Raw genomic sequence first — 172,014 nt, 5'->3', positions numbered from 1 at the left:
CGCCATCACGCGCAGGCTGCCTAACCTCTCACCCCAGATGGACCAGAGCCTCCGCTCCTGAACACCGCTGAATGTCCCAAATCATCTGACGACGGACACCGACACGTCCGCAGGATTCCCGCCTCGCCGTCATGGCGGAAGCGCGCGACGACGAGGCGGGCAGCTACCGGCTCCTCATCGTCAAGGCCGAGGGGGGCGCCGCCGTCGATGCGGCCCTCGGCCTGATCAAGGCCGCTCTCGGCAAGGCCTGAGACCGTCCAGCGCACAGGCCTGTGGACGAAAACCCGGGTTGTTAACCTTGGACCTTCTCTCGACTCCAGCCGCGGCAGCGACGCGGACAGGGTCTTCTCGACGGCCGCGCTGGGCGGCCTGCTGACGAGGCCCAAGATGCCGAAGAGAAATAGAGAGCCCGAGCTCACGACCGAACAGCTACAGGACCTGCTCAACCTGGCACGGAAGACGCGCGAATCCATGTCTACAATGGACGGGCCCAACCAAGCGCTCATGCTCCTGCGCACATTCAACATGGCGGACCGCGTCTACGGTCTCTGGCCGGACTCGTCACGTCCGTGCGGATACGCCTACAAGATCATGAAGGGCGAACTCGGCAGTGCTGCCATGCGGCGGGTCGCAAGGAATGCCGAGATCTCCGTCGCGGGAGTCTTCCAGGAGAGTGAGGACCACGCCGACCTTACGCGCGAGATCTATGTCGGGCTCGAAACGAGTGGCGAGGCCTACCCCGAGACGTACGCGCAGGCCTTCAATTTCTGGATGGACATCGTGCCCGCCCATTTCGAGGACACGAAGGCGCGCATCCGAGTTCTCCTCGGCTGACGTCACGTCCGAGCGATAGAAGGCAGAGTGCCCCGGAGATGGTCCGGGGCCCTCTCGCTTTCAGGCGTCCTCGCCGTCGTCCTCCGCCTGCCCGAGCCGACGCTCCTCGGGCAGGTCGGGGGTCGCTGCGAGACGCTCCCGAATCTGCCCCAGGGTGACCGGGGCATACGACCAGCGGTCGACGCCGACGTCGCAGGACTGCGAGGTGTCCGGCAGCATGCCGTGCGTGTGCCCGAAAAGCTGGATGCTCCCTCGCCACGCGCCGGGCCAAGCCCGCATCGGGTAATGGCACATGATGACCCGGGTGCCGTCGACCTTGCGGCTAACGAGATCGTGCTGCTCGTGCCACGCCAGGCTCGTCACCCGCGGCTTGTCGTGGTTGCCCCGGACGAGGAACTTGCGACCCCGGAGCCGGCGGAACAGGTCGGCACACCGCTCAGGGGACGACCCCATCGCGAAGTCACCGAGGTGCCAGACCTCGTCGCGGGGGCCGACGACCGCGTTCCAGGCGGCCACGAGCATCTCATCATGCTCGGAGATGGTGTCGAACGGGCGCCGACTCATCCGCAAGACGCCGGCGTGGCCGAAGTGCGAGTCGGCGGTGAAAAACGTGGTCATCAGGGCAGCCTCCTTGGCGGGGGCTGCGCACGCGCGTCACGCCCCGGGGGTGGGTCTCGTCGGGCGGGGTAGCGCTATTCGTTTCACGGCGGCCTCGGTCGGCTGGTGAGGTGAATGGTCTAGTACGGTCACCTTAAGGAATCCCTGGACCCTTGAATCCTGTGACGCGGTGCGGAGACCGCCCGTTCCGGAGGTCCTCGTAGGCCGCCCGGCACCAGGGGACGTACTGGCTCGGCCCGCGCTTCTCCCACGGCTTCGGGCGCGGGCACGTCCGGGCGATCCACCGCAGGACGGTGTCGAGGTCGGCCCCCGGCCCAAGGCGGGCGGCCATCCTCTCGACGCAGTAGTCCCCACGCCTCCGGGGGCACCATGCGCACGTCACGCGCACCCGCCGGTAGGGGAAATCGGCGAGGCTCCGAGGTTCGCGCATTCGATCTTCGCACCCATTCCCCACCTCAAGCGTTCCCTATTTGTTCTCAAGAACGGAGGGATCAATGCTTAGCTTTCAGGACGTCGCGGACGCTGGGCCCGAGGAGCGCGACGCGATCATGCGGGCGCTCGCCGAGGACCTGATGGAGGCCTCGGGGCAGCGGCGCGGCGGAAGGGGATTCGTGCGGGCTGAGCGCCCGGCCGACGTCGCCCGGGCGCTAGGACGGGACCGCCGCGCTCAGACCGGGCCGGTCGTGCCTTCTGGTCTGCGCCGCTGCCGTTGCCGGGTCGTCCGCCCCTCGGCGTAGGCCCTGGCGGAGGCTGCGCGCCGGCGTGCTTGCTCCGCCGCGGCGTCCTTGATCCCGCGCTGGCGCTGATGCTCAGCGACGAGTTGAGCCTTGAGTTCGGTGCTGTCGGGAAGTTCGACGTCAATCCGGGCTAGCCGAAGCGCCTCGACCCACGCCTCCATCGGCTTGGCCTTCAGGGCTAGCATCTCGTCCCGCGTGTACCGGCGGGTCATGCCGTTGTTGTCGGTGACGTGGAGCAGGTCGCTCTTGGCGTGGTCCATGACGAGGCCCACCAGGTTGGACGAGATCCCGGCCTCTTCCTGAAGGTAGGAGGCAAAGGCCCGCCGGACATCATGGGGCGTTGCCCGGCAGCCGGGCATCGCGGCGACGTCGTGGGTCAGCGTATCTTCGTGGAGGTGCCAGTCAGTCCGGCCCCCAACGCGGCGAGCCCGAACCATCGGGAACATCCAAGGGGACCGCAGCTTGCCTGCTGTCAGAGCGTCCTCGGTGGTGCGCTCAATGTAAGCCTGCGCCCGGCGCCATGCGACCGGGGGCAGGGGGATAGCATGGCTACCGGCGAACGGGTCCCGCGCTGTCGGTGAACCCCTTCCGACCTTCCGATGCCCCTCCCACCAGATCCCCCAGCCCTCGCGCTCGGTCCAGGGCAGGAACTCCTCAACCCGCGCCTTGCAGATCGATAGGCGGCGCTGTGCCGTGAACACGAGGAGCTCGACTGCGAATCCGACGCTATCCACGAGGATGCCGGTCTGGGCGATGGACAGCATGATCGCGACCTCGCTCACGAACGGGAAGTGCTGCCTCGATTTCGTATCCCCGAGCTTCGGTGCCTTGAGTTCCTCCATGGCCTTCCGGGCAGCGCCGCTGAGGCGGACCTGCCCGGGCTCCGCCATCCAGGCCCAGAACCGCTTCGAAACGCGGACGACATCCCGGGCCTGGGACCGCTTTCCCTCTCTCACGAGGCCGGCCACCGCCTCAGCAACATCGGGTGCCTGGATGCGGGAGACGAACCGGTCGTCGAGGGCCCGCATTGCAGGGCAGCCGACGACAGACCTGTAGTTCCGCACGGTGTCAGGCCGGTAGACCTGCGCTGGGCTCTCGGCCTCCGCCTTGAGGTGCGCGACCCAGGCGTCCCGGGCCTGCCTGTATGTCCAGGTCTCAGGGGTGCGGTTCTTCGGCATGTGCGCCGGCACGACCACGGCCTCGCCCTTGGCCGCCTTCGCCACGAGCGCTGCCCTCTTGAGCGCGATCCAGGCTGGGTCTGGGACGCCAGCGCCTTCCTCGACATGGGCACGGACCGCAGCCCCAACGGAGCGAACCTGCACCGGCGTCCAATCGTCCGCGTCGCCCAGGCGGATGCGCAGAGGCTCACCCTCGTGCCGGAACCGCATCGAGTAGACCGCCGCCGTTGGTGTCAGCCGGAGCGTGGCTCCCTCGCACCCGCCGATGCTGACGTCACGCGCCGCCGCCCGGGTCGCACGGGCATCCTTGATCAGGTCCTCTATCTGCTTGCCAGTGAGAACGGCGACGGCTTTCCTGGGCATGCATGGCTCCGAGGTAGGCGTCTGCTCTACCGCGTAGCGCACCCGTAGCAAACGCGATCCGCGCTTCCGGGGTTTTGGATCCCCAGGTTGGGGACCGGCCAGGGTTAATCGAACCTTCCGAAATGCCCCGAAAAGAGGGCTTCTATAGAGGGGAAACGCGTTGTGACAGAGTCTCTTGATGACAGGTGGCGGGGGGCCTGCTACCACGATTTTGGCGCATGACTCCGTAGCTCAGCTGGATAGAGCAGCCGCCTTCTAAGCGGCAGGTCGTTGGTTCGAGCCCAACCGGGGTCGCCAGGTTCTTCTCAGAAAATCAAGATGGCAACTCGCGGGGGCGCCTTCATCTGGCGCCTCGCGGCGAGAACATTTGCGACCTATCGCCGGCCATTCTCCGGGTCTCCCGTCAAGTTCTCCCACGCCAAGTCCCACGCAGTCCCACCAAAAGCCGGAGCAGAGCCGAGGGCTCGCCGGACATGGAGACCCCATGCCCCCACGCGACACCAGCTTCCCCAAGGGCAACGACTGCCGATAGCCACACGCACTGCTTCGTCTGCAGCAGTTCGCGGTGGTATCGGTCAACGGGGGTTCCAAGGGGGCCGCCAGGAACCTCAAGGCCGAATACCTTTGGCTCGACCGGTTCGAGGAGATCATCCTCTGGTTCGACAACGACGAGTTTGGCCAGACCGCCCTCGAGACATGCGTCAAGATGGTCAAGGTCCGCGTGGCCAACGCACCGGCTGGCATCAAGGATGCCAAAATCCGGCTGAATCTCAAGCGCCCCGGCGACATCATGACCTGACCGGCTGGCTTTGGACCGGGCTGATTAAAAGGATCAGCCAGGACCGAACCAGCTGGACATGCGGCGAGGTTATCTACGATCAGGCCCCAGCGGTTCTCCATCAGGGTGTGACCGATGAAGCAGAGCTTGGCTTCCATTTCCGAACTTTTACGGTAGAGGCGGGCTTCTCGGTCCGTGGTGCTCGCGTGGGTCTCGTTCGAGCGCGTCTGACCCCTGAAGTCGACCTCGACGTTGCGCCCGCCGGCGGACGGCGGCGGATCTTTCCCTTGATCGTTGCCGCCCTGATCCTTGGGCTTGAAGCATATGAATCGACGCCCAGGCCTCGATCAGCGTCCCGTCGACGCTGAAGTGATCGCTGGACGGAAGCCGCCTGACCCGGGGCTGGGCCAGCACGGCGGCCAGGAACTGGGCCGCGATCCCACCGGCCAGGAGCCGGTCCCGGTTCCGGGTGAAGCTCGAATGGTCCCAGGCCTGATCGGCGATGCCCAGCCCGACGAACCAGCGGAACAACGGGTCGAACGCGAGCCGCCCCATCAGTTGCCGCTCAGAGCGGATCGAGTAGAACATCTGCAGGAGCATGGCCCGCAGCAGCATCTCGGGCGGGATCGACGAATGACCCATCCGGGCCGCATAGAGCGCCGAGAACTACCCGCTCAGGGCCGCCAGCGCCTCGTCCGTCAGTGTCGGATGGCTCGCAGAGGATGATCGGACCGGACCCAAGCCCCAAGGGCCACATACGAGAACAACGCTCCCGAACGCCGATCCGAGCCCCGCATCTGCCTCCCCCGCTTACTGCCAGGGAGCAGTGAATCATGCCAACTCCTGGCACGCCACGGACTTCCTCAACACCCTGCTAGACCATCCTCCTGCACGCCCGCCGGACCTTCCTGGTGGCCGATCACACCAAGTTCACGCGCCGGCCGATGGTCCAGGTGGGACGCCTTGCGCAGATCGACACGCTCTTCACGGACCGGCCGCCGCCAGAAATCGTCGCCCTGATGGAACGGCACGGGGTGAAGCTCGCATTGACCGGATCGGGAGGCGTCTCGCGAAGCCCTGATTTTCGCTTGCGACTATTCCTCGACAAAGGGAAATCCTCCTGGCGTCGGCATACGACGAGACCTGGAGGAGACTCATGACGTCAGGAGGGATCCGTCGGGCCGAGGGAGCCCCCTACGATCTGCTCGTCATCGGCGGAGGCATCAACGGCACGGGGATCGCTCGCGACGCGGCCGGACGAGGCCTCTCGGTCCTGCTCTGCGAGCGTGGGGACCTGGCCGAATTCACCTCGTCATCGAGCACGAAGCTGATCCATGGCGGCCTGCGCTACCTGGAATATTACGAGTTCCGCCTGGTGCGCGAGGCGCTCGCCGAGCGGGAACGCCTGCTGCGTCTGGCACCGCACATCATCTGGCCGCTCCGCTTCGTGCTCCCGTACGACGATGGACTCCGCCCGGCCTGGATGCTGCGGATCGGCCTCTTCCTCTACGATCATCTCGCGCGCCTGCGCACGCTCCCGCGCTCGGAGATGGTTCGCTTGCGAGCATCGCCGATGGGCGCGCCTCTACAGGGTCGGCTCTCGAAGGGCTTCGTCTATTCGGATTGCTGGGTGGAGGACAGTCGGCTCGTCGTCCTCAACGCGATGGATGCCAGGTCGCGGGGCGCCGAAATCCGAACACGGACCGGCGTCGAATCGGCCCGCCGCATCGATGGGTCCTGGACCGCAACCCTCCGCGACGTCGGCACCGGGCAGTCCGAGACCGTTCGCGCGAAGGCCGTCATCAATGCGGCCGGACCTTGGGTGAGCGAGACGCTGGGCACCACCCTCGGGATCAACAGCCGCGCGGCAGTCCGCCTGATCAAGGGCAGCCACATCGTCGTGCCAAGGCTCTACGAAGGCGACCAAGCCTATATCCTCCAGCAGCCCGACAAGCGCATCATCTTCGCGATTCCGTACGAGCACGACTTCACCCTGATCGGTACCACCGACGTACCTTACGAGAACGAGCCCGGCCCGGCGACGATCTCGGCGGAGGAGACGCGCTATCTCTGCGATTGCATCAACCGCTCCTTCGCCCGGTCGATCGACCCGAAGGATGTGGTCTGGAGCTACTCCGGGGTGCGCCCGCTCTACGATGACGCGGCAGCCGACGCCTCGGCGGTCACCCGAGACTACGTGCTCGACCTCGAGGATGGCGGTGGGCGGGCTCCAGCGCTCTCGGTCTTCGGCGGCAAGATCACGACCTACCGTCGCCTCGCCGAGCACGCGATGGAGAAGATCGCGCCACATTTCCCGGGGCTCAAGAAAGCCTGGACCGGCACTGCAGTCCTGCCCGGCGGCGCGATGCCGGCGGCGAATTTCGAAACATTTCTGGAGCAGTTCCGCCGAGAGGCTCCTTTCCTCCCGTCCGAGACCGCGCGGCGCCTCGCCCGAGCCTATGGGACCGAAGCGCGGACCATCGTGAAGGGCGCCCGCAGTCTCGCGGATCTCGGCGACGCCTTCGACGGCGGCCTGACGGCTGTCGAGGTCGACTATCTCGTTCGCGCCGAATGGGTGCGGACCGCCGAGGACATCCTTTGGCGCCGCTCGAAGCTCGGCCTGCGCACGAGTCCGAAAAGTGCCGCGCGCCTCGCCGCCTATATCGCGCGGAAGGCCGAAGCCGCCTGACGCCAACGCCTTCCGAAACGCCAAAGCCGGCGCGAAGACCGGCCCGGACATCTTCGACGCCGCTCCCAAGGGAGGAAGACGACCATGTCTCAGTATGTCGGCGCCATCGACCAGGGCACCACCAGCAGCCGCTTCATCGTCTTCGATCGCGAAGGGCACATCACCGCCTGCAGGCAGCGGGAACATGCGCAGATCTATCCGCGGCCCGGCCACGTCGAGCACGATCCGATAGAGATCTGGCGCAATACGCAGGCCGTCATGCAGGATGCCCTCGACGGGGCCGGACTGACGCCGAAGGACCTGCTCTCGATCGGCATCACGAACCAGCGTGAGACTACGCTGATCTGGGACCGGCGCACGGGTACTCCGCTTCACAATGCGCTGGTCTGGCAGGATACCCGCAACGATCGCCTCGTGACCGAGTTTGCTCGCCACGGCGGCCGCGATCGCTTCCGGGCGCTCACAGGCCTGCCCCTGGCGAGCTACTTCTCGGGCTTGAAACTGCGCTGGCTCCTCGACCATGTCGACGGCGCGCGAGAGAAGGCGGAAGCTGGCGACGTCCTATTCGGAAACATCGACAGCTGGCTCGTCTGGAATCTCACCGGCGGCCCGGACGGCGGCCTCCACGTCACCGACGTGACCAATGCCAGCCGCACCCAACTCATGTCCCTCGAGACCCTGGCCTGGGACGATGGCATGCTTACCATGTTCGGAATTCCCCGCGCGATGCTGCCGGGGATCGTCTCGTCGTCCCAAGTCTACGGAGAGACACGCCTGCCCTTCGCCGGGGTGCCGATCGCCGGGATCCTCGGAGACCAGCAGGCCGCCCTGTTCGGCCAGACCTGCTTTCGGCCGGGCGAAGCGAAGAACACCTACGGCACCGGCTGTTTCGCCTTGATGAACACCGGCGAGACGCCGGTGCCCTCGACCTGTGGCCTCGTGACGACGCTGGGCTACAAGCTCGACAGCGCGCCCGCGGTCTACGCGCTGGAAGGTTCCATCGCCATCACGGGCGCGCTGGTGCAGTGGCTGCGCGACAACCTGCACATGATCCAGGACAGCGCCGAGGTCGAGCGCCTGGCCACCACCGTGGAGGACAATGGCGGTGTCTACTTCGTGCCCGCCTTCTCTGGGCTCTACGCGCCGCACTGGAACGAGGGTGCCCGCGGCCTGATCATCGGCCTGACCCGCTATGCCAATCGCGGCCACATCGCCCGGGCCTGCTTGGAGGCTACGGCGTTCCAGACCCACGAGGTCCTGGAGGCGATGGAGAAGGATTCCGGCATCCCGGTGCGGGAGTTGCGCTCGGACGGCGGCATGGTCGCCAACGTGACCCTCATGCAGTTCCAGGCCGATATCCTCGACGTTCCAGTCGTGCGGCCGAAGGTGACGGAGACCACAGCGCTGGGAGCCGCCTACGCTGCGGGCCTCGCGACCGGATACTGGAAGAGCACGGACGACCTCGTGCGCAACTGGGGAATCGACCGGCGCTGGGAGCCAAATATGGACGCGACGCAGCGCCGGCGCATCACCGCGGCCTGGGGCCGGGCGGTGAAGCGCGCCTTCGACTGGGACAGGCAGGACGACTGACGTTCACCCCGACATCGACCACCTCGGAAACACAAGACGACGTCGGCGGACTTGCCATGACGTCGCCACTCCCGGGGGAGCTTCTCGGCACGATGGTGCTGATCATCCTCGGCAGAGGGGTTGTGGCTGGGGCCCTCTTGCGCGGCTCGGAGGCGGAAGGCGCGGGCTGAATCGCGACCACCGCTGGCTGTGCCTTCGCCGTCCTGGCTGGGCCTTCGCCGTCCTAGCCGGGATCTTCGTCGCCGCTGCGACGGGCAAACCCGACGCGCACATCAACCCCGCGGTCACGATCGCGGCGGCGATCGCCTCCGGGTGCTCACGAACGTCCGTAATGGGGCCGCCTGCGTCGTCACGGCCCTGAGCGGGGTGGACCCTGTCATCTTCGAAGCACGGGGTCGGCGGCTCGATGCAGCGGTCGCCACCGATTTACCGCGCGTCATCCGTTCGGATTTCTCCCTCGACTTGCCGGGGCACGCAGGGCCTGCGGACATGGCCGTCGGACAAAACCGATCGACGCTTGCCGGCAACGATCGTCACGGCTGGATGCGGTGGATCGATCTCCGATCAACCCTCTCGGCCGTCGAATGAGAGCTTGGCCGATCCGCAACAAGCTCAGGCGGTGTGGCGCTGGCCGACGACGAGGCGCAAGCCGGCCGGGCCGACGGACGCCTCGGCGAGGATGGCGGTGGCCTTGCGCGCCAGTTCTCCGCGCTGGAACGGCTTCTGGACGATGCGCTCGGCTCCGACCTCGCCCGCCTGCATCAGCGCCGCGGTGTCGGCGTATCCGGTGACAAACATCACGGGAAGATGCGGCCACCGAAGGCGGATCTGGCACGCGGCCTCGGCCCCGTTCATGCCTGGCATGGCGAAGTCCAGAACGATCAGGTCGACACAGGCGTCGGATTCGAGAGCGGAGAGAGCGGCAAGGCCAGAGCCCGCCTCGCGGATGCGATAGCCGTTCTCGGACAGGATCGAGGTGGTGATCTCGCGCACCGCACTATCGTCGTCCACCACGAGGACCACCGGCCGATCGCCCGCCCGACGCTGCTCGGCGCAGTCGATAACAGGCCGGAATGCCTCGCGGGCCGGGGAGGTGGCCTCCGCCCGCGGAAGGTAGATCCGCACCGAGGTGCCTTCGCCCACGCAGGTGTCGATGCGAACACCGCCGCCGGACTGCTTCACGAAGCCATAGACTTGTGCGAGGCCGAGGCCAGACCCCTTATCGACCGCCTTCGTGGTGAAGAACGGCTCGAACACACGGGCCAGGACCTCGGGCGCAATCCCGGTACCGGTGTCGCTCACCGCGAGCATCACGTACTCGCCGGGCACCGGCTCTTCCGCACGGGCAGGGGTCCGCGTCAGGGTGACGTTCGCGGTCTCGATGGTGAGGCAACCCCCCACGGCCATGGCGTCGCGCGCGTTGATCGCGAGGTTCAGGATCACGAGCTCGATCTGCGTCGCATCGACAAGGGCTGACCAGAGATCGGATTGCAGCGTCATCTCGATGCGCACCGCACCGCCGATCGAGCTCTGCAGGAGATCGCGCATGGACGAGACGGTCTGGTTCAGCTCCACCGGCGTCGGCTCCAGGCGCTGACGACGGGAGAAGGCGAGGAGTTGCGCCGTCAGGCGTGCTCCGCGGTCGGCGGCACCACGCATCATCTGAAGGCGGCGCTGCGACCGCTCGTCGGGGATGGCACGCTCCAAGAACTCGATGTTGCCGGAGATCACCGTCAGCAGATTGTTGAAATCATGGGCGACGCCGCTGGTGAGTTGGCCCACGGCTTCCAGGCGCTGAGCCTGGCGGAGAGCCTGCTCGACCCGCTCGCGCTCGGCAATCTGGCGGTGCAGCTCGGCATTGGCGGCAGCGAGGTCGCTCGTGCGCGTTTTCACACGGGCCTCTAGGGTCGCGTTGAGGTCCCGCAGATCCTGGACTGCGCGCTCGCGCTCGGCATGGGCGCGCGCCTCGGCGAGGGCGCGCAGGATGGTCCGGGGCAGGCGGTCGAGGCGCTGCTTGGTCACGTAGTCGGTGGCACCCCGCTTCAGGGCTTCCACCGCGACATCCTCACCGAGGGTGCCCGAGACGAAGACGAAGGGCGTACCCGGACAATGGGTGCGAGCGATCGCCAGGGCGCTGAGGCCGTCGAAGGTCGGCAGAACGTAGTCGGCGAGGATGAGGTGATGCCCGCAGGACGCAGCTGCAGCGGTGAAGTCCGGCGCGGTCATCACCCGGTCGATCGTATACGGACGCCCGAGATCATCGAGCACCGCACCGAGGAGTTCCGTATCGAGGTCGCTGTCTTCGAGAAGGAGGATTCTCAGGAGTGCCGGACCGACATCATCCTGCGTCGCCTGATCGGGCTGAGTCACGTGTTCGATGGCCAACCTCCTCCCCGATGCGGGGGCGGCTCGTTCAGGACCGCCCAGAACACGCCGAGATCCTGGATCGCCTCGAAGAATTCCGTGAACCCAACGGGCTTGACCACGAAAGCGTTCACGCCGAGGTCGTAGGACCGCACGAGGTCGGTCTCCTCCCGCGAGGAGGTCAGCATCACGACCGGAATCGCGCGGGTCCGGACATCGCCCTTGACCTGCGCGAGGACCTCCAGGCCGTCGACCTTGGGCAGCTTGAGGTCGAGGAGGACGACGGCTGGGTCGCGCGTATCCCGGCCCGCGAAGTCGCCGCGGCGATAGAGGAAGTCGAGTGCCTCCGCACCGTCGCGACAAATCACGATCTCATTGGCGAGTTGGCTCTTCTCCAGGGCGGCAAGGGTGAGTTCGATGTCGTTCGGATTGTCCTCGACGAGGAGGATCGGCTTCAGATCGGGCATGGATCAGCGCGCTTCCCTGGGGTTCCGCGACGATCGGGCTCGGTTCGCGGCATTCGGATTGGGCACCGCCCTCGGTGTCGGCAGCGTGAAGTAGAAGGTCGCGCCGTGTCCCACGGCTCCTTCGGCCCAGGTGCGACCGCCATGGCGCTCGACGATGCGCCGCACATTCGCAAGTCCGATGCCGGTTCCCTCGAATTCCTCCACCCGGTGCAGGCGCTGGAACACCCCGAACAGCTTGTCGACATAGGCCATGTCGAACCCGACGCCGTTGTCGCGCACGAAGAAGACGGCCTGCTCCGCTCCGTCGTCCTCCTGTCCGGTGTCGGGGCTCCGACCATCGAGACGACCGATCTCGATCGCCGCATCCGGCCGACCACGGGTGTACTTGACGGCGTTCGAGAGCAGATTTTCGATGACGAGGCGCAGCATCACCGGATCGGCGTTGACCCGTCCGAGCTGTCCGATGGTCCAGTGGATCGTCCGCTCCGAGGAGACGTCACGAAGCACAGAGCGACGGACCTCCTCGACCAGCGCGTTGAGATCGCCGGCGACCGGGTTCAGGGCGTTGCGGCCCATCTGCGAGAAGCGCAGCAGGTTGTCGACCAGAGTACCCGCCGAGAAGGCCGCCTCGATGATCGTGTTGATGTAGTGCCGCCCCTTCTCGGATAAGAGGCTGCCTTCGCGCGATCGCAACAGCTCCGAGTACCCGACGATATGCCGGAAGGGCGCGCGGAGGTCGTGGCTGACCGAGTAGGAGAAGGCTTCCAGTTCCTTGTTGGAGCGCTGCAATTCCTCGCTCAGGGAGGCGAGCTCCTCGGCCCGCCGCAGAACGATCCCGAGCACGGAGGCCCTAAGGTCCTTCACCGATTCGATCTCAGCCCGCATCCAGGGGAGGGCGCGGTTCTGCAGTGTCTCCTTCCAGATGGCGAAGGATTGCCGAGGGTGCAATCGTTCGAGGCCGCCGGCCGGATCGGGCACGGCGGCCTTGGTCGGGTCGCCGCCCCACTTCACCGTGCGCACCACCTCGGGTCGGAACCAGAGCACGTAGCTGGCATATTTCTGCGAGATCGAGATTGCCAAGAGGCCGCTCGCCCGTTCGGCGAAGGCGCGTGCCGGCGGATAGACTTCACTCAGCGCATCCGTGGCGACGAGGTCGGCACCGCCGGGTCCGCTGGAGAGCCATTGGTAGATTGCCCGCACTTCGGATTCCCGCGGCGTCGCGCCGAGGAGCCGGCAGGTGTCCGAGGTGATCACGGCCGCGCCTGATGCTCCGGCGAGGGCCAGGACGTCGTCGGAATGCTTCAGCAAGCCGTCGAGGAAGTTTTCCTCTTCCGCCATGAAGCCGAGGAGCCGCGACTGGATCGCCCCCAGGCGCAGGCGCTGTTCGGTCTCCGCGCCACGCTCCTTGGCCGCGAGCTGAAGCGCGAAGATGCGGGTGAGGAAGTCGCAGGCGTTGCGGGCCTGGAGCGGCACGCGGCGGGGCTCGGCATTGTGGCAGGAAATCAGGCCCCAGAGGACGCCGTCGACCAGGATCGACACCGACATCGACGCCATCGTGCCCATGTTGCGCATGTACTCGACATGCACCGGCGAAACGCTGCGCAGAATCGACTGGCTGAGGTCGAGGGGCTCCGCGTCCTCGCCGGCCTCCCGCAGGATGGGGACCGGCCGGTACCCGGCATCGGGGATGATCCGCAGGCGGTTGCGCCGGTAAAGCTCCCGGGCCTGGGCGGGGATGTCGGACGCGGGAAAGCGGAGGTCGAGGTAGGAGGGCAAGGCGCCGTTGCCATCCTCGGCGATGACGGTGCCGTGCCAGTCCCGGTCGAACCGATAGACGAGGGTACGGTCGAAGCCGGTGATGTGGCGGATGTCGACGGCCACGAGGTGACACAGCGCGGCGACGGAGGCGGCGTCGTGCAGACCCTCCACGAAGCGGCTCAGGCGCGGGTAGAGCGCGTCGAGGCTGTGATCGGATGCGAAGACGCTCGCGACCGCCTCGAATTCCAGAATGATGAGCCCGGCCGAGCGATGGATCGCGAGGTCGTAGGCGAGGGGCCCCTCGGGGGTGGCCAGGGTCACGGTGCGCAGGTATTGGGCGCCGTCGCGCTCGGATTCCGCCGCTCCCTCCAGCAGGAGGCCGGCGAGTTCCGGAAAGACCGCATCGCAGGGTTGGCCGAGGCAGGCCTCGACACCCCCGGGGACGTTGGCACTTGCCTGGACGATCCGGCCGTCCGTCGCCCGGAGGGCGAGGAGGAAGCCGTGCGGCTGGAGCGTCCCGAGGCGGTGGATCGGCTCACGGTCGCAGACGGTCAGAGCTTCGGCGGGCGGCAAGCCCATGTCCAACCCCCGCGAATCCACCGTCAAAGCCTCCGCTCCCCCCGACCGTCCTCGTCATGCGCGTCCTCTCGCGGTTGGTTACGCGGATCGCGCGGGCGGCGCAACGCGACCCGGCGCGCGGCAGCCACAACAGACCGCGAGAACTCCCGTACCCCGTCGCGCCCGCCAGCCCCGCAATCTCCGGTCGACATCCCTGCGGGCCGCTCTAGCTTCCGCAGAGGATCGACTCCGTCCAACGCGGCGGGATCGACGACAAGGGGGGACGCTATGGCGAAGCGCGAGCGCATGGAACCGACGCCGCCAGAGCTCCTGAGCCCCTGGCGGACCGAGGCGCGGGCCAGGCTGCAGGCCGAGGCACGCGATTTCGCCCGGGACGTCGTGATGCCGCTCGCCGACGCGCTCGATCCGCAGAAGGCGGAGATGCCGCGAAGCCTCATCGATCAAATGGCCGCCAAGGGCTGGTTCGGCATCACGATCCCGGCCGAGCAGGGCGGCCTCGGCCACGGCGTGTTCGAGTACTGCCTCGTCTCCGAGGAACTCGCCCGGGCCTGGCTCTCGGTGGGCAGCATCCTGGCGCGGGGCCAGGGTCTCGGCACCCAGACCCTCGATCCAGAGCGGCGAAAGGCCCTTCTCGAGAAGTCGGCGAAGGGACAGTGGATCGGCGGCATCGCCCTCTCGGAGCCCACCGCCGGCTCGGACCTCGCCGGCGTGCAGACCCGGGCGGTACGCGAGGGCGACACCTGGGTGTTGACCGGAACCAAGCGCTGGGCGGGCTTCGCCAAGGCCGCGGACTTCGTCGAGGTCTTGGCCCGGACCCGCGATCCCGAGCCCGGCGAGCCACGCTCGGCGGGGCTCGAACCCTTCCTCGTCGTGAAGGAGCCCGGTACCTTTCCGCCCGGCATGACCGGCCGGGTCATCGACAAGATCGGCTATCACGGCTTCCTCACCTTCGAACTGGACCTCGACGGCGTGCGGGTGCCGGAGACCGATCGCCTCACCGGGCTCTACGGCGACCAGGGCGCCGACGCGGATTCCGGGGGCTTCGCTTCGGTCCAGCGGGGGCTCAACATCGCACGGGTGCACACGGCGGCCCGCGCGGTCGGCGTGGCCCGGGCGGCCCTGGAGGATTGCCAGGCCTATCTGCAGGAGCGCGAGCAGTTCGGGCACCCGATCGGCGACTTCCAGGCCCTGCGCTTCGCCCTGGCCGACATGGCGGCCGACGTCGCCCAGGCCCGCGCCTTCTGGAACCAGGTGGCGCACCTGCTCGACGCCGGCGAACCGGCCGAGAGCGAGTCGGCCATGGTCAAGCTCGTCGCCACCGAAATGGCGGTGCGGGTCACCAACCAGGCGATGCAGCTCCATGGCGGGAACGGCTACACCACCGAACGCCGGGTGGAGCGCTACTGGCGCGACGCGCGTCTGACGACGATCTTCGAGGGAACGAGCGAGATCCAGCGCCGGATCATCAGCGACCGGATGCTGCCGAAGCCCTGACGCACCGGTACCGACGTCAGCGTCCGACCATCACCAGACGCAGCTTGTCGGCGAGATCCTCGCGCCGGTAGGGCTTGCTGAGGAGCGGCAGGTCGACGGGAACGCCCTGCTCGCCGAGGGCCGAGCCGGTATAGCCCGAGGCGAGCAGCACCCGCAGACCGGGACGCAGGGCCCGGGCGTGGGTCGCGAGCTCGACGCCGTTCATCCCGCCGGGCATGACCACGTCGGAGAACAGGATGTCGATGCGCTCCGGTCCCTTCAGGCGTTCCAGCGCCTCGGCCGCATGGGTGGCGGTGAGGGTCCGGTAGCCGAGTTCCGACAGGCTCTCCACCGCCATCTCCAGCACGGCGGCCTCGTCCTCGACCACCAGGACGACCTCGCCCTCCGCGGCCCGACGCAGCGGCAGGAGCCCGTCCGTCCGGGCGGCTTGCACGACCGGCTCGGCCGAACGCGGCAGGTCGATGGTGAGGGTCGTGCCCTGGCCCGGCACGCTCGCGACCCGGACCTGCCCGCCGCCCTGGCGCGCGAAGCCGTAGACTTGGCTGAGACCGAGGCCGGTGCCCTTGCCCACATCCTTGGTGGTGAAGAACGGCTCGAAGGCCCGGGCGGCCGTGGCCGCATCCATGCCGAGCCCGGTATCGGTGACCGTGACGCGGACGTAATCGCCGGGGGACAGATCGGGCCAGGCCGCCCGGCGCTCCGGGGTGAGGGACAGGTTCTCGGTCCGGATCGTCAGGGTGCCGCCACTCGGCATGGCGTCGCGGGCATTCACTGCGAGGTTCAGGATGGCGCTCTCGAATTGCCCGGGATCGAGGCGGACGGGATCGAGGGCCGCGTCGAGGTCGAGGACGATGTCGACGGTCTCGCCAACCGCGCGCTGCAGCAGGCCCTGGAAGTCCTTGATGAGGTGGTTGGGATTGACGGTCTCGGGTCGCAGGACCTGCCGGCGCGAGCACGAGAGGAGCTTCTCGGTGACCTCGGCTCCGCGCCGGGCCGCCGTCATCGCCGAGGTCGCCAGCCGCTCGACCCGCTGGGCGTTGTCGGGCCGGCGCACGATCATGTCGAGGTTTCCGACGATGACCGTGAGGAGGTTGTTGAAGTCGTGGGCGACGCCTCCCGTGAGCTGACCGATCGCCTCCATCTTCTGCGCCTGGCTGAGGCGCTGCTCGGCCTCGTGCCGATCGGTGGTGTCGATGACCACGCCGGCCATGCTGGCGGGGGTTCCATCCGGGTCCCGATAGAGCCGGCCGCGCACGTCGATCCAGCGCTCGGCACCGTCCCCGGCCCGGGTGATGCGACACTGGAAACAGAGGGTGTTCTCCACCTGCGCCCGCGCCATGGCGGCTTCCGCCAGCGCCCGGTCGTCAACGACTACATGCCCCAGGAAGTCGGCGAGGCCCCAGCGCGGAAGCAGGCTGTCGTAGCCGAAGATGCGGTCGTGCCGCAGCGTGCGAACGGAGGCCCCGGTCCGGAGGTCGAGGGTCCAGTTGCCCATATCCGCAGCCTCGAGGGCGATCGCGACGTTGTCGCGGGCAATCTCGAGCTCGGCCCGCTGGCGCTCGCTCTGGACGGCGGCCGCCTTCGCGGCGCCGTAGAGGACGTCGACCTCGCGCAGGTAGACGGCCAGGACGACGATGCCGGCAGCCAGGGCCTCCAGCCGCCCGGCGAACCAGCCCACCGTACCCCGGGCGGCGCCCGGCAGGGTGATGAGGTTGTCGAAGACGAGGAGCAGCAGCGAAACCGCGAGCCAGAGCTGCAGCACGGTGCGCAGGCGCGTGCGCCAGCACAGGGTCGCAAGGGCCGCCACCGTGACGAGCACCACGGCCGGACCGACTCCCGACGTGGTCAGCAGCCGGTAGTTGTCGCCCTCGACGCTGCGGGGCAGATAGTCGACGTAGGCGACGACGATCCAGCTCAGCCCACCGGCGGCGGCTGCGACGGCCAGGGCGGTGAGGCCGCCGACGGCCCCGACCCGGGCGCGCGGCACGAGGCGCGGGCGCCGGTCGCCTTCCATGATCGCGTAGGGCAGGGCGAAGAGCGGCTGCCCCACATGCCACAGGGTCCAGAGCCAGGTCGTGGTGCCCGGCCCCGAGCCGATGATCCGTCCCGGTCCGAACAGGCCCGGGAAGCTGAGGAGTTGAACCGCGACGATGAATGTCGTGAACAGGCTGCCGGCGGCAAGAACCAGCAGCGGCACCGACCGGGTGCGCCGGTATTGCGCGAAGAAAAGGCAGGTTGTGACCGCGTAGACCGTGATCAGCGCGGCTTGGTAGCTCGGGACGAATCCCGGCATCGCGCCCATCGGCTCCGCCACGATGGGCAGGAGGGCGAGCGTCAGAAGCCCGAAGGCGGCGGCGACCGCAACCGCGAATCGCCTTTGCGAGGGGGTCGTCCCCGCATCCGCCAAGGTCGAGAGGCCTGGAGGGCCAGCGCAGTCCGGCACGATGTGGCTCCCGGCCGCGCGCCGACGGCGGATCGCCCGGCCGACAGGACCTGCTTCGGTCTAGCACCATCCTCGCCGGGGCGACATCGTTCGTCCGCCATCGGACGTTCCTGCCTCGTCCGTATGGTTCGCGCCGTTGCCGGGGAGCGACATCGGTCCTTCCCGGTCCCCATGCGACGCCCGGAACCGGATCAGGCGGGAACGCGGCGTCCATCCCAGGCAAAGACCCCGCCCGTATCCTCCGGCCCGAGTCCCTCGATGACCCGCAGCAGGTGCGCCGCGCTCGTCTCGGGGGTGAACAGACCGGGGGTGTTGGGGTCCGGTCGGAAGGGTTCGGACAGGGCCGTGGTCACGGTGCCGGGATGCAGGCCCGCTACGATCGCATCGGGATGGGTGCGGCGTGCCTCGATCGCAAGGGTGCGCAGGATCTGATTCAGGGCCGCCTTCGACGCGCGGTAGGCGTACCAGCCACCGAGACGATTGTCGGAGATCGAGCCGACCCGCGCCGACAGCGCGGCGAAGACGCTGCGCCCGGCGCGCGGCATCTGGGGCAGGAAGTGCTTGGCCGCCAGGGCCGGACCGATAGCGTTCACCGCGAAGACCGCGGCCATGGCCGCCGGATCCAGGGTCCGGATCGCCTTCTCGGGCGCGACGCCGGACCCGTGCAGGAGCCCCGCAGCGACGACGACGAGACCCACCGGACCGTGACGCCCGACGCGCTCGGCCGCGATACGGACGGACGCCTCATCGGTCAGGTCGATCGGTCCCACCGCCACGGGCCCAGCCTCGACGGTCCCCGACCGCGAGAGGGCGAAGATCGATCCGTAGGTCCCCCGCGCCACGAGGCCGGCGACGAGGGCCCGGCCGATCCCGCCGGAGGCGCCGATCACCACGGCGCTGGGCGGCGAGGCAGACATGGATGGGTTCCGTTCCCGTCACGCGAAACGGCCGCGCGATGGGGATCGCGCGGCCGTTCCGAAGGTTCCCGAGACTTACGAGCAGCCGGTCGTCGAGCCGCAGGTGTCGCACTTCAGGCAGGTGCCGTTCCGGACGAGCGTGAAGTTCGCGCATTCCGGGCAGGCTTCGCCGACGTAGCCCTTCATCTTCGCCTCGGCGCGGCGATCGGAGACCGTGCGCTCGGGCTTGATCGGGTCGGGCTTGGCGAAGGGCAAGGGATTGACCAGGGCCTCGGCCTGGCCGGCCTGGACCGGCTCGGCCTTCAAAGCCGTGGCACCGCGCAGCGCATGGACCACGCCGCCGGCGGGGGTGGTCTGGCCGGAGGTCGCCGCGCCGACACCGACGGTGCCGCCGGCCGGTCCGCCCTGGATCAGGGTGAGCCGGTCGGCCGAGCCACGCAGGAGGCCGCGGGAGACGACGCTGGAGGCGGTGGCTTCCGTCCGGCCGGGCTCGCGGGTGGTGTCTGTCTCGCCGCCGCCGATCACCGTGCCTCCGATCTCGGACGGGTTGACGTGGGCCAGATCCGCGCGGCCGAGGTAGGACACGGCGAGCTCGCGGAAGACGTAGTCGAGGAGCGAAGTCGCGTTCTTGATCGCGTCGTTGCCTTGCACGAAGCCCGCGGGTTCGAAGCGGGTGAAAGTGAAGGCCTCGACGTATTCCTCCAGCGGCACGCCGTACTGGAGCCCAAGCGAGATCGCGATGGCGAAGTTGTTCATCAGGCTGCGGAAGGTGGCGCCTTCCTTGTGCATGTCGATGAAGATCTCGCCGAGGCGACCGTCATCGTACTCGCCGGTCCGCAGGTAGACCTTGTGCCCGCCCACGACCGCCTTCTGGGTGTAGCCCTTGCGACGATGGGGCATCTTCTCGCGGGAGCGGATGCGCTCGACGCGCTCGATCACCCGCTCGACGATCTTCTCCGCGACCTGCGCGGCCTTGGCGGCGGCCGGGGCCGCGATCAGCGCCTCGACCAAGTCCTCGGCGTCGTCGTCCTCGTCGGCGATCAGGGCCGAGTTCAGGGGCTGCGAGAGCTTCGAGCCGTCGCGGTAGAGGGCGTTGGCCTTGAGGGCCAGGGTCCAGGACAGCTTGTAGGCGTTCTTGCAATCCTCGACCGTCGCGTCGTTGGGCATGTTGATGGTCTTGGAGATGGCGCCCGAGATGAAGGGCTGCGCCGCCGCCATCATGCGGATGTGGCTCTCCACCGAGAGGTAGCGCTTGCCGATGCGGCCGCACGGGTTGGCGCAATCGAACACCGCGTAGTGTTCCGGCTTGAGGAAGGGGGCACCCTCCAGGGTCATCGCACCGCAGATGTGGGTGTTGGCCGCTTCGATGTCCTTCTTCGAATAGCCCAGGAAGGGCAGGATCTCGAAGGTCGGATCGGCAAGCTTCTCGGCCGGAACCTTGAGCACGTCCTTCAGGAAGTCGTCGCCCAGGGTCCAGCGGTTGAACACGAACTTGATGTCGAAGGCCGACTTCAGGCCCGCCTCCACCGCCGCGAGCTTGTCGTCGGTGAAGCCCTTGGCGCGGAGCGACCCGGGGTTGATCGCCGGCGCCTGGCCCATCGAGCCGTGGCCGACCGCGTAGGCCTCGATCTCGGCGATCTCGGATTCCCGGTAGCCGAGGGTGCGCAGGGCATCCGGCACCGCGCGGTTGATGATCTTGAAGTAGCCGCCGCCAGCGAGCTTCTTGAACTTCACCAGGGCGAAGTCCGGCTCGATGCCGGTGGTGTCGCAATCCATCACGAGGCCGATCGTGCCGGTGGGCGCGATGACGGTCGCCTGGGCGTTGCGGTAGCCGTGCTCCTCGCCCAGCGCCAGGGCGCGGTCCCAGGCGTGCTTCGCCCGCTCGGCGATGTCGGCCTGGGGGACGTTGGCCAGATCGAGGGGCACCGGGGCGATCGAAAGGAACTCGTAGCCCTCCGCCTCGCCGTGGGCGGCGCGACGGTGGTTGCGGATCACCTTAAGCATGGCATCCGCGTTCTCCTCGTAGGCCGGGAAGGCCCCGAGTTCGCCGGCCATCTCGGCGGAGGTGGCGTAGGCCACGCCGGTCATGATCGCCGTGAGGGCGCCGGCCAGCGCACGACCCTTCTCGGAGTCGTAGGGCAGGCCCATGCTCATCAGCAGGCCGCCGATATTGGCGTAGCCCAGACCGAGGGTGCGGTAGCGGTACGAGAGCTCTGCGATCTCCTTCGAGGGGAACTGCGCCATCATCACCGAGATCTCGAGCACGACCGTCCAGAGGCGGTTAAGATGCTCGAAGGTGGCAACGTCGAAGTGGTTCGTGGCGCGGTCGTACATCGTCAGCAGGTTGGCCGAGGCCAGGTTGCAGGCGGTGTCGTCGAGAAACATGTATTCGGAGCACGGATTCGACGCCCGGATCCGGCCGCCCGCCGGGCAGGTGTGCCAGTCGTTCATCGTCGTGTTGAAGTGCAGGCCCGGATCGGCCGAGGCCCAGGCGGCCTCACCGATCTTTTCCCAAAGGTCGCGGGCCTTCACGGTCTTCGTGGTCTTGCCGGTGGTGCGGGCGGTGAGGTTCCAGTCGGCATCGGACTCGACCGCGCGCAGGAAGTCGTCGGTGAGGGAGACCGAGTTGTTGGAGTTCTGGCCGGCGACGGTGAGGTAGGCTTCCGAATCCCAGTCGGTGTCGTAGACGGGGAAGTCGATCTTGGTGAAGCCCTGGCGGGCGAACTGGATCACGCGCTTCGTGTAGGAATCCGGTACCGCGTCCTTGCGGGCGGCCTTGACGGCCTTCTTCAGGACGGGATTGCGCTCGGGGTCGAAGCAGGCATCGCCCTCGGCCTCGCACTGGGTGCAGGCCTTCATCACCGCGCTCAGGTGCTTGGAGACGATCTTGGAGCCTGTGACGAGGGCAGCGACCTTCTGCTCCTCCTTCACCTTCCAGTCGATGTACTGCTCGATATCCGGATGGTCGATGTCGACGATGACCATCTTGGCCGCGCGCCGGGTGGTGCCACCCGACTTGATCGCGCCCGCGGCCCGGTCGCCGATCTTGAGGAAGGACATCAGGCCGGAGGACTTGCCGCCGCCGCCGAGCTTCTCGTTCTCGCCGCGCAGCAGCGAGAAGTTCGAGCCGGTGCCCGAGCCGTACTTGAACAGGCGCGCCTCGCGGACCCAGAGGTCCATGATGCCGCCCTCGTTGACGAGGTCGTCCTGCACGCCCTGGATGAAGCAGGCATGCGGCTGCGGGTGCTCGTAGGACGAGGCGGACTTCGTCAGTTCACCGGTGCGGTAATCGACGTAGTAGTGCCCCTGCGCCGGGCCATCGATGCCGTAGGCCCAGTGGAGGCCGGTATTGAACCATTGCGGCGAGTTCGGCGCCACCATCTGGCGGGCGAGCATGAAGCGCAGCTCGTCGAGGAAGGCCGAGGCGTCCGCCTCGGACGTGAAATAGCCGCCCTTCCAGCCCCAGTAGGTCCAGCAGCCGGCGAGACGGTCGAAGACCTGCGTCGACGAGATCTCGGAGACGTAGCGCTCGGCCTCGGGCAGCTGGGCCAGCGCGACAAGATCCGGCTCCGAACGCCACAGGAACGACGGCACGTCGTTCTCCTCGACCTTCTTCAGGGCCGCCGGTACGCCGGCCTTGCGGAAGTACTTCTGTGCGAGGACGTCGCTGGCCACCTGGGACCAGCTCTCCGGCACCTCGATCCCGTCGAGGCGGAAGACCGTGGAACCGTCCGGGTTGCGGATCTCGCTCAGGGTCTTGCGAAAGGGAATCGTCGCGTAAGGGGATTGTCCGGCCGTGGTATGGCGCCGTTCGAACCGCATGGAACCTGTCTCCCGAGCCGCCTGAAGAAGTGCGACGCCGTGTCGAAGAATGATGAAGCCAAGCGTCCGCGAACGCCGCGAAGCGCCGGAATGGGTAACGAAAATTCGGTGATCCGCCGGTGACGCGACAGCCTCGGCGACGATCCGAAGGTATGCCAGCCCGGGGCCTCACGTCAATAACTAGTGTGCCGGCTGCCTGTTCCGGGCTACATGTAGTGGGTGGCGTCTTATTCCTGTGGATATCGCGACCCGATCCGTAAGTGCCCTTTTCGCTTGATGGATTCGGAGGCGAAAAATTTTCCACCCACAGGTGGTGCCACCCTCGCCGGTGGTGCCCGCAGGGTTAACGGCGCCGGGTGTGAGATTTCCGCCGCATCGGGCTCAGTCCCTTCGCCTCGCGGGCGCCGACGCGAGACTGGACTTCACGCATGCGCCTCACCATAGTCCGCGCCGGAACACGATGGCGGGGCGCAGGTGCCCCATTCAGGCGAACGCGATGGCTCTCAAGGACACGCTCCTGCGGATCTTCACCTGGTGGAACGGGCAGACGATGTCGCTCGCGCTCTACACGGCGCGCAGCGGGCAGCGCGTCGGCGCGGACGATCTCGGCAACGTCTACTACCGGGCACAGGGGCCGCTGATCGACCGTTCCGTCGGCACCGAGCGGCGCTGGGTGGTCTATAACGGATATGCCGACGCCTCGAAGGTGCCCCCGGGCTGGCGCGCCTGGCTCTGTCACAACGGCGACGTACCCCCGAGCGAACAGGATTACACGCCGCGGGCCTGGCAGAAGCCCTACGTGGAGAACCTGACCGGCACCAGCGGCGCCTACCGCCCGCGCGGCTCGCAGTTGAATGTCGGCCAGCGCCCGGCCGCCACCGGCGACTACGTGCCCTGGAGCCCGGGCAACTGAGGGCAGGCCCTCCGGTCAGGGGCCGGCCCTTTTTCCACCAATCTTCGCGCGCTTAAGAAGACCTCGCATCGTCGCGCCCGCCCGGAGCGCCAGCGAGGAGGGTCGTCCGTGAGCCGCAGCACAGCAGGATCGTCTCGCTCCGTGGTCAAGCGCCTCCTCCTCGCGTCGGTCGCGATCGGCCTCTCCGGCCTCCCGGCCGCCGCCGACAAGATCAAGAACCCCACCGCGGTGTTCTCGGGCCTCGACAAGATCACCGGGCGCATCGTTTCCTTCGAAGTGGCGGTGGACGAGACCGTGCAGTTCGGCGCCCTGCAGCTGACGCCGCGGGTCTGCTACAGCCGCCCGCCGACCGAGAGTCCGAAGACCACGGGCTTCCTCGAGGTCGATGAGGTTACCCTCGACAACAAGTATCGCCGCATCTTCACCGGCTGGATGTTCGCGTCGAGCCCCGGCCTGCACGCCATCGAGCATCCGATCTACGATGTCTGGCTCGTCGATTGTAAGGGCGGCTCCGAGGTGATCGCCGAGGCGCGCGAGCAGGAAGATGTGCCCGCCATGGCCTCGAAGCCGGAGAAGACCCGGCGTCCGAAGAGCGGCCAGGACGCCACCCGGACCGCCCAGCAGGTGAATCCGAACGGCCAAGTGGATGTGGAAGCGCCGCGCGGGGTGCCGGTTCAGCCCAGGCAGAAGCCCTCGCGCAAGTTCTTCCCGTCGAACGAGGGGCCGGCCCCGGCGCCGCCGCCGCAGCAGCCGCAGTCGCTGTTCGACGCCCTGTTCCGTTAGGATGCGCCGACGCGCGTCAGCCGAGGGCTAACGCGTCCAAAACCTGTTGCCCGCGCACCGATCCGTCCCCTGGCCAGACGGTCCAGTCTGCCCGCTGGTCGATCGCCTCGGCCAAGCGCCGCTTGTAGATGTGGCGCGGGAGTTCCTCCGCGCCGAACTGCATCAAGTGATCGGTCACGAACTGCGTGTCGGCGAGGCGGTAGCCGCCCGCGCGCAGACGGGCCACGAGATGCACCAGGGCGACCTTCGAGGCGTCGCGGACGGTGTGGAACATGCTCTCCCCGAAGAAGGCGGCTCCGAGGGAGACGCCGTAGAGGCCGCCGACCCGCTGGCCGTCGAGGAACACCTCCACCGTGTGGGCATGCCCGGCCTCGAAAAGGGCACCGTAGAGCTCGCGGATCCGGCCATTGATCCAGGTTCGCTGGGCATCACCTCGCGGCGCGGCGCAGCCGGCGATGACCGCATCGAAATCCTGATCGGTTCGGACCTCGAACACGTCCGACCGCACGGTTCGCGCGAGACGCTTGGCGACATGGAAGGCGTCGAGGGGCAGGACGCCGCGCGCCCGTGGTTCAACCCAGTAGATGGCCGGATCGTCGGCATCCTCCGCCATGGGAAAGATGCCGGCCGCATACGCCTTCAACAGGATCTCGGGCGTGATCTCGACGCGGTCGCCATCATACATGAGCGGAGTTTGAAGCGGTGCCACGTGGAAGGCCAGAGGGAGGCGCGCCGCACGGGGTGCCCGATTCACGAAAAAGGGCGGAACCTCCCGGTTCCGCCCTCGCATGCCAGACGGCGGGGATGCTCAGAAGTTCGGGCCGCCCGAGGTGGTGCCAAGATTCGGCACGATCCGATTCGGCTGTTCGGCGTTCCCGCCCTTCGCGGAATCCTCGAAGATCGCCTCGCGGTTGGTGGTGTAGGGCGTCTCGACCACCGAACCGGTCACGTCCATGTCGACGCGGCCATCGGCGTTGCGGTAGGCGCCGTAGGCCGACGGATTGTCGATCGGGCCACGGGTGGTGTTGCCGGCCTGCGGAACGGCCCGCTCGGGCTGGCCGACATTGCCGGACGGAGACTGCGCCAGGGCGGCAGAGGCGATCAGGGAGGCGACGAAGAAGGTCAGGCTGAAGGTGCGCATCGGAATCTTTCGGGAAGTCGGTCGTTAGGAATTCGGTCTCCGGCGGAGCAGGTCGCTTCGGGGCTCGAAAGGCCCGCTCCGGCTCCGCCTGACTGATCTGGTGGAGGAAGTCGTGACGGATCAAAGCGTTCCGGCACTTCCTTCGCTGGCAATCGGTCGCAGGCGACGGGCCTGGAAAGTGTTGAGATCATTCCCAAGGAACGAGCGAACGTCGTCGCAACGGCTCAGATTGGGCCCATCCGCGAACGGAGCTCAGCGTGAAAGAGATGATCCGGATCAGCTTGAATCTCGTTCACGCGCAATTTGGTTGTGCGTGAACGCACATGGGTGGTCGATGACTCGCCAGGGGACCGGACCGGCAGGAAAAAGCCGGCCCGTTTCGGGGCCGGCTCGGGATCGAACAATCAGGGCAGACCCGCCGCGACGGGTTGTCCGATCAGCGGGCGGGGCCGCCGGACGTCGTACCTGTGTTCGGTACGCCGCGGTTGGTGTCGTTGGCATTGCCGCCCTTGGCCGAATCGACCGCGCCCGCGCCGGCGCTCATGCCGCGTTCGCCGGCCGGGGCCGTCGCTGCGCCCGGGACCGGCGCCATGTCGCGGGTCGAGGGGTTGTCGATCGGTCCGCGGGTGGTTCCACCAGCCTGCGGTACCGCCCGCTCGGGCTGGCCGACATTGCCGGAGGGCGATTGGGCGAGGGCGGGACCGGCGAGAAGGAGGCCGGCGAGAAGCGGGATGGTCAGGCGCACGCGGTGGGTATTCCTTGAAGGGCGGCCCGGCGGCAAGTCCCGCGATCGAGCCTGGGCAGATGCTGGAGAACGAATCTGCGCCGGCGCTGTTCCCCCCGGCTTACGGCGCCGACGGTTCGTCGAGGCCGCCATCGGCCAGGAACCCCTCGAGCCAATGGATGTCGTACTCTCCGTTCTGGACATCCGCATTGCGCACCAGGGTCCGGAACAGCGGCAGGGTGGTGTCGACACCGTCGACCACGAACTCGTCGAGGGCGCGGCGCAGGCGCATGAGGCACTCGTTGCGCGTGCGTCCGTGCACGATCAGCTTGCCGATCAGCGAGTCGTAGTTCGGCGGAATGCGATAGCCCTGGAACACGGCCGAATCCACGCGCACGCCGAGCCCGCCGGGCGGATGGAAATAGGTGATGAGCCCCGGCGAGGGACGGAAGGTCGCCGGATGCTCGGCATTGATGCGGCACTCGATGGCGTGCCCCTCGACCTTGATCTCGTCCTGCGTCATCGACAGAGGCAGACCGGCGGCGACGCGGATCTGCTCGTTCACCAAGTCGATGCCGGTGATCATCTCGGTGACGGGATGCTCGACCTGAATGCGGGTGTTCATCTCGATGAAGTAGAACTTTCCGTCCTCGTAGAGGAACTCCACCGTCCCGGCGCCGAGATATTGCAGGTCCTGCATCGCGCGGGCGCAGATGCCGCCGATCTCGGCGCGCATGTCGGCGTTGAGAGCCGGCGAGCCGCCTTCCTCCCAGACCTTCTGGTGCCGGCGCTGCAGGGAGCAGTCACGCTCGGCGAGGTGAACCGCGTTGCCGCGCCCGTCGCCAAGCACCTGAACCTCGATGTGTCGCGGCTTCTCCAGGTATTTCTCCAGGTAGACCGCATCGTCGCCGAAGGCCGCCTTGGCCTCGGTGCGGGCCATGCCGAGAGCCTGCTCCAAGTCGGCCTCGGACCTCGCGACCTTCATACCGCGGCCACCGCCGCCGGAAGCCGCCTTGACCAGGACCGGATAGCCGATCTCGGCGGCGATCCGCTTGGCTTCCTCGGGATCCTCCACGCCGCCCTCGGAGCCGGGCACGCAAGGGATTCCCAGGCGCTTGGCGGTCCGCTTGGCCTCGATCTTGTCGCCCATGATGCGGATGTGCTCCGCCTTGGGGCCGATGAAGCCGATGTTGTGGTGGGCCAGCACCTCGGCGAAGCGCGCATTCTCGGAGAGGAAGCCGTAGCCCGGGTGGACGGCGTCGGCCCCGGTGATCTCGCAAGCCGCGATGATCGAGGGAATGTTCAAGTAGCTGTCGCGGGCCGCCGGCGGCCCGATGCAGACGCTCTCGTCGGCGAGGCGCACATGCATCGCATCCGCGTCGGCGGTGGAGTGGACCGCCACGGTGGCGATCCCGAGTTCCTTAGCCGCACGCAGGATGCGCAGGGCGATCTCGCCCCGGTTGGCAATCAGGATCTTGTCGAACATGGGTGCGGCCCTGCTCACTCGATGACGAGGAGGGGTTCGCCGAACTCGACGGGCTGGCCGTCCTCGACGAAGACGGCGGTGACGGTGCCGGCGCGGGGCGCAACGATCTCGTTGAAGGTCTTCATCGCCTCGATGAGCAGGAGCTTGTCGCCCGCCTCGACCTTCGAGCCGACATCGACGAACAGCTTCGCCTCGGGCGAGGGCCGGCGATAGGCGGTACCCACCATGGGGGAGGGGACCGAGCCGGGATGGCCGGCACCGGCCTTGCGGTCGAGGCCGCCCCCGGGACCGGGGACCGGAAGCGGCGCGGCGACGGCGGCCATCGCGGGCACCGGGGCCGGCGCGGGAGCCGCGACCTGCACCTGAACCGCCTCGATGCGGCGGGCGACGCGGATGCGCAGATCCCCCTTCTCGACCTCGATCTCGCTGAGATCGGTCTCGTTGATGAGCTTGGCGAGCTCGCGGACGAGCTCCGGATCGAAGGGGTCGTTCTTGGACATCGGCTCCTTGGGCATCGGCTCGGTCGTCTTCAGGTCAGGCGGAGGGTGCGGCTAGGGTCGCTGGCGGATGCCATGGCCGGGCGGAACATGCCCGGCAGCGACGACTCGGGTCTGAACGTCGAGGGCTCAGCAGCTGGCGTGGCCGCACTGGCGCACATCGCTGATGGTCTTGCGGATCGGCTCGAGGCCGACCGCGCCGGGAATGATCTCGTCGCCGATGACGAAGGCGGGCGTGCCCGACAGGCCGAGCTTGTCGCCGAGGCCGACATTCTCGGACAGGGCGGCCTTCACCTCGGGGCCCTGTGCGTCCTTCATCAGGCGGGTGACGTCGAGGCCCATCTCCTTCGCCACGGCCACGGCGCGCTCGCCGTTCACCCGACCCTTCGATTCCAGGAGCTTGGTATGGAATTCGAAGATCTTGTCGCCCTTGAGCTGCTGCTTGGCCGCGAGCGCGATCTTGCTGGCCTCCAGGGATTCGGCGCCGAGCACGGGGAAGTCCTTCAGGACGACGCGCAGCTTCGGGTCCCCCTTGATCAGGGCCTGGATGTCCGAGAGCGCCTTGCGGCAATACCCGCAATTGTAGTCGAAGAACTCGACCAGCGTGACGTCACCCGTGGGATTGCCCGCCACGACGCCGTGGGGCGAGTTGACCAGAGCCTCGCGGGATTCCTTCAGGGCCGCCGACTGGGCCAGCTTCTGGGTCTCCTGCTGCCGGCGCTCGCCCTCGGCGATCGCCTCCTGCAGAACCTCGGGGTTCTTGACGAGGTAATCCTTGATGATCCCCTCGATCGCCTGGCGCTGCGCATCCGTGAAGGCGGCGGCCGGGGCGGGCGGGCTCGGAGTGGTCTGAGCCACCGCGGCGCCGAGGGCGCCGGCCAGGATCGTGGCGGAGAGCAGGGAGCGGAAGAGGGGCATACGTCCTCGCGGGGCGGGACCGGTCAGACGTAGGCCGGCCATCGGGGGTCGTGTCGTCGATGCGACATGCGGTTAGCGGCCGGGTTAGGCGTTTTCGCGGCGGGCGGTCAATCACCGAATGACAGGTTTGGCCCTCGCGCGGCGCAGCCGCTATGACGGAGCCGATGAGCCAGCCCCTGATCCTCTCAGCGAACCTGCCCTCCGAACGCGCGGCCCGCGTCGCCCCGTTCCTCGCCATGGACGTGATGTCGGCCGCCGCCGCCCGCGAGGCGCGCGGGGAGGCCGTCGTGCACATGGAGGTCGGGCAGCCCTCGGCACCGGCCCCGCGCGCGGTGATCGCGGCTGCACAGGCGGCTCTCGCGACCGGCGCACTGCCCTACACCCAGGCGCTCGGCCTCCCAGCCCTGCGCGAGCGCATCGCACGCCACTACGCCGAAACCTATGGGGTCGCGGTCCCACCGAGCCGGATCGTCGTGACGACCGGCTCTTCGGCCGGTTTCGTGCTGGCCTTCCTCGGCCTGTTCGATGCCGGCGCCCGCATCGCGGTTCCGCAACCGGGCTACCCGGCCTATCGCAGCCTCCTCAACGCCCTCGACCTCGTCCCGGCCCCCCTGGTGCTGCAGGAAGCGGACCGTTTCGCCCCCACCGGCGCCGCCCTCAAGGCGCTACACGAACGAGAGCCCCTGTCCGGCATCCTCGTGATGAGCCCGGCCAACCCCTCCGGCACCGTGATCGAGCCGGCGCGCCTCGCCGACCTCTGTGCCACGGCCCGGGCGCTGGGGCTGCGCTTCATCTCCGACGAGATCTATCACGGACTCGCCTACGGCGTGCCGACCGAGACGGCCCTGCGCTACGACGACGAAGCGATCGTCATCAACTCGTTCTCGAAGACCTGGTGCATGACGGGCTGGCGCATCGGCTGGATGGTGGTGCCGGACTGGCTCGCCCGGCCCGTCGAGCGACTGGCGCAGAACCTCTACATCTCGGCGCCCTATCTCTCGCAGGTCGCGGCGCTGGCGGCCTTCGACGCCGTGGGCGAGGTCGAGGCGGTGCGCGCGGGCTACGCCGCCAACCGCGCCCTTCTCCTCGACGCCTTCCCGGGCCTTGGCCTGGGGCGGACGCACCCGGCCGACGGGGCCTTCTACCTCTACGCCGACGTCTCGAACCTCACCGACGATTCGGTGGCATTCTGCCGGCGGATGCTGGACGAAGCCGGGGTCGCCGCGACTCCGGGACTCGATTTCGACGGCCAGGATGGCGGCCACCACGTCCGCTTCTCGTTCGCCGGCTCGCACGCCGATTGCGTCGATGCGGTGCGGCGCCTCAAGGCTTGGCTTCGCTGAAACGCAGAACGGGGCGGGCTCGACGCCCACCCCGCTCGTTGTGGCTAATAACGGACGATCACTCGCCGGTCAGGGCCGCCTTGGTCCGGGACCACCAGCCGGCCCGCTTCGGACGATCCGGATCGGACGGGGGCGTGAGCACCACCGCCACCGGCTCGGGCGCCGGCTTGGACGCAAGCACCGGCTCCGTCGTTTGGGGCGCTTCGGCCTCCGGCTCGACCGCCACTGGCGCTTCCAGGGCGACCGGCGCGGCCGTCTCGGAGGCCGCGGGTGCCACCGCCTCGGACACCGCCGCGGCGCTCACCGGCTCCTCGCCGCCCAGGAAAGCGGACGGCGCGTCGGTCGCACCTTCGTCGCCCTCCACCGAAGCGACCGGCCGATCGCCGAAGGCCTGCTCGTCACCGGTCCGGTGAGCGGAGTCCTGAGTTTCGGACTCGTCGCGCCCGGCTTCCTGGCCGACGGCTTCGCCATCGCGCCCGCGACCGTCACGGTCGCGCCCGCGGCCGCCGCGGCGACCCCGGCGGCGACGGCGGCCGCTGCCATCATCCTCGCCGGACGCAGGCGTCTCGGCCGACGCGACCGTCTCGTCGCCCTCGGCCTGCGCGGCGATGTCCTCGGACTCCTCGCCCTCGCCATCCTCGTCGCTCTCGGAGGCCGACTCGCCACCGATCTGCTCGCCCGCTTCGTTGCGACCGCCCCGCCGACGGCGACGGCGGCGACGTCCACCGCGGCCCTCACCACCGTCGGCGGCCTTCTCACGGGTCTCTTCGGCCGGGGCGCCGGCCTCGGTCTCCTCGGTCTCGGCCTCGGCGACCTCCTCCTCGATCTCCGGATCGAAATCCTCCTCGGGCTCGAGGGCGGAGCTGATCGCCACGGCACGCACACCGGTCACCGGCCCCTCGGCACGGACCGCGGGCTCCCCGCGTTCGAGCTGGAAGGCGGAGGTGGCGGCGAGGCGCTCATCAGCCGCGATGGTGAGGGAGACGCCGAAACGGACCTCCAGCTCGCGCAGGTGCGCCCGCTTCTGATTCAGGATGTAGAGCGCCACCTCGGTGCGGGTGCGCAGGACGAGGTTGTGCGTCGTGCTCTTGAGAAGCGATTCCTCGATCGCCCGCAGGATCTGCAGCGCCACCGACGAGGTCGCGCGGACGTAGCCCGAGCCGCCGCAATGGGTGCAGGGCAGGGACGAGCTCTCCAGCATCCCGGTGCGGATGCGCTGGCGGCTCATCTCCAGGAGGCCGAAGGGCGAGATCCGGCCGACCTGGATGCGGGCGCGGTCGTTCTTCAGGCACTCGTTGAGCTTCTTCTCCACGGCGCGGTTGTTGCGCTTCTCCTCCATGTCGATGAAGTCGATCACGACGAGGCCGGCGAGATCGCGCAGGCGCAGCTGGCGGGCGACCTCCTCGGCCGCCTCCAGGTTGGTGCGCAGGGCGGTGTCCTCGATGTCGTGCTCGCGGGTGGAGCGACCCGAGTTCACGTCGATGGAGACGAGGGCTTCCGTCGGGTTGATGACGAGGTAGCCGCCCGACTTCAGGGTGACGTGGGTGGAGAACATCGCGTCGAGCTGCTGCTCGACCCCGTAGCGCGCGAAGATCGGCGTCGCGTCCCGGTAGGGCTGCACGACCTTCGACTGACCGGGCATCAGCATGCGCATGAAGTCGCGCGCCTCCCGATAGGCCTCGTCGCCCGCCACCAGGATGTCGTCGATGTCCTTGTTATAAAGGTCGCGAATGGCGCGCTTGATGAGTGAGCCTTCCTCGTAGACCAGCGCCGGAGCGGAGGACGACAGCGTCAGCTCGCGGACGCTCTCCCACAGGCGCATCAGGTACTCGAAGTCGCGCTTGATCTCGGGCTTGGTGCGCGAGGCGCCGGCCGTGCGCAGGATGACGCCCATCCCTTCCGGCACCTCCAGGTCCTGGGCGACTTCCTTGAGGCGCTTGCGGTCGGCGGCCGAGGTGATCTTGCGGGAGATGCCACCGCCACGTCCGGTATTCGGCATGAGCACCGAGTAGCGCCCGGCCAGGGACAGGTAGGTGGTCAGCGCCGCGCCCTTGGTACCGCGCTCTTCCTTGACGACCTGCACCAGGATGATCTGGCGGCGCTTGATGACCTCCTGGATCTTGTAGTGGCGACGATAGGTGCGCGGGCGCTCGGGGATCTCGGCCAGGGCATCGCCGCCGACCTGAGCGATCTTCTGCCGGCGCTCGCCGTCCTCGCCCTCGCTTTCCTCGTCGTCCTCGTCGTCGTCCTCATCGGAATCGTCGTCGTCATCCTCGGACTCGTCGTCCGAATCGTCGTCCTCCGAATCCTCGTCGCTCTCGTCCGCATCGTCCTCGTCGGGCTCCTCCTCGGACGTGGTCCCGGCGGCGGGCGCCGCGATGTCTGAGTCGGCCTCGCCCATGGGTGCGGCTTCGAGCGCCAACTCGGCCGCCGGCTCGACCGGCGCCTCGGCGGTGGCACCAGCAGACCCTGAGTCGTCGGAGAACGGGACGTCCGACGCCGCCGGCTCGTCGCCCTCGGAGCTCTCGCCGCTGGCGAGGGCCGCTTGCGGCAGGTCGGCGGATTCATCGCTGCCGGGCAGGATCGGCGGCGGCGCGTCGCCGAGGCCGCCCTCGAGCAGCGCGTCGGCGACGCCGATCGCCGGATCGCTGGCCGAAGTCTCGTCGAAGGAGGTCTCGTCGAAGGAGATCGGGTTGCCGTTGGCCTCGCCGGCAATCGGTGCGCCGACGTCCTCGGACGTCACCGTCTCGGAGGTGCGCGCCTTCTTGGCGGAGGTGCCGTCGCGACGGCCGCGCGAGCGGCGGCGGGGCTTGCGCTCCTCGCGCTCCCGGTGCTCCTCGGCTTCGCGGGCCTCGTCCTCGAGCAGGGCCTGCCGGTCCGCGAGGGGGATCTGGTAGTAGTCCGGGTGGATCTCGCTGAAAGCGAGGAAGCCGTGGCGGTTGCCGCCGTACTCGATGAAGGCGGCCTGGAGCGAGGGCTCCACGCGCGTCACCTTGGCGAGGTAGATATTGCCGCGAAGCTGGCGCCTGTTGGCGGCCTCGAAGTCGAATTCCTCGACCCTAGACCCGTGAACCGTGACGACCCGGGTCTCCTCCGGGTGCATCGCGTCGATGAGCATCTTGTTGTTGTTGGCCATGACGAACTTTCGACATGGCGGTCGACGTCGTTCTCCTCGAACCGCGCGGTCCCGATGAGGCGCCGACCGGTCCGGGCGCGACGGCCCGGCGGATCGGTGCCCGTGACGACCCGGGGAAGGGGGTCGCGGAAGCTGTGGGGAAGGGATTGCCGCCAACCGCCGCTGGGCGCCGGATCTCGGCGCGCGTGGGGTTGATCCTGGCCAGGGGCGACGAGAAGGCGGCGCCACGCGAAACGCGCAGGCGTTGAACACGAGCAACGGCAACCGATGCTGTGTGTCCGCTCATTCTCTCCCTGACCTCGCGAAGACTGTATGGGCCCATCCGAGGACAAGCCGGCATGTGCAGAACGGTGCGGCGGCCGAAAAGGCCACCGAATGAACCGACTCCCACCCGGCCTTGCTGTGCCGCCATGTCTGACGCGGGGAACCGACTGCGAAGGCGATTCGACGCAATGCCGAACCGCGCCCGCGGGCCGCGGAGCAAACCGCACGGCACCGGGAAGGGGACCGTATCATTACAGAGCGTCGCGACGTTTTGGCAAGGTCCTTAATCTTTGATCTGCCGCTCTGACCTGACATCTCCGTGCCGAACCTCGGCAGGGGGATCGCCGCGGCCCGCGTCGTGGCGGGGGCTGTCGCCCCCGGGACACAAGGGGCGCCGAAGTGGAGCGCGGCCCTTGAGGAACGGTTAACCATCCCGTCGGTATCCCGTAGTGGCTGGCTTACGCCATAGCCCGCTCGCGAGCCCGCTCCTCCGGGGCGTGCCCGTCCTCACGGGGATGATTGTCGGAACGATGCCGAGACGCGCCCGCCTTCTCCGCTCCGTCCTCCTCGCCCTGGCCTGCGCCGGAGCGAGCCCGTTCGCCGGGACCGGTGCACGGGCACAGGACACCGACAAGGCTCATGGGACCGCCTCGCCGGCGGCCGTCGCCATCGCGGCGGACCTCGCCACGAGCAACGGTACCACGAAGCTGACCCTGACCCTTTCAAAGGCCATCGAGGCGAAGGCCTTCGTGATGGAGCGTCCGGATCGGGCGGTGATCGATCTGGCGGAGGTGAACTTCCAGCTCGGGCCGGAGACGGGCCGGAAGCGCGACGGGGTGGTGGCCTCCTTCCGCTACGGGCTCTTCGCGCCGGGACGGTCGCGCATCGTCGTCGACCTCGCCCAACCGGCGACGGTGGGGCGGATCGAGACCATGACGCGCCCGCGCGACGGCGCCGTGCTGCTCAGCATCGAGTTCCAGCGCAGCGATCGCGAGGGCTTCCGACGCGCTTCGGTGGCGAGCGATCCGGCACCGGCCCAGCGCAAGGTCGCGACCATCCCGGAATCGACGGACGCCCGCCCTCTGATCATGGTCGATGCCGGCCACGGCGGGACCGATCCCGGCGCCATCGCGGCCACCGGCGCCTTCGAAAAGGACATCGTGTTCGGCTTCGCCCAGGCCCTGGTGTCCCAGCTCGAAGCCGGCGGCCGGTACCGGGTGCGGATGACGCGGGACCGCGACGTCTTCGTGCCCCTCTCCGAGCGCGTCCGCCTCGCTCGCGAGGCGAAGGCCGACCTCTTCGTCTCGATCCATGCGGATTCGATCTCGTCGGCCCCGCAGGTGCGCGGCGCCACCATCTACACCGGCTCCGAGAAGGCCACCGACGCCGAATCGGCCAAGCTCGCCGAGCGCGAGAACCGCGCCGACGCGGCCGCCGGCACCGAATCGAACGAGGGTCCCGGCCATGTCGCCGACATCCTCCAGGAACTGACCCTGCGCGAGACCCGCACCTTCTCGTCGGGGTTCGCCAAGAGGCTGATGACTCATCTCGGGCCGGTCATGGAGATGAGCGCCAAGCCGCACCGCGAGGCCGGCTTCCAGGTTCTGCGCTCGCCCGACGTCCCCTCGGTGCTGGTGGAACTCGGCTACCTGTCCAGCAAGCACGACCTCGACCTGCTGCAGTCGGAGGGTTGGCGCGCCGAGGTGACCGGCGGCATGGCCAAAGCGATCGATGCGTTCTTCGGCAGCCGGACGTCGCTGACCCGTCCGCAGCCGCCCCGTCGCTCGGCCGCAATCGCCCCAGTTTCACCATAGAATGCGTGTGAAACCGGGGCTCACAGCGCTCCGGTCACACCGATGCCGATGGTCTCGGTCGGATTGATCGCGGCGCGCTTGAGCGAACGCCGCCGATAGCGTGGGCTCGACCGCATTTAACGCGGCGGGACTCTTGCATTTCGGAATGGGACACGGTCCGAGGAGGTACGCGCCATCGTGGCGGGTGCTCTCGCGGCCGTCCGGCGGCGATGGATCATCGACGGACGGGACCCGGATGCGCTTCATCCTTCGTTTCTTCGGCTTCCTGTTCAGCGTCGGCGCGATGGTCTTCGTGATCGCCGCCGCGGCGGCCGCGTTCTTCTACTGGAAATTCAGCCAGGACCTGCCGGATCACGCCGCGCTCGCCAATTACGAGCCGCCGGTGATGAGCCGCGTCCATGCGGCGGACGGCTCGCTGCTGGCCGAGTACGCCAGTGAGCGGCGGCTCTACCTCCCGATCCAGGCGATGCCCAAGATCGTCGTCGCGGCCTTCCTCTCGGCCGAGGACAAGAACTTCTACAAGCATGGCGGCGTCGACCCCGAGGGTCTCGTGCGCGCCGCGCTGACGAACTTCAAGAGCGGCAAGAAGCAGGGCGCCTCGACGATCACCCAGCAGGTCGCCAAGAACTTCCTCCTGTCCCCGGAGCAGACCTTCGAGCGCAAGGCCAAGGAGGCGCTGATCGCCTTCCGGATCGAGGCCGCCTACTCGAAGGACAAGATCCTCGAGCTCTACCTGAACGAGATCTTCCTCGGCACGATCGTGCCCGGGCGCAACCTGCACGGCGTCGCCGCAGCGGCACTCGATTACTTCGGCAAGTCGGTTCACGAACTGACGATCAACGAAGCGGCCTACCTCGCCGCCCTGCCGAAGGGGCCGAACAACTACCACCCCTACCGCCAGACCCAGAAGGCGCTCGATCGGCGCAACGAGATCATCGGCCTGATGGCCCAGAACGGGTACATCACCAAGGAAGAGGCCGAAGCGGCCCGCAAGATGCCCCTCGGCGTCAATCCGCGCGTCGCCTTCGCCAACGCCGCCAACGCCAACTACTTCACCGAAGAGGTCCGGCGCGAGATCGCCGAGCGCTACGGCGAGAAGAAGCTCTACGAGGGCGGCCTCTCCGTGCGCGCCACCCTGGACCCGAAGATGCAGTCCTGGGCCCGCAAGGCCCTGGTGGACGGTCTTGTTCGCTACGACCAGTCGCACGGCTGGCGCGGCGCGCAAGCCAAGGTCGACCTCGTCGGCCGCGACTGGGGCCTCGCCGTGGCCGAAGTGCCCGGTCTCGGCGACGTCGCGCCGTGGCGCCTCGCCGTGGTCCTGAACACCACCGGCGGCTCCGCCCAGATCGGGCTGCAGCCGCGCCGCGAAGCCTCCGGCCAGGTTTCGAAGGAGCGCGAGACCGGCACGATCACCGCCGAGGGCACCCGCTGGACCGGGCGGTCGCCCGCCGCGGCGCTGAACGCCGGCGACGTCGTCTACGTCGAGGCGACGGATACGAGCCGCAACCAGTACCGCCTGCGCCAGCGGCCCGAGGTCTCGGGCGCCATCGTGGCGATGGACCCCTATACCGGTCGCGTGCACGCAATGGTCGGCGGCTTCTCCTACGACGAGAGCCAATTCAACCGCGCCACCCAGGCGATGCGCCAGCCCGGCTCCTCCTTCAAGCCGATCGTCTACTCGGCGGCCCTGGACAACGGCTACACGCCTTCCTCCATCGTGCAGGATTCGCCGATCACCATCGAGGCGGGCCCCGGCCAGGAGGCCTGGACGCCCTCGAACTACGACGGCAAGTCCGGCGGTCCGCACACCCTGCGCTACGGCATCGAGCATTCGAAGAACCTGATGACGGTGCGGCTCGCGAAGGACGTCGGCATGCCGCTGATCGCGGAATATGCCCGCCGCTTCGGCGTCTACGACGACATGCTGCCGGTGCTGCCGATGTCGCTCGGCGCCGGCGAGACCACGGTGATGCGCATGGTCACCGCCTATTCGATGCTGGCCAATGGCGGCCGGCGCATCCGCCCGACCCTGATCGACCGCATCCAGGATCGCGTCGGCGAGACCATCTACAAGCACGACAACCGCAAGTGCCTCGGCTGCGACGCGGACAAGTGGTCGGGCCAGGACGAGCCCAAGCTCGTGGACGATTCCGAGCAGGTCCTCGACCCGCTGACCGCCTACCAGATGGTCTCGATCATGGAAGGCGTGGTCCAGCGCGGCACCGCCACAATCCTGAAGCAGGTCGGCAAGCCCCTCGCCGGCAAGACCGGGACGACGAACGACGCCAAGGACGCCTGGTTCGTCGGCTTCTCGCCGGACCTCGCGGTGGGCGTCTATATCGGCTTCGACAAGCCGCGCTCCCTGGGGGACCGGGCCACCGGCGGCGGTCTCGCAGCCCCCATCGCCCTGGACTTCCTGAAGCAGGCCCTCAAGGACAAGCCGCCGACGCCGTTCCGCGTGCCCCCGGGCATCAAGCTGATCCGCGTCTCGGCCGCCTCCGGCATGCGCGCCGGCTCGGGCGAGGGTGGTGGTACCATCCTCGAGGCCTTCAAGCCCGGCACCGCCCCGCCCGACGCCTACGTCGCCGCCCCGGCACAATCCTCCAGCGCCCCGGCCGCGGTTCCGCCGGACGCAGATCGCGCCGCCCAGGCCGGCGGGCTCTACTAGGCCCGCACACCCATCGCGGACCGCCATCGATCGACATCGCGCCCCGGAGACATCTCCGGGGCGTTCGTCGTTTCAGCCTGTCCTACGCGCCAAGGCGAGATCCGCGAGCTTCTCGATGTTGAAGCCGGTCTGGGGCAGCTCGATCATGAAGCGCTCGGCGATCTCCGACACCACGAAATCCGGCTTCACCCGGGCGACGTAGCCCCAGTCGATGCTCGTCGACCACAGGACGTGAACCTCACGGAAGGTCTCGGCGAGGAGCGGCGTCAGGCTCCCCGTATGGGGGGTCGACGTATGGTGGCCGTAGGAATCGGCGAACAGGACCAGCCGGCGCGGGTCGGCCTCGCGCGAGTCGTTCCGGTAGACCACGTGGGCGCCGATATGCGCCGCCTGACCCCGGCCCTCCGCCTCGAAGGCCTTGACGAGCCTGTTGGCGTGGATGCGCCGCGCCGAGGTCTCGAACAGGCAGGACTCCACCGTCTCCCTGCGGATCGGATCGAACTTCAGGCCGAGATCGCCGGCATAGGGTGCGGGTGAGCCGATGCGGCGCCGGAGGATATCCTGGCGCGGAGCAAGACCGAGATGGCGGCAGATCTCGCCATAGGCGAGGAGATATCCGGCGAAGGTCCAGTGGCTGTCCGTCCGGCAATAGAGCGGCGCCTCGGCGGCACGCGCGCGAAACGGCCGTACGAGATCGATCCAGTGGCGCCGGGCCGGCGAGAGGCGGAGCCAGCGCTCCAGGCGCAGGACCGGCGCGCGCTCGGGGTCGAAGGCGAGCGCATCGGACGCCTGCGGATAGACCGTGAGCTTCTCCGGCGCCACCACGTGGGCGTAGCGGGTGCCGAGGCCCGCGCAACGCCGCACCCGCGCTTCCAGGATGCGGCGCCAGCGCCAGAGGATGGCGCGTGGAATCCCCGGATCGCGATACTGCCTCAGCACGGAATTGGTGCCGCCGATCAGGAACAGCCAGCCATCCGGGCCGACATGCACGTCCGGGTGATGGTCCGGCGCCGGAACACTGGGGGCGCGCGCGATGGTGAAACCCTCATTCATGGCGCGCTTCTAGCGGGCGGCCGCGAAAGGCGCACCCTCACCCGGCGGCCCGCTCCCGCCCGATCAGAAACCGGCGCGGATGCCGCCGAAGATGCTGCGGCCGACGCCCGGGTAAAAGGCCACCGGGCCGCCCGCGACGGTCCGGGCATCGGTGACGACGGAGATGTCCGACACGTAGCGGGCATCGGTCAGGTTTCGGGCATCGACGAAGACCGAGACGCCGTTCTGGAAGTCGTACCCGGCCTGGACGTTGAGGAGGGCGTAGCCCGGCACCCTCAGGCTGTTGGCATGGTCGGCGAAGGCACCCTGGGGCACCCAGTCGACGGAGGGACTGACGTGGAAACCCTCGCGGTTGCGATAGGTCAGGACCGTGCGCAGCACATCGCGCGGGATGCCGGCGATCTGGTTGTCGCCGAAGACCGGGTCGGCGAGGAAGTGGAAGTCGTTGTGGGTCCAGATCTGCGAAACCACGACCGCGTCGCCGGTGCCGATCAGGTCGCGGGCAAGATCGAGGGCGATTGCGGCCTCGACGCCCTGGTGGCGGGTCCGGGGCGCGTTGAAGGTCGCGGCCGGAATGTTGAGGCCCGGGTTGATCGAGAAGTTGATGAGCTCGTCGCGGATCTCCGAGCGATAGAGGGTGACGTCCCAGGACAGTCGATCGATCCGCCCGCGCGTGCCGGCCTCGTAGGTCACGGCGCGCTGCGCCCGCAGCAGCACGAACGTGGTGTTCAGCGTATTCTGCTGCACGAGGTCGGAGAAATCCGGCACGTCACGCGACCCTGTGATGTCGCCGAAGACCTGCAGGTCGGGCAGCGGCTGCCAGAGGAGGCCGACCTTGGGATTGATACCCGCATAGGTCTCGTTGGCCGAGGCGGGGAACGCGTTGGCGCCGGAGAAGCCGCCCTTGTTGCTGTAGGTCCGGTTGGAGGAAAACGCCTTGGCGCCGGCCATCAGGGCCACGTCCGGCAGGAACCAGAAGCGGTTCTCGCCATAGGCTTCGTAGTTCGAGGCGCTCTGCACCGCGCGCAGCGTCTGCGCGCCGCGCTGGCCGGCGACGTTGACGAACTGGAAGGCCGAATTCTGGCCCGCGAAGGCGCGCAGGCCGAGGATCAGGTCGTTGCGATAGCCGGCGACCTCGAAGGTCCCGGCCCAGTGCGGGGCGATCCCGTAGGTCCAGCCGTCCTGATCGATGACCTGGAAAATCGGGTGGTAGAGCGACTTGTGAATCGCCCAGGTGTCGATGTCGAGCTTGCCGACATCGAGCGGAAACGAGGTGCGGTTGGCGATCCGCTCGGTCTCGACCTTGCGCGACTGGTTGCCGGCGATCGCCGACGGATTGGCGAGCGTCGGATTGTTCAGGGCATTGAAGAGGCTCAGCGTGCCGGGGAGCTTCTGGTCGGTCAGGTAGACTCCGGCATAGAAGCGCGTCTCGACGCCCGGCGCGAGCTGGTAGCCGAGATTGGCGTTGAAGTTCTGCGTCCGCTGGGTCTCGTGGTCCCGGTAGCCGTCGGAATTGGTGATCGTGCCGTTGACGAGAAAATCGACCGGGCCGGAGATGCGCGAGACCTGAACGTTCTCCCGGATCGTGTTGAAGGCGCCGCCGTCGATGCGCAGGATGTTGGGCGCGAAGGCCGTCTGGGCGGTGGGGGTGACGACGTTGATGGCCCCGCCGAGGGTCGTCGCTCCGAAGGTGAGGGCGTTGCCGCCCTTGTAGACCTCGATCGAGCGCAGCCCCAGGGGATCGACCTGGTAGAAGTCACCGCTGCCGTCGGCGAGGTTCAGCGGAATGCCGTCCTGCAGCAGTTCGAGCCCGCGCAGGTGGAAGCCACGCGAGATGCCCGAGCCGCGCACCGACAGGCGGAGTTCCTGGCCGTAGCGTTCCTGCACGTAGACACCGGGCACGTCCTTCAGCGTGTCGCGCAGGGTATTGGCGTAGCGGTCCTGGAAGTCCTTGGCGTCGACGAAGGCGACGGAACCGACGGTGGCGTTCACCGCAGCGCGCTGGGCCGCGACGCTCGGCACCGTGAGGGAGCTGGCCGCGGCGCCCTCGATGCTGAGCTCGGACAACGTCGCGGCAGCCGTTCCCTCGGCGCAGGACGGCGTCGCGGCGATGACGAGGGTCAGGAGCGAGGCACCCCCCAGGAGGGCGAGGGCAGCGGCCTTGGGGCAGGGGGAGAGAAGGGCGGACTCATTTCGGGGAGGGGAGACATTCCGAGGCGCGGACATGGGACGGGCTCCGGACCATGGGCCCGCGCTTCGCGACGGCGCGAAGGGGCCGGCATGATCCCGGTGGGAGAGGGGCGGGGTGGCGGACGCCGCGCGGGGATGCGCGCGGCGGAGCGATGGGTCGGGCCAGTTGGAAGACAAACACCGCCAGGCGTCGAGCCGGCCGGTCACGGTAGGATCCGGCCGGCCTTCGGTCCCCGGGATCCGGGGACGCGCGGCGTCAGTGCTCGTGGTGGCCCGGTGCCGTCGCGGCGGCGGCTGGCGCACCCGGCTTCATCGCGCCGATGGGCGCGACGCTGAAGGTGACGGGCACGGTGCCGGCGCGCTCGAAGCGCAGCGTGCCCTCGACCGTCTCGCCGGCCTTGGGTCCACTCGCGAGATCCTCGAACATGAGGTGCAGCCCGCCGGGCTTCAGCTCCACCGTCTCGCCCGGCTTGATCACCAGGCCACCCTCGACCGGGGCCATCTTCATCACGCCGCCCTCCATGGTCATGGAGTGGATTGACGTGCGTCCCGCCAGGGGGATCGAAGCTCCGACGAGGCGGTCGGCCTGGCTGCCGGTGTTGGTGACGCGGACGTAGCCGCCCGCCACCTTGGCGCCGCCGGGCGTCGCGCGCATCCAGGGGGTCTCGATGCTCAGGTCGCCGGCCTTGACGCTCGACGCCGCGGCGCGGGCCGGGCCGGAGGCGGCGGCCACGATGCGGACGCCGGGGGCGGGGGATTTCAGGGCATGGGCCTCCTGCCCCGCGGCCGGGATCTCGCCCCAGCGGTACTGCCCCGCGGCGCAATCCTGCTCGACGGGGAAGTAGACCGTGCTGCCGGGCGCGAAGGCGTCGCTGATCCGCGCCAGGAAGGTGAATTCGTCGACCTGATCGTCGGGCAGGCTACCCCCGGTCCAGGTGATGGTCCTCGCCCCCTCGCGAATGTCCCCGTGATAGTACGGATAGGCGCGGGCATAGGCGCCCTTCTCGGTCGTCACGGTCCAGCCGGGCTTCGGCATCGGTTTGGCACCGATCACGCCCTCGGGGATGGTGACGCTGACGCGGTTGGTCGGCTGGCCGTCGCAGCCATGGGTGATCTGCACGACGCCGCGGTAGGCGGCATTCGGGCTCGCCTCCTTGCGCTCCAGGGTGGCGTGGGCGAGGGCGGCGGTAGCGGACAGGGAGAGGAGAAGGCCTGCGAAGAGCTCGGCCCGGGGGATGCGGTTCATCGGATGGTCCGTGTCTGATGGGATCGGGAATCGGCGATCGGATCAGACGGCGGGCGGACCTCTGGGATGGGGGATCGTGCCCGGCGGTCCACGAGCGGAGACGGACGCCTCGCGTCGCCAGGTCACCCGGCTCGTCGCGGGCGCCGGCCAGACGATGGTGCGAGCCGACACCTCCGGCATCGCCGCGTGCAGCATCGGCCCGGCCACGGTGCAACAGGGCTGATGATGGGCGTGGGTCGAATCGGGTGCAGCGGGGCCGGCCTCTTCGATCTGCCCGAGGCAGAGGATGCCGTGCGCGGAGGAGTCCGGCAGGGGCACGAGACCGCTGAGGACGGCATGGAGAACGAACGCGTAGAGGGCGACCACCGCAGTGATCGCACGCAGCGGGGCCCACCTTCCGTGGCCAGCCTGTTTCGCCGGAAGCGTCATCGTCCTTCGACTTACGCCATCGGTCCTCGTTTCGCCATGCCGATCGCACGGTGGGACACCGTGCTGTGGCACACGGGCCGCAGTCGAGAGAACGTGTCCGGGGATCGCGGGGATAAGCCGCGCCGTGCCACAATGTGGCCGGGTCCCCATGAGTTCTTAACCGTACCCCGACACGGTCGTGACAGGGGGTGTTGCGAGACCTCGGCGCGCGCTGCCGGGACCGACGACACCGCGTGTCGCTTCGTAAATCAGATCAGAGTTCACGTCCGATGCTGAATCAGGCTTTCCACACCCGCGCGCTCGGCTTCGCGCTGCTCGCATCGGCGGCCGTCATCGGCCAGGCGGCGACGGCGCGTGAGGCCGGCGGCTTCGCCCAGGCCGAATGGGCGCAGGACTATGCCTCGCCCGCCGCCATGCAGGTGCAGCGCTCCTCGACGCCGATCCTGTCTCCGCAGACCGTAGCGGCCACGGAGCAGATGATCGAGCGCTACCGGGACATCGTCAATCGCGGCGGATGGAAGCCGGTCTCCGGCGCCGATCGCCTGCGCGTCGGCGCCAAGGGGCCGGCCGTGGCCGCCCTGCGCCAGCGCCTGATCGTCACGGGCGACCTCGACCCGGCCTCCGGCGGCTCGGGCGTATACGATTCCTACGTCGCGGCCGGCGTGAAGCGTTTCCAGGCGCGGCATGGCCTAAGCCAGACCGGCGCCATGAGCCAGACCACCCAGGCGGCCATGAACGTGCCGGCCGATGTCCGCCTGCACCAGCTCGAAATCAACGTGGTGCGCCTGCGCTCCTATGCCGGCAACCTAGGCAATCGGTTCGTCATCACCAACATCCCCGCCGCCCTGGTGCAGACGGTGGAGAACGGCCAGGTCGTGACCCTTCACGCCGCCGGCGTCGGCAAGATCGACCGCCAGTCGCCGATCATGAACACCAAGGCGACGCAGATCAATTTCAACCCGTTCTGGACGGTCCCGGCTTCCATCGTGAAGAAGGACCTGATCCCCAAGATGCAGAAGGATCCGACCTACCTCACCGAGAACAAGATCCGTATCTTCGCCGGCGAAAACGAAATCTCCCCGGCTTCGGTGAACTGGAACTCGGACGAAGGCACCCGCTACCGCTACCGCCAGGATTCGGGGGCCGACTTCAACTCGATGGGCATCGTGCGCATCAACATTCCGAACCCCTACGGCGTGTTCATGCACGACACGAACTCGAAGGGCGTCTACGGCGACGATTTCCGCTTCATCTCCTCGGGCTGCGTCCGCGTGCAGAACGTGCGCGAGTACATCACCTGGCTTCTCAAGGACACGCCCGGCTGGGGCCGCGAGCAGGTCGAGCAGGCCATCGAAAGCGGCAAGCGGGTCGACGCCACGCTGTCGACCCCGGTTCCGGTCTACTGGACCTACATCACGGCCTGGTCGACCCCGGACGGCCTCGTCCAGTTCCGCGACGACATCTACAAGCGTGACGGCGTGAACGTGCCCTCGACCCTCTCGGCCCCGACCCCGGTCGCCAGCGCCGAGCCGGTTCAGAGCTTCGAGCCGGGCGACGAGGAGAACTGAGCCCGCTCACCGGCGATCAAACCGCACGATTGTCGTGGCCCGCGCCCCAAGGCGCGGGCCTTTTGCATGGTGGATGCGACGCCACGACACGGGTTGTTGCCGTCTCGACTCTGAGCAACGCGCTCTGAGCTGAATTTTTTTGATCCCACGCAAAAAAATGCCTGTGCTTGGCCTTGGAACCGGTCGCGTGTAGTAATCCAGCCTTCGAACGCCCGCCCGCCCAACGCCAGCGGATTACGGGTGCGTCCGCCCGTTCAACAATCGAGGCTTTCCATGAGCGCCGGTACTGCTGCCGACAAGCACTTCTCCAACACCTTCTTCGCTGCTCCCCTCGCGGACGCGGATCCGGAGATCGCGCAGGCGGTGGCCCAGGAACTCGGCCGCCAGCAGCACGAGATCGAGCTGATCGCCTCCGAGAACATCGTCTCGCGCGCGGTTCTCGAAGCGCAGGGATCGGTGCTGACGAACAAGTACGCCGAGGGCTATCCGGGCCGCCGCTACTATGGCGGCTGCCAGTTCGTCGACATCGCCGAGAACCTGGCCATCGATCGCGCCAAGCGTCTGTTCAACTGCGGCTTCGCCAACGTGCAGCCGAACTCCGGCAGCCAGGCGAACCAGGGCGTGTTCCTGGCCCTGATGCAGCCGGGCGACACCTTCCTCGGCCTCGACCTCGCGGCCGGCGGCCACCTCACCCACGGCGCCCCCCCGAACGTCTCGGGCAAGTGGTTCAAGCCCGTCTCCTACACCGTGCGCCGCGACGACCAGCTCATCGACATGGAGCAGGTCGAGGCCCTTGCGCACGAGCACAAGCCCAAGGTGATCATCGCCGGCGGCTCGGGCTACCCGCGCCACTGGGACTTCGCCAAGTTCCGTGAGATCGCCGATGCCGTCGGCGCCTATTTCTTCGTGGACGCGGCGCATTTCGCGGGCCTGATCGCGGCCGGCGTGCATCCGTCGCCGTTCCCGCACGCCCACGTCGTCACCACGACGACCCACAAGACCCTGCGCGGCCCGCGCGGCGGCATGATCCTGACGAACGACGAGGCGCTGGCCAAGAAGTTCAATTCGGCGATCTTCCCCGGCATCCAGGGCGGCCCGCTCATGCACGTCATCGCCGGCAAGGCCGTGGCCTTCGGCGAGGCCCTGAAGCCCGAGTTCAAGATCTACGCCAAGCAGGTGATCGAGAACGCCAAGGCGCTGGCCGACACCCTGATGTCGAGCGGCTACAACATCACCTCGGGCGGCACCGACAACCACCTCATGCTGGTCGACCTGACCAGCAAGGGCCTCACTGGCAAGGCGGCGGAAGCGGCCCTCAGCCGCGCCGACATCACCTGCAACAAGAACGGCGTGCCGTTCGACACGCAGAAGCCCACCATCACCTCGGGCATCCGCCTTGGCACCCCGGCCGGCACCTCGCGCGGCTTCGGCGTCGCCGAGTTCAAGCAGATCGGCGGACTCATCGTCGAAGTCCTCGATGGCCTGGTGGCCAAGGGTGAAGAGGGCGATGCCGCGGTCGAGGCGAGCGTGAAGCAGCGGGTGCACGCCCTCACCGACCGCTTCCCGATCTACGGCTGAGGCGCAACGCCCCGCCAGCGGGCGCTTGAACCGGCGCCCCTCACCATGCCATGCAACGGCCGCGGACCCTCGGGTCCGCGGCCGTTGTCGTTTCCGGCGCGCCTTCCCCTCAGCGCTCCTCCCTCCCAGGTGTCCGTCCGATGCGGTGTCCCTATTGCGGCGGTCCCGACACCCAGGTGAAGGATTCGCGCCCGAGCGACGACGCGGCGGCGATCCGCCGGCGCCGGGTCTGCCCGGATTGCGGCGGTCGCTTCACCACCTTCGAACGGGTGCAGTTGCGCGAACTCACCGTGCTCAAGCGCTCGGGCAAGCGCGTGCCCTTCGACCGCGACAAGCTCCAGCGCTCAATCGGGGTCGCCCTGCGCAAGCGCCCGGTGGACCCCGAGCGCATCGAACGCCTCGTCAGCGGCATCACGCGTCAGCTCGAGAGCAGCGGCGAGGCCGAGATCGGCAGCGAGGCCATCGGCGAACTCGTGATGGAGGGCCTGAAGGGGCTCGACGACGTCGCCTACGTGCGCTTCGCCTCGGTCTACAAGAATTTCCGCGAGGCCAGCGACTTCAAGGCGTTGCTCGGGACCCTCTCCGATCCGGCTGCCCTCCCGGCCGATACGGGCTCGGAGGAGCCGCGCGGGGCGGGCGGAACCGCGACTGGGGACCGACTTCCGGATCTCTCCGCGACGGTCACGCCCCTCCGGCCGAAGCGCCAGCCGAAGTCCCGGGCGTGAGGAGCGCCGGAATGGAGACCGCCGGAACGGAGACCGCGGGCCCGGGCGAGACCGACCGCCGCTACATGCGTCTCGCCCTCGCCCTCGGGCATCGCAACCTCGGACGCACCTGGCCGAACCCCTCCGTCGGCGCGGTGGTGGTGGCGGGTCCGCCCGGTGCGGAGCGGATCGTCGGCCAGGGCGTGACCGCCCCCGGCGGCCGCCCGCACGCGGAGCCGATCGCTCTCGCCATGGCGGGGGAGGCGGCCCGCGGCGCCACGCTCTACGTCAGCCTGGAGCCGTGCTCCCATCACGGACGGACCCCACCCTGCACCGACGCCATCGTCGCAGCCGGCATCGCCCGCGTCGTCACGGCCCTGGAGGACCCCGATCCGCGGGTCGCCGGGCGCGGCCATAATCTCCTCGCCGCCGCCGGGATCGCGGTGACCACGGGCCTCCTGGCGGAGGAGGCCGCCCGCGATCATCGCGGCCACGTCACCCGCGTGACGCGGGGGCGGCCGAGCCTGCACCTCAAGCTCGCCCAGACCCAGGATGGTTTCGCCGGTGCGCCCGCCGAGCGCCTGCGGATCACCGGCGCCATCGCCGATGGAGCGGTCCATCTCTGGCGAGCGCACGCGGATGCGATCCTCGTCGGCATCGGCACCGCGCGCGCCGACGATCCGTCCCTCACGGTCCGGCTGCCGGGGCTGTCCGACCGTTCGCCCCTGCGCGTCGTGCTCGATTCGAACCTTCGCCTGCTGCCCTCCACCACCCTGGTGCGGAGCGCCTGCGACGTTCCGACCCTGATCCTCAGCACCCGCCGGGCTCCGGTGCACGCCAAGCGCATGCTGGCCTCCTTCGGTGTGGAGGTGATCGGCGTCGATGCCGACGGCGCGGGACGGGTCGACCTGCACGCCGCCTTGCGGGCCCTGGCCGAGCGGGGCGTGACGCGCCTCTGCTGCGAAGGCGGCCCGCACCTCGCCGATGCCCTGGCGGGCGCCGACCTCGTCGACGTCTTCACGCTCATCACCGGCCCAGGACGACTCGGCGACACCGGCGGCCTGCCGGCTATCGGCCCTGTGCTTCGGAAGCGGCTCGACGAACACCACCTCCGGGTCGTCGAAACCCGGATTCTCGGTCCCGACCGGGCCGTCACCTACGAGCGGAGCGCCTGAGATGTTCACCGGTCTCGTCACGGATGTCGGAGAGGTCGTGTCGGTCGCCGGCGACGACCGCCTGCGCCGCATTCGCATCCGCTCGCACTACGATCCCGCCACCATCGCGCTGGGTGCCTCCATCGCCTGCTCGGGCCCTTGCCTCACGGCGGTCGCGATCGAGCCGGCGGAGGACGGCTGCATCTTCGCCGTCGATGCCGCGGCCGAGACGCTGGCCCGCACCCATGTGAGCACGTGGCGCGAGGGCCGACGCCTGAATCTCGAGCGCTCCCTGAAGATCGGCGACGAGCTTGGCGGCCATCTCGTCACCGGCCACGTGGACGGCCTGGCCGAACTCGTGGCCCGAGACCCCGTCACGGGCGGTGCGGGGGATCCGCAATGGGCCCCCTCGGACCGCTTCACCCTGCGCGCCCCGGCCCAGCTCGCACGCTTCATCGCCGAGAAGGGCTCGGTCTGCCTCGACGGCACTTCGCTGACCGTGAACACGGTGGACGGCGACCTGTTCTCGGTGCTGCTCATCCCGCACACCCTGGCGGTGACCACCTGGGGCGAGCGGCGGGCCGGGGATCGGCTCAACCTCGAGGTCGACCTCATCGCCCGCTACGCCGCCCGACTGTCCGAGAGCCGCGCCGCCGCAGGGACCTGAGCGCGCGGACCAGCACCCGCAGACCCGGATTGGCGGCGCTCGCGCTTGTCGCCACGGCGCCTAGGGTCTATCGCTCGCGCCTGCGGGCGCAGGACAGGTCCGGCCGGTCGAGTCTTGCGCACCGACGGATCCCCGAGGGTCGCGGCAAGCGCGCCCGGTCCCGGCTGCTGTGCCGTCCGCCGACCGTGTCCCGTGAAAGCCTCTCGATGGTATCGCTCGCCTACGCTTCCCGCACCGCTCCCGCCAACGTCAAGGGCGCGCGCGTCCTCGTGGTCGAAGCCCGCTACTACGAGGATCTCGCCGACGAGCTCCTGGCCGGCGCGGAAGGCGCCCTTGCCGCGGCCGAAGCGGTGGCCACGGTGGTGACCGTGCCCGGCGCCCTGGAGATCCCGGCCGCCATCGCGATCCTGGTCGAGGCCGCGGCCCGTGCCGGCCAGCCCTACGATGCCGTGGTGGCGCTCGGTTGCGTCATCCGCGGCGAGACCGGGCATTACGACATCGTCGCGGGCGAGAGCGCGCGGGCCCTGATGGACCTGTCCGTCACCCTGCGCCTGCCGCTGGGTAACGGCATCCTCACGGTGGAGACGGAAGCCCAGGCCCAGGCCCGTGCCCGGGTTGCCGAACTGAACAAGGGCGGCGGTGCCGCCGAGGCCGCGCTCGCGGTGCTGTCGCTGAAGCGCGACGCATCGGCGGCGTCGGTCGGAGAGGATTGAGGATCATGGCCAACGACTCCGGGATGAAGACCGCCGAACGCAGCGGCGCACGCCTGTCCGTCGTGCAGGCGCTCTACGACATGGAAATCTCGGGCAAGGGCGTGATCGAGGCGCTCACCGAGTTCGAGACCTTCTGGATCGGGCGCGAGGTCGACGGCATCGAGCATCCGGCCGCGGAGATCGCCTTCTTCCGCGACCTCCTGCGCGGCGTCGTCGAAGAGCAGCGGGCCATCGATCCGATCCTCGACGGGGCACTGGCCTCGGGCTGGCCCCTCAAGCGCATCGAGGCGGTGCTGCGCGCCATCCTGCGGGCGGGCGCCTACGAGCTCATGTCCCGCCGCGACGTACCGGCGCGGGTCGTCATCTCCGAATACGTCGATGTCGCCCATAGCTTCTTCGGCGGCGACGAGCCCGGCATGGTCAACGGCGTCCTCGACAAGGTGGCCCGGGACGTGCGCGGCAACGAATTCGCCGGCCTGCCGGCCTCCGGCCGGGCCTGACCCCGGTGGCCCGGCCCGACGAGGACGGGCTGATCGCGCGCTACTTCGCGCCCCTGGCGGGACCCGGAGCGGATGGCCTGCGCGACGACGCCGCCACCCTGTCGCCCAGTCCCGGCTGCGACCTCGTTCTCACGGCCGACGCCATCGTGGCCGGGGTGCATTATTTTCCCGACGATCCACCGGGTTCGATCGCCCGCAAGGCCCTCGGCGTGAACGTCTCGGACCTCGCCGCCAAGGGCGCCCGCCCGCGCGGAATCCTGCTGACGCTCGCGCTGCCCGATGACTGGACCGAGGACTGGCTCGCTGGCTTCGCGGCCGGCCTCGCCGATGGTCTCTCGGAGTTCGGCCTCGACCTCCTCGGCGGCGATACCGTGCGGGCGGCCGGCCCGGCGCTGATCGGCGTCACCGCGATCGGCGAAGTCCCGGCGGGGGGAATCGTCCGGCGTGGGACCGCGCAGGTCGGCGACCGGATCTGCGTCAGCGGCACGATCGGGGATGCGGCCCTGGGCTTGCTCCTGCGCCGCCCCAACGGGCCGGGCTGGGCGGGCGCGCTGGACGCGGCGGATCGCGACGCCCTCATCGATCGCTACTGGCATCCCCGCCCGCGCATCGGCCTCGCTCCGGTCCTGCGCCGCTACGCCCGGGCCGCGATGGACGTCTCGGACGGCCTCGCCGGGGATCTGGCCAAGATGCTGAAGGGGGAGGGGCGCTCCGCGGAGATCGATCTCGCCCGGCTCCCGCTCTCGCCCGCCGCCGCGAGAGCCTTGGCCCAGGAGCCGGCCCTCCTGACCCCGATCGCGACGGGCGGCGACGATTACGAGATCCTCTGCGCCGTGGCCCCCGAGAACCTGAACGCCTGCCTGGCGGCGGCGGGCGCCACCGGCACGCCCCTGACCTGCATCGGCACGGTCACGGCCGGTTCCGCGTCGCCCTCCTTCCGGGAGGCCGACGGCACGCGGCGGGTGCTGGGGACAGGGTCCTTCAGCCACTTCTGAGACGCCGGCCGCTTCGCGCGGCGCCGTCCCCGAACGCTGAGATCAGGCTCGCGCCCGCGCGAACACTTCCACCGAGCCCGACCTGTTTTGCGATGCAAAAATATTCGCGGCTGAAAAAGCTCGGCAGCATTTGCCAGCGCCGGTGAAGTTTGGCACTCAGAGCAGGCATTCCTTGGGAGGAGATGCACAACAACAGAAACGCGGCGCGCGGCGGAGACGCTCGCGCGAACGATGACCTTCGCACGCCAGAAACGCTGCGCACACCCGGAAACCACGGCCACGAAGTCCAGCAACGCCACGACAGACCCGCACGGGCATCGCCAATCAAGGACGGTCGAATGACAGCTTTGTTGCTTATCATCCTGGGCGGGCTGTGCGCCGTCGCCTATGGCATCCTCACGATCAACGACGTGATGAAGCGCGACGCCGGCACCCAGCGCATGCAGGAGATCGCGGGGGCGATCGCCGAGGGGGCGCAGGCCTATCTCCGGCGCCAATACGCCACGATCGCGATCGTCGGGCTCGTGCTGTTCGTCGCCCTCACATATTTCCTCGGGTTGAAGGTGGGTATCGGCTTCCTGATCGGCGCCGTGCTGTCGGGGGCGGCCGGCTTCATCGGCATGAACGTCTCGGTGCGTGCCAACGTCCGCACCGCGCAGGCAGCCTCCACGTCGCTCGGCGGCGGCCTCGACGTCGCCTTCAAATCGGGGGCCGTCACCGGCATGTTCGTGGCCGGCCTCGCGCTCCTCGGCGTGGCGCTCTACTACGGCTACCTCACCCGCATCGCCGGCCTGTCGCCGGCCAGCCGCGACGTCATCGACGCCCTGGTGGCCCTGGGCTTCGGCGCGTCGCTGATCTCGATCTTCGCCCGTCTCGGCGGCGGCATCTTCACCAAGGGCGCGGATGTCGGCGGCGACCTCGTCGGCAAGGTCGAGGCCGGGATCCCGGAGGACGATCCGCGCAACCCTGCCACCATCGCGGACAATGTCGGCGACAACGTCGGCGACTGCGCCGGCATGGCGGCCGACCTGTTCGAGACCTACGCGGTGACCGTGGTCGCCACCATGGTGCTCGCGGCGATCTTCTTCTCCGGCCAGACCGAGGTCGGGGGGCGCAACGTCCTCGAGGCGATGCTGCTCTATCCCCTGGCCATCGGCTCGGCCTGCATCCTGACCTCGATCGCCGGCACCTACGCGGTGCGGCTCGGGGCCAACCAGTCGATCATGGGCGCGCTCTACAAGGGCCTGATCACCGCCGGGGCCCTCTCGATCGTCGCCATCGCGGGCGTGAACTACGCCCTGTTCGGCGGCTTCGGCACGGCCTTCACCACCAACGCGGGCGTGACCTTCACCTCCGGGGGCCTTCTCGGCTGCGCGGTGATCGGCCTCGTCATCACGGCGCTGATCGTCGTCATCACCGAGTACTACACCGGCACCAACTTCCGGCCGGTGAAGTCCATCGCGGACGCGTCCGTGACGGGCCACGGCACCAACGTGATCCAGGGCCTGGCGATCTCGCTCGAATCCACCGCTCTGCCCGCGCTCGTCATCGTCGCGGGCATCATCAGCACCTACTCGCTGGCCGGGCTGTTCGGCATCGCCATCGCGGTCACCGCCATGCTGGCGCTCGCCGGCTTCATCGTGGCCCTCGATGCCTTCGGTCCGGTCACCGACAATGCCGGCGGCATCGCCGAGATGGCCGGCCTGCCGCCGGACGTGCGCAAGTCCACCGATGCCCTCGACGCGGTCGGCAACACCACCAAGGCGGTGACCAAGGGCTACGCCATCGGCTCGGCCGGCCTCGGCGCCCTGGTGCTGTTCGCCGCCTACACCTCCGACCTGAACTACTTCATCGCCCATGCGAGCCCGACCCAGTACCGCTTCTTCCAGGGCGTGACCGTCGATTTCTCGCTCTCCAACCCCTACGTGGTTGTCGGCCTGCTGCTGGGCGGCCTGATCCCGTTCCTGTTCGGCGGCATGGCGATGACCGCGGTGGGCCGCGCTGCCGGCGCCGTGGTGGAGGAGGTGCGTCGGCAGTTCCGTGAGAAGCCCGGCATCATGGAGGGGACCGACCGGCCGGATTACGGCCGCGCCGTCGACATGCTCACCCGGGCGGCGATCAAGGAGATGATCGTTCCCTCGCTGCTGCCGGTGCTGTCGCCGATCGTGCTGTTCTTCGTGATCCAGCCGATCGGCGGAAAGAGCCAGGCCTTCGCCACGGTGGGAGCGATGCTCCTCGGCGTGATCATCACGGGGCTCTACGTTGCGATCTCGATGACCTCGGGCGGCGGTGCCTGGGATAACGCCAAGAAGTACATCGAGGACGGGCACCACGGCGGCAAGGGCTCGGACGCCCACAAGGCGGCCGTGACCGGCGATACCGTCGGCGATCCCTACAAGGACACAGCCGGCCCCGCCGTGAATCCGGCGATCAAGATCACGAACATCATCGCCCTGCTGCTGCTGGCGGTGCTGGCACACAGCTGAACGCGAACGACCCCCGGCGGCCTGAAGGCCATCGGGGGTCGCGCGACGTCCTGCGGGCCGCGGCAGGATCCCTGCCGCGGCCTTCGCGCAATCGGTCTCAAGCAGCGTCCGGCATTTGGCCGAGGAGCTTGTCGAGGGTGATCGGGTAGCTCCGCACCCGCACGCCGGTGGCGTTGTAGACCGCGTTGGCCACCGCCGCGCCCACACCGCAGATGCCGAGTTCGCCCACACCCTTCGCCTTCATCGGCGAAGATTGCGGATCGACCTCGTCGAGGAAGATCACCTCCTGGTGCGGAATGTCCGCGTGCACCGGCACCTCGTAGCCGGCGAGATCGTGGTTCACGAAGAAGCCGCGCTTGGTGTCGACCGCGAGTTCCTCCATCAGCGCTCCGCCGACGCCCATCGTCATACCGCCGATGACCTGGCTGCGGGCCGATTTCGGGTTGAGGATGCGCCCGGCGGCACAGACCGCCAGCATGCGCCGCACCCGGATCTCCGCCGTGTCGACGTCGACGCCGACCTCGACGAAGTGGCCCGCGAAGGTCGATTGCTGCTGCTTCTTGGCGAGGTCGCCGTACTCGATCGAATCCTCCGCCACCAGTTCACCCTCGCTGGCCGCCTTGGCCAGGGTCTCGGTGCGATTTCCGGAGCGGACCTGCCCGTCCGCGAACACCGCATCGGCCGAGTTGAAGCCGAGCCGCTGCGCCACCGCCTCGCGGAGCTGGACGCAGGCCGCGTAGACACCGGCGGTCGAGTTGTTCGCACCGAACTGGCCACCCGAGCCGGCCGAGACCGGGTAGGACGAATCGCCGAGGCGCACCACCACCTTGTCGAGGCCCACGCCCATCATCTCGGCGGCGGTCTGCGCGATGATGGTGTAGGAGCCGGTCCCGATATCGGTCATGTCGGTCTCGACCGTGACGATGCCGTCGCGCCCGAGGCGGACCCGGGCGCCCGACTTCATCAGCAGGTTGTTGCGGAAACCCGCCGCCATGCCGATGCCCACGAGCCAGCGCCCGTCGCGAACCTGGCCGGGCTTCGGGTTGCGGGCCGACCAGTTGAACGTCTCCGCGCCGAGCTTCAGGCAGCCCACGAGGTTGCGGTGGGAGAACGGACGCTCGGGATGCCCCGGATCGACCTGGGTGTCGTTGCGGACGCGGAAGGCGACCGGGTCCATGCCCAGCTTCTCGGCCATCTCGTCCATGGCGATCTCGAGGGCCATCAGGCCCGGCGCCTCGCCCGGCGCCCGCATCGAATTGCCCTCGGGCAGGTCGAGATGGGCGAGCTTCATCGCCGTCAGGCGATTGGCCCCGGCATAGAGCAGCTTGGTCTGATCCACCGCCGTCTCCGGCTTGCCCTTGGGCAGGTTGCCGGAGGTGCTCTCGTGCGCAATGGCGGTGATCGTCCCGTCCGGTGTCGCACCGATGCGGATTCGCTGGATCGTGGCCGGCCGGTGGGTCGTGTTGTTGGCGACCAGCGGCCGGGTCAGCGCGACCTTGACCGGTCGGCCGGCGGCCTTGGCGGCCAGCGCCGCCACCACGGCGTCGGAGCGCACGAACAGCTTTCCCCCGAAGCCGCCGCCGATATAGGGCGAGTCGACGCGGATCGACGCCTCCGGGATGTCGAGGATCTTGGCGATGCTGCCCTTGGTCCAGGCGATCATCTGGTTGGAGGTCCAGAGGGTGAGCTTGTCGCCCTCCCAGGCGGCGATGGTCGCGTGCGGCTCCATCATCGCGTGGCTCTCGTCGGGGGTCGTGTAGGTCTCGTCGAACTGGACGGGCGCCGAGGCGAAGGCGCCCTCGAAGTCGCCGGTTCGATCCTCGCCGCCGCCGCCGCTGCCCTCGCCGCTGTCGCCGGGAACCGGCTTGGCGGACGAGGCCACGGCCGCGAGGTCGAACTGGCCGGCCTCGCGGGCATAGTCGACCTTGACGAGGAACGCCGCGGCTCGGGCCTGCTCGAAGGTCTCGGCCACCACGACCGCGATGGCCTGGTGGTAGTGCTGGACCTGGGGACCGCCGAAGAGGTTGGCGGCGTTCATCCGGCCGAGGCCGAGAGCCGGCATGTCCAGGGTGGTGACGATGGCGACGACGCCGGGCGACGCCTTGGCGGCCGCCGTGTCGATGGCGCGGATGCGGCCCTTGGCGATGCCGGCGCCGAGCACGTAGCCGTAGGCCTGATTCGCCACCACGTCGTGGCGCTCATAGGCATAGGGCGCCGTCCCGGTGGTCTTGAACTTGCCGTCGATGCGGTCCGTGGCCTTGCCGACGACTTTGAGCTGGTCGATCGGGTTCTGGCCCGCGGGGGTGTCGAACTTCATGGCTCAGGCCCTCGCTTCGTTCAGCGCCGCGCTGAGCGTGCGCTCGGCCAGCGTCAGCTTGTAGGCATTGTCGTGGGTCGGCTTGGCGCCGGCGAAGGCCTGCGCGGTCACCGCCTTGGCGCCCCGGGCCATCTCCCCCTCCGCCGCTTCCACCCGCCAGGGCTTGTGCGCCACGCCGCCGAAGGCCGCCCGGCCGCTGCCGTCCGGCTGAACCACCGCCGCCACCGAGACCAGGGCGTAGGCGTAGGACGCGCGATCCCGGACCTTGCGGTAGATGTGCGCGCCACCCAGCGGCTTCGGCAGCGTCACCGCCGTGATGAGCTCGCCGGGCGCGAGCGTGGTGTCTACCTCCGGCCGGTCACCCGGCAGGCGGTGGAATTCGGCCATCGGGATCTTCCGCTTGGTCCCCTTGGCGTCGACGGTCTCGACCGCGGCGTCGAGCACCCGCATGGCGACCGCCATGTCGCCCGGATGCGTGGCGATGCAGGCCTCGCTGGCACCGATCACGGCGAGCTGGCGCGAGACGCCGTCGAGGGCCGAGCACCCGGAGCCCGGCTGACGCTTATTGCAGGCCTGCGCGGTATCGTAGAAGTACGGACAGCGGGTGCGCTGCAGGAGATTGCCGGCGGTGGTCGCCTTGTTGCGCAGCTGTCCGGAGGCACCGGCGAGCAGGGCCCGCGAGAGCACGGCGTAATCCTTGCGCACGCGGGCATCGGCCGCGAGGTCGGTGTTGCGCACGAGAGCTCCGACGCGCAGACCGCCCTCTGGCATCGCCTCGATCTTGTCGAGCCCGAGGCCGTTGACGTCCACGAGGTGGGTCGGGGTCTCGATCTGCAGCTTCATTAGATCGAGGAGATTCGTGCCACCGGCAATGAACTTGGCGTTCGGATTACGGGACACGGCGGCGGCGGCTTCCGCGGGCGAATTCGGGCGCTCGTAGGTGAAAGACTTCATGCGGGCCTCCCGGCGACCTCGGTCATCGCCTCGACGATGTTGGAATAGGCGCCGCAGCGGCAGATATTGCCGCTCATGCGCTCGCGGATCTCGGCGTCCGTGACCTGCATCGGCGCATTCAGATCCGCCGTGACGTGGCTGGGGATGCCAGCCTTGATCTCGGCGAGCACCGCGACGCCGGAGCAGATCTGGCCGGGCGTGCAGTAGCCGCACTGGTAGCCGTCATGCTTGATAAAGGCGGCCTGCATCGGGTGCAGGGCGTCGGGCTGGCCGAGCCCCTCGATGGTGGTGATCTCCGACCCCTGGTGCATCACCGCCAGGGTCAGGCAGGAATTGATGCGCCGGCCGTCGACGATCATCGTACAGGCGCCGCACTGGCCGTGGTCGCAGCCCTTCTTCGAGCCGGTCAGGTGCAGGTGCTCGCGCGCGGCGTCGAGCAGGCTGGTGCGGGTGTCGATTTCGAGTTCGCGGCGCTGGCCGTTCACCGTCAGCGACACCTTCGCCAGCACCGGCTGATCCGGACCGGCGGAGTCAGGCCGACCCTCGGCCCGCGCGGGGACCGCCGCCAGGGCCGCACAGGCCGTCGCGCCGGCCATAACGTCACGTCGACTCAATTCGTTCTCTCCGAAACTTGGCATGGCGTTCTCTGAACCTGTAGCGGGAGGAGGCTGCCAGCGGACGGGTGCCCGGTAACGTCGCGGGCCGGGAGACCGCCCGATCGGGCGATCTTGGTCCCGGGCGTGACACGGAACCGCGCGGGCTCCGTCCAGACGTGCGCCTGCCTACTGCGAAGTGTATCCAGCGAGAACGCAGAACTCGGCGCGTCGGTCCCTGGAATTTCTCCAGACTGCGAAACCTCGCGCCTTCGTGTGCGGCCGAGCACCTCACGGGGTCGCATCGCCCGACACCCTGGTCGAAGGCCGCACCGTCGAACCCAGGACCAACGCTCCACCCGGCACGAAGGAGAAGCCCACGCGCACCGCGCGGGTCATCGCACAGGTCCGTGCTCCCATCGTCCCGGTCAGCGGCGCCGGAAAACCCGACGATCGCATCGGCCGCTTGAACGCCCTGAAAACCCTCGCCGGCATCCGCACGCGGTCGCCGGTGCCGATGGCGCGCGACGGCCTCGCCGCGGGCGTCCCGATGCCCTAGCTGTTTCAACAGATCTTCCGATCCGGTCGTCAGTCCTCGAAGCCGGTCGTCGAAGCCGGTCGTCTTGGCAAAAGGTGCGCGATGCAAAAGGGATTTCGCTGGTTCGGCCGGGTGGCTCTGCCCGTCCTGGCGCTGGTCGCGAGCGCGGGTGCTGCCGGCGCCGACTGCATCCGGCACGTCTATAACCGCTCACCCCTGACGCTGGTGGGCGCGCAGGAGGGCGGCCCGTCCTTCGTGGTGAGACCCGGCACCGCGCGCGCGATCCGGCTCTCGGGCCCCGGCAGCCTCGAGCTGTCCGGCTACTGCGATGCGTACGGGAGCCGCGGCAATGACGGGATCGGAGGTGCCGCGGTGCAGGCGTCGCTGCGATACACCGCCGTCCTCGATCGCTGCTACATGGAGATCGGCCACGACTTCTTCGACCGCGAACTCGGACGCGGGTTTCTTCCCCGGGACAGCCTCGCGCCGTTCACCGTGAACAATCCGAAACAGGGCGACGTGGTGCTCTACACGGATCGCACGATCTGCCGGCCCCGCTAGGGACGCCTTCGGTCAGATGGGGTGCGGGACCTCGGGCTTCAGCTTGAGGGGCCGCGCCAGTTTCTTCGAAAGGCGCCCCGCCGCCTCCACCGCCGCGCCCTCCGCGCTCGCGGCCGCCACGATGGCCAGAGCCTCGTCCTGGGCGGATGTCAGCACCGCGTAGACGCGCAACGCCTCTCGGCGCTGCTTCACCGCGACGAGAAAGACCTGGCTCTTGGCCCGCTTGCCCTTGTCGGCGGGAGCAGCCTCGGAGGACGGACGACGACGGCTCAAGGACGGACCGGCATCCGTTGGAGACCGACGGCCGGAACGGCGCAGGCCCTCTCGCTTGCGAAGATCGCGATCTCGTCCTTCCTCCGTCGTTTCACGGTCCCGACGACGTCCCGGACCGGGGAGAGGGCGACGCGCGTGCGTGTTCCCAAACGCCCGACCGGCGGCACGGGATCCGATCGCAAAGAACGCGTTTCACGAGCTTCGGCGCGCAATCCTATCCCACCCCGACATCCCAGCGCGGTCGTGCCGCGAATTTCGCCGTTCATCATGCATGCTCAGCCAGATTCGGGAAGATCATCGACCGTGATCACCCCGGGATGCCTCCGAAGTTTCTGTGCGATGTCTTCCACGGAGCGGCGCGACAGCCGCACGAAGGTGATCAACGTCTCGTCGAATTCAGGCGCGGAACCGCGCCGAGTCACGAATTGCCGGACACGGGAGGGGCGCACACCGGACACGGCCTGCACCACCTCCAGGCTGATGCAGCCGGGCTTGGCCACCACGCGGAGGGGCCGGATGTGCATCCGGTCGTGGTAGCGCTCCTGCAAGGGTTTCATCCCGGCGAGGATCCCCAGCAGGATCGCCGTGGTGGCGATGCCCGCCACGTAGAGGCCGCCGCCGACCGCGAGACCGACGGCCGCGACGGCCCAGAGGCTCGCCGCGGTGGTGAGCCCCTTCACCACCTCGCCCCGCAGGAGAATCGTTCCCGCCCCGAGAAACCCGATGCCGGAGACGACCTGGGCGGCCATGCGCGAGGGATCGAGGGCGACGTTCCGGGTCCCGAGCACATCGGCGAAGCCGAAGGCCGAGACGATCATGATCAGGCAGGCGCCGACGCCGACCAGCATGTGCGTTCGCAGGCCCGCGGCCCAGAGCAGGCGCTCGCGTTCGATGCCGATCAGCCCGCTCAGGATCGCGGCCAGGAGCAGGCGCCAGACGATCTCGACGTTGCCTAGCATTCCCGGGTCTCCTCCCAATCCGATGTCGCGCGCCGGCCGAAGCGGACCTCAGCCGATGAAAGCCGTCACGGCGTAGCAGGCCGCGGCGATCAGGGCGGCAGCCGGCAGGGTCAGCACCCAGGCGACCACGATGTTGCCGGCGACGCCCCAGCGAACCGCCGAGGTCCGCCGTGCAGCCCCGACGCCGATGATCGCGCCCGTGATGGTGTGGGTGGTCGAGACCGGTACGCCGAGCCAGGTCGCGGCGAACAGGGTGATCGCGCCGCCCGTCTCGGCGCAGAACCCCTGCATCGGGTTCAGACGCGTGATCCTGGAGCCCATCGTGTGCACGATGCGCCAGCCCCCAAGCAGCGTGCCCAGCGCCATGGCGGACTGGCAGGAGATCACCACCCAGAGGGGAACGTGAAAGGAGGCGCCCAGGTGGCCCTGCGAGTAGAGCAGCACCGCGATGATCCCCATGGTCTTCTGCGCGTCGTTGCCGCCGTGGCCCAGGGAGTAGAGCGAGGCCGAGACGAACTGCAGGGCGCGGAAGCGCCGGTCGACCGCGAACGGCGTCGCCCGCACGCAGAGCCAGGAGACCATCAGCACCAGGAGGAGCGCGAGCAGAAAGCCCAGGAGCGGCGAGAGGACGATGGCGGCGGCGGTCTTCGTCAGACCGCTCCAGACCACCGCGCTGAACCCGGCCTTGGCGACGCCCGCTCCGATGAGGCCGCCCACGAGGGCGTGCGAGCTGCTTGACGGGATGCCGAAGACCCAGGTGACGATGTTCCAGGTGATGGCGCCCATCAGCGCGCTGAAGATCACCCGGGGATCGATGATCCCCGCATCGACGATTCCGGTCCCGAGGGTCTGGGCCACGTGCAGGCCGAAGAACAGAAAGGCAATGAAGTTGAAGAACGCCGCCCAGAGCACCGCGTATTGGGGCCGCAGCACCCGCGTCGACACGATGGTGGCGATGGAGTTGGCCGCATCGTGCAGGCCGTTGAGGAAGTCGAAGAACAGCGCGACGGCGATCAGGCCGGCGAGGGCGGGCAGGGCGAGCGCGGTGGCCTCGGTCATCGGGTCGCCTACACGTTCTCGATCACGATGCCGCTGATCTCGTTGGCGACGTCCTCGAAGCGGTCGACCACGTCCTCGAGGTGGCCGTAGATCTCCGCACCGATGAGGTAGGCCATCGTGTCGCCGTCGCCGCCATCCTTGCGGTGGGCCTCGTAGAGCGCCTTGAGGCCGCGCTCCTGCAGCTCGTCCGAGCGTCCCTCGACCCGGGTGATCTGCTCGGTCAGGGTGTTGATGCGCCCCGCATGGGTTCCGACGGCCGTGAGGAGGGGGATCGTCTCGGCGGTGAGCCGCGCCGCCTCGATCACGGTGCCGCCCATCTCCTGCATCAGCGGTTCGAAGCGGCGAACCTCGTAGAGGGCGATCGTCTTCACCGTCTTGTTCATCTGGTCGATGGCGTCGTCCATCGACTGGATCAGGTCCTTGATGTCGCCTCGGTCGAAGGGCGTGATGAAGCTCCGGCGCACGGCGAGGAGGACTTCGGCGGTGATCGCGTCCGCCTCATGCTCGCGCTCCACCACCTGCTGGCAGTAGCGCGGAACGGCGTCCCCGCCCTGAAGTACGCCCTGCAGCGCTTCGGCGCCGGCCACCAGGGTGCGCGAGTGCCGCTCGAAGAGGTCGAAGAACCGATCCTCGCGCGGCATCAACGCCTTGAACCAACCCAGCATCCCCGACTCCGGACCCACCCCGCTTGATTAGCCAACTAGGGTTTTCGCGCGCAGGAGACCAGGGCCTTCGCGAGCTTTGCCCTGGTGCGCCGCCCAGGCAATCATCGGCCGATGACGCTGCGGATGGTGAAGCTCGACTGGATACGGGCGACTCCGGGCAGCTTCGAGAGCACCGACCGGTGCAGCCGCTCGTATTCCGCCATGTCGGCGACGCGGATCTTCAGGAGATAATCGGAATCGCCCGTCATCAGGTAGCAATCCTGGATGTCTGGGCAGCGCCGCACGGCCGCCTCGAACCGGTTGAGGCAATCCTCGGTCTGCCGCTCCAGGGCGATCCGGGTCATCACCACCAGGCCGGCGGAGACGGGCCCGTCGAGAAGCACGGTGTAGCCGCGGATCGTGCCGTTGCGCTCCAGCATCCGCAAGCGCCGCAGGCAGGCGGAGGCCGAGAGGCCGACGCGCTGCGCCAGGGCAGCGTTCGGGATCCGCGCATCCTCGCGGAGGACCCGAATGATCGCGCGATCGATCTCGTCGGGCGGCATCACTATCCTCGGCCGGCATAGGCAACGATCGTGCATCGTATCGCAGGATCGTGCGTCGGGCACCCTTTGCGAGGCGGAACCTGCACCATCTTCGCTGCACCGCTCGCAGGATCGAGTGTCTCTAGTCCGACGAGACCGGAGCGCTCGGGGCCGGGAGCGGCATGGCCCCGCCTGTGCTTGGGATTCCGGGCCTCAGGGGAGACGTGCGATGCGGGTCCTGGTTCTCGGAAGCGGCGTGGTCGGCGTCAGCACGGCCTATTACCTCGCCAAGGCCGGTCATGCCGTCACGGTGATCGACCGCCAGCCCGCCGCCGGCCTGGAGACGAGCTTCGCCAATGCGGGCCAGGTCTCGCCGGGCTACTCGGCCCCCTGGGCGGCCCCGGGCATTCCCATCAAGGCGATGAAGTGGCTGATGATGCGCCACCGGCCCCTGGTGCTGTGGCCGACCGTCGAGCCGCGCTTCTATGGCTGGCTCGCGCGCATGCTCGCGAACTGCACCGAGGACGCGTATATCCGCAACAAGGGCCGCATGGTTCGTCTCGCCGAGTACAGCCGGGACGTCCTGCGCGACCTGCGCACCGAGACCGGCATCACCTACGACCACCGGACCCGCGGCACCCTCCAGCTCTTCCGCACGCGAAAGCAGCTCGACCATGTCGGCGACGACACCCGCGTCCTCGATACCTATGGGGTCGCCTACACGGTGCTGGACCCGGCCGGATGCATCGCGGCCGAGCCCGCGCTGGCCGGCGTCCGCAACACGATCGTCGGGGGCCTTCACCTGAGCGGCGACGAGACGGGCGATGCCCACCTGTTCACGCAGCGCCTGGCGGAGCTGTGCGCGCGGATGGGCGTCCGTTTCCGCTACGGGACGCGCATCGACGGCCTCGAGACCGCGGGCGACGCGGTGACGGGCGTGGTCTGCGGCTCCGAGACCCTGCGGGCCGATGCCTACGTCGCCGCCATGGGCTCCTTCACCCCAGGCCTCCTCCGTCCCCTCGGGCTTCGGCTGCCGATCTATCCCGTCAAGGGATACTCGCTCACCCTGCCGGTCACCGACCCCGCCCAGGCGCCGGTCTCCACCGTCATGGACGAGACCTTCAAGGTCGCGCTCACGCGCCTCGGGGACCGGATCCGCGTGGGCGGCACGGCCGAGCTCGCGGGCTTCAGCGATGTCCTCAGGGCCCCGCGCCGGGCGACCCTGGAGCGCTGCGTCCGGGACCTGTTCCCGAACGGGGGCGACCTCGCGGCCGCCACGTTCTGGACCGGCCTGCGCCCGATGACGCCGGACGGCACGCCGATCGTCGGTGCCACGCGCTATGCCAACCTCTACACCAACACCGGCCACGGCACCCTGGGCTGGACGATGGCCTGCGGCTCCGGTCGGATGCTGGCCGACCTGATGTCCGGCCGCGCGCCCGACATCGACCATGCCGACCTGGCGCTCGCCCGCTACGCCGCCTGACGCCGTCAGGCGGTGAACCCCTCCAGGATGAGCATCACCAGGGGGATGGCGAGCCCGGCGAGCACCGTCTGCAGGGCGAGGATGCCGGCCATCAGCGGCGCGTCGCCCCCGAGCTGCCGGGCCATGATGTAGGACGAGGACGCCGTCGGCAGCGACTGGAACAGCAGGGCGGTGGCGGCGGCCGGCCCGTGCAGGCCGGCGGCGAGGCAGGCCAGGATCGTCACCGTCGGCATCAGCACGAACTTGGCGACCGACGCGATGACGACCGGACGCAGCCAGGTCCGGACGGTACGGGGATCGAGGGCGGCGCCGACGCAGAGGAGACCGAGCGGGAGGGAGGCCTGCCCCAGGGCCTTCAGGGTGGGCTCCAGTCCCGGCGGCAACCCGAAGCCCGTCGCCTGCAGGGCGATCCCGATGCCGCAGGCGACCACCAGGGGATTGAGAAGGATCTGGCGGAGGATCGCCCGCGGCGCCAGCCGCCCGCCCGAGCCGAAGCGCGCGAAGACCAGGACGCACAGGATGTTGACCGTGGGCACGATGGCCGCGTTGGCGACCGCCGCGAGGGCGATTCCCTGCAGGCCGAACAACCCCGCCGCCGCCGAGACCCCGACGTAATTGTTGAAGCGCACTCCGCCCTGAAACACCGAGGTGAAGGCCGCTCCGTCGAGGTCGAGCCGCGGCCGGATCGCGAGCAGCATGAGCGCCACCGCGAGGGTCGAGGCCACGAGGACGCCCGCCAGGGCGAGGACGGGCACGCCGTCCAGGCGCGCGGTGGCCAGCCCGTGGATGAACAGCGCCGGCAGCAGCACGTAGTAGCCGAGGCGCTCGGCCTGGGCCCAGAACGACTCGGCCACGAGGCCGTTGCGGCGCAGCAGCACGCCGAGGCCGATCAGCAGCGCGATCGGCACCAGGGCGAGGATGACCGTCGCGCTCACGCGGCGGGCCGGAGGACGCTGGAACCGGCGGTGATCGATAAGCGCATGGATCGCAACTCGGGTGAGACGACGGCCAGCTGTACGTGACGTGGGTTGCGGAAGAGTACCGGGGCGGGTGCGTTCCTGGGGGCGCGGGGCATGGCCATCCCCAGGCATCGCGGGGAACGGGCCTGCCACACCCGTCGCCATGGCCCCCGATTTGCATCATTTTGATGCATCGTCCCGGCTCGAATCGCCGGGACTGCGGATTGTCTGATGGCGCTCGAACAGCCCTCGCCGGCCGGACTCGACGAGACCTATCGCCGGATCACCTGGCGGCTGCTGCCGTTCCTGATGTTCCTCTGGGTCCTCTCCTGGATCGACCGGGTGAACATCGGCTTTGCCAAACTGCAGATGCTCGCCGACCTGAAGTTCAGCGAGACCGTCTACGGCATCGGCGCCGGGATCTTCTTCATCGGCTACTTCCTCTGCGAGGTCCCGAGCAACCTCCTCCTCGAGCATATCGGCGCCCGCAAGACCATCGCGCGCATCACCCTGCTGTGGGGTCTCTGCTGCGTGGCGATGATGTTCGTCACCACCCCCGGCCTGTTCTACGTCCTGCGTTTCCTCCTGGGGGTGTTCGAAGCGGGCTTCTATCCGGGCGTGATCCTGTTCCTGACCTACTGGTACCCCACCGAGCGGCGCGCCAAGGTCTTCGGGCTGTTCATGTCGGCCTCCGCCATCGCGGGGGTGATCGGCGGACCGCTGGCCGGCACGATCATGACCGGACTCGACGGCGTGAACGGCTGGTCAGGCTGGCAGTGGGTCTTCCTCCTCGAGGGCATCCCGTCGATCCTGGCCGGCCTCGTCACGCTGTTCTATTTGACCGATCGGCCGGAGAAGGCCGGCTGGCTGACCCCGGAGCAGCGCGCCCTGGTCGCGGCCGACCTCGCCCGCGACGCGGCGGCCCTCGGCCCGCGGGAGCATCGCATCCTGGCCTCGTTGCGGGATGTCCGGGTCTGGCAATGCATCGCGATCTTCTTCTGCATCATCACCGCCAACTCGGCCCTGACCTTCTTCGGGCCGAGCGTGGTCCGCGAGGCGGGCTACACCGACCCGCTCACCATCGGCTGGATCATGTCCGGCGCCTATCTCTGCGGCGCAGCCGGGATGATCCTCAATGGCCGCCACTCCGACCGCTCCGGCGAGGCGCGCCTCCATTGCGGCCTCCCGGCGCTGATCGGCGCCGTGGCGATCGCCCTCCTCGGGTGGCTCGTCCCGATCAGCCCGGCGCTGTCGATCCTCGCCCTCACGGTGGCGATCGTCGGCACCATGAGCGCCATTCCGGTCTTCTGGCAGATCCCAGGCCGGTTCCTCGCCGGTTCGGCCGCGGCGGCCGGCATCGCGCTGATCAACGCGGTGGCGAACCTTGCCGGGTTCGGCGCGCCGGCGGTGATGGGCGCCCTGCACGAACAGACCGGCTCTGCCGCCACCGGCCTCTGGATCGTCGCGGGCTTCGAGGTCGCGACGCTCCTCCTCATCCTCGCCTTCGTCCCGCCGGAACCCGGAGCCCTGGTCCGGCGGGCCGCGGCACGCGCCGCCCACGAACCCGCCTGAACCCGAACCCCGCACTCGTCGAGAAGGACACGCCATGGATCGACCGGCCCTCACGCGCCGAAGCCTCGTCGGCGCCGGTCTCGGCGCCGTCGCCGCCACCGGCGCTCTGGCGCAGGCCGCGCCCGCCCCGCCGAGGGCCCTGGCGACGGCGCCGAACTCCCAGGCCGGCCTCGGCCCGCGCCTGACCCTGCACGCCATCGACAACTTCCACGGCACGCCCGGCGCCGGCATGGTCTGCGACCTAGCGATCCGAGAGGGCGACGCCTATCGGACGCTCAAGACCGTGACCACCGCCGCCAATGGCCGTCCGGCCGAACCGCTCCTGGTCGACGAAGCCCTGAAGGTCGGCCAGTACGAGTTGCTGATGCATTTCGAGGCGTATTTCGCCAAGGCCGGCGTAGCGCTGCCGCAGCCGAATTTCCTCAGCCTCGTTCCGGTGCGCTTCGTGATCCGCGATGCGGGGCAGCGCTACCACCTGCCGGTGCTGTTCACCCCCTGGGGCTACTCCTACTATCGCGGCAGCTGACGCGCCCGCGGCACCCCTTCAGCGAGATTTCCTTCCGGAGCCCGATCGACATGGCCGGCATCACCACACACGTCCTCGACGCGGATCGCGGCCGCCCGGCGCCGGGGGTGCGCATCGACTTCTCCGTGAGGGAGGGCGACGCGTGGCGCCTCGTGAAGAGCGTCGTCACCAATACCGACGGGCGCACCGACGCACCGATCCTGCCAGCCGCCGAGGCCAAGGTCGGTCAGTACCAGCTGGAATTCCACATCGACGCCTACCTGAAGACCAAGCCCGGCGTGACCGAGGCCGACATCTTCGTCGACAATCCGGTGGTGCGCTTCGCGGTCTTCGATGCCGGGCAGCACTACCACGTGCCGATGCTGTGCGCGCCGGGCACCTGCGCCACCTACCGAGGCAGCTGACGGCGATGGTCGATTCCGGAAAGCCCGATCTCGCCGCCATCAATCGGCTCGATGGGGCCGGCTTCGTCGTCCGGTTCGGAGGGGTGTTCGAGCATGCGGCCTGGGTCGCGGAGCGCGCCCACGCGCACGGGCCCTTCGCCAGCCTCGACGACCTGCACGCGGCCATGATGCGGGCCGTGCGCGCCGCACCGACCGAAACCCGCATCGCCTTCCTGAACGGCCATCCGGAGCTCGCCGGGCCCGAGGCGCGGGCCCGCAGCATGACGGCGGATTCGGCGAGCGAGCAGGGCAGCGCCGGGCTCGACCACATGCCCGCCGCCGACGCGGAAGCCTTCGACCGCCTGAACGCCGCCTATCGCCGCCGCTTCGGCTTTCCCTTCATCATCGCGGTCCGCGGCCGGGCGCGGGCCGAGATCCTGGCGATCTTCGCGGAGCGCCTGCAGCGCACCCCCGCGGAGGAAGAGCAGGCCGCCCTCGACGAGATCGCACTGATCACCCGGATGCGGCTCGACCGCCTCGTCGCCGCATCCGGGTGAGGCAGTTCACTTCAGGCGGGCGGCGGCCCAGGCGATGTGGTCGGCCATGAAGGTGGAGATGAAGTAGTACGAGTGGTCGTACCCCTCGCGCATGTTGAGGGTCAGGGGAATGCCGGCGGTCTTGCAGGCCTCTTCCAGGAGCCAGGGACGCAGGCCGTCGTCGAGGAAGCTGTCGGCGGTGCCCTGGTCGACCAGGAACTCCGGGAAGCGCTTGCCGTCCTCGATCAGCGCCGTGGCGTCGTGGGCGCGCCACGCGGCGGTGTCGGTGCCGAGATACTTTTCGAAGGCAGGCTTCGACCAGCCGGCCGTGGAGGGCTGGGCGATCGGCGCGAAGGCCGAGCAGGACTTGAAGCGGTCGGGATAGGTGAGGGCGATGGTCAGTGCACCGTGGCCGCCCATGGAATGGCCGAAGATGCCCTGGCGGGACATGTCGGCCGGGAACTCCTGAGCGATGAGGGCGGGCAGTTCCTCGGTCACGTAGCTCCACATCCGGTAGTTCGCGGCGTAGGGCGCCTGGGTGGCGTCGAGGTAGAAGCCGGCGCCGGAGCCGAACTGCCAGTTGCCCTCTTCGTCGGGAATGCCGGGGCCGCGCGGGCTGGTGTCGGGCGCCACGATGATGACGCCGTGCTCGGCCGCCGCCTTGCGGTACTCGCCCTTGTCCATGACGTTGGCGTGCGTGCAGGTCAGGCCCGAGAGGTACCACAGCACCGGCACCGGGCCGGCCTCGGCCTGCGGCGGCACGAACACCGCGAAGGTCATCGGGCAGCCCGTGGTCCGGGCATCGTGCTTGTAGACGCCCTGCGTGCCGCCGTGGGCGCGGGCCTTCGAGAGGGTTTCCATGTGTACTCTCCTGCTTAGGGCTCAGAGTCCCGTTCCGGGGCTGGGAAAGGGTGCGATGTCGGGCCCCTGATAGAATGGTCGGTCCGCGCCCGTCCCTCTGCCTCTGCGGGAGAGGGCGGCCCGCGTCAGCGGGTCGGGTGAGGGGAGCACCGGTCCCGGAGAGGTCGCCCCCTCTCCCGCCTGCTCCGCAGGCACCCTCCCCCGCGAAGGGGGGAGGGACCGGACACGATCTGTCCCGATCGGATCAGTAAACCACCACCGACCGGATCGACTTGCCCTCGTGCATGAGGTCGAAGCCGTGGTTGATGTCCTCGAGCGGCATGGTGTGGGTGATCAGGTCGTCGATGTTGATCTTGCCCTCCATGTACCAGTCGACGATCTTCGGCACGTCGGTGCGGCCGCGGGCGCCGCCGAAGGCCGAGCCCTTCCAGACGCGGCCGGTGACGAGCTGGAATGGACGGGTCGCGATCTCCTTGCCGGCCTCGGCCACGCCGATGACGATCGACTCGCCCCAGCCGCGGTGGCAGCACTCGAGGGCCTGGCGCATCACGTTGACGTTGCCGGTGCAGTCGAAGGAGAAATCAGCGCCGCCGCCGGTCACGTCGAGGATCGCCTGGACCACGTGATCGTTGCCGACCTCCTTCGGGTTGATGAAGTGGGTCATCCCGAACTTGCGGGCCATCTCCTGCTTGTCCGGATTGATGTCGACGCCGATGATCTTGTCGGCCCCGACCATCCGGGCGGCCTGGAGCACGTTGAGGCCGATGCCGCCGAGGCCGAACACCACGACGTTGGCGCCGGGCCAGACCTTGGCGGTGTAGATCACCGCGCCGATGCCGGTGGTGACGCCGCAGCCGATGTAGCAGATCTTGTCGAAGGGGGCGTCTTCGCGGATCTTGGCCAGCGCGATCGCCGGCAGGACCGTGAAGTTCGAGAAGGTCGAGCAGCCCATGTAGTGGAACAGGGTGTTGGACCCGCCCGGGCTGCCGCCGGTGGAGACGCAGGAGAAGCGGCTGGTGCCGTCGGGCATCACGCCCTGGCCCTGCGTGGAGCGGATCGCGGTGCACAGGTTGGTGCGCTGCGACAGGCAGGACTTACAGTTGCGGCATTCCGGGGTGTAGAGCGGGATGACGTGGTCGCCGGGCTTCAGCGCGGTGACGCCGGCGCCGACCTCGCGGACGATGCCCGCGCCCTCGTGGCCGAGGATCGCCGGGAACTTGCCCTCGGAATCGAGGCCCGACAGGGTGTAGGCGTCGGTGTGGCAGATGCCGGTGGCCATCAGCTCGACGAGAACCTCGCCGGCCTTGGGTCCTTCGATGTCGATGGTCTCGATCGTGAGAGGCTTCTTGGCCTCCCACGCGACCGCGGCGCGCGTCTTCATAGCAGTGTCCTTAGAGCTGTGATGATCACGGACGGCGGCGATGGATGCCGGCGCTTCGTCTCGCGGCACCCGAAAGGTGGCAAGGCGAACGGCCCGAAAATCTGAATGGTGTTTGATGCCTCCGGCGTCGAGATGCAACAGGCGTGCTCCGTCGTTTGCGCCAGGGTTGCGAATTTGGAATGACGGTCGCCGCGACGCGGCCGGAACGGAGGGACGATGAAGGACTGGGATAGGGGGCGTGAGGCGCTCATCGCGTCGGCGGCGGCGCGCAATCGTGCGGCGATCCTCGCCGTCCTGCGGGACGTCCTGCCCGAGACCGGCACGATCCTAGAGATCGCCAGTGGATCGGGTGAGCACGCGGTCCATTTCGCCGCCGCCCTGCCGGCGCTCTCGTGGCAGCCCAGCGACCCCGAGCCGGCCTATCGCCGCAGCATCGCGGCGCATGCGGAGGCCGCAGGTCTCGCCAACCTGCGGCCTCCCCTCGATCTCGACGCCGCCGCGGCCGCCTGGCCGATCGCGCGCGCCGACGCCATCCTGTGTATCAACATGGTCCACATCGCGCCGTGGTCGGCCACGGAAGGGCTGATGGACGGAGCCGCCCGCACGCTTGCCCCGGGCGGCGTCCTGTTCCTCTACGGCGCCTTTCGCGAGGGCGGCCGCCACACCGCCGAGAGCAACGCCGCCTTCGACCAGGACCTGCGTGCGCGGGATCCGCGCTGGGGCGTCCGCGATCTCGAGACCGTCGCGGACACGGCCGCGCGGCGCGGCCTGCGGCACGAAGCCCGCATCGGCCTGCCGGCAAACAACCTGGCGCTGGTCTTCCGTCGCCCTGCGTCGACGGCCTCGGCCTGATGCCCGCTGAGTCCCAGGCCCCGCACTCGCGGGACCGCATCGAAACCCTGCGCGACGCCCTCGAAGGCCGCCAGATCGAACTCTCCCTTGCGGCCGTCGCCGCAGGGGCCGTCACGGCCCTGACCGTGCCGGGAACGGCGGCGTTGGAAGGAGGGATCAACCCGGCCCTGGCGCTGATGCTGTTCGTCACCTTCCTGCAGGTGCCCCTGCGGGCGCTGGCTCACGCCTCCACCCGCGGACGCTTCCTGGCGGCGCTGATGGTCGTCAATTTCCTCGCGATCCCCCTGTTGGTCGCCGGGCTCACCCTCTTCCTTCCCGCCGACCCGATGCTGCGTCTCGGCGTGCTGATGGTGCTGCTCACGCCGTGCATCGACTACGTGGTGACCTTCGCCCATCTCGGGGGCGCCGATGCCCGGGTCCTGCTGGCCTCGACCCCGGCCCTTCTCCTCGCCCAGATGGCGCTGTTGCCGATCTACCTGACGCTCTTTCTCGGCGCGGACGCGGGACGGTTCGTGCAGGTCGGCCCCTTCCTCCACGCCTTCGTCTGGCTCATCGCGCTGCCCTTGGCCGCGGCCGGTGCCGTCCAGGTCTGGAGCGGACGGAGCCGCCTCGGGCGACGGGCCGCGGCCGGGCTTAGTGTGCTGCCGGTCCCCGCGACGGCCCTCGTCCTCTTTGTCGTGGTCGCGGCGGTCCTGCCGCAGCTCGGCGCGAGCCGGGACGCGGCCGCACGGACGGTCCCGGTCTACCTGGCCTTCGCCGCATTGGCTCCGCTCATCGGCTGGGGAGCCGGGCGCGTTTTCCGGCTCGACGCGCCCACCGGGCGGACCCTGGCCTTCAGCGCCGCGACCCGGAACTCGCTGGTCGTCCTGCCCCTGGCCTTCGCGGTTCCGGGCGGGGTGCCCCTGCTGCCGGCCGTCATCGTCACGCAGACGCTGATCGAACTCATGAGCGAGCTGGCCTACGTCCGGATAATCCCGCTTCTCGGACGTCCGTCGATCCGATCCGCGTCCGCGCCCTAAAAACCCCTTCGCCGCGCGGTCCGGAACGGGCGGCGCGCGGCGACGTCCCTGGGATCGCGGACGGGACTCACCCAGGGTCACGGCCAGGGGCGATCGAAACCGGATCTGCGATCGGCCGTCGAAATCGGGATCGAACACCTGACAGGGTAAGCAAATCGTTCGGCGCCTGCCGCGAACGCCGTCGCCCTACGTTTCCCGCCATGCTTTAATCCAGAAAAACCGCTGCATTGCAGCGTATAGGGAGAGAAATGCCTGGAATGGACGTTCGCGTTTCAGACGCGTCCTTGTCGGACGCACGCACGCCCGGGTGGCTGTCCCGCGAAGCGATCGTCGCCAAGCCCGGCTTCAACCGATGGCTGGTCCCGCCGGCGGCCCTGGCCATCCATCTCTGCATCGGCATGTCCTACGGTCTGTCGGTGTTCTGGCTCCCCCTGTCGAGGGCGCTGAGTGTCGGCCAGCCCGCGCCGGCGGCCTGCCCGGACATGAGCATCGCCACCGCCCTGGTCACCACCACCTGCGACTGGCGCGTCAGCGACCTCGTCATCGTCTTCTCCATCGGTATCGTGATGCTCGGGCTGTCGGCGGCGGTGTTCGGCGGCTGGCTGGAGCGGGCGGGGCCCCGCAAGGCCGGCCTCGCGGCGGCCCTGTGCTGGGGCGGCGGATTCCTGATCGGCGCCCTCGGCGTCTACGTGCATCAGCTCTGGCTGATCTGGCTCGGCATGGGCCTCGTCGGCGGGATCGGCCTCGGCCTCGGCTACATCTCGCCGGTCTCGACCCTGGTGAAGTGGTTCCCCGACCGCCGGGGCATGGCCACCGGCATGGCCATCATGGGCTTCGGCGGCGGCGCCATGATCGGCTCGCCGCTGGCCACCCTGCTCATCAACACCTTCAAGACCCCGGATTCCGCTGGCGTCTGGCAGACGCTGGCGGTGATGGGCGGGCTCTACGGCGCGGCGATGCTCTGCGGCGCCTTCGGCTACCGCGTGCCCCCGGCCGGCTGGCAGCCGGAAGGCTGGACCGCGCCGGCGGCCAAGAGCGCGATGATCACCTCGGGTCACGTCCACCTGGACCGGGCCCACAAGACCCCGCAGTTCTCGGTGCTCTGCCTCAACGTCTCGGCTGGCATCGGCGTGCTCGCCCTGGCGTCGCCGATGCTGCAGGAGATCTTCGGCGGCGCCCTGATCGGTCAGCCGGGTGCCGGCTTCGGCCAGCTCGATGCCGGCCAGAAGGCCCAGATCGCGGCGGTCGCGGCCGGCTTCGTCGGCCTCCTGTCCCTGTTCAACATCCTCGGACGCTTCTTCTGGGCCTCGATGTCCGACAAGATCGGCCGCAAGGTGACCTACGCCACCTTCTTCGCCCTCGGATGCCTGCTCTACGCGGGCGCACACTGGGCGGCGTCGATCGGCTCGAAAGCGCTGTTCGTGACGTTCTTCTGCGTGATCCTGTCGATGTACGGCGGCGGCTTCGCCACGATCCCCGCCTACCTCGCCGACATCTTCGGCACGCAGTTCGTCGGTGCCATCCACGGGCGGCTCCTCACTGCCTGGTCGACGGCCGGCGTGGTCGGTCCCTTCGTGGTGACGGCGATCCGGCAGGCGCAGGTCGATGCCGGCATCCAGGGGGCGGCGCTCTACACCCGGACGATGTATATCCTGGCGGCCTTCCTGGCAGCCGGCTTCGTCGCCAACCTCCTGGTCCGGCCGCTGGCGGCGCGCTGGTTCATGAGCGACGCCGCGCTCGCCGCCAGCGCGAAGGGCGGGAACGCCACGGCAGCGGGGCGGACGAGCGCTCGCGGCATCGGCCGGGGCGGCGTCACGCCCCTCGCGATCCTCGCCTGGATCGCCGTCGGCGTCCCGATCGCCTGGGGGATCTGGAGCACGGTCTCGAAGGCGATGATCCTGTTCGGGTAAGGGCCGCACCGTCCACCCCCGGCGAAACGCCGAAGGTCCCGACCCGGCGACCGGTCGGGTGATCCGCCGCCCCCCGACGTGAGACCCTTGTCCGAAGGCGCAGCCCGGCCGGCGGGGAAGTCGGCGTCGTCCGCCCGCTCGATGCCCTCCGCCGGCTCCGACGCGGCGGACTCGTCGGCCGGCGGCGGACTGGTCCGGACGACACCTCGGCGGATCGGGCCAGCAGCGGACGAGGCCGCGTCCATCGGGGCCTCCCCGGTCTCGTCGTCGGGAGCGAGGCGACGATGCGCAGACCTAGATCAGTGCCGCGGCGCTCGGAGCAAAGCCCTCCACGAGGCCGGCGGCGCTGGCGACGGCATTGATCCGGATCGCCGCCCGAAGGAATAGCACCATAATTCCTGTCGTACTGTTCTCCGACCTCGACAATGACTATTTTCGTGCAAACTTTCCTTCTGTTTTGGGACAAATCACTGCCCATCACCGTTTCTGACGAAATACGGAAATACTCATGACTTTTATTCTCGAATACATTTCTAATTAGACAATCTAACTCATTGAATTTTGTCCTGTAACCTTTTCAGATTTCCGCCTTTCCAGCATAGGATGGATCTAAGCTGTGTTTTGAAGCCACACCCACCGGGATAATACAAGCACAGGCTTTTGCGGCGTAGAAAACACACCTCTCGGTTGTCTAGATAGGGCGCGCCGCGTTGTCGCTGCACCGTTCTCGGGTGCCGTCCCGCATCGCGACCAGCATCGGGAGACAGCCGTGATCCGAACGCCATTCAGATTTCGCACCGGAAACGAGACCTACGAAAACTCCGGAGCCGTCCGCAGGTGCGACGGTCCGCCGACCGGGACAATGGGCGCGGCACCCGCCGTTCGGACGACCCTGCGCGCCCTCCGATCGCTGGCGCGCCGTCTGTCGGCTGCCTTCGCCCTGCTGGCCCTCGCCGGCGCCCCCGCGATGGCGGGGTCCGCGGCCCAGCCGGGCCAGACCATCGGTGCCGCGGCCGGCGCCCAGCTTCCGGTGGGTCTCTACTTCGTCAACACGTCCAGCTTCGGGGTGCGCGACACGCGCCCGCTCGACTCGGAATTGAACGTCAACCTGCCGGCCTTCGTCTGGGCGACGCCCTGGACCCTGTTCGGCGCGCGCCTGAACCTCATCGCGATCCAGCCCGTCGTCGCCTCGAGCCCCCGCGGCACGCCCTACCAGAGCGGCATCGGCCAGCCGCTGCTGGCCGGCCAGCTCGCCTGGAACCTCGGCAACAATTTCGGCGTCAGCTACCTCTTCGGCGGCTACCTGCCGATCNCAGAGCGGCATCGGCCAGCCGCTGCTGGCCGGCCAGCTCGCCTGGAACCTCGGCAACAATTTCGGCGTCAGCTACCTCTTCGGCGGCTACCTGCCGATCGAGACCCGCTTCCTGACCCAGAACGCCTCCCTGAGCCACCGCTTCGCCGCCAGCTACACCGGGGACGGCCTGAACCTCACAGCCAACCTGCTCTACGGGATCTTCCTCGACCCGATCTCGCCGCAGGGCGGGGTCTATCCCGACTATCTCAACCTCGATCTCACCGCGACGAAGAAGTTCGGCAAATGGGAGGTCGGCCCCGTGGCCTTCGCCTCCACCGACCTGCCGACCCGCTTCCCCGGCTATCGCCGCCAGGGCCAGATCGCGGTGGGCGGCCTCGTCGGGTACAATTTCGGCCCGGTGAACCTGCAGGCCTACGTCACCCAGGACGTGGTCGAGCGCAATTACGGCGGCCGCGAGACCCGAGGCTGGCTCCGGGTCATCGTGCCGATCTACAAGGAGAGCACCAACGCCGCCGCGCCATCCGTCCCACTGACGGGCCCGGGGCGGATCGAACGCCGATAGCGGTTCTCGAAAACCGTTCCTCGGAGCCGCGCCGCGCCCGTCGCTTCGATCAGGCGATCAAGCGGAGGGCGGCCTGATGGTCGGTCGGGGCGGGCCAGGTCGCGATGGCGCTCAGGGCGCCCGCCAGGGGGGCCGGCCGACCGAAATAGAAACCCTGGCCGAAGGCGCAGCCCATGCCGGCGAGAAGGTCGGCCTCGCCGGCCTGCTCGATTCCCTCGGCCACCACGGACACCGCCAGATCGTCGGCCAGCCGGAGGATCGTCTGCACGATGCCCCGGCTGGTCTGGTCGGCCAGGAGGGTGCGCACGAAGGCGCGGTCGATCTTCAGGGTCGTCACCGGCAGGGTGCTCAGATAGCTCAGCGAGGAATAGCCCGTTCCGAAATCGTCGATCGCGATCCCGAGGCCCGCGTTCCGGCACTGCGTGAGCGCGGCAGCGGCACGCTCAGGATCGTCCATCAGCATGCTCTCCGTGACCTCGATCTTGAGGCTGGAGGGGGCGATCCGGGTCCGCGCCAGGAAGTCGGCGATCATCTCGGGGAACGAGGCGCCGGCGAGGTCGCGGCCCGAGACGTTGACGGTCATGAAGAGCGGACCGTCGAGCGCGCCGGGATTGGTCTGGGCGGCGAGCAGGAGCTCGGGGAAGACCCGCCCGACTTCCTCGAAGGCATACGCGGTCAGGTCGACGATGAGACCGGACGCCTCGGCCGCCGGGATGAACTCGATGGGCGGCACCAGGCCCCGGGTCGGGTGGCGCCAGCGCATCAGGGCTTCGAACCCGGCCAGCCGCCGGGACGACAGCCGCACGATGGGCTGGAAGTACAGCTCGAACTCGCCGTTGCGCAGGCCGGCGCGGATCTCGCGCTCCAGCGACAGGGCGCCGAGGGCGGCCGCGAAGGTCTCGGACGGGGGGGCATCGGCGCCGAGGACCGGCGGCGGCGCCGTTCCCTTCATCTGCTCGAGGATGGCCACCGTCTGCCGGTAGCGCGACAGCACCACGCCCAGGCACATCCGCAGGATCGGATCGGTCTGCGCGATGCGGTGGGCGAGCTGCTCCTCCGTGATGACGACGAGTTCGCTGTCCTCCAGGGCCCGCACGGCGGCGGAGCGCGGCTGGTGATCGAGGATCGCCATCTCCCCGACGATCTCGCCGGGGCCGCGATGCGCCAGGATGAGGTCCCCCTCCGGACGCTCGAGGACGATCTCCAATCGGCCGCTCACGATGAGGTAGGCCGCATCGCCCAGGTCGCCGGCCGAGAACAGGCGCGCACTGGCCGGGAGGTGATGATGGTCCAGGGACTTCGCTTGGGAACGCGGCACGGAAGGTTCCAGGCTGGGCACAATGATGGCCCGGGGCGAACCGTGCCGGGGGCCGGTTAAGAGCTGGCGAACGGCAACCGCTTTGTTTCACGCGCCGTCTCCTATCCTTAACGAGATCTCAGCACGGCGGCGCGAGACTGATCGCAAAGACGCCCCGCGCGGAGCCTGCCCCCGATGTTCCTGTCACGACGCCTGGCCCCGGTGGGCGTGGGCCTTGCCCTGGTGCTGGCCCTCCTGGCCGTGCGGACCGTCGTTCCGGAGCCGTTCGAGCGCCTGCGGCAGGCGGCCTTCGACAGCGCCCAACGGATCAGCCCCCGCGCGACCGACAACGCCGCGGTTCGGGTCGTCGACATCGACGAGGAGAGCCTGAAGCGGCACGGCCAGTGGCCCTGGCCGCGCCACGTGGTGGCGGACCTCGTCGCGGCCCTGCAAAACCTCGACGCCGGCGTCGTCGCCCTCGACATGGTCTTCGCCGAGCCCGACCGCACCTCGCCCGCGCTCCTGGTGCCCGACTGGGCGCGGCGCTTCGGCTTTCGCGCGGCGGAGCCCGAGACGGCCCTGCCGGACCACGATGCCGCCCTGGCGGCGGTGTTCGCCCGGGGCCGCGTCGTCGCCGGCTTCGCGCTGACGCCGGACGCGCAGGGCGAACCCGTCACGCGCAGCGCCGGCTTCGCGACGATCTCCGGCGATCCCGGCGAGACGGTCCCCAACTTCCGAGGCTCGGTCCAGAACCTGCCCGTGCTCGACGCGGCCGCCGCCGGCCACGGCAGCTTCACCATCGCGGCCGGCAGCGACGAGATCATCCGGAGCCTGCCGCTGCTCGCGACGGTGGGAAACCGCCTGGTGCCCTCCCTCGCCCTCGACGCCCTGCGGGTGCTGCAGGACGAGGAAAGCTTCAAGGTGCGGGCGGAGCGCGATGGCGCGACCCTGACCGGCTACACGATCCGCGTCGGGGCGGTCGATCTCTCCGTCGACCGCTCCGGCGCCCTGGCCCTCCACTTCCCGAAGGCCCGCTCGACGCCGACGATCGCCGCCTGGCGCCTGCTCGATCCCGATCAGCGTCCAGGCCTGCGCCCGGAGATCCAGGGCCGCGCGGTCTTCGTCGGCACCAGCGCGGTCGGCTTGTCCGACCTGCGCCCCACGCCGATGACCCCGTTCGAGCCCGGCGTGAACCTGCACGCGATGGCCCTCGATCAGGTCATCGGCGGGCAAGCGCTCAGTCGCCCGGCCTGGGCGCTGGGTGCGGAGATCGTGGCGGCGCTGGTGCTCGGCCTCGCCGCCGCCCTGGCCTGCGGTTTCGGGCGGCTCAGCAGCGCCGGGCTCGGCATGGCCTTCCTGGCGCCCGTGCCGACCTTCGCCGCCCTGGCCCTGTTCGCCCGGGGCGGCCTGCTCCTCGACCCGACGCTGCCGACCCTCGGCCTCCTCGTCGCCCATGCGGGCGGGAGCCTCGCCCGCTATGCGGGCTCGGAGCGTTCCGCCCAGCGCCTGCGCGCCGCCTTCACGCACTACCTGTCGCCGGACCTGGTGGCGGTGCTGGCCAGCGACCCCGGCCGGCTGAAGCTCGGCGGCGAGACCCGCGAGATGACGTTCCTCTTCACCGACCTCGAGGGCTTCACCGCGATGACCGAGGCCTCCGGCGCCGAGGCCCTCGTCAACCTGCTGAACGCCTATCTCGACGGCCTGTGCTCCATCGCGATGGCCCATGGCGGCACCGTCGACAAGATCGTCGGCGACGCGGTGCACGTCATGTTCAACGCGCCCCTCGACCAGCCCGACCATGCCGCGCGGGCGGTGGCCTGCGCGCTGGCCCTCGACGCCTTCGCGGAGGCGTTTCGCCAGCGGCAACGGGCCCAGGGCGTCCCCTTCGGCGCGACCCGCATCGGCATCAATACCGGACGTGCCGTGGTCGGCAATTTCGGCGGGACGCGCCGCTTCGACTACACGGCGCACGGCGATGCGATCAACGTTGCGGCGCGGCTCGAATCCGCCAACAAGGCGCTCGGCACCCGCATCTGCATCGCCCGCACCACCTGCGACCAGGTGTCCGGCGTCAGCTTCCGGCCCATCGGGACGCTGATGCTGAAGGGCAAATCCGTGGGCGTCGAGGTCTTCGAGCCGACGGGACAGGCCAGCGACGCCCTGGACGCCTATCGCGTGGCCTTCGGGCGGTTGGTCGCGGGGGACGCCGGCGCGGCCGAGGCGCTGCTGGGCCTGCACGCGGCCAACCCCGACGACCCGATCCTGGCGCTCCATGCCCGCCGCATCCGGGCGGGCGAGCGCTCCGTCAGTATGGCGGCCTGAGACGAAAGTCTCAGGGGAGGACGAGGAGCACCACCAGGGCGATGTTCGTGAGCTGGTGCAGGAACTGATCGAAGCCCATCAGCCACCAGAAGCGCGGGTCGGTCATGGGCCAGCGGGTGCGGTGGGCGACCAGGGTCTTAGCCCGGTCGATCAGTCCGTGGACCACGAAGTCGAGGAGCGCGAGCCACCACAGGCCGGGCCTGTAGAGCAGGGCGATCGCCAGGGTGCCGAGGGCATGCGTCCCGGCATGGACGGCGAGCGGCGCCGCCCAGCCCGCGACCCGCTCCTTGCCGCGGGCCATCCAGTCCGTCTGGACGACGAAGTCGATCAGGTAATGCTTGGCCGCCATCGCAACCAGGAGGGCCGCCAGGGTCGACAGGGGGACGGGCATGTCGAGGGCCTGCACCAGGGCGGTCTCCAAAGGGTCGGGCGGCGCGGGACCGCGATACCGCCCGGGCATCGCCGCAGGCTACCGGAACGGTGGGTAGAATCCCACCGCCCCGGCGCCTGCCGCAGGATTCGTCAGCGGTTCAGAGTGGGGACGAACTGCGCCTGTTCGCTGATCGTGACCGTCGCCACGGCGCGCTTGGTCCGGTCGTCCGGCCAGGGGGCGGCCGCCTCGGGTGCGCGGCCCTTGTAGACCATCGTCCCCTGACCCTTGCGCATGAGCACGCTGCCGCGCTTCGTCTTGAGCATCACCTCGCCGTCGAGCACGAGCACGCCATAGCCGCCGTCGATGGCGCCGCCCCAGACCGTCGTCCCGCGCACCCCGAGGGTGCCGACGGCGGTCTTGATCGCGACGTTGCCGCCGGTCGGCCCTTCGATCTTGCCGCCGACGAAGAGGAAGGCGCCGCGCGCCACCGAGAGGGCGAGCTTCCCGCCCTGCGCGCCGGGCTTGTAGACGAAGTCGTCCACGGTGAGCCTGCCGTTCTCGCCGAGGGTCAGCACGGTGTCGTCGGCGAGCTTGGCCTCGAGGCGCGACTCGGCGCCGGTGCGGATCATGTCCTTGAAGAACACCGGCCCCTGGGGAGCCATGTCGCGGGCCTGGCCGGACTGGGAGGCGACGGCTTGGCGGTCGACCTTGGCGACCACGCCGACCTGCTGGGGTGCGGCGATGGCCGGCGCGACGCCGACGAGGAACAGGGCAGCGAAGGTGCCGAAGGATTTCAGGGTCACGGTCATCGTCCACGAGACAGGGGCGGGAGAGCAGGCACGTGGACGGGATGGCGAAGGTCCGCTCGGGTTGAACGACGGCAAGGCACCGGTACACGTCCCCGGGGTCTACGCCCGCGCCGTTAAGTATCGCTGAATAGCCTGACCCCGTTGAAGCGCGTCCGACCTTCGTCTTGCGAAAACGCGCCTAGACGCTGGAGGACGGGCGAAACACGGCACAGTTGCCGGTATTGTCAAAGAGTTGTGCCCGGGTGCTCGGCCGGTTTCGATCCACGCCCACCGCGCCGCCCGACCGGGACCGGCTCAGGCGGAGGGGGGCTCAGGCGGAGGGGACTTGCGCGACACGAATGTTGTTGGTGGTGCCGGCCACCGCGAAGGGGATGCCGGCGGTGATCACGACACGGGCGTGGGGCAGGGCGAAACCTTCCTCCACCGCGTGAGCGAGCGCATTGGCCACCATCGCCTCGTAGGAATCCACCTCGTCGGCGCGCAGGCTGTGCGCCCCCCAGAGCAGGCACAGCCGGCGCGAGGTCGCGAGATCCGGCGTCAGGGCCAGGATGGGCACCTGCGGCCGGCGTCGCGCGATCCGGGCCGCGGTGGTGCCGCTGAGCGTGTAGGCCACGATGGCGGCCGCCCCCACCGCGTCGGCGAGGGTCGCGGTGGCGCTGGCGACGGCGTGGGGCGGCGTCTCCTCCTCGCCCGGATCGGTGGCGGTGATCAGCGAGCGGTAGAGCTTGTGCGTCTCGGTCCGGTGGATGATGCGGGCCATCATGGTCACGGTCTCGACCGGGTACTGGCCGGTGGCGGATTCGGCCGAGAGCATCACCGCGTCCGCCCCGTCATAGATGGCGGTGGCCACGTCCGAGGCCTCGGCCCGGGTCGGCGTCGGGGCCGAGACCATGGAGTCGAGCATTTGGGTGGCGACGATCACCGGTTTGACCGCCAGCCGGCAGGCCCGGATCAGCTCCTTCTGGCGTCCGGGCACGTCCTCGTGCGGGATCTCGACCCCGAGATCGCCCCGCGCCACCATGACGGCATCGGACAGGCGGATGATGTCGTCGATGCGCTCCAGGGCCTGGGGCTTCTCGACCTTGGTCATCAGCCCGGCCCGGTCACCGATCAGGGCCCGGGCCTCGATGAGGTCGGCGGGCTTCTGGACGAAGGAGAGTGCGACCCAGTCCACCCCGAGCTCAAGCCCGAAGGCGAGGTCGGCCCGGTCCTTGGCGGTGAGCGGGGAGAGGTCGAGGAGGGTGCCGGGCAGGTTCACGCCCTTGCGGTTCGAGAGCGTTCCGCCGGTGATCACCTCGGCGGTGAGGCTGTCACCGGTCAGGCCGGTGACCCGCACGCGCACCCGTCCGTCGTCGATGAGCAGATCCTGGCCCGGGGCCACCGCCAGGAAGATCTCCCGGTGGGGCAGGGGGATGGCGTGCCGGTCGCCTTCGGCGCCCTCCAGCACGAAGCGCACCGTCTCGCCGGGCGCGACGTCGAGGCGCCCGCCCGCCAGGGTGCCGAGGCGGATCTTGGGCCCCTGCAGGTCCTGGAGGATTCCGATAGGCCGGCCGGTCTCCCGTTCCAGGGTGCGGATCGCCGCGTAGACCCGGGCATGGTCGTCCTGCGTGCCGTGACTGAAGTTGAGGCGGAAGGTGTCGACCCCGGCGACGAAGAGCCGGTGCAGCATGTCGGGAGACGACGAGGCGGGTCCGACGGTCGCGACGATCTTGGCGTGGCGGTTGCGGCGCATGAATCCCACGGCCGCGCACGGCCGCCTCCCTGGATCGAAGGCAGAGGATCACGCCGGGATGCACCGTCCTGACGGTGATCCCGACGGGTGAGGCAAGCGGTGACGATGTCGGCCCGCCGGAACGTCCGGCGACCATCGGCTGAGGCGAAAATCCTAGCGCAGGGCAACGCCAGGGTAAACGCCGGACGGCCGTCCGTCTCGCCGGACCACTCCCCGCTCGGAAACGCGCTGCGATGCCGGACACGAATCCCGGGACGCCGACGGTCTGATCGTCACGCGCCCGATCGGTGCCGCCCAGCGCGTCCGCAACGGTACGGCGACTCCTGTCGGTCTGGGGGATCGCACGCGACGAAGCTTTCGCCGCCGCAGACGCAACTTCAGATTTAGTATTCGATTACCTGTCGTTGAATGATCCGGGAAATTTCGCCTTTCGCATCGAATACCGTAAAAATAAAACCGTCATTGGATGTTTTCTTCACTGCGAGGCCTATTGCGACGATGGACGTCGACAGCCTGCCATTCTCGTCGAAGCAATTACTGCGTCTCCTCGACAGCCAGGGCATCAGCGGCACGTGGGAATGGCACTTCGCCAGCGACCAGCATGTCTGGTCCTCCGGCCTGTTCCGCATCCTCGGGCTCGATCCTCAGACGACCCGCCCAAGCTACGAGCTGTTGATCGGCCTTGTGCATCCGGAGGATCGTGGGAGGATGGCGAGCGGCGCCGGCCTCATCGGGGCCATGTCGCAGGAAAAGCAGACGATCCGCGTGATCCGTCCGGGCGGCTCGAATCGCGTCCTGTCGCTTCGCAGCGAGATCCACCTGGCCCCCGACGGACGTCCCCAGGGGATTGCCGGAAGCGTCCTCGACGTGACGGAGCGGGAAAATCTGAGACGGGCCCTCGCGGCGGAGCGGCGACGCCGGCGAGCGCTGTTCGACCGCACCCGGACCCTGACCTTCTCAAACGATCCGGACTACGCCTACACCTTCACGGAAGAAGCCTACGAATTGACCGGCCTCTCACCCGAGGAGACGGCGGACGACGCGTTTCTGGCGATCGTGACCGAGGAGCGGGAACACTGGCGCGCCGTAAGCCTCGCGGCGCACCAGGTCGGACAGGTCTACACGATGAAGCCGGTCCTCTATATCGCCGGCGGGAAGCGGGAGCGCTTCGAGATCTTCACGGTTCCGATCGTCGATGGGCGCGGCCAGGTGGTGGACTGGAGCAATCTCGCGCGGCCCCTCGGCACACGGGGAAGTCCACCCGTCGGGATGCTGCTGAAGGGGCTCGAGCAGGCGATCGCCGGACGTCACCTGCGTGCCGCCCGCGCCCTGCTGGACTGGTCCATGTCCGATCTCGCCAGGGCCGCAGGCCTCTCCCTGTCGACCGTGAAACGCATGGAGGAGCATCCGGACGGCACGGCCCAGCAATCCCGGCACAAGGCCATGGAGACGCTGCGACGGTTCGGAATCCGGTTCTCCGTCATGGACGACGGCCTGATCGCCGTCGGGCATCGCTGAGGGCGACGGATCTCTGCGCCGCACGCGCCCGCCGGAAGATTCCGCGACGAGACGATTTCACGGCGCGACGATCGCGAGGACGGACCCTGCCGCCGAACGCGCGGTCCCGTCGCGGACCGGCGCGCATCGATGGCGCGCCGAGCGGGATCGCATGAGGCGGTTCGGTCGCTCAAGCACCGGCGGAGGATCGGTTCAACACGAAGACCCGCCCCCGATGGCCCGGGGACAGGCCTCGTACCGCGCCCGACCCTCGTCGCGCTGCATCGCGCCACTCAGAGGCTCCCGTCGCCGTGATGGCCGTCCTGGAGGCGAATGGCGATGTCGGTTCCGTCCGCGTTGAAATCCTGACGCGCAGTGGTGGGCTGGGCCGGTATGGCGGGTTTCGTCTTCGCCGCGTCCAGGGCCGTGTACTTTGCGGGGAGACGCTGCTGTCTCGTGGCCGCCGAGGCCGGTGCGGAACTCATGGCCGCCAGGGACAGGCCGACCAATCCGAGGATAGGAATGGAATGTTTCATCGTTTCCTCCCGTCGTGTTTTACGACGGCACGAAGATCGCCCGATCCCAGGAACTGTCATCCCCCAAACTGACTAAACAACTCAAGTATTCGTACAAAACTTCGCCCTGATACATTCTATATCTACGATCATGATCCTCGATTGACCCTATCCCAACGATTGCATGACAATATATATTTGTGAACATGCGCGGTCGGGCTGCGATCACCGTGAACCGCATGCGGAAGTGTGGCGAGCGGATGGAAGGGGTCGCCGATCAGGGCAGGCTGGAGAGCCGGGACACCAGCATCACCAGTTCGGCCTGCCGATGGGTATGGGTCTTGGTGAAGATCGAGCGGAGCTGGGTCCGCACGGTGGCGACGCGGACACCCTGGAGCCCCGCCGCTTCCGCGAGGGTCGCGCCCTGGGCCATCAGGGTGGCGAGTTTCGCTTCCGTGCGCGTCAATCCGAAGACCTGCTCCAGGGCGGCGCGGTTGAGGAGTGGCGTCGCGTCGAGGTCGATCAGGAGCAGGACCGAGTGCGGCCCGTCAGCGCCGTCGACCGGAAGCGGCACGGAACTCATGATCAGCGGGCGCTGGTCGGGGCGCTCCACCAGGATCCAGTTCTCACTGTCCAGTTGGAAGCGTGCCCGACCCTGCCCGAGCAACCGCTTGACGATCCCGCGCCCGAGCCCGTTCAGAACCTCGACCTCGACCTCGGACCGGCTCAAGCAGAACAGACTCTGGAAGATGTGGCGTGCGCTGTCGTTGATGGCCAGCACGTGTCCATTCGTCGAAAGCACGAGCCCGCCGTAGCCCATTCGGTCGAAGACCCGCAGGAATGGCATCCCGACAAGCATGGTCGCGACCTGCTTCTCCCTACCCGGTCCGGCGCAGCACCTGCCCTGGATAACGGTAGGCAATCTTCGCGCATGGTCAATACGCCTATGTTTGCGTCGATACTTATCGTTCTCGCGAAATCATATTCACGCGCGTGATCGAACCTCTTCAGAACGGCACGATGTGCAGACGTCTTCTCGACCGACAAGGCGCCTGCACGCGGGCGCACACGACGTTCGGGTATCGGCGGGCCCCGGGCCGGTGCCGAGATTGCGCCGAAGCGGCTGATTCGGGCGACGAGCGGATCGGGCAGGGCGGATTCGTCGACCGTTCCCCGCGATCGTTCGACCTGTGATCCACCGGTCAGGCCGGCGATGGCCCGGCGGTGTCGGCGCCGGGCTCGGTCAGGCGTCTCCGGGAAGCGCGCGCAGCTCCTGGCGGAAGCGGCGGCCGTTGGCGACGTAGTTTCCGGCGGTCTGCGTCAGGCGCTCCGCGCTCTCCGCGTCGAGCGTACGCACGGCCCTGGCGGGAGCGCCGACGATGAGGCTGTTGTCGGGAAACGCCTTGCCCTCGGTCACCAGCGCATTGGCACCGATCAGGCAGTTGCGACCGATGCGGGCGCCGTTCAGGATCGTGGCCCCCATGCCGACGAGACTGCCGGCGCCGATGGTGCAGCCATGCACGATGGCCCGATGCCCGACGGTGACATCGTCTCCGAGGTGCAGGGGAAAGCCGGGATCGGCATGCAGCACCGCCCCGTCCTGGATGTTGGTGCGGTCGCCGATCCGGATCTCGTCGTTGTCGCCGCGCAGGACGGCGCCGAACCAGATCGAGACCTCGCGGCCGAGATGGACGCGCCCGATCACGTGAGCCCCCGGGGCGATCCAGGTGCTGTCCGGGTCGGCGAGCTGCGGCCGATGCGGGCCGAGGGCGTAGAGGGTCATGCGGCGTTCTCGCTCAGGTGCCGGTCCAGGCCGCGGGCCGCTTGGCCAGGCAGGCCTCGACCCCGGCCGCGAAGTCGCGGCTGCCGTAGCATTCCGCGATGAGGTCCGTCGCCTCGGCCTGCGGGTCCCGCTCCAGGCGGCGCAGCATCGCGCGGGTGACCCGCATGGTCACGGGGGCATGTCCGAGCAGGCGCTCGCAGAGCGCCGCCACCTCGGCGTCGAGACGATCGGGTTCCGCCACGGCGGCGAGGTAGCCCAGCGGCGCCAGGGACTCGGCGGTGGGCATCTCGGCCAGCAGCATCATGCGGGTGACGAGGCCCTGGCCGAGGGTCGCCGTGAGCCGACGCAGGTTGGCCGGCGAGAGGCAGTTGCCCAGGGTCCGGGCGATGGGGACCCCGAAGCGGGCCCCGGCCTGCGCCACCCGGAGGTCGCAGGCATTGGCGATGGCGAGGCCGCCGCCCACCGCCCAGCCCTCGATCACCGCCACGGTCGGCACGCGGCAGCGCTCCAGCCCGGCGACGTAGCCCTCGATGCGGGCCTCGTAGGCGACGCCGTCCGCGCCCGTGAAGCCGACGAACTGCTCGATGTCCGTGCCGGCCACGAAGGCCTGGCCGCCGGCGCCCCGCAATACGGCGACGCGCACGGACGGATCCGCCTCGATGCGCGCGAGGCTTTCCGCCAGGGCGTCGTACATCGCGAAGGTGAGGGCGTTGCGAGCGGCCGGCCGGTCGAAGGTGAGGTGGGCGACGCCGCCCTCGACCCGGTAGCGGACGGCCCCCGCGTCGGTGGTCGCGTTCATGCGGCGAAGGCCCCCTCTGCGCGCAGGCGCTCGACCGCCGCCTCGGACAGGCCGAGCTCCGACAGGATCTCGTCGGCGTGCTCGCCCAGGAGCGGCGCGTGGCGGCGGACCTGGGCCGGCGTGCCCGAGAGCTTCACCGGGAAGCCGATGTTCGGCACGTTGCCCTCGATCGGATGGGGCACCTCGATGCGCATCTGGCGGTGGCGGCCGTGCTCGCTCTCGAAGGCCTCCGGATAGGTGTTCATGCGCCCGGCCGGGATGCCGGCGGCCAGCAGATCGGCCACCCACTCCTCGGCGGTCTTGGCGGCGAAACTCGTCTCCAGCTCGGCGATCAGGACCTCGCGGTGGGCGAGGCGCCCGGCGATGTCGCCGAAGCGGTCGTCGGCCAGCAGATCCTCCCGGCCGAGCACGTCGCAGAGCAGGCGCCAGAGCTTCTGGTTCGTCGCCCCCATGACGAAGTAGCCGTCCGCCGCCCGCACCGCCTGGTAGGGCGCGCTCATGCGGTTGGCCGTGCCCAGGGGCTCCGGGATCCGGCCGGTGCCCCAGTACTCGCTCGTATCCCAGATCGAGAAGGCCAGCGCCGAATCGAACAGCGACGCGTCGATGTACTGGCCCTCGCCGCTGGCCTGCCTTCCGATGTAGGCGCTGAGGATGCCGTAGACCGCGAACAGCGCGCAGCCGATATCGGCCACCGGCACGCCGGCCTTCACGGGCGGCCCGCCGGGATGGCCGGTGACGCTCATGACGCCGGACATCGCCTGGGCCATGAGGTCGTAGCCAGGGCGCTTGGCCCAGGGGCCGGTCTGCCCGAAGCCCGAGATGCTGGCGTAGATCAGGCCGCGGTTGCGCGCCCGCATCGCGTCGTAGCCGAGACCGAGGCGGGCCATCACGCCGGGGCGGTAGTTCTCGACCACGATGTCGGCGGTCTCGGCCATGTCGAGGAGGAGGTCGCGGCCCGCCGGGCTCTTCAGGTTGAGGGCGAGGCTGCGCTTGTTCCGATTCATGTTGAGGAAGCCCATGCTGTCGGGCCCCTTCATCTTGAATCCCATGGCGCCCCGGGTCTGGTCGCCGGTGCCGGGCGGCTCGATCTTGATCACGTCCGCCCCGAGATCGGCGAGCAGCATGCTGCAGACCGGCCCCGCCATTACCTGCGTCACGTCGAGGACGCGCAGGCCCGCCAGGGGCAGGGGACGGGAACTGGGGCGGGATGTGTCGTGCACGGGTTCGTCCATCGTGCTCGGCTCCTGTGTTGCTCGCGTAACCCTCCCCCTCTGCGGGGGAGGGTGGGATCCAGCGCTATTCCGCCGGGACGGCCCGTCCCAGCGGCACCGCGGGCTCCTCCACGAACGGACGCTCGGGGTGCATGGTGAAGGCGAGGCCGGCGCCGAGCAGGCAGAGGCCGACGGACCCGGCGAAGGGCAGGGTCCAGCTTCCCGTCATGTCGACGATCATCCCGAAGACGATCGGCGAGATGATCGCCGCCACCGCCGAGCCGGTGTTCATCAGGCCGGCCGCCGTGCCCGAATATTTCGGCGCGATGTCCATCGGCACCGACCAGATCGGGCCGATGACCAGCTCGGCGAAGAAGAAGCCCGAACTCAGCAGCAGCGCCACCAGGGTCAGGTCGCGGGTGAAGAACACGCCGGCGAGGCTCGCCGCCGCGCCGAGGAACCCGACCACGATGACGCTCAGGCGGGCGAGCTTGAGGTTGCCGGTCTTCTTCAGGATGCGGTCGCTGAAGACGCCGCCGAGGGTGTCGCCGACGACGCCGGCGAAGAACACGCCCGAGGCGAACAGGGCCGAGTTCTTCAGGTCGAGGCCGTAATTGAGCTTGAAGAAGCTCGGCAGCCAGCCGAGGAACAGCCACAGGGTCCAGCCGTAGCAGAAGTAGGTCAGCGTCACCGGCAGCATGCGCAGGGTCAGGCGGCTCCAGGGAATGTTCTGCTTGGCGCCGACCTTGCTCGGCGGCGGCAGGACGGCCAGTTCCTCCGGGGTGATCGCCGGATGGTCCTTCGGATCGTCGCGGAAATACAGGTACCAGACCACGACCCAGGCGAAGCTCGCCACCCCCAGGACGACGAAGCCGAGGCGCCAGCCCACATGGTAGATCAGCACGGCCACGATGGGCGGTGCCACCGCGTTGCCGAGCCGGGCGAAGGCGTGGGTGATGCCCTGCGCGAAGCCGCGCTTGCCCGGCGCCGTCCAGTTCTGCATGGCGCGGGTGGCGGTGGGGAAGGTCGCGCCCTCGCCGAAGCCCAGCAGCACGCGGGCGAGGAACAGGCTGATCAGACCGCCGACGAGGCCGGTGAGGATCGTGGCCGAAGCCCAGATCAGGCCGCAGACCAGGAGCGTGCGCCGGGCGCCGAACTTGTCGCCCACCGAGCCGCCGATGACCTGGAAGATGGCGTAGGGGTAGGCGAAGGCGGACAGGATCAGGCCGAACTGGGTGTTCGAAAGCCCGAGATCCTTCATGATCTCGCCGCCCGCCGTCGCAATGTTCACCCGGTCGAGATAGGTGACGAAGTACATCAGGCAGAGCAGAAACAGGACCATGTTCGACGCGGAGACGCGTCTCTTCGCTGGTCCTGACGCGGTCATGCGTCCTTGATCTGGCGTCATCGGGGTTTCCTCCGGTTGAACGCGTCCTCCCGCCCGGTCTGATCGCCGGGCTGTTTGTGGGGGTGCGTCGGGGTGGTGTGATGAGGGCGTCGGGTCTTCGTTTCTCCGAGGGTTTCGCCTTTGGCACTCGGTCATCCCGGGGCCGCGCAGCGGAGCCCGGAATCCAGAACCGCAGGGTTCATCGCGTCCGGCACCGTCGGCGGATCTGGATTCCGGGCTCGCCTTCGGCGCCCCGGAATGACGGGCTGTCAGGCCCCGATCCGTCGGGTCCGCCGGAGGTGGCTCCTCAATCGTCCAGCCCGGAACGCAGGGCGTCCATGGCGGCCAGCACGCCGCCACGGGTGTGGGGCACGGCGCCGGCCTTCAGGCCCATCTCAACGCCGGACAGGGCGGCCATCAGCATGAGGTCGTTGGTCTCGCCGAGATGGCCGATGCGGAAGACCTTGCCGGCGACCTTCGCAAGGCCGGTGCCGAGGGACAGGTCGTACTTCTCGAGGATCAGGGTGCGCAGGGCGTCGGCGTCATGGCCCTCCGGCATCACCACGGCGGTGAGCACCGGCGAGTACTCCGACGGCTCCTGGCACAGGACCTCGAGGCCCCAGGCCTCCACGGCGGCGCGGGTCGCGGCGGCGAGGCGCTGGTGACGGGCGAAGACCTGGGGCAGGCCCTCCTCCCTCAGGATGGCGATGGCCTCGCGCAGGCCGTAGAGCAGGTTGGTCGCCGGCGTGTAGGGGAAGTAGCCCGCCGCGTTCGGCTTCAGCATCTCCTGCCAGTCCCAGTAGGAGCGTGGCAGGGTGGCGGTCTTGGTGGCGGCGAGCGCCTTGTCCGAGAGCGCGACGAGGCCGAGGCCGGGGGGCAGCATCAGGCCCTTCTGCGAGCAGCTCACCGAGACGTCGACGCCCCAGGAATCGTGGGCGTACTCGGCCGAGCCGAGGCCCGAGATGGTGTCGACGAGGAAGAGGGCCGGATGATGGGCCCGGTCGATGGCCTTGCGGATCTCGGCGATGCGGCTCGTGACGCCGGTGGAGGTCTCGTTGTGGACCACCATCACGGCCTTGATCGACTTCGCCCGGTCCTCGGCCAGGATCGCCTCGACCCTGGCCGGATCGACGCCCCGGCGCCAGTCGCCGGGTACGAACTCGACCTCGATGCCCCAGCGGGCCGCCATCTGGCGCCACAGGGTGGCGAAGTGGCCCGTCTCGAACATCAGCACCCGGTCGCCGGCCGAGAGGGTGTTGACGATGGCGGCCTCCCAGGCCCCGGTGCCCGAGCCGGGATACAGGATCACCGGCGCGCGGGTTTGGAACACGGCCTGCGCGCCCTCCAGCACCGCCCGCCCGAGCTTGGCGAAATCGGGACCGCGATGGTCGATCACCGGCATGTCCATGGCGCGCAGGACGCGCTCGGGCACCGGGCTCGGGCCCGGGATGTGCAGGAAATGGCGTCCGGTCCGTGTCGTCATGGGGGCCTCGCAGGCTTTGAGGTGCGCCAGACGAAGCTGGCAGGTCGCGGGACGGGGGCAGCACGGTCGCGTCGAAGGGCGAGCAGCGCTGGATTGTCGTCGATACGATCCGCGTCCGGTTGAATCGACCAGAAATTTGCATTCATTTTTGCGCGACACAAGCATTATTTTGCGCTCGATCGCCCTCGACCGCGGCGCAACCGGCTGATATTTCTGGAACGATGATGCTCGATTCCGTCCCGGATGCCGCGGTCGACCCGGAGGCCGCATCCCCGCCCCGGATCGCGGGCGCGGGGGTCGCCTCGCTGCACGGGACCTTGCTGGCGCAGCTTCGCGACTACGTGGTCGAGGGCAACCTCGCCCCCGGGGCGCGCGTGCCAGAACGGCTCCTCTGCGAACGCTTCGGCATCTCGCGCACCCCCCTGCGGGAAGCCCTGAAGGTGCTGGCCTCCGAGGGACTGATCGACCTGCTGCCGAACCGGGGCGCGCGGGTCCGCCAGCTCGGCCCCGACGAGATGGTGGCATTGTTCGACGTCATGGGCGGTCTCGAGGCCCTGGCCGGTCGCCTCGCCTGCGAGAAGATCACCGAGGCGGGCTTTGCCGAGATCGAACGCCTGCACCACGAAATGTACGCGGCCTATCTCCGCCGCGACCTGCACGGTTACTTCGCCGGCAACCAGGCGATCCACGACCGGATCGTGGAGGCCGCCGACAACGAGCCCCTGCGGACGACCTACGCGAATTTCGCCGGGCGCCTGCGCCGGGTGCGCTACGCGGCCAATCTCGACAAGGACCGCGACCGCTGGGGCGAGGCCATGCGCGAGCACGAGGAGATCCTCGACGCCCTGCGGCGCCGGGCCGGATCGGAGCTCAGCGACATCCTGTTCCGTCACCTGCGCAACAAGCGCCGCGCGGCCGCCGTGTGGGAAAGCGCGACGGCCGGTGCCTGATGGCCACGATGGGGTCCACGCCGAGTCCTTCGCCGGATCTCGGCGAAGCCGATCAGCCGGCGCGCGCCGACAGGCGCCCGGCCTCGGCGCGGATCACCTCGGCCGCTCGCAGGATGCTGGGCTCGTCCACCTCGAGATGGGTCGTGGCGCGGATCTGATGGGCTCCGATCGCCCGCACCCGGACATCCTGTGCGAGGCAGGCCTGGGCGAAGGCGGCGGCCGTGACGCCGAGGGGCTCCACCGAGAAGCACAGGATGTTGGACTGGGCCGCACCTTCGTCGATGGCGAGGCCGGGCGCCCCCGCGATCCGGTCGCGCAGCAGGGCCGCGTGGGCGTTGTCGCGGACGAGCTGGTCGACGTGGTGATCGAGGGCGTAGAGGCCGGCGGCCGCCAGGATGCCGGACTGGCGCATGGCCCCGCCCAGGCGGTACTTCCAGCGCCAGGCCTCGGTGATGAACGCCCGCGTCCCGCACAAGACGGCCCCGACCGGGCAGCCGAGGCCCTTGCTGAGGTCGATCCAGGCGCTGTCGAAGCCCTGCGCGTAGTCCTTCGCGGCGATGCCGGTGGCCGCCACCGCGTTGAGGAGACGGGCCCCGTCGATATGCGCCCGCAGGCCCCGCTCATGGGCGATGTCGCGGATGCGCCGCATGTCCGGGAGCGCCCAGACCGAACCGCCGGAGAAGCTCGTCGTCTGCTCGATCGAGACCAGGGCGGAGCGCGGCGCCGTGCGGGCGGACGGGCGGATGGCCGCCGCGAAGGCCTCGGGCGTGTAGACACCCGCAGGGGTCTTCAGGGCCATCACGGAGACGCCGCCGATGGCGGCCGAGCCGGCGGCCTCGGTGTTGTAGATGTGGGACTGGTCGTCCACGATGATCTCGTCGCCGGGCCGGGTCTGCACCAGGATCGCCACGAGATTGCACATCGTGCCGGACGGCATGAAGACGCCCGCCGCCTGGCCGAGCAGGTCCGCCACCCGTTCGCAGAGCGCCAGGGTCGTGGGGTCGGAATCCGACTGCTCATCCCCCACCTCGGCCCGCGCCATAGCGTCCCGCATCCCCGTCGTGGGCCGCGTCTGGGTGTCGCTGAACAGGTCGATCATCTTGCAAGCCCGTTTGCATTCAAAATATCACCGGTATCTTAGCTCCGGCGGCCCAGACCGCTACCCCATCCGGCGGCCGCAGCCCGGCATTCCGATCCGGATGCCCATCCGCAACCCGAGGACGATGACGCATGACCGCCACGGCTGAGCCATCGACCACGCCGCGGGCGGCGAACCACACGCCCCGCGCGGCCACTCGACTGAATGCCGGGCTCGCCCGGCGGCTGGCCGAGGCCCTGCAGGGCGAGGCCCGCTTCGATCCCTTCACCCGGGGACGCTACGCCACCGACGCCTCGATCTACCAGATCGTGCCGACCGGCGTGGTGCTGCCGCGCTCGGCCGCCGACATCGCCGCGACCCTGAAGATCGCCGCCGAGCACGACGTGCCCGTCATCCTGCGCGGCGGCGGTACCTCGCAGAACGGCCAGCCGATCGGGCACGGCCTCGTGGTCGATTGCTCGCGCCACTTCAACGGCATCACCGCCTACGATCCGCAAGCGGGCACCATCACCGTCGAGCCCGGCATGGTGTTGGAACGCCTGAACACCCGGGTGAAGGCGGACGGCTGGTTCTTCCCCGTCGAGCCCTCCACCGCCACCCGCTGCACCATCGGCGGCATGGCCGGAAACAATTCCTGCGGCGCCCGCTCGCTCCGCTTCGGCAAGATGAGCGACAACGTCCTGGCCATGGAGGCGCTGTTCCCCGACGGCACCGCCTTCGGCTTCGGTCTCACGGGCCACGACAGCACCGGGGTCACGGGCCCGGACCGGGCCACGCACCTCGCCGCCGCGATGCGCGCGCTCGCCGAGGCGGAGCGCGACGAGATCCTGGCCCGGTATCCGCGGGTGCAGCGGCGGGTCGGCGGCTACAACCTCGACGCCCTGATCGAGGCGCGGCCGAACCTCGCCCACCTCCTCGTCGGCTCCGAGGGCACCCTGGCGGCCACCACCGGCGTCACCCTGAAGCTTTCCCGGCTGCCCGCCCACCGGGTCATGGGCGTCTGCCACTTCCCGTCCTTCCGCGCCGCCATGGAAACCACGAAGGCGCTGGTCGACCTCGATCCCGTGGCGGTGGAACTCGTCGACAACAACGTGCTGGTCCTCGGGGCCGACATCCCGCTGTTCCGCACGACGCTCGCCGACATCACCCGCGGCACGCCGAACTGCCTGCTGCTGGTGGAATTCGCCGGCGACGACCGCGACGCGCTGCTGGCCGACCTCGTGCGCCTCGACGCCTGCATGAGTGACTACGGCTTCCGGAACGCCGTGGTGAAGGTGCCCGAGCCCGTCCGGCAGAAATCGGTCTGGGAGGTGCGCGAGGCCTGCCTCAACATCATGATGTCGATGAAGGGCGACGCCAAGCCGGTCTCCTTCATCGAGGACTGCGCGGTGCCCCTGGAGCACCTGGCCGACTATACCGACGCCGTCACCGAGGTCTTCACCCGCCACGGCACCCGCGGCACCTGGTACGCCCACGCCTCGGTGGGCTGCCTGCATGTCCGCCCGATCCTCGACATGAAGCAGGGCGGCGACGTCGCCAAGATGCGGGCCATCGCCGAGGAGGCGAGCGCGGCCGTACGCCGCTTCAAGGGCTCCTACTCGGGCGAGCACGGCGACGGCATCTCTCGCTCGGAATACATCGCGCCGATGTTCGGGGCGCGCCTGACCCGCGCCTTCGAGGCGGTGAAGGACGGCTTCGACCCGGACAACCGCCTCAACCCCGGCAAGATCGTCCGGCCGCTGCGCATGGACGACCGCGCGCTGCTGCGCTTCCAGCCGGGCTACGCCGTGACCGAGCCCACCGTACCCGCCCTCGACTGGTCCGATTGGGGCGGCTTCGGCCCCGCCGTCGAGATGTGCAACAGCAACGGCACATGCCGGAAGCTCGCCGGCGGCGCCATGTGCCCGTCCTACCGCGTCACCAAAGAGGAACAGCACCTGACCCGGGGCCGGGCCAATTCCCTGCGGCTCGCCATCTCGGGCCAGCTCGGGCCGGACGCCTTCACCAGCCCGGAGATGAAGCGGACCCTGGACCTCTGCGTCTCCTGCAAGGCCTGCCGGCGCGAATGCCCCACCGGCGTCGATATGGCCAAGATGAAGATCGAGTTCCTGCACCATTACCACGCCCGGCACGGCCTGCCGCTGAAGGAGCGCCTGGTGGCAGCCCTCCCGCTCTACGCCGGCACGGCGGCGCGGCTCGCGCCCCTCCTCAACCTGCGCGACCGCCTGCCGGCCCTGGCCCGCCTGTCCGAGCGCTGGGTCGGCCTTTCGGCCCGCCGGACGCTTCCGCAATGGCGCCGGCCCTGGCGCGAATCGGGCGAGCCCGCCCATCCCGCCGACGTCACCGGCGATTTCCGCGACGTCGTCCTGTTCGGCGACACCTTCAACCGGGCCTTCGAGCGCGAGAACCTGGAGGCGGCCGAGCGGGTGCTGGTCGCCGCCGGCTACCGCCTGCACCGGGTCTTCCCCCATCGCGGTCGCCGCCCCCTCTGCTGCGGACGGACCTACCTCGCCTCGGGCCAGACCGACCGGGCCCGGGCCGAGGCCCGGCGGACGCTGAGCGCGCTGCTGCCCTATGTCCGGGCCGGCGCCCGGATCGTTGGCCTCGAGCCGTCCTGCCTGCTGACCTTCCGCGACGAGTTCGCCTCGCTCCTGCCCGGCCCCGACGCCGCCGAACTCGGGCGCGCGAGCGTCCTGTTCGAGGAACTGCTCGCCGCCGACCTCAAGGCCGGTCGGATCGACCTGCCGCTCGCCGACCAGGGCGGCCGGGTCGCCCATCTCCACGGCCATTGCCACCAGAAGGCCTTCGCGGCCATGGGTGCGGTGGAGACGGTCCTGCGGGTGGTGCCAGGTCTCGATGTCCGCCCGATCGAGTCGAGCTGCTGCGGCATGGCCGGCGCCTTCGGCTACGGCGCCGAGACCATCGACGTGTCCCTGGCCATGGCCGAGCTGTCACTGTTCCCGGCCCTGCGCCAGGCCGGCCCGGACGATCTCGTGGTCGCCGACGGCACGAGCTGCCGCCATCAGATCCACGACGGCCTCGGCCTCACCGCACGTCACGTCGCGCGCGTTCTCGACGACGCCCTTGTGACCTCGACACGTCCTTCGCCCGCGTTGCGAAACGGAAAGCCGTTTTTGCCGCTGTAATACCAACGATGCGCGTGTGCCACGGCACGCCCATCCGCTTGCCATTTTAAATTTCAATCGTCATTTAAAAGGAGACGGGCCGGTGGATCGGACCCGCTGGGAGAGGGTCATGAGCCAAGCCATTCGCGAGCAAGCCGTGCGAAGGACGGCCATCGTCACCGGAGCCTCCTCCGGCATCGGTCTCGCCAGCGTCCGTGCCCTCCACAAGGCTGGCTATCGCGTGTTCGGGACGAGCCGACGCAGCAGCGCCGTCTTGGGCGATGCCGGCACCCTCCTGACCTGCGATCTGACCGACGAGGCGTCGGTCGCCGCGATGGTGAAGACGGTGCTGGACGAGACCGACCGGATCGACCTCCTCGTCAACAATGCCGGCTTCGGCATCAGCGGCGGGGCCGAGGAATCCTCGATCGCCCAGGCACAGGACCTGTTCGACGTGAACCTGTTCGGCGTGATCCGGGCGATCCGCGCGGTCATTCCGACGATGCGCGCGCAGAAGAACGGCCGCATCATCAACATCAGTTCCGTGCTCGGTCTGATTCCGGCCCCCTACATGGCGCTCTACGCTGCCAGCAAGCACGCGGTGGAAGGCTATTCGGAATCGCTCGACCACGAGGTCCGCAGTCAGGGTATCCGCGTCGTCTTGGTCGAGCCGGCCTATACCCGCACGGCCTTCGACCAGAATCTTCTCGTTCCCGATGCCCAGCTTGACCTGTACATCGAGGCCCGGGCCGGTGCCGACCGGACGATGCGGGCGGCCATGGCGACCGCCGACGCACCGGAGATCGTGGCCGACGCCGTGCTCGCCGCGGCCGAGGCATCCGTTCCGCGGCGCCGCTACACCGCCGGCAAGGTCGCGCGCCAGATCAGTCTGCTTCGCCGATTCGCCCCCGCCCACCTCTTCGACAAGAGCCTGCGCAAGCAGATGCAGCTGACGAACTGAGGCGGCAGACTTTCCGCACCCGGCGCTCAGAACTCCATGCCGAACTTCACCCGGACGGTGTGCCGCTCGAACTGGTTCAGGCCGAGCGCGCGACCGGCCAGGCTCGGGTCGGCATCGCGGCCCCAGACCTGTCCGGCATACGCCACCGTGAGCCAGATCTTTTCGGTGAAGCGGTGGTGCAGGGCAGGGCCGACGAACAGCGCCTCACTCTCCAAGTCATTGAGAAACGTGCCGTTGTAGCCCCGCAAGTAGCGAATCTCGGGCCCGAGATAGGTGCTCTCCCCAACGCGGGCGACCAGGGCGTTCGACCAGAGGAAGGTCGATGAGCGGTAGCCCGGGGCGTCCGGGCCGCGCTGGCGACCGGCCGCCGGCTCGAAGCTGATGTTGCTGCCGTACCAGAGCTTGTTCGGCACGAGTTGCAGATCGAGCTGGAGTACGGTCTCCATGTCGAAGATGTCGGCACCATTTCCCTCGATGGGCAGGACGCGGGCGAAACGCGGACGAAGCTCAAGCGCGAGCCCGAGGGGCTGATCCTTGTCGCCCTTCAGGAACTGGTACTTCACCTCGACGGAGACGCCGTCGAACGTTCCGTAGGACTTGTCGTCGAGATCGACGATGTTGCGGACCTGACGAAAGGTGCCGAACGCGCCGAACTCGATGCTCAGGCGGTCGATCGGATCGAACTGGTAGCCGAGCTTGGTGTCGAGGACGCGGTAGTGGCCTCCGCCGGGGCCCGATAGCCGCTTGCCCAGGCGGGAAATCGTATCCACGACGACCTCCTGCTCGCCCTTCTCACCGGCATCGGAGCCTTCCGTGAAGCCGAAGAGATGCTCGGTGTCGACATCCTGAGACTTACCGTCGTCACCGCCGCCCTTACCGTCCCGTGTGTCCTTGTCCGCCTTGGCATCCTGGTGGCCCAATGGCTTTTTCTGCGGTGGGGCCCCCTTTCGGGACGGCGCTGACCGGCCATCCTTCGATGCCCAGACCGATGGTTTAGCGGTTGCGGGATCATCCATTTCAGCGGCGCCAACGACTGTCGACGATAGAGCCAGGACCATACCCATGATGGGTATGATTGGACGCACGCAACTCCCAGTCATCAGGCAAGATCCTGCTTCGTCCCCCGACATGATGACTGGCGGACCCTCGTTATGACCTTAGACACGCCCGCGTTGATCCTGCCTGCTGCGAATGAGACACAGATCCAAGAAATGACGATACTGATGGATTAAGAACGCAGTTTCTTACGCGCAGGACGCCCGGAGGAGATCGCATCGGGAATTTACCGGATCCGCGTCTTCCGATCGGAACGGGCGCGGTGTGGGACGGTTTCCTCGACGCATCAGCCGGGAGATTGAACATGCGGATCATTGCGACAGCGTCGGCCCTCGCCCTCCTCACCTTCGGCAGCGTCGGAGCGGCCGAAGCCAAGGGCTGCATCAAGGGCGCGATCATCGGCGGAATCGCCGGCCACTACCTCGCCGAACGTGGGGTCGTCGGGGCGGTCGCGGGCTGCCTCGGCGGCCGATATCTGGCGAACCGTCAGGCGAAGCGGCAACGCGACATCGATTACGGTTCACGCGTGGAGCCCCGCGGCGCGGGTTATGGGCCGTCCCAGGGACCGGCGCGCCGCAACTACAGCTACTGACACGAGGCCGGGGCCATCGAGCTCAGGGCCTGCTACCCAGCGACGCGAACCGCAGCGGGGCAACGGGGCGCGTCGCCATCCAGAGAACGTGGCGCGGTCCGTCAGCCCCGTCGTTCGCGCGGATGCGGAATTCATCGACGGCAAAGCCATGCAGGCGTAGGCGCGCCTTGAAACGTCGGTCGGGTTTACCGGACCAGACCGCGAGGATGCCGTCGCTCCGAAGGGCGTAGTGTGCCCGCTTCAAACCCCAGGTATCGTACAGGCGGTCGTTCTCCCGTCGTGTCATACCGGACGGACCGTTATCGACATCCAGCAGAATTGCATCGAAGCGCTCGGGTCCCGATTGGATCAGGCGATTGACGTCGGTCTCGACGATCTCGACTCGTGAGTCGTCGAGACTGTCACCGAAGAGATGGGCGAGGGGACCTCGTGCCCAGGCGACGACAGCCGGGATCAGTTCGGCGACCACGATCTTCGCGTCCGGTCCGAGGGCACTCAGGGCAGCGCGCAGGGTGAAGCCCATGCCGAGTCCGCCGATCAGGATGCGTGGCGCCGCGCGACCAGCGAGTCGTTCACAGGGGATGGTCGCGAGAGCCTGCTCCGAGCCGCGATCGAGGTTCGTCATGAGTTCCGCTCTCCCGACCTGGATCGAGTAGGCGTCTCCCTGGCGCAGGAGATTCAGCGGAGCGGAACTACCGGGAATGATGCTGGTGTCACAGAGGACCCAGGGGGGTGACGACATCGACGCTGGACTCCCTCCGCGACATCGTACGGACGCGGCTGCCACCGCCTCATCCGAAATCTCGCGAAGGTCAACCTCGGTAGCGGCCCCACATTTCTCCATCGGAGAGGGTTCGTACACCCCGAAGCGTTCGATCGAGGGGACGGATCCAGCACGATCCTGAAACCCGGCTCGCGGATAGGTCTCCCCGGCGGCAGAATTCAGATCAGGGCGCCGGACTGCGCCGGTGCAGCGGCGCGGGTGGCCTCCGTGCCAGCATTCGGGGCTTCCGCAGCTTTGGCCGGGGAGAGCACGACACCGGCCCGTCGCTCCAAGGTGACGACGGTGCGGAAGGCAAGGGCGATCCCGGCGAGACCGAACAGGACGGAGCCGAGGCCGACCCCGGCGATGACGCCTTTGGGACCGTAGAAATGCGCGCCGATGAGGGCTGGCGGTACGGTGCCCAGGGTGGCGCGTCCCCAGTTCAGGGCGGTGGAATAGAATGGGAACCCGAGATTGTTGAAGGAGGCGTTGGCCAGGAACAGCAGCCCGGTGAAGAACCAGACGCCACCACTAACGAGACAGAAGAACCCAAACAGGTCGGCCGCAACGCCCTCAAGCGCAAAGAGGCGTGTCAGAGGGTCGGCTCCCAGGATCAGGGCTGTCCAGACCACCAGAACGTAGACGGCGGTGACCAGCGTGCCATCGCGCAGAACGCCGCGCATGCGATCGAACCGGGCCGCACCCCAGTTCTGACCCAGGATCGGTCCAATCGAGCCAGACATGGCGAAGAGGCCGCCGAACGCCACCGGAGTCAGGCGGTCGACCACCACGTTGCCAGCCACCGCGACTGCGCCGAATTGCGCGAGCGCGTGGGCGATGAAGGCGCTCGCCACCGAGGGCGCGAGATTCGTCAACACCGCTGGCAGGGCGATCCGCATCACGACGGGCGCGTCCGCGATGACGTCGGCGAGCTTCGGTCGCGCGAGCATCCGGTACTGACGCACACCCCACAGGCCGATGATCGCAAAGGTGGCGCGGGCAAGACAGGTCGTGATGGCCGCCCCGTCGACGCCGAGGCCAGCACCGAAGATCAGCAGTGGGTCGAGTCCGGCGGTGACGATGGCGCCGCCAAGGGTCACGTACATCGCATGACGCGCAGCCCCGACCGCTCGCAGCAGGCCGGAGAACATCATGCCAGGCCCCATCAGCAGGTTGGAGGGCAGCGTGATCCAGAGGAAGCGTGTCGCCACCGGAAGAGTCTCGGCGTCGGCACCGATCCAGCCCAGGAAGGTAGGCAGGCATGGCAGCATCGCCACGACGAGGACGCCGGAGACGACGATTCCCTGGAGGGTCCCGGAGGTGGCGAGGCGCCGCGCGCCCTCCTCATCACCGGCCCCGATGGCTCGCGAAACGAGAGCACCCGCCGCGATCATCAGGCCGATATTGATGGCGATGGCGAAGAACTGGACGATGGTGGCAAAGCCCACCGCCGCCGTCAGCGTCGGCTCTCCGAGCTTGGAGACGTAGAGCAAGGACAGGAAGTCGACGACGAAGATCGCCATCAGCCCGATTGAACCAGTGGCGCTCATGGTCACCACGTGGCGCAGAATCGATCCCTCGACGAACCGCGCCGACCCGGATGTCACCTCAGGCATCCGTCCGGGATTCCTGCTGCCGACTCTGGAAGGCTTCATCGGTCTCGAGGGTGCGGGTTGCCGCCTCCCGCCTCTGGGATCCAATGATGTCGCGCGTCTCCGCATTGAGTGCGCGGGAAGGCCGCTTCGGCTCCGTCAGCGGCTCCGGCTTGATCTCGTTGAGGCCGCGGGCCCAGCTCATGGTGTCCGGCAGCGCGCCCGCCTGCTGAAGTACGAGGCGTGCGACGTCGCGCTTGCGCACGTCCTCGGCGGTGGCGGCGGCCGCCTCCGTGCTGAGACCGAGACCTTCCAGGGTCGCCCGACCGAAGGCGAGGGCGGAGTCGACCGTTTCGCGGAGCTGGAAGTCGACGTCCCGGTTCATCAGCTCGACGGCATGCATGCGATCGAAGGCCCGCACATAGGTGCGTACGCTCGCGAATTCCTCGTGGACGATATCGACGATCTTCAGGGCGGCCTCGCTGTCGTCGACGCAGATGCAGACGAGTTCGGCCCGGCCGATGCCGGCGGCGCGCAGCACATCGAGGCGGGTCCCGTCTCCGTAATAGATGCGGAATCCGAAACGGGCGGCACTGCGGATCTGCTCCACATCCTTGTCGATCACCGTGACGCTGATACCCTCGGCGAGCAGCACCTGTGTGAGAATCTGTCCGAAGCGGCCGAAGCCGATGACGAGGACGCGGGCCTCGGTGCTCTCGATGGCTTCCGGCAACGCCTCGGGCCCTTCGGGACGTCGGGCAAGCAGGGCGTCCAGAGCCTTCGCCGCCACTGGACCGACCAGCATGGTCAGTGCCGCGAGCGCCACCGCAAAGCGTGTGCTCGCAGAATCCACGAGGCCGAGTTCGCCGCCCGCAGGCAACAGCACGAAGGCGAATTCTCCCGCCGGCGCCAGGATGGCTCCACCGCGCACCGCATCGAGCCAGGGCGAGCCGAACAGGCGGAACAGGCCCGCCACCAAGGCGACCTTGAGCAGGATCGCACCGGCTGTTGCCCCCAGCAGCGTCGGCCATTCGGCCTTGAGCAAGCCGCCATCGATCGACATGCCCACGCTCATGAAGAACAGGCCGAGCAGCATGCCGCGGAACGGCTCGATGTCGGCCTCAAGCTGATGGCGGAAGTTGGACTCGGCCAGAAGCACGCCTGCCAGAAACGCGCCCATCGCCATCGACAGGCCGACATGCTCCATCAGCATTGCGGTGCCGAGCACCACGAGAAGGGCCGCGGCCGTCATGACCTCGCGGGCGCCACTGGCCGCCAAGAGGCCGAAGAACGGATTGAGGCCGTAGCGCCCGACCAGCACCACGGCAAGGATCGCCGCGCCCACCGTACCGGTGGATTGCAGGGCTGAAAGGAGCCATCCGTCGCCGCCGCCCGTGCCGGATGAGGCGACCAGCGGCATCAGCGCCAGGATGGCGACCACGGAGATGTCCTGAAACAGCAGCACCGCGAAGGCCCGCCCGCCATAGGGCGTCCCCATATCGCCGCGCTCTTCCAGCAGTTGAAGCGCGACGGCTGTGGCCGAGAGGGCGAGCGCGATGCCGATCACGAGGCTCGCCGAGGGCTTGGCCCCCATCAGGATTCCGACGCCTGCCAGAGCTACCGAGCAGACGACGAGCTGGGCAGTGCCGAGGCCGAAGATGTCCCGTCGCATCGAGACGAGTCGCGAGATCTGGAGTTCGAGCCCGACGATGAAGAGCAGCAGCACAACGCCGAGTTCGGCGACGCTCGCCGCCGTCTCGGGCTCCGCGATCAGCGAGAAACCGAAGGGCCCGATGACCACACCGGCGACGAGGTAGCCGAGCACGGCGCTCTGGCCAATGAGGCGGAAGATCGGCACGCCGATCACCGCCGCCGACAGGAACGTCAGTACGGGAGGCAGGAAGCTGACGTGCGTCGTGGCGCTTGCCATGAAAATCCGAGGTTGGATGCGAATCCAAGACGGCGATGGCCGACCCCGTTCGGAACGATCCAAGCGTGCCAGGCGGCTCCGTCTTAACCAGCGGGAGCCCAGCCGTCACGTCAGGGGAAGGAGGAAGCTCCTCGCAAACAATCAGATGAGCATCCCACAGTGCGAATCGGCACCTTCCTGGATCCGGCGTCAGTCGCATCGCGGCGGCCATTGTCCGCGCGGAACGCGCCGGCCCGCCCGGCGCTCGTTTCGGCGGCCGATCAGGAAACTCGACGCATCGCCTTCAAGCGGCAGGATCTCGGAATCCAGTACGTCCTGGCGGCTGAGCCCGATGTCCCGGAGTTCGCGATCCGACATCACCGATAGCTGTCGGACGACCCGCCGATTGATCGCAGAGCGGGAAATTCCGGAAGCCGCAGCGGCGAATATGGCGCCCAACCGCGCCGTAGCCACCGCCATGACGGTCCGGGCCCTACCAGCGGTGACAGGCCCAGCGATGGTCGTACGGAAGCCGTCCATGATGCGCGTCCTTTCTTCGAAGCGCGTGGCGATGCCGCGACTCTGCGTGGAAGAGGATGGTCACGACAGGGACAGTACAGTACGGTTGGGGTGAATTGTCCGGGACAAGGATCAGGACAGATGAAGACGTTCCCCTCGTCGAAGCGCTCTTTGGTCGAGACGGTGGCAGGGGCGATCACGGATCGGATCGACAGCCGCCAGCTCATGCCCGGCGCACGCCTCCCCTCGGTCCGCGCCTTCGCTGAAGCCATGGGAGTCTCGAAGTCCACTGTCGTCGAGGCCTACGACCGGCTCGGGGCCGAGGGCGCGATCGTGGCGCGGCGCGGTTCGGGGTTCTACGTGGCGGGCAAGACCCGCCCGCTCTGTCTCAAGGCGGTGGGACTGCAGCTCGACCGAGCCGTGGATCCGCTCTGGATCACCCGGCAATCCATGCAGGCCGGCCCGGACCTCGTGATGCCGGGCTCCGGCTGGCTTCCGTCGTCCTGGATGCCCGATGAGGCGATTCGGCGCGGCCTTCGTCAGCTCGCACGCGGTCCAGCAACCAACCTGGTCTCACACGATCAGCCCCTCGGCTTTCCACCCTTACGCGCCCAGATCGCCCGGCGGCTGGCGGAGAAGGGGGTCGAGGCCGGCGCCGATCAGGTGGTGCTGGTCGACTCGGCGACGCAGGCTCTCGACCTGCTCTGCCGATTCCTGCTCGAACCCGGCGATACCGTGCTGGTCGACGATCCTTGCTACTTCAATTATCACGGCCTCCTGCGGGCGCAGCGTGCCCGGGTCGTCGGCGTTTCGATGACCCCGAACGGTCCTGATCTCGCTGCCCTCGCCGCGCACCTCGTCGAGCATCGGCCGCGCTTCTACGTCATCAATTCTGCGCTTCAGAACCCGACCGGCTCCACCCTCGCGTCGGCCATCACCCATCGCATCCTGAAGCTCGCCGAGGCGCACGATACGCTGATCATTGAGGATGATATCTTCGGGGATTTCGAGGGAAAGCCGTCTCCACGCCTCGCCGGTTTCGACGGGTTGGAGCGCGTCATTCAGATCGGCAGCTTCTCGAAGACGCTGTCGGCTGCCATCCGTTGCGGTTTCATCGCGCTGCGCGAGGACTGGGTGGAGCCTCTGATCGACCTCAAGCTGGCCATGAGTCTGGGGAACAGCCACCTGTCGGCGAGCCTGATGCACGGGCTCCTGACGGACGGCACGTACCGCCGGCACCTCGCCGAGGTCCGCGAGAAATTGGGACGGGCGATGGCGCCGGCTCTTCGGCGCCTCGAAGGATGCGGACTGACGGCGTGGCTGGAGCCGTCCGGGGGGTTCTTTCTGTGGATGCGTCTGCCGGATGGAATCGATTCGGCAGACGTTGCCCGGCGTGCCCTGGCACGCGGACTCGTGCTCGCACCGGGAGGCGCCTTCAGCCCCTCGTCGCTCGGCAACAGTTTCCTGCGCTTCAACGTCGCCCAGTGCACCGACCCACGTCTGATCCCCATGCTCGAGGCCGCCCTGAACGAGTGCGTGGCGGCGCGATCCGAGCCGGTGGGTTGACGGAAGGCTGGCGGAAAATTTTCCGGGTCCTGTGCGCCACGCGTACCCGCTTTCGCCGGACCGGAGGTGCCCGCAGGGGAGTTTTCCGTTATGACAGGTTGACAGGGGCGTCCCCGCCTCGCCACATCCCGGCTATCATGAGCGACGCGAATCTGACGACCTCCTCCGCCTCCGGTGACACGGGCAAGCCACCTCTGGAGATCCTGCTCTGTGCGCCGCGCGGTTTCTGCGCCGGTGTCGTGCGGGCGATCGACGTGGTGGAACGGGCACTCGCCATCTACGGACCTCCGGTCTACGTCCGTCATGAAATCGTCCACAACAAGTACGTGGTCGAGAGCCTGAAGCGGAAGGGCGCGGTGTTCGTCCGCGAGCTCGACGAGGTTCCCGACGGCTCCGCTCCGGTAATCTTCTCGGCTCACGGCGTCGCCAAGACGGTGCCACACAACGCTGATTCCCGCGGCCTCACCACCATCGATGCCACTTGCCCGCTGGTGACCAAGGTCCATCGCGAGGCGGAGATTCACCACAAGCGCGGCCGCCACGTGCTACTCGTCGGCCATTCCGGTCACCCCGAGGTGGTCGGCACCATGGGCCAGTTGCCGAAAGGCTCGATCACGCTGGTTGAGGACCTCGATCAGATCGCCGCCCTGGAGCCGGAAAACCGCGATAACCTCGCTTGGGTGACGCAGACGACCCTGTCGGTGGACGACACGCACCACATCGTCGAGGCGCTGAAGAAGAAGTTTCCGACGATCACCGGCCCGCACAAGGACGATATCTGCTACGCCACCACCAACCGCCAGGAGGCGGTGAAGCAGGTAGCGCCGCTCGTCGATGCGGTCATCGTGGTCGGTTCCTCAAACTCTTCGAACTCGCAGCGCCTGCGCGAGGTCGCCGAACGCGTCGGCTGTCCGATAACCCGCTTAGTGCTGCGGGCCGAGGAAATCGATTGGCCGGCCTTTGAGGGCATCCGAAAGCTCGGACTCACGGCTGGTGCCTCGGCACCGGAGGTGCTGGTGGAGGAGATCATCGACGCCTTCGCAGCGCGCTACACCGTCACGGTGGATACGGTTTCCACGGTGGTCGAGGACATGTCCTTCCCGTTGCCGCGCGAACTGCGCAGCGAAGCTGCCGAATAGGCAGACAGCGCTCCTGATAGACCTGGCTTCAGCAGGGGCGCCGTTCGGCGCCCCTGTCCATTTCGTCCCCGAAATTATCAAGCGAACGTGCCGTGGCAGTCTACACCGAGGTCTCCGACGCGGCGCTGACCGCCTTTCTCGCGGCCTACGACATCGGTACGCTGCTCTCCTACAAGGGCATCGCCGAGGGTGTGGAGAATACGAATTTTTATCTCCACACCACTGGCGGCTCGTTCATCCTGACTCTCTACGAGAAGCGCGTCCGAGCGGACGACTTACCGTTCTTCCTCAACCTGATGGAGCACCTCGCCGCTCGCGGCCTTGCTTGCCCACAGCCGATCCGCGATCGCACCGGAGTCGCACTGGGTGAGCTCTGCGGCCGACCTGCAGTGATCGTGACCTTCCTCGACGGTGTTTCGGTGAAGCGACCCGGCATCGATCACTGCCATGCCCTCGGTCGCGCGCTCGCCGGGTTGCACGCGGCAGGTGCCGATTTCGGGATGCGGCGCGTCAACAATCTCTCGGTCGATGCATGGGAACCGCTCTTCCGGCTTTCGGAGCCTCAAGCGGACACCGTTTCACACGGCCTGACCGAACGGGTTCTCGGCGACCTCGCCGTGCTCCAGGCGTCCTGGCCCTTGGGTCTTCCGTCCGGCGTGATCCACGCCGACCTTTTTACCGACAACGTGTTTTTCATCGGCGACGAACTGTCGGGGCTGATCGACTTCTATTTCGCCTGTACCGACGCCTTCGCTTACGATCTGGCCATCTGCCTCAACGCCTGGTGCTTCGAGGCGGACGGCAGCTTCCACCGCGACATGGGGGCGGCTCTGATCGCGGGCTACGAGGCGGTGCGCCCCTTGGTTTCGGCCGAGGTCACGGCCTTGCCGATCCTGTGCCGGGGCGCGGCCCTACGCTTCATGCTGACCCGACTCGTCGACTGGCTCAATGTGCCGACCGGCGCCCTGGTCCAGCCGAAGGATCCCCTGGAATACGACCGCCGGCTGACCTTCCATCGCACTGCGACGGATGCGCGGGATTACGGTTGGGCCGGCCCGGGACCGTCAGCCTAAGGGCCTCCCCGGACGTCTCATGTTGCCGGCGGATCCATGGCATCCGCCGGCGCATGGGTCAGATCACCTTGAGAAGGGCCTCGGCACCCGACAACTCGGTCTTGGCCGGGGAGTCCTCGACGTTCAGAACACGTACGACACCGTCCTCGACGAGCATGGCGTAGCGCTTCGAACGGGTACCGAGGCCGAACCCGGCACCGTCCATATCGAGCCCTATCGCCTTCGCGAACTCGGCATTGCCGTCAGCGAGAAACTCGAGGTCCTCGGCCCCACTCGCCTTCTGCCAGGCATCGAGCACGAACACGTCGTTGACCGAAGTGATCGCGATGGTGTCGATGCCCCGAGCCTTGATCTCGGCCTGCTTCTCCACGAAGCCGGGCAGGTGGTTGCGGTGACAGCTCGGCGTGAAGGCACCGGGGACCCCGACGAGGACGACGCGGCGGCCCTTGAAGAGGTCGTCGGTGGTCTTGGCTTCCGGGCCGTCCGCCCCACTCACGCGGAACGTGACCTGGGGGAGGTGGTCGCCAACCTGAATGGTCATCCGTCGTCTCCTGAAGATCGCCGGGGCATCCGAACCTTCGGATCCCTGATCACTGTCGCAGCGTCGTACCCGGTCGACACACTGGGCCCGCCCGTGAAAAATCGTCTAGCTCGCAGGGGTTAGCCTGTCGAGTTTCCACTGCCGCCGATGTGGCGGATATCCATCGGCGGAACGTGCCGTGCCCTGGACAAAGGCGCCTGCCCGCGTAGCATGCGCCAATGCAGCGTTCACAGGCCCGCACGGGCGATCCCGCCTATCTTGATGGTCAGTTTCTCGTCGCCATGCCGGGTCTGACTGATTCACGCTTCGCCCGGTCGGTCATTTATCTCTGCGCCCATTCGGCGGACGGAGCCATGGGGATCATTCTCAACAAGGCCGTCACTGACCTCAGTATGCCCGATCTGCTGATCCAGCTCGATATCGCGAGCGAGACCGATGCGATCCGGCTCCGCGAGCGCGTCGGGCACATGCCCGTGCTGATGGGCGGCCCGGTCGATGCCAAGCGCGGCTTCGTTCTCCACACTGACGATTTCCATATCGATCAGTCCACGCTGATCATCGATGATGGAATCTGCCTCACGGCGACAGTGGACATCCTACGGGCGATCGTGGCCGGAGACGGTCCGGCCAGTGCCGTCTTGGCCCTTGGCTATGCGGGATGGCAGGCGGGACAACTCGAGAACGAGATCCTGGCCAATGGCTGGCTGGTCTGCCCGGCCGACCCAGACATGATCTTCCACACGGCTCTCGAAGCCAAGTACGAGCGCACGTTGCGCAACAACGGCATCGATCTCGCGATGCTGTCGGTGAGCGCCGGCCATAGCTGAGGCTTCGCGCTACTGATCGGCGAACGGAGCGCCACCCGTATCCGGATTCATGCCCTCCACCGGCGGCTTGCGGCGCGGGCGTGGCGGGGATACCGAGGCGCTTGGTAACGCGGTGTTGGTGTTGACCCCGAGGCGGGTAGCGAGTGCCAAGGCCCGCGCTTCGGTGAAACGCAGGTTGCAGAAGCCATGCGCCCCTTCGCGAGCATAGGTTCGGCACATCTGCTCACGATCCGATGAGAAGGCCGCCTGTTCGGTGACCACGGGGCGAAGCTCGGGGCCGCGCAAGCGCTGGCTGATCAGCTTGTAATTCTCACGCACGGCCCGGTCGGCACCGCCGCGTGCGGCCTCGAACTCGCTCGCTCGTGCAACGAGCGTCGCGGCAGCCGGTCCCCACAGACCCGTTGGGGTCGTGGCGCAATCGGCCGCTGCGAAGGTGCAGACAGGACCGGACATCGATTGCACCAGGATGGCGCCATCGAGGACATCGAACCGAAGGGGACACTCGCCGCCTGTGACCTCGAAGCGGCCGACGCCTTCCGGCCGGCCCTCCGACGAGACCGCCAACGGCGCCCCCCCGTTCAACGGCACCTTGCAGGCTTCGACCGGCTGCGAAATCTTATTGCCCGGCAGGATGATGCGGGCCGTGGTGCCCGCTCCGGCCCGTTCCAGCTTCAGGCTACCCGTGAGCCCGTTCAGCATCAACTCCTGGCCCATCAGGTTGTCCTCGGAGGGCGCTTTCAGGACGATGGGCTGACGGGGAACCGAGGGCGCCTTCGGCGCCTCGGTGGCGGATGGCGGAATTCCCTCGCCGGGGGCACCCGGCATCGGAGCCTGCGGAGCCGAGGGCACCCCCCGTGGAGGTACTGGCGGCTTGGCCGCCCGCCCAATCCCGAACAACTCCTCGAAGAACGACTGCGCACAGGCCGGGTGAGGAACCGATGCCAGCACCGGGAGAAGAAGAAGCACGCGGGTCAGACGCATCGAAACTTTCAGGCCTATATCCGTGGAAACGGCGTGATGCGCAGGCAAGCACGTTCAAGCCCCACTTACCATGCAACGATTGTCTTGCCACGGCAGCGATGCCGCTCCTTGCCGACGAGACATCGGGGACCCCGCTGGCGCCGTCGTTGCGAAGACCGCGGCTGGCGGCCCGTGAAGCTGTCGGAATTCCAAGTCGATGAGGGGGGTAACGCGGTTCCGCGCAATCGGATGCACCTCCTCGCCGGGCTCTGCCTTGCGGCCTCGCGACACCCTTCTTATATCGGCCGAGACGCGGGATTAAGACCCGGCTCTGCACCGTTCCGGGGCGCGAACCGGTGTCCAAGCCCGTTCTCACACAGTCAGTTTTGCAAAGCCATGGGCCGAGCTGCTTCGGGGCTCGGCGGTCTGCTTGACCAAACGACAACAGAGGGATCCCACCATGGGTAAGGTAATCGGTATCGATCTCGGCACCACGAATTCCTGCGTGGCCGTCATGGAAGGCACGCAGCCCAAGGTCGTCGAGAATTCGGAAGGTGCACGCACCACGCCGTCGATCGTCGCATTCACCGACGAGGGCGAGCGGCTCGTGGGCCAGCCCGCCAAGCGTCAGGCGGTCACGAACCCAGAGCGCACCTTCTTCGCCATCAAGCGTCTCGTGGGTCGGACCTACGACGATCCGATGACGCAGAAGGACAAGGGTCTTGTCCCCTACAAGATCGTTCGCGGCGACAATGGCGATGCCTGGGTCGAGGCGGACGGCAAGAAGTACTCGCCCTCGCAGATTTCCGCCTTCACCCTGCAGAAGATGAAGGAGACGGCCGAGGCGCATCTCGGTCAACCGGTGACGCAGGCCGTCATCACGGTACCCGCTTACTTCAACGATGCCCAGCGTCAGGCCACCAAGGATGCTGGCAAGATCGCCGGTCTCGAGGTCTTGCGAATCATCAACGAGCCGACCGCGGCGGCCCTCGCCTACGGCCTCGACAAGAAGAAGGCCGGCACCATCGCAGTTTACGACCTCGGCGGTGGTACCTTCGACGTGTCGATCCTTGAGATTGGTGATGGCGTATTCGAGGTGAAGTCTACCAACGGCGACACCTTCCTGGGTGGCGAGGACTTCGACAACCGTGTGGTCGAGTATCTGACGAGCGAGTTCAAGCGCGAGCAGGGCATCGACCTCACGAAGGACAAGCTCGCCCTCCAGCGCCTGAAGGAAGCCGCTGAGAAGGCCAAGATCGAGCTGTCGTCAGCGACACAGACCGAGATCAACCTGCCCTACATCACGGCCGATGCTACGGGTCCAAAGCACCTCGCGCTCAAGCTCAGCCGAGCGAAATTCGAATCCCTCGTGGACGATCTCGTCCAGCGCACCATCGAACCCTGTCGCAAGGCGCTCAAGGATGCGGGCGTTTCGGCCTCCGAAATCGACGAGGTGGTGCTGGTCGGTGGCATGATCCGCATGCCGAAGATCCAGGAAGTCGTGAAGTCCTTCTTCGGCAAGGAGCCCCACAAGGGCGTCAACCCGGATGAGGTCGTGGCCATCGGCGCGGCGGTTCAGGCCGGTGTGCTCCAAGGCGACGTCAAGGACGTGCTGCTCCTCGACGTGACCCCGCTGTCGCTGGGCATCGAGACCCTGGGCGGCGTGTTCACTCGCTTGATCGACCGCAACACCACGATCCCGACGAAGAAGTCCCAGACCTTCTCGACGGCCGAGGACAACCAGAACGCGGTGACCATCCGGGTCTTCCAGGGCGAGCGCGAGATGGCGGCCGACAACAAGCTGCTCGGCCAGTTCGATCTGATGGGCATTCCTCCGGCGCCGCGCGGCATGCCGCAGATCGAGGTGACCTTCGACATCGACGCCAATGGCATCGTGAACGTCACGGCCAAGGACAAGGCGACGAACAAGGAACACCAGATCCGCATCCAGGCGTCGGGTGGCCTGTCGGACGCCGATATCGAGCGGATGGTCAAGGACGCCGAGGCGAATGCCGAGGCGGACAAGAAGCGCCGCGAACTCGTCGAGGTGAAGAACCAGGGCGAGAGCCTGATCCATGCCACCGAGAAGTCGGTGAAGGAGTACGGCGACAAGGTCACTGCGGACGACAAGGGCGCCATCGAGACGGCCATCACCGCGCTCCGCACCGCCCTCGAGGGGGACGATGTGGAGGTCATCAAGGCCCGCACCACCGACGTGATGCAGGCTTCGATGAAGCTCGGCGAGGCGATGTACGCCGCCAACCAAGCCGGTGAGGCGGGGGCCGAAGCCGGCACCGGTGAGGCGAAGAAGGACGACGTCATCGACGCCGACTTCCAGGAAGTCGATGACAAGGACCAGAAGAAGCGGGCATAACGCCTACATCTGAAGACGGGGCCGGAGCGATCCGGCCCCGAGCCATGTTCGGCTTGTCCCGATGAGCGGAACCAGCCGCGTTTCAGGCGCACCGGCGTTTGATGGGGACGGTGCGGTCCAGTCGGATCGAAGCGCCGGGGACTTTGAGGACGGGAATGTCGAAGCGGGACTATTACGAGATTCTGGGCGTCTCCAAGACCGCGACTGACGGCGAGATGAAGGTCGCCTTCCGTAAGCTCGCCATGAGCTATCACCCGGATCGCAATCCGGGGAATGCAGAGGCCGAGCTCAAGTTCAAGGAAATCAACGAGGCTTATCAGTGCCTGTCTGACGGTCAAAAGCGTGCCGCGTACGACCGCTTCGGCCACGCCGCATTCCAGCAGGGTGGCGGCGGCGGTCCCGGATTCGGAAACGAGTTCGGCGACTTCATGTCGGATATCTTCGACAACTTCTTCGGTGATGGCCGGGCCGGCGCTGGCGGCGGACGTGGCGGCGCGCGCGGCGGCCCGGCACGCGAACGCGGCGCCGACCTCCGCTACAATCTCGAGATCTCCCTCGAAGAGGCGTTCAGTGGAAAGGCCGAGACCATCAAAATGGCGACCTCGGTCACCTGCGAGGTCTGCTCCGGCTCCGGTGCCAAGGCCGGTTCGAAGCCGCGTCCCTGTCAGACCTGCGGTGGCTATGGCCGCGTGCGTGCGGCGCAGGGCTTCTTCGCCATCGAGCGCACCTGCCCGAACTGCCACGGCCGCGGTGAGGTGATCGACGATCCCTGTAGCGCCTGCAGCGGCGCAGGCCGCGTGACGCGCGAACGGACCCTCGCCATCAACGTACCGGCCGGCGTTGACGACGGCCTGCGGATCCGTTTGGCCGGCGAAGGCGAGACAGGCCTGCGCGGCGGACCGGCGGGTGACCTCTACGTCTTCCTCTCGATCAAGCCGCACGAGTTCTTCCAACGTGACGGCGCCGACCTGTTCTGCCGCGTGCCGATCTCCATGGTGACCGCGGCGCTCTCGGGCGAAATCACCGTGCCGGTGATCGATGGCTCGCAAACCCAGGTCCGTATCCCAGCCGGCACCCAGACGGCGAAGCAATTCCGTATCAAGGGCAAGGGCATGCCGGTGCTGCGATCGCGCGACGTCGGCGACCTCTACATCCAGGTTTTCGTCGAGACGCCGCAGAACCTCTCGAAGCGCCAGCGCGAATTGCTCCAAGAGTTCGATCAGTCGGCCTCCGACGAGAACCATCCGGAGAGCGCGGGCTTCTTCTCCAAGGTCAAGGATTTCTTCGACGGGCTCGGTGGGGTAGCCAGGACATAGACTTGCAATATCCTTCGGATCAAAACCGTTCGGCCACGGTTATCGCATGTGGCGGTCGAGCACCGCCTGCACGATCCTTGTGTGCGCCCCGGCGGGTTCGATGTTTGCAAGCTTGACTGCCGGAGAGCTTCGTCGTCTAGCCTTTCCCTCCCAACCCGTGATCTGAGGACATAGGGTCTTGCCGCCGCTACGCCGCTCCAGCGCAAAAGCCGACCTCGCTTCCGGTGCCAACCGTACACGGCGGGATCCGCTGGAGGACGAGGCGCGATTCCTGCGTTCCTGGTTCGAGCGTCCCCTCGTCACTGGCGCTGTGACGCCGTCTGGCAAGATGCTCGCCCGCACGATGGCCTCCTACGTCGATCCGCGCATCACCGGCCCTGTAATTGAACTCGGACCTGGGACGGGACCCGTCACCGAGGCTTTGATCCGGCGTGGCGTTGAGCAGGAGCGCCTGATCCTGGTCGAGTATAATCCGGATTTCTGCAAGCTGCTGCAGAAGCGCTTTCCCCGCGCGACGATCTTGCGCGGCGACGCCTACAACATTCGCGAAACATTCGGCACGATGCTGGCGGAGAAGGCGGCGGCGATGGTTTCAAGCCTTCCGCTCTTCACGAAGCCCTTGGAGCAACGTCTCGATCTCTTGAACGCCGCCCACGAAATGATGCATCCGAGTGCGCCGTTCGTGCAGTTCACGTACGCGGTGGTCCCGCCGATCCCGGCCCGGTGCGATGCCGGCACCTACACGGCCAGTCGTTCGAACCGAGTCTGGCTCAATCTTCCGCCGGCGCGTGTCTGGGTCTATCGCCGACCCTGAGGGCGATCGTTGAATTTCCGAACGCAGGCTGAAGAGAGGTCTCAGTTCGCGTTCAGTGCCAGAGCACTATCCCGGATGCCGAGGGCGAGACCCGCCTTGGCAATCGAGACAGGAGCTTCACGATGATCACCTTGCGCGCAGTTTCTTTGCGGGGAATGAGAACTCTGTTCGCCGTGATGAGCTTCGCCGGCGGCTTCGCACTCGCGACGAATGCGCAGGCTTTGCCCCTCGTGGCGCTGGTCCACGGGGATCCGCAAACCGCAATCACCCCGGTGCAGTACTGGGGCGGGCATGGTGATTGGGGCCATCATCGCCGCCATCACGAGGACCGCGGCTATGGTCACCAGCGCCGGCATTTTGGCTGGGGGCATCGCGATCACGGCTGGGATCATTACCGCGGTTGGGAAGGGCGTCGTCACCATCACCACGGTCGCGGACGTTACGACTACTGACCGCTCCGGCTTCCGGTGCTTCACCGAAGAGCCGGCGCCTGCCTATCCCGCGATCCGCTCCAGGACCGCAGGCGTTCGCTCCACGGGTGTCGGGTCGATGCGGTAGGCCGCCAGCAAAGCGGCTTCGGCTCGCTCGGCGGAGGCTGCATCGGCTGCATGGACCATCGCAAGCGGCTGGCCTTGCTCGATCCGAGCTCCGATACGGGGCAGCCCGGTGAAGCCGACACGTGGATCGATGTCGTCCTGCGGGCGGGTTCGACCACCACCGAGACCGATCACCGCAATGCCCAGATCTCGCGTCGCGATCGAGGCGACGTAGCCGTCCGTCTTCGCAGCGATCGCGCGCGTGATCGGCGCCTTTGGCAGGTAGCGCCCGGTCCGCTCGACGAGGTCGACGGGCCCTCCGAGCGCAGTGACCATCCGGGCGAAGACTTCGAGCGCGCGGCCTGACGCTCTCGCGTTCTCCAGGCGGGCAGAAGCGTCCGCGACGTCGGAACTGAGGCCGCCGACCACCAGCATCTCGGCGGCAAGCGCCAGCGTCACGGCGTGGAAGGCCGGCTCGCACCAGCGCCCGGTGAGATAGTCGAGGGTATAGGCAACCTCCAGGGCGTTTCCGGCCGCCGAGGCGAGGGGCGAGTCCATGTCGGTGATCAGCGCCACCGTACGCAGGCCCGCACCACCCGCCACATCGACGATACTCCGCGCAAGACCCTCGGCTTCCGGGCGCTCGGCCATGAAGGCGCCCGAGCCCACCTTGACGTCCATCACCAGGCCGTCGAGACCGGCAGCGAGTTTCTTGGACAGGATGGAGGCGGTGATCAGGTCGAGGGACTCGACAGTGCCCGTCACGTCCCGAATCGCGTAGAGGCGCCGATCCGCGGGCGCGAGGTCTGCGGTCTGTCCGATGATGGCGCAGCCCACGTCGGCGGTCACACTCCGGAAGCGGTCGAGGCCCGGCATCGCGTCGTAGCCCGGGATGCTCGCGAGTTTATCGAGGGTGCCGCCGGTATGCCCGAGGCCGCGTCCCGAGATCATCGGGACGTAGCCGCCGCAGGCCGCGACCATCGGTGCGAGCGCGAGGCTGACCGCGTCCCCCACTCCGCCGGACGAATGCTTGTCCAGGACGGGTCCGGGTAGGTCCCACCGCAGGACGGTGCCGGACTGGGTCATCGCCCGGGTCAGCGCCACGCGCTCCGACCACGACAGGCCGCGGAAAAACACCGCCATGGCGAAGGCAGCGGCCTGCCCCTCGGTCACCCGCCCGTCCGTCAGGCCCGCGACGAAGTCCGCGATGTCCTCGGCCGGGATCGCGCCGCCGTCCCGCTTGGTGCGGATGAGTTCCTGGGGCAGCCTCATCGGCCGGGCTCGGCGGAGGCCGCGACCAAGGCCGTGCGCAGGCTGCTGGCGCCGAGGCGAAATGTGCGGGGAGAAACCCAGGCCGGCCCCATGACGCGATCGGCGAGGGCGAGGTAAGTGCCCGCATCCCCGACGGTTTTCAGGCCCCCCGAGACCTTGAGACCGACGGGATGCCCCCCTGCGTAGTCCCGGATTGCGTGAAGCATCGCCTCAGCGGCCTCCGGGGTCGCCGAGACCGCGCTCTTGCCCGTGGAGGTCTTGAGGAAATCCGCCCTGGCCTCGATGGCGAGGCGGCTCGCGGCCGTGATGGCGTCCGGGGTCGCCAGGACGCCGGTCTCCAGGATGACCTTCAGCAGACGACCGCCGTCGCAGACGTCGCGGATCGCGGCGAGCATGGTGCGCGCCGTGCCGGTCTCGCCGGCGAGGACGCTGCGGTAGGGCAGGACGAGATCGATCTCGTGGGCGTCATCGGCCAGCGCTTCGGTCGTATCCTCCACCGCCCGCTCGATATCGTCGCCGCCGGCGGGAAAGTTGATGACGGTGGCGACGCGCACCGGCGTGCCGGCGAGCAGCCGGGCGGCGCGGCTCACGTAGTGCGGCCAGACGCAGACGGCGGCGACCGCGCTCGCCCGGGCGTTGCGGCAGAGCGCGTCGATGGCGGTCTCCGAGCAGGATTCGCTCAGATCGGTGAGGTCGAGGAGGGGCAGGGCCCGCCGGGCGATGGAGGCGTCGTCGGTCATCAGGGGGCACTCGCGGGCAGGCGGGCGACGAAGGCGGCGACGAGGCGGGCGAGGGCGTCGCCGGCCCGGGCGGCGACGGCCTTGGTCTCCGCGTGGTGGGGATCGCCGCCGTCGATCCCGGCGCCGAGGTTGGTCACGACCGACAGGGCGGCGACGGGCAGGCCGTAGAAACGGGCGAGGATAACCTCCGGCACCGTCGACATGCCGACGAGGTCGGCCCCGAGGAGGCCGGCCATGCGGACTTCCGCCGGGGTCTCGAAGCTCGGTCCGGCGAACCAGGCATAGACGCCCTGGTGCAGGGCGACGCCGGATTCGCGTGCTGCATCAATGAGATGGGCGCGCAAGGCGGCGTCGTAGGCGCCCACCATGGGCACGAAGCGGGCGTCGCTGGCCTCGCCGATCAGCGGGTTGAGGCCCGAGAGGTTGAGGTGGTCGGTGAGCGCCACGAGGCTGCCGGGGCCGACCTCCGGCCGCAGGGAGCCGGCGGCATTGGTGAGGAGAAGCGCTTGTGCTCCAAGGACTTGCGCGACGCCGAGCGGCACCCGCATCACGGCGGCGTCGCCGGTCTCGTAGGCGTGGGCGCGGCCCTCGAAGACGAGGACCCGGCGTCCGGCGAGGGTCCCGGCATGGAGGCGGCCGCCATGGCCGCTCACGCCCGGGGCCGGAAACCCCGGAATCTGCCCGTAGGATACCGAGAGGGTCGTGTCGAGGTCACGCACGATTCCGCTGAGTCCGGTGCCGGTGACGATCGCGCAGGCGAAGGGTCCGCCGAACCCCTGCGCGCGCAGCAGACCGGCGGCGGCCTGGACCCCCGGCTCCGGTTCACGCAAGGATTTATCCCCCATCGGTCCCCCCGGGAGCGGCGCCCAGGTTGTCCGGGCCGAAGGAGTTGGGCAGCAGGGCCCCGACGGTGAAGGCGGCGCGCAGGCCCGCCGGGTCGGCGACGTGGACCCGGACCGCGGGACCGGCGAATTCGCGGATGCGCTGCCGGCAGGCGCCGCAGGGGGTGACGAGGCCGGGCCCCGGGCCGAGGACCAGCAGGGCGGCGATGCGCTGGCCGCCCGCGGCCACCATGGCGGCGATGGCCCCGGCCTCGGCGCAGGTCCCCACCGGATAGGCGGCGTTCTCGACGTTGCAGCCGGCATGGAGGGCGCCCGACTCGTCCAGGAGCGCCGCCCCGACGGGAAAGCGCGAGTAGGGGGCGTAGGCGCGCCCCTGCGCGGCCAGGGCGGCCGCGAACAGGCGGGACAGGTCCAGACTCATGACGTCCGAAATCTTGGCGTCCAAAGTCGTGGATTCCGGGGTCATCGGGGCGGGACACGGCACGGCATTCCCCGACTTAGGCACCAAGGGGCGGGGCTGTCGAGGGCCGGCGCAACGGATGCATCGACAGCGCGCCCCCGGGCTCCTAAGACGGTGCGAACGGGAGACGAGCCGGGAGGCGGGGGACCATGTTGGGACGTTTCGAGCGCGGCGCCTCCGGCGAGGCGGTGGTGGAGTACGGCGACGGCACCATGCGGGTGATCAAGCCCGGCAGCTTCGTGCGCTGCGCGGTAACCGGCGAGGCGATCCCCCTCGATGCCCTGCGCTACTGGAGCGCGACCCGGCAGGAGGCCTATGCCAGCCCCGAGGCGGCGATGCAGCGCCTCGCCGAGACGGGACGTCCGGATTAGGGGATTTTAGCGCAATTAGTAGGTCAGAGACCGGGTAGGTTCTGCACATACGAATTTGATGGAGGCTACCGCGGGTGCAGCCCTAACATCGGATTGCCTCGTACGACCGGCTTGGGCGAATTTTCGCTGGTCCGCTTACCGGCGGTTCAGGCATTACAGTGGTCGTAGACGCCAAACAGATGGGTGATCCGTTTCAGAGGCCCCTTCTTGGCAACGATAGAGGTCAAAAGCGTGCTGCGACACCGCCCATGATCGTGCGCGGCGTACCCGGTGTGGCGTAACGGTTCTGGAAGGCGCGGTCGTAATAGTTCGTGTCGAGTAGGTTGTCGACATTAAGATAGACCCGCACCTGCGGAGTGATCCAATAGTACGAGATCAGGCTTAAGATCGTGTAGTCCGGCAGACGAAAGGTCGAGAGGGCGGTGCCAGCCTTGCGCTGACTGACATAAGTCACGCCACCACCAAGACCAAGCCCCCGTAATTCTGCCCCTTGGAACTCGTAGACGCTCTGCAGGGCGAGGGTGTCGGCAGGGATGTTGGCGATCCGCGTGCCCACGGGCAGCGTGTTGTCGCGGCTCACGGAGGCATCCGCATGGGTATAGGTGCCGATCACCCGCAAGCCGGGTGCCAGATATCCAGCAACGGTCAGGTCGAAGCCCCGGCTGCGCACCTCGCCCGCCGCCACGCTGAAGTTTGGATCGACAGCATCGGCCGTGAGGACGTTGTTGCGCCGGATGTCGAACAGAGCCGCCGTGGCGCTCAGTTGCCCGTCGAGTAGGCTGAGCTTGGCGCCGACCTCGTAGCCTTCGCCTTGCTGGAAAGCAAAGGGGCGTCCTGAGCGATCCGTGCCGGTATTCGGCAGGAAGGAACGGCCGTAGCTGCCGTAGACCGAGACCTCATCGGTGAGATCGTAGGTGAGGCCGAAGCGCGGGGTCGCGACCGTATCCTGCAGGCTCGTGGTGCGGCCGGTGCGGTAGTCGGTGGAAACGAGGCCTAGGTTCTCCACGCGCACGCCCAGAAGGGCATGAAGCCGTGGAGTGAGGTCTATCTGATCCTGAACGTAGCCACCGAAGCTCTCGGTGTTCTGCAGGAAGTTGGTGATCGAAGTGAGTGGAGGGCGGGTGGATTGCCCGTAGCGGGGCGAGAGGAGGTCGAGGATGAAGGGGAAGAGGTTTGCGTTCGAGCGGTCGAAGATCTCGCGATAGCGGTACGTGTCGTACTCAAAGCCCATCAGCAGGGTATGGCGGAATGGGCCGGTCTCGAACTTGCCCGCGAGGTTGAGTTGCAAGTCGAGATCCGACCAACTCAAGTCGCGATGCTCGAAGGTTCGGCGTAGGGTACGCCCATCACTGAGGACATTCATGGCGCCTACGCCGTCGCCAAAGAGCTTCCCACCCAGCGCCTGGACGCCGGCAGTGACCACCCAGTCCTGATCGAGCTTGTGCTCGATGCGCAGCTGGCCAAGGGCGTTATCGTTGCGCACCGGCGGGATGCCGGGCTCGCCAATGAAGCGGTTGCGCGGCAGGGCGCGGATGTTACCGTTGATCGGCACGACGCCCCGATCGAAGGTCGCCGTCGTGCTGGCGAACTCGCCCTCCAAAGTGATCGTGGCGTCAGCGGTGGGCTTCCAGGCGATGACGGGAGCGAGGTAGAAGCGGTCGCCGTGTACGAAGTCGCGGAAACTTCCGTTGTCCTCAACGGCGCCCGTAATGCGAGCGAGCACCCGGCCTTGCTCGTCGAGGGCGCCAGTCGCGTCGAAGGTACTGCGCTTCTGGTTGAAGCTTCCGAACTGCGTGCCGATCGCGAGGGCTCGCTCGGCCAATGGCTGCTTAGTGACGATGTTGAAGGTCCCGCCGGGATCGCCGCGTCCGTATAGGAAGGCAGACGGACCCTTCAGCACCTCGATTCGCTCAATGGAGACCACGTCCGGCGAGGGCGGGTAGCCCCGATTGATTGGGAAGCCGTTGCGGTAGTACTCGCCCGTATTGAAGCCACGGATGGTGAACTCCGTCAGGCCAAGGCCCGCGAAATTGTTGGCCCGGCCGACGCCGGCAAGATCGAGGGCGGTGTCGACCCGCGTCGCGGCAGCGTCCTGCAGAACCCGATCCGGCACGACGACGACCGTCTGGGGCACCTCGCGTATCGGCGTGTCGGCGCGGGTTGCGCTGACGCTGTCCCGTGCAAGGTAGCCATCGACCTTGCGTGCTGTTCCGCCCGCAGACGCTCCGGAGCCGGCCACCGAAAGTTCGTCGAGCTGAACCTCTTGTGAAGCATCTGCGGCGAGCTGAGCTGCGGCCAAACTGGGCCCGAAGCTGACTAACGAACCCGATTGCGCCAGAAGCACGAAAGCAGCGGACGAGGCCAGCGTAGTGGTTCTCTTGGGCATTTTGCTCGACACGTTCACGCACGCAAACCAACTTGAATTAATTCGGTCCGTTACGGTCCAGAAACACATGCGGTCAAGCTTGCAGGTTTCCGAGCACACACGTCTAGTTTCGAGGTATTCGAATATACCTTAGCCTTGGTCTGGAAGCGTTATAATCTGTCGCGTCTCGCAGGAGATGTGTTGCATACGCGTGACAGCGATGAAGGTCGTTCGCCCGGCCAGCAGTTCCATTTGTGTTGAAGCCGGTTTGAGGCGGCATCCCGCCTGTGTACTTCTGACGAACAGCGCAACCGCTGGACGCCCTGACGGATTGCTGCTTTCAAGAAGTGCTCATAGTTGGCCGTATAATCGCCGGGGGTCGTCAGTGACCTGTCCGCTTCGAACTGCAGAACAAATTGGGCGTCAGGCGAGAAACTCTTTTAAAGATCCGACTTAATCTTTGCTATCGCCCAATCCCCACAACCAACCCCCGCAACTGCCCTACCAAACCCCCCTCATCGGCAAACGCCAAAGTAACAGGCAGCACCGCGACGCGGGCGGCGAAGGGGGCGGTGAGGCGGACGTGGTCCTTCTCGGTGGTGACGAGGTCGGCGCCGAGGCGGGTGGCTTCGGCCGCGAGGGTGGCTTCGTCGGCGGGGCCGTAGGGGTGGTGGTCCGGATAGGCGCGGGTTCCAACGAGGGTGGCGCCGGCCTTTACGCAGGTTGCGAAGAACTTTTGGGGGCGGCCGATGCCCGCGAAGGCGAAGACGCGGCGGCCTGTCAGGTCGGCGCCGGGGATCAGGCGGGCGCGGTGGACCGGGAGTCCGCGGGCTTGCGCCGCCGCCGCCACGGCCTCGCCCCGGTCTCCGGTCCCGATCAGCACGAGGCCGTGGATGTGGGGCCATTGCCGGGCCAGGGGCACCCGCAGGGGACCGGCCGGGAAGGGCCGCCCATTGCCGAGGCCGGCGCCGGCATCGACCACGGCGAGCGAGAGCGTCTTGGCGAGGCTCGGGTTCTGCAGGCCGTCATCCATGACGATGACGTCGGCGCCCGCGCGGACGCAGAGGGCGGCGCCGGCCGGGCGGTCCCGCGACAGGATCGTCGGCGCGGCCCGGGCCAGGAGCCGGGGCTCGTCGCCGGTCTCTTCGGCCGTCTGGCGGGACGGATCGACCCGCACCGGCCCGGCGAGGCGCCCGCCATAGCCGCGGGTCAGAAAGGCCGGGTTCGCCCCGAGGGCGCGCAGGTGGGCGGCGAGCGCCAGGGCGGTGGGGGTCTTGCCGGCCCCGCCCAGGGTGAAGTTGCCGACGCAGAGGACGGGGCAGGGGGCTTTCGCGCCGGGCCGGTCCATGCGCGCGGCGGTGTGCCGGCCGTAGAGGGCGCTCAACGGCGCGAGCCACTGGGCGGCGGGATGGCCGGGGCCTGCGTCCCAGAAGGCGGGGGCGCGCATCAGCCGGCGCTCACGGGGCCGCCATCGCCCGGAGCGTCATCTGGGCGATGAAGGGATCGAGCACCGCCAGGGTGCGGGCGACGGCGCCCTCGAAGGGTTGGAGCGCGGCTTCCCCCGCCCGGCTCATCGCCGCGATGCGGGGGCCGTCGGCCAGGAGGGTGTCCAGGGTTTTCGCGAGGGCGTCGGCGTCGGTCACCGTCAGGGCGCCGCCGGCTTCGTCCAGGGCGGCATAGACCTGGGTGAAGTTGTGGATGTGCGGCCCGTGCAGCACGGCGGCCCGCAGGCGGGTCGGTTCGATCGGGTTCTGGCCGCCATGGGGCACCAGGGAGCCGCCGAGATAGACGATGCGGCCGAGGCGGTAGAACAGGCCGAGCTCGCCCAGGGTGTCGGCGACGTAGAGATCGACCCCGCCATGGGGGCGCCCGCCCTGCGAACGCCGCACGCTGGTCAGGCCCTCGGCCCCCGCGCAGGCGGCGACGTCGCCGCCGCGATGGGGATGGCGCGGCACCACGATGGTGAGGAGGCGCGGCCAGCGTTCCTTGAGGCGGGCATGGGCTCGGGCCGCCATGGCGTCCTCGCCCGGATGGGTGCTCGCCGCGACCCAGACCGGCCGGTCGCCGACGAGGTCGCGCAGGTGGGCGAGCTGCTGGCCGTCCGCCGGGGGGACCTCGGAATCGTATTTCAGGTTGCCGGCGATGCTGACCCGGGGGGCGCCGAGGCGGCGGAAGCGGTCGGCATCCGCGTCGGTCTGGGCAAGGCAGATCGCGATGCGGGCCAGCAGCGCCTCGGCGGTCCGGGGGGTGCGGGCCCAGCCCCGATACGAGCGCTCGGACATCCGTCCGTTGACCACGAGGAGGGGGATGCCGTGCCGGTGCAGGCCCAGCACCGTGTTCGGCCAGATCTCGGATTCGGCGACAAGGGCGAGGTCGGGCCGCCAATGGGCGAGGAAGCGGTCCACCCAGCGCGGCGCGTCGAGGGGCATGTACTGGTGCACGGCCCCGGCGGGCAGGCGCCGCCCGATCAGGTCGGCGGCGCTGCGGGTGCCCGTCGTCACCAGCACCGAGAAGCCGCGGGCGATCATGCCGTCCACGAGGCCGACCAGGGACAGAGCCTCCCCGACGCTGGCCCCGTGCATCCAGACGAGGCGGCCCGTCGGCCGGGCCCGGCCCGGCAGGCCGCGCCGCTCGGCCAGGCGTCCGGCATCCTCCTTGCCCCGGCGGGCGCGCCAGCCGAGCAGCCCCACCAGCGCCGGCTCGCCGAGATAGAGACCGGTGCGGTAGGCCCGCAGGAGCGCCGTGAGGGGCGGGGCCTTCGCCATCGCCTTCACGCCGGTTCCCCGACCCGGCCGTCCGCCCCGACGCGGTCGGGATGGCCGACGCGGTCGTGGGGCCCGACCCGGTCGGGCCGGCCGACCAGGGTGTAGGCGCGGTCGTGGACGCGGTTCATCTCGGCCTCGAGCTGCCGGCGCAGGGCCTCCAGGGCCTCGGGCTCCACGTCCCGCGGCACGAAGAGGGGTTCGCCGAACACCATCGCGCCCCGGCCGAAGGGCAGACCGAGGCAGGCCCGGTCCCAGCTGTCGAAGCGCCAGTGCCGGCTCGTCACCACCGCCACGGGGATGATCGGCCGGCCGGAGAAGCGCGCCAGGGTAAGGATGCCGGCATCGGCCCGGCGCGAGACCTTCGGCACGTCGGCGCTGAAGGCCACGCTCTCCCCGTCCTTCAGGGCCCGCAGCATGGCGCGCAGGCCCTCGGCGCCGCCCTTGGCCCGGGCGTCCCGCAGGACGCGGCCGCGGGCGCCCGAGGCCCGGATCACCCGGACGCCCATGCGGGTGAGCGCGATGGTGTTGATGTTGCCGTCGGCCGACCGCGAGATAATCGTGGCGATCCGGTCGTGCGGCCGGCGCATGAACGAGATCATCGTGTGCTGGCCGTGCCACATGCCGGCGATGAAGGGGCTGTGCCCGTCGAGCCAGGCATCCGGCGCGGCCGGCTCCACCGTGAAGCGGTTGGTGCGCCGCACGAGGCGGAGGTAGCCGCCCGCGAGGATGCCGAGGGCCTGCTGGACCGCCGGGGCGCGGCCGATGCGTTTGACGAGGCTCATCACGTCGCTTTCGCGTCGCCGACGGACCGGCGATGCCGTCGAGGAAGGGATGTCCGCGGAGCCGTCCCGCGCGGCGCGCCGGACGGGCAGGCGGCTGTCTAGCTCCGATCGCGCGGCCGGCGCAACGGCGCTGTGGCGGCCGAATCCGCCGTTTCGGGGGCGAAACCCGGCGCAAGGCGCTTGTTTGGAGTCGTTCCAAGCTATAGATTGGAATGAGTCCAAAGAGGAACGCGCTCCGAAGGGAGCCCATCAGGACAGGACGCGCGATGATGATCTCCCCCGCCCAGGGCGCCCCGGAGCCGATGGCCGCGATCGATGCCGCCGCGGCCGAGGCGCACCGCGCCTTCGTCCTGCGCTACGTCCAGCCGGGGCTCGCCGGGCTGATCGACGGCTCGGTCTCGACCCTGGCGCCGATCTTCGCCGCCGCCTTCGCCACCCACAGCAACGGCGCCACCTTCCTGGTGGGGCTCGCCGCCTCCATCGGCGCCGGGATCAGCATGGGCTTCACCGAGGCGCTCTCGGATGACGGGCAGATCACCGGGCGCGGAACGCCCTGGATGCGCGGCCTCGTCTGCGGGGTGATGACCACGGTGGGGGGCCTCGGCCACACGCTGCCCTACGCGATCCCCTCCACCTGGCCGAACGCCTTCGGCGTCGCGACGGCCCTGGCCATCCTGGTGGTGGTGGTGGAGCTGCTGGCGATCGCGGCGATCCGCACGCGCTACATGGCGACGCCGTTCTGGCGCGCGGCCCTGCAGGTCGTGCTCGGGGGCGCCCTGGTGCTCCTCGCCGGCATCGCCATCGGGAGCGCCTGAGGGACGGCGGGCGGATTCGGAAGGCGAGGGTTGACCCCCGGCCCCGGATGGGGCGATGCGGGGCGCGAAATCCCAATCATCGACCGCGCATTGGGGGATGATGTTCCGCCTCGCCCACCTGACCGACCCCCATGTGGGGCCGCTGACACGCCCGCGCCTGCGCCAGCTCCTGAGCAAGCGGGCCACCGGCTACGTGAACTGGCAGCGCGGCCGCAAGGACGCCCACGACATGGAGGTGCTGGCCGCCCTGGTGGCCGACCTCCAGGCGCAGGGGCACGACCACGTCGCCTGCACCGGCGACCTCTGCAACATCGGCCTGCCGAGCGAGTGGTCGACCGCGAAGGTCTTCCTGGAAGCCCTGGGGACGCCCGAGACCGTGAGCTTCGTGCCGGGCAACCACGACGCCTACGTGCGCGGCTCCCTCGAGGGCCTGCTCCTCGCCTGCGGCGCCTGGACGGCGGGCGACGACGGCACGCACGGGCATTTCCCGTACCTGCGCCGGCGCGGGCCGGTGGCCCTGATCGGCCTGTCCTCGGCGGTGCCGACGAAGCCCCTGATGGCGAGCGGCCGCCTCGGGCCGCAGCAGATCGCCGCCACCGAGGCCCTGCTGCGGACGCTGGGGGCCGAACCCGAGCCGCCCTTCCGCGTGGTGATGATCCACCACCCGTCGCATCCCGGCGGCACGTCGTCCGGGCGTGAACTGAAGGATGCGGGGGCGTTCACCGCCATGGTGGCCCATGCCGGGGCGGAGTTGATCCTGCACGGGCACAACCACGTCCGCAGCGTCGCGTTCGTGCCCGGGCCGGGGGGGACGTCGATTCCGGTGGTGGGGGCCGCCTCGGCCTCTGCCCGGGGCGATGCCCGGCATCACCGCGCGAGCTACCACCTCTACACGATCACGCGCCGCGCGACGGGCTACGCCGTCGCGGGCATTGAGCGGGGCCTGACCGAGTCCGGAACCATCGCGGATCTCGGCGCCCTTCCGTTGGCCCGCTCCTGAGGCGTCGCCGCCTCGGGATCTCAGGGCTCAGGCGTCCTCCAGCACCTTCGCCTGGGCGGCGAGGCTGGCCTCGTAGCGCTCCGCCTGCAGGCGGGTCAGGCCGCTGACGAGCACGGCCTCGCCCCGGTAGACCGTATAGGTGCCGTCATGCGTCGGCTTCACGCGAATCACGTTGGACATGGCTGTCACCCCGTCAAAAAAGGTTAGACGCGATATGATTTCGGCGGAGGGGAAACATTAACGGTCGGTTCAGACTACGCAAGTCCTCGGCGGCGCTAGACTCGATAAATCGATCCCGCGATGCAGCGAACATCTTGGTATATCAGTTCAGCGGACGAAATCCCCGAACCTTCTCAACGAATGGCTACGCTTGCGCCGCACCATGGTCTCCGGGGGAAGGCGGGGGCCCGCCGGGCCCGTTCCGGCCATCCTGGGCCGCCTCGGCCCCCACCGCGGGCGGACTCGTCGCCGGACCTGATTCTTTTGAGGCGCGACGCCGCCGCCCGACCCTCAGGCGTCGCGCGACGGCCGGCCCGGGACTCGTCCGAGATTGGCCTGCAGGTAATCGCTGATCTTGCGCAGGTAGGCTTCCAGGTCCTGGACCTCGCCCTCGGCGGAGCGGGCCCGCTCCCGCGCATCAAGGGCGGCCTGATCCGCCTCGCGCCGCGCCATCTCGGCCTCGCGGACGCGCAGCTGGGCCTCGCGCATCCGGATCTCCAGTTCCATCGCCTGACGCCGCCAGGCGGACGCCTCGGCGCGGGCCCGATCCAGCTCGGCCTGCTGCTCGACCCGCTCCCGGTGGGTGAGGCGGATCAGGTCCCGCGCCTGGGCCGAGATCGTATCGACCCGCTCGTGCAGAGCCTGGATCGTCTCCATGCTGTGCTCGACCAGGCGCAGGGTCGTGGCGCCGAGTTCCGAGGTGGGCGTGATCGCCGGCACGGGCACCAGGGCAAGCGCCTGGCTGCCGCTCCGCACGGGGCTTTCCGTCTCGCGCGGGTCCGAGGCCTCGCCCCCGTGACGGACGGGCAGCCGGGCGAGCGCGAGATCGATCACGGGCGACAGGACGGGGGAGGCGGCAGCGGACATAGGAGCGGCTGGGATGGGAGCGGCGGAGATGGGTGCAGCGGACATGGGGGCAGAGACCCGGACGGGAAAACGATCATGGTGACGGTCGTTGAACAGGGTCCCGGGCGGGCGGCGTGACCACGCGGGATGGATCCGCCACCGGCGCCCCGGCCCCTCACGGCGTTCCGACCTTGGCCGGGTTCGCCTCGTCCGCCGGCGCACGGCGGGTGAAGCCCTCCACCACGGCGTCGTGCAGGCGGGCCAGCCACTCCTCCGCCTCGTCCGCCCGGCGCTCGGCGAGGTCGGCGCGGGTCTGCGCGGCGGCGACCTGCGCCTCCAGGGCGGTGGCCCGCTCCAGGGCCCGCGCGACCGTGCGTTCCAGCTCCTGCTCCAGCTCCGCGGCCCGCTCCTCGCTGATGCGAATCGCGGCCGTGGCCTCGTGGATCAGATCGAGCGAGGCGGACCAGTCCCGCGTCCGGCCGGCATTGGCCGGAGCCGGAAGGGTCTCGTCCAGATGGGCCTGCTGAGCCGGCTCGGGCGCCCCCGGCCCGCGATGGGGGCTGGGCAGGCTGCGCATCAGCCAGGCTCCGGCGGAGGAGGTTTCTCGGTCGCGAAGCGCGGTCTCGGACATCTGGGCATCCCTGCGCGGGGTCTCCGCCGCGCCGTCTCTTAAAGGGGTGGAGGGGTCGGGTCGGCGAGGCTGGATCGGTCGGGTCGGGCGCTATTTCTCGGGCGGGGGCGAGAAGGGACGGACGTTGCTCGGCTCCGGCGGGGGCGCGGCCGGGGCCGGCTCGCTCCGCGCCCCCTCGTCCCCCGCGAAGCTGCGGGCCGAGCGACGCAGGGCCTCGTGCTGCTTCTGCAGGGCGACGCGGCTCTCGCGGGCGATGTCCAGGGCACCCTGCGCGAGCTTGCGCTCGGAACGCTCGTGCTGGAGCTCCTCGATCAGGCGGTGGTTCACGGTCTCGAAATCCGCACGCTCCACCTCCTGGCGGTGGACGAGGTGGTCGATGCGGTCGGACAGGCTGGAGACCCGGCCGAGGGCCTGCTCCAGGGCCGCATCCTTGGCCGCCATCGCCTTGGTCAGCATCTCGCAGCGGTGCTCGAATTCCGAGCGGGCCCGCTGCATCTCGAGGAAGCGCTCGTTCTGCCGGGCGAGGTCGACCTGGGCGCTCTCCAGCCGACGCTCCAGGGTGACGCGCTCGATGGAGGCTTCCTTGAGGCCGCGCTCGGCCGAGCGGCCGGCCTCGTCGCGCTCGCGGAGCTGCGTGCGGAGCTGGGCCAGCATCTGCTCGGTGTTGGCGAGCCGGCTCGTGGCGGCTTCCACCCGCATGGCGAGGCTCGCGCGCTCGGTGCGATGGTTCGCGACCTCGGCCTCGTACTGGGCCTCCGCCTTCTGGGCGGCGGCGATCTCCGCCGCCAGCTGCTGTTCGACGTTGTGCAGGGCGACGCGGCCGGACTCGGCCTGGCCCTCGAACTCCTGGGCGCGGGCGCTCAGTTCCGCGAGCTGGGCCGCCTGGGCCTCGCTCAGGTTCTGGAGCCGGAGGTTGTCACGGTCGAGGGCGTGCCGGCTCTCGCGCAGGTCCTGCAGCTCGCTGTCGGACCGGGCCAGCGCCTGGTCGAGGGCCTTGGCCTCCACCCGCAGCGCCTTGCTCTCGCCCTGCAGGGCCCGGCTCTGCTCGGTCTCGGCGAAGAGGCGCCGCTCCAGGTTCTCGGCCTGCAGGGTCTTGTCGCGCAGGGCGATCCGCACCTCCTCGGCCGCCGCGTCGCGGGCCTGGAGGCTGGTCTCGAGGTGGTGCAGCTGGATCTTGGCAGCCGCCACGTCGTTGGTCGCCGCGGCGAGGCGTCCGGTGGCGTCGGCGAGATCGCGCCGGAGGGTGGCCGCGTTGCCCTGCTCCATCGCCAGAAGGGTCTCGAGCTCCGCCGTCCGGACCTTGGCCCGCGGAAGCTCCTCGGTGATCGCCACGATCGGCACCAGGAGGGCGGAGAAATCCGCCTGGAGCGACTTCAGGTCGTCGAGGCGCTCGGACATTTCCGCCACGCGGAACCGCAGGCTCTCGTTGTGCTGCCCGAGGGAATCCAGCGAAAGGTCTTCACTGTCCAGTAGCGGCTCCGTCGTCTCCGCCTCATCGGCAATACGGATAAAAGGCACATCCTGTATTGGAGAACGAAGCAATGCATCGGTCTGCTGTGAAGACGGCGCCTTGCTTTCACTTGCGGTCAATTTGCGGAGCGAAAGCCAGCTCATTTCTGCGATCCAATCTCGTGGCGGACAACCCACGACCAGGATTCAACAAGGTTGCAATTTCCTGCCCCTGTCAATCACGCCAAACGCGTCCTGTTAGCAAATTCTTAACGTATGGCTTTTGTAGCGCAGCGGCGCCTGATCCGTCGCGTTGCTGGGCTCAGCTTGACAAGCGTGGCGGTCGACTTGCGGTTCGGACGGCCGATTGCAGCATTGCGGCGTGCAATCTCGTCCGTCATCCCTCCCGCAAGCGTGAAAACGCGCTGGGGATGGCGCTCCCCACCCGCGACGCGTCAATCCGGCCCGGCGTCGCGTGCCGTCCCGACATGATCGGGCGGCGTCCCGTCCCCGGCCTGGCGAAAGTCGCCCCAGGCGTCCCGGGCGCCGCGCCATGCCATCAGGTGGAGGAGCGGAAGCCGCACCTCGACGACGAGGTCATCGTCGAGCAGGCCGGGGACGATCTCCGTGGTGGCGTCCGGAAACCGGGCGAGGACCGCCGCCTGAATCCGTCGCAGGCGCGGCAGCTGGTCCGCCGTGGGCTCGACGAGGATGTGCTTGATGATCCGGATCATGCCCGCTCATCGCATGGCGCGGGCGCGGCCGTCAGCCGGACAGCTTGTCCTATCGCGGCCGGGCAAGGGCCCTGTCTCGTCCGACGCCCGGCGGCAGCGGAATGGCGCGCTCGATCCTCCGACGCTCCCGTTACTCCGAAGCTCCTGGCCGCGGTCCCCCCGGGATTCGCACCGCGTCCAGGCCGCGCCGGCGACGAGGACGGTTCGCAATGCCGCGGGATCGATCCGGAATTTCGCAGTGCTCGGGGGTGCCCAGTGTTTGCCCGTAGCCTTTTCACGCCGGACGAAATGTCCGGTTTTCGACATTTCCCAATACCCGATTGAAGACTTCACATTCGACCGCTAACATTTACAAAATTAAGATCTACGTAAGCGCTGTCATCGGCCGGAACGCGTGGGTGAAAACTGCATGACCCGGACGGACAATTCGCCCCCACGTTTGCCCAATCCCTTCACGCGAAAGCTCGAAAGCTTCGTGGAATTATCGGAGGCAGACCGGGCGATTCTGGAGCGGATCAGCGCGGAGCGGCGCAGCCTCGAAGCGCACACGCCCCTGGTGCGCGAGGGTGACAAGCCGGACGGTCTCTGGCTGATCCTGGACGGGATGGCGTGCCGCCAGAAGGCGCGGGCGAGCGGCCGCCGTCAGATCCTGGCGTTCCTGCTGCCCGGTGACCTCTGCGCGCTGGATGTCTCCCTCCTGGAGCGGATGGACCACAGCATCGTCACCCTGTCGCCCTGCAAGGCGGTTCACCTCGCAGCCGAGACCGTCGCGGAGATCCTGGACACCGTCCCGGCCTTGGCCTGCGCCCTGAGCCTAAGCACGCTCGTGGACGAGGCGACCCTGCGTGAGTGGATGGTCAATCTCGGCTGCCAGCCGGGCGTGAAGCGGATCGCCCACCTCTTCTGCGAACTCTATGTCCGCCAGCAGCGGGTGGGGCGGACGACCGGGACCAGCTGCGCGCTGCCCGTGACCCAGGCCGATCTCGCGGACGCGACCGGCCTCTCGAACGTCCACGTCAACCGGGTGCTGCAGGATCTGCGCGGCAACGGGCGCATCGGACTCCGGGACCGGCGCCTCACCATTCCCGACCTCGCCGCCCTGTCCGCCTTCGCCGAGTTCGACGCCGCCTACCTGCGCATGGACGCGGAGGCGGAGACGCGCGCCATCCGGCGGATTCCGGCCCATTGCCTCAACGCCATGGCCGCCCATGGCCTCGGCGCGCAGGCCCCGCATTCGAATTGACGGGAACCGACCGCGCGCGAAGGCTTGGGACAGCCGGCATGTTTCGGAATGTCGAGGGGGAGTGCTTGGCGCGCCCACGGGGAATCGAACCCCGGTCTGATCCGTGAGAGGGACCTGTCCTAACCGCTAGACGATGGGCGCGGACCGGAGGGAGGCACTCGGTGATCGCTGCGGCGATCCGTGCTTCCCGGCCGATGGGCGATCGTATAGCGAGGGTCGCGCGGCACGACAAGGGCTGAAATCGCCCGGTCGGCCCGCACGCGACATTTTTAAATCGAAGGATGGCCCCTTGCCGGGACTCGAAGACCGCCGCGCGACGCTTCCCGAGGACGCCGCGACGGAGCGCCTGGACCGGGCCCTGGCCCGGGCCTTTCCCGATGTCTCGCGCTCGCGCCTGCAGGATCTCATCCGCGCCGGGCAGGTGTGCCGGGACGGCGCCGTCAGCCGCGACCCCTCCGCGAAGGTCGGCCCCGGGGCCGAGCTCGCCGTGGTGATCCCGGCGGCGGTGGCGCCGGAACCCGTGGCGCAGGCCCTCGACCTCGCCATCGTGTACGAGGACGACGACCTCATCGTCATCGACAAGCCGGCCGGCCTCGTCGTCCACCCGGCGCCGGGCCACGAGTCGGGGACCCTGGTGAACGGCCTCATCGCCCATTGCGGCGAGAGCCTGTCGGGGATCGGCGGCGTGCGCCGGCCGGGCATCGTCCACCGCATCGACAAGGACACCAGCGGCCTGCTGGTGGTGGCCAAGAACGATCTGGCCCATGCGGGGCTCACGGCGCAGTTCGCCGACCACGGCCGCACCGGCCCGCTGGAGCGGGCCTACCTCGCCCTGGCCTGGGGCGTACCCGAGCCCCGGGCCGGGACCATCGCGGCGAACCTCGCCCGCAGCGTGCGCAACCGGGAGAAGATCGCGGTGGTGCGCGGGGAGGGCGGCCGGCACGCCATCACGCATTACCGGGTCGAGGCGGTGCTGGGGGCCGAGGCGCCGGTGGCGCTGGTGCGCTGCACGCTGGAGACGGGGCGCACGCATCAGATCCGCGTGCATCTCAGCCATCGCGGCCACCCCCTGCTGGGCGACGCGGTCTATGGCGGGGCCTTCAAGACCAAGGCGGGCCGCCTCGGCCCGGCGGCGCGCGCCGCCCTCGGCACCCTGGGCCGGCAGGCGCTGCACGCCAGCGTCCTGGGCTTTGCCCATCCGCGCACGGGCGACACCCTGCATTTCGAGAGCCCGCTGCCCGCGGACCTCCAGGCCCTCGTCACCGCGCTGCGGGACGGGGCGTAGCGCCGCAGACACAGTCAAGATTGCACGAGACCGCGCGGGCGTGCGCCAGGACACGGCGGGCTGCGGCCATTCGTGTCATCAGAGACCCAAGCGGGATCCCGTGCGTTGATGCCGGACGCGTCCCACGCGCCGCCTTTCCGTTCCCGCCGGTTTCCCGCTAGACTTGGGGAATCGAACGGTCGGCTCAAGGGAGCGGCGGTTCGCTTCGGACCGCCCTCAGGGGGTCCTTTCAAGGAGGTAAGATCATGGCCGGCGCATTGCCAGTGCTCGCCACCGAAGGTGGCCTCTCACGCTACCTCGACGAGATCCGCAAGTTCCCGATGCTCGAGCCGAACGAGGAGTTCACGCTCGCCAAGGACTGGCGCGAGAAGGGCGACCGCAACGCCGCCCATCGCCTCGTCACGTCCCACCTGCGTCTCGTCGCCAAGATCGCCATGGGCTATCGCGGCTACGGCCTGCCCATCGGCGAGGTCGTGTCCGAGGGCAATGTCGGTCTGATGCAGGCGGTCAAGCGCTTCGAGCCGGACAAGGGCTTCCGGCTGGCCACCTACGCCATGTGGTGGATCAAGGCGGCGATCCAGGAATACATCCTGCGCTCATGGTCGCTCGTGAAGATGGGCACCACCGCCAACCAGAAGAAGCTGTTCTTCAACCTGCGCAAGGCCAAGGGCCGGATCTCGGCCCTCGACGAGGGCGACCTCAAGCCGGACCAGGTCGCCCAGATCGCCACCAAGCTCGGCGTGCCCGAGCAGGAGGTGGTCGACATGAACCGCCGCCTCTCGGGCGACACCTCCCTCAACGCGCCCCTGCGCGAGGAGGGCGAGGGCGAGTGGCAGGACTGGCTGGTGGACAACAGCCCGAGCCAGGAGACCGTGCTCGCCCGCGAGGAAGAGGGGCAGAACCGCCTCTCGGCCCTGCGCGATGCGCTCTCGGTGCTCAATCCGCGCGAGCGGCGCATCTTCGAGGCGCGCCGCCTCGCCGACGACCCGATCACCCTGGAGGATCTCTCCGGCGAGTTCGGCGTCTCGCGCGAGCGCGTCCGTCAGATCGAGGTCCGCGCCTTCGAGAAGATCCAGGAGGCGGTCAAGCGCAACCTCGCCACCCGCGAGGCCCCGCGCGTCGAGGCTCACGCCTGAGTTCTTGAGACCGCCTTCGCCGACAGGAGAACGGCCCCCCGGACATCGTGCCGGGGGGCCGTTTTGCGTTCCGGGCCCGATGCGCGGTCGCTGACGAGAGCTTCCGCGCGCGTGACCCGCGGCGCGAAACGCCCTAGCGCCACTGATCGAAGGCGCCTTGCAGGACCTGGGTTCCGGCGGTGCCCTTCTCGAAGGCGATGATCCCGCGGGGGCCGGCGGCAAACTTCAGCGTGATGTCGAACCAGTTCTTGTGCAGCAGGATGTCGGTGTTGCGCTCGATGTCGTTCGGCAGCGACGAGAGCCCGATGAGGAACAGGTTTTCGCGGACCCGCACCGGCAGGCCGGCCACGGGGGAGCCGCGGGCGCCTTCGTCGTCCTTGCCCTGGAGCAGGCCGATATCCTGGACGTTGTGGCGGGCGGCCGTGGGGCCGCTCGGCGTGAAGGCGAGCTCGATGGTATGCGAGGCCGGCAGGGTCGCGTCGAGGTTGCGGCGCACGGTCATCGCGAGGGTCAGCCCGGCCTCCGGGAAGTCGGCCGTGGCCCGCACGACGGTCTCCAGCTGCTGGCCCTGCTCGCCCGGGACGGTGTCGAGGCGCCAGACCACCCGGCCCTGGGTGGTGGTGGGCGTTGCGTTGGCGCCGCCGCCCATGTTCTCCTCGTAGAGCACCGCGCGCTGGGTGACCGCGAGGTCCGGCTGGGCCTGGGTCGGGGCGGCGGGCGTCGGGGACGGCGTCGGCGCGGGCGTGGCACGCCGGGCCGGCGCGGCGCGCTCGGCCGGCGCGGCGTCGCCGCCGACCCGGTCGGCGAACTTCGAATCGGCGCCTTCCGGGGCCGCGTCCTGCTGCTCGGTGGCGATCGGTTGAAGGTCGGCCGGCCTGTCGCGCAGGAGGAAGGCGGCCACCGCGATCAGTCCGATCACCGCGATCAGGATGCTGCCGACGAGCACGTTGCGCAGGAGGCGCGAGCGCCCGTGCCGCGGCCCGACCACCTCGATGCGCGGACGCTGGCGCTGGCCGCCATCCGGAGGCGGCACGTCGCTGCAGTCCTCCTGCGGGGGCGGGGTCGGCGCGGACGCTTCGTCCGCCCCCTCGGCGGCCATGAAGGGCGGGCTCTTCGCCTTGCGGGCCTGGATGCGGACCGGCGGCGGGATCGTGTCGGCGCCGCTTTCGGCCGACGGACCGGCGCCGTCGCGCGGCGTCGGCGGCGAAACGGCGATCGGCTGCACCGGCTCAGGCGCCGGCGGACCCGGCTCGGGCTGGGCCGACACGGGCGGTCCGGCGGCCGTCACGCCGAGATTCGGCGGCGGCGCAGGCGGCAGGGTCGCCTCCGGCGGAACCGGCTCGGACCCAGACGGCTCGGGCGGGAGCGGCTCGGGCAGATCGGTGAGATCGTTGGCCGGGGGAGGCGGCCGGAGGGGGTCCGGCTCGGGGGCGGGCGGCTCGGGCGCCGGCGCCGGCTCGGGCGGCGACGGGGCGACGCCCCCGTGGTCGCGCTCCAGGCGCAGGATGGCGGCCTCGAGGGCGTTGCGCTCGAGGTCGATGTCGTCCTCGGACAGGGGCGGATCGAGGGAGCGGAGCTGACCGATCAGCGCACCCCGCGCGCGCTCGTAGACGGCCTGGCGCAGGGCCGGGGAGCGGTCGGGCATCGCGTCGAGCGCCCGTGCCAGCAGGGGATAATAGTCGGCCATCGTGCCTCAGATCCGCCTTCTCACCGGCGACCGACCCGCCGCCTCGTCCCGCCGTCCCGCGGACGGGCGACGCCGGCCGACCACCGCGGGTCCGCCAGGGGCATCATCCCCGCGCGGCCGCGCGCCCATCAAGCGGAAACCGCCCTAGTCCTCAAAGGGGTTGTGCATGAGAATGGTGTCGTTGCGCTCCGGGGAGGTCGAGAGCAACGCCACCGGTGCGCCGATCAACTCCTCGATCCGGCGCACGTACTTGATCGCCTGGGCCGGCAGGTCGGCCCAGGAGCGGGCCCCGGCCGTGGTGCCTGACCAGCCCTCGATGGTCTCGTAGATCGGCTCCACCTTGGCCTGCGCCGCCTGATTGGCGGGGAGGTGGTCCACCACCTGTCCGTCGAGGCGGTAGCCGGTGCAGACCTTGATCGACTCGAAGCCGTCGAGGATGTCGAGCTTGGTCAGGGCGATGCCGTCGATGCCCGAGGTGCGGACGGTCTGGCGCACCAGCACGGCGTCGAACCAGCCGCAGCGGCGCTTGCGCCCGGTGTTGACGCCGAACTCGCGGCCCTTGGCGCCGATGGTTTCGCCGATCTCGTCGAACAGCTCGGTGGGGAACGGCCCCTCGCCGACCCGGGTGGTGTAGGCCTTGGCGATGCCGAGCACGTAGCCGATGGCCGAGGGGCCCATGCCGGAGCCGGTGGCGGCCTGCGCGGCCACGATGTTCGAGGAGGTCACGAACGGATAGGTGCCGTGGTCGACGTCGAGCAGCGCGCCCTGCGCGCCCTCGAACAGGATGCGCTTGCCAGCGCGGCGCTCGTCGTCGAGGAGCTTCCAGACCGTGTCGGCATAGGGCAGGATCGTCGGGGCGATCGCCTTCAGCTCGGAGAGCAGGGCGCCCGCGTCCACCTCGGCGATGCCGAGGCCCCGGCGCAGGGCGTTGTGATGGGTGAGCACCCGCTCGATCTTCGCCTCGAGGGTCGACTCGTCGGCGAGGTCGACGACTCGGATGGCCCGGCGGCCGACCTTGTCCTCGTAGGCCGGGCCGATGCCGCGCTTCGTCGTGCCGATCTTGAGCCCGGCGTTCGACGTCTCGCGAAAGTGGTCGAGCTCGCGGTGCAGCGGGAGGATCAGGGTCGCGTTGTCGGCGATGCGCAGGGTCCGGGGCGAGATCTCGACGCCCTGGGCCTGAAGCCGGGCGATCTCGTCCACGAGGTGCCACGGATCGACCACGACGCCGTTGCCGATCACCGAGAGCTTGCCGCCCCGCACCACGCCCGACGGCAGCAGCGCGAGCTTGTACGTCACCCCGTCGATCACGAGCGTGTGGCCGGCATTGTGGCCGCCCTGGAAGCGGACCACCACGTCGGCCTGCTCGGAGAGCCAGTCGACGATCTTGCCCTTGCCTTCGTCACCCCACTGGGCGCCTACGACGACGACGTTTGCCATTCACTGAAGACCTGTGCCGTAACCCGCGCGAAAGCGGTCCGACCTGACGGGCGGACCGCTTTCGCTGTCCTCGGGTCTTTCCGCGATCCGTGCGCGGAAATCAAGCAAGGGGCCGGTTCGCCGCCCGATGAGCGGGTATGTCGCCCAGTCGGCCTCCCCGCCGAGCGGGAGGTCTAGCGGGCCTCGGTCCCGGGCTGGCGGCCGGGCAGGTCGCCGGGCTTGATCACCGGCATCGAGCCGGGGTTCGGGTCAGGCGGGGTCACCACCATGCCGGGGGCCGCATTGCCCGGCGGCTTGATGACGCCATCGCTCTTCTCGAGCCTGTCGCTCAGCGTGCCCTTGTCAGCGGAGGTGCCCTGGTCGGCCGTTCCCTCGGAGGGACGGATCTTGTCGGGAATGGTCTGGTTCGGCGGCGGCAGGGCCGGATCGGTGTCCCGGCCTTTCAGCGGCGCGTCGGGGGACTGCGCGAAGGCCGTGCCGGCGATCAGGCCGAAGCCGACCGCGAGGGTGAGGATCGAGCGCATAGGGTCTCCCTGTCTCGGATGCGGGGTTTCAGGGAGAACAGGCCGGGCGCCGAAGCGTTCCTGCCCCATCGGTCCCGTGATGGGACGATGGTCCTGGTATGGCTTCGGGCGAGGGCTTCGGGAAGGGGCTTCGGGAAGGGGCTTCGGGAAGGGGCTTCGGGAAGGGGCTTGTGCCGCGATTTCTCCCTCGCCCCTCTGCGGGGGAGGGTGGTCTTGCAGCGACCGGGAGAGGGGCGCGCCGCATCCGAAGAGGTCTCCCCCCCTTCTGAACCCGCTTCGCGGGCCACTCTCTCCCGCACAGGCGAGAGGAAGATACTCGGTCGGTCTTCGTTTGAGTCCGCAGCCCTCTGCTTTCGCCCGGATCGACCGGACAGGTCTCACGCGCTTTCGCAGGTCCTGTCCGTGAGCCTCAAACGCTCTCGCGCGCCATGCCGATGTAGAGTTCGCGCAGGCGCCGGGTGTGCGGGCCGGGGCGGCCCTCGCCAACGGCGTGGCCGTCGATGGAGACCACCGGCATCACGAAGGCCGAGGCGCTGGTGTAGAAGGCCTCGGACGCCGCCAGGGCCTCGGCGACGCTGAACAGGCGCTCCTCGAGGGCGAGGCCGGACTCCTCGGCGAGGCGCAGCACTGCCTTGCGGGTGATGCCGGGCAGGAGCGCCGTGGAGAGCGGCCGCGTGACGAGGGCGCCGCCTTTCGTGACGATGAACGCGGTCGAGGACGAACCCTCGGTGACCGCGTCGTCCTCGACCATCCAGGCCTCGGCGACGCCGGCGGCGGCGGCCTGCTGCTTGGCCAGCACCTGGGCCAGGAGGGCCACCGACTTGATGTCCCGGCGCTTCCAGCGCAGGTCCGGCACGGTGATGATCTTGGCGCCGGTCTCGGCGAGCGGGTTGGCCGCCACGGTCTTGGCCTGGGTGAACATCATCACCGTGGGCGCGGTGCCGGCGGGGGGATAGGCGAAATCGCGCTCGTACACGCCGCGCGTGACCTGCATGTAGACCAGTCCCTCGGTCAGCCCGTTGCGGGCGATGAGCGCGGTCTGCAGGCCGATCCACTCGGCCAGGCTGTGCGGGTTGGCGATGTCGATCTCGCCCAGCGAGCGGTCGAGGCGGGCCAGATGCGCCTCGTTGTCCACGAGGCGACCGTCGAGCACCGCCGAGACCTCGTAGATCCCGTCGGCGAAGAGGAAGCCCCGGTCCATAATCGGCACGCGCGCCTCGGCGAAGGGCAGGAAGTCGCCGTTCAGGTAGACGATGCGGGCCTGGGACACGGGGTTACCTCTTCGGTCCGGGTGGGGCGGGTCGGGGCAAGCAGGATTCGTGCGGAGCTCAGCTTGCGCCGAACACCCGGGCGAAGATCGTGTCCACGTGCTTGAAGTGGTAGCCGAGATCGAAGCACTCCTCGATCTGCTCCGGGCTCAGAGCCGCGGTGACGTCGGCATCGGCCTTGAGGAGCGTGAGGAAGTCGCCCTCGCCGCGCCAGACCGGCATCGCGTTGCGCTGGACCAGGCGGTAGGCGTCCTCGCGGGAGACGCCGGCCTGGGTCAGGGCCAGCAGCACCCGCTGCGAGTGGACGAGGCCGCCGAGCTTGTCGAGATTGCGCTGCATGGTCTCGGGGTAGATCAGCAGCTTGTCGACGACGCCGGTGAGACGCGCCAGCGCGAAGTCGAGGGTGACGGTGGCGTCCGGCCCGATCATGCGCTCCACCGAGGAATGCGAGATGTCGCGCTCGTGCCAGAGGGCGACGTTCTCCATGGCGGGCTGGGCGTAGGCGCGCACCATGCGGGCGAGACCCGTGAGGTTCTCGGTGAGCACGGGGTTGCGCTTGTGCGGCATGGCCGAGGAGCCCTTCTGCCCTTCCGAGAAGAACTCCTCCGCTTCCAGCACCTCCGTGCGCTGCAGGTGGCGGACCTCGATGGAGAGGCGCTCCACCGAAGAGGCGACCACGCCCAGGATGGCGAAGAACATCGCGTGGCGGTCGCGCGGGATGACCTGGGTCGAGACCGGCTCCGGCGTCAGGCCCATGGCCTCGGCGACGTAGGCCTCAACCCGCGGATCGATGTTGGCGAAGGTGCCGACGGCGCCCGAGATGGCGCAGGTGGCGATTTCCTCCCGCGCGGCGACGAGGCGGGCGCGGTTGCGCTCGAACTCCGCGTAGGCTTGCGCCAGCTTCAGGCCGAAGGTGACCGGCTCGGCGTGGATGCCGTGCGAGCGGCCGATGGTCGGCGTCATCCTGTGCTCGAAGGCCCGGCGCTTGAGGGCGGCGAGGAGGGCGTCGACATCCTTGATCAGCAGGTCGGCGGCGCGCACGAGCTGGACGTTGAGGCAGGTGTCGAGCACGTCCGACGAGGTCATGCCCTGGTGGACGAAGCGCGCCTCGGGGCCGACGATCTCGGCCAGGTGCGTCAGGAACGCGATGACGTCGTGCTTGGTCACCGCCTCGATGGCGTCGATGCGGGCCACGTCGAAGACCGCGTCGCGGCCCTTCTCCCAGATCGCATCGGCGGCCTGCTTCGGGACGACGCCGATCTCGGCCAGCGCGGTCGTCGCGTGGGCCTCGATCTCGAACCAGATCCGGAAACGCGATTCGGGCGACCAGATCGCGGTCATCTCGGGGCGGCTGTAGCGGGGGATCATGCGGGCGCCTCGGTCAACGCGTCGGAAAAAGGGGCAACGGGATCAGGCGCGCCTAGCATGGGCGGCGATCGCGCTCAACGCGGGCCCCCGGCCGCCGCCGACGCCGTCCCGCGCGAAGCGCAGCGAATCGGAGCGTCACGGCCGCCGCAGACACGAGCCACGGCCCGGCGACGCTGGCGCAGAACCCTGCCGATGCCCCCGATCCGGTCGCGGCACGCGTCCGACGCCCCTTAAGACCGTGGCAGAAAAGGAACAGCCCTGTCGGATCAGCCGTTTTCGGAGTCGTTCCAAGTTTGCGAACCGCGCAGGGATTGCGCAGTGCGAAGAGGATGTTGCCGCTTTGTTTCCAGGGGTTCTAAGAACGATTGAAAAAGATGAAGCCCTAAACGAGCGCCGTCGCCTCTTGCTTGAAAAATAGGCTCGCCCCAAGGGACAAAGACGCCCTGCAACTGCTTAAAGGGCGAACCCTCAAGCACAGATGAACTACAGGCGGGCGATAAACCGATGAGTACGACAGCAGGATTACGACTGATCGCACCCCTCCTGTGCGGAACGGCCCTCACGGCCATCGCCCAGGCCCAGCCAGTCGGGCCGCGCGACGGAACGACCGTCACCCTGGATCAGCTCAGCGTCGAGGGCCTGCCGGGCAACACGGTCGGCTACGTCACCCGCGCCACCCGCAGCGCGACCAAGACCGACACGCCGCTCCTCGACACCCCGCAATCGATCACGGTGGTAAGCCGCCAGCAGATCCGGGACCAGAACGTCCAGAACCTTACCGAGCAGCTGCGCTACGTGCCGGGCGTGATTCCGGCCCAGGGCGAGAACAACCGCGACGAGGTCGTCATCCGCGGCCAGAAGACCAACGCGGACTTCTTCGTCAACGGCGTGCGCGACGACGTCCAGTACTTCCGCGACCTGTACAACATCGAGCGGATCGAGGTGCTCAAGGGCCCGGATTCGCTGATCTTCGGGCGCGGCGGCGGCGGCGGCGTGATCAACCGCGTCCTCAAGGAGGCCGACGGCCTGCGGGTGCGCGAGATCGTGGCCGGCGGCGGTCAGTTAAACCAGAAGCGCGTGGCGCTCGATGTCGGCGACCGCATCAGCGACAGCGTGTTCTTCCGCCTCAACGGCGTGTTCGAGGACAGCGAGACCTACCGGCAATTCGGGAAGCTGCAGCGCTACGGCATCAATCCGACGATGACCTTCCTGCTCGGCCCGGCCACCACGCTGAAGCTCTCCTACGAGTTCTTCCACGACGACCGCTTCCCGGATCGCGGCATCCCCTCGCAGAACGGCCGGCCGTACAACTACCGCAACAACACCCGCACCTTCTTCGGCAACCCGACCGTGAACCGGACGGCGGTCGATGCCAACATCGCCACGGCGACCCTCGATCACACGTTCGAGTCCGGCGTGCAGATGCGCAATCAGCTGCGCTTCGCCGACTACAACCGCTTCTACTCGAATTCCCTGCCGGCCGCGCCGGTCAACGCCGCCGGCACGCAGGTGCCGATCACGATCTACCGCAGCGAGACCAACCGGACCAACTACTTCAGCCAGAACGACTTCACCTACAAGTTCCTCACCGGCGACGTGAAGCACACGCTGCTCGCCGGTTTCGAGCTCGGCTACCAGGAAGGCCTCGCCTTCCGGGAGACGGGCTTCTCCCGGGTGGGCGACAGCCTCGTCACCAGCGTGGTGGTGAACCCGATGTCGCCGATCTCCCGGGCACCGGTGACCTTCCGCAACAACGGCACCACGGACGCCAACGTTCGCTACGACCTCGGCCTGGCCGCGGCCTATGCCCAGGATCAGATCGACCTCAACGAGTACGTCCAGATCGTCGGCGGCCTGCGCTACGACTATTTCGACTTCTCCGCGCGGGGCCGGGCCACGGGCCTGACCAACGAGCGCGTCGACAACCTCGTCTCGCCCCGCGCCGGCCTCGTGATCAAGCCGCTAGCGAACCTCGCCTTCTACGGCAGCTACAGCGTGTCCTACCTGCCGTCCTCGGGCGACCAGATCGGCGCGTTCACGCCCGGACTCGTCATCGCCAGGCCGGAGGGCTTCCAGAACCTCGAAGTGGGCGTGAAATACGACGTGACGCCGACCTTCCAGGTCACCGGCGCCCTGTACAATCTCGACCGCACCAACCAGCGGCTGCCCGACCCGAACAATGCGGGCTTCTTCCTCCTGTCGGGCAGGACCAACACGCAAGGCGCCGAGATCGGCGCCAACGGCTACCTCACCGATTGGTGGCAGATCGCCGGCGGCTACGCCTTCACCGATGCCCGCATCGAAAGTGCCGTCTCGTCCACCATCGTGAAGGGCAACACCGTCGGGCTGGTGCCGTTCAACAGCGTCTCCCTCTGGAACAAATTCGACCTCACGCCCGAATTCGGCATCGGCATCGGGGTGATCCACCAGACCCACACCTTCGCGACCTCGGACGACACCGTGCGTCTGCCGAGCTACACGCGCTTCGATTTGGGGCTGTTCTACCAGGTCAGCGAGTCGGTCCGGGCCCAGGTGAACATCGAGAACCTGTTCGACCGGCGCTACATCTACACCGCCGACAACAACCAGAACCTCACGCCGGGCGCGCCGCGCACGATCCGGGCGCAGATCATCGCCAAGTTCTGAGGGTCACGTGCGGCGGGTGGCGCTACTCCACCCGCTGCCAGCCGGGGCCCATCAGGCGCTCCTGCGGCGTGAAGCGGGCCTTGTAGTCCATCTTGCGCGAGCCCTCGACCCAGTAGCCGAGATAGAGGTAGGGCAGGCCGAGATCGGCGGCGCGGCGGATGTGGTCGAGGATCATGTAGGTGCCGAGCGAGCGGTGCGCCTCGGCCGGATCGTAGAACGAGTAGACCATCGACAGGCCGTCCGCGAGAACGTCGGTCAGGCAGAGGGCGACGGTGGGTCCGGTGCCGCGCCCGTTGATCGCGGTGTCGGGCCCGCGCCGGCGATAGTTCACCAGGTGGGTGTCGACGTGGCTGTCCTCGATCATCATGGCGTAGTCGAGCACGGTCATGTCGACCATGCCGCCGTCGCCGTGGCGGGCATCGAGGTAGCGCCGGAACAGGGCGTACTGCTCCGAAGCGGGACGGTTGGGCTCGGGATTGCCCACGAGGTCGGCACTGCGCTGGAGGATGCGGCGCTGGCTGGCCGAGGGACGAAAATCGGAGACCACCACCCGCACCGAGATGCAGGCCCGGCAGGATTCGCAGGCCGGCCGGTAGGCGATGGTCTGCGAGCGGCGGAAGCCCCCCTGCGTCAGGATCTCGTTGAGGTCGCGGGCGCGGCGCCCCACCAGGTGGGTGAAGACCTTCCGCTCCTCCTGGCCCGGCAGGTAGGGGCACGGGGAGGGCGCCGTCAGGTAGAATTGCGGGGTGTCCCGGGAATGGCTCGTCACGCTTGTCTGTCGCTCGCCGCGTGCCGGGTGCGCACCGCGCACCCCGAGACTTGAGTGTATCCGCAACGCGGGCCGGCTCAACTCCCTGGGAGGGTTCCGCGACGATTTCGTGCGAAACCGGGATCGTGCTGTCCGGCCGAGAGCCGCCGCGTCGTCGAAGACGTGCGTCGACGCGACGCCGGAGGCGACCGCGTCAGCCGGCCCGCACCACCGCGAGGCCGAGGATCAGGTCGTGACCGAGGCGGCGATCGGCCCGCACCAGGCCGATGCCGACATCCAGCACCCAGAGCAGGAAGGCCGAGGCCACGGCCACGTAGAACAGCAGAGCGTGGATCGCGGCGGTGAGGTAGTCCACGCGCGCGCCGCTCTCCGGCGCGAAGACGCGCAGGCCCATCATCCGCATGCCCCAGGTGCTCTGGGCCGGGCCGCCGACCGTGATCGCGCTGTAGAGGATGCCGCTCGCCGGCAGGATCGCGAACAGGGTCCAGCCCAGCCCGAAGGTAAGGACGCCGATCACCGTGATCAGCAGGGTGAGGAGGGCGGTGAATCCGAAGATGAACAGGATGTCGAGGAGATAGGCGAGGAAGCGCGCGCCCAGGCTGCCCCGGACATAGGGCACCGGGACCTGGGGGGCGTAGCCGGTCTGAAAGCGATCGGCGTAGGGGCTTTGCGTCTCGCGCATGGGGCGCTCCTGAATCGCGCTCGCGGACGGAGCGGCGGCGTTCTGAGGCGAGAGATGGGCGTGCGCCCCAGGAGACTCAAGGACAGGAGACTCAAGGACAGGAGACTCAAGGACGTGAGACTCACGGACGAGAGACGCGAGGACGAAACTCGAGCATGCGCCGCGAAATCGCCGCGGCCCCGCGGTCTCACGGGGGCGGGCGGCCGGCCGGCACCGGCTGGCCGCCCGGGTCCGCGGCGGCGGCTTCGGGGGTCTCGAGATAGTAGTGGCGCAACAGGAACAGGCGCGCCCCGTTGACCGGTCCGGCCTCGGTGGCGAGGCCGAGGAGTTCCGCACCGGGACCGAAACGGCAGGTGACCCAGCGCTGACGCGCGGCCTGGCCGGGCCGCCCCGCCACCGCGTAGTCGACCCGGAGCTCGTCCAGCGTCGCGCCCGCGCCGATGCGCAGGAGCTTCACCGCAGTCTCGGGGGGCGCGAGCGCGGGCACGACCCGCCGGCAGATCATGGCGCGCTGACGATCGACCGAACTCTCGCAGCCGGCGAGGCCGAGGAGGGCGACGCCGGCGGCGAGCGCGATGCGGAGCCCGCGCGCGGCCGGTCCGGGGCTCACGCGCCGGCGCGCAGCCGCTCGGCGACCCGCAGGGCATAGTAGGTGAGCACGCCGTCGGCGCCCGCGCGCTTGAAGGCCAGCAGGCTCTCGACCATGGCGCGCTCGCCGTCGAGCCAGCCGTTGCGGGCGGCGGCCTCGATCATCGCGTACTCGCCCGAGACCTGATAGGCGAAGGTCGGCACGGCGAATTCGTCCTTCACCCGGCGGATGATGTCGAGATAGGGCAGGCCGGGCTTCACCATCACCGAATCGGCGCCCTCCGCGATGTCGAGGGCGACCTCCCGGATGGCCTCGTCGGAATTGCCCGGGTCCATCTGGTAGGTGCGCTTGTCGCCGACCAGGGCCGCCTGGGTGCCGATGGCGTCCCGGAACGGGCCGTAGAAGGCGCTGGCGTACTTGGCCGCGTAGGCCATGATCTGAACGTCGCGGAACCCGGCCCGGTCGAGGCCGGCCCGGATCGCGCCGACGCGCCCATCCATCATATCGGAGGGCGCGATGATGTCGGTGCCGGCTTCGGCCTGGATCAGGCTCTGCTCGACCAGGAGAGCCACGGTCTCGTCGTTGAGGATGGCGCCGTCCTCCAGCAGGCCGTCATGGCCGTGGCTGGTATAGGGATCGAGGGCGACGTCGGTCATGATCCCGAGCTCGGGCACCGCCCGCTTCACCGCCCGCACCGCCCGGCAGACGAGGTTGTCGGGGTTGAGCGATTCCGAACCGGTGGGATCGCGCAGGCTGGGCTCGGTGTAGGGAAAGAACGAGATCGCCGGGATGCCCGCGCGGGCCGCCTTCTCGGCGTCCCGCACGATCTCGTCGACGCTGAGGCGCTCGACGCCCGGCATCGACGCGATGGGCTCGCGCCGGCCCGCCCCCTCGATCACGAAGAGCGGCCAGATCAGGTCATCGACCGTGAGGGTATTCTCGCGCACGAGGCGGCGCGACCATTCGGCCTTGCGGTTTCGGCGCGGGCGCTGGGTGATGCCGAGCGGGGCCGGGCGAGCGGCCTCCTGGGCCGTCTCGACCGCCAGGGGACGCGGGGTCGCTGGTTCGTTGGTCATCGTGGGCGAACTCGATGGTTTTCGGCCCGGGCCGTGACCGGGAGCGGCCTTGGCCGGGGCGGGCGAGCACGGGCCTAACACATCCGGAAAAGCCTCCGAAACCCGTGATGCCGACGCAGGGATGGCTGGACTTCGTCCACGGCAGGCCTGCGCCACGCGCACAGCGCAAGGGCCTCCGGAAACGCCCCTCCGATTGACGCCAAGCGCCAAAACCTCGTCTAAGCAGGCGATCCAGGCGGGAGGACTCATCCCTGGCGGGAGGACCCATGGCGGAGACGGGCGAAGCGGAGATCCTGTTCGAGCGGCGCGGGGCGGTGGGCCTCGTGACGTTGAACCGGCCGCGCGCCCTGAACGCCCTGTCCCTGGCGATGCTCGGGGCGATGCAGGCGCAGCTAGACATCTGGGCCGGCGACGCGGCGGTGACGCGGGTGGTGCTGCGCGGCCGGGGCGGGCGCGCCTTCTGCGCCGGCGGGGACATCCGCCAGATCTACGCCCTCGCCAAGGCCGGCGCGCACGCGTCGGTCGATGCCTTCTGGCGCGCCGAGTACGGCCTCGACGCCACCGTGAAGCGGTTCGCCAAACCTGTGGTCAGCCTGATCGAGGGCCTGGTCATGGGCGGCGGCAACGGCCTCTCCGTCCATGGCAGCCATCGGGTCTCGTCGGAAAGCTACAGCTTCGCCATGCCGGAAGTCGGGATCGGCCTGTTTCCCGATGTCGGCATGACCTTCGTGCTGCCGCGGCTGCCGGGATCTACGGGAACCTACCTCGCCCTGACCGGCGCCCGCATCGGACCGGGCGACGCCCACGCGGTGGGTCTGGCCACCCACCACGCCGCGGCGGGGGATTTCGACGGGATCGTGGACGATCTGGCCTCCGGCGCGCCGATCGCGGCGGTGCTCGGCGCCCATGCGCGGCCGGTGCCCGAGCCCGGGCCCCTGGTCGCGGCACGGGCCTGCATCGACGCGTGCTTCTGCGCCGACACCGTCGCGGAGATCCTGGCGCGCCTCGATGCGGACGGCGCACCCTTCGCCACCGAGGCCGCCGCCCTGATGCGCACGCGCTCGCCCACCAGCCTGGTCCTGGTGCGCGAGCAGATGCGCCGCGGCGCGGGCCTGAGCTTTCCCGAGGCGATGCTCACGGAATACCGGATGGTCAGCGCCCTGATGCGCGGCCACGACTTCTTCGAGGGCGTGCGCGCGGCCGTCATCGACAAGGACGGCGCGCCCGCCTGGGATCCCGCCACCCTGGACGCCGTCGACCCCGCGACGATCGCCGCAGCCTTCGCAGCCACGGGCGGGCCGGAGCCGTCCTTCACCGGATCGTCCGAGTCATGAGAAGAGGTCCGGCGTGCGCGGATTGACCAAGGTCCCCGGCTCCCGCGAAATCCGCGGACGCAATCAGGACGGGGGTGCCGACCGGATCGAGCGTGCGCCCCAGGTGCCGCAGACCGGCTGGGACGTGGTGCTGGTCTGGTTCATGCGCCTCACCGCCCTGTTCTGGCTCGCGAAGTCCGTTGCCACCTGGGCCGGCATCCTCGACATCCTGCCCGGCGGACGCCCCTTCGAATCGGAGACGCTCGGGCGCCAGAGCGTGATCGTCTACTTCGCGGTGATCGATCCGATGGCCGCGGTGGGCCTCTGGCTCACCAGCGCCTGGGGCGGTGTGGTCTGGCTGCTGGCCGCCACCAGCGCGCTCACCCTGGCGGTCCTGACCCCACAGCTCCTGCCAATAGTGCCCGTCTACCTGGCAATACAGGCCGGGATTATTGCGTTGTATTTTATCTTGTCTTTCCTGGCGGCGCGGGAAATCCGGTAAACGTTGGGTTACGACGTTCGCTTCATCTTGCATTTACCCAGAGAGGTAAATCGCAAATTCATCCTATCGCTTAAACCGTCTTTCATCTGCGACTCCTAGGTTGGCTTCATGAGCGGTGGCGAAGAACACCGGCCCTGAAGCACAGAGATCTGAAGAGGCCCACGATGAAGTCCCAGGCTGCCAAGGTTAGCAAGACCGAAACCGCTCCCGAGACCGTCCCGGCCCACGGCTCGTATCTTGAGGCTCTGCACCTCGTCGAGCGCCTGCACCGCCGCCTCCTCGACGTGATCAAGGACGAGTTCGAGCGTCGCGACCGCGAGGACGTCAACAGCGTCCAGGCGCTGCTGCTCTACAATATCGGCGACAAGGAGCTCACCGCGAGCGAGCTGCGCACCAAGGGCTACTATCTGGGCTCGAACGTCTCCTACAACGTCAAGAAGCTCGTCGAGGCCGGCTACCTGCACCACGCCCGGTCGAAGACCGACCGCCGCTCGGTCCGCATCAGCCTCACCGACAAGGGCCGTCAGGTCCACGACATCATCCAGAGCCTCTACGACAAGCACGCCCGCACCATCCAGCCGATCGGCGGCATCTCGGACGACGATTTCGGCCGCCTCAACACGGCGCTCAGCCGCCTGGAGCGCTTCTGGACCGACCAGATCCGCTACCGCCTCTAGGACCGGATCGCGGGCGATCGCGGCACCGCGCAAGCCCGGCTCGCCGGGCTTGTTCGCGTTCCGGGGCCCCGGCGACGGCGTCCCGCTCCGTCAGGAACCGGCGTGCTCGGCCGATTCCTCGCCCGCCGGCTTGCCGTCGTCCCGGGCGCGGTGGAGCATGAAGATGCCGAACACCATCGTGAGGATCAGGCCGGCGAGAACGCCGAGCTCGATCATCGAGGCCTGGAACAGCGCCTGCTTCTCCGGCGACCAGTCCTTGGCGTGGGTGATCTCCGACGATTGCAGGGTGATGACGAGGACCCGTCGGATCGAGGCGATGAGGCCGACGATGAGGAAGGGCTCGCAGGTCAGCTTGCCTGAGCGCATCGACACCCGCACCGTGTGCAGGATCTCGATCAGCATCAGCAGGAACAGCAGCCGGTCGACCACCTCCAGGATCTGATCGGCCCCGCCCAGGTGGCGCACGGCTTCCCAGGTCAGCGCGGTGGCGTCGATCAGGGCGACGAGGGCGGTCAGGGCGAGGAGGATTCCGAGCGCCGCGTAGATCGCGTGCTCGGTGTGCAGGAAGACGAAGCTCGCCGCACGCGTGAGCCGGCCCTGATCGTCCCGGTCGTCGGACATGACGCGCTCCTCCTCTGTCGGGTCGATCAGACAGGATCGGCGGGCGGGCGTCCAGGGCGGCCACGTTTCGAGAGCGTGCCGGCCGGAGCACCCGGGCCGGGCGACGCGATCACGACCGCGTCAGCCCCGGACGAGGATCGGCCGAAGGGGCCCGCGATCGGTCACAGCATGTCCTCGACCCGGATCGGCAGGGACCGGATCCGGCGGCCCGTGGCGTGGAACACCGCGTTGGCGATCGCGGCGTTGACGCCGATGATCCCGAGCTCCCCGAGGCCCTTGAGGCCGAGGGGATTCACGCCGTCGTCCGGGTCCGGCACGAGCAGGGCCTCGACCTCCGGCGCGTCCGCGGCGGTGGCGACGAGGTACTCGGCCAAATCCGCGTTGCGGTAATGGCCGCGGTCGAGGATGGTCTCCTCCAGAAGCGCCGAGCCGAGCCCCCAGATCATCCCGCCGGTGAGCTGACTCCGGGCGGTCAACGGGTTGAGGACGCGGCCGGCCGCGAAGGCGCCGAGGAGGCGCGGCACCCGGATCTCGCCGGTCTCGTCGTGGACCAGCACCCGCGCGAACTGGGCGCCGAAGGCCCAGGACACGGCCTTGCCGCCGGCGCCGGTCCCGAGGGCCATCCGGCCCGATCCGATCGCCTCCAGGGCTTCCGGCCCCGACCCCTCGGGGGTGAAGGCCGCCACCGTCTCGATCCCGTTCGGGTCGAGGCCCGCGACGAGCGCCGCCAGCGGACAGGTCCGCCTGTCTGGAGCGACGAGATCGCCCGCATGCGGGCGCAGCGTGGCGGGATCGGCTCCGGCCAGGGGACCGGAACTGATGGCGGCCTGCGCCAGGCGGGCCCGGAGGGTCTCGCAGCCCTGCGCCAGGGTGTGGAGCAGGCTGGTCGTGGTGGAGGAGCCGCCCGAGAGCCCAGCCGCCGGCAGCGCCGTATCGCCCAGAGAGACCGTGACGGCCTCGGGCGTGGTCCCGAGCCACTCGGCGGCCCCGAGGGCGAGCAGCGTCGTGATCCCGTTGCCGATCTCGTGATGGGCGGTGGCGACGGTGGCGCGGCCATCGGCCCCGAGGTGGATCCGCATCGTGGCGGGGGAAATCTTCACCGGCCGGGCCGAGGCGGCGCAGCCGAGCCCGATCCGCCAGGGGCCGTCGCGCATCCGCCCCGGTTCCGGATCGCGCGTCGCCCAGCCGAAGGCCTCCGCGCCGGCCTCGAAGCAGGCCATCAGCGGGCGCGAGGAGAACGGCTTCCCGGAGATCGGGTCGGCGGCCGTGTCGTTGCGACGGCGCAGGGCGATCGGGTCGATCCCGAGGGCGACTGCCATCTCGTCGACGGCGCTCTCCAGGGCGAAGAGGTAGGGCACCTCGGGCGGCGCCCGCATCGGCCCGGGGGTGTTGCGGTCGACCCGCACGGCGCGCTCGTCGGTGCGGATGGCCGGGCAGGCATAGAGGCTCGCGGTGACGTCGGTGCCCTCCATGGCGAAGGGATCGAAGCGCGAGGCGATGACCGCGGCCTCGTGCACGAGGGCGGTGAAGCGCCCGTCGGCGCTCGCCCCGAGGCGGATGTCGTGCCGGCTTTCCGGACGGTAGTTGGCGATGGTGAAGCCATCCCGGCGGCTCGCGACCAGGGATACCGGCCGCCCGAGGGCGCGGGCCGCCAGGGCGACCGGGGCCGTGTACTGCGCTAGGGCGAGCTTCGCGCCGAAATGGCCGCCGATCAGGCCCGAGACCACCCGGATGTCGCCCGGATCGAGGCCGAGCTGCGCGGCGAGCCCGTGCCGGACCGCGCCGATGTAGCGCGACGGCTCGTGGACCGTGAGGCGCGGGCCGTCCCAGGTGCAGGTGGTGGTGAACAGTTCGATCGGGTTGTGGTGCTGGATCGGCGTCGCGTAACGGGCGGACACGGCGACGTCGGCCCGCGCCAGGGCGTCGTCGGCGTCGCCGATCCGGGGGTCGTGGTGCTCCGGCTTCAGGTCGGCGAGGCGCACGACCTCGGCCCCGGGCGCGTCGAATCCGTCGGCGAAGGCCTCGGCCGCGTAGTGCACCCGGGTGCGGGCCGCCGCCGCGCGGGCCGCCTCGACGGTCTCCGCCACCACCAGGGCGACAATCTGACCGGCATACGCGACCGCGTCCGATCCCAGCGGCAGGTGCCCGCTGTTGGCGTAGCCCCCGGCCATCAGGTGCTTCACCGGCCGGATCGCGCCAGCGAAATCCCGATGGGTGAAGATGCGCAGGCACCCCGGGACCGCCTGCGCGGCGGCGAGGTCGAAGCCGGTGATCCGTCCGCGCGGGATGGTGCTGGTGACCAGGGCGGCGTGGGCCAGACCCGGCAGGCGGGTGTCGGAGGCGTAGACCGCCGTACCCGTGACCTTGGCGCCGCCCTCGACGCGGGGATGCGGATGCCCCAGCCAGGCGGGGGGATCGCGCAGATCGGTCGGTCTCGCCATCGGGCTCTCCTCGCCTCACGGCAGGGGTAACCGCCGTTCCGGGCCGGCCGATCCGGGCGCGACCGCGAGTCGCTCGGGAGTCCTCGTCGCGTCGCGAGGACAGGCCCTCAGCCCAGGAAGGGACGCAGGTGGTCCAGCACCAGGTCCGGTGCCTCCTCCTGCAGCAGGTGTCCGCAGGGGAGGGCGTGCCCCTCCACCCGGTCGGCCGTCTCGCGCCAGGTGGCGGCGACGTCGTAGAGTTCGCCGACCGTGCCCTGCGCGCCCCAGAGGGCGAGGAGCGGCGCGGTGACCCGGCGTCCGGCGGCGGCGTCGGCGGCATCGTGGTCGAGGTCGATCCCGGCCGCGGCGCGGTAATCCTCGCAGATCGCATGGAGGCTGCCGGGCGCGCGGTAGCAGCGCAGATATTCCCGGATCATCGCCTCGCTCGGGATCCCGGGCGTCCGGCTCTGGCCCGCGAGGTGATGGCGCAGATAGGCCTCCGGGTCGGCGCCGATCATCCGCTCGGGCAGGGGCGCCGGCTGGATCAGGAAGAACCACCAGAAGTACCGGGTCGCGAAGGCCCGGTCGGTGCGGGCGTACATCGTCAGCGTCGGGGCGATGTCGAGGACGGCGAGGCGGTCCACCGCGGCGGGGTGGTCGAGGGCCAGGCGATGCGCGACGCGGCCGCCCCGATCGTGCCCGACGACCGCGAAGCGCTCGTAGCCGCAGGCGTGCATCAGCGCGACGGCATCGGCCGCCATGGCCCGCTTGGCGTAGGGGGCGTGATCGGCCGTCGAGTCCGGTCGATCCGAGTCGCCGTAGCCGCGCAGGTCGGGGGCGACCACCGGATGGCCGGCCTCCCGAAGCCGGGGCGCCACCGCGTGCCAGGTGGCGTGGGTCTGCGGATGCCCATGCTGGAGCAGCACCGGCAGACGCGGCCCGCCCGGGGACAGGGCGACCCGGAGGCGCAGGTCGGGCAGCGTCGCGTCGGCGAGGTCGAAGCCCGACAGGAACGGACACGGCCCGCGGCTGAGGAGAGCGATCGGCGGCATGGTGTCCCCGGAAACGTCGCGGACAGGGTTCGACCGTCCCGGCGCCGCAGCTGTGCCGTCGGTGCCGGGCAGGGATTCGGTCCGCGGCGAGGATGGCACAGGCGGCGCGCGGCGGCGAGACTGCCGCGCCCGTGCCGGGCCGGCCATCGGGGGCGGCTGCGTCGGGGGGACCGCGCGTCTCAGCCCTTCCAGTTCTTCAAGGCCCCGAACGGGCTCAGCGCCGGGTCGGCCGCCGGCGGGTTCAGCACCGGCTCGACCTGCGCGATGGCGTCCGCCAGGGAGAAGGCCGAGCCGCTGGTCAGCTTGCCGCCGGCGGCATCCTTGTGGCCGCCGCCGCGAAAGCGCCGCGCGCCTTCCAGGGCGGTCTCGTTGTTGGAGCGGAAGGACATGGTTCCCGCCCGCTGCACGTTGAGCACGCGCTTGGCCCGGCCGCTCTCCATGATCAGGTCCGAGACCCGCTGGAAGGTGCCGGAATCGAGGCCGAAGGACATCAGCGTGCCGTCCGAGAGGGGATGGAACAGGTCCGAGCGGGCTAGCACCCGGGCGATGCGCATGCGGGTGGTGAGGGTGCGGTCGTCGCCTTCGTCCTCTGCGAGGTAGCCGTCGAGGATCGCCTTGCGCAGGGCCGGCACCTGGCCCTCGATCACGGCCGGGGAGGCGCCCTCGCCAAGGAGGCGGGCTGCGCCGAGGAGGAGGTCGCCGACGAACCGGTCGTGCCAGGGATGCCCGATGGGCACGAGGTTCGAGACGTTGTCCCAGAACATCTCGTCGAGGCTCAGGCCGTTGCGGAAGGCCCGCCGGTCCTTGCGCCACAGATCGACGGCATCGACCGCCGTCACCAGGGCGCCGAGGATCGGATCCGCGCCGGTCTCGCGGGTCGCGTAGAGGACCCGGTGCTCGTAGGCCATGCGGGTGGCGCAGCAGGCCTCGTCGATGAGTACGACGATGTTCGGATCTTCCAGGTCGAAGCGCTGCAGACTCGGCGCCGCGGGATCGGCCTGCGGCGCGAGGCCCTGCTCGCGCAGCTGGTCGACCGAGGAGGCGTGGTGATCGAGGACGACGAGGCGGTGGCGCGCCGTCGGATCTCGGCGGCGGTTCAGGGCGGCGAAGTTGCGAATGAAGGTCACGGCCACCGCCTCGAGGCCGAGGTCGGTCATCACGATCATTTCCGGGGCGGACGCCTTGCCGAGGCGCTTCAGCTCGGTCTCGACCACCGGCCCGACATCGGAATAGCGCGGCACGTGCACGATGCGGGCGACCTCGGCGAACTGGCCGACCACCGTGGAGGCGCCGTAGCCGTCGAGGTCGTGGTGGGTGATCTGGGTGATGTTCAAGAACCTGTCCTCGGGCGAATCGCCAAGCGCGGGCTTCGGCTGTCCTGGGCGCCCTTATGCTGCACGCCCCGGTCCACGGCGAGCCCCCGCGCGGTGAGCCGCGGCGAGGCTGCGTCGGTTCCGCGGTGGATCGAGACCCGTCAGGGCTTGATTCCCGTGCCCGGACCGGGATTCTGCGAACAGACCACGAACACCAGCGACAGAACGATCGGAGGAACGTCCGCGATGGACCCGGACGACGCGGGCGCGATCCGCAAGATCATCCATATCGACATGGACGCCTTCTACGCCTCGGTGGAGCAGCGCGACGACCCGGCGTTGCGGGGCCGCCCGGTCGCGGTGGGCGGATCGCGCGAGCGCGGCGTGGTGGCGGCGGCGAGCTACGAGGCGCGGGCCTTCGGCGTCCGCTCGGCCATGCCCTCCGTCACGGCGCGCCGGCTCTGCCCCGACCTGGTCTTCGTCAAGCCGCGCTTCGAGGTCTACCGGGGGATCTCGGAGCAAATCCGGGCGGTCTTCGCCGAGCATACCGACCTGATCGAGCCCGTCGCCCTCGACGAGGCCTATCTCGACGTGACGGAGAATCGGCAGCGTCTGCCGACCGCCACCGCGGTGGCCCGCGCGATCCGGGCCTCGATCCGCGCGCAGACCGGCCTCGTGGCCTCGGCGGGCGTCTCCTACAACAAGTTCCTGGCCAAGGTGGCGTCCGACTTCCGCAAGCCCGACGCCCTGTTCGTGATCACCCCCGCCATGGGGCCGGCCTTCGTCGAGGACCTGCCGATCGGGCGCTTCCACGGGATCGGCCCCGTCACCGAAGCGCGGATGAAGGCGCTCGGCATCCTGACCGGACGCGACCTGCGCGCCCTCAGCCTGGAGACCCTGACGAAGCGGTTCGGCGCCTCGGCGCCCTACTATTATGGGGTGTCGCGGGGCATCGACGTCCGTCCGGTCCGGGCGAACCGGATTCGGAAATCCATCGGCGCCGAAAACACCTTCTCGGAGGACTCTGCCGATTACGGGGTGCTCGCGGGGCGCCTGGCGCCGATCCTCGACAAGGTCTGGGGCGCCGCCACCGCGAGGGAGGTCCGGGCCCGCACGGTGACGCTCAAGGTGAAGTTCGCGGATTTCGAGCAGATCACCCGGGCCCGCTCGCTGCCCGGCTTCGTCCCGGACCGCGCCGTCCTGGAGGAAACCGTTCTGGTCCTCCTGCGCGACCTGTTCCCCCTGCGGCGCAGCGTCCGCCTCCTCGGCGTCTCCCTCTCCGCCCTGGAACACGGCCCCGCGCCCGAGCCGCGCCAGCTCGGCCTCGGATTGTAGAGGCGCGCCCGGTTCCCCGGCGTCAGGGACACGCCGCCACGCCGGCGACGCGCCGGCTGCGCCGCAGAACGAGGAGGAAAGCGAGGCCGACCGCCGCCATTGCTGACCCCGCCACCGAGACCGCCGGATAGCCTCCGCCGAGGTCGATCACGAGGCCGCCGAGGGCCGCACCGATGGCGTTGCCGAGGTTGAACGCGCCGATGTTCAGGGCCGAGGCGAGGTTGGGCGCCTCGCCGGCCTCCGCCATCACCCGCATCTGTAGGGGCGGCACCAGGGCGAAGCTCGCGACGCCCCAGAGCAGGATGAGCGGAGCGGCGACCCAGCGCGAGTCCATCCCGACGGCGAACACCCCGAGCAGCAGAACCAGGGCCACCAGGGAGGCGATGATGGTTCCGTCCACCGTGCGGTCGGCCAGGCGTCCGCCGGCCCAGTTCCCGAGGGTCAGGCCGACGCCGTAGACCACCAGCATGGCCGTGACGAAGGAGGCGTCCGCCCCCGTCTCGATGCGCAGGATCGGGACGATGTAGGTGAAGACCGTGAACATGGCGCTCGACCCGAGGACCGTGAGCGCGAGGGCGCCGAGGACGGCCGGCCGCGCCACGACGCGCAGCTCCGCGCGGATGTCGGGGGCGCCGTCCACGGGCAGGGGCGGCAGGGCCAGCCGCAGCGACAGCATCGCGACGGCGCCGATGCCGGCGATGCCCCAGAAGGCCGCGCGCCAGCCCAGCGCCTCCCCCACCCAGGCGGCGGGGGGCACGCCGCCGATCGTCGCGATGGTCAGGCTGGAGAACATCGCGGCCACGGCGGCCGCACGCCGCTCGGGCCGTACGAGGCTGGCGGCCACCACCGATCCGATCCCGAAGAAGGCGCCGTGGTTGAAGGCCGTGACGATCCGTGCCGCGAGCAGCATCGCGTAACCGTCGGCGAGGGCCGAAATCACGCTGCCCACCGTGAAGATGCCCATCAGGCCCACGAGAAGCGCCCGGCGCGGCACCCGCGCGAAGGCGAGGGTCATCAGCGGGGCGCCGATCAGGACGCCGAGCGCATAGGCGCTGACCAGCAGGCCGGCGGCCGGGATCGAGACGCCGAGATCGTTCGCGATCAGCGGCAGCATGCCCATCGGCGAGAATTCGGTGACGCCGATCCCGAAGGCTCCGATGCTCAGCGCCAGCAGGGCAGGATGGATTGTCATGGGGGTTGCCTCTCGGTCATTGTTCCCGACAGGCACATGATGCAGCGCGACAACGGGCGGTAGCCCGATCTCCGGACCGACATCTGTGCCTCAGGACCACGAATGCCGCGAGACCGAATCGACCGGACGGGGGAGATGGCGGCCTTCCTCGCCATTGCGCAAGACGGCAGCCTGTCCGCGGCGGCCCGCGGGCTGGGGCTGACCGCCTCCGCCGTCAGCCGCATCGTCGCCCGCCTGGAAGCACGCCTCGGCGTGCAGCTGATCGTGCGGACCACCCGGACGCTGCGCCTCACCGCCGAGGGCGAGAGCTATGCCCGTGCCGCGCGCCGCATCCTCGCCGATATCGCCGAGAGCGAGAGCGCGATCGCCGACCAGGCCTCCCCCCGCGGTCGGGTCCGGATCAGCACCGCCTCCGCCCATGGGCGTCTGGTGATCGTGCCGTTGCTGGCGGAATTCGTGACGCGCCATCCCGGCATCAGCGTCGACATCGACCTCAGCGACCAGGTCGCCGACATCCTCGGCGGACGGGCCGATGTGGCGATCCGCTTCGGGACTTTACCGGACAGCCCGCTCACCGCGCGCCGCCTCGGCGACACGGGCCGGACGGTCGTGGCCTCGCCCGCCTATCTGGCGCGGGTCGGAACGCCGGAGATCCCCGCGGATCTCGCCCGACACAACTGCCTCGACTTCAACTTCCGCCGCGCCGAGCCCGGGTGGCCGTTCCGGGAGGAGGGACGCGATTACCTCCTGGCGGTCTCCGGCTCCATGTCCGCCAACAACGGCGAGACGCTGGTCCAACTCGCCCTCGGCGGCATGGGCATCACCCGTGTCGGGCGCTTCCACATCGCCGACGAACTGGCGAGCGGGCGCCTCGTGCCGCTGCTGGAGCGCTACAATCCGCAGGACCGCGAGGCCATCCATGCGGTCTTCGTCGGCGGCCCGTCGATGCCGGCGCGCGTCCGGGTGCTGATCGACTTCCTGGCGGAGGCGCTGCGCTCGCCGAGGGAATCACCGCCGCCCGACACTCTCAGACCAAACGAAAGGGGCGCCACCCTTTCGGACAGCGCCCCCTCGGATCAGCCGGTCCCGCGGGCGGGACCCGCGATCGCCCTTAGTTGAAGGGATCGATCTCGGCGGACTCGTAGCTCGTCACTTCCATGCCGACGCAGACTTCCTGGACGATGGGGGCAGACCACTTCATGACATCTCTCCTGGTTGGTTTGGGGTATGAAAGCCGAACCCGGATGGGTTCGATCCACTCTTCGACGAGAAACAGCCTCGAAAGGCCGCGCCTTAGTTGAAGGGATCGATCTCGGCGGACTCGTAGCTGGTGACTTCCATGCCGACGCAGACTTCCTGGACGACGGGGGCGGACCACTTCATGAGAAACTCCTTCGTGTTCGACGTCCCTGATATGCCGTTGTGTTGGGCACAATACAAGTGGACGCTACACTTATATTTCTCATAGGATCGCGGGAAAGTTCCCATCCTGCGCCCGAGCGTTGCCGCGCTTTCGGCCCGGCACTCCGGACACCGGAGATATGATGCCGGCACCTCGCCCGTGCGAAGAGGTCTGCGATGGGTCGGCCCCGGACCGGACGGCAGGGGCGCAACGGGTGCGGAGGAAAGATCCGGCCGAGGCCGGTTTCGGCTTGACGCCCCGGGGAGGGGAGGCGCACTGACGCGCCGCCGAACGGGCCTGCGCGGGGGTCACGACTCACCGCGCGGCGCGCGCTTCGGCTCCCTCTCGACGATTCCGATGCCCAGCGACAATCCAGACCGATCGCCCGCGCCGTGCGCGGCCGCCTCCGCTTCCTTCGCCTGACGCCCCGCTGACCGGGCCCGGGCGGCCCGGCGCGGGACGGCCCCTCACGGCCGGATCGCGCGCCCTGCGAGGTGAGCCCATGAACGAGATCGCTTCCTTCCCGACCGGCATCGATCCGGCCGTGCTCGCCGCTCGCCTGTCGGATGAGCGCGCGCCCGACATCGTCGAGGCGCTCAACGACGAGGCGCCCGAGGTCGCCGCCGCCATCCTGCTGGGCCTGCCCGTGGAGCGGGCGATCGAGGTGCTCGATCAGCCCGAGCTCGACTGCGCCGCCGACATCATCGAGATGCTGCCGCGCGACCGGGTCGCCTCCTACCTGTCGGGCATGTCGGCCGACCGCATCACCGACCTGTTTCGCGAAATCGAGGAGCCCGGCCGCTCGGACCTGCGCGCCCGTCTCGACGCCGAGACCCGCGGGGCCGTCGACCGGCTGAGCACCTACGGCGAGGAGACCGTCGGCTCGCTGATGACCACGGAATTCGTCGCCGTGCCGGGCAACTGGACGGTGCAGCAGACCCTCGACCACGTCCGCCAGGTCGAGAAGACCCGCGAGACCATCTACGCGATCTTCGTCCTCGACCCGCGCACCCGAGCCCTGACCAAGGCGGTGCCCCTGCGTCGGCTGATCTCGGGCAAACCGGGCGACAACGTGCTCTCGGTGGCCCCGAACCGACGTCCGCTGGCGGTCTCGCCCACGGCCAGCCGCGAGGAGGCCGCCCGTCTGATCTCGCGCTACGACCTCCTGGCGCTCCCCGTCATCGACGCGGTCGGGCACGTCATCGGCATCGTCACGGTGGACGACATGATCGACGCGATGGTCGAGAAGCAGACCCAGGACGTGCAGCGCTTCGGCGGCATGGAAGCCCTGCCCGAGCCCTACATGGACATCGGCTTCGGCACGATGATCCGGAAGCGGGCGGGCTGGCTCTGCGCGCTCTTCCTCGGCGAGATGATGACGGCCACCGCCATGCAGGGCTTCGAGGGCGAGCTCGAAAAGGCCATCGTGCTGACCCTGTTCATCCCGCTGATCATGAGCTCGGGCGGCAATTCCGGCAGCCAGGCCACCTCGCTGCTCATCCGCGCCCTGGCCCTGCACGAGGTGCGCCTGCGCGACTGGTGGCGGGTGGCCCTTCGCGAGGTGCCCACCGGCCTCGTGCTCGGCACGATCCTCGGCGCGATCGGCATCGTCCGCATCGTGGTCTGGCAGAAGACCGGCCTCTACGACTACGGCGAGCACTGGATGCTGGTGGCAGCGACCGTGGGGGCGGCCCTTATCGGCATCGTCACCTTCGGCTCGCTCACCGGCTCGATGCTGCCGTTCCTGCTGCAGCGCCTCGGCTTCGATCCCGCCACCGCCTCGGCACCCTTCGTCGCCACCCTCGTCGACGTCACGGGCCTCGTCATCTACTTCTCGGTGGCGATGCTGATCCTGCGCGGAACGCTGCTGTAGAGTTTGTCAGGGATACGTGGAAACCGGTTTTCCCGGAAAGACAAACGGACGAGAAAGGAATCCGGAGTCTGTCTGGTTCCGAATGAACCTGACAGACTCGAAGGCCGCTTCAGGCCCGAGGCCGGAGGCTCAGGTCGCTGAGCACGGAGGTGGCGAGGCGGTCCGGCCCGATCTCGTGGGCGGAGTAGCCGACGAGGGCGGCGAGACTCTCGCGGGCCCGCCAGACGCGGCTCTTCACGGTGCCGATCTTGCAGCCCATTACCCTGGCGGCCTCGTCGTAGGTCATGTTGTCGATGGCCACCAGCGTCAGGGCCTGGCGCAGGGTCGTGGAGAGCCGCCCGATGGCAGCGTTGACGTCCTCCAGGTCGAGGACGGCGCCCTGCGCCGGCAGGGTCACCAGCTGCGCCGCGTAGCTGCCGTCGCTGTCCTCGACCTCGTGCACGCGCTTGCGCTGGCCGGAATAGAACGTGTTGCGCATGATGATGGTGAGCCAGCCGCACACGTTGGTGCCCGGCGTGAAGCTCTCGCGGTACATCCAGGCTCGCAGCATCGTGTCCTGGACCAGATCGTCGGCGCGCGCGGCGTCGCGGGTCAACGAGAGGGCGTATTTGCGCAGCCCCGGCGCATGGTCCCGGAGCCCCTGGCGGACCTCGGCCGTGAGAGTCTCGCCGCGGGCGGCGAGCACCGCCTCGAGACGGGCGAGCAGCACGGCGAACCGGTCGGGCGGGTCGTCATCGAGGGAGGCATAGGCATCGCGCAGGTGCTGCCCGAGGGTTCGTCGGATCGACGGCGCCAGCGGGGGAGCGTTCTCGGGACGGAGGCGGGTCGACGCATCGGATCCAGATTGCGATGTCATCCAGTCACTTCTCATTCGGCCGGGAAGGGCATGAGCCCGATCCCCCTCAGTCCGCCCGAGTGTGCAAAACGAGAGATTTATCCGCATCAACACAGGTTAATGGGAAGACCTTCAAAGATTTATGCGCGAAATCGTACGTTTACGTCTGGATCGAGAGACAACCCGGCAAAAGTCTTCTCGAGAAGATACATGATAGCGAGACGCAAAGAGCCCGCCACGGCCATTGCCGGGCGGGCCGAGTCCTGGGAGGCGTGTCCTGGGAGGCGAGTCCCGGGAGGAACGCGTGATGCGTCGTTCTTCAACCCTGCAGGAGAGCAAGTGTTCACTGCCGAGCGTCCGCGACAGGGCGATGTCACGCGTCCATCGGCCGAAGCCGGACCTGGCCTGATCGACGGTGCAGGCGCCCCGGTGCGTCGCGGCATTCGACAGGCCCCCCTCCGGGTCAGGCGCGCTCGATCAGGCGGAGATATTCGGCTTCGGGTACGCCGTAACTGCCCCCCGCCACGGCCAGCAGGCCGGTCCGGTCGAGAACCCCGATCCGCCCGCGACGTGCCTTGATCAGGCGGTTGCCCTCTAGGAGCTGCAGGGCGAGGGTCACCGTCGTGCGCTGGACGCCGAGCATGAAGGACAGGAAGTCATGGGTCACGGTGAGCTCGTCGCCGATGACCCGGTCGTGGCACATGAGCAGCCAGCGGGCGAGCCGGACCTCGATGTTGTAGCTCGCGTTGGCGAACGCGGTCTGCGCCGTCTGGACCAGGAGGGTCTGGACGAACCGCAGCAGCAGGTTGCGCAGGGTGAGGCTCTCCTCGGTGGCGGCCATCAGCACGGCGGCGTCGATGGCCAGCATCTCGCCCGCGTTCTGGACGAAGTGGTCGTAGGGCGTGCGGTCACTCCCCAGCAGCACCGGTGCGGCACCGACCACGCCCTCGGGCCCGATGATGCCCACCTCGACCCTGCTCGTCCCGGAGGTCGTGATCGACGCGTAGCCGGCCTCCGGGAAGTAGAGGTCCTGAATCGGTCGATGCGGATAAATCAGGCCTTGGCGCAGCTCCGTCGTCATCGCGCGCAGGTGCGGCTGAAGCAACCGATAGTCACCTGGCGAGAGACGTTTGAGCAAGCGGTTACGGACGGCAGATTGCTCTAGCAGCGACACGGGCCTGTCCCTTGGGGCAAGAGCACAAATAGTCTCTCACGGACCCATATTCAGGAATATATACAAGCGATTTTGCGACTATCTGTACGATGCGAGACAAAGGCAAGCCCGCCAGGAGATCTGTCGGGTAGACGACATTCCTCCAATGTCGGGCACAACACCAAAGGCGTCGTGCCCTGTCCGACATGCTTCTTTGGGATTTATGAACGCTGCGGTTCGGGGAATATCGCAACGAACCGAGGGTCCTGGCCGTAGTGACGCAAGGGTTCGGCCGTTCTCGGCCGATGATCCTGCGAGCACGGCTCGGTTGGTCAACGCGCAGGCGGAGCAGCCCGGACTCGGTCGGGGGAGGGGTACGACACCGTGACGGGTTGGGTGAACGCGAGAGGGTGCGATCGCGCGCGGCGACAGGCACCGGAGCGGTGTCGATGACGGCGTCGCACTCCGATCCGGATTTGCCGCATCGCCTAACCCTGCACGATGACGACGATGTGATGATTCCGCTGATCCGGAAGCTGGAGCGGTTCGGGCCGGTATCGACCGAAGATCGCGCGATCCTGACGCGGCTCTGTGGAGCCATCACGTTCGTCGGACCGCGCATGGAGATCGTGCGGGAGGGTGAGCGTCCCGACGGCGTCCATGTGCTCCTCGAAGGCATGGCCTGCCGGTGCAAGCTGCGGGCCAACGGAACCCGGCAGATCCTCGCCTATCTGGTCCCGGGTGATTTCTGCGACCTCGATACCGGCCTGCTCGACCGCCGGGACCACGCGATCACGAGCCTTTCGGCCTGCCGCTTCACGCGCATGGGTTTCGCGCCCCTCGGGAACCTCGTCCGGGAGCAGGCCACGCTGGTCACGACCCTGCGTCGGGCGAACCTCGTGGACGACGCGATCCTGCGCGAGTGGATCGTGAATCTCGGCTCCCGCTCGGCCATTGAGCGGATCGCACATCTGTTTCTCGAATTGCTGATGCGCCTGCGGGCCGTCGGACTGGCGCGGGGCGACGGCTACGATCTTCCGATGTCCCAGCTCGATCTGGCGGATGCGACCGGCCTCGCGAGCGTGCACGTCAATCGCACGCTTCAGGATCTGAAGCGCCAGGGGTTGATCGAGCTGCGCTCGCGCATCCTGACGATCCGGAACGTCCAGCGGCTGACGAGCCTGGCCGGCTTCGATCCCCGTTACCTGTCGCTGGATCCCATGACGTCCCGCTAGGGCGCATGCCGGTCGGCGACCCGGGTCGAGGATCTCTCGCCAAACAGGCCCCGAAACGCCTTACGCGATCGGACGGGCGACCGGGTGAGCCGCGCGGATCTCCTCGGGAAGCGCCTGAAAGTCGATGTAACCGGCTTCGCGCGCCATCGCGTCGAGAGCGGACACTTCGTCGAGCGCGCTGCCGGTCCAGAGAACGGCGCCATTCGACTGCTGACGGACCTCGAAGATGCTCATGGTTCGTTAACCCTCGACCGGAAAAGGTCTATGATTGTCCTAACGTGACGGCTGGCAAAATGTTGCCGATCCTCGCACCGAGCGGGGTCGATGTCCCGGCGACCCGGACATCGCCCGAGAGGTGTGCCATGAATTTGCCGGTCTCGCCCCGCAAGCCCGTACTTCCCACCCGCGTCGAGTGCCCTGCCATGCGCCCCCCTCGGCCCGTGCCGTTCGGACACCGGTTTCGTTTCGCCCTCGCGGTGCTGGCCGGCGCCGCGTCGCTCGCCCCCGTCGCCCGCGCCGCGGAGCCGGCGGCGGTTCCCGATCCGGCCGCCGTCGCACCCGCCGTGACGGTGGCATCGGCCGTCGCCCGCGAGATCGTGGAGTTCGCTGTCGTGACCGGCACGCTGGTGCCCCGCGACGAGATCCTGGTGGCGCCCGAGATCGAGGGCCTTCGCATCACCGACCTGCTGGTGGAGGAGGGCGCCGGAGTCGCCCGGGGCCAGCCCCTGGCGCGGCTCTCCCTCGAGATGATCGTGACCCAGGAGGCGGCCAACGCCGCCGGCATCGCCAAGGCTCAGGCCGCGATCATCCAGGCCCGGAGCCAGATCGTGCAGGCCGAGGCGGCCCAGGTCGAGGCGAACCTTGCCCTCGAGCGCACGCGCAGCCTGATCCGCACCGGCAATGCCACGGCCGTGACCCTGGAGCAGCGCGTCTCCGCCGCCCAGGGCAACGAGGGCCGGCTCGCGGCCGCCCGGGGCGGACTTCAGCTGGCCGAGGCCGATCTGGCCACCGCGCGGGCCCAGGGCGCCGAGATCGCGTTGCGGCGTGCCCGAACCGAGATCCGCGCCCCCGAGGCGGGGATCGTCAGCCGGCGCACCGCCCGGGTGGGGGCCACCGCGACCGCCGCCGGGGAGCCGATGTTCCGCCTGATCGCCCGGGGCGAGATCGAACTCGAGGGCGAGGTGCCGGAGGTATGGATGCCGCGGCTCCACGTTGGTGATCCGGCCCGCCTGGACTGGGACGAGGGGCGGACCCTGAAGGGGCGGGTGCGGCGCATCGATCCGGAGATCGATCGTACGACGCGCCTCGGACGCATCCGCATCGGCCTCGATCCCGATCCGAGCCTGCGCATCGGCGCCTTCGCCCGCGGCAAGGTCGAGGTCGCACGCCGCACCGGCGTCGCGGTGCCGCTCTCGGCGGTGCTCTACGGCGCCGATGGCGGCGCGAGCGTCTTCATCGTCGCCGGCGACCGCGTCGAGGCCCGCCGGATCGTGCCCGGCCTCGCCGCCGACGGCGTTCTGGAGGTTCGCTCCGGCGTGAAGGCGGGCGAGGTGGTGGTGGCCCGTGCCAGCAGCTTCCTGCGCGACGGCGATCGCGTCCGGCCCGTGGTTCCCCCCATCAAGGCGGCCGAGGCCGCGACGCCTCCGGCGGCCGATGCCGCCTCCCGCTGATCGGACGATCCCATGCGCCTGAACATCTCGGCCTGGGCGATCCGCAAGCCGATCCCCTCCCTCGTCCTCTTCCTGGTGCTGGTGGTCCTCGGACTGGTCAGCTTCCGCGCGCTGCCGATCACGCGCTTTCCGAACATCGACATCCCCATCGTCTCCGTCCAGGTGCTGCAATCCGGGGCCGCGCCCTCGGAGCTGCAGACCCAGGTGACCAAGGTCGTCGAGGATGCGGTGGCGGGGGTGAAGGGCGTCAAGCACGTCATCTCGACGATCTCCGAGGGCGTCTCCAGCACCACGATCGAATTTCGCCTGGAGGTGAACAGCGACCGGGCGGTCAACGACGTCAAGGATGCCATCTCGAAAGTGCGGGTGAACCTGCCCCGCACCATCGAGGAGCCGATCATCAACCGCGTCGAGATCGCGGGCCTGCCGATCATGATCTACGGCGCCTCGGCGCCCGCGATGACGCCGGAAGACCTGTCATGGCTCATCGACGACGTCATCGCCCGGCAGGTGCAGAGCGTGAAGGGCGTCGGGGGCGTCGAGCGCCTCGGCGGCGTCGCCCGCGAGGTCCGCGTGACCCTCAAGCCCGACCGCTTGCTGGCGCTGGGGATCACGGCCGCCGACGTGAACCGGCAGCTGCGCCTGACCGCCGCCGACATGGCGGGCGGGCGCGGCGAACTCGGCGGGCAGGAGCAGTCCATCCGGACCCTGGCCGGGGCGGCCAGCCTCGACACCCTGGCGGAAACCTCGATCGTCGTCCCCGGCGGGCGCAAGGTCCGCCTCGACGAACTCGCCACCCTGGTGGACGGCTCGGAGGAGCCGCGCACCTTCGCGCGCTTCAACGGCGAGCCCGTGGTGGCCTTCGCGATCTCGCGCTCCACCGGTGCCAGCGACGCGGAGGTCGCCGTCGGCGTCGCCAAGCGCATCGCCGAACTCGGCACCCGCCATCCCGGTGTGCGCTTCGACCTGATCGACACCTCGGTCACCAACACGGTGGGCAATTACCACTCGGCGATGCTGTCCCTCGTGGAGGGGGCCGCCCTGGCGGTCGTCGTGGTCTTCCTGTTCCTGCGGGACTGGCGTGCCACCCTGATCGCCTCGATCGCCCTGCCGCTCTCGGTGCTGCCGACCTTCTGGGTGATGAGCAGCCTCGGCTTCTCCCTGAACGCCGTCAGCCTGCTCGCCATCACGCTGGTCACCGGCATCCTCGTCGACGACGCCATCGTGGAGATCGAGAACATCGTTCGGCACATGCGCATGGGGAAATCCCCCTACCGCGCCGCCCTGGAGGCCGCCGACGAGATCGGCCTCGCCGTCATCGCCATCACGGCGACGATCATGGCGATCTTCGCCCCCGTCTCCTTCATGAGCGGCATCGCCGGGCAGTACTTCAAGCAGTTCGGGCTCACCATCGCGGCGGCGGTGTTCATGTCGCTCCTGGTGGCCCGCCTGATCACGCCCCTGCTCGCCGCCTATTTCCTGCGCGATCACGGCCCCGATCACACCCGCGAGGGCCCGGTGATGCGAGGCTACACCCGCGTGGTCGCCTGGTCGGTGCGCCACAAGTTCATCACCCTGGTGCTCGGGCTCGCCTGCTTCGCCGGGTCGATCCTGTCCACCGGGCTGCTGCCGGCAGGCTTTCTCCCCGCGGAGGACGCCGCCCGCACCATCTTCGTGGTGGAACTGCCGCCGGGGGCTCGCCTCGCCGACACCACGCAGGTGACGGACGCCCTCGTGGAGCGCATCCGCGCCCTGCCGGAGGTGCGCAGCGTCTTCGTCGACGGCGGCCGGCAGCTCCCCGGGAAGAAGGAAGTCCGGCTCGCGACCTTCACCATCAATCTCACGCCGAAGAACACCCGCCATCGCACCCAGAAGCAGGTGGACATCGCCATCCGGGCGATCCTGCACGACGTGCCCGACATCCGATTCTGGGCCCTGCGCGAGGGCGGCCAGCGCGACGTGACCCTGATCGTGTCCGGCCCCGACAAGGCGGTGGTGGCGGAGACGGCGGCCAAGCTCCAGCGCGAGGCCGCGGGCGTACCCCACCTGGTCAACGTGCTCTCGACGGCCCCCTTGGACCGCACCGAGATCCGCATCCGCCCGAAGGCCGGGGTCGCGGCCGATCTCGGCGTCACCACCGACCTCATCGCCGAGACCGTGCGGGTCGGCACGATCGGCGACATCGGCGCGAATCTGGCCAAGTTCAACACCATCGACCGCCAAGTGCCGATCCGGGTGCAGCTGCCGGAGCGCCTGCGCGGCGACCTCTCGCAGCTCGAAACCCTGAAGGTCCCGGTCAAGGGCGGCGCGGCCGTGCCGCTCTCCACCGTGGCCGATCTCAGCCTCGGGCGCGGCCCCACAGCCATCGACCGCTACGACCGGGCCATCCGGGTCGCCCTGGAGGCCGACATGGAGGGCTCGGACGCCCTCGGCGCCCTGATCGGCGCCGTCCTCGCCCTGCCCACCGCCAAGGACCTCCCGCCCGGCGTCACCATTCGCCAGACGGGCGACGCCGAGGTGATGGGCGAGGTCTTCGAGGGCTTCGCCCTCGCCATGGGCGCCGGCCTGATGATGGTGTTCGGCGTGCTGGTGCTGCTGTTCGGGAACTTTCTGCAGCCGCTGACCATCCTGTTCTCGCTGCCGCTCTCCATCGGCGGCGCGATCCTCGGCCTCCTGATCTTCAACAAGCCGATCTCGATGCCGGTGGTGATCGGCATCCTCATGCTGATGGGCGTCGTGACCAAGAACGCCATCATGCTGGTGGATTTCGCCGTCGAGGAGATGGCCCGCGGCGTCGACCGTGCCACCGCGATCATCGATGCCGGCCGCAAGCGCGCCCGGCCGATCGTGATGACCACCATCGCCATGGCGGCCGGCATGGTGCCCTCCGCCATGGCGCTCGGCATCGGCGGCGAGTTCCGCGCGCCCATGGCGATCGCGGTCATCGGCGGCCTGATCGTCTCCACGGGCCTGTCGCTGGTCTTCGTGCCGGCGATCTTCGTCCTGGTGGACGACCTGTCGCGCCTCTTCGTGCGGGTCTTCGGCCGCTTCGTCGGACGCGTGGACGAGCCGACGGAGGGCGCGTTCGCGCGGCCGCCGACCCATTCGGCCAACGACCCGAAGCCGATCCTGCCGCCGCGCATCGCGGCCGAATAGGCCGCCAGCAGGGGGGCGAAACGAAAAGGCCCGGACCTTTCGGTCCGGGCCTTTTCGTCGGCGGTCCTGGGCTCGCGCGCGCTCAGCCCTCGCTGCGGGCGGCCAGGCGGCTCGCGGCGAAACAGAGGCCGCCGGCGACGATGAAGAGCACCACGAAGGTCTTCACGGTGGCGTAGAACAGCGCCGGCTCGATGCCCGCATCCGTGTAGAGCACGGCGCAGATGGCGGTGATCGGCAGGAGCAGGAGGATCAGGAGGGGGGTCAGCGGGCTGTTCATGGGCGGGTCTCTCAACCTCTGTCGGACCCGGTTCACCGGTCCCTGTGGCGTTTGCTGCGCCTCTCATAGCATCGCCCCGCACCCGGCGCCAAGCTGGATCGGCCACGCTTTCCTGCGGTCGATGAGCCCGGATCAGGCCGGGATCCGCACCGTGGCGCGCAGGCCCCCGAGCGGGCTGTCGTGCAGGCTGACGTCGCCGCCATGGGCCCGGGCGATGTCGCGGGCGATGGAGAGCCCGAGGCCGGAGCCGCCCGCATCCTGGCGCGCATCGTCAAGGCGCACGAAGGGCTTGAACACCTCCTCGCGCTGATCGGGCGGGATGCCCGGGCCGTCGTCGTCGATGGAGACCAGGAAGGCCCTCGCCTCGCGCCGCCCCGTGATCGCGACGGTCTCGCCGTAGCGGGCCGCGTTGGCCGCGAGGTTGAACAGGCAGCGCCGCATGGCGTCGGGCCGCAGGGTCAGCCGCGGATGGTCCTCGAGGTCCACCGCCTCCACATGGGCGCCGAGGCGCTCGACGTCGGTGCGCAGGTCCTCCAAGAGCGCGCGCATGTCGGTGGGCACCGCCACCTCGCCCGAATCGCCCCGGGCGAAGGCGAGGTAGGCTTCCAGCATGCGGCTCATCTCGTCGACGTCGCGCTGCAGGTCCTCGACCTCGGGGGTCTGCTCGACCAGGGCGAGGGAGAGCTTGAACCGCGTGATGATGGTGCGCAGGTCGTGGCTGACCCCGTTGAGCATCGTCGTGCGCTGCTCCATCGCCCGCTCGATGCGCCGCTTCATCTCGATGAAGGCGTGGCCGGCCTGGCGCACCTCGCGGGCCCCGCGGGGCCGGAACTCGATCTCACGGCCCTTGCCGAAGCTCTCGGCGACGGCGGCCAGCCGTAGGATCGGCTTGATCTGGTTGCGCAGGAACAGGATCGCGACGCCGAGCAGCACCAGGGACGAGCCGCTCATCCACAGGAGGAAGATGTGCGAATTCGAGGCGTAGGCCATGCTGCGCCGGGCGGTGACGCGCATCACGCCGTCGGGAATCGCGACCCGGATCTCGATCAGGCTGGAGCGGCCCACGGTGTCGATCCAGTAGGGCCGGCGGATCTGGCGCCGGATCTCCTCGGACAGGGCCTCGTCCAGGATCGAGAAGAAGGGCCGCGGCCCCGCCGGGGGGAGCTTGGCCCCCTTCAGGATGTCGACGTCGAGGTTGAGCCGGTCGTTGGCGATCCGGGTGAGGGTCTCGGAATCCTTGTCCTGCGGGTAGCTCTCGTAGATGTCGATCAGCGCGGCGACGTCGGCGGTGACGGCGGAGGAAAGGCGGCGCGTCACGAGCTGCCAGTGGCGCTCCATGAAGGTGTAGGCGATCACCGACTGGAGCAGCACCACCGGCGCGATGATGATGATGAGCGATCGGGCATAGAGGCCCTTGGGCAGCAGGTCACCGATGGCGCGGCTGACGATCCGCCACATCCGCCGTGGCCGGGGCAGGGAAGCGAGGCGGGTCGCCGTGCGCTGGAGCAAGCCGGTGCCGGCCATGGGCTCAGTCGACCGCGAGGCGGTAACCCACGCCCCGCACCGTCTGCAGGAACAGGGGATTGGCCGGATCGACCTCGGTCTTCCGGCGCAGGCGGTTGATCTGCACGTCGATGCTGCGCTCGGCGGCGAGGCCGCCGCTTCCGGCCAGGGCCTCCCGTTCCACGTTGCCGCCGGCGGCCTGGGCCAGGAGGGTGAGGATCTCGCGCTCGCGCTCGGTGATCCGGATCAGCTCGTCCGCGCGGCGCAATTCGCCCCGGTCGATCCGGTAGGCGAAGGGTCCGAAGGTCACGGTGTCGTGGCTCTGGGCACGGCCGCCGGCCTCGTTGCGCCGCTTGATGATGTTCGACAGGCGCAGGATCAGCTCGCGCGGCTCGAAGGGCTTGGGCAGATAGTCGTCGGCGCCGATCTCCAGGCCCATGACCCGGTCGTTGGGATTCGAGCGCGCGGTCAGCATCAGGATCGGCACGCGCGAGGTCTGGCGGACTTCCCGGGCATAGTCGAAACCGCTCTCGCCGGGCATCATCACATCGAGCACCAGGGCATCGAAGACGAAGCACTGCGCCTTGGTGCGGGCCTCGGGCACGTTCCCGGCCGCGGTGACGCGGAAGCCCTGCTCGTAGAGGAAACGCGACAGCAGTTCCCGTACCCGGCGATCGTCGTCGACCACCAGGACGTGCGGCGCATGGTCGGGAAGATCGGCGGTCGGCCGCGCCCCGGGCGTGGCCATCAGGCGGCCTTGCCGGCGCGCCGGGACATCAGGCGCTGGACGGCCGCGCGCGCGTCGGGTTCGATCATGCCGAAGAGGAAGCTCTCGGCGGAGAGGGGAGCCTCGCCGCCGCGCTCCGATGCCGCGAGGGCGCGCGCCACCCGCCGGCTCTGGACCCGCATGAGGTCGCCGGCGAGGTCCGCCCCGGCCGCGGTGCAGAACAGCAGCCGCTGGCGCCGGTCGCTGGTGCCGGTCTTCTGCGCGATGTAGCCCTGCTCGATCAAATCCTTCAGCACCCGGTTCAGGCTCTGCTTGGTGATGCGCAGGATATCCAGGAGTTCGGCGATCGTAAGACCCGGATAGCGGTCGACGAAGTGCAGCACCCGGTGATGGGCCCGGCCGAAGCCGTACTGGGCCAGGATGCGGTCGGGGTCGCCGACGAAATCCCGGTAGGCGAAGAACAGAAGCTCGATGAGATCATCGCCGGAACCGGAGGACGGCAGCGGCGCGTCGGCGTCGGCATCTCGCATCGCGTGGGCAGTCACGTCTCGGGCGACCTCGATGTACGTCAGCGTTGTTGACATGTTCCAGCCCGGACGCGACCCGTCAAGCCTGCGATCGGAGGACGCGTGACGGCACGCCGAGCCCCGTTCCCCCAATGGGAACGATCGCGAGAACCGCCTACGTGTCCGAACCGCGCGAACCCGTGAGACAGATGACCACGGGACGACAGGCCTTATCGGGCGCAGGCGCAGGAACCCGCCGTTGAGCCTTGCGTTCACTAGAACATTTCGTGAACCAGAGGATCCGAACATGGCCGGCACCCAGGCGAACAAGACCCAGGCATCCAAGTCCGACTCATCGAAGTCCGACACGTCCAAGTCTGACGCTTCGAAAGCTCACGAGAACCCCAAGACCGATCCGAAGGACGTCTCGAACCAGATCAAGGATCCGAGCGAGTGGACCACCGGCGGCGAGCCGATGACCGGCGCGCAAGCGTCCTACCTCAAGACCTTGTCCGAAGAGGCGAAGGACCCGGACGCGTTCGACCCCGATCTCGACAAGGCCGAGGCATCCCAGCGGATCGATGCCCTGCGCAAGGAATCCGGCAAGGCCTGACCGTCGCCGCGGGGCCGGCCGGCTCGATCCGATGGCCTGGTCGGGTCGGGCAAGCGTGAAAGACGGACCGGGGGCTGACGCGCCCGGCCCGTCGCATCGGCTCAAGTCCGGACTTCGACGATCCGTTTAAGTCCTCCGCAAGGAAGGTCGCGTAACGTTTCCCACGATCGACGTCCGCGAAAGATTCCCTGGGGCCATGACCGAACTGGATTGCGAACAGGCCAGGGGTCGGCGGAGATTTCCGGCGCGGCACGATCTGCAGATCCTGGCCCGCCGCTTCCTCGAAGACAGGTCCGGATCGACGGCCCTCGAGTACGGCTTGATCATGGCCATGGTCTTTCTGGCGATCGTGACCGCGATGCGGTACTTCTCCGACCAGACGACCGCAATGTACAACTATATCGGCGCTGCCCTCAACCGGTCATCCTGAGTCCGAGCCTGTTTCGTCGCCGTGCATCCGCGTGACTATTCGGCGGATGTGACCCAGTCTCGGACGCGTTCGGTCCGCGAGCGCTCCGCAGTCCGAACGATCCCCGGCGCTGCCTCCACGTAGAACACCGGGCCGGAAACCGGCGGTCCCCGGGACGCCGTCCGCCCCCGCTTCGCGGAACAGGACGGCGGACGCGTGCCGCAACGCCGCCCACGCTTCGGCTGAACGGCGAGCCCCACCGGGCCCGTTTCGTCGCGGCGGCGATGACGACCTTTCGCTCCGCCCCGGCGCCGACGCTGCGACCGGCCCTCGCGCATCGATCGCGCAAACGGGTGGCACCCCGGCGCCATCGTGACCCTTCCGACGCTTCGACTTAGGTGCGGCCACCAATCCAATCCGCAACTGCGAATCCAACCGCTAAAAAAAGTGCCGCAACGGCGTGTGAAGTTTCGCATGCCGTTCCACAGACTCGTGGGAAGCACCTGAGTGCAGGAGAACGAGCTTTCCGCCCCTCACCGTCCCGTGCCGGCCTCATTGCACAATTGCGCGACTTTCACAAAGCCCGATTAAATATGTTCTTATACCTTTCATGTATTGATATATAACTATAGAAGTATTGCTGTTGAATTCTATACTGATTCTAAAGTTGTGAAATCTTAGACACACTATAGACAAATCGACACATGGAGCGCAACGATGTCGTCCGGCCCCAATCCTTCCATCACGTACAAGAATTTCGTGGAACTGCGGCCGGCTTCAGACGGGTTCTTGGTGGGCAATGTCATTGTCCGTCGTCAGATGATTTGGGACATTCAGCGGTGTTCAGGAGCGGAGGCTCTGGTCCATCTGGGGTGAGAGGTTAGGCAGCCTGCGCGTGATGGCGCA

147 protein-coding genes, 2 tRNA genes and 3 pseudogenes are annotated in these 172,014 nt (G+C 68.9%); 65 read left to right on the top strand and 87 right to left on the bottom strand.

From position 1 onward, the window contains the following. Nucleotides 1-504: 504 nt before the first annotated feature. Nucleotides 505-834 (top strand): hypothetical protein, encoded by a 330-nt coding sequence (locus ASG63_RS07995; RefSeq protein ID WP_156394119.1) that lies wholly within the window; start codon nt 505-507, stop codon nt 832-834. 60 nt (nt 835-894) lie between these two features. Here ASG63_RS07995 and ASG63_RS07990 read toward each other — a convergent pair whose 3' ends face one another. Together ASG63_RS07990 and ASG63_RS07985 are read right to left on the bottom strand one after the other, a co-directional pair. Beyond that, a complete protein-coding gene (locus ASG63_RS07990) occupies nt 895-1,452 on the bottom strand; it encodes a metallophosphoesterase (protein WP_056213986.1) in 558 nt (185 codons plus the stop codon). Between the two features lie 667 nt (nt 1,453-2,119). Continuing rightward, complete coding sequence (locus ASG63_RS07985) at nt 2,120-3,772, bottom strand: hypothetical protein (RefSeq protein WP_156394118.1); 1,653 nt, start codon at nt 3,770-3,772, stop codon at nt 2,120-2,122. Nucleotides 3,773-3,950: 178 nt separating this feature from the next. Here ASG63_RS07985 and ASG63_RS07980 point away from each other — a divergent pair. Both ASG63_RS07980 and ASG63_RS07975 read left to right on the top strand, forming a co-directional pair. Beyond that, a tRNA-Arg gene (locus ASG63_RS07980) sits at nt 3,951-4,027 on the top strand. 268 nt (nt 4,028-4,295) lie between these two features. Beyond that, nucleotides 4,296-4,529, top strand: coding sequence for a hypothetical protein (locus tag ASG63_RS07975; protein WP_056213972.1), 234 nt, complete (start codon nt 4,296-4,298; stop codon nt 4,527-4,529). 71 nt (nt 4,530-4,600) lie between these two features. Here the strand turns inward: ASG63_RS07975 and ASG63_RS07970 are convergent. Further along, a pseudogene (locus ASG63_RS07970) lies at nt 4,601-5,305 on the bottom strand (transposase); the annotation flags it as partial. Nucleotides 5,306-5,664: 359 nt separating this feature from the next. Here ASG63_RS07970 and glpD point away from each other — a divergent pair. The 3 genes from glpD (at nt 5,665) to ASG63_RS25780 (ending at nt 9,375) form a co-directional block, all read left to right on the top strand. Next, complete coding sequence (gene glpD, locus ASG63_RS07965; protein ID WP_056213970.1) at nt 5,665-7,197, top strand: glycerol-3-phosphate dehydrogenase; 1,533 nt, start codon at nt 5,665-5,667, stop codon at nt 7,195-7,197. 84 nt (nt 7,198-7,281) lie between these two features. After that, nucleotides 7,282-8,787 carry a glycerol kinase GlpK gene (gene glpK / locus ASG63_RS07960; protein ID WP_056213967.1) on the top strand — a complete coding sequence of 502 codons (1,506 nt, stop codon included), beginning with the start codon at nt 7,282-7,284 and terminating at the stop codon, nt 8,785-8,787. Between the two features lie 312 nt (nt 8,788-9,099). Then, nucleotides 9,100-9,375, top strand: a complete 276-nt coding sequence (locus tag ASG63_RS25780) for a hypothetical protein (protein ID WP_162248638.1) — start codon at nt 9,100-9,102, stop codon at nt 9,373-9,375. Nucleotides 9,376-9,399: 24 nt separating this feature from the next. Here the strand turns inward: ASG63_RS25780 and ASG63_RS07955 are convergent, their stop codons facing one another. From ASG63_RS07955 to ASG63_RS07945, 3 genes are read right to left on the bottom strand one after another with little or no spacing between them, the layout of a single operon-like run. Then, nucleotides 9,400-11,172 (bottom strand): response regulator, encoded by a 1,773-nt coding sequence (locus ASG63_RS07955; protein WP_443189780.1) that lies wholly within the window; start codon nt 11,170-11,172, stop codon nt 9,400-9,402. Next, the gene (locus ASG63_RS07950) at nt 11,154-11,618 is read right to left on the bottom strand and encodes a response regulator (protein WP_056213964.1); all 465 of its coding nucleotides are present in this window, start codon (nt 11,616-11,618) and stop codon (nt 11,154-11,156) included. The genes ASG63_RS07955 and ASG63_RS07950 overlap by 19 nt, the downstream gene beginning before the upstream one ends. A gap of 3 nt (nt 11,619-11,621) precedes the next feature. Beyond that, complete coding sequence (locus ASG63_RS07945) at nt 11,622-13,955, bottom strand: ATP-binding protein (RefSeq protein ID WP_082559225.1); 2,334 nt, start codon at nt 13,953-13,955, stop codon at nt 11,622-11,624. Between the two features lie 285 nt (nt 13,956-14,240). Here ASG63_RS07945 and ASG63_RS07940 point away from each other — a divergent pair, with 285 nt between their 5' ends. Then, nucleotides 14,241-15,449: an acyl-CoA dehydrogenase family protein gene (locus ASG63_RS07940; RefSeq protein WP_443189779.1), complete on the top strand. Its 1,209-nt coding sequence runs from the start codon at nt 14,241-14,243 to the stop codon at nt 15,447-15,449. Between the two features lie 16 nt (nt 15,450-15,465). Here the strand turns inward: ASG63_RS07940 and ASG63_RS07935 are convergent, their stop codons facing one another. From ASG63_RS07935 to ASG63_RS07925, 3 genes are all read right to left on the bottom strand, one after another. Continuing rightward, a complete protein-coding gene (locus ASG63_RS07935) occupies nt 15,466-17,892 on the bottom strand; it encodes an MASE4 domain-containing protein (protein WP_056213955.1) in 2,427 nt (808 codons plus the stop codon). 191 nt (nt 17,893-18,083) lie between these two features. Then, nucleotides 18,084-18,809 carry an SDR family NAD(P)-dependent oxidoreductase gene (locus ASG63_RS07930; RefSeq protein ID WP_056213952.1) on the bottom strand — a complete coding sequence of 242 codons (726 nt, stop codon included), beginning with the start codon at nt 18,807-18,809 and terminating at the stop codon, nt 18,084-18,086. 75 nt (nt 18,810-18,884) lie between these two features. After that, entirely contained in the window at nt 18,885-22,631 is a 3,747-nt protein-coding gene (locus ASG63_RS07925) for a vitamin B12-dependent ribonucleotide reductase (protein ID WP_056213949.1), read from the bottom strand. Between the two features lie 496 nt (nt 22,632-23,127). On the opposite strand from ASG63_RS07925, the gene ASG63_RS07920 reads away from it, so the two are divergent. Further along, nucleotides 23,128-23,544: an NADH:ubiquinone oxidoreductase subunit NDUFA12 gene (locus ASG63_RS07920; protein WP_056213944.1), complete on the top strand. Its 417-nt coding sequence runs from the start codon at nt 23,128-23,130 to the stop codon at nt 23,542-23,544. A 141-nt stretch (nt 23,545-23,685) separates the two neighbouring features. After that, nucleotides 23,686-24,327 carry a DUF2155 domain-containing protein gene (locus ASG63_RS07915; RefSeq protein WP_244476408.1) on the top strand — a complete coding sequence of 214 codons (642 nt, stop codon included), beginning with the start codon at nt 23,686-23,688 and terminating at the stop codon, nt 24,325-24,327. 16 nt (nt 24,328-24,343) lie between these two features. On the opposite strand, the gene aat is transcribed toward ASG63_RS07915, so the two are convergent. The 6 genes from aat to ASG63_RS07885 form a co-directional block, all read right to left on the bottom strand. Next, nucleotides 24,344-25,012 (bottom strand): leucyl/phenylalanyl-tRNA--protein transferase, encoded by a 669-nt coding sequence (gene aat, locus ASG63_RS07910; RefSeq protein ID WP_056213937.1) that lies wholly within the window; start codon nt 25,010-25,012, stop codon nt 24,344-24,346. Between the two features lie 123 nt (nt 25,013-25,135). Beyond that, nucleotides 25,136-25,468 (bottom strand): hypothetical protein, encoded by a 333-nt coding sequence (locus ASG63_RS07905; RefSeq protein ID WP_056213933.1) that lies wholly within the window; start codon nt 25,466-25,468, stop codon nt 25,136-25,138. A gap of 436 nt (nt 25,469-25,904) precedes the next feature. Beyond that, entirely contained in the window at nt 25,905-26,213 is a 309-nt protein-coding gene (locus ASG63_RS07900; RefSeq protein WP_056213929.1) for a hypothetical protein, read from the bottom strand. Nucleotides 26,214-26,313: 100 nt separating this feature from the next. Continuing rightward, nucleotides 26,314-27,678, bottom strand: a complete 1,365-nt coding sequence (accC, locus tag ASG63_RS07895; protein ID WP_056213926.1) for an acetyl-CoA carboxylase biotin carboxylase subunit — start codon at nt 27,676-27,678, stop codon at nt 26,314-26,316. 14 nt (nt 27,679-27,692) lie between these two features. Then, nucleotides 27,693-28,178: an acetyl-CoA carboxylase biotin carboxyl carrier protein gene (gene accB, locus ASG63_RS07890; protein ID WP_056214026.1), complete on the bottom strand. Its 486-nt coding sequence runs from the start codon at nt 28,176-28,178 to the stop codon at nt 27,693-27,695. Between the two features lie 126 nt (nt 28,179-28,304). After that, entirely contained in the window at nt 28,305-29,093 is a 789-nt protein-coding gene (locus tag ASG63_RS07885) for a DsbA family protein (RefSeq protein ID WP_056213923.1), read from the bottom strand. A gap of 164 nt (nt 29,094-29,257) precedes the next feature. On the opposite strand from ASG63_RS07885, the gene ASG63_RS07880 reads away from it, so the two are divergent. Then, on the top strand, nt 29,258-30,436 hold the full coding sequence (locus ASG63_RS07880; protein WP_056214023.1) for a pyridoxal phosphate-dependent aminotransferase: 1,179 nt from the start codon (nt 29,258-29,260) through the stop codon (nt 30,434-30,436). Between the two features lie 58 nt (nt 30,437-30,494). On the opposite strand, the gene ASG63_RS07875 is transcribed toward ASG63_RS07880, so the two are convergent. Further along, nucleotides 30,495-33,572: an Rne/Rng family ribonuclease gene (locus ASG63_RS07875; protein ID WP_056213920.1), complete on the bottom strand. Its 3,078-nt coding sequence runs from the start codon at nt 33,570-33,572 to the stop codon at nt 30,495-30,497. Between the two features lie 794 nt (nt 33,573-34,366). Between ASG63_RS07875 and ASG63_RS07865 the strand changes: the two genes are divergently transcribed. Together ASG63_RS07865 and ASG63_RS07860 are read left to right on the top strand one after the other, a co-directional pair. Then, nucleotides 34,367-35,650: an N-acetylmuramoyl-L-alanine amidase gene (locus ASG63_RS07865; RefSeq protein ID WP_056213911.1), complete on the top strand. Its 1,284-nt coding sequence runs from the start codon at nt 34,367-34,369 to the stop codon at nt 35,648-35,650. Nucleotides 35,651-35,885: 235 nt separating this feature from the next. Next, entirely contained in the window at nt 35,886-38,318 is a 2,433-nt protein-coding gene (locus ASG63_RS07860) for a penicillin-binding protein 1A (RefSeq protein WP_056213908.1), read from the top strand. 72 nt (nt 38,319-38,390) lie between these two features. Here the strand turns inward: ASG63_RS07860 and ASG63_RS07855 are convergent, their stop codons facing one another. The 4 genes from ASG63_RS07855 to ASG63_RS07840 form a co-directional block, all read right to left on the bottom strand. After that, a complete protein-coding gene (locus ASG63_RS07855) occupies nt 38,391-39,371 on the bottom strand; it encodes an alginate O-acetyltransferase AlgX-related protein (RefSeq protein ID WP_082559224.1) in 981 nt (326 codons plus the stop codon). Between the two features lie 63 nt (nt 39,372-39,434). After that, on the bottom strand, nt 39,435-41,597 hold the full coding sequence (locus tag ASG63_RS07850) for a TonB-dependent receptor family protein (RefSeq protein WP_082559223.1): 2,163 nt from the start codon (nt 41,595-41,597) through the stop codon (nt 39,435-39,437). Nucleotides 41,598-41,817: 220 nt separating this feature from the next. Further along, the gene (locus ASG63_RS07845) at nt 41,818-42,807 is read right to left on the bottom strand and encodes a DUF1775 domain-containing protein (RefSeq protein ID WP_056213906.1); all 990 of its coding nucleotides are present in this window, start codon (nt 42,805-42,807) and stop codon (nt 41,818-41,820) included. Nucleotides 42,808-42,849: 42 nt separating this feature from the next. Beyond that, nucleotides 42,850-43,173 (bottom strand): hypothetical protein, encoded by a 324-nt coding sequence (locus tag ASG63_RS07840; RefSeq protein ID WP_056213903.1) that lies wholly within the window; start codon nt 43,171-43,173, stop codon nt 42,850-42,852. A 332-nt stretch (nt 43,174-43,505) separates the two neighbouring features. Between ASG63_RS07840 and ASG63_RS07835 the strand changes: the two genes are divergently transcribed. From ASG63_RS07835 to ASG63_RS07795, 9 genes are all read left to right on the top strand, one after another. Next, on the top strand, nt 43,506-44,804 hold the full coding sequence (locus ASG63_RS07835) for a L,D-transpeptidase family protein (protein WP_056213901.1): 1,299 nt from the start codon (nt 43,506-43,508) through the stop codon (nt 44,802-44,804). A 273-nt stretch (nt 44,805-45,077) separates the two neighbouring features. After that, nucleotides 45,078-46,382: a serine hydroxymethyltransferase gene (glyA, locus tag ASG63_RS07830; RefSeq protein ID WP_056213897.1), complete on the top strand. Its 1,305-nt coding sequence runs from the start codon at nt 45,078-45,080 to the stop codon at nt 46,380-46,382. A gap of 140 nt (nt 46,383-46,522) precedes the next feature. Further along, nucleotides 46,523-47,107: a transcriptional regulator NrdR gene (nrdR, locus tag ASG63_RS07825; protein ID WP_244476410.1), complete on the top strand. Its 585-nt coding sequence runs from the start codon at nt 46,523-46,525 to the stop codon at nt 47,105-47,107. An 11-nt stretch (nt 47,108-47,118) separates the two neighbouring features. Next, nucleotides 47,119-48,261 (top strand): bifunctional diaminohydroxyphosphoribosylaminopyrimidine deaminase/5-amino-6-(5-phosphoribosylamino)uracil reductase RibD, encoded by a 1,143-nt coding sequence (ribD, locus tag ASG63_RS07820; protein WP_056213894.1) that lies wholly within the window; start codon nt 47,119-47,121, stop codon nt 48,259-48,261. A gap of 1 nt (nt 48,262) precedes the next feature. Continuing rightward, nucleotides 48,263-48,907 (top strand): riboflavin synthase, encoded by a 645-nt coding sequence (locus tag ASG63_RS07815; RefSeq protein WP_056213892.1) that lies wholly within the window; start codon nt 48,263-48,265, stop codon nt 48,905-48,907. A 206-nt stretch (nt 48,908-49,113) separates the two neighbouring features. Beyond that, nucleotides 49,114-49,620, top strand: coding sequence for a 6,7-dimethyl-8-ribityllumazine synthase (gene ribH, locus ASG63_RS07810; protein WP_056213889.1), 507 nt, complete (start codon nt 49,114-49,116; stop codon nt 49,618-49,620). Between the two features lie 23 nt (nt 49,621-49,643). After that, nucleotides 49,644-50,120, top strand: a complete 477-nt coding sequence (gene nusB, locus ASG63_RS07805) for a transcription antitermination factor NusB (protein WP_056214016.1) — start codon at nt 49,644-49,646, stop codon at nt 50,118-50,120. A 5-nt stretch (nt 50,121-50,125) separates the two neighbouring features. Next, nucleotides 50,126-51,115, top strand: coding sequence for a thiamine-phosphate kinase (gene thiL, locus ASG63_RS07800; RefSeq protein ID WP_056213885.1), 990 nt, complete (start codon nt 50,126-50,128; stop codon nt 51,113-51,115). 338 nt (nt 51,116-51,453) lie between these two features. Next, nucleotides 51,454-53,601, top strand: a complete 2,148-nt coding sequence (locus tag ASG63_RS07795) for a sodium-translocating pyrophosphatase (protein ID WP_056213883.1) — start codon at nt 51,454-51,456, stop codon at nt 53,599-53,601. A gap of 97 nt (nt 53,602-53,698) precedes the next feature. Here the strand turns inward: ASG63_RS07795 and paoC are convergent, their stop codons facing one another. Genes paoC through paoA form a run of 3 tightly spaced genes read right to left on the bottom strand, consistent with a single transcriptional unit; the run spans nt 53,699 to nt 57,468 of the window. Next, complete coding sequence (paoC, locus tag ASG63_RS07790) at nt 53,699-55,918, bottom strand: aldehyde oxidoreductase molybdenum-binding subunit PaoC (RefSeq protein WP_056213879.1); 2,220 nt, start codon at nt 55,916-55,918, stop codon at nt 53,699-53,701. Nucleotides 55,919-55,921: 3 nt separating this feature from the next. Further along, nucleotides 55,922-56,872, bottom strand: a complete 951-nt coding sequence (locus tag ASG63_RS07785) for an FAD binding domain-containing protein (protein WP_056213875.1) — start codon at nt 56,870-56,872, stop codon at nt 55,922-55,924. Then, on the bottom strand, nt 56,869-57,468 hold the full coding sequence (gene paoA / locus ASG63_RS07780; RefSeq protein ID WP_056213872.1) for an aldehyde dehydrogenase iron-sulfur subunit PaoA: 600 nt from the start codon (nt 57,466-57,468) through the stop codon (nt 56,869-56,871). The genes ASG63_RS07785 and paoA overlap by 4 nt, the downstream gene beginning before the upstream one ends. 271 nt (nt 57,469-57,739) lie before the next feature. Between paoA and ASG63_RS07775 the strand changes: the two genes are divergently transcribed. Next, a complete protein-coding gene (locus ASG63_RS07775; protein ID WP_056213869.1) occupies nt 57,740-58,024 on the top strand; it encodes a hypothetical protein in 285 nt (94 codons plus the stop codon). Between the two features lie 81 nt (nt 58,025-58,105). Then, nucleotides 58,106-58,564 (top strand): hypothetical protein, encoded by a 459-nt coding sequence (locus ASG63_RS07770; protein ID WP_056213864.1) that lies wholly within the window; start codon nt 58,106-58,108, stop codon nt 58,562-58,564. Between the two features lie 12 nt (nt 58,565-58,576). Here the strand turns inward: ASG63_RS07770 and ASG63_RS07765 are convergent, their stop codons facing one another. The 5 genes from ASG63_RS07765 to ASG63_RS07745 form a co-directional block, all read right to left on the bottom strand. Beyond that, nucleotides 58,577-58,837: a hypothetical protein gene (locus ASG63_RS07765; protein WP_056213862.1), complete on the bottom strand. Its 261-nt coding sequence runs from the start codon at nt 58,835-58,837 to the stop codon at nt 58,577-58,579. Between the two features lie 275 nt (nt 58,838-59,112). Further along, nucleotides 59,113-59,796: an MgtC/SapB family protein gene (locus ASG63_RS07760; protein WP_056213858.1), complete on the bottom strand. Its 684-nt coding sequence runs from the start codon at nt 59,794-59,796 to the stop codon at nt 59,113-59,115. A gap of 48 nt (nt 59,797-59,844) precedes the next feature. Continuing rightward, nucleotides 59,845-60,855, bottom strand: coding sequence for an inorganic phosphate transporter (locus ASG63_RS07755; RefSeq protein WP_056213855.1), 1,011 nt, complete (start codon nt 60,853-60,855; stop codon nt 59,845-59,847). Between the two features lie 8 nt (nt 60,856-60,863). Then, complete coding sequence (locus ASG63_RS07750) at nt 60,864-61,520, bottom strand: DUF47 domain-containing protein (protein ID WP_056213851.1); 657 nt, start codon at nt 61,518-61,520, stop codon at nt 60,864-60,866. 101 nt (nt 61,521-61,621) lie between these two features. Continuing rightward, nucleotides 61,622-62,062 carry an Lrp/AsnC family transcriptional regulator gene (locus ASG63_RS07745; protein WP_056213848.1) on the bottom strand — a complete coding sequence of 147 codons (441 nt, stop codon included), beginning with the start codon at nt 62,060-62,062 and terminating at the stop codon, nt 61,622-61,624. 208 nt (nt 62,063-62,270) lie between these two features. Here ASG63_RS07745 and ASG63_RS07740 point away from each other — a divergent pair, with 208 nt between their 5' ends. Further along, nucleotides 62,271-63,527: a D-amino acid dehydrogenase gene (locus tag ASG63_RS07740; protein ID WP_056213844.1), complete on the top strand. Its 1,257-nt coding sequence runs from the start codon at nt 62,271-62,273 to the stop codon at nt 63,525-63,527. Between the two features lie 5 nt (nt 63,528-63,532). Here the strand turns inward: ASG63_RS07740 and ASG63_RS07735 are convergent, their stop codons facing one another. Next, nucleotides 63,533-64,462 carry an AEC family transporter gene (locus tag ASG63_RS07735; protein WP_056213841.1) on the bottom strand — a complete coding sequence of 310 codons (930 nt, stop codon included), beginning with the start codon at nt 64,460-64,462 and terminating at the stop codon, nt 63,533-63,535. A 255-nt stretch (nt 64,463-64,717) separates the two neighbouring features. Between ASG63_RS07735 and ASG63_RS07730 the strand changes: the two genes are divergently transcribed. Genes ASG63_RS07730 through uraD form a run of 4 tightly spaced genes read left to right on the top strand, consistent with a single transcriptional unit; the run spans nt 64,718 to nt 67,524 of the window. Continuing rightward, on the top strand, nt 64,718-66,058 hold the full coding sequence (locus tag ASG63_RS07730; RefSeq protein WP_056213837.1) for an MFS transporter: 1,341 nt from the start codon (nt 64,718-64,720) through the stop codon (nt 66,056-66,058). A 34-nt stretch (nt 66,059-66,092) separates the two neighbouring features. Continuing rightward, nucleotides 66,093-66,584: a hydroxyisourate hydrolase gene (gene uraH / locus ASG63_RS07725; RefSeq protein ID WP_056213834.1), complete on the top strand. Its 492-nt coding sequence runs from the start codon at nt 66,093-66,095 to the stop codon at nt 66,582-66,584. Nucleotides 66,585-66,634: 50 nt separating this feature from the next. Next, a complete protein-coding gene (uraH, locus tag ASG63_RS07720; RefSeq protein WP_056213830.1) occupies nt 66,635-66,988 on the top strand; it encodes a hydroxyisourate hydrolase in 354 nt (117 codons plus the stop codon). A gap of 5 nt (nt 66,989-66,993) precedes the next feature. Then, a complete protein-coding gene (uraD, locus tag ASG63_RS07715; protein WP_056213827.1) occupies nt 66,994-67,524 on the top strand; it encodes a 2-oxo-4-hydroxy-4-carboxy-5-ureidoimidazoline decarboxylase in 531 nt (176 codons plus the stop codon). Between the two features lie 6 nt (nt 67,525-67,530). Here uraD and fghA read toward each other — a convergent pair whose 3' ends face one another. After that, the gene (fghA, locus tag ASG63_RS07710; RefSeq protein ID WP_056213824.1) at nt 67,531-68,364 is read right to left on the bottom strand and encodes an S-formylglutathione hydrolase; all 834 of its coding nucleotides are present in this window, start codon (nt 68,362-68,364) and stop codon (nt 67,531-67,533) included. Between the two features lie 244 nt (nt 68,365-68,608). Beyond that, nucleotides 68,609-69,745 carry an S-(hydroxymethyl)glutathione dehydrogenase/class III alcohol dehydrogenase gene (locus ASG63_RS07705; RefSeq protein WP_056213821.1) on the bottom strand — a complete coding sequence of 379 codons (1,137 nt, stop codon included), beginning with the start codon at nt 69,743-69,745 and terminating at the stop codon, nt 68,609-68,611. A 216-nt stretch (nt 69,746-69,961) separates the two neighbouring features. Here ASG63_RS07705 and ASG63_RS07700 point away from each other — a divergent pair, with 216 nt between their 5' ends. From ASG63_RS07700 to ASG63_RS25920, 5 genes and pseudogenes are all read left to right on the top strand, one after another. Further along, nucleotides 69,962-70,597 carry a DUF938 domain-containing protein gene (locus ASG63_RS07700; RefSeq protein ID WP_056213818.1) on the top strand — a complete coding sequence of 212 codons (636 nt, stop codon included), beginning with the start codon at nt 69,962-69,964 and terminating at the stop codon, nt 70,595-70,597. Continuing rightward, nucleotides 70,597-71,616 carry an arsenic resistance protein gene (locus tag ASG63_RS07695; protein ID WP_200957532.1) on the top strand — a complete coding sequence of 340 codons (1,020 nt, stop codon included), beginning with the start codon at nt 70,597-70,599 and terminating at the stop codon, nt 71,614-71,616. The genes ASG63_RS07700 and ASG63_RS07695 overlap by 1 nt, the downstream gene beginning before the upstream one ends. Before the next feature lie 257 nt (nt 71,617-71,873). Continuing rightward, nucleotides 71,874-73,526: an OFA family MFS transporter gene (locus ASG63_RS07690; protein ID WP_056213815.1), complete on the top strand. Its 1,653-nt coding sequence runs from the start codon at nt 71,874-71,876 to the stop codon at nt 73,524-73,526. A gap of 862 nt (nt 73,527-74,388) precedes the next feature. Then, nucleotides 74,389-74,838: pseudogene (locus ASG63_RS25925) on the top strand (transporter); the annotation flags it as partial. Between the two features lies 1 nt (nt 74,839). Then, on the top strand, nt 74,840-75,403 hold a 564-nt coding region (locus ASG63_RS25920; RefSeq protein ID WP_210171798.1), incomplete at its 5' end, for a transporter. Between the two features lie 49 nt (nt 75,404-75,452). On the opposite strand, the gene ASG63_RS07680 is transcribed toward ASG63_RS25920, so the two are convergent. Next, nucleotides 75,453-76,721 (bottom strand): EAL domain-containing protein, encoded by a 1,269-nt coding sequence (locus tag ASG63_RS07680; protein WP_056213812.1) that lies wholly within the window; start codon nt 76,719-76,721, stop codon nt 75,453-75,455. A 174-nt stretch (nt 76,722-76,895) separates the two neighbouring features. Here ASG63_RS07680 and ASG63_RS07675 point away from each other — a divergent pair, with 174 nt between their 5' ends. Next, nucleotides 76,896-79,022 (top strand): CHASE2 domain-containing protein, encoded by a 2,127-nt coding sequence (locus ASG63_RS07675; RefSeq protein ID WP_056213809.1) that lies wholly within the window; start codon nt 76,896-76,898, stop codon nt 79,020-79,022. Between the two features lie 10 nt (nt 79,023-79,032). On the opposite strand, the gene ASG63_RS07670 is transcribed toward ASG63_RS07675, so the two are convergent. The 3 genes from ASG63_RS07670 to pyk form a co-directional block, all read right to left on the bottom strand. Then, nucleotides 79,033-79,428, bottom strand: coding sequence for a DUF3307 domain-containing protein (locus tag ASG63_RS07670; RefSeq protein WP_056214008.1), 396 nt, complete (start codon nt 79,426-79,428; stop codon nt 79,033-79,035). 116 nt (nt 79,429-79,544) lie between these two features. After that, nucleotides 79,545-80,198, bottom strand: a complete 654-nt coding sequence (locus ASG63_RS07665) for a FecR family protein (protein WP_162239171.1) — start codon at nt 80,196-80,198, stop codon at nt 79,545-79,547. 316 nt (nt 80,199-80,514) lie between these two features. Further along, nucleotides 80,515-81,936, bottom strand: coding sequence for a pyruvate kinase (gene pyk, locus ASG63_RS07660; RefSeq protein ID WP_056213805.1), 1,422 nt, complete (start codon nt 81,934-81,936; stop codon nt 80,515-80,517). Between the two features lie 498 nt (nt 81,937-82,434). Here pyk and ASG63_RS07655 point away from each other — a divergent pair, with 498 nt between their 5' ends. Continuing rightward, complete coding sequence (locus tag ASG63_RS07655; RefSeq protein WP_056213803.1) at nt 82,435-83,454, top strand: PAS domain-containing protein; 1,020 nt, start codon at nt 82,435-82,437, stop codon at nt 83,452-83,454. Between the two features lie 272 nt (nt 83,455-83,726). Here ASG63_RS07655 and ASG63_RS07650 read toward each other — a convergent pair whose 3' ends face one another. From ASG63_RS07650 to ASG63_RS07620, 7 genes are all read right to left on the bottom strand, one after another. After that, on the bottom strand, nt 83,727-83,969 hold the full coding sequence (locus ASG63_RS07650; protein ID WP_056213800.1) for a hypothetical protein: 243 nt from the start codon (nt 83,967-83,969) through the stop codon (nt 83,727-83,729). A gap of 256 nt (nt 83,970-84,225) precedes the next feature. Next, entirely contained in the window at nt 84,226-84,807 is a 582-nt protein-coding gene (locus tag ASG63_RS07645) for a helix-turn-helix transcriptional regulator (RefSeq protein ID WP_056213796.1), read from the bottom strand. 384 nt (nt 84,808-85,191) lie between these two features. Further along, the gene (locus tag ASG63_RS07640; protein ID WP_056213792.1) at nt 85,192-85,731 is read right to left on the bottom strand and encodes a gamma carbonic anhydrase family protein; all 540 of its coding nucleotides are present in this window, start codon (nt 85,729-85,731) and stop codon (nt 85,192-85,194) included. A 13-nt stretch (nt 85,732-85,744) separates the two neighbouring features. After that, the gene (locus ASG63_RS07635; RefSeq protein WP_056213788.1) at nt 85,745-86,530 is read right to left on the bottom strand and encodes an enoyl-CoA hydratase; all 786 of its coding nucleotides are present in this window, start codon (nt 86,528-86,530) and stop codon (nt 85,745-85,747) included. Next, nucleotides 86,527-87,762 carry a CaiB/BaiF CoA transferase family protein gene (locus ASG63_RS07630; RefSeq protein WP_056213785.1) on the bottom strand — a complete coding sequence of 412 codons (1,236 nt, stop codon included), beginning with the start codon at nt 87,760-87,762 and terminating at the stop codon, nt 86,527-86,529. The genes ASG63_RS07635 and ASG63_RS07630 overlap by 4 nt, the downstream gene beginning before the upstream one ends. Before the next feature lie 64 nt (nt 87,763-87,826). Further along, nucleotides 87,827-89,128, bottom strand: coding sequence for an MFS transporter (locus ASG63_RS07625; RefSeq protein WP_056213782.1), 1,302 nt, complete (start codon nt 89,126-89,128; stop codon nt 87,827-87,829). 307 nt (nt 89,129-89,435) lie between these two features. Beyond that, a complete protein-coding gene (locus ASG63_RS07620) occupies nt 89,436-90,611 on the bottom strand; it encodes a pyridoxal-phosphate-dependent aminotransferase family protein (RefSeq protein ID WP_056213781.1) in 1,176 nt (391 codons plus the stop codon). Nucleotides 90,612-90,832: 221 nt separating this feature from the next. Between ASG63_RS07620 and ASG63_RS07615 the strand changes: the two genes are divergently transcribed. Continuing rightward, nucleotides 90,833-91,561 carry a GntR family transcriptional regulator gene (locus tag ASG63_RS07615; protein WP_056213778.1) on the top strand — a complete coding sequence of 243 codons (729 nt, stop codon included), beginning with the start codon at nt 90,833-90,835 and terminating at the stop codon, nt 91,559-91,561. A 52-nt stretch (nt 91,562-91,613) separates the two neighbouring features. Here the strand turns inward: ASG63_RS07615 and ASG63_RS07610 are convergent, their stop codons facing one another. Beyond that, complete coding sequence (locus ASG63_RS07610; protein WP_056213775.1) at nt 91,614-92,660, bottom strand: threonine aldolase family protein; 1,047 nt, start codon at nt 92,658-92,660, stop codon at nt 91,614-91,616. 131 nt (nt 92,661-92,791) lie between these two features. Between ASG63_RS07610 and ASG63_RS07605 the strand changes: the two genes are divergently transcribed. Both ASG63_RS07605 and ASG63_RS07600 read left to right on the top strand, forming a co-directional pair. Further along, entirely contained in the window at nt 92,792-95,806 is a 3,015-nt protein-coding gene (locus ASG63_RS07605) for an FAD-binding and (Fe-S)-binding domain-containing protein (protein ID WP_056213773.1), read from the top strand. 109 nt (nt 95,807-95,915) lie between these two features. Beyond that, complete coding sequence (locus tag ASG63_RS07600) at nt 95,916-96,746, top strand: oxidoreductase (protein ID WP_056213770.1); 831 nt, start codon at nt 95,916-95,918, stop codon at nt 96,744-96,746. A 26-nt stretch (nt 96,747-96,772) separates the two neighbouring features. Here ASG63_RS07600 and ASG63_RS07595 read toward each other — a convergent pair whose 3' ends face one another. Continuing rightward, entirely contained in the window at nt 96,773-97,666 is an 894-nt protein-coding gene (locus ASG63_RS07595; protein ID WP_244476412.1) for a hypothetical protein, read from the bottom strand. A gap of 440 nt (nt 97,667-98,106) precedes the next feature. Between ASG63_RS07595 and ASG63_RS07590 the strand changes: the two genes are divergently transcribed. Further along, entirely contained in the window at nt 98,107-98,394 is a 288-nt protein-coding gene (locus ASG63_RS07590; protein ID WP_056213765.1) for a hypothetical protein, read from the top strand. Nucleotides 98,395-98,416: 22 nt separating this feature from the next. Here ASG63_RS07590 and ASG63_RS07585 read toward each other — a convergent pair whose 3' ends face one another. The 4 genes from ASG63_RS07585 to ASG63_RS24045 form a co-directional block, all read right to left on the bottom strand. Next, entirely contained in the window at nt 98,417-99,136 is a 720-nt protein-coding gene (locus ASG63_RS07585) for a spermidine synthase (protein ID WP_056213762.1), read from the bottom strand. A 200-nt stretch (nt 99,137-99,336) separates the two neighbouring features. Further along, the gene (locus ASG63_RS07580) at nt 99,337-100,773 is read right to left on the bottom strand and encodes an MATE family efflux transporter (RefSeq protein WP_156394116.1); all 1,437 of its coding nucleotides are present in this window, start codon (nt 100,771-100,773) and stop codon (nt 99,337-99,339) included. After that, nucleotides 100,766-102,679: a monovalent cation:proton antiporter-2 (CPA2) family protein gene (locus ASG63_RS07575; RefSeq protein ID WP_056213758.1), complete on the bottom strand. Its 1,914-nt coding sequence runs from the start codon at nt 102,677-102,679 to the stop codon at nt 100,766-100,768. The genes ASG63_RS07580 and ASG63_RS07575 overlap by 8 nt, the downstream gene beginning before the upstream one ends. 189 nt (nt 102,680-102,868) lie before the next feature. Continuing rightward, the gene (locus ASG63_RS24045) at nt 102,869-103,198 is read right to left on the bottom strand and encodes a DUF1127 domain-containing protein (protein WP_244479848.1); all 330 of its coding nucleotides are present in this window, start codon (nt 103,196-103,198) and stop codon (nt 102,869-102,871) included. Between the two features lie 120 nt (nt 103,199-103,318). Between ASG63_RS24045 and ASG63_RS07570 the strand changes: the two genes are divergently transcribed. The 3 genes from ASG63_RS07570 (at nt 103,319) to ASG63_RS07560 (ending at nt 106,955) form a co-directional block, all read left to right on the top strand. After that, the gene (locus tag ASG63_RS07570; RefSeq protein ID WP_056213756.1) at nt 103,319-104,743 is read left to right on the top strand and encodes an aminotransferase-like domain-containing protein; all 1,425 of its coding nucleotides are present in this window, start codon (nt 103,319-103,321) and stop codon (nt 104,741-104,743) included. A 137-nt stretch (nt 104,744-104,880) separates the two neighbouring features. Further along, nucleotides 104,881-105,882, top strand: coding sequence for a 4-hydroxy-3-methylbut-2-enyl diphosphate reductase (gene ispH / locus ASG63_RS07565; RefSeq protein WP_056213754.1), 1,002 nt, complete (start codon nt 104,881-104,883; stop codon nt 105,880-105,882). 92 nt (nt 105,883-105,974) lie between these two features. Next, nucleotides 105,975-106,955 (top strand): homoserine kinase, encoded by a 981-nt coding sequence (locus tag ASG63_RS07560; RefSeq protein ID WP_056213751.1) that lies wholly within the window; start codon nt 105,975-105,977, stop codon nt 106,953-106,955. A gap of 58 nt (nt 106,956-107,013) precedes the next feature. On the opposite strand, the gene ASG63_RS07555 is transcribed toward ASG63_RS07560, so the two are convergent. Further along, on the bottom strand, nt 107,014-107,496 hold the full coding sequence (locus ASG63_RS07555; protein ID WP_056213750.1) for a peroxiredoxin: 483 nt from the start codon (nt 107,494-107,496) through the stop codon (nt 107,014-107,016). Between the two features lie 218 nt (nt 107,497-107,714). Here ASG63_RS07555 and ASG63_RS07550 point away from each other — a divergent pair, with 218 nt between their 5' ends. Further along, entirely contained in the window at nt 107,715-108,323 is a 609-nt protein-coding gene (locus ASG63_RS07550) for a YqgE/AlgH family protein (RefSeq protein WP_056213748.1), read from the top strand. A 9-nt stretch (nt 108,324-108,332) separates the two neighbouring features. On the opposite strand, the gene ASG63_RS07545 is transcribed toward ASG63_RS07550, so the two are convergent. Next, nucleotides 108,333-109,304, bottom strand: coding sequence for a hypothetical protein (locus ASG63_RS07545; protein WP_056213746.1), 972 nt, complete (start codon nt 109,302-109,304; stop codon nt 108,333-108,335). 439 nt (nt 109,305-109,743) lie between these two features. Between ASG63_RS07545 and dnaK the strand changes: the two genes are divergently transcribed. The 4 genes from dnaK (at nt 109,744) to ASG63_RS24040 (ending at nt 114,239) form a co-directional block, all read left to right on the top strand. Next, a complete protein-coding gene (dnaK, locus tag ASG63_RS07540; protein WP_056213744.1) occupies nt 109,744-111,657 on the top strand; it encodes a molecular chaperone DnaK in 1,914 nt (637 codons plus the stop codon). A 155-nt stretch (nt 111,658-111,812) separates the two neighbouring features. Then, complete coding sequence (dnaJ, locus tag ASG63_RS07535) at nt 111,813-112,973, top strand: molecular chaperone DnaJ (protein WP_056213741.1); 1,161 nt, start codon at nt 111,813-111,815, stop codon at nt 112,971-112,973. Nucleotides 112,974-113,151: 178 nt separating this feature from the next. After that, a complete protein-coding gene (locus tag ASG63_RS07530) occupies nt 113,152-113,787 on the top strand; it encodes a class I SAM-dependent methyltransferase (protein WP_056213738.1) in 636 nt (211 codons plus the stop codon). A 122-nt stretch (nt 113,788-113,909) separates the two neighbouring features. After that, nucleotides 113,910-114,239 carry a hypothetical protein gene (locus tag ASG63_RS24040; protein ID WP_156394115.1) on the top strand — a complete coding sequence of 110 codons (330 nt, stop codon included), beginning with the start codon at nt 113,910-113,912 and terminating at the stop codon, nt 114,237-114,239. A 42-nt stretch (nt 114,240-114,281) separates the two neighbouring features. On the opposite strand, the gene deoA is transcribed toward ASG63_RS24040, so the two are convergent. Genes deoA through ASG63_RS07505 form a run of 4 tightly spaced genes read right to left on the bottom strand, consistent with a single transcriptional unit; the run spans nt 114,282 to nt 117,598 of the window. Continuing rightward, nucleotides 114,282-115,595, bottom strand: coding sequence for a thymidine phosphorylase (deoA, locus tag ASG63_RS07520; RefSeq protein ID WP_056213733.1), 1,314 nt, complete (start codon nt 115,593-115,595; stop codon nt 114,282-114,284). Next, on the bottom strand, nt 115,592-116,335 hold the full coding sequence (deoC, locus tag ASG63_RS07515) for a deoxyribose-phosphate aldolase (protein WP_056213731.1): 744 nt from the start codon (nt 116,333-116,335) through the stop codon (nt 115,592-115,594). The genes deoA and deoC overlap by 4 nt, the downstream gene beginning before the upstream one ends. After that, nucleotides 116,335-117,165, bottom strand: coding sequence for a purine-nucleoside phosphorylase (locus ASG63_RS07510; protein WP_244479847.1), 831 nt, complete (start codon nt 117,163-117,165; stop codon nt 116,335-116,337). Before ASG63_RS07510 ends, deoC begins: the two co-directional genes overlap by 1 nt. A gap of 4 nt (nt 117,166-117,169) precedes the next feature. After that, nucleotides 117,170-117,598 carry a cytidine deaminase gene (locus tag ASG63_RS07505; RefSeq protein ID WP_056214005.1) on the bottom strand — a complete coding sequence of 143 codons (429 nt, stop codon included), beginning with the start codon at nt 117,596-117,598 and terminating at the stop codon, nt 117,170-117,172. Nucleotides 117,599-117,786: 188 nt separating this feature from the next. Between ASG63_RS07505 and ASG63_RS07500 the strand changes: the two genes are divergently transcribed. Continuing rightward, the gene (locus tag ASG63_RS07500) at nt 117,787-118,008 is read left to right on the top strand and encodes a DUF2093 domain-containing protein (RefSeq protein ID WP_056213726.1); all 222 of its coding nucleotides are present in this window, start codon (nt 117,787-117,789) and stop codon (nt 118,006-118,008) included. A 223-nt stretch (nt 118,009-118,231) separates the two neighbouring features. Here ASG63_RS07500 and ASG63_RS07495 read toward each other — a convergent pair whose 3' ends face one another. From ASG63_RS07495 to ASG63_RS07480, 4 genes are all read right to left on the bottom strand, one after another. Further along, a complete protein-coding gene (locus ASG63_RS07495; protein ID WP_200957535.1) occupies nt 118,232-120,394 on the bottom strand; it encodes a TonB-dependent siderophore receptor in 2,163 nt (720 codons plus the stop codon). A 442-nt stretch (nt 120,395-120,836) separates the two neighbouring features. Then, a complete protein-coding gene (lpxK, locus tag ASG63_RS07490) occupies nt 120,837-121,820 on the bottom strand; it encodes a tetraacyldisaccharide 4'-kinase (protein ID WP_056213722.1) in 984 nt (327 codons plus the stop codon). 10 nt (nt 121,821-121,830) lie between these two features. Beyond that, entirely contained in the window at nt 121,831-123,138 is a 1,308-nt protein-coding gene (locus tag ASG63_RS07485) for a 3-deoxy-D-manno-octulosonic acid transferase (RefSeq protein ID WP_056214001.1), read from the bottom strand. A 5-nt stretch (nt 123,139-123,143) separates the two neighbouring features. Then, nucleotides 123,144-123,920 (bottom strand): lysophospholipid acyltransferase family protein, encoded by a 777-nt coding sequence (locus tag ASG63_RS07480; protein ID WP_056213719.1) that lies wholly within the window; start codon nt 123,918-123,920, stop codon nt 123,144-123,146. A gap of 314 nt (nt 123,921-124,234) precedes the next feature. On the opposite strand from ASG63_RS07480, the pseudogene ASG63_RS07475 reads away from it, so the two are divergent. Together ASG63_RS07475 and ASG63_RS07470 are read left to right on the top strand one after the other, a co-directional pair. After that, a pseudogene (locus tag ASG63_RS07475) lies at nt 124,235-124,735 on the top strand (VIT1/CCC1 transporter family protein); the annotation flags it as partial. 100 nt (nt 124,736-124,835) lie between these two features. Then, a complete protein-coding gene (locus tag ASG63_RS07470; protein ID WP_056213996.1) occupies nt 124,836-125,735 on the top strand; it encodes a metallophosphoesterase family protein in 900 nt (299 codons plus the stop codon). A gap of 27 nt (nt 125,736-125,762) precedes the next feature. Here ASG63_RS07470 and ASG63_RS25915 read toward each other — a convergent pair whose 3' ends face one another. The 5 genes from ASG63_RS25915 to ASG63_RS07450 form a co-directional block, all read right to left on the bottom strand. Then, the gene (locus ASG63_RS25915) at nt 125,763-125,915 is read right to left on the bottom strand and encodes a hypothetical protein (protein ID WP_200917569.1); all 153 of its coding nucleotides are present in this window, start codon (nt 125,913-125,915) and stop codon (nt 125,763-125,765) included. Between the two features lie 330 nt (nt 125,916-126,245). Next, the gene (locus tag ASG63_RS07465; protein WP_056213717.1) at nt 126,246-126,821 is read right to left on the bottom strand and encodes a hypothetical protein; all 576 of its coding nucleotides are present in this window, start codon (nt 126,819-126,821) and stop codon (nt 126,246-126,248) included. A 154-nt stretch (nt 126,822-126,975) separates the two neighbouring features. Continuing rightward, nucleotides 126,976-127,431: a hypothetical protein gene (locus ASG63_RS07460; protein WP_056213714.1), complete on the bottom strand. Its 456-nt coding sequence runs from the start codon at nt 127,429-127,431 to the stop codon at nt 126,976-126,978. A 90-nt stretch (nt 127,432-127,521) separates the two neighbouring features. After that, nucleotides 127,522-128,829, bottom strand: coding sequence for a hypothetical protein (locus ASG63_RS07455; protein ID WP_056213712.1), 1,308 nt, complete (start codon nt 128,827-128,829; stop codon nt 127,522-127,524). A gap of 506 nt (nt 128,830-129,335) precedes the next feature. Then, a complete protein-coding gene (locus ASG63_RS07450) occupies nt 129,336-129,614 on the bottom strand; it encodes a hypothetical protein (RefSeq protein ID WP_056213710.1) in 279 nt (92 codons plus the stop codon). 475 nt (nt 129,615-130,089) lie between these two features. On the opposite strand from ASG63_RS07450, the gene ASG63_RS07445 reads away from it, so the two are divergent. Further along, a complete protein-coding gene (locus ASG63_RS07445; RefSeq protein ID WP_244472664.1) occupies nt 130,090-130,857 on the top strand; it encodes a Crp/Fnr family transcriptional regulator in 768 nt (255 codons plus the stop codon). Nucleotides 130,858-130,923: 66 nt separating this feature from the next. Here the strand turns inward: ASG63_RS07445 and ASG63_RS07440 are convergent. After that, nucleotides 130,924-130,998, bottom strand: a tRNA-Glu gene (locus tag ASG63_RS07440). Nucleotides 130,999-131,146: 148 nt separating this feature from the next. On the opposite strand from ASG63_RS07440, the gene ASG63_RS07435 reads away from it, so the two are divergent. Together ASG63_RS07435 and rpoH are read left to right on the top strand one after the other, a co-directional pair. Continuing rightward, nucleotides 131,147-132,142, top strand: coding sequence for an RluA family pseudouridine synthase (locus ASG63_RS07435; RefSeq protein ID WP_056213708.1), 996 nt, complete (start codon nt 131,147-131,149; stop codon nt 132,140-132,142). Between the two features lie 245 nt (nt 132,143-132,387). Next, nucleotides 132,388-133,278 carry an RNA polymerase sigma factor RpoH gene (gene rpoH, locus ASG63_RS07430; RefSeq protein WP_056213706.1) on the top strand — a complete coding sequence of 297 codons (891 nt, stop codon included), beginning with the start codon at nt 132,388-132,390 and terminating at the stop codon, nt 133,276-133,278. Nucleotides 133,279-133,411: 133 nt separating this feature from the next. Here rpoH and ASG63_RS07425 read toward each other — a convergent pair whose 3' ends face one another. The 5 genes from ASG63_RS07425 to purB form a co-directional block, all read right to left on the bottom strand. Further along, on the bottom strand, nt 133,412-134,965 hold the full coding sequence (locus ASG63_RS07425) for a hypothetical protein (protein WP_056213704.1): 1,554 nt from the start codon (nt 134,963-134,965) through the stop codon (nt 133,412-133,414). A 144-nt stretch (nt 134,966-135,109) separates the two neighbouring features. Continuing rightward, nucleotides 135,110-136,402 (bottom strand): adenylosuccinate synthase, encoded by a 1,293-nt coding sequence (locus ASG63_RS07420; RefSeq protein WP_056213701.1) that lies wholly within the window; start codon nt 136,400-136,402, stop codon nt 135,110-135,112. Nucleotides 136,403-136,575: 173 nt separating this feature from the next. Then, nucleotides 136,576-136,926 (bottom strand): hypothetical protein, encoded by a 351-nt coding sequence (locus ASG63_RS07415; protein ID WP_056213699.1) that lies wholly within the window; start codon nt 136,924-136,926, stop codon nt 136,576-136,578. 409 nt (nt 136,927-137,335) lie between these two features. Continuing rightward, nucleotides 137,336-138,196, bottom strand: a complete 861-nt coding sequence (locus ASG63_RS07410; RefSeq protein WP_056213696.1) for a D-amino-acid transaminase — start codon at nt 138,194-138,196, stop codon at nt 137,336-137,338. Nucleotides 138,197-138,254: 58 nt separating this feature from the next. Beyond that, the gene (gene purB, locus ASG63_RS07405) at nt 138,255-139,562 is read right to left on the bottom strand and encodes an adenylosuccinate lyase (RefSeq protein WP_056213693.1); all 1,308 of its coding nucleotides are present in this window, start codon (nt 139,560-139,562) and stop codon (nt 138,255-138,257) included. A 504-nt stretch (nt 139,563-140,066) separates the two neighbouring features. On the opposite strand from purB, the gene ASG63_RS07400 reads away from it, so the two are divergent. After that, nucleotides 140,067-142,208 carry a TonB-dependent receptor gene (locus ASG63_RS07400; RefSeq protein ID WP_056213691.1) on the top strand — a complete coding sequence of 714 codons (2,142 nt, stop codon included), beginning with the start codon at nt 140,067-140,069 and terminating at the stop codon, nt 142,206-142,208. Nucleotides 142,209-142,230: 22 nt separating this feature from the next. Here the strand turns inward: ASG63_RS07400 and ASG63_RS07395 are convergent, their stop codons facing one another. The 4 genes from ASG63_RS07395 to hemB all read right to left on the bottom strand — a co-directional run bounded on the left by ASG63_RS07395 (nt 142,231) and on the right by hemB (nt 145,324). Beyond that, complete coding sequence (locus ASG63_RS07395) at nt 142,231-142,977, bottom strand: arginyltransferase (protein WP_056213690.1); 747 nt, start codon at nt 142,975-142,977, stop codon at nt 142,231-142,233. Between the two features lie 193 nt (nt 142,978-143,170). Further along, nucleotides 143,171-143,659, bottom strand: coding sequence for an RDD family protein (locus ASG63_RS07390; RefSeq protein ID WP_056213688.1), 489 nt, complete (start codon nt 143,657-143,659; stop codon nt 143,171-143,173). A gap of 187 nt (nt 143,660-143,846) precedes the next feature. Further along, on the bottom strand, nt 143,847-144,269 hold the full coding sequence (locus ASG63_RS07385) for a hypothetical protein (protein ID WP_056213686.1): 423 nt from the start codon (nt 144,267-144,269) through the stop codon (nt 143,847-143,849). Continuing rightward, on the bottom strand, nt 144,266-145,324 hold the full coding sequence (hemB, locus tag ASG63_RS07380; protein WP_056213683.1) for a porphobilinogen synthase: 1,059 nt from the start codon (nt 145,322-145,324) through the stop codon (nt 144,266-144,268). The genes ASG63_RS07385 and hemB overlap by 4 nt, the downstream gene beginning before the upstream one ends. Before the next feature lie 266 nt (nt 145,325-145,590). Between hemB and ASG63_RS07375 the strand changes: the two genes are divergently transcribed. The 3 genes from ASG63_RS07375 to ldtR all read left to right on the top strand — a co-directional run bounded on the left by ASG63_RS07375 (nt 145,591) and on the right by ldtR (nt 147,816). Continuing rightward, nucleotides 145,591-146,658 carry an enoyl-CoA hydratase/isomerase family protein gene (locus ASG63_RS07375; RefSeq protein ID WP_056213680.1) on the top strand — a complete coding sequence of 356 codons (1,068 nt, stop codon included), beginning with the start codon at nt 145,591-145,593 and terminating at the stop codon, nt 146,656-146,658. A 13-nt stretch (nt 146,659-146,671) separates the two neighbouring features. After that, a complete protein-coding gene (locus tag ASG63_RS07370; RefSeq protein WP_056213678.1) occupies nt 146,672-147,139 on the top strand; it encodes a DUF6163 family protein in 468 nt (155 codons plus the stop codon). A gap of 164 nt (nt 147,140-147,303) precedes the next feature. Continuing rightward, complete coding sequence (gene ldtR / locus ASG63_RS07365; RefSeq protein ID WP_056213676.1) at nt 147,304-147,816, top strand: transcriptional regulator LdtR; 513 nt, start codon at nt 147,304-147,306, stop codon at nt 147,814-147,816. Between the two features lie 90 nt (nt 147,817-147,906). On the opposite strand, the gene ASG63_RS07360 is transcribed toward ldtR, so the two are convergent. The 4 genes from ASG63_RS07360 to ASG63_RS07345 form a co-directional block, all read right to left on the bottom strand. After that, nucleotides 147,907-148,437 (bottom strand): phosphate-starvation-inducible PsiE family protein, encoded by a 531-nt coding sequence (locus ASG63_RS07360; protein ID WP_056213674.1) that lies wholly within the window; start codon nt 148,435-148,437, stop codon nt 147,907-147,909. A gap of 161 nt (nt 148,438-148,598) precedes the next feature. After that, entirely contained in the window at nt 148,599-150,878 is a 2,280-nt protein-coding gene (locus ASG63_RS07355; RefSeq protein WP_056213672.1) for a xanthine dehydrogenase family protein molybdopterin-binding subunit, read from the bottom strand. 107 nt (nt 150,879-150,985) lie between these two features. After that, entirely contained in the window at nt 150,986-151,909 is a 924-nt protein-coding gene (locus ASG63_RS07350; protein ID WP_056213670.1) for an alpha/beta fold hydrolase, read from the bottom strand. A 179-nt stretch (nt 151,910-152,088) separates the two neighbouring features. Then, nucleotides 152,089-153,243 (bottom strand): hypothetical protein, encoded by a 1,155-nt coding sequence (locus tag ASG63_RS07345; RefSeq protein WP_056213669.1) that lies wholly within the window; start codon nt 153,241-153,243, stop codon nt 152,089-152,091. 225 nt (nt 153,244-153,468) lie between these two features. Here ASG63_RS07345 and dinB point away from each other — a divergent pair, with 225 nt between their 5' ends. After that, a complete protein-coding gene (gene dinB, locus ASG63_RS07340) occupies nt 153,469-154,557 on the top strand; it encodes a DNA polymerase IV (RefSeq protein ID WP_056213667.1) in 1,089 nt (362 codons plus the stop codon). A 22-nt stretch (nt 154,558-154,579) separates the two neighbouring features. Here dinB and ASG63_RS07335 read toward each other — a convergent pair whose 3' ends face one another. Beyond that, complete coding sequence (locus tag ASG63_RS07335) at nt 154,580-155,749, bottom strand: MFS transporter (RefSeq protein ID WP_056213665.1); 1,170 nt, start codon at nt 155,747-155,749, stop codon at nt 154,580-154,582. Nucleotides 155,750-155,851: 102 nt separating this feature from the next. On the opposite strand from ASG63_RS07335, the gene ASG63_RS07330 reads away from it, so the two are divergent. After that, nucleotides 155,852-156,868 carry a LysR family transcriptional regulator gene (locus ASG63_RS07330; RefSeq protein ID WP_082559217.1) on the top strand — a complete coding sequence of 339 codons (1,017 nt, stop codon included), beginning with the start codon at nt 155,852-155,854 and terminating at the stop codon, nt 156,866-156,868. On the opposite strand, the gene pqqA (ASG63_RS07325) is transcribed toward ASG63_RS07330, so the two are convergent. Further along, nucleotides 156,861-156,950 (bottom strand): pyrroloquinoline quinone precursor peptide PqqA, encoded by a 90-nt coding sequence (gene pqqA, locus ASG63_RS07325; RefSeq protein ID WP_056213663.1) that lies wholly within the window; start codon nt 156,948-156,950, stop codon nt 156,861-156,863. The genes ASG63_RS07330 and pqqA (ASG63_RS07325) overlap by 8 nt on opposite strands. A 92-nt stretch (nt 156,951-157,042) precedes the next feature. Beyond that, nucleotides 157,043-157,132, bottom strand: a complete 90-nt coding sequence (gene pqqA, locus ASG63_RS07320; RefSeq protein WP_019902976.1) for a pyrroloquinoline quinone precursor peptide PqqA — start codon at nt 157,130-157,132, stop codon at nt 157,043-157,045. A gap of 521 nt (nt 157,133-157,653) precedes the next feature. Here pqqA (ASG63_RS07320) and mgtE point away from each other — a divergent pair. Beyond that, nucleotides 157,654-159,024 carry a magnesium transporter gene (gene mgtE, locus ASG63_RS07315; RefSeq protein ID WP_056213661.1) on the top strand — a complete coding sequence of 457 codons (1,371 nt, stop codon included), beginning with the start codon at nt 157,654-157,656 and terminating at the stop codon, nt 159,022-159,024. A gap of 109 nt (nt 159,025-159,133) precedes the next feature. Here mgtE and ASG63_RS07310 read toward each other — a convergent pair whose 3' ends face one another. Then, a complete protein-coding gene (locus ASG63_RS07310) occupies nt 159,134-159,880 on the bottom strand; it encodes a sigma-70 family RNA polymerase sigma factor (RefSeq protein ID WP_056213659.1) in 747 nt (248 codons plus the stop codon). 442 nt (nt 159,881-160,322) lie between these two features. Beyond that, nucleotides 160,323-161,033: a Crp/Fnr family transcriptional regulator gene (locus ASG63_RS07305; RefSeq protein ID WP_056213657.1), complete on the bottom strand. Its 711-nt coding sequence runs from the start codon at nt 161,031-161,033 to the stop codon at nt 160,323-160,325. 284 nt (nt 161,034-161,317) lie between these two features. Between ASG63_RS07305 and ASG63_RS07300 the strand changes: the two genes are divergently transcribed. Then, nucleotides 161,318-162,247: a Crp/Fnr family transcriptional regulator gene (locus tag ASG63_RS07300; RefSeq protein ID WP_244479845.1), complete on the top strand. Its 930-nt coding sequence runs from the start codon at nt 161,318-161,320 to the stop codon at nt 162,245-162,247. 60 nt (nt 162,248-162,307) lie between these two features. Here the strand turns inward: ASG63_RS07300 and ASG63_RS25910 are convergent, their stop codons facing one another. After that, complete coding sequence (locus ASG63_RS25910) at nt 162,308-162,481, bottom strand: hypothetical protein (RefSeq protein ID WP_181259671.1); 174 nt, start codon at nt 162,479-162,481, stop codon at nt 162,308-162,310. Nucleotides 162,482-162,669: 188 nt separating this feature from the next. Between ASG63_RS25910 and ASG63_RS07295 the strand changes: the two genes are divergently transcribed. Together ASG63_RS07295 and ASG63_RS07290 are read left to right on the top strand one after the other, a co-directional pair. After that, on the top strand, nt 162,670-163,917 hold the full coding sequence (locus ASG63_RS07295; protein WP_056213655.1) for an efflux RND transporter periplasmic adaptor subunit: 1,248 nt from the start codon (nt 162,670-162,672) through the stop codon (nt 163,915-163,917). Nucleotides 163,918-163,929: 12 nt separating this feature from the next. Next, nucleotides 163,930-167,073, top strand: a complete 3,144-nt coding sequence (locus tag ASG63_RS07290) for an efflux RND transporter permease subunit (RefSeq protein WP_056213652.1) — start codon at nt 163,930-163,932, stop codon at nt 167,071-167,073. An 82-nt stretch (nt 167,074-167,155) separates the two neighbouring features. On the opposite strand, the gene ASG63_RS07285 is transcribed toward ASG63_RS07290, so the two are convergent. The 4 genes from ASG63_RS07285 to ASG63_RS07270 all read right to left on the bottom strand — a co-directional run bounded on the left by ASG63_RS07285 (nt 167,156) and on the right by ASG63_RS07270 (nt 170,110). Beyond that, the gene (locus ASG63_RS07285; RefSeq protein ID WP_056213650.1) at nt 167,156-167,350 is read right to left on the bottom strand and encodes a hypothetical protein; all 195 of its coding nucleotides are present in this window, start codon (nt 167,348-167,350) and stop codon (nt 167,156-167,158) included. A 132-nt stretch (nt 167,351-167,482) separates the two neighbouring features. After that, nucleotides 167,483-168,874: an ATP-binding protein gene (locus ASG63_RS07280; protein ID WP_056213648.1), complete on the bottom strand. Its 1,392-nt coding sequence runs from the start codon at nt 168,872-168,874 to the stop codon at nt 167,483-167,485. A gap of 4 nt (nt 168,875-168,878) precedes the next feature. Continuing rightward, nucleotides 168,879-169,601 (bottom strand): response regulator, encoded by a 723-nt coding sequence (locus tag ASG63_RS07275; protein ID WP_056213646.1) that lies wholly within the window; start codon nt 169,599-169,601, stop codon nt 168,879-168,881. Further along, nucleotides 169,601-170,110 carry a MarR family winged helix-turn-helix transcriptional regulator gene (locus ASG63_RS07270; protein WP_056213644.1) on the bottom strand — a complete coding sequence of 170 codons (510 nt, stop codon included), beginning with the start codon at nt 170,108-170,110 and terminating at the stop codon, nt 169,601-169,603. The genes ASG63_RS07275 and ASG63_RS07270 overlap by 1 nt, the downstream gene beginning before the upstream one ends. A gap of 283 nt (nt 170,111-170,393) precedes the next feature. On the opposite strand from ASG63_RS07270, the gene ASG63_RS07265 reads away from it, so the two are divergent. Continuing rightward, the gene (locus ASG63_RS07265) at nt 170,394-170,699 is read left to right on the top strand and encodes a DUF3072 domain-containing protein (protein WP_056213641.1); all 306 of its coding nucleotides are present in this window, start codon (nt 170,394-170,396) and stop codon (nt 170,697-170,699) included. A gap of 196 nt (nt 170,700-170,895) precedes the next feature. Next, nucleotides 170,896-171,129 (top strand): Flp family type IVb pilin, encoded by a 234-nt coding sequence (locus ASG63_RS07260; RefSeq protein WP_056213638.1) that lies wholly within the window; start codon nt 170,896-170,898, stop codon nt 171,127-171,129. The last annotated feature ends 885 nt before the right edge of the window (nt 171,130-172,014 follow it).

Origin of the sequence: Methylobacterium sp. Leaf94 (assembly GCF_001426045.1) — a bacterium.
In the GTDB taxonomy this organism is placed as follows: Bacteria; Pseudomonadota; Alphaproteobacteria; order Rhizobiales; family Beijerinckiaceae; genus Methylobacterium.
This window is presented reverse-complemented; position numbering and strand designations above follow the sequence as displayed.

Coding starts and splice junctions, on each gene's coding strand:
- uraH (WP_056213834.1), top strand. CDS start 66,093: ATGGATCGACCGGCCCTCACGCGCCGAAGCCTCGTCGGCGCCGGTCTC.
- ASG63_RS07815 (WP_056213892.1), top strand. CDS start 48,263: ATGTTCACCGGTCTCGTCACGGATGTCGGAGAGGTCGTGTCGGTCGCC.
- ASG63_RS07260 (WP_056213638.1), top strand. CDS start 170,896: ATGACCGAACTGGATTGCGAACAGGCCAGGGGTCGGCGGAGATTTCCG.
- ASG63_RS07600 (WP_056213770.1), top strand. CDS start 95,916: ATGAGCCAAGCCATTCGCGAGCAAGCCGTGCGAAGGACGGCCATCGTC.
- ASG63_RS24045 (WP_244479848.1), bottom strand. CDS start 103,198: ATGGACGGCTTCCGTACGACCATCGCTGGGCCTGTCACCGCTGGTAGG.
- ASG63_RS07450 (WP_056213710.1), bottom strand. CDS start 129,614: ATGATCCGGATCATCAAGCACATCCTCGTCGAGCCCACGGCGGACCAG.
- ASG63_RS07835 (WP_056213901.1), top strand. CDS start 43,506: ATGCTGAATCAGGCTTTCCACACCCGCGCGCTCGGCTTCGCGCTGCTC.
- ASG63_RS07335 (WP_056213665.1), bottom strand. CDS start 155,749: ATGACAATCCATCCTGCCCTGCTGGCGCTGAGCATCGGAGCCTTCGGG.
- ASG63_RS07785 (WP_056213875.1), bottom strand. CDS start 56,872: ATGAAGTCTTTCACCTACGAGCGCCCGAATTCGCCCGCGGAAGCCGCC.
- glpD (WP_056213970.1), top strand. CDS start 5,665: ATGACGTCAGGAGGGATCCGTCGGGCCGAGGGAGCCCCCTACGATCTG.
- pyk (WP_056213805.1), bottom strand. CDS start 81,936: ATGCGCCGCAACCGCCACGCCAAGATCGTCGCGACCGTCGGACCCGCC.
- ASG63_RS07705 (WP_056213821.1), bottom strand. CDS start 69,745: ATGAAGACGCGCGCCGCGGTCGCGTGGGAGGCCAAGAAGCCTCTCACG.
- pqqA (WP_019902976.1), bottom strand. CDS start 157,132: ATGAAGTGGTCCGCCCCCGTCGTCCAGGAAGTCTGCGTCGGCATGGAA.
- ASG63_RS07615 (WP_056213778.1), top strand. CDS start 90,833: ATGATGCTCGATTCCGTCCCGGATGCCGCGGTCGACCCGGAGGCCGCA.
- ASG63_RS07865 (WP_056213911.1), top strand. CDS start 34,367: ATGCCGAGACGCGCCCGCCTTCTCCGCTCCGTCCTCCTCGCCCTGGCC.
- ASG63_RS07650 (WP_056213800.1), bottom strand. CDS start 83,969: ATGAAACATTCCATTCCTATCCTCGGATTGGTCGGCCTGTCCCTGGCG.
- nusB (WP_056214016.1), top strand. CDS start 49,644: ATGAAGACCGCCGAACGCAGCGGCGCACGCCTGTCCGTCGTGCAGGCG.
- ASG63_RS07945 (WP_082559225.1), bottom strand. CDS start 13,955: ATGGGCTTGCCGCCCGCCGAAGCTCTGACCGTCTGCGACCGTGAGCCG.
- ASG63_RS07760 (WP_056213858.1), bottom strand. CDS start 59,796: ATGCTAGGCAACGTCGAGATCGTCTGGCGCCTGCTCCTGGCCGCGATC.
- ASG63_RS07270 (WP_056213644.1), bottom strand. CDS start 170,110: ATGCGAGATGCCGACGCCGACGCGCCGCTGCCGTCCTCCGGTTCCGGC.
- ASG63_RS07545 (WP_056213746.1), bottom strand. CDS start 109,304: ATGCGTCTGACCCGCGTGCTTCTTCTTCTCCCGGTGCTGGCATCGGTT.
- ASG63_RS07885 (WP_056213923.1), bottom strand. CDS start 29,093: ATGCCCCTCTTCCGCTCCCTGCTCTCCGCCACGATCCTGGCCGGCGCC.
- ASG63_RS07630 (WP_056213785.1), bottom strand. CDS start 87,762: ATGGACGAACCCGTGCACGACACATCCCGCCCCAGTTCCCGTCCCCTG.
- ASG63_RS07495 (WP_200957535.1), bottom strand. CDS start 120,394: ATGCCCAAGAGAACCACTACGCTGGCCTCGTCCGCTGCTTTCGTGCTT.
- deoA (WP_056213733.1), bottom strand. CDS start 115,595: ATGAGGCTGCCCCAGGAACTCATCCGCACCAAGCGGGACGGCGGCGCG.
- accB (WP_056214026.1), bottom strand. CDS start 28,178: ATGTCCAAGAACGACCCCTTCGATCCGGAGCTCGTCCGCGAGCTCGCC.
- ASG63_RS07300 (WP_244479845.1), top strand. CDS start 161,318: ATGATCCTGCGAGCACGGCTCGGTTGGTCAACGCGCAGGCGGAGCAGC.
- ASG63_RS07420 (WP_056213701.1), bottom strand. CDS start 136,402: ATGGCAAACGTCGTCGTCGTAGGCGCCCAGTGGGGTGACGAAGGCAAG.
- ASG63_RS07930 (WP_056213952.1), bottom strand. CDS start 18,809: ATGTCTGCCTCGCCGCCCAGCGCCGTGGTGATCGGCGCCTCCGGCGGG.
- ASG63_RS07575 (WP_056213758.1), bottom strand. CDS start 102,679: ATGGCAAGCGCCACGACGCACGTCAGCTTCCTGCCTCCCGTACTGACG.
- ASG63_RS07745 (WP_056213848.1), bottom strand. CDS start 62,062: ATGCCGCCCGACGAGATCGATCGCGCGATCATTCGGGTCCTCCGCGAG.
- ispH (WP_056213754.1), top strand. CDS start 104,881: ATGAGCGACGCGAATCTGACGACCTCCTCCGCCTCCGGTGACACGGGC.
- ASG63_RS07415 (WP_056213699.1), bottom strand. CDS start 136,926: ATGCGCTCGATCCTCACCCTCGCGGTCGGCTTCGGCCTGATCGCCGGC.
- ASG63_RS07310 (WP_056213659.1), bottom strand. CDS start 159,880: ATGACATCGCAATCTGGATCCGATGCGTCGACCCGCCTCCGTCCCGAG.
- accC (WP_056213926.1), bottom strand. CDS start 27,678: ATGTTCGACAAGATCCTGATTGCCAACCGGGGCGAGATCGCCCTGCGC.
- ASG63_RS07390 (WP_056213688.1), bottom strand. CDS start 143,659: ATGCGCGAGACGCAAAGCCCCTACGCCGATCGCTTTCAGACCGGCTAC.
- ASG63_RS07625 (WP_056213782.1), bottom strand. CDS start 89,128: ATGACCGCGTCAGGACCAGCGAAGAGACGCGTCTCCGCGTCGAACATG.
- ASG63_RS07500 (WP_056213726.1), top strand. CDS start 117,787: ATGTTGGGACGTTTCGAGCGCGGCGCCTCCGGCGAGGCGGTGGTGGAG.
- ASG63_RS07610 (WP_056213775.1), bottom strand. CDS start 92,660: ATGATCGACCTGTTCAGCGACACCCAGACGCGGCCCACGACGGGGATG.
- lpxK (WP_056213722.1), bottom strand. CDS start 121,820: ATGCGCGCCCCCGCCTTCTGGGACGCAGGCCCCGGCCATCCCGCCGCC.
- ASG63_RS07555 (WP_056213750.1), bottom strand. CDS start 107,496: ATGACCATTCAGGTTGGCGACCACCTCCCCCAGGTCACGTTCCGCGTG.
- paoC (WP_056213879.1), bottom strand. CDS start 55,918: ATGAAGTTCGACACCCCCGCGGGCCAGAACCCGATCGACCAGCTCAAA.
- ASG63_RS07485 (WP_056214001.1), bottom strand. CDS start 123,138: ATGGCGAAGGCCCCGCCCCTCACGGCGCTCCTGCGGGCCTACCGCACC.
- purB (WP_056213693.1), bottom strand. CDS start 139,562: ATGATCCCCCGCTACAGCCGCCCCGAGATGACCGCGATCTGGTCGCCC.
- ASG63_RS07875 (WP_056213920.1), bottom strand. CDS start 33,572: ATGGCCAACAACAACAAGATGCTCATCGACGCGATGCACCCGGAGGAG.
- ASG63_RS07460 (WP_056213714.1), bottom strand. CDS start 127,431: ATGTCCGAGACCGCGCTTCGCGACCGAGAAACCTCCTCCGCCGGAGCC.
- ASG63_RS07275 (WP_056213646.1), bottom strand. CDS start 169,601: ATGGCCACGCCCGGGGCGCGGCCGACCGCCGATCTTCCCGACCATGCG.
- ASG63_RS07750 (WP_056213851.1), bottom strand. CDS start 61,520: ATGCTGGGTTGGTTCAAGGCGTTGATGCCGCGCGAGGATCGGTTCTTC.
- ASG63_RS07350 (WP_056213670.1), bottom strand. CDS start 151,909: ATGCCGCCGATCGCTCTCCTCAGCCGCGGGCCGTGTCCGTTCCTGTCG.
- ASG63_RS07285 (WP_056213650.1), bottom strand. CDS start 167,350: ATGAACAGCCCGCTGACCCCCCTCCTGATCCTCCTGCTCCTGCCGATC.
- glyA (WP_056213897.1), top strand. CDS start 45,078: ATGAGCGCCGGTACTGCTGCCGACAAGCACTTCTCCAACACCTTCTTC.
- hemB (WP_056213683.1), bottom strand. CDS start 145,324: ATGACCAACGAACCAGCGACCCCGCGTCCCCTGGCGGTCGAGACGGCC.
- ASG63_RS07265 (WP_056213641.1), top strand. CDS start 170,394: ATGGCCGGCACCCAGGCGAACAAGACCCAGGCATCCAAGTCCGACTCA.
- ASG63_RS07905 (WP_056213933.1), bottom strand. CDS start 25,468: ATGCGCACCTTCAGCCTGACCTTCTTCGTCGCCTCCCTGATCGCCTCT.
- ASG63_RS07655 (WP_056213803.1), top strand. CDS start 82,435: ATGGACGTCGACAGCCTGCCATTCTCGTCGAAGCAATTACTGCGTCTC.
- ASG63_RS07755 (WP_056213855.1), bottom strand. CDS start 60,855: ATGACCGAGGCCACCGCGCTCGCCCTGCCCGCCCTCGCCGGCCTGATC.
- ASG63_RS07695 (WP_200957532.1), top strand. CDS start 70,597: ATGCCCGCTGAGTCCCAGGCCCCGCACTCGCGGGACCGCATCGAAACC.
- ASG63_RS25910 (WP_181259671.1), bottom strand. CDS start 162,481: ATGAGCATCTTCGAGGTCCGTCAGCAGTCGAATGGCGCCGTTCTCTGG.
- ASG63_RS07570 (WP_056213756.1), top strand. CDS start 103,319: ATGAAGACGTTCCCCTCGTCGAAGCGCTCTTTGGTCGAGACGGTGGCA.
- ASG63_RS07580 (WP_156394116.1), bottom strand. CDS start 100,773: ATGCCTGAGGTGACATCCGGGTCGGCGCGGTTCGTCGAGGGATCGATT.
- ASG63_RS07950 (WP_056213964.1), bottom strand. CDS start 11,618: ATGCCCGATCTGAAGCCGATCCTCCTCGTCGAGGACAATCCGAACGAC.
- ASG63_RS07295 (WP_056213655.1), top strand. CDS start 162,670: ATGCGCCCCCCTCGGCCCGTGCCGTTCGGACACCGGTTTCGTTTCGCC.
- ASG63_RS07690 (WP_056213815.1), top strand. CDS start 71,874: ATGGACGTTCGCGTTTCAGACGCGTCCTTGTCGGACGCACGCACGCCC.
- mgtE (WP_056213661.1), top strand. CDS start 157,654: ATGAACGAGATCGCTTCCTTCCCGACCGGCATCGATCCGGCCGTGCTC.
- dnaJ (WP_056213741.1), top strand. CDS start 111,813: ATGTCGAAGCGGGACTATTACGAGATTCTGGGCGTCTCCAAGACCGCG.
- glpK (WP_056213967.1), top strand. CDS start 7,282: ATGTCTCAGTATGTCGGCGCCATCGACCAGGGCACCACCAGCAGCCGC.
- ASG63_RS07455 (WP_056213712.1), bottom strand. CDS start 128,829: ATGTCCGAGCGCCTCGACGACCTGAAGTCGCTCCAGGCGGATTTCTCC.
- ASG63_RS07795 (WP_056213883.1), top strand. CDS start 51,454: ATGACAGCTTTGTTGCTTATCATCCTGGGCGGGCTGTGCGCCGTCGCC.
- aat (WP_056213937.1), bottom strand. CDS start 25,012: ATGTATGATGGCGACCGCGTCGAGATCACGCCCGAGATCCTGTTGAAG.
- ASG63_RS07640 (WP_056213792.1), bottom strand. CDS start 85,731: ATGACCCTCTACGCCCTCGGCCCGCATCGGCCGCAGCTCGCCGACCCG.
- ASG63_RS07605 (WP_056213773.1), top strand. CDS start 92,792: ATGACCGCCACGGCTGAGCCATCGACCACGCCGCGGGCGGCGAACCAC.
- ASG63_RS07730 (WP_056213837.1), top strand. CDS start 64,718: ATGGCGCTCGAACAGCCCTCGCCGGCCGGACTCGACGAGACCTATCGC.
- ASG63_RS07360 (WP_056213674.1), bottom strand. CDS start 148,437: ATGTCCGACGACCGGGACGATCAGGGCCGGCTCACGCGTGCGGCGAGC.
- ASG63_RS07290 (WP_056213652.1), top strand. CDS start 163,930: ATGCGCCTGAACATCTCGGCCTGGGCGATCCGCAAGCCGATCCCCTCC.
- ASG63_RS07855 (WP_082559224.1), bottom strand. CDS start 39,371: ATGAATGAGGGTTTCACCATCGCGCGCGCCCCCAGTGTTCCGGCGCCG.
- ASG63_RS07465 (WP_056213717.1), bottom strand. CDS start 126,821: ATGTCCGCTGCCGCCTCCCCCGTCCTGTCGCCCGTGATCGATCTCGCG.
- ASG63_RS07620 (WP_056213781.1), bottom strand. CDS start 90,611: ATGACGACACGGACCGGACGCCATTTCCTGCACATCCCGGGCCCGAGC.
- ASG63_RS07280 (WP_056213648.1), bottom strand. CDS start 168,874: ATGGCCGGCACCGGCTTGCTCCAGCGCACGGCGACCCGCCTCGCTTCC.
- ASG63_RS07995 (WP_156394119.1), top strand. CDS start 505: ATGCTCCTGCGCACATTCAACATGGCGGACCGCGTCTACGGTCTCTGG.
- ASG63_RS07740 (WP_056213844.1), top strand. CDS start 62,271: ATGCGGGTCCTGGTTCTCGGAAGCGGCGTGGTCGGCGTCAGCACGGCC.
- uraD (WP_056213827.1), top strand. CDS start 66,994: ATGGTCGATTCCGGAAAGCCCGATCTCGCCGCCATCAATCGGCTCGAT.
- ASG63_RS07645 (WP_056213796.1), bottom strand. CDS start 84,807: ATGCTTGTCGGGATGCCATTCCTGCGGGTCTTCGACCGAATGGGCTAC.
- ASG63_RS07850 (WP_082559223.1), bottom strand. CDS start 41,597: ATGTCCGCGCCTCGGAATGTCTCCCCTCCCCGAAATGAGTCCGCCCTT.
- ASG63_RS07550 (WP_056213748.1), top strand. CDS start 107,715: ATGCAGCGTTCACAGGCCCGCACGGGCGATCCCGCCTATCTTGATGGT.
- dinB (WP_056213667.1), top strand. CDS start 153,469: ATGGACCCGGACGACGCGGGCGCGATCCGCAAGATCATCCATATCGAC.
- ASG63_RS07940 (WP_443189779.1), top strand. CDS start 14,241: ATGGAACCGACGCCGCCAGAGCTCCTGAGCCCCTGGCGGACCGAGGCG.
- ASG63_RS07920 (WP_056213944.1), top strand. CDS start 23,128: ATGGCTCTCAAGGACACGCTCCTGCGGATCTTCACCTGGTGGAACGGG.
- paoA (WP_056213872.1), bottom strand. CDS start 57,468: ATGGCCGGCGCGACGGCCTGTGCGGCCCTGGCGGCGGTCCCCGCGCGG.
- rpoH (WP_056213706.1), top strand. CDS start 132,388: ATGGCCGGCGCATTGCCAGTGCTCGCCACCGAAGGTGGCCTCTCACGC.
- deoC (WP_056213731.1), bottom strand. CDS start 116,335: ATGACCGACGACGCCTCCATCGCCCGGCGGGCCCTGCCCCTCCTCGAC.
- pqqA (WP_056213663.1), bottom strand. CDS start 156,950: ATGAAGTGGTCTGCCCCCATCGTCCAGGAAGTCTGCGTCGGCATGGAA.
- ASG63_RS07480 (WP_056213719.1), bottom strand. CDS start 123,920: ATGAGCCTCGTCAAACGCATCGGCCGCGCCCCGGCGGTCCAGCAGGCC.
- fghA (WP_056213824.1), bottom strand. CDS start 68,364: ATGGAAACCCTCTCGAAGGCCCGCGCCCACGGCGGCACGCAGGGCGTC.
- ASG63_RS07400 (WP_056213691.1), top strand. CDS start 140,067: ATGAGTACGACAGCAGGATTACGACTGATCGCACCCCTCCTGTGCGGA.
- ASG63_RS07845 (WP_056213906.1), bottom strand. CDS start 42,807: ATGAACCGCATCCCCCGGGCCGAGCTCTTCGCAGGCCTTCTCCTCTCC.
- ldtR (WP_056213676.1), top strand. CDS start 147,304: ATGAAGTCCCAGGCTGCCAAGGTTAGCAAGACCGAAACCGCTCCCGAG.
- nrdR (WP_244476410.1), top strand. CDS start 46,523: ATGCGGTGTCCCTATTGCGGCGGTCCCGACACCCAGGTGAAGGATTCG.
- ASG63_RS07375 (WP_056213680.1), top strand. CDS start 145,591: ATGGCGGAGACGGGCGAAGCGGAGATCCTGTTCGAGCGGCGCGGGGCG.
- ribD (WP_056213894.1), top strand. CDS start 47,119: ATGGAGACCGCCGGAACGGAGACCGCGGGCCCGGGCGAGACCGACCGC.
- ASG63_RS07590 (WP_056213765.1), top strand. CDS start 98,107: ATGCGGATCATTGCGACAGCGTCGGCCCTCGCCCTCCTCACCTTCGGC.
- ASG63_RS07860 (WP_056213908.1), top strand. CDS start 35,886: ATGCGCTTCATCCTTCGTTTCTTCGGCTTCCTGTTCAGCGTCGGCGCG.
- ASG63_RS07470 (WP_056213996.1), top strand. CDS start 124,836: ATGTTCCGCCTCGCCCACCTGACCGACCCCCATGTGGGGCCGCTGACA.
- ribH (WP_056213889.1), top strand. CDS start 49,114: ATGGTATCGCTCGCCTACGCTTCCCGCACCGCTCCCGCCAACGTCAAG.
- dnaK (WP_056213744.1), top strand. CDS start 109,744: ATGGGTAAGGTAATCGGTATCGATCTCGGCACCACGAATTCCTGCGTG.
- ASG63_RS07880 (WP_056214023.1), top strand. CDS start 29,258: ATGAGCCAGCCCCTGATCCTCTCAGCGAACCTGCCCTCCGAACGCGCG.
- ASG63_RS07355 (WP_056213672.1), bottom strand. CDS start 150,878: ATGGCGAGACCGACCGATCTGCGCGATCCCCCCGCCTGGCTGGGGCAT.
- ASG63_RS07675 (WP_056213809.1), top strand. CDS start 76,896: ATGTTCCTGTCACGACGCCTGGCCCCGGTGGGCGTGGGCCTTGCCCTG.
- ASG63_RS07330 (WP_082559217.1), top strand. CDS start 155,852: ATGCCGCGAGACCGAATCGACCGGACGGGGGAGATGGCGGCCTTCCTC.
- ASG63_RS07585 (WP_056213762.1), bottom strand. CDS start 99,136: ATGTCGTCACCCCCCTGGGTCCTCTGTGACACCAGCATCATTCCCGGT.
- ASG63_RS07425 (WP_056213704.1), bottom strand. CDS start 134,965: ATGGCCGACTATTATCCCCTGCTGGCACGGGCGCTCGACGCGATGCCC.
- ASG63_RS07505 (WP_056214005.1), bottom strand. CDS start 117,598: ATGAGTCTGGACCTGTCCCGCCTGTTCGCGGCCGCCCTGGCCGCGCAG.
- ASG63_RS07770 (WP_056213864.1), top strand. CDS start 58,106: ATGCAAAAGGGATTTCGCTGGTTCGGCCGGGTGGCTCTGCCCGTCCTG.
- ASG63_RS07925 (WP_056213949.1), bottom strand. CDS start 22,631: ATGCGGTTCGAACGGCGCCATACCACGGCCGGACAATCCCCTTACGCG.
- ASG63_RS07635 (WP_056213788.1), bottom strand. CDS start 86,530: ATGAACGCGACCACCGACGCGGGGGCCGTCCGCTACCGGGTCGAGGGC.
- ASG63_RS07990 (WP_056213986.1), bottom strand. CDS start 1,452: ATGACCACGTTTTTCACCGCCGACTCGCACTTCGGCCACGCCGGCGTC.
- uraH (WP_056213830.1), top strand. CDS start 66,635: ATGGCCGGCATCACCACACACGTCCTCGACGCGGATCGCGGCCGCCCG.
- ASG63_RS07700 (WP_056213818.1), top strand. CDS start 69,962: ATGAAGGACTGGGATAGGGGGCGTGAGGCGCTCATCGCGTCGGCGGCG.
- ASG63_RS25915 (WP_200917569.1), bottom strand. CDS start 125,915: ATGTCCAACGTGATTCGCGTGAAGCCGACGCATGACGGCACCTATACG.
- ASG63_RS24040 (WP_156394115.1), top strand. CDS start 113,910: ATGATCACCTTGCGCGCAGTTTCTTTGCGGGGAATGAGAACTCTGTTC.